222 protein-coding genes and 5 pseudogenes (2 of these 227 cut by a window edge) are annotated in these 226,314 nt (G+C 59.1%); 122 read left to right on the top strand and 105 right to left on the bottom strand.

From position 1 onward, the window contains the following. From BLV61_RS04970 to BLV61_RS04950, 5 genes are all read left to right on the top strand, one after another. On the top strand, positions 1-998 hold the 3' portion of the coding sequence (locus tag BLV61_RS04970; RefSeq protein ID WP_090463075.1) for an ATP-binding protein. It extends 451 nt beyond the left edge of the window; the window shows 998 of its 1,449 coding nt (coding positions 452-1,449); the start codon falls outside the window, past its left edge; it ends in the stop codon at positions 996-998. Between the two features lie 185 nt (positions 999-1,183). Further along, the gene (locus tag BLV61_RS04965; protein ID WP_090463071.1) at positions 1,184-3,988 is read left to right on the top strand and encodes a multicopper oxidase domain-containing protein; all 2,805 of its coding nucleotides are present in this window, start codon (positions 1,184-1,186) and stop codon (positions 3,986-3,988) included. Further along, positions 3,985-5,121, top strand: coding sequence for an SCO family protein (locus BLV61_RS04960; protein WP_090463068.1), 1,137 nt, complete (start codon positions 3,985-3,987; stop codon positions 5,119-5,121). Before BLV61_RS04965 ends, BLV61_RS04960 begins: the two co-directional genes overlap by 4 nt. 101 nt (positions 5,122-5,222) lie before the next feature. Beyond that, positions 5,223-6,716: a sensor histidine kinase gene (locus tag BLV61_RS04955; protein WP_090463065.1), complete on the top strand. Its 1,494-nt coding sequence runs from the start codon at positions 5,223-5,225 to the stop codon at positions 6,714-6,716. Beyond that, complete coding sequence (locus BLV61_RS04950; protein WP_047530637.1) at positions 6,685-8,115, top strand: sigma-54-dependent transcriptional regulator; 1,431 nt, start codon at positions 6,685-6,687, stop codon at positions 8,113-8,115. The genes BLV61_RS04955 and BLV61_RS04950 overlap by 32 nt, the downstream gene beginning before the upstream one ends. A 132-nt stretch (positions 8,116-8,247) precedes the next feature. Here the strand turns inward: BLV61_RS04950 and BLV61_RS04945 are convergent, their stop codons facing one another. Next, positions 8,248-8,631 (bottom strand): hypothetical protein, encoded by a 384-nt coding sequence (locus tag BLV61_RS04945; protein ID WP_047530635.1) that lies wholly within the window; start codon positions 8,629-8,631, stop codon positions 8,248-8,250. Positions 8,632-8,809: 178 nt separating this feature from the next. Here BLV61_RS04945 and BLV61_RS04940 point away from each other — a divergent pair, with 178 nt between their 5' ends. Next, on the top strand, positions 8,810-9,613 hold the full coding sequence (locus BLV61_RS04940; protein ID WP_090463062.1) for a class I SAM-dependent methyltransferase: 804 nt from the start codon (positions 8,810-8,812) through the stop codon (positions 9,611-9,613). Between the two features lie 32 nt (positions 9,614-9,645). Here BLV61_RS04940 and BLV61_RS04935 read toward each other — a convergent pair whose 3' ends face one another. The 3 genes from BLV61_RS04935 to BLV61_RS04925 form a co-directional block, all read right to left on the bottom strand. Next, complete coding sequence (locus BLV61_RS04935; protein WP_090463059.1) at positions 9,646-9,945, bottom strand: addiction module antidote protein; 300 nt, start codon at positions 9,943-9,945, stop codon at positions 9,646-9,648. A gap of 2 nt (positions 9,946-9,947) precedes the next feature. Beyond that, complete coding sequence (locus BLV61_RS04930) at positions 9,948-10,241, bottom strand: type II toxin-antitoxin system RelE/ParE family toxin (RefSeq protein WP_047530628.1); 294 nt, start codon at positions 10,239-10,241, stop codon at positions 9,948-9,950. A 123-nt stretch (positions 10,242-10,364) separates the two neighbouring features. Further along, the gene (locus tag BLV61_RS04925; RefSeq protein WP_047530625.1) at positions 10,365-11,156 is read right to left on the bottom strand and encodes a ChbG/HpnK family deacetylase; all 792 of its coding nucleotides are present in this window, start codon (positions 11,154-11,156) and stop codon (positions 10,365-10,367) included. 311 nt (positions 11,157-11,467) lie between these two features. On the opposite strand from BLV61_RS04925, the gene BLV61_RS04920 reads away from it, so the two are divergent. The 5 genes from BLV61_RS04920 to BLV61_RS04900 all read left to right on the top strand — a co-directional run bounded on the left by BLV61_RS04920 (position 11,468) and on the right by BLV61_RS04900 (position 17,784). Further along, positions 11,468-12,136 carry an ABC transporter ATP-binding protein gene (locus BLV61_RS04920; RefSeq protein ID WP_090463056.1) on the top strand — a complete coding sequence of 223 codons (669 nt, stop codon included), beginning with the start codon at positions 11,468-11,470 and terminating at the stop codon, positions 12,134-12,136. Position 12,137: 1 nt separating this feature from the next. After that, entirely contained in the window at positions 12,138-14,609 is a 2,472-nt protein-coding gene (locus BLV61_RS04915; protein WP_090463053.1) for an ABC transporter permease, read from the top strand. After that, positions 14,599-15,672, top strand: a complete 1,074-nt coding sequence (locus BLV61_RS04910) for a lipocalin-like domain-containing protein (RefSeq protein WP_090463050.1) — start codon at positions 14,599-14,601, stop codon at positions 15,670-15,672. Before BLV61_RS04915 ends, BLV61_RS04910 begins: the two co-directional genes overlap by 11 nt. A gap of 163 nt (positions 15,673-15,835) precedes the next feature. Further along, positions 15,836-16,429: a hypothetical protein gene (locus BLV61_RS04905; protein ID WP_090463047.1), complete on the top strand. Its 594-nt coding sequence runs from the start codon at positions 15,836-15,838 to the stop codon at positions 16,427-16,429. A 677-nt stretch (positions 16,430-17,106) separates the two neighbouring features. Further along, the gene (locus BLV61_RS04900; protein ID WP_090463044.1) at positions 17,107-17,784 is read left to right on the top strand and encodes a type 1 glutamine amidotransferase domain-containing protein; all 678 of its coding nucleotides are present in this window, start codon (positions 17,107-17,109) and stop codon (positions 17,782-17,784) included. A gap of 88 nt (positions 17,785-17,872) precedes the next feature. On the opposite strand, the gene hglS is transcribed toward BLV61_RS04900, so the two are convergent. From hglS to BLV61_RS04885, 3 genes are all read right to left on the bottom strand, one after another. After that, positions 17,873-19,255 (bottom strand): 2-oxoadipate dioxygenase/decarboxylase HglS, encoded by a 1,383-nt coding sequence (hglS, locus tag BLV61_RS04895; RefSeq protein WP_090463040.1) that lies wholly within the window; start codon positions 19,253-19,255, stop codon positions 17,873-17,875. 104 nt (positions 19,256-19,359) lie between these two features. Next, positions 19,360-20,316 (bottom strand): alpha/beta fold hydrolase, encoded by a 957-nt coding sequence (locus BLV61_RS04890; protein WP_047530608.1) that lies wholly within the window; start codon positions 20,314-20,316, stop codon positions 19,360-19,362. Between the two features lie 22 nt (positions 20,317-20,338). Further along, complete coding sequence (locus BLV61_RS04885; protein ID WP_090463029.1) at positions 20,339-21,793, bottom strand: flavin-containing monooxygenase; 1,455 nt, start codon at positions 21,791-21,793, stop codon at positions 20,339-20,341. A gap of 190 nt (positions 21,794-21,983) precedes the next feature. Here BLV61_RS04885 and BLV61_RS04880 point away from each other — a divergent pair, with 190 nt between their 5' ends. Beyond that, positions 21,984-23,057: a diguanylate cyclase gene (locus BLV61_RS04880; protein ID WP_047530603.1), complete on the top strand. Its 1,074-nt coding sequence runs from the start codon at positions 21,984-21,986 to the stop codon at positions 23,055-23,057. A gap of 630 nt (positions 23,058-23,687) precedes the next feature. Here the strand turns inward: BLV61_RS04880 and BLV61_RS04875 are convergent. The 4 genes from BLV61_RS04875 to BLV61_RS31830 form a co-directional block, all read right to left on the bottom strand. Next, positions 23,688-24,557 carry an isocitrate lyase/PEP mutase family protein gene (locus BLV61_RS04875; RefSeq protein ID WP_090463026.1) on the bottom strand — a complete coding sequence of 290 codons (870 nt, stop codon included), beginning with the start codon at positions 24,555-24,557 and terminating at the stop codon, positions 23,688-23,690. 136 nt (positions 24,558-24,693) lie between these two features. Continuing rightward, a complete protein-coding gene (gene astA, locus BLV61_RS04870) occupies positions 24,694-25,728 on the bottom strand; it encodes an arginine N-succinyltransferase (RefSeq protein WP_090463023.1) in 1,035 nt (344 codons plus the stop codon). A gap of 61 nt (positions 25,729-25,789) precedes the next feature. Next, a complete protein-coding gene (locus tag BLV61_RS04865; RefSeq protein WP_090463020.1) occupies positions 25,790-26,806 on the bottom strand; it encodes an arginine N-succinyltransferase in 1,017 nt (338 codons plus the stop codon). Positions 26,807-26,919: 113 nt separating this feature from the next. Beyond that, a complete protein-coding gene (locus BLV61_RS31830; RefSeq protein ID WP_279627438.1) occupies positions 26,920-27,051 on the bottom strand; it encodes a hypothetical protein in 132 nt (43 codons plus the stop codon). Positions 27,052-27,344: 293 nt separating this feature from the next. Between BLV61_RS31830 and BLV61_RS04860 the strand changes: the two genes are divergently transcribed. Beyond that, positions 27,345-27,920 carry a histidine phosphatase family protein gene (locus BLV61_RS04860; protein ID WP_090463016.1) on the top strand — a complete coding sequence of 192 codons (576 nt, stop codon included), beginning with the start codon at positions 27,345-27,347 and terminating at the stop codon, positions 27,918-27,920. Continuing rightward, positions 27,917-28,672 (top strand): precorrin-6A synthase (deacetylating), encoded by a 756-nt coding sequence (gene cobF, locus BLV61_RS04855; protein ID WP_090463013.1) that lies wholly within the window; start codon positions 27,917-27,919, stop codon positions 28,670-28,672. Before BLV61_RS04860 ends, cobF begins: the two co-directional genes overlap by 4 nt. Before the next feature lie 54 nt (positions 28,673-28,726). On the opposite strand, the gene ftrA is transcribed toward cobF, so the two are convergent. Further along, positions 28,727-29,701: a transcriptional regulator FtrA gene (gene ftrA / locus BLV61_RS04850; protein ID WP_090463010.1), complete on the bottom strand. Its 975-nt coding sequence runs from the start codon at positions 29,699-29,701 to the stop codon at positions 28,727-28,729. 101 nt (positions 29,702-29,802) lie between these two features. Here ftrA and BLV61_RS04845 point away from each other — a divergent pair, with 101 nt between their 5' ends. Further along, on the top strand, positions 29,803-30,237 hold the full coding sequence (locus tag BLV61_RS04845; protein WP_047530586.1) for a rhodanese-like domain-containing protein: 435 nt from the start codon (positions 29,803-29,805) through the stop codon (positions 30,235-30,237). A gap of 98 nt (positions 30,238-30,335) precedes the next feature. Here the strand turns inward: BLV61_RS04845 and BLV61_RS04840 are convergent, their stop codons facing one another. Further along, positions 30,336-30,980, bottom strand: coding sequence for a type 1 glutamine amidotransferase (locus BLV61_RS04840; RefSeq protein ID WP_090463007.1), 645 nt, complete (start codon positions 30,978-30,980; stop codon positions 30,336-30,338). A gap of 320 nt (positions 30,981-31,300) precedes the next feature. Here BLV61_RS04840 and BLV61_RS04835 point away from each other — a divergent pair, with 320 nt between their 5' ends. The 3 genes from BLV61_RS04835 (at position 31,301) to BLV61_RS04825 (ending at position 34,194) form a co-directional block, all read left to right on the top strand. Beyond that, positions 31,301-32,080 (top strand): ABC transporter substrate-binding protein, encoded by a 780-nt coding sequence (locus tag BLV61_RS04835; protein WP_047530580.1) that lies wholly within the window; start codon positions 31,301-31,303, stop codon positions 32,078-32,080. Between the two features lie 137 nt (positions 32,081-32,217). Then, positions 32,218-33,330, top strand: coding sequence for a succinylglutamate desuccinylase/aspartoacylase family protein (locus BLV61_RS04830; RefSeq protein WP_090463004.1), 1,113 nt, complete (start codon positions 32,218-32,220; stop codon positions 33,328-33,330). Between the two features lie 147 nt (positions 33,331-33,477). Continuing rightward, positions 33,478-34,194 carry an alpha/beta hydrolase gene (locus BLV61_RS04825; RefSeq protein WP_090463001.1) on the top strand — a complete coding sequence of 239 codons (717 nt, stop codon included), beginning with the start codon at positions 33,478-33,480 and terminating at the stop codon, positions 34,192-34,194. Positions 34,195-34,197: 3 nt separating this feature from the next. Here BLV61_RS04825 and BLV61_RS04820 read toward each other — a convergent pair whose 3' ends face one another. The 6 genes from BLV61_RS04820 to BLV61_RS04795 form a co-directional block, all read right to left on the bottom strand. After that, on the bottom strand, positions 34,198-34,770 hold the full coding sequence (locus BLV61_RS04820) for a DcrB/PsbP domain-containing protein (RefSeq protein WP_047530573.1): 573 nt from the start codon (positions 34,768-34,770) through the stop codon (positions 34,198-34,200). Between the two features lie 95 nt (positions 34,771-34,865). Then, positions 34,866-35,135 carry a type II toxin-antitoxin system RelE/ParE family toxin gene (locus tag BLV61_RS04815; protein WP_090462998.1) on the bottom strand — a complete coding sequence of 90 codons (270 nt, stop codon included), beginning with the start codon at positions 35,133-35,135 and terminating at the stop codon, positions 34,866-34,868. Next, a complete protein-coding gene (gene relB, locus BLV61_RS04810; RefSeq protein WP_090462995.1) occupies positions 35,125-35,316 on the bottom strand; it encodes a type II toxin-antitoxin system RelB family antitoxin in 192 nt (63 codons plus the stop codon). Before relB ends, BLV61_RS04815 begins: the two co-directional genes overlap by 11 nt. A 254-nt stretch (positions 35,317-35,570) precedes the next feature. After that, positions 35,571-35,897: a putative quinol monooxygenase gene (locus tag BLV61_RS04805; protein ID WP_090462993.1), complete on the bottom strand. Its 327-nt coding sequence runs from the start codon at positions 35,895-35,897 to the stop codon at positions 35,571-35,573. A 27-nt stretch (positions 35,898-35,924) separates the two neighbouring features. Then, positions 35,925-36,599: a glutathione S-transferase family protein gene (locus BLV61_RS04800; protein WP_047530568.1), complete on the bottom strand. Its 675-nt coding sequence runs from the start codon at positions 36,597-36,599 to the stop codon at positions 35,925-35,927. A 132-nt stretch (positions 36,600-36,731) separates the two neighbouring features. After that, positions 36,732-37,529, bottom strand: coding sequence for a hypothetical protein (locus BLV61_RS04795; RefSeq protein WP_090462990.1), 798 nt, complete (start codon positions 37,527-37,529; stop codon positions 36,732-36,734). Positions 37,530-37,794: 265 nt separating this feature from the next. Here BLV61_RS04795 and BLV61_RS04790 point away from each other — a divergent pair, with 265 nt between their 5' ends. Further along, positions 37,795-39,114: an Nramp family divalent metal transporter gene (locus BLV61_RS04790; protein WP_090462987.1), complete on the top strand. Its 1,320-nt coding sequence runs from the start codon at positions 37,795-37,797 to the stop codon at positions 39,112-39,114. Positions 39,115-39,172: 58 nt separating this feature from the next. Here BLV61_RS04790 and BLV61_RS04785 read toward each other — a convergent pair whose 3' ends face one another. After that, a complete protein-coding gene (locus BLV61_RS04785) occupies positions 39,173-40,075 on the bottom strand; it encodes a LysR family transcriptional regulator (protein ID WP_047530558.1) in 903 nt (300 codons plus the stop codon). Between the two features lie 114 nt (positions 40,076-40,189). On the opposite strand from BLV61_RS04785, the gene BLV61_RS04780 reads away from it, so the two are divergent. Continuing rightward, a complete protein-coding gene (locus BLV61_RS04780; protein ID WP_090462984.1) occupies positions 40,190-40,792 on the top strand; it encodes an NADPH-dependent F420 reductase in 603 nt (200 codons plus the stop codon). Positions 40,793-40,891: 99 nt separating this feature from the next. Here the strand turns inward: BLV61_RS04780 and BLV61_RS04775 are convergent, their stop codons facing one another. Genes BLV61_RS04775 through BLV61_RS04765 form a run of 3 tightly spaced genes read right to left on the bottom strand, consistent with a single transcriptional unit; the run spans position 40,892 to position 43,486 of the window. Then, the gene (locus BLV61_RS04775; RefSeq protein ID WP_090462981.1) at positions 40,892-42,073 is read right to left on the bottom strand and encodes an acetyl-CoA C-acetyltransferase; all 1,182 of its coding nucleotides are present in this window, start codon (positions 42,071-42,073) and stop codon (positions 40,892-40,894) included. A gap of 11 nt (positions 42,074-42,084) precedes the next feature. Beyond that, positions 42,085-42,750 (bottom strand): CoA transferase subunit B, encoded by a 666-nt coding sequence (locus BLV61_RS04770; protein ID WP_047530552.1) that lies wholly within the window; start codon positions 42,748-42,750, stop codon positions 42,085-42,087. A 37-nt stretch (positions 42,751-42,787) separates the two neighbouring features. Beyond that, entirely contained in the window at positions 42,788-43,486 is a 699-nt protein-coding gene (locus BLV61_RS04765; RefSeq protein WP_090462978.1) for a CoA transferase subunit A, read from the bottom strand. Between the two features lie 175 nt (positions 43,487-43,661). On the opposite strand from BLV61_RS04765, the gene BLV61_RS04760 reads away from it, so the two are divergent. After that, positions 43,662-44,564 carry a LysR family transcriptional regulator gene (locus BLV61_RS04760; RefSeq protein ID WP_047530549.1) on the top strand — a complete coding sequence of 301 codons (903 nt, stop codon included), beginning with the start codon at positions 43,662-43,664 and terminating at the stop codon, positions 44,562-44,564. 124 nt (positions 44,565-44,688) lie between these two features. Here the strand turns inward: BLV61_RS04760 and BLV61_RS04755 are convergent, their stop codons facing one another. Next, the gene (locus tag BLV61_RS04755) at positions 44,689-45,534 is read right to left on the bottom strand and encodes an NAD-dependent protein deacetylase (protein ID WP_090462975.1); all 846 of its coding nucleotides are present in this window, start codon (positions 45,532-45,534) and stop codon (positions 44,689-44,691) included. Positions 45,535-45,642: 108 nt separating this feature from the next. Continuing rightward, entirely contained in the window at positions 45,643-46,689 is a 1,047-nt protein-coding gene (locus tag BLV61_RS04750; protein WP_090462971.1) for a class I SAM-dependent methyltransferase, read from the bottom strand. 419 nt (positions 46,690-47,108) lie between these two features. Between BLV61_RS04750 and BLV61_RS04745 the strand changes: the two genes are divergently transcribed. The 3 genes from BLV61_RS04745 (at position 47,109) to BLV61_RS04735 (ending at position 50,689) form a co-directional block, all read left to right on the top strand. Next, positions 47,109-47,963: an HvfB family MNIO-type RiPP peptide maturase gene (locus BLV61_RS04745; RefSeq protein WP_090462968.1), complete on the top strand. Its 855-nt coding sequence runs from the start codon at positions 47,109-47,111 to the stop codon at positions 47,961-47,963. Then, positions 47,941-48,699, top strand: a complete 759-nt coding sequence (locus BLV61_RS04740; protein WP_090462965.1) for an HvfC family RiPP maturation protein — start codon at positions 47,941-47,943, stop codon at positions 48,697-48,699. Before BLV61_RS04745 ends, BLV61_RS04740 begins: the two co-directional genes overlap by 23 nt. 364 nt (positions 48,700-49,063) lie before the next feature. Continuing rightward, on the top strand, positions 49,064-50,689 hold the full coding sequence (locus tag BLV61_RS04735) for a methyl-accepting chemotaxis protein (protein ID WP_090462960.1): 1,626 nt from the start codon (positions 49,064-49,066) through the stop codon (positions 50,687-50,689). A gap of 48 nt (positions 50,690-50,737) precedes the next feature. On the opposite strand, the gene BLV61_RS04730 is transcribed toward BLV61_RS04735, so the two are convergent. Further along, positions 50,738-52,057: an ATP-binding protein gene (locus tag BLV61_RS04730; protein ID WP_090462957.1), complete on the bottom strand. Its 1,320-nt coding sequence runs from the start codon at positions 52,055-52,057 to the stop codon at positions 50,738-50,740. Beyond that, positions 52,054-52,794, bottom strand: coding sequence for a response regulator (locus BLV61_RS04725; RefSeq protein ID WP_047530534.1), 741 nt, complete (start codon positions 52,792-52,794; stop codon positions 52,054-52,056). Before BLV61_RS04725 ends, BLV61_RS04730 begins: the two co-directional genes overlap by 4 nt. A gap of 305 nt (positions 52,795-53,099) precedes the next feature. Between BLV61_RS04725 and BLV61_RS04720 the strand changes: the two genes are divergently transcribed. Genes BLV61_RS04720 through BLV61_RS04710 form a run of 3 tightly spaced genes read left to right on the top strand, consistent with a single transcriptional unit; the run spans position 53,100 to position 54,936 of the window. Then, positions 53,100-53,363, top strand: a complete 264-nt coding sequence (locus BLV61_RS04720) for a DUF2790 domain-containing protein (protein WP_090462954.1) — start codon at positions 53,100-53,102, stop codon at positions 53,361-53,363. A 49-nt stretch (positions 53,364-53,412) separates the two neighbouring features. Continuing rightward, positions 53,413-53,667: a hypothetical protein gene (locus tag BLV61_RS04715; RefSeq protein WP_090462951.1), complete on the top strand. Its 255-nt coding sequence runs from the start codon at positions 53,413-53,415 to the stop codon at positions 53,665-53,667. Between the two features lie 51 nt (positions 53,668-53,718). Next, positions 53,719-54,936 carry a cytochrome c biogenesis protein DipZ gene (locus tag BLV61_RS04710; RefSeq protein ID WP_090462948.1) on the top strand — a complete coding sequence of 406 codons (1,218 nt, stop codon included), beginning with the start codon at positions 53,719-53,721 and terminating at the stop codon, positions 54,934-54,936. Positions 54,937-54,942: 6 nt separating this feature from the next. Here the strand turns inward: BLV61_RS04710 and BLV61_RS04705 are convergent, their stop codons facing one another. Next, complete coding sequence (locus BLV61_RS04705; RefSeq protein ID WP_090462945.1) at positions 54,943-55,911, bottom strand: AraC family transcriptional regulator; 969 nt, start codon at positions 55,909-55,911, stop codon at positions 54,943-54,945. 186 nt (positions 55,912-56,097) lie between these two features. Between BLV61_RS04705 and BLV61_RS04700 the strand changes: the two genes are divergently transcribed. Together BLV61_RS04700 and BLV61_RS04695 are read left to right on the top strand one after the other, a co-directional pair. Beyond that, positions 56,098-56,367, top strand: a complete 270-nt coding sequence (locus BLV61_RS04700; protein ID WP_047530521.1) for a DUF4242 domain-containing protein — start codon at positions 56,098-56,100, stop codon at positions 56,365-56,367. A gap of 37 nt (positions 56,368-56,404) precedes the next feature. Continuing rightward, positions 56,405-57,223 carry a class I SAM-dependent methyltransferase gene (locus BLV61_RS04695; RefSeq protein WP_090462942.1) on the top strand — a complete coding sequence of 273 codons (819 nt, stop codon included), beginning with the start codon at positions 56,405-56,407 and terminating at the stop codon, positions 57,221-57,223. A 70-nt stretch (positions 57,224-57,293) separates the two neighbouring features. Here BLV61_RS04695 and BLV61_RS04690 read toward each other — a convergent pair whose 3' ends face one another. Then, positions 57,294-57,680, bottom strand: coding sequence for a DUF488 domain-containing protein (locus BLV61_RS04690; RefSeq protein ID WP_047530517.1), 387 nt, complete (start codon positions 57,678-57,680; stop codon positions 57,294-57,296). Positions 57,681-57,684: 4 nt separating this feature from the next. Then, on the bottom strand, positions 57,685-58,407 hold the full coding sequence (gene pcsA, locus BLV61_RS04685) for a phosphatidylcholine synthase (RefSeq protein WP_090469762.1): 723 nt from the start codon (positions 58,405-58,407) through the stop codon (positions 57,685-57,687). 261 nt (positions 58,408-58,668) lie between these two features. Between pcsA and BLV61_RS04680 the strand changes: the two genes are divergently transcribed. Then, the gene (locus BLV61_RS04680; RefSeq protein ID WP_090462939.1) at positions 58,669-59,403 is read left to right on the top strand and encodes a tellurite resistance TerB family protein; all 735 of its coding nucleotides are present in this window, start codon (positions 58,669-58,671) and stop codon (positions 59,401-59,403) included. A 147-nt stretch (positions 59,404-59,550) separates the two neighbouring features. On the opposite strand, the gene BLV61_RS04675 is transcribed toward BLV61_RS04680, so the two are convergent. Then, positions 59,551-60,009 carry a cupin domain-containing protein gene (locus BLV61_RS04675; RefSeq protein ID WP_047530513.1) on the bottom strand — a complete coding sequence of 153 codons (459 nt, stop codon included), beginning with the start codon at positions 60,007-60,009 and terminating at the stop codon, positions 59,551-59,553. 181 nt (positions 60,010-60,190) lie between these two features. Between BLV61_RS04675 and ligD the strand changes: the two genes are divergently transcribed. Beyond that, positions 60,191-62,281, top strand: a complete 2,091-nt coding sequence (gene ligD / locus BLV61_RS04670; protein WP_090462936.1) for a DNA ligase D — start codon at positions 60,191-60,193, stop codon at positions 62,279-62,281. Here ligD and BLV61_RS04665 read toward each other — a convergent pair whose 3' ends face one another. The 6 genes from BLV61_RS04665 to BLV61_RS04640 all read right to left on the bottom strand — a co-directional run bounded on the left by BLV61_RS04665 (position 62,282) and on the right by BLV61_RS04640 (position 67,665). Further along, complete coding sequence (locus tag BLV61_RS04665) at positions 62,282-62,971, bottom strand: DUF3313 domain-containing protein (RefSeq protein ID WP_047530510.1); 690 nt, start codon at positions 62,969-62,971, stop codon at positions 62,282-62,284. Positions 62,972-63,019: 48 nt separating this feature from the next. Continuing rightward, positions 63,020-64,288, bottom strand: coding sequence for an OmpP1/FadL family transporter (locus BLV61_RS04660; RefSeq protein ID WP_090462933.1), 1,269 nt, complete (start codon positions 64,286-64,288; stop codon positions 63,020-63,022). A gap of 76 nt (positions 64,289-64,364) precedes the next feature. After that, positions 64,365-65,981, bottom strand: coding sequence for an arylsulfatase (locus BLV61_RS04655; RefSeq protein WP_047529525.1), 1,617 nt, complete (start codon positions 65,979-65,981; stop codon positions 64,365-64,367). A 258-nt stretch (positions 65,982-66,239) separates the two neighbouring features. Beyond that, a complete protein-coding gene (locus BLV61_RS04650; RefSeq protein WP_090462930.1) occupies positions 66,240-66,518 on the bottom strand; it encodes a DUF3303 domain-containing protein in 279 nt (92 codons plus the stop codon). 206 nt (positions 66,519-66,724) lie between these two features. Further along, positions 66,725-67,264, bottom strand: coding sequence for a phosphohydrolase (locus BLV61_RS04645; RefSeq protein WP_090462927.1), 540 nt, complete (start codon positions 67,262-67,264; stop codon positions 66,725-66,727). After that, positions 67,264-67,665, bottom strand: coding sequence for a hypothetical protein (locus tag BLV61_RS04640; protein ID WP_090462924.1), 402 nt, complete (start codon positions 67,663-67,665; stop codon positions 67,264-67,266). The genes BLV61_RS04645 and BLV61_RS04640 overlap by 1 nt, the downstream gene beginning before the upstream one ends. Before the next feature lie 219 nt (positions 67,666-67,884). Here BLV61_RS04640 and BLV61_RS04635 point away from each other — a divergent pair, with 219 nt between their 5' ends. Together BLV61_RS04635 and BLV61_RS04630 are read left to right on the top strand one after the other, a co-directional pair. Then, positions 67,885-68,214 (top strand): hypothetical protein, encoded by a 330-nt coding sequence (locus tag BLV61_RS04635; protein ID WP_047530498.1) that lies wholly within the window; start codon positions 67,885-67,887, stop codon positions 68,212-68,214. A gap of 228 nt (positions 68,215-68,442) precedes the next feature. Beyond that, positions 68,443-68,859, top strand: coding sequence for an organic hydroperoxide resistance protein (locus BLV61_RS04630; protein WP_047530496.1), 417 nt, complete (start codon positions 68,443-68,445; stop codon positions 68,857-68,859). 76 nt (positions 68,860-68,935) lie between these two features. Here the strand turns inward: BLV61_RS04630 and BLV61_RS04625 are convergent, their stop codons facing one another. From BLV61_RS04625 to BLV61_RS04605, 5 genes are all read right to left on the bottom strand, one after another. Further along, a complete protein-coding gene (locus BLV61_RS04625) occupies positions 68,936-69,637 on the bottom strand; it encodes a VIT1/CCC1 transporter family protein (RefSeq protein ID WP_090462921.1) in 702 nt (233 codons plus the stop codon). Positions 69,638-69,701: 64 nt separating this feature from the next. Continuing rightward, positions 69,702-70,667: an FAD:protein FMN transferase gene (locus BLV61_RS04620; RefSeq protein ID WP_090462917.1), complete on the bottom strand. Its 966-nt coding sequence runs from the start codon at positions 70,665-70,667 to the stop codon at positions 69,702-69,704. Next, positions 70,657-72,837, bottom strand: a complete 2,181-nt coding sequence (locus tag BLV61_RS04615) for a PepSY domain-containing protein (protein ID WP_090462915.1) — start codon at positions 72,835-72,837, stop codon at positions 70,657-70,659. Before BLV61_RS04615 ends, BLV61_RS04620 begins: the two co-directional genes overlap by 11 nt. 25 nt (positions 72,838-72,862) lie before the next feature. Further along, complete coding sequence (locus BLV61_RS04610; protein WP_047530486.1) at positions 72,863-73,333, bottom strand: DUF2271 domain-containing protein; 471 nt, start codon at positions 73,331-73,333, stop codon at positions 72,863-72,865. 88 nt (positions 73,334-73,421) lie between these two features. Beyond that, complete coding sequence (locus BLV61_RS04605) at positions 73,422-73,745, bottom strand: PepSY domain-containing protein (protein ID WP_090462912.1); 324 nt, start codon at positions 73,743-73,745, stop codon at positions 73,422-73,424. A gap of 132 nt (positions 73,746-73,877) precedes the next feature. Between BLV61_RS04605 and BLV61_RS04600 the strand changes: the two genes are divergently transcribed. The 3 genes from BLV61_RS04600 to BLV61_RS04590 all read left to right on the top strand — a co-directional run bounded on the left by BLV61_RS04600 (position 73,878) and on the right by BLV61_RS04590 (position 76,338). After that, positions 73,878-74,537, top strand: coding sequence for a response regulator transcription factor (locus tag BLV61_RS04600; RefSeq protein WP_047530480.1), 660 nt, complete (start codon positions 73,878-73,880; stop codon positions 74,535-74,537). Further along, positions 74,534-75,874, top strand: coding sequence for an ATP-binding protein (locus BLV61_RS04595; protein ID WP_090462909.1), 1,341 nt, complete (start codon positions 74,534-74,536; stop codon positions 75,872-75,874). Before BLV61_RS04600 ends, BLV61_RS04595 begins: the two co-directional genes overlap by 4 nt. A gap of 203 nt (positions 75,875-76,077) precedes the next feature. Then, positions 76,078-76,338: a DUF2790 domain-containing protein gene (locus BLV61_RS04590; protein ID WP_047538854.1), complete on the top strand. Its 261-nt coding sequence runs from the start codon at positions 76,078-76,080 to the stop codon at positions 76,336-76,338. A gap of 44 nt (positions 76,339-76,382) precedes the next feature. Here BLV61_RS04590 and BLV61_RS04585 read toward each other — a convergent pair whose 3' ends face one another. The 5 genes from BLV61_RS04585 to BLV61_RS04565 form a co-directional block, all read right to left on the bottom strand. Further along, positions 76,383-77,327, bottom strand: coding sequence for a LysR family transcriptional regulator (locus BLV61_RS04585; protein ID WP_090462906.1), 945 nt, complete (start codon positions 77,325-77,327; stop codon positions 76,383-76,385). A 63-nt stretch (positions 77,328-77,390) separates the two neighbouring features. Next, a complete protein-coding gene (locus tag BLV61_RS04580; protein ID WP_090462903.1) occupies positions 77,391-78,341 on the bottom strand; it encodes an aldo/keto reductase in 951 nt (316 codons plus the stop codon). A gap of 79 nt (positions 78,342-78,420) precedes the next feature. Further along, complete coding sequence (locus tag BLV61_RS04575; protein WP_090462900.1) at positions 78,421-79,893, bottom strand: efflux transporter outer membrane subunit; 1,473 nt, start codon at positions 79,891-79,893, stop codon at positions 78,421-78,423. A 19-nt stretch (positions 79,894-79,912) separates the two neighbouring features. Continuing rightward, on the bottom strand, positions 79,913-81,409 hold the full coding sequence (locus BLV61_RS04570) for a DHA2 family efflux MFS transporter permease subunit (RefSeq protein ID WP_090462897.1): 1,497 nt from the start codon (positions 81,407-81,409) through the stop codon (positions 79,913-79,915). Continuing rightward, positions 81,409-82,527 (bottom strand): HlyD family secretion protein, encoded by a 1,119-nt coding sequence (locus BLV61_RS04565; RefSeq protein WP_090462894.1) that lies wholly within the window; start codon positions 82,525-82,527, stop codon positions 81,409-81,411. The genes BLV61_RS04570 and BLV61_RS04565 overlap by 1 nt, the downstream gene beginning before the upstream one ends. 259 nt (positions 82,528-82,786) lie before the next feature. Here BLV61_RS04565 and BLV61_RS04560 point away from each other — a divergent pair, with 259 nt between their 5' ends. The 7 genes from BLV61_RS04560 to BLV61_RS04530 all read left to right on the top strand — a co-directional run bounded on the left by BLV61_RS04560 (position 82,787) and on the right by BLV61_RS04530 (position 89,368). Further along, complete coding sequence (locus tag BLV61_RS04560) at positions 82,787-83,413, top strand: TetR/AcrR family transcriptional regulator (RefSeq protein ID WP_047530460.1); 627 nt, start codon at positions 82,787-82,789, stop codon at positions 83,411-83,413. Then, positions 83,406-83,915: a G/U mismatch-specific DNA glycosylase gene (gene mug / locus BLV61_RS04555; protein WP_047530458.1), complete on the top strand. Its 510-nt coding sequence runs from the start codon at positions 83,406-83,408 to the stop codon at positions 83,913-83,915. Before BLV61_RS04560 ends, mug begins: the two co-directional genes overlap by 8 nt. Before the next feature lie 482 nt (positions 83,916-84,397). Next, positions 84,398-84,883: a hypothetical protein gene (locus BLV61_RS04550; protein ID WP_090462891.1), complete on the top strand. Its 486-nt coding sequence runs from the start codon at positions 84,398-84,400 to the stop codon at positions 84,881-84,883. Between the two features lie 404 nt (positions 84,884-85,287). Further along, positions 85,288-85,833 (top strand): polysaccharide biosynthesis/export family protein, encoded by a 546-nt coding sequence (locus BLV61_RS04545; RefSeq protein WP_090462888.1) that lies wholly within the window; start codon positions 85,288-85,290, stop codon positions 85,831-85,833. Positions 85,834-85,865: 32 nt separating this feature from the next. Then, positions 85,866-86,978, top strand: a complete 1,113-nt coding sequence (locus tag BLV61_RS04540) for a porin family protein (RefSeq protein ID WP_047530451.1) — start codon at positions 85,866-85,868, stop codon at positions 86,976-86,978. Between the two features lie 21 nt (positions 86,979-86,999). Next, positions 87,000-88,565 (top strand): GumC family protein, encoded by a 1,566-nt coding sequence (locus tag BLV61_RS04535; RefSeq protein WP_047530447.1) that lies wholly within the window; start codon positions 87,000-87,002, stop codon positions 88,563-88,565. 11 nt (positions 88,566-88,576) lie between these two features. Further along, the gene (locus BLV61_RS04530) at positions 88,577-89,368 is read left to right on the top strand and encodes a CpsD/CapB family tyrosine-protein kinase (RefSeq protein ID WP_047530445.1); all 792 of its coding nucleotides are present in this window, start codon (positions 88,577-88,579) and stop codon (positions 89,366-89,368) included. Between the two features lie 43 nt (positions 89,369-89,411). Here the strand turns inward: BLV61_RS04530 and galE are convergent, their stop codons facing one another. Beyond that, positions 89,412-90,389 (bottom strand): UDP-glucose 4-epimerase GalE, encoded by a 978-nt coding sequence (gene galE, locus BLV61_RS04525; protein ID WP_047530443.1) that lies wholly within the window; start codon positions 90,387-90,389, stop codon positions 89,412-89,414. A 381-nt stretch (positions 90,390-90,770) separates the two neighbouring features. Here galE and BLV61_RS04520 point away from each other — a divergent pair, with 381 nt between their 5' ends. Further along, a complete protein-coding gene (locus tag BLV61_RS04520) occupies positions 90,771-92,417 on the top strand; it encodes a phosphoethanolamine transferase (RefSeq protein WP_090462885.1) in 1,647 nt (548 codons plus the stop codon). Between the two features lie 56 nt (positions 92,418-92,473). Here BLV61_RS04520 and BLV61_RS04515 read toward each other — a convergent pair whose 3' ends face one another. Next, positions 92,474-95,134: a cellulase family glycosylhydrolase gene (locus BLV61_RS04515; protein ID WP_090462882.1), complete on the bottom strand. Its 2,661-nt coding sequence runs from the start codon at positions 95,132-95,134 to the stop codon at positions 92,474-92,476. Positions 95,135-95,138: 4 nt separating this feature from the next. Continuing rightward, positions 95,139-96,665 (bottom strand): O-antigen ligase family protein, encoded by a 1,527-nt coding sequence (locus BLV61_RS04510; protein WP_090462879.1) that lies wholly within the window; start codon positions 96,663-96,665, stop codon positions 95,139-95,141. A gap of 95 nt (positions 96,666-96,760) precedes the next feature. Here BLV61_RS04510 and BLV61_RS04505 point away from each other — a divergent pair, with 95 nt between their 5' ends. From BLV61_RS04505 to BLV61_RS04445, 13 genes are all read left to right on the top strand, one after another. Beyond that, positions 96,761-98,137 (top strand): oligosaccharide flippase family protein, encoded by a 1,377-nt coding sequence (locus tag BLV61_RS04505; protein ID WP_090462875.1) that lies wholly within the window; start codon positions 96,761-96,763, stop codon positions 98,135-98,137. Positions 98,138-98,276: 139 nt separating this feature from the next. After that, positions 98,277-98,471, top strand: coding sequence for a hypothetical protein (locus tag BLV61_RS04500; RefSeq protein ID WP_081997907.1), 195 nt, complete (start codon positions 98,277-98,279; stop codon positions 98,469-98,471). After that, positions 98,468-99,964, top strand: a complete 1,497-nt coding sequence (locus BLV61_RS04495) for an FAD-dependent oxidoreductase (protein WP_090462872.1) — start codon at positions 98,468-98,470, stop codon at positions 99,962-99,964. Before BLV61_RS04500 ends, BLV61_RS04495 begins: the two co-directional genes overlap by 4 nt. 98 nt (positions 99,965-100,062) lie before the next feature. After that, positions 100,063-100,680 carry an acyltransferase gene (locus tag BLV61_RS04490; protein WP_047538850.1) on the top strand — a complete coding sequence of 206 codons (618 nt, stop codon included), beginning with the start codon at positions 100,063-100,065 and terminating at the stop codon, positions 100,678-100,680. Beyond that, positions 100,673-101,629, top strand: a complete 957-nt coding sequence (locus BLV61_RS04485; RefSeq protein ID WP_047530430.1) for a glycosyltransferase family 2 protein — start codon at positions 100,673-100,675, stop codon at positions 101,627-101,629. Before BLV61_RS04490 ends, BLV61_RS04485 begins: the two co-directional genes overlap by 8 nt. Positions 101,630-101,636: 7 nt before the next feature. Continuing rightward, positions 101,637-102,161, top strand: a complete 525-nt coding sequence (locus tag BLV61_RS04480; RefSeq protein WP_090462869.1) for a serine O-acetyltransferase — start codon at positions 101,637-101,639, stop codon at positions 102,159-102,161. 5 nt (positions 102,162-102,166) lie between these two features. Next, positions 102,167-103,144 (top strand): glycosyltransferase family 2 protein, encoded by a 978-nt coding sequence (locus tag BLV61_RS04475; protein WP_090462866.1) that lies wholly within the window; start codon positions 102,167-102,169, stop codon positions 103,142-103,144. A 7-nt stretch (positions 103,145-103,151) separates the two neighbouring features. Continuing rightward, on the top strand, positions 103,152-104,138 hold the full coding sequence (locus BLV61_RS04470) for a VirK/YbjX family protein (RefSeq protein WP_090462863.1): 987 nt from the start codon (positions 103,152-103,154) through the stop codon (positions 104,136-104,138). Positions 104,139-104,149: 11 nt separating this feature from the next. Continuing rightward, on the top strand, positions 104,150-105,352 hold the full coding sequence (locus BLV61_RS04465) for a glycosyltransferase (protein WP_090462860.1): 1,203 nt from the start codon (positions 104,150-104,152) through the stop codon (positions 105,350-105,352). Then, the gene (locus BLV61_RS04460) at positions 105,349-106,536 is read left to right on the top strand and encodes a glycosyltransferase family 2 protein (RefSeq protein ID WP_090462857.1); all 1,188 of its coding nucleotides are present in this window, start codon (positions 105,349-105,351) and stop codon (positions 106,534-106,536) included. Before BLV61_RS04465 ends, BLV61_RS04460 begins: the two co-directional genes overlap by 4 nt. Then, positions 106,536-107,279, top strand: a complete 744-nt coding sequence (locus BLV61_RS04455; protein WP_090462854.1) for a WecB/TagA/CpsF family glycosyltransferase — start codon at positions 106,536-106,538, stop codon at positions 107,277-107,279. The genes BLV61_RS04460 and BLV61_RS04455 overlap by 1 nt, the downstream gene beginning before the upstream one ends. 298 nt (positions 107,280-107,577) lie before the next feature. Beyond that, positions 107,578-108,720 (top strand): hypothetical protein, encoded by a 1,143-nt coding sequence (locus BLV61_RS04450; RefSeq protein ID WP_047530415.1) that lies wholly within the window; start codon positions 107,578-107,580, stop codon positions 108,718-108,720. A 78-nt stretch (positions 108,721-108,798) separates the two neighbouring features. After that, the gene (locus BLV61_RS04445) at positions 108,799-109,926 is read left to right on the top strand and encodes a glycosyltransferase 61 family protein (RefSeq protein WP_047530414.1); all 1,128 of its coding nucleotides are present in this window, start codon (positions 108,799-108,801) and stop codon (positions 109,924-109,926) included. A gap of 82 nt (positions 109,927-110,008) precedes the next feature. Here BLV61_RS04445 and BLV61_RS04440 read toward each other — a convergent pair whose 3' ends face one another. The 6 genes from BLV61_RS04440 to BLV61_RS04415 all read right to left on the bottom strand — a co-directional run bounded on the left by BLV61_RS04440 (position 110,009) and on the right by BLV61_RS04415 (position 115,342). Then, complete coding sequence (locus BLV61_RS04440; RefSeq protein ID WP_047530412.1) at positions 110,009-111,433, bottom strand: undecaprenyl-phosphate glucose phosphotransferase; 1,425 nt, start codon at positions 111,431-111,433, stop codon at positions 110,009-110,011. Between the two features lie 432 nt (positions 111,434-111,865). Then, on the bottom strand, positions 111,866-112,387 hold the full coding sequence (locus BLV61_RS04435) for a hypothetical protein (RefSeq protein WP_047530410.1): 522 nt from the start codon (positions 112,385-112,387) through the stop codon (positions 111,866-111,868). An 84-nt stretch (positions 112,388-112,471) separates the two neighbouring features. Then, the gene (locus BLV61_RS04430) at positions 112,472-112,993 is read right to left on the bottom strand and encodes a methylamine dehydrogenase light chain (protein ID WP_027620621.1); all 522 of its coding nucleotides are present in this window, start codon (positions 112,991-112,993) and stop codon (positions 112,472-112,474) included. 18 nt (positions 112,994-113,011) lie between these two features. Beyond that, positions 113,012-113,638 carry a methylamine dehydrogenase accessory protein MauD gene (gene mauD, locus BLV61_RS04425; protein ID WP_090462851.1) on the bottom strand — a complete coding sequence of 209 codons (627 nt, stop codon included), beginning with the start codon at positions 113,636-113,638 and terminating at the stop codon, positions 113,012-113,014. 4 nt (positions 113,639-113,642) lie between these two features. Further along, a complete protein-coding gene (locus BLV61_RS04420) occupies positions 113,643-114,182 on the bottom strand; it encodes a MauE/DoxX family redox-associated membrane protein (protein ID WP_090462848.1) in 540 nt (179 codons plus the stop codon). A gap of 11 nt (positions 114,183-114,193) precedes the next feature. Further along, positions 114,194-115,342 carry an amine dehydrogenase large subunit gene (locus BLV61_RS04415; RefSeq protein ID WP_090462845.1) on the bottom strand — a complete coding sequence of 383 codons (1,149 nt, stop codon included), beginning with the start codon at positions 115,340-115,342 and terminating at the stop codon, positions 114,194-114,196. Between the two features lie 459 nt (positions 115,343-115,801). On the opposite strand from BLV61_RS04415, the gene BLV61_RS04410 reads away from it, so the two are divergent. Continuing rightward, positions 115,802-116,191 (top strand): c-type cytochrome, encoded by a 390-nt coding sequence (locus BLV61_RS04410; protein WP_090462842.1) that lies wholly within the window; start codon positions 115,802-115,804, stop codon positions 116,189-116,191. A gap of 59 nt (positions 116,192-116,250) precedes the next feature. Next, positions 116,251-117,741 (top strand): aldehyde dehydrogenase family protein, encoded by a 1,491-nt coding sequence (locus BLV61_RS04405; RefSeq protein WP_090462839.1) that lies wholly within the window; start codon positions 116,251-116,253, stop codon positions 117,739-117,741. 30 nt (positions 117,742-117,771) lie between these two features. On the opposite strand, the gene BLV61_RS04400 is transcribed toward BLV61_RS04405, so the two are convergent. The 3 genes from BLV61_RS04400 to BLV61_RS04390 all read right to left on the bottom strand — a co-directional run bounded on the left by BLV61_RS04400 (position 117,772) and on the right by BLV61_RS04390 (position 121,202). Then, positions 117,772-120,159, bottom strand: a complete 2,388-nt coding sequence (locus BLV61_RS04400; RefSeq protein ID WP_090462836.1) for a DUF3772 domain-containing protein — start codon at positions 120,157-120,159, stop codon at positions 117,772-117,774. A 246-nt stretch (positions 120,160-120,405) separates the two neighbouring features. Then, on the bottom strand, positions 120,406-120,657 hold the full coding sequence (gene grxC / locus BLV61_RS04395; RefSeq protein WP_090462833.1) for a glutaredoxin 3: 252 nt from the start codon (positions 120,655-120,657) through the stop codon (positions 120,406-120,408). A 26-nt stretch (positions 120,658-120,683) separates the two neighbouring features. Then, positions 120,684-121,202, bottom strand: a complete 519-nt coding sequence (locus tag BLV61_RS04390; protein ID WP_090462830.1) for a carboxymuconolactone decarboxylase family protein — start codon at positions 121,200-121,202, stop codon at positions 120,684-120,686. Positions 121,203-121,338: 136 nt separating this feature from the next. Between BLV61_RS04390 and BLV61_RS04385 the strand changes: the two genes are divergently transcribed. From BLV61_RS04385 to BLV61_RS04345, 9 genes are all read left to right on the top strand, one after another. Further along, the gene (locus BLV61_RS04385; protein WP_047530389.1) at positions 121,339-122,151 is read left to right on the top strand and encodes an AraC family transcriptional regulator; all 813 of its coding nucleotides are present in this window, start codon (positions 121,339-121,341) and stop codon (positions 122,149-122,151) included. A gap of 6 nt (positions 122,152-122,157) precedes the next feature. Further along, entirely contained in the window at positions 122,158-122,328 is a 171-nt protein-coding gene (locus BLV61_RS30725; protein ID WP_139213598.1) for a DUF488 family protein, N3 subclade, read from the top strand. Between the two features lie 118 nt (positions 122,329-122,446). Continuing rightward, positions 122,447-123,724, top strand: coding sequence for a cystathionine gamma-synthase family protein (locus BLV61_RS04375; protein ID WP_090462827.1), 1,278 nt, complete (start codon positions 122,447-122,449; stop codon positions 123,722-123,724). A 149-nt stretch (positions 123,725-123,873) separates the two neighbouring features. After that, complete coding sequence (locus BLV61_RS04370; protein ID WP_090462824.1) at positions 123,874-125,304, top strand: amino acid permease; 1,431 nt, start codon at positions 123,874-123,876, stop codon at positions 125,302-125,304. 60 nt (positions 125,305-125,364) lie between these two features. Continuing rightward, entirely contained in the window at positions 125,365-126,255 is an 891-nt protein-coding gene (locus BLV61_RS04365; protein ID WP_090462821.1) for a LysR substrate-binding domain-containing protein, read from the top strand. A gap of 16 nt (positions 126,256-126,271) precedes the next feature. Next, complete coding sequence (gene thrC, locus BLV61_RS04360; protein ID WP_090462819.1) at positions 126,272-127,651, top strand: threonine synthase; 1,380 nt, start codon at positions 126,272-126,274, stop codon at positions 127,649-127,651. A 22-nt stretch (positions 127,652-127,673) separates the two neighbouring features. Further along, positions 127,674-128,111 (top strand): Lrp/AsnC family transcriptional regulator, encoded by a 438-nt coding sequence (locus tag BLV61_RS04355; RefSeq protein WP_047530378.1) that lies wholly within the window; start codon positions 127,674-127,676, stop codon positions 128,109-128,111. Positions 128,112-128,288: 177 nt separating this feature from the next. Further along, positions 128,289-129,338 (top strand): homoserine dehydrogenase, encoded by a 1,050-nt coding sequence (locus BLV61_RS04350; protein ID WP_090462816.1) that lies wholly within the window; start codon positions 128,289-128,291, stop codon positions 129,336-129,338. Between the two features lie 4 nt (positions 129,339-129,342). Continuing rightward, positions 129,343-130,755 (top strand): aldehyde dehydrogenase family protein, encoded by a 1,413-nt coding sequence (locus tag BLV61_RS04345; RefSeq protein ID WP_090462812.1) that lies wholly within the window; start codon positions 129,343-129,345, stop codon positions 130,753-130,755. Positions 130,756-131,199: 444 nt separating this feature from the next. On the opposite strand, the gene BLV61_RS04340 is transcribed toward BLV61_RS04345, so the two are convergent. Continuing rightward, a complete protein-coding gene (locus BLV61_RS04340) occupies positions 131,200-133,680 on the bottom strand; it encodes an arylsulfatase (protein WP_208604200.1) in 2,481 nt (826 codons plus the stop codon). A gap of 180 nt (positions 133,681-133,860) precedes the next feature. Here BLV61_RS04340 and BLV61_RS04335 point away from each other — a divergent pair, with 180 nt between their 5' ends. The 3 genes from BLV61_RS04335 (at position 133,861) to BLV61_RS04325 (ending at position 137,171) form a co-directional block, all read left to right on the top strand. Further along, positions 133,861-134,976, top strand: coding sequence for a formylglycine-generating enzyme family protein (locus tag BLV61_RS04335; RefSeq protein ID WP_090462809.1), 1,116 nt, complete (start codon positions 133,861-133,863; stop codon positions 134,974-134,976). 188 nt (positions 134,977-135,164) lie between these two features. Beyond that, on the top strand, positions 135,165-136,199 hold the full coding sequence (locus BLV61_RS04330; protein ID WP_047530367.1) for a sensor domain-containing diguanylate cyclase: 1,035 nt from the start codon (positions 135,165-135,167) through the stop codon (positions 136,197-136,199). 393 nt (positions 136,200-136,592) lie between these two features. Continuing rightward, a complete protein-coding gene (locus BLV61_RS04325; RefSeq protein ID WP_047530364.1) occupies positions 136,593-137,171 on the top strand; it encodes a DUF4337 domain-containing protein in 579 nt (192 codons plus the stop codon). Positions 137,172-137,193: 22 nt separating this feature from the next. Here BLV61_RS04325 and BLV61_RS04320 read toward each other — a convergent pair whose 3' ends face one another. Beyond that, positions 137,194-138,789 carry a winged helix-turn-helix domain-containing tetratricopeptide repeat protein gene (locus BLV61_RS04320; RefSeq protein WP_047530362.1) on the bottom strand — a complete coding sequence of 532 codons (1,596 nt, stop codon included), beginning with the start codon at positions 138,787-138,789 and terminating at the stop codon, positions 137,194-137,196. A 259-nt stretch (positions 138,790-139,048) separates the two neighbouring features. Between BLV61_RS04320 and BLV61_RS04315 the strand changes: the two genes are divergently transcribed. Next, positions 139,049-139,810: an SDR family oxidoreductase gene (locus BLV61_RS04315; RefSeq protein WP_047530360.1), complete on the top strand. Its 762-nt coding sequence runs from the start codon at positions 139,049-139,051 to the stop codon at positions 139,808-139,810. A gap of 82 nt (positions 139,811-139,892) precedes the next feature. Next, positions 139,893-140,306, top strand: a complete 414-nt coding sequence (locus BLV61_RS04310; protein ID WP_047530358.1) for a cupin domain-containing protein — start codon at positions 139,893-139,895, stop codon at positions 140,304-140,306. Positions 140,307-140,390: 84 nt separating this feature from the next. Here BLV61_RS04310 and BLV61_RS04305 read toward each other — a convergent pair whose 3' ends face one another. Then, positions 140,391-141,284 (bottom strand): LysR family transcriptional regulator, encoded by an 894-nt coding sequence (locus tag BLV61_RS04305; protein ID WP_047530355.1) that lies wholly within the window; start codon positions 141,282-141,284, stop codon positions 140,391-140,393. Between the two features lie 126 nt (positions 141,285-141,410). On the opposite strand from BLV61_RS04305, the gene BLV61_RS04300 reads away from it, so the two are divergent. From BLV61_RS04300 to BLV61_RS04245, 12 genes are all read left to right on the top strand, one after another. Then, the gene (locus BLV61_RS04300) at positions 141,411-142,607 is read left to right on the top strand and encodes an MFS transporter (protein WP_090469756.1); all 1,197 of its coding nucleotides are present in this window, start codon (positions 141,411-141,413) and stop codon (positions 142,605-142,607) included. Positions 142,608-142,754: 147 nt separating this feature from the next. Further along, positions 142,755-142,916: a DUF2986 domain-containing protein gene (locus tag BLV61_RS04295; RefSeq protein WP_081997906.1), complete on the top strand. Its 162-nt coding sequence runs from the start codon at positions 142,755-142,757 to the stop codon at positions 142,914-142,916. Between the two features lie 434 nt (positions 142,917-143,350). Continuing rightward, complete coding sequence (locus tag BLV61_RS04290; RefSeq protein ID WP_090462807.1) at positions 143,351-144,193, top strand: transporter substrate-binding domain-containing protein; 843 nt, start codon at positions 143,351-143,353, stop codon at positions 144,191-144,193. 52 nt (positions 144,194-144,245) lie between these two features. After that, positions 144,246-145,067: an amino acid ABC transporter ATP-binding protein gene (locus BLV61_RS04285; RefSeq protein ID WP_047530349.1), complete on the top strand. Its 822-nt coding sequence runs from the start codon at positions 144,246-144,248 to the stop codon at positions 145,065-145,067. Between the two features lie 11 nt (positions 145,068-145,078). Further along, positions 145,079-145,750: an amino acid ABC transporter permease gene (locus tag BLV61_RS04280; protein WP_047530348.1), complete on the top strand. Its 672-nt coding sequence runs from the start codon at positions 145,079-145,081 to the stop codon at positions 145,748-145,750. A gap of 10 nt (positions 145,751-145,760) precedes the next feature. Continuing rightward, positions 145,761-146,426, top strand: a complete 666-nt coding sequence (locus BLV61_RS04275; protein ID WP_090462805.1) for an amino acid ABC transporter permease — start codon at positions 145,761-145,763, stop codon at positions 146,424-146,426. A 37-nt stretch (positions 146,427-146,463) separates the two neighbouring features. Further along, positions 146,464-147,345, top strand: coding sequence for a dihydrodipicolinate synthase family protein (locus BLV61_RS04270; protein ID WP_090462801.1), 882 nt, complete (start codon positions 146,464-146,466; stop codon positions 147,343-147,345). A 58-nt stretch (positions 147,346-147,403) separates the two neighbouring features. Beyond that, the gene (locus tag BLV61_RS04265; protein ID WP_090462798.1) at positions 147,404-148,447 is read left to right on the top strand and encodes a 4-hydroxyproline epimerase; all 1,044 of its coding nucleotides are present in this window, start codon (positions 147,404-147,406) and stop codon (positions 148,445-148,447) included. After that, positions 148,444-149,742: an NAD(P)/FAD-dependent oxidoreductase gene (locus BLV61_RS04260; protein WP_090462795.1), complete on the top strand. Its 1,299-nt coding sequence runs from the start codon at positions 148,444-148,446 to the stop codon at positions 149,740-149,742. Before BLV61_RS04265 ends, BLV61_RS04260 begins: the two co-directional genes overlap by 4 nt. Then, positions 149,739-151,220 (top strand): aldehyde dehydrogenase family protein, encoded by a 1,482-nt coding sequence (locus tag BLV61_RS04255; RefSeq protein ID WP_090462791.1) that lies wholly within the window; start codon positions 149,739-149,741, stop codon positions 151,218-151,220. Before BLV61_RS04260 ends, BLV61_RS04255 begins: the two co-directional genes overlap by 4 nt. Before the next feature lie 11 nt (positions 151,221-151,231). Continuing rightward, a complete protein-coding gene (locus BLV61_RS04250; RefSeq protein WP_047530336.1) occupies positions 151,232-152,254 on the top strand; it encodes a proline racemase family protein in 1,023 nt (340 codons plus the stop codon). A gap of 71 nt (positions 152,255-152,325) precedes the next feature. After that, a complete protein-coding gene (locus BLV61_RS04245) occupies positions 152,326-153,030 on the top strand; it encodes a GntR family transcriptional regulator (RefSeq protein WP_090462788.1) in 705 nt (234 codons plus the stop codon). A gap of 19 nt (positions 153,031-153,049) precedes the next feature. Here BLV61_RS04245 and BLV61_RS04240 read toward each other — a convergent pair whose 3' ends face one another. Together BLV61_RS04240 and BLV61_RS31530 are read right to left on the bottom strand one after the other, a co-directional pair. Beyond that, a complete protein-coding gene (locus BLV61_RS04240; RefSeq protein WP_047530334.1) occupies positions 153,050-153,340 on the bottom strand; it encodes a hypothetical protein in 291 nt (96 codons plus the stop codon). Between the two features lie 173 nt (positions 153,341-153,513). Beyond that, the gene (locus BLV61_RS31530) at positions 153,514-153,912 is read right to left on the bottom strand and encodes a hypothetical protein (RefSeq protein WP_090469752.1); all 399 of its coding nucleotides are present in this window, start codon (positions 153,910-153,912) and stop codon (positions 153,514-153,516) included. A 562-nt stretch (positions 153,913-154,474) separates the two neighbouring features. Between BLV61_RS31530 and BLV61_RS04230 the strand changes: the two genes are divergently transcribed. The 3 genes from BLV61_RS04230 to BLV61_RS04220 all read left to right on the top strand — a co-directional run bounded on the left by BLV61_RS04230 (position 154,475) and on the right by BLV61_RS04220 (position 156,088). Further along, positions 154,475-154,927, top strand: a complete 453-nt coding sequence (locus tag BLV61_RS04230; protein WP_047530332.1) for an Ohr family peroxiredoxin — start codon at positions 154,475-154,477, stop codon at positions 154,925-154,927. A 78-nt stretch (positions 154,928-155,005) separates the two neighbouring features. Then, positions 155,006-155,458 (top strand): Ohr family peroxiredoxin, encoded by a 453-nt coding sequence (locus BLV61_RS04225; protein WP_090462784.1) that lies wholly within the window; start codon positions 155,006-155,008, stop codon positions 155,456-155,458. 171 nt (positions 155,459-155,629) lie between these two features. Further along, a complete protein-coding gene (locus BLV61_RS04220; protein ID WP_047530329.1) occupies positions 155,630-156,088 on the top strand; it encodes a MarR family winged helix-turn-helix transcriptional regulator in 459 nt (152 codons plus the stop codon). A gap of 90 nt (positions 156,089-156,178) precedes the next feature. On the opposite strand, the gene BLV61_RS04215 is transcribed toward BLV61_RS04220, so the two are convergent. From BLV61_RS04215 to BLV61_RS04195, 5 genes are all read right to left on the bottom strand, one after another. Then, positions 156,179-156,622: an MAPEG family protein gene (locus tag BLV61_RS04215; protein WP_090462780.1), complete on the bottom strand. Its 444-nt coding sequence runs from the start codon at positions 156,620-156,622 to the stop codon at positions 156,179-156,181. 266 nt (positions 156,623-156,888) lie between these two features. Then, positions 156,889-157,491, bottom strand: coding sequence for a protocatechuate 3,4-dioxygenase subunit alpha (gene pcaG / locus BLV61_RS04210; protein WP_047530326.1), 603 nt, complete (start codon positions 157,489-157,491; stop codon positions 156,889-156,891). A 12-nt stretch (positions 157,492-157,503) separates the two neighbouring features. Beyond that, on the bottom strand, positions 157,504-158,223 hold the full coding sequence (gene pcaH, locus BLV61_RS04205; protein ID WP_047530324.1) for a protocatechuate 3,4-dioxygenase subunit beta: 720 nt from the start codon (positions 158,221-158,223) through the stop codon (positions 157,504-157,506). A 127-nt stretch (positions 158,224-158,350) separates the two neighbouring features. Next, the gene (gene pcaQ, locus BLV61_RS04200) at positions 158,351-159,280 is read right to left on the bottom strand and encodes a pca operon transcription factor PcaQ (RefSeq protein WP_047530322.1); all 930 of its coding nucleotides are present in this window, start codon (positions 159,278-159,280) and stop codon (positions 158,351-158,353) included. Positions 159,281-159,466: 186 nt separating this feature from the next. Next, the gene (locus BLV61_RS04195) at positions 159,467-160,390 is read right to left on the bottom strand and encodes a LysR family transcriptional regulator (protein WP_090462777.1); all 924 of its coding nucleotides are present in this window, start codon (positions 160,388-160,390) and stop codon (positions 159,467-159,469) included. A 135-nt stretch (positions 160,391-160,525) separates the two neighbouring features. Between BLV61_RS04195 and BLV61_RS04190 the strand changes: the two genes are divergently transcribed. The 3 genes from BLV61_RS04190 to BLV61_RS04180 all read left to right on the top strand — a co-directional run bounded on the left by BLV61_RS04190 (position 160,526) and on the right by BLV61_RS04180 (position 164,275). After that, positions 160,526-161,836, top strand: coding sequence for an MFS transporter (locus BLV61_RS04190; protein ID WP_047530318.1), 1,311 nt, complete (start codon positions 160,526-160,528; stop codon positions 161,834-161,836). Positions 161,837-161,903: 67 nt separating this feature from the next. Continuing rightward, positions 161,904-162,662, top strand: a complete 759-nt coding sequence (locus BLV61_RS04185) for a creatininase family protein (RefSeq protein ID WP_090462774.1) — start codon at positions 161,904-161,906, stop codon at positions 162,660-162,662. 512 nt (positions 162,663-163,174) lie between these two features. Then, a complete protein-coding gene (locus BLV61_RS04180) occupies positions 163,175-164,275 on the top strand; it encodes an acyltransferase family protein (protein WP_167361777.1) in 1,101 nt (366 codons plus the stop codon). A gap of 263 nt (positions 164,276-164,538) precedes the next feature. Here the strand turns inward: BLV61_RS04180 and BLV61_RS04175 are convergent, their stop codons facing one another. The 4 genes and pseudogenes from BLV61_RS04175 to BLV61_RS04160 all read right to left on the bottom strand — a co-directional run bounded on the left by BLV61_RS04175 (position 164,539) and on the right by BLV61_RS04160 (position 168,645). Then, positions 164,539-164,844 (bottom strand): hypothetical protein, encoded by a 306-nt coding sequence (locus BLV61_RS04175; RefSeq protein ID WP_090462769.1) that lies wholly within the window; start codon positions 164,842-164,844, stop codon positions 164,539-164,541. Between the two features lie 59 nt (positions 164,845-164,903). Beyond that, the gene (locus BLV61_RS04170) at positions 164,904-167,066 is read right to left on the bottom strand and encodes a methyl-accepting chemotaxis protein (RefSeq protein WP_090462766.1); all 2,163 of its coding nucleotides are present in this window, start codon (positions 167,064-167,066) and stop codon (positions 164,904-164,906) included. A 197-nt stretch (positions 167,067-167,263) separates the two neighbouring features. Beyond that, positions 167,264-167,553, bottom strand: a pseudogene (locus tag BLV61_RS31525) (HD-GYP domain-containing protein); the annotation flags it as partial. A gap of 159 nt (positions 167,554-167,712) precedes the next feature. Beyond that, complete coding sequence (locus BLV61_RS04160; protein WP_090462763.1) at positions 167,713-168,645, bottom strand: chemotaxis protein CheV; 933 nt, start codon at positions 168,643-168,645, stop codon at positions 167,713-167,715. 388 nt (positions 168,646-169,033) lie between these two features. Here BLV61_RS04160 and BLV61_RS30720 point away from each other — a divergent pair. Further along, positions 169,034-169,193: pseudogene (locus BLV61_RS30720) on the top strand (IS5/IS1182 family transposase); the annotation flags it as partial. 310 nt (positions 169,194-169,503) lie between these two features. Here the strand turns inward: BLV61_RS30720 and BLV61_RS04155 are convergent. Then, positions 169,504-170,391: a LysR substrate-binding domain-containing protein gene (locus tag BLV61_RS04155; protein ID WP_090462760.1), complete on the bottom strand. Its 888-nt coding sequence runs from the start codon at positions 170,389-170,391 to the stop codon at positions 169,504-169,506. 108 nt (positions 170,392-170,499) lie between these two features. Here BLV61_RS04155 and BLV61_RS04150 point away from each other — a divergent pair, with 108 nt between their 5' ends. From BLV61_RS04150 to BLV61_RS04135, 4 genes and pseudogenes are all read left to right on the top strand, one after another. After that, on the top strand, positions 170,500-170,835 hold the full coding sequence (locus tag BLV61_RS04150; protein WP_090462757.1) for a carboxymuconolactone decarboxylase family protein: 336 nt from the start codon (positions 170,500-170,502) through the stop codon (positions 170,833-170,835). Positions 170,836-170,841: 6 nt separating this feature from the next. Continuing rightward, positions 170,842-171,216: a tautomerase family protein gene (locus tag BLV61_RS04145; protein ID WP_090462753.1), complete on the top strand. Its 375-nt coding sequence runs from the start codon at positions 170,842-170,844 to the stop codon at positions 171,214-171,216. 9 nt (positions 171,217-171,225) lie between these two features. Then, positions 171,226-171,420, top strand: a pseudogene (locus BLV61_RS04140) (DHCW motif cupin fold protein); the annotation flags it as partial. A 124-nt stretch (positions 171,421-171,544) separates the two neighbouring features. After that, positions 171,545-173,827 (top strand): heavy metal translocating P-type ATPase, encoded by a 2,283-nt coding sequence (locus tag BLV61_RS04135; RefSeq protein WP_090462749.1) that lies wholly within the window; start codon positions 171,545-171,547, stop codon positions 173,825-173,827. 115 nt (positions 173,828-173,942) lie between these two features. Here BLV61_RS04135 and gstA read toward each other — a convergent pair whose 3' ends face one another. Next, positions 173,943-174,572: a glutathione transferase GstA gene (gstA, locus tag BLV61_RS04130; RefSeq protein ID WP_090462746.1), complete on the bottom strand. Its 630-nt coding sequence runs from the start codon at positions 174,570-174,572 to the stop codon at positions 173,943-173,945. A gap of 150 nt (positions 174,573-174,722) precedes the next feature. On the opposite strand from gstA, the gene BLV61_RS04125 reads away from it, so the two are divergent. Continuing rightward, the gene (locus tag BLV61_RS04125; RefSeq protein ID WP_047530303.1) at positions 174,723-175,073 is read left to right on the top strand and encodes a winged helix-turn-helix transcriptional regulator; all 351 of its coding nucleotides are present in this window, start codon (positions 174,723-174,725) and stop codon (positions 175,071-175,073) included. Between the two features lie 207 nt (positions 175,074-175,280). On the opposite strand, the gene BLV61_RS31825 is transcribed toward BLV61_RS04125, so the two are convergent. The 6 genes from BLV61_RS31825 to BLV61_RS04100 all read right to left on the bottom strand — a co-directional run bounded on the left by BLV61_RS31825 (position 175,281) and on the right by BLV61_RS04100 (position 180,090). Continuing rightward, positions 175,281-175,568: a cyd operon YbgE family protein gene (locus BLV61_RS31825; RefSeq protein WP_090462742.1), complete on the bottom strand. Its 288-nt coding sequence runs from the start codon at positions 175,566-175,568 to the stop codon at positions 175,281-175,283. Continuing rightward, positions 175,565-175,687 carry a cytochrome bd-I oxidase subunit CydX gene (gene cydX, locus BLV61_RS04115; RefSeq protein ID WP_047530299.1) on the bottom strand — a complete coding sequence of 41 codons (123 nt, stop codon included), beginning with the start codon at positions 175,685-175,687 and terminating at the stop codon, positions 175,565-175,567. Before cydX ends, BLV61_RS31825 begins: the two co-directional genes overlap by 4 nt. Positions 175,688-175,710: 23 nt before the next feature. Further along, positions 175,711-176,847, bottom strand: coding sequence for a cytochrome d ubiquinol oxidase subunit II (gene cydB / locus BLV61_RS04110; protein ID WP_090462739.1), 1,137 nt, complete (start codon positions 176,845-176,847; stop codon positions 175,711-175,713). After that, positions 176,840-178,411 (bottom strand): cytochrome ubiquinol oxidase subunit I, encoded by a 1,572-nt coding sequence (locus BLV61_RS04105; RefSeq protein WP_047530296.1) that lies wholly within the window; start codon positions 178,409-178,411, stop codon positions 176,840-176,842. Before BLV61_RS04105 ends, cydB begins: the two co-directional genes overlap by 8 nt. After that, a complete protein-coding gene (gene cydP, locus BLV61_RS31260; RefSeq protein WP_047530293.1) occupies positions 178,408-178,584 on the bottom strand; it encodes a cytochrome oxidase putative small subunit CydP in 177 nt (58 codons plus the stop codon). The genes BLV61_RS04105 and cydP overlap by 4 nt, the downstream gene beginning before the upstream one ends. A gap of 180 nt (positions 178,585-178,764) precedes the next feature. After that, positions 178,765-180,090, bottom strand: a complete 1,326-nt coding sequence (locus tag BLV61_RS04100; RefSeq protein WP_047530292.1) for a sigma-54 interaction domain-containing protein — start codon at positions 180,088-180,090, stop codon at positions 178,765-178,767. Positions 180,091-180,326: 236 nt separating this feature from the next. Here BLV61_RS04100 and BLV61_RS04095 point away from each other — a divergent pair, with 236 nt between their 5' ends. From BLV61_RS04095 to BLV61_RS04070, 6 genes are all read left to right on the top strand, one after another. After that, positions 180,327-181,205 (top strand): MBL fold metallo-hydrolase, encoded by an 879-nt coding sequence (locus BLV61_RS04095; RefSeq protein ID WP_090462736.1) that lies wholly within the window; start codon positions 180,327-180,329, stop codon positions 181,203-181,205. A 53-nt stretch (positions 181,206-181,258) separates the two neighbouring features. Continuing rightward, on the top strand, positions 181,259-182,929 hold the full coding sequence (locus BLV61_RS04090; protein WP_090462733.1) for a bifunctional protein tyrosine phosphatase family protein/NAD(P)/FAD-dependent oxidoreductase: 1,671 nt from the start codon (positions 181,259-181,261) through the stop codon (positions 182,927-182,929). Positions 182,930-182,957: 28 nt separating this feature from the next. Continuing rightward, positions 182,958-183,758 carry a sulfite exporter TauE/SafE family protein gene (locus BLV61_RS04085; protein WP_047530287.1) on the top strand — a complete coding sequence of 267 codons (801 nt, stop codon included), beginning with the start codon at positions 182,958-182,960 and terminating at the stop codon, positions 183,756-183,758. 176 nt (positions 183,759-183,934) lie between these two features. After that, a complete protein-coding gene (locus BLV61_RS04080) occupies positions 183,935-184,369 on the top strand; it encodes a YeeE/YedE family protein (protein ID WP_090462730.1) in 435 nt (144 codons plus the stop codon). A gap of 2 nt (positions 184,370-184,371) precedes the next feature. After that, positions 184,372-184,791 (top strand): DUF6691 family protein, encoded by a 420-nt coding sequence (locus BLV61_RS04075; protein WP_090462727.1) that lies wholly within the window; start codon positions 184,372-184,374, stop codon positions 184,789-184,791. Then, positions 184,787-184,954, top strand: a complete 168-nt coding sequence (locus BLV61_RS04070; protein WP_425272114.1) for a YgaP family membrane protein — start codon at positions 184,787-184,789, stop codon at positions 184,952-184,954. Before BLV61_RS04075 ends, BLV61_RS04070 begins: the two co-directional genes overlap by 5 nt. Positions 184,955-185,090: 136 nt before the next feature. Here BLV61_RS04070 and BLV61_RS04065 read toward each other — a convergent pair whose 3' ends face one another. The 4 genes from BLV61_RS04065 to BLV61_RS04050 form a co-directional block, all read right to left on the bottom strand. After that, positions 185,091-186,464, bottom strand: a complete 1,374-nt coding sequence (locus BLV61_RS04065) for an MFS transporter (protein WP_090462721.1) — start codon at positions 186,462-186,464, stop codon at positions 185,091-185,093. A gap of 83 nt (positions 186,465-186,547) precedes the next feature. Further along, positions 186,548-186,880 carry an NIPSNAP family protein gene (locus tag BLV61_RS04060; RefSeq protein WP_090462718.1) on the bottom strand — a complete coding sequence of 111 codons (333 nt, stop codon included), beginning with the start codon at positions 186,878-186,880 and terminating at the stop codon, positions 186,548-186,550. Beyond that, positions 186,880-188,628: an FAD-dependent oxidoreductase gene (locus BLV61_RS04055; protein ID WP_090462715.1), complete on the bottom strand. Its 1,749-nt coding sequence runs from the start codon at positions 188,626-188,628 to the stop codon at positions 186,880-186,882. The genes BLV61_RS04060 and BLV61_RS04055 overlap by 1 nt, the downstream gene beginning before the upstream one ends. A gap of 115 nt (positions 188,629-188,743) precedes the next feature. Further along, the gene (locus BLV61_RS04050) at positions 188,744-189,583 is read right to left on the bottom strand and encodes an SDR family NAD(P)-dependent oxidoreductase (RefSeq protein ID WP_177329328.1); all 840 of its coding nucleotides are present in this window, start codon (positions 189,581-189,583) and stop codon (positions 188,744-188,746) included. Positions 189,584-189,787: 204 nt separating this feature from the next. Between BLV61_RS04050 and BLV61_RS04045 the strand changes: the two genes are divergently transcribed. Further along, a complete protein-coding gene (locus BLV61_RS04045) occupies positions 189,788-190,705 on the top strand; it encodes a helix-turn-helix domain-containing protein (RefSeq protein ID WP_090462711.1) in 918 nt (305 codons plus the stop codon). 18 nt (positions 190,706-190,723) lie between these two features. Here BLV61_RS04045 and BLV61_RS04040 read toward each other — a convergent pair whose 3' ends face one another. Further along, on the bottom strand, positions 190,724-191,182 hold the full coding sequence (locus BLV61_RS04040) for a winged helix-turn-helix transcriptional regulator (protein WP_090469749.1): 459 nt from the start codon (positions 191,180-191,182) through the stop codon (positions 190,724-190,726). A 100-nt stretch (positions 191,183-191,282) separates the two neighbouring features. Between BLV61_RS04040 and BLV61_RS04035 the strand changes: the two genes are divergently transcribed. After that, a complete protein-coding gene (locus BLV61_RS04035; protein ID WP_090462709.1) occupies positions 191,283-192,566 on the top strand; it encodes an MFS transporter in 1,284 nt (427 codons plus the stop codon). A 165-nt stretch (positions 192,567-192,731) separates the two neighbouring features. Here the strand turns inward: BLV61_RS04035 and BLV61_RS04030 are convergent, their stop codons facing one another. Next, positions 192,732-193,667: a DMT family transporter gene (locus BLV61_RS04030; RefSeq protein WP_090462705.1), complete on the bottom strand. Its 936-nt coding sequence runs from the start codon at positions 193,665-193,667 to the stop codon at positions 192,732-192,734. Between the two features lie 150 nt (positions 193,668-193,817). Further along, positions 193,818-194,441 (bottom strand): glutathione S-transferase family protein, encoded by a 624-nt coding sequence (locus BLV61_RS04025; RefSeq protein ID WP_090462702.1) that lies wholly within the window; start codon positions 194,439-194,441, stop codon positions 193,818-193,820. An 83-nt stretch (positions 194,442-194,524) separates the two neighbouring features. Here BLV61_RS04025 and BLV61_RS04020 point away from each other — a divergent pair, with 83 nt between their 5' ends. Beyond that, positions 194,525-195,385, top strand: a complete 861-nt coding sequence (locus tag BLV61_RS04020; protein WP_090462699.1) for a helix-turn-helix domain-containing protein — start codon at positions 194,525-194,527, stop codon at positions 195,383-195,385. A gap of 32 nt (positions 195,386-195,417) precedes the next feature. Here BLV61_RS04020 and dapF read toward each other — a convergent pair whose 3' ends face one another. Further along, complete coding sequence (gene dapF / locus BLV61_RS04015; protein ID WP_090462696.1) at positions 195,418-196,236, bottom strand: diaminopimelate epimerase; 819 nt, start codon at positions 196,234-196,236, stop codon at positions 195,418-195,420. 52 nt (positions 196,237-196,288) lie between these two features. Here dapF and BLV61_RS04010 point away from each other — a divergent pair, with 52 nt between their 5' ends. The 4 genes from BLV61_RS04010 to BLV61_RS03995 all read left to right on the top strand — a co-directional run bounded on the left by BLV61_RS04010 (position 196,289) and on the right by BLV61_RS03995 (position 199,328). Continuing rightward, positions 196,289-196,489: a hypothetical protein gene (locus BLV61_RS04010; RefSeq protein ID WP_090462693.1), complete on the top strand. Its 201-nt coding sequence runs from the start codon at positions 196,289-196,291 to the stop codon at positions 196,487-196,489. Between the two features lie 63 nt (positions 196,490-196,552). Beyond that, positions 196,553-197,974 carry an SGNH/GDSL hydrolase family protein gene (locus BLV61_RS04005; RefSeq protein ID WP_090462690.1) on the top strand — a complete coding sequence of 474 codons (1,422 nt, stop codon included), beginning with the start codon at positions 196,553-196,555 and terminating at the stop codon, positions 197,972-197,974. 70 nt (positions 197,975-198,044) lie between these two features. Further along, positions 198,045-198,869, top strand: coding sequence for an AraC family transcriptional regulator (locus BLV61_RS04000; RefSeq protein ID WP_090462686.1), 825 nt, complete (start codon positions 198,045-198,047; stop codon positions 198,867-198,869). Positions 198,870-198,941: 72 nt separating this feature from the next. Then, on the top strand, positions 198,942-199,328 hold the full coding sequence (locus tag BLV61_RS03995) for a cupin domain-containing protein (protein WP_090462683.1): 387 nt from the start codon (positions 198,942-198,944) through the stop codon (positions 199,326-199,328). A 66-nt stretch (positions 199,329-199,394) separates the two neighbouring features. On the opposite strand, the gene BLV61_RS03990 is transcribed toward BLV61_RS03995, so the two are convergent. Next, positions 199,395-200,306 (bottom strand): LysR family transcriptional regulator, encoded by a 912-nt coding sequence (locus BLV61_RS03990; protein WP_090462680.1) that lies wholly within the window; start codon positions 200,304-200,306, stop codon positions 199,395-199,397. Between the two features lie 109 nt (positions 200,307-200,415). Between BLV61_RS03990 and BLV61_RS03985 the strand changes: the two genes are divergently transcribed. Together BLV61_RS03985 and BLV61_RS03980 are read left to right on the top strand one after the other, a co-directional pair. Continuing rightward, positions 200,416-201,540 carry an alkene reductase gene (locus tag BLV61_RS03985; RefSeq protein WP_047530260.1) on the top strand — a complete coding sequence of 375 codons (1,125 nt, stop codon included), beginning with the start codon at positions 200,416-200,418 and terminating at the stop codon, positions 201,538-201,540. Beyond that, positions 201,528-202,070, top strand: coding sequence for an ester cyclase (locus BLV61_RS03980; RefSeq protein ID WP_090462678.1), 543 nt, complete (start codon positions 201,528-201,530; stop codon positions 202,068-202,070). Before BLV61_RS03985 ends, BLV61_RS03980 begins: the two co-directional genes overlap by 13 nt. Before the next feature lie 68 nt (positions 202,071-202,138). Here the strand turns inward: BLV61_RS03980 and BLV61_RS31515 are convergent, their stop codons facing one another. Beyond that, positions 202,139-202,252 carry a hypothetical protein gene (locus BLV61_RS31515; RefSeq protein ID WP_244159956.1) on the bottom strand — a complete coding sequence of 38 codons (114 nt, stop codon included), beginning with the start codon at positions 202,250-202,252 and terminating at the stop codon, positions 202,139-202,141. Positions 202,253-202,371: 119 nt separating this feature from the next. Between BLV61_RS31515 and BLV61_RS03970 the strand changes: the two are divergent. Next, positions 202,372-202,602 (top strand): annotated as a pseudogene (locus BLV61_RS03970) (TetR/AcrR family transcriptional regulator); the annotation flags it as partial. A 374-nt stretch (positions 202,603-202,976) separates the two neighbouring features. On the opposite strand, the gene BLV61_RS03965 reads toward BLV61_RS03970, so the two are convergent. Then, the gene (locus BLV61_RS03965) at positions 202,977-203,891 is read right to left on the bottom strand and encodes a LysR family transcriptional regulator (RefSeq protein WP_090462676.1); all 915 of its coding nucleotides are present in this window, start codon (positions 203,889-203,891) and stop codon (positions 202,977-202,979) included. A gap of 121 nt (positions 203,892-204,012) precedes the next feature. Between BLV61_RS03965 and lysA the strand changes: the two genes are divergently transcribed. Together lysA and BLV61_RS03955 are read left to right on the top strand one after the other, a co-directional pair. Continuing rightward, complete coding sequence (lysA, locus tag BLV61_RS03960) at positions 204,013-205,251, top strand: diaminopimelate decarboxylase (RefSeq protein WP_090462673.1); 1,239 nt, start codon at positions 204,013-204,015, stop codon at positions 205,249-205,251. Beyond that, positions 205,248-205,874 carry a VOC family protein gene (locus BLV61_RS03955; RefSeq protein ID WP_090462670.1) on the top strand — a complete coding sequence of 209 codons (627 nt, stop codon included), beginning with the start codon at positions 205,248-205,250 and terminating at the stop codon, positions 205,872-205,874. Before lysA ends, BLV61_RS03955 begins: the two co-directional genes overlap by 4 nt. A 58-nt stretch (positions 205,875-205,932) precedes the next feature. On the opposite strand, the pseudogene BLV61_RS03950 reads toward BLV61_RS03955, so the two are convergent. The 5 genes and pseudogenes from BLV61_RS03950 to BLV61_RS03930 form a co-directional block, all read right to left on the bottom strand. Next, positions 205,933-206,826, bottom strand: a pseudogene (locus BLV61_RS03950) (IS1182 family transposase); the annotation flags it as partial. 74 nt (positions 206,827-206,900) lie between these two features. Then, positions 206,901-207,512: a LysE family translocator gene (locus BLV61_RS03945; protein WP_090462667.1), complete on the bottom strand. Its 612-nt coding sequence runs from the start codon at positions 207,510-207,512 to the stop codon at positions 206,901-206,903. Positions 207,513-207,700: 188 nt separating this feature from the next. Next, on the bottom strand, positions 207,701-208,240 hold the full coding sequence (locus tag BLV61_RS03940; RefSeq protein ID WP_090462663.1) for a P-loop NTPase family protein: 540 nt from the start codon (positions 208,238-208,240) through the stop codon (positions 207,701-207,703). A 184-nt stretch (positions 208,241-208,424) separates the two neighbouring features. Then, positions 208,425-209,147 (bottom strand): hypothetical protein, encoded by a 723-nt coding sequence (locus tag BLV61_RS03935; protein ID WP_244159799.1) that lies wholly within the window; start codon positions 209,145-209,147, stop codon positions 208,425-208,427. Between the two features lie 220 nt (positions 209,148-209,367). Next, positions 209,368-209,592: a cupin gene (locus BLV61_RS03930; protein ID WP_090462660.1), complete on the bottom strand. Its 225-nt coding sequence runs from the start codon at positions 209,590-209,592 to the stop codon at positions 209,368-209,370. A gap of 375 nt (positions 209,593-209,967) precedes the next feature. Between BLV61_RS03930 and BLV61_RS03925 the strand changes: the two genes are divergently transcribed. The 5 genes from BLV61_RS03925 to BLV61_RS03905 all read left to right on the top strand — a co-directional run bounded on the left by BLV61_RS03925 (position 209,968) and on the right by BLV61_RS03905 (position 215,281). Further along, positions 209,968-210,528 (top strand): thioesterase family protein, encoded by a 561-nt coding sequence (locus BLV61_RS03925; RefSeq protein ID WP_090462658.1) that lies wholly within the window; start codon positions 209,968-209,970, stop codon positions 210,526-210,528. 447 nt (positions 210,529-210,975) lie between these two features. Further along, positions 210,976-211,410: a hypothetical protein gene (locus tag BLV61_RS03920; RefSeq protein WP_047530251.1), complete on the top strand. Its 435-nt coding sequence runs from the start codon at positions 210,976-210,978 to the stop codon at positions 211,408-211,410. Further along, positions 211,407-212,867, top strand: coding sequence for an ATPase domain-containing protein (locus BLV61_RS03915; protein WP_047530250.1), 1,461 nt, complete (start codon positions 211,407-211,409; stop codon positions 212,865-212,867). Before BLV61_RS03920 ends, BLV61_RS03915 begins: the two co-directional genes overlap by 4 nt. A gap of 10 nt (positions 212,868-212,877) precedes the next feature. Continuing rightward, positions 212,878-213,903, top strand: a complete 1,026-nt coding sequence (locus tag BLV61_RS03910; protein WP_090462655.1) for a sensor histidine kinase — start codon at positions 212,878-212,880, stop codon at positions 213,901-213,903. Positions 213,904-214,564: 661 nt separating this feature from the next. Continuing rightward, complete coding sequence (locus BLV61_RS03905) at positions 214,565-215,281, top strand: class I SAM-dependent methyltransferase (protein WP_047530246.1); 717 nt, start codon at positions 214,565-214,567, stop codon at positions 215,279-215,281. A gap of 188 nt (positions 215,282-215,469) precedes the next feature. On the opposite strand, the gene BLV61_RS03900 is transcribed toward BLV61_RS03905, so the two are convergent. From BLV61_RS03900 to BLV61_RS03880, 5 genes are all read right to left on the bottom strand, one after another. Continuing rightward, positions 215,470-216,684 carry an aldose 1-epimerase family protein gene (locus tag BLV61_RS03900; RefSeq protein WP_090462652.1) on the bottom strand — a complete coding sequence of 405 codons (1,215 nt, stop codon included), beginning with the start codon at positions 216,682-216,684 and terminating at the stop codon, positions 215,470-215,472. Between the two features lie 287 nt (positions 216,685-216,971). Next, positions 216,972-218,105 carry an aminotransferase class V-fold PLP-dependent enzyme gene (locus tag BLV61_RS03895; RefSeq protein ID WP_090462650.1) on the bottom strand — a complete coding sequence of 378 codons (1,134 nt, stop codon included), beginning with the start codon at positions 218,103-218,105 and terminating at the stop codon, positions 216,972-216,974. A 95-nt stretch (positions 218,106-218,200) separates the two neighbouring features. Continuing rightward, positions 218,201-218,656 (bottom strand): VOC family protein, encoded by a 456-nt coding sequence (locus BLV61_RS03890; RefSeq protein WP_090462647.1) that lies wholly within the window; start codon positions 218,654-218,656, stop codon positions 218,201-218,203. A gap of 207 nt (positions 218,657-218,863) precedes the next feature. Beyond that, positions 218,864-219,175 (bottom strand): hypothetical protein, encoded by a 312-nt coding sequence (locus tag BLV61_RS03885; protein ID WP_208604199.1) that lies wholly within the window; start codon positions 219,173-219,175, stop codon positions 218,864-218,866. Further along, complete coding sequence (locus tag BLV61_RS03880) at positions 219,176-219,607, bottom strand: hypothetical protein (protein ID WP_090462644.1); 432 nt, start codon at positions 219,605-219,607, stop codon at positions 219,176-219,178. A 383-nt stretch (positions 219,608-219,990) separates the two neighbouring features. Here BLV61_RS03880 and BLV61_RS03875 point away from each other — a divergent pair, with 383 nt between their 5' ends. Continuing rightward, positions 219,991-220,179 (top strand): ribbon-helix-helix protein, CopG family, encoded by a 189-nt coding sequence (locus tag BLV61_RS03875; RefSeq protein WP_047530236.1) that lies wholly within the window; start codon positions 219,991-219,993, stop codon positions 220,177-220,179. A gap of 21 nt (positions 220,180-220,200) precedes the next feature. On the opposite strand, the gene BLV61_RS03870 is transcribed toward BLV61_RS03875, so the two are convergent. Continuing rightward, positions 220,201-221,862, bottom strand: coding sequence for a SulP family inorganic anion transporter (locus BLV61_RS03870; protein WP_047530234.1), 1,662 nt, complete (start codon positions 221,860-221,862; stop codon positions 220,201-220,203). Between the two features lie 175 nt (positions 221,863-222,037). Between BLV61_RS03870 and BLV61_RS03865 the strand changes: the two genes are divergently transcribed. Continuing rightward, positions 222,038-222,268, top strand: a complete 231-nt coding sequence (locus tag BLV61_RS03865; protein WP_047538824.1) for a hypothetical protein — start codon at positions 222,038-222,040, stop codon at positions 222,266-222,268. 261 nt (positions 222,269-222,529) lie between these two features. On the opposite strand, the gene arsA is transcribed toward BLV61_RS03865, so the two are convergent. Continuing rightward, entirely contained in the window at positions 222,530-224,386 is a 1,857-nt protein-coding gene (arsA, locus tag BLV61_RS03860; protein WP_279627437.1) for an arsenical pump-driving ATPase, read from the bottom strand. A gap of 508 nt (positions 224,387-224,894) precedes the next feature. After that, a protein-coding gene (katG, locus tag BLV61_RS03855) for a catalase/peroxidase HPI (protein ID WP_090469740.1) crosses the window boundary here: on the bottom strand, positions 224,895-226,314 show its 3' portion. Its footprint extends 839 nt past the window's final position; the window shows 1,420 of its 2,259 coding nt (coding positions 840-2,259); its start codon lies beyond the right edge, outside the window; it ends in the stop codon at positions 224,895-224,897.

Raw genomic sequence — 226,314 nt, 5'->3', positions numbered from 1 at the left:
ATGCCGATGAAGACCTGGATCGGGCCTTCGACTCAATGATTCCGGTATCGGCCAGCTATCACGATGTGGACAATACCCGCATGGAACAGAAGTTCGTGACGCCACCGGAATACATCTTCATCGAGAACTACATTCCGCTGTTCGATGCCGATGGCGACAAGGTCACCGCGATGGTCGAGATCTATAAAGAGCCCCAGGACCTGATCAATCGCATGATGCGCGGCCTGGTGCTGATCTGGCTGGCCACGGCCCTGGGCGGCGGCATTATTTACCTGGGGTTGTACTGGATTGTGCGGCGCGCGGCGATTCTGCTGGCGCAGCAGCAAAAGCAGTTGATCACCAACGAAACCTTTGTCGCTCTGGGCGAGATGTCGTCGGCGGTCGCCCACAGTTTGCGCAACCCGCTGGCGACCATTCGCTCAAGCGCCGAGTTGGCCCTTGAGTTCGACAGTGGGCCTGCGCACAAGAACATCAATGACATCATCGGTCAGGTCGACCGGATGTCGAAGTGGGTGCGCGAGTTGCTGCAATCCTTGCGACCGCTGAGTGACGAGGCCGAGCCGGTGAACCTGGTGGCCACGCTGCATGACACGCTCGGCGCTTATGAACAGCAGATCGCCAAGGCCCGGGTCAATGTCGTGTTCGAGCCCAAGGACACGCCGATGGTGTTGAGCCAACCGATACAGCTGACGCAGATCCTCAACAGTTTGCTGGCCAATGCCCTGGAAGCCATGGACGAGGGCGGTACGCTGACCATCACCCTGGAGCCGATCGACTCCCGTAGCGTTTGTGTGGTGATCAGCGATACCGGTAAAGGCATGAATGAAGAACAGCGCGCCATGGCCTTCCGACCGTTCTTCACCACCAAGCGCGGCGGGCTTGGCGTCGGGCTGGTGTTGGTCAAGCGCATCATGGAGCGTTTTGGCGGGGCTGTGGCGCTGGACAGTCGCGAAGGCGAGGGTACGCGTGTCCGTCTGTCGTTCAAGTTGATTCCCTGAAAATGGGGGCGAACTTTCCCCGCTAGCGGGTGTCATTCCCCAGTCGTTTTTCAAGTCATGGCGAAATGATGTTGGTAAGCCATTGTTTCATTGAGTATTAATCCTTTTGTATAACGCTGTTACAAATTTGGCGAGTTAATTGCAAAACCCCCATCACCCCCTTCACGCATACGAGGCGGCTGGTGATGGACAGAAAAGCGCGGTATCCCTTCAAGTGGTTTGGCCTGGCGCCCTTGAGCGTCCTCCTCTCAATGACACTCAGCACAGGGACGCTGCGCGCTGGCCCCATAGACGACGAGCGACAGCCCGAACCGACTGACCCTTCTGCTTATTACGATGAACCGGCGGATGAGCCGGCCGCGTTGAACGCCATCCTCACCATGCCGGAGGCCAACAAAGACTCCTTCGATTTGCCCGACGGGGTCAAAGGCACGCGTGACTCCACGCGGGTAGAAAACATTCTGCCGCCCACGATGCAGACCAGTTTCAACTACCCCACCAATGGCAAGCCGAGCCCGTTGTTTGGTGCCCAACCGTTCACGCAGCAACTGGTGCTGTTCGAGGAATTCGGTCCGGAAAAACTCGACCCCACCACGCCTGCGGCGCCCTTGCCGTTTCCACCGGCGGCCATTGGCCCGTTGCCGCAACAAGACCCCACCAATGCGGCCCGCAGTGCGCCACCCAGCGCGGCGCTCGATGCCTTCATGCGCCAACCGGGGTTGACGCCGTTTCCCAGCCAGTACGCCAACGTGGTGGACCGCAACCCATGGCAGGCGCAGATCGAGTATTTCCTCAACCGTCGCATCGGTTCGTCGGCTGAAGGTCGGCCGCCAGGAAAGGGCTGGTCGCATCAGCGCTGGAACGAGTTCTACCCGCAGATGGCCTACAAGACCGTGCAGACCGGTGCGCGGGTCAACAGCGGCTGGCGTGACAGTCGTCAGATGCACGGCTATGCCGTCGGTGAGTTCGGCCCCGGTGGCCTCTATCACAACGTCGCCGGTGTGCCGGCAACGGATGGCACCGCCAAGGGCGTCGATGCGCGCTTTCACCCGGCCATGCCCGTGCAGAACCACAACTCGGTGTGGACCTTCGACGGCACCCTGCCGCCCAAATTGTTGATGGTGCGTTACGGCCAACCGGTGCTGATGCGCCACTACAACGGCTTGCCCATCGACCCGTCGGCGAACATGGGGTTTGGCCTGCACACCATCAGCACCCACGAACACAACGGTCACGCGCCGGCGGAAAGCGACGGCTATGCCAACGCGTTTTTCTTCCCGGGTCAGTATTACGACTATCGCTGGCCGATCCAGCTGGCAGGCTATGACAGCATCAACACCGACGCCCATGACCCACGCGCGGCATTCCCCTGCGCACCGGGTGAAACCCTGTGGACCAACGACGTCAATCCCAGCCGCAAGACGTGCGAAAACGGCACGATCAAGATCCGTGGCGACTGGCGCGAAACCATGAGCACCCACTGGTTCCACGACCACATGCTCGATTTCACCGCGCAGAACGTCTACAAGGGCAACGCGGCGATGATGAACTACTACAGCGCCCTGGATCGCGGCAACGAATCGGTGAACGACGGCGTCAACCTGCGTTTCCCCAGCGGCAGCGCCTTGCCGTGGGGTAACCGCGACTACGACGTCAACCTGGTGTTCGCCGACAAGGCCTGGGATCAGATCGGTCAGCTGTGGTTCAACCCGTTCAACACCGACGGCTTTATCGGTGACCAGGTGCTGGTCAACTGGCAATGGAAACCAAGCCTGGATGTGCGTGCCCGCAGCTACCGCTTCCGCATGCTCAACGGCTCGGTATCGCGTTACTACAAGTTTGCGCTGGTGCGTGAAATCAAGGGCACCAGCGGCGAGTTCCAGGGGCCCAAGGGGTCGGGTGTGTCCTATGCCCGCGTGCCGTTCCACATGATTGCCAACGACGGCAACATCATGGAGCACAGCGTGCCTTTCGACGGCACCATGGACCTCGACGCCGACGGCGATAAACAGAACCACAACGCAATCCTGCCCACCCAGGGCATTGCCGAGCGCTTCGACATCATCGTCAACTTCGCGAAAAACGGCATCAAGCCAGGGGACAAGATTTTCTTCGTCAACCTGCTGGTGCACGACGATGGCAAAGGCCCGAAAGAACCGGCCTCCCTGGCTGACGTGTTGTCCGAGAAATACCTGGCGGTGATCAAGCAAACCAGCAAGGGACCGCAGTGGGACAAGGGCGATCCGGCGGTGGGCAAGGTGTTGCAACTCAACGTCAAACCCTACACCGGTCAGGACCTGGCGATGGACCCGGCGCTGTACGAGCCGGCCAAACCGGGCAAGGCTGAAGGCCTGGTGATGATCCCGCTGAAGATCCACCGCGACAACGGCGCCGACAAGGCGTTGCTGGCCAAGGCCCGTCACCGCACCTTCGTCTTCGGTCGGTCCGATGGCACTGATGAAGCACCCTGGACGGTCAAGACCGATGGCGGCTTCGGCTTCCACATGGACCCTCGTCGCTTGAACGCATCGACCCAGTTGGCCAGCGGCCCCACCGATGCCGGGGCAGCCGGTTTCGGCACCCTGGAAGTGTGGAACATCAAGGCCGGCGGTACAGGCTGGAGTCACCCGGTGCATGTGCATTTCGAGGAAGGGATCATCCTCAGTCGCGGCGGCAAGGCGCCACCGGAATGGGAGAAATGGGCACGCAAGGACGTGTACCGCATCGGCTCGGAAAAGGATGGCCTGGACAACGTGGAAATGGCGATCAACTTCCGCGAATTCGCCGGGACCTACATGGAGCACTGTCACAACACCCAGCATGAGGACAACTCGATGCTGCTGCGTTGGGACATTGAGAAGCCGGGGCAATTCCAGCTGATGCCGACACCGCTGCCCAGCTGGGACGGCGTGCGCTACGTGAACTCCGCCGCGTTGCCAACCTTCCGCACGGGCGATGGCTTGGGCCCACAAGTGACCGTTAAACCATGAACCGGGAGGGTGTCGACATGAAGTGGCAAACACCACGCTCACGAGACTGGGGCATGCACCTGGTGCTGGTATTGGCGACCTGCGTGCTGGCCAGCCAGTTGCTGGTCGCCGGCCAGTCGCCGTCGACACCCGCCCCCCTGCCGACAGCCGCTGACACGGCGGTCGCCGACTCCGCCACTCCCTGGGGTGGCGACTATTTCCCCAACACCCTGCTGACCAATCAGGACGGTCGGCAGGTGCGTTTTTTCGATGACCTGATCAAGGGCAAAGTGGTGGTGATCAACTTCATCTTCACCTCCTGCAGCGACTCGTGTCCGCTGGAAACCGCGCGTTTGCGCCAGGTGCAGAAATTGCTCGGCGACCGGGTCGGCAAGGACGTTTTTTTCTATTCCATCAGCATTGATCCCCTGAGCGATACACCCGCCGTGCTCAAGGCTTATGCGCGACGCTTCCAGGTCGGGCCGGGGTGGCAGTTCCTCACCGGGGAATTCGCCGATGTCACCGAGTTGCGGCAAAAACTGGGCTTGTTCATCGAAGGTGTCGATAACGGGCGCAGCAAGGATCACAACCTGAGCCTGATTGTCGGCAACCAGCAAACCGGGCGCTGGATGAAAGCGTCGCCGTTCGAAAACCCGTGGATTCTGGCCGATCAACTGGCCAACACCTTGCAGAACTGGAAGCAACCGAGCATTGAGCAGAGCTACGCCGACGCCCCGCCCATCCGGCCGCCGAGCAATGGCGAAGAACTGTTTCGCACCCGCTGCGCGTCGTGTCACAGCCTTGGCCCGCTGGACGGGCAGGGCATCGGCATGCGCAGCATTGGCCCCGATCTGGTCGGCGTGACCCGACAACGTGATCCGGCCTGGCTCAACCGCTGGATTCGCGAGCCGGACCGCATGCTCGCGGAAAAAGACCCCATCGCCCTGGAGCTGTTCGAACGCTTCGACAAGATACCGATGCCCAACCTGCGGATGGACGAGCATTCGGCGCAGTCCATCATCGACTTCCTCCAGGAAGAAACCGACCGTCAGCATCCGGTCGCGACGTCGTTGGCTACCCGCGCAGAAGAGCCGGAACATCGTCACGCCATCGCGCCGCCCGGCAAGGCACCCGATAAGACCCTGGCGCAATAGTGGCGAAATACTTTCATTGGGCAGCCTATCTCGATCAATGCCACCTACACTGATTCGGAACATGGCTAAGAAGACTGGTTTCAAGTATCCAGGACAGTTCCATGCAGATACTAGAACAACAAAAAACACCTGCGCCTGATACACCGGCCGCACCCGGCAAGGGCTGGCGTCCGGCCTTCAATCTGGTGCGCTGGTTTTCCCTGGCCAGCTTTTTCATCATTGCTGCGGTGGCCCTGGGGCTGGGTTATGTGTCCACGCGCTTCGTGGTCGAAGAGAGCATCGAGCGCGATTCGATGCTCACCGCCCAATTCATTCAGGCCATTGGTGACGCAGAAATTCGCCATGCCGGGATCACCACGACCAGGACCATGGGCGAAATGCTCGACCCGCGGCTGGACAACGCCTACCCCGACGTCAATCCCGGTTCTCGGGCCGCTGCCCGCATAGAGTTTCTCGACCATGTCGAGCACCTGCCGGATTGTCTGTTGGCGGTGGTGTATGCACTGGATCGCACCGTGGTCTGGTCGACCAACCCGGAAATGATCGGCATGCGCGTCGAAGGCGACGAGGAGCTGGACGAGTCCTTCGAAATGAAGGAAACGGTGTCCACCAGCTACCACGAAATCGATGAGGAGCGTCCCGAGCAAAAACTGCTGCGCGAACCCGAGTATTTGTTCGTCGAGAACTACATCCCGATGTTCAACGCCGACAAAAGCAAAGTGATTGCCATGGTGGAAATCTACAAGGAGCCGGTCGATCTGGTGGCGCGCATCCAGCGTGGATTCAAGGCGATCTGGCTGGCGACCCTGCTCGGTGGCGCGGCCATTTACCTGGGGCTGTTCTGGATCGTGCGGCGGGCGGCCATGCTGCTGCAGAGTCAGCAGAAACAACTGATCGCCAACGAGACGTTTGTCGCCCTGGGGGAAATGTCCTCGGCGGTCGCCCACAGTTTGCGTAACCCGCTGGCGAACATCCGCTCCAGCGCGGAACTGGCCCAGGAAATCGCCAGCCAGACCGCGCAGAAAAACATCGGCGACATCATCAGCCAGGTCGATCGCATGTCACGCTGGGTCCGCGAGTTGCTGGTGTCGTTGCGCCCGGTGAATGACGACGATGAAAACGTCGATCTGGTGTTGGCCGTCGACGACGCCCTGAGCGCCTTCGACCCCTTGATCAAACGCTCGAATGTCGAAGTGCGCTTCACGCCCAAGAGTGTTCCACCGGTCGTCAGCCAACAGGTGCTGCTGACGCAAATTCTCAATAGCCTGTTCGCCAATGCGCTGGAAGCCATGCCCAAGGGCGGCGTGTTGAGCATCGATGTCGAATCGACGTCGCCCGGGCAGGTGAGTCTGATGATCAATGACACCGGCAAGGGCATGACCCGGCAACAACAACAATTGGTCTTCAAGCCGTTCTTCACGACCAAACAAGGGGGATTGGGCGTTGGCCTTGCCCTGGTCAAAAGAATCATGGAACGCTTTGAAGGCTCGGTCGAACTGACCAGCCAGGAGCAGGAAGGAACCCGCGTCCGTCTCAATTTTAAAGTGGCAACGGGAGGGGAATATGGAGCACAGCATATTGCTGGTCGAGGATGATGAACTCCTCGCCGAGAATATTCAGACCTACCTGGAGCGCAAGGACTTCGAGGTGACTGTCTGCCACTCGGCGGAAGACGCGCTGGAGCAACTGGGAACCTTCGTTCCCGACGTCGTGCTGACCGACAACTCCTTGCCGGGCATGAGCGGTCACGACCTGATCCAGAGATTGCGCATCAGCGCGCCGGATCTGAAAGTGATCATGATGACGGGCTACGGTAATGTCGAAGACGCCGTGGTGGCGATGAAAGAAGGCGCATTCCATTACGTGACCAAACCGGTGGCCTTGCCAGAGCTCAAGCTGCTGCTGGACAAGGCCCTGGCCACCGATCGGATGGAGCGCACGCTGTCGTTCTACCAGGAACGCGAAGCGCAGAAATCAGGGGTGCAGGCACTGATCGGTGAATCGGCACCGATGGCTTACCTCAAGGGCACCATCAGCCAGTTGCTCGACGCCGAACGCCGCATGACCAACTCCGATCTGCCACCGGTACTGGTGGAAGGCGAAACCGGCACCGGCAAGGAGCTGGTGGCCCGGGCCCTGCATTTCGACGGTCCGCGGGCCAAAGGTCCGTTCATCGAATTCAACTGCGCCTCGATTCCGTCCAACCTGGTGGAGTCGGAGTTGTTCGGTCACGAGAAGGGTGCGTTCACCGACGCCAAGGATCGTCGCCTCGGTCTGGTCGAAGCGGCCGATGGCGGCACGCTGTTTCTCGATGAGATCGGTGAGATGGACCTGCTGCTGCAGGCCAAGCTGCTGAAGCTGCTGGAGGACCGGACGATTCGCCGGGTCGGTTCGGTCAAGGAGCGTAAAGTCGATCTGCGGGTGATCAGCGCCACCAACTGCAACCTTGAACAAATGGTCCAGCAGGGCAAGTTCCGCCGCGACCTGTTTTTCCGTCTGCGTATCATCTCGATCAAGGTGCCGCGCCTGTATGCCAGGGGGGAAGACATTCTGTTGTTGGCCCGCCACTTTCTGGCGACTCATGGCAAACGCTATGGCAAGCCACACCTGCATTTCAGTGATCAGGCCGAAGAATTGATGCTCAATTACAGCTGGCCCGGCAACGTGCGCGAGTTGCGCAACATGCTCGAGCAAACCGTGTTGCTGGCCCAGAGCGACACCATCGCCGCCCATCAGCTGAATGTCTGCCTGAGCCTGATGGACGAGCCGCCGATGTTTCAGCACGAGCCGCCCCCCAGCGAGCCACGTCCGTCCTATAACGGCACCGAGTCGATGAACCTGCCGGAAGTGGAGCGTGACATGGTGCGCAAAATGCTCGACAAGACCGACTGGAACGTCACCAAGTCCGCGCGCCTGTTGGGCCTGAGCCGCGACATGCTGCGTTACCGGATCGAAAAACTCGGCCTCGCTCGCCCGGACAAGCGGCAGTGGTAGTAGGGGGGGGCAGCTTCAAGGGGGCAGCTTCAAGCTTCAAGCTCCAAGCTCCAAGCTCCAAGCTTGAGGCTTGAGGCTTGAGGCTTGAGGCTTGAGGCTTGAGGCTTGAAGCTTGAAGCTTGAAGCTGCCCATTACAGGGCCGGGTCCGGTGCGCTGCGACAGGCCATCATGCACGAGGGGTCGAGGACTTCCTGGTTCACGTAGACACCGCGTTCCGGATCGTAGGAGCGTATGAACACGCGAACGGTAGTATCCGCCACCGTCGGCAGGCGTGAGTCGGAAAACACATGCTCGCTGGAAACCGGGATGAAGTCACCGGGCGCTGTCGGGATGTATGACCCTGGCGGCACGGTGTTTATGGACGGTGGCGAGGGGTGGGCGAAGGGCTGGTCTGCCCCGTAATAATGGAATTCGGTATTGGCCTGGTCGGTTTGCATCAGGCTGTCATCCGCGAGCACCGTCGTGGCGGCAGTCAGGCAGAGGGCAAGTAACAGCGTCTGTTCGGTCTTGTTCATGGCAGCACCTGCGAAATCGGCTTTCGCGCATTTCCCCAAGGCCTTTAACTATAGCGCTCCCGTGGCCAGGCGTCGGTGCGGCTTGGTTTACAAGATCACAACAAAGCCCGGATGGGGCGAATGCCAGGCATGAACTAGAATCGGCGCGGTCAATCAAGACCCGATTCTGGAGTGTGCAATGGAAATGCCGACAAAAGATAAAGCCATCGCCAGCAACCGCGATGCCTGGAATGACTCCGCCCGACACCACAAGGACAGCGCCGAATGGCAGGCGCTGCTGAGCGCGGTGACTCATGCCGATTTCTCTTGCCTGGATGACACCCTGACCGGGTTGCTGACGCAGATCGGGGTCGACGGCAAGGCGGTGGTGCAACTGGGTTGCAACAACGGTCGCGAAAGCCTGTCGCTGTATGCCCTGGGTGCCAGGCATGTGGTGGGTGTCGATCAGTCGGCGGCGTTTCTCGATCAGGCGCGGGAACTGGCGTCGCGCTCACCCCGTGATCCCGAATTCATCGAGGCGGACATTCACCACTTGCCGCTTCAGTTGCAGGGTCGCTTCGACCTGGCGCTGATCACCATCGGCGTATTGAACTGGATGCCGGACATCGGCGAGTTCTTCCGCCACGTGGCACAGACCCTGAAGCCGGGCGGCGCGCTGGTGGTGTACGAAACCCACCCGTTCCTGGAAATGTTCGATCCCGAGTCCGCCGACCCTTTCGGCCTGGACAGCTCGTACTTTCGTGCCGAGCCCTTTGTCCAGAACCAACCGATCGTCTACGAAGGCAAAGTCGAGCAACCGTCGGCTGCGTCCTACTGGTTCGTCCACACCCTGGGTGCCATCTTCACCGGCGCCATCGCGGCCGGATTGCAGATCAGCCACTTCAAGGAGTACCCGCATTCCAACCGCGAGGAACTCTATGATCGCTACCAGCAACAAGCGGCGCAGTTGCCGTTGTGTTTTACCTTGATGGCGGTGAAGTAAGTGGCCAGGCGAAGGGTATCCAATCAGGCATTTCAGTGATTGATGACATGGCCTGGTTGTGCGCAAAGATCAATGCCGAGGGCATGAATGACTTTCAATACCGTGTCGAATCGCGGTTTCGCTCCTGGGGCGAAGGCCTTGTACAGGCTTTCGCGACCCATGCCTGAATCCTTGGCTATCTGGGTCATCCCACGGGCTTTTATCACGTAGCCAACAGCTCGAAGGAACTCCTCATTATCACCCTCGATCAGTACTTGGGAGAGGTACTCACTGATAGCTTCGTCACTGTCGAGCAGTGTTGCCATGTCGAAAGTCGTCAAAGTCTGGCTCAAGGTTAAACCTCCTTTGCCAATTTTTTTGCACGTTTGATATCAGTGCTTTGTGAGGATTTATCGCCACCGGCCAGTAGGACGATGACGACACCGTTTCGCATCGTGAAATAAACTCGATAGCCCGCGCCAGTGTCCACGCGCATTTCGGAAACGCCGTCACCCACTGGCTTGACATCGCCAAGGTTACCCGCAGAAGCGCGCTCAATGCGGCGAGCTATGGCAATCCTGGCTCGCACATCGCGAACTGAAGCGTGCCATTGCACGAAAATGCTGGTTTGCTGAACAAGATAATTCATTACTCAACTGTATCCAAGTGGATACGATTGGGCAGTCAGACATTTCCTTGCGTACTCGTGTTTTTTCCCAAGGGTGTGTAGGGCGATGTGGCTCCGACATCCTGTTGCAAAAGTTGCGAAGGTTTACTCTACCGACTCCGCAGGGTTGTCCAGAGTAAAGCCAGCCACGCCATAGGCCACCCTCGGCACTCCCGGCAGTCGCTGTTCCAGCAGTTCGCTCAGCGACTCGCCCTGATCCAGACAAGCATCGCCAAAGTCGGCACCCAGTTGACTGGGGTGGGCGACGATTTCCAGCAGGCCGTCGTCCGGTGGGGTGGCGTTGCGCAAATCCTGGGGAGTGCCCACGTAGTCGGCGGTGGCGCCGGCCAGGCTGTTCAAGCGGTGATTGAGCAGTTGCTTGAACATGCGTTTGGGCAGGCTCTGCGTGGGCCCCAGATTACGCGCCAGGCGCACGGGAACCCCCTGGTGGGCGGCGAAACGCGCGACGATTTCGCCGATCGGCCAGATGGTGTGCACGTTTTGGTGGGAGTCCAGATGGCTGGGCCTGACACCGTTGTCCAGGCAGCGTTGCCATTGCGCCTCGAGTTCTTCGTGTACGGCGCGGCGATCCTGATGGCCGAGCCAGAGGCGGGCGCGGGACAGGTTGAGGTCGAACAGGCCGGCGCTGTCGCAGAAGGTCCGGCGCGTCAGAATGCGCCGGCTCAACGGGCGGCCAGCGGTGAGGTTGAAGTGCAGGCCGACGCGTCCTTCCAGCAACGGATGCCGGGCCATTGAACACGCCGCTTCAAAGGCCGGCATATTGGCCATGGCGGTGGTGGAACTGATGACTCCAGCCTGAAAGGCACCCAGGATCACCGCGTTGTCGCAGGCACTGAGGCCGAAATCGTCAGCGTTGACTATGACTCGGTGCGGCATGTTCGTCCTCCATGGAAGGTCGGTGGATTCCAACACTCGGAAATCAATCCAAGGGGTATAGACCAGCCTCCAACATCCATCACCGCCAACGGTCAGATGGGTATTTTCCGGTTTCGCGGCCAATTGCGATCAAGCGCTTGCCCCTGCTGGATTTGCTTCACACAGGAAGGGCTGCAAAAGGCGCCGCGCAAATCGATAAACGGTCGTCAGCCTTTTAATTCGCCGCAGACCGGGCGCGGCCGCCATCGTCGACGGACAAAAAACATTCAGTCCCGCTATTCTTGGCCCACGCTCATCCAACAGGTTCTTCCATGCTTGAAGTCCGCGGTGTCTTCAAAAGCTACGCCACTCCCCAAGGGCTATTGCCGGTGTTGCAAGGGGTCGATCTGACCCTGAAACCCGGTAGCAGCCTGGCACTGATGGGCGAGTCGGGCAGTGGCAAGAGCACCTTGCTGCACTTGATCGCCGGTCTGGACAAGGTGGATCGCGGCAGTATCCGCAGTGGCGACCATCGCCTGGAACAGATGAACGAAAGCCAACTGGCGCACTGGCGGCGTACCGAGATCGGTTTGGTGTTCCAGCAGTTCAACCTGATCGGCAGCCTGCGGGTGGAGGACAATCTGGCGTTTCAGGCGCGACTGGCGGGGCGGCATGATCCGCGTTGGCAGGCGCATCTGGTGCAGCGCCTGGGGTTGAGCGAGTTGCTGCGGCGATATCCGGAGCAGTTGTCCGGAGGGCAGCAGCAACGGGTGGCGTTGGGGCGTGCCCTGGCGTCGCGGCCACCGTTGCTGTTGGCCGACGAGCCCACCGGCAGCCTCGATGAAGCCACCAGCGATGACGTGCTCAAGCTGTTGCTGGAACTGCTCGATGACAGCCCGACGACCCTGCTGATGGTCACCCACAGCCCCCACGTCGCGGCGCGGCTGGCCGATAAAGTGGTGCTGCACGGCGGGCGTCTGGCCGGCGCAGGCGCGCGCTGAGATGCGTATCTTCGGCCAGACCTTGCGCGCGTTGCTCAGCCATTGGCGGCTGCATCCGGTACAGTTTTTCAGTGTGTTGACCGGGTTGTGGCTGGCCACCAGTCTGCTGACCGGCGTGCAAGCGTTGAACAGCCAGGCGCGGGACAGCTATGCCCGCGCCAGTCAGTTGATCGGTGGTGAACCCCAGGCCAGTCTCAGTGCGCCGGGGGGCGGGACGTTTTCCCAGCAGTTGTTCGTCGACTTGCGTCGCGCGGGCTGGCCGGTGTCGCCGGTGTTGCAGGGCCGGCTGATACTTCAGGGCCATGAGGAGCAGCGTTTGCAACTGATGGGCATCGAGCCGGTGTCATTGCCGGCCGGTGCGGCGGTGGCCGGGCAGGCCCTGGCCATCGAACAGGTTGTCGGCTTTTTCACGGCGCCGGGCAGCACCTGGATTTCGCCGCAGACGCTAAAGGCGCTGGGGCTGAGCGAAGGGGCGCGCCCGCTCGCGGCAAATGGTCAGATACTGCCGCCCTTGCACGCGCAAGGCGACATGGCCCCCGGGGTGTTGCTGGTGGACATCGGGTTCGCCCAACAGATTCTCGGATTGCCGGATCAGTTGTCGCGTCTGCTGCTGCCCAAGGGCTTCACCGCGACGCTACCGGAGGCGTTCAAGGGGCAACTTCAGCTCAAGACCGCTGGCGAAGAAAACAATCTGGCGCGCCTGACCGAAAGCTTTCACCTGAACCTCGATGCCCTCGGTTTCTTGTCGTTCGTGGTCGGCCTGTTCATCGTTCACGCCGCCATCGGACTGGCGCTGGAGCAGCGTCGAGGTTTGCTCAGAACCCTGCGTGCCTGCGGGGTGAGTGCGCGGATGCTGATCACTTGTCTGGCCGTCGAGCTGGGTGTGCTGGCGCTGATGGGCGGAATGGCCGGCGTGGTTAGCGGCTATTTACTGGCCAGCGTATTGCTCCCGGATGTCGCCGCCAGCCTGCGCGGGTTGTATGGCGCCGAAGTGGCGGGGCAGTTGAGCCTGAGTCCGCTGTGGTGGCTTAGCGGGATCGGCCTCAGCCTGCTCGGTGCCTTGCTGGCCGGTGCCAACAGTTTGTGGCGGGCGGCGCGTTTGCCGTTGCTGGCGCTGGCCAATCCGCAGGCCTGGCATCAGGCCCATGCGCGCTGGCTGCGGCGCCAGGGCTGGGTGGCGGCGATGGCCTTGGTTGTCGCATGGTTGGCGTTGCTGCGCGGTGACAGCCTGGCCAGCGGTTTCGTGCTGATGGCGACGCTGCTGCTGGGGGCCGCGCTGGCCTTGCCGGTGCTGCTCAATACGTTGCTCAATGGCTTGCTCCGAGGCAGTCGATCCGTGCTCGGCCAATGGTTTCTGGCCGATTGCCGTCAGCAATTGCCCGCCCTGAGTCTGGCACTGATGGCCTTGCTCCTGGCGCTGGCGGCGAACATCGGGGCCGGCAGCATGACCGCCGGTTTTCGCCAGACCTTCAGCAACTGGCTCGAGCAACGGCTCACCGCCGAGTTGTACCTCAATCCGCAAAACCCGGCCCAGTCCCGTGAACTGCACACTTGGCTCAAACAACAGCCGCAGCTCACGGCGGTGCTGCCGAACTGGCAAGTGGCGATCCAGTTGCAAGGCTGGCCGGTGGATGTCTTCGGCGTGATCGATCACCCGACTTACCGCGAGCATTGGCCACTGCTGGAAGCCTTGGGCGACAACCCCTGGGATCGTCTGGCCAAGGACGACGCGTTGATGCTCAGCGAGCAACTGGCCCGGCGTTTGAAAGTGCGACTGGGCGATCACCTGACGATTCCCACGCCCACGGGGCCGTGGTCACCGCGCATCGTCGGGATCTACGCCGACTACGGCAATCCGAAGGGCCACGTGCTGGTTAACGTCAACCACCTGCTGCGCGGCTGGCCGCAATTGACGCCTAGCCGTTTCAACCTGCGCATCGAACCGGCGTCGATTGCGCCGTTCGTGATCGCCCTGCAAGCACGTTTCGCGCTGGATGACAGCCGCATCGTCGATCAGTCCCGGCTCAAGGGCTGGTCCTCGCAAGTGTTCGAACGCACCTTTGCCGCCACCGCCGCGCTCAATAGCCTGACGCTGTGCGTAGCAGGTGTGGCGCTGTTCATCAGCTTGTTGACACAAAGCCAAAGCCGCCTCGGACAACTGGCGCCACTGTGGGCGCTGGGCGTGACGCGCCGGCAACTGATGCTGCTCAACCTCGGGCAAACCTGGTTGCTGGCGCTGCTGACGCTGGTGCTGGCGTTGCCGCTGGGCATTGCCCTGGCCTGGTGCCTGGACGCGGTGATCAACGTCCAGGCTTTCGGTTGGCGCCTGCCGTTGCGGGTGTTTCCGCTGCAATTGCTGCAGCTGATGGGGCTGGCGTTGCTGGCAACGTTGTTGGCCTCGGCATGGCCGCTGTATTCGCTGTACCGCACGCAACCGGCTGACCTGCTGAGGACTTTTGCCCATGAGGATTAGGCTGGGCGTATGGCTGATCGCCGCCTTGCTTGGCGGTTGCGATCAGTCGGCGCCGGTAGACAAAGGCTTTGCCGGCCTCGGCAATCAAGCGGCCGCATTCACCCCGGTGGTGCCGGGTCGCGTGTTTGGTTTTCCGGCGGATCATGGCCCCCACGATGGCTTTCGCATTGAGTGGTGGTACGTCACCGCCAACCTCAAGGACGAGCAGGGCCGTGAATTCGGCGTGCAATGGACGCTGTTTCGCAGTGCCCTGACAGCCACGTCCGAGCAGGCAGGTTGGGGCAATCAGACGCTGTGGCTCGGCCACGCGGCCGTGACTTCGGCCTCGGTGCATCACGCCGCCGAACGCTACGCCCGTGGTGGCGTTGGCCTGGCCGGAGTGAGCCTGACGCCGTTCAATGCGTGGATCGACGACTGGCATTTGAGCAGTCAGGCAACGGGTGCCGATCCACTGACAGAGTTGCAACTCAGCGCCCGCGACAAGGGGTTCGGCTATCAACTGCGGCTGACATCGACAAAGCCATGGGTGCTGCAAGGGGATAAGGGGTTCAGCCAGAAATCCGAACAGGGTCAGGCGTCGTATTACTACAGCCAGCCGTTTTTCCAGGCCAGCGGCAGCCTGGAAATCGATGGCCAGCGCTATCAAGTCAGCGGTCACGCGTGGCTCGACCGTGAATGGAGCAGCCAGCCCCTGACCGCCAACCAGACCGGGTGGGACTGGTTTTCCCTGCACCTGGACAGCGGCGAACAGGTGATGCTCTATCGCATGCGGCAAAAGGACGGCGCTCCTTACCTGACCGGTACGTGGATCGACGCCCAGGGGCAGACGCAGTTGTTGAAGGCCGGCGACATCCGCCTCACGGTGAAGGACAGCGCCAGGGTGGCCGGGCGTTCGATGCCGGTCACTTGGTCGATTCAGATTCCCGGCAAGCACTTGGACATCGTCATCAGTGCCCTCAACCCCAACGCCTGGATGAATTTGCGCATTCCGTACTGGGAAGGGCCGGTACGCTTGAGTGGCAGTCATGGCGGACAGGGCTATCTGGAAATGACCGGGTATTGAGCCGGAACACCGAACGCCCCCGACGAGGCGCGACCATCCGGCGAATCCACAGTGCAAGAAACCGCGAGCACTCCCTGATCAGCGTCTATGCTCATCGGCACGGTTGGCGCTTGATCAAGGTGGAGCGCCTTTCGCTGCCATTCTTCACAGGGAAAGTACCGCTATGAAACGTCACACACGCAAGCTCTCCACATTGACCCAGGCGATCAGCCTGGCTGCTGTGCTGTCCACTGCCAGCCTCAGCGCTTTCGCTGCGGACATCCCGCTGGCGGAGTCCGTGATTTCCGATCATGTCACCACCAAAGTCGTGTCGGTCGATGTCCCTAACCGTCAGGTGGTGCTGGAAGGCCCTGAAGGCAATCAGGTGTCGTTGCAACTCACGGACAAGGCCAAGAACCTGGACAAGCTGAAACCCGGTGATCAGGTCAAGGTCGATGTTCTGCACTCGGTCGCGGTCTCCCTCGACACCAGCGTCGACAAAGGCCTGCCTGGCACTGCCGAATACACAGGCGAAGTCCGCAATGCACCAGGCTCGACCAAGCCCGGTGGAGAAGCCTACCGTCAGGTGAAGGTGGAGTTGCAGATCACGGATATCGATCTCAAGCACCATCGTGTGACGTTTAAAAACCCTGCCGGCCAGTCGAAAACGATCGACGTCCAACGACCTGAAGTTCAGGCCAAACTCAAGGACCTGAAAAAAGGCCAGAGTGTGGTGGTGACTTATACCGATGTATTAAAAGTAACAACTTTGAAATAAATGGATATTGGGTTTGCAGGGTGATTGTTCTTGTATAAGCGTTGTGCAAGAACAATCTGCTATTCAGAAATGAGCGGGTGAGTTTGAGTTTCTTTGTTTGAATAAATTGTCCGTTGATATTTCAGCAATAGATGTAACTGCAAATTTCATGTTGTAAACGCGGACTTTCCCGACGACTTCAATTAAAATGCTTCTCGTTCGCCCAGCGCAGGGGCTCTTTACCAGTGCAAGGATTGCCGAGGCCAATGCACTGGGCGAACACTTTGATCAGCCGTCAGTCCTGTCTGTTTTCTTTATGCCCCCCCAAGAAATAAATCGATCGCCCGCGCAGCGCGGTATTGATTGCGCTTGTGCCGACTTTCCCGATTGGCCATGAACGCCACTCATCGAACGCTGAAGTTCCGGATATTTCACCAGGCCACGTTGCGGTCGCTGAAAGGCAACGCTTCAAGCTGTTTGAAGCGCGGGTGCTGACGCCTGTGTAGCGATCAGAGCGCGACTTGTTTGAGTTCAATGTGGCTATCGACAGGCGATTTCGCTTATCACGCAGTATGCTGGGCACCCGGCAAACCGAACGATCAGCACCTTACGAAGGTCATACGGCAGGATCGATGTGCAGCATTGTGCGCATCACGGTTAAAGCCCCCACTGCAGTCCCGAGACGGAGTGAAGACGACATGAAAATCCTGATGGTTTTAACGTCCCACGATCAATTGGGTAACACCGGCAAGAAAACCGGGTTCTGGCTGGAAGAATTCGCCGCCCCGTATTTCGCTTTCAAGGACGCCGGGGTTCAGTTGACCCTGGCCTCGCCCAAGGGAGGCCAGCCACCGCTGGACCCGAAAAGCGATGAGCCGGACGCGCAAACCGAAGCCACCGAGCGCTTTCGCAAGGACTCCGCAGCACAGTCGGCGTTGGCGTCGACGGTCGTACTCAGCTCGGTGAAGGCCGACGGTTACGACGCAATCTTCTACCCCGGCGGCCATGGGCCGTTGTGGGACCTGGCTGAAGACAAACATTCGATCGCCCTGATCGAAGCGTTTTACAAGGCAGGCAAACCGGTCGCGGCGGTGTGCCATGCGCCGGGCGTGTTGCGTCATGCCAAGGGCGCCGATGGTCAGCCACTGGTCAAGGGCAAGAAGGTGACGGGATTTACCAACAGCGAAGAAGAAGCGGTGCAATTGACCCACGTCGTGCCGTTCCTGGTGGAGGACGAACTCAAGGCCAAGGGCGGAATTTATTCCAAGGGACCTGACTGGGCGAGCTATGTGCTGACCGATGGTCTGTTGCTGACCGGTCAGAATCCGGCGTCGTCGCAAGCGGCTGCAGAAGCCTTGTTGGCAAAACTGAAGTAGATACTGCTTTTGTCGGAGCACGGCTTGCCAGTGATGGCGCGGGCGAAATCGCTATCGCTGGCAAGCCAGGCTCCCACAGTTCCGCGTGTTAGAGAGTGCTCAACACGTCGAAACACTGCTCGATCGAACGTCGCTGTGTCTCGGCATACAACCCCAGTTCATCAATCGTCGGACGGCCCAGGGCCTGCTCGAACGCTTGCTGGTTGGAATGCACTCCGTAGTGGGTTTGTGCCGCATCCCCCAGGTTTGACTGGAATATCCCCGCCGCACTGACCGGCAGAAAATCTTCGTACACCAAGGGTTCAACCCGCAGATAGCCACCGCTGACCAGGTCTTCCAGCGTCAAGGTGTTCAGCGCCTTTGCGGCCAGGCCTTGTTCCGTCACGAAATAGCGAAAGTACGCCAGGCCTTGTTGGCGCATGCCTTCATAGGTGTCGGGAAACTCGCTGAAATGTTGCACCATCAGCGCGTTATAGCGTGCGGCGTTGGCTTCGTTGGGGAAATCCTTGAGCTCATCGCGCGCCGCATTGAGCAAGCGGTCGTACAGCGCCCGTCCTTTAGGGGTGAGGGCCGCGCCGCGTTGTTCGATTTCACCGAAGCGGGCGCTGTGGCTGCCCCGGGCCTCGGCCTGATCGGTGAACGCGATCGGCTCGTCGAGTGCCTTGAAACTGGTCTGGCGCAACAGGATCGGGCATTGGCGGCGGGGCGGGCCTTCGATCACGGCTTTTGGGGTGATGCCGCGCGCCGGCATTTGCGCCTGGACGATATCAATGTCCAGGGTGCGCGGCGTCAGGTGATTGATGTGCGGCCCCTTGAAGGCCACCACATCGGCAATCAGGCGATGCTGGGCGCTGAGCTGGCGATACTGCTCGGCGGTGACGGTAGCGCTGTGATGCCAGCGGAAGGTTTCCAGCGCGTGCTCGACGAAATCCCGGGCTTGCGCTTCGGTGAGGCCGCCCTGGGTTTCGGCGCATTCGATCAGGGTCAGCGCGGTGGGGGTGAAGATCGAGCGCTTGTCGAGCGTCGATTGGGCGAATGCCCGCAGCTCCGGATCTTCGATCAGTTCCAGGCGCAACAGCGAGGTGAATACCCGGAACGGGCTGACTTGCAGCGCCTCTTCATGCACGGCGCGAAACGCGGTGGAGTGCACAGGCACCCCGGCCGGCGTCAGGTCGTAATAACCCACCGGTTGCATGCCCATGACCGCGAACAGACGGGCGAGGGTGGCCAGTTCTGCCGCCGTGCCGACACGGATCGCGCCATGGCGCTCCAGGTCCAGGCGCTCGATTTCGCCAGTGCTGTTCAACTGCCGGGCCACTTGCGGATCGCTGTCCAGCACATGACGGTTGGTCTGCTCCACCAGTTCCATCAGCGCGCCGTACAGGGGCACCTCTTCGCGGTACATGTCGGACATCGCTTTGGAGAAGCGTTGGCGGATCAGGTCGGGGCTGACGAAGTTCGGATGATTCATGAACACAATTCCTGGCGCGGTGACGTTGAGCAAAAGATCGCAGCCTTCCGCGTCGCCGACAAACGAAGTTTCTGACGAACTTCATTCTGCAAAGGACTGCATCCTCAATGCAGGCGTTGATCCTGAGGGCTTTCCGAGCGCAGGGATGCCAAAAACTCCCGATACAGGCGCGCCGAACCGGCCGGCGCTTCGACCATGGGCATGTGCCCGATGCCCTCCCAGACTTCCACGCGCAGGTTGGCCAGGCCTTTGCTCCAGATGGCCACGCTGCTGACGTCGATCAAGCGATCCTTGCGCCCCCACAGCAACAGCGCCGGCGCCTGTATGCCTGGAAGCTTCGGCTCCATCGGTGGGCTGGCGCGAAAGTCGCGGAAGATTTCCTCCAGTTCGTCGCGTGCCTGTTCATAGCGATGGGCCATGGCGTCCAGCACCACGCGCGGAACCCAGGGAGGGGCGGCCATGGTCATGCCGTAGAAGTATTTGAATTCTTCCCGGGAGTTGATCAGGAACGGGTTGTGGCCCTTGGCCAAGTGCCGTTCCAGGTCACTGGGTTCGGGCGCGGTGACACCCGCCGGGTCGAACAGGGCGACCGAGGCAATGCGGTCCGGATAGGTGGCCGCCAACCATGCCGCGATGTAGCCGCCCATCGAGTTGCCGATCACATGGACCTTGTCGACCCCACAGACATCGAGCAGCTGGATCATGCGCTTGGCCTGCAGCGGGATGTCATAGCCGCCGCCTTCCTTGAAGCCGGTTTCGCCATGGCCGGCGATGTCGGGGATGATCACCCGGTAGCTGCCGACAAAGTGCCGGGCAAAACGCAGCCAGAGATTTTTGTCGGCACTGAAGCCGTGCAGCATCAAGACGTTGCTGGACGCCTCATAAGGGCCGCCTTGCCAGGTCGAGACGGTCATTTCTGAAATGGGCACGACGATCTTGTGCAACTTGTACAGCTTGGCCTCGGTGGCCACGCTCAAGTCATAAAGCCAGTAGCCGACGGCCGGGTAACTCAACCAGCTCCAGGCGGCAAAGACCGCGATAGCGACAACCAGTAAAAGCATCAGAAGTCTTCCTTCTAACGGTTCAGGACAAGATGTGATCGGCGGGTTTCAGGGCTCGGGTCAAGCGATTGAAGCTGAAACTGAACCCCGGAAACATGGCAATCACATGACCGCTCTTGCTTTGATACCAACTGTGGCAGCCTCCTGACTTCCACACGGTGCGTTCCATTTCTCTATGGATCATTTCAGTGTAGGTACGTTCTGCCTCGGGGCGAACTTCGATGCTGCGTAAACCTCGTGATTCAAGGGTGCGGATGCAGTCGAGGATGTAATTCATCTGCGATTCGATGATAAACAGCGCCGACGTGTGGCCGATGCCGGTGTTCGGACCGGTGACGATAAACAGGTTGGGAAAGTCCGGCAGGCTGGTGCCGAGGTAGGCACGGGGGAACTGGGCCCAGACATCTTTCAGGCGAGTGCCATGCTTGCCGGTGACCGGGTAGGAGATCACCCCGTCGGTGGCGTCGTAGCCGGTGGACCAGACGATCAGGTCCACATCGATGTGTTGCCCGTCCTGCATGATGATGCCGGTTTCATCGAGGGCGGCAATGCCTTGTTCACGGCTGTGCAGCGTCACATTGCTGCGACCCAGTGCCGGGTACAGGGTGCTCGACAGAATCACCCGTTTGCAGCCGATGGTGTAGTCCGGCGTGAGTTTTCGCCGAAGTTCGGCGTCCGGTACCTGGCGTTTGATGAAGCGCAAGGCCTGGTGCTGGACCATGCGTATCGCCGGTTTCGAGTATTTGAAGGCAATCACCCGGGTTTCGAATTGCCAGTAAATTAGCCAGCGCAGCAACGTGTAGGCTGGTTTGAGCCCGAGCAACCAGCGCTGGAAACGGCCAAACGTGCGGTCAGCCCGAGGCAACACCCAATGGGGTGTACGCTGGAATACGTGCAGGTGCGCGACATCCGGGGCAATCGCCGGAATCACCTGGGCCGCACTGGCGCCACTGCCGACGATGGCCACGCGTTTTTGTCGGTAGTCGTAGGTGTGATCCCAGTTGTTGGTGTGAAAAGTCTTGCCCTCAAAGCGTTCCTGGCCCTCGAAGTGCGGGACCACCGGCTGGCTCAGCGGCCCGGTGGCATTGATCAGGAACTGCGCGTAGAAGGTGCCCTTGCCGGCTGTGTGGACCGCCCAGCGTTTGCTTTCGTCGTCCCATTCGACGCGTTCGACATTGGCCTGCAGTTCCACCCGGTCGCGCAGTCCGAAGTGCTCCACGATATAGCGGGTGTAGCGATGCAGTTCGGCCTGTTCGGCGAACATCTGCGTCCAGCGGTAGGGCGCGAAGGACAGCGAGTAAAGGGGCGAGGGCACGTCGACCGCCGCGCCTGGATAGGTGTTCTGGCACCAGGTGCCACCGAAGAAGTCACGCCGCTCGAGCAGGCGGAAGTCGGTGATGCCAGCCTTGAGCAAGTTGACCGCCGCACACTGACCACCAAAGCCGCTACCTATGATCAACACCTGAAAGGTCTGCATGGGCCTCCTCTTTCTCGTTTTCGCGTCAAGCCTGTCTTCATGTATAGCCAAACATTGAGCGTACGTTCGACGGCTATGCCACGGTATTCATCCCGCCTACCGGTGATGGCTATTTGACGTTACCCTGTTAGACTCCGAGAAATACGCGCAACCCTGGAATCATCAGGTACCGCTCTGTGGAGAGGTCCCAATGGGAAAGACGGGAGTGAAAGGACTTTCACTGGCCAGGAGGCTCTACACGTCGCGCATGCTCGGCCTGGTGCTGGGGCTGTTGTGCGTGAGTGTGGCGATGTACCCCCTGAACCCGGCTCCCTGGGTCTGGGCATTGATGTTGTTCAACGGCCTGATCTGGCCGCACCTGGCCTATCAATGGGCGCGTCGAGCCAAGGCTCCCTATCATGCCGAACACCGTAACCTGCTGGTTGACGCCTTTCTGGGCGGCTTCTGGGTGGCGGCCATGCAGTTCAATCCGTTGCCCAGCGCGACCACCATTTCCATGATGGCCATGAACAATGTGGCGATCGGCGGCTTGCGTTTTCTGTTGGCGGGCAGCGTCACGCAGATCCTTGGTATCGGCATCGGATGGCTGATTTTCAAACCGCTGTTCATTCCAGAAACCAGTCAGTTACAACTTTACGCCTGCTTGCCCTTGATGTGTTTTTATCCGCTGGCGCTGGGCTGGCTCTGCTTTCGCCAGGCCCATACCCTCGGCCGGCAAAAAAGTGAATTACTGGCCCTGAGCCGAACCGACAGCCTGACCGGTCTGCTCAACCACGGCGCCTGGAAGGATCAACTGGAAGTCGAGTTTCAGCGCTGCCAGCGCCAGCACCAGGGCGGGGCGATTGCGCTGATCGACATCGATCATTTCAAAAACATCAATGACACTTACGGTCATGTTGCTGGCGACATCGTGTTGCGGCAGCTGAGCAAGATGCTCAAGCAGAACCTGCGGGCCACCGACGTCGCCGGGCGTTATGGCGGTGATGAGTTTTGCGTGATTCTTCCGGATTTGCCCTTGAACAACGCGGCGGCGGTCATGGAGGCGCTGCGTGATCGCTTTGCCACGTTGGGCTACGAGCAAAACCCGGCGCTGAAAGTCAGCTTGAGCATCGGTTTGGCTGCGTTCAATCCCGGTCACAGTGATGCGACCTTGTGGCTCAGTGATGCCGATCGGGCGTTGTATGAGGCCAAGACGACGGGGCGTAACCGGGTCATTTGCTGCGGTGATGGTCGCTCTCAGTATGAGCTGCTCGATTCGGTTTGATGTTTATTGAGGCGGCCTGACAGCCGACCAGTCACCTGCAGGTGTACCGGGTTCACTGTAGGAGCGAGCCTGCTCGCGATGAACGTCCAGGCAACGCGGGCATTCAGACAGCCCGTGTCATCGTTGACGTCCATCGCGAGCAGGCTCGCTCCTACAGGGGCTCTGGCGAATGAAGTGGACCTTGTCGGTCTGGTCCTTGCCACACCCCGGCCTGCCGCACTTGGATATCGCACTTCGGCGGCCTGACAGCCGACCAGTCACCTGCAGGTGTACCGGGTCCACTGTAGGAGCGAGCCTGCTCGCGATGAACGTCCAGGCAACGCGGGCATTCAGACAGCCCGTGTCATCGTAGACGTCCATCGCGAGCAGGCTCGCTCCTACAGGGGATCTGGCGAATGAAGTGGACCTTGTCGGTCTGGTCCTTGCCACACCCCGGCCTGCCGCACTTGGATATCGCACTTCGGCGGCCTGATAGCCGACCAATCACCCGCAGGTGCACCCTATCCAATGTAGGAGCGAGCCTGCTCGCGATGAACGTCCGGGCAACGCGGGCATTCAGACAGCCCGCGTCATCGTTGACGTCCATCGCGAGCAGGGGATGGGGTTTCACGCTGTTACGTTTGCGCACCATCACTCTTTAACGTGCATGAACTCTTCGGCCCAACGGATGTATTCCGCTGGCTGCGTATAGGTATGTGTCAGTTCCGTCGCGCTCAGGTCGGCGGCCTGGGTGAAGATCTGTCGTTGCTCGCGCAGGCTGTCGTAGGTGGCCTTGATCGCGGCGAAGTAGGCGCCGTGGCCGTCGATGACGATGCGCACGCCCAGTTCGGCCAGGCGTTTGTCATCACGCAACAACGGATTTCCGTAGGTCACGAGCATCAGCGGCACACTCAGGTGCTCGGCGATTTGTTCCAGATGGTCGAAATCCTTCACGCCAACCATGCAGATGCCATCCGCCCCGGCGGCCTGGTATTGCTTGGTGCGGCTGATGATTTCCTGCACCGGAAGAATCCCTGCGTGGGTGCGGGCGATGATTGCCAATTCCGAGTCACACCGGGCTTCCAGGGCCGCGCGGATCTTGCCGACGCCTTCGGCAACGGTGATCAGGTCCGTGGATTTGCGGCCGAATTGCGCCGGCAGCAAGGTGTCTTCGATGGTCAGGGCGGCCACGCCGGCACGTTCGAGCTCGACGATGGTGCGCATGACATTGAGGGCGTTGCCGTAACCGTGGTCGGCGTCGGCGATCACCGGCAGTTGGGCGACGCGGCCGATGCGGGTGGCCTGCTCGGCGAACTCGGTGAGGGTGATCAAGGCGAAGTCTGGGGCACCCAGTACCTGCAGCGACGCGACCGACCCGCCGAGAATACCCACTTCAAACCCCAGGTCCGCCGCAATGCGCGCCGACATCGGGTCGAAGACCGACGCCGTGTGGTAGCAGGTGTTGGATGCGAGTAATTGACGAAAACTGCGGCGCAAATCTTGATGAGAAAGCCTGGACATATGAGTTCCACCAATGGGAATGGAAGGGCTTGAGCAAAAGTGTCAACGCCGAAGACGTAAAAGGCTATCACGGGGGGCGGTCGAGAATGATGACGAATTTGCAGATGACGCCCAACAGTGGGCGACTCGGGAGCGATTACGCTGCCACCGCCTGCGGCTGTTGTGGGCGCAGCGGTACGGCGCGGACCGAGTCGCCGGGTTGCAGTTGCAGGCGTTTGACGGTGAGACGGTCGACGATCAGGCGGTCGCCCACTTGGCGCGCCGGGGTGGCGGTGATGCGGCAGTTTTCCAGGCGACGGTTGTGGATCAGCCACATGGGAGCCTGATCGTCCGGGGGGGCGATGGTCAGCTCCAGTAGCTGGCTGTCGCGCACGCTGCGGATGCTCGAAACGGGGGACTCGATCACCGGGCCGGCGTCGAAGATGTCGATGTAACCCTTGTGGGCAAAACCTTCGGCGGTGAGGATCTTCAGGGCCGGCTCGGCCTTTGCGTGAGGCTTGCCGATCACCGCCTGGGCCTGTTCGGTCAGCAGGCAGGCGTACAGCGGTTGGCGCGGCATCAGTTCCGCGATGAACGCTTTGTTGCCCAGCCACGACAAGTGATCGGCGTGCTTGAAGTCCATTTTGAAGAAGTGGCGACCGACGCTGTCCCAGAAGGGAGAGCAGCCATTTTCGTCGGCGCTGCCGCGCAGTTCGGCGATTATCTTGTCCCCGAACAGGTGCGCAAACTCGGCCACGACCAACAAACGCCCCAGGGACAGCAACCGGCCGTCATGGCTCTGACGTCGATCGGGCCGCAAGAACAGCGAGCGCAGATCCGATTGACCGGTCATTTCATTGTTCATGAACAAGGTCGGGATGTGCCGCTCGATGCCAAGGTCCGGTGATGAGCTGATCGTCTGCCCGACCCGGTAGCTGTACCAGGGTTCGCGCAGGCCCACGGCCCCGGTCAGGGCGCTGACGCCCACCACTTGCTGGTCGTCGTCTTCGAGGACGAACAGGTAGTCGGCGTCGGCGCGCTCGACTTGTTCGGCGAAGGTTCTTTGCGCCCAGCGCAATCGGTGAAACAGGCGCTCTTCGTTGGCCGGCAGCGACGTCAATCCGCAACCAGCCTGCCGGACCAGTGCGAGCAAGGCGGGCAGATCGGTCACCTGGACCGGACGAACTATCATGCTGCAACTCCTTGCGCGAGCCTGCACGGGGACGGTCGTTGTGCGCCGTGAGGGAAGCGGATCACAAGGCAATCAGCCGGATCGGGCTGCCTTCGCTCACCTTCAGGGCCGCGCACATCTCGGTGTCCAGGGTCAGGGGCTGCCCGGCGCGGTAGTCCAGGTCGGCGACGATGGCGCGGTAATTCTCCAGCGAGTCATTGCAAAGCAGATAGCGGCCACGGGCGTCGATGGATGAGCCGGGTTTCACCGTGGCGGTCGCGCTTTGCGCGATGGAACGAATGCCACCGGTGCGTGAATACAGCGTTGGGCCGCCGTCAAAGAGATCGACATAACTATTAGTTTGGAAACCCTCGCGCTCGAGGATATCGAAGGCCTCCTGGCCATCGGGGTGAACCCGGCCGATGCAGTCTTGCGCGGCCTGGGGCAGCATTGGCACGTAGATCGGGTATTGCGGCATCAGTTCGGCAAGAAACGCCCGACTCTCAAGCCCGCAGAGCCGCTCGGCCTCGACATAGGGCAGGTCGATGAAGTGCTTGCCCAGCGCATCCCAGAATGGCGAATGCCCGTCATCGCTGCTGAAACCAACGATTTCGCTGATGACCCCGTCGGCAAAGCGCGGCGCGTGGGCGGCGATGAACAGCAGTCGCGCCCGTGACAACAGTTCGGAGTACGCCGTGCGCACCAGCGTTGGATCGATATGAAAACCGCGCAGCAAGGTATGGCCGCCGAGGTCGTGGCACAGCGACAGAGCCGGCACGCCATGCTCGATGTTCAGCTCCCGCGAGGCACTGTTGAAGTGACGGTTGCGCAGGCTGTAGAACGGCTCGCTGAAACCCGCCGTGGCGAGAATTTCCGAGCAGCCCGCCAGTCGCCGCGTCGTCGAATCTTCCAGCACGAAGAAGTAACTTTCCGGGCCCGGGCTCTGGACGGTTTGCTCGAACGAGGTGCATGAGTCGAGAATTTTATCGTGCAAGCATTCGCGGTCGTCTGGCAGCGACGTGACGCCCACCAGGCTTTCGCGGGCCAGCCGCTGCAATTGGGGCAGGTCGGTTAACACCACTGGACGCAACACCAGCATGGATGCACTCCTGTATCAAAGCGTTCGGTGGCTGGCACCGAACCTGACGATCACTGTCGGTTTCCACGGATTGATCGGCGGTTGTCTTGTCTGACGCCGCTCTTTTTCAGGGGCTATTGCGGATTGACCACGCGCGGTATCAGGCCTGCCTCGTTGCAGAGGCCGGGACTGATCAGGTGGCGCGTGGCTGTGGACGGTGAACTGTCCAGACGGGTGTCAATGATCGGGTCGTTAAATGAGGGCATCCGGGCTCCTGCAGGATGGGGGCGATAATCCGTTGAAATCAGTATTTAATTAAGGCGCACGGCCTGTCTAGTTAATTTTGCTGCGGTTTTTCAACGCCGAAAATTGAGCGAAATGCCTGTACGCCGATGGCGACGGGGATGACGGTCAACCGTGTAGGGCATTGCCTATAAAGAGATCGGAGACGGCTTTTGTTGTCAGACGAAATGCCCCTTCGACAACCTTTCTTGCGGCACAATTGCGCGACCACCGGCAAGTCGCCGTACCTTACTTTCTCTCGACAGAGTAATCCTTCGTGCAGGCGACCCGTTTGACCCTGATATGCCACGCTCGAACCGTCGCACAAAAATTGGCGAGGTTTCCTACGGATGAACCTCTGGAGATGGATTGGCAATCGGCACGGGGTTCCCGTCGTGCTCAATTCAAAAATGCTCCACGGCTGTTGTGCGGCCCGGAACTGCGTACCCGGCAGACCGCCGAACTGTTCGGCAGCCACGCTGAGGTAGTCGAGGCATTGCGCGATTGCGATGTCGGGCGCTGGAGCGGTCAGCGCATCAATGACCTGCAAAAATCCGAAGCGCGATGGCTGCAGTCCTGGCTCGCCGACCCGACTTCGGCGCCCCACGGTGGCGAGTCGGTGATCCAGGTGACTGAACGGGTGGTCGCCTGGCTGACGACATTGCAGGCGACACCGGGGCATGTGGTGGCGGTGACGCATCCGTTTGTCATCCGCGCCGCGCTGACATACGTGCTGCACGGTTCGGCATTCAATCTGATTGATGTCGAGCCGCTGTCGAGCGTCGAACTCCGGTTCCAGGGTTGCTGGCGATTGCGCTTGGCGGGCGCTGAGCCCGAGGAAAGATGCGGATGAAAAAAATACTGGTCATCGGCATCGGCGCCGGCAACCCTGACTACATCACGATTCAGGCAGTGAAGGCGCTGAACAAGGTCGACGTGTTTTTCCTGATGGACAAGGGCCAGAGCAAGGACACGCTGATCGACCTGCGCCGTGACATCTGCGAACGCTACATCACCGATCGCCATTATCGCTTCGTCGAAGCCCGCAGCCCTGAGCGCGAGCGCGGTGATGTGGACTACAAGGCCAGTGTCGATGACCTGAACCTGGCCAGGCAGCGAACCTTCGAGAGGCTGATCAATGAGGAAATGTCCGACGACCAGTGCGGTGGTTTCCAGGTTTGGGGTGACCCGGCGTTGTATGACAGCACCCTTCGCATCTTGCAGGCGATTCTGGCGTCAGGCGCCTGTGCCTTCGAATTCGAGGTCATCCCGGGCATCACCAGCGTTCAGGCGTTGGCGGCGCAGCACAAGGTAGCGCTCAATCAAATTGGCGGTTCGATTGAAATCACCACCGGCCGGCGCCTCGCCGCCGGTCAGGTGAGCGATACCGACAGCCTGGTGGTGATGCTCGATGCCCAGGATGCCTATCATCAGGTAGCGGATCGGGAGACCGACATTTACTGGGGGGCCTACCTGGGGACGCCGGATGAAATCCTGATCAGCGGCAAGCTCAAGGATGTGGCGGATGAGATCGAGCGGGTGCGCAAGGCGGCCCGCCTGGCCCATGGCTGGATCATGGACACCTATCTGTTGCGTAAGCCTTGAGGCCTTTCTTGGCTGTTCGGGCGGCGTTCTGACGATGGAGCCCACTAAGCTACCTCAGGAAAGGGCCTTGACCCCACGCCCAAACCGCTCCCGATACACCGACGGCGGTACGCCGACCACGCTGCGAAACGCCACCCGAAAGCTCTCCACCGAACGATAACCACAGCGCTGGGCAATCTGCTCGGTGTTTTGATCGGTGCTTTCCAGCAGTTCCCGGGCGCGGCCCAGGCGTTCATGCTGCAGCCAGGCCTTGGGTGACTGGCCGCTGGCTTCGCTGAAGCGGCGCAGGAAGGTCCGCTCGCTCATGGCCGCTTCGCTGGCCAGGTCACGTACTTCCAGCGGCTCATGCAAACGCTCCCGTGCCCACTGCATGACGCGGGAAAGATCACTGCGCGGCGCGGGACTGACCGGCGTCGGAATGAATTGCGCCTGGCCACCGGTGCGTTGCGGCGACATCACCAGCCGCCGTGCCACCGAATTGGCCACTTGTGTGCCGAAATCCCGAGCCACCAGATGCAGGCACGCGTCGATGCCGGCAGCGCTGCCCGCCGAGGTAATCAACGGGCCTGAATCGACATACAACACATCGGGGTCCACCCGAATGTTCGGAAAGCGTTGCGCCAGCTCCGTGGTGTAACGCCAGTGCGTGGTCGCACGGTGACCATCGAGCAAACCGGTGGCGGCCAGCACGAATACCCCGGAACAGATCGACAGCAACCGTGCGCCCCTGGCATGGGCCTGGCGCAGGGCGGCGAGCAGTGTCTCGGGCACCGCTGCCTGGCGGTCGCGCCAGCCGGGAATGATGATGGTCCGGGCCTGTTCGAGCAGTTCCAGGCCGCCATCGGCCAGCACCTGGATGCCACCCATGGCGCGCATCGGTCCCTGATCGACAGCGGCGACGCAGTGCTCGTACCAAGGGAAATCGAACTCCGGCCGCGCCAGGCCGAAGATCTCGACGGCGATGCCGAACTCGAACGTACAGAGGCCGTCGTAGGCCAGAATGGCGACCGATCCTGGGGTTGGCTGCATTTGGCGGAAAATTCCCGGTGAGTGTCTTGTGCGCCACTTTAGCCGCAATGGGCAGGCGGATAAAGTGTGTTCACACCCAACGACACTTAGGAGTACTGCCCATGACCAGCCTGGTTCGCGAAATTCCCGCCGCCCCCTCGGCCATTGCCCTGATGCACTTCAGCAATCGCCTGACGTTCGAAACCGACTGCTCCGACGTCCATGGCAGTCAGGCCGCTGGCGAAGTTGATTTCATTCTGTTGGACGTGCGCGGCCCGCTGGCATTCGAACGTGGGCATGTACCGGGGGCGATCAATGTTCCGCGGCGATTGCTCAGCGCTGAAGGCCTGGCGGCTTACCCGAAAAACACCCTGTTCGTGGTCTATTGCGCCGGCCCTCACTGCAATGGCGCGAACAAGGCAGCGGTGAAACTGGCGGCGCTGGGTTATCCGGTCAAAGAGATGATCGGTGGCGTGACAGGATGGCTGGATGAAGGATTTAAATTAAGCGTCGCGGTGCAACCTCCAGCCACAGCGCCCATTGGATGTGAATGCTGAACAACGGTGGCGAGGGAGCTTGTTCCCGCTAGGCCGCGAAACGGCCCCACATCAGTCGACTCAATGCTCTTGACGATCGCGTACCCAGGTTCACAGGTTCAGCGTGTGCCTGACGACGCGTCCCACCACCCATCCAGCGTCGCCTGCAACCACTCGAACACGGTTGCATGGGCGGCGCTGTCCTGCTGACCCCGCGGCAATGGCGATTCATCCGCAAAATGCTCATTCAGAACAGCCACCGATTCGGCGTTCCACTCCGGATGAAACTGCAGGCCCATCCGAGTCGGCCCAGCGCGGTACATCTGCTGTTCGCACTGCATGCTGCTGGCCAGCAGTTGCGCATTGGGTGGCAGGTCGATGGCGTCTTCGTGCCACTCCAGCACCTGCAGCGACTGGCCATCGACAAAAGTCACGGGCGTCCATCCGGTTTCCATTCTGTCCATCCGCCGCACATTCCCGCCCAGACTCAGTGCCAGTAACTGCGCCCCCAGACAAATCGCAAACACCGCTGCGCCTTGATCCAGGCTGGCCGCCAGCCACTGGCGTTCGGTTTCCAGCCATTCTGGCCCGGCGTTGGCCTCATGAGGCCCACCCAACAGAATCACGGGGGCTGCACTCACGGGCGGCAACTGGCCGAGGTCGGCGCGAAATACGTTCAGGGTCAAACCACGGGATTCGGCCCACAGGGCAATAGCGCCGGGACCTTCAGCAGGATGGTGCTGGATCAGATTCAAGGACGGCATCACGCATCTCTTCAGGGGCAGTTAGTCGGTCAATGTGCCGCAAAAAGTGCCCGGTCGCCAGCGCGATTCTTGGGTCGGAAAATAGCTGAATTCTTGTAAGTTTTTTTTCGATTTGGCGGATTGTCTGACAGCCTTTGCACCGCGATGGCGCACACCACATGGGCCTTTATTCCTGCGGCCACTTTTATGTAAGTATTTGTCGCTTAAACACAATTTGCCCTCCTGAAGCCACTCTAGACTGCCGACCACTTCGGTCTTTACCAGCCACAAGCTACCGACCGAAAGCTGCCAATAAAAGCCTCCGCACACAGGAGTTATAAATGAAGAAGCTAGTGATGTTCGGTGCCCTGGCACTGTCGATGCTGTCCCTGACCGCAGTGGCCGAAGACGCCAAGCCGATCCGTATCGGTATCGAAGCCGGTTACCCACCGTTCTCGATGAAAACCCCTGACGGCAAACTGACCGGTTTTGACGTGGACATCGGCGACGCCCTGTGCGAGCAGATGAAAGTGAAGTGCACTTGGGTCGAGCAAGAGTTCGACGGCCTGATCCCGGCACTGAAGGTCAAGAAAATCGACGCCATCCTGTCGTCCATGACCATCACCGACGACCGCAAGAAGAACGTCGATTTCACCATCAAGTACTACCACACCCCGGCGCGCTTCGTGATGAAGGAAGGCTCCGATGTGAAGGACCCGCTGACCGAACTCAAAGGCAAGAAAGTCGGTGTGCTGCGCGCCAGTACCCATGACCGCTTCGCCACTGAAGTGCTGCAACCGGCCGGCATTGTCCTGGTGCGTTACGGCTCCCAGCAGGAAGCCAATCTGGACATGGTCTCGGGACGCGTTGACGCGCTGCTGGCCGACTCGGTCAACCTGGACGACGGTTTCCTGAAAACCGACGCGGGTAAAGGTTTCGCATTCGTAGGCCCTGAGTACAACGATCCGAAATACTTCGGTGGCGGCGCTGGCATTGCCGTGCGCAAAGGCGATAAGGAACTGGCGGACAAGTTCAACACCGCTATCACCGAAATCCGCGCCAACGGCAAGTACAAGCAAGTGCAGGACAAGTACTTCAAGTTTGACGTTTACGGCGAGTAATCGAACCGTGCAAAAGGTGGCAACCGTTGACGCGGTTGCCATTTTTTTATGATTTGCAATCAGGCCGTGATCCCTTGTGGGAGCGAGCTTGCTCGCTCCCACAAGGGATCCTGGTGCCGCTGACATCGGAGCGCCCCATGCAACGCATCAATCACTCTCTGCCCTGGAGCCATCTGGGAACCGAACGCACCCTCAGCGTATTCCGTTATGGCGCGGGTACTCGCAAGGTCTACATCCAGGCCAGCCTGCACGCCGACGAGTTGCCCGGCATGCGTACCGCCTGGGAACTGAAAAAGCGCCTGGCCGAGCTGGAAAACCAGGGCCAGTTGCAGGGTGTGATCGAACTGGTACCGGTGGCCAACCCCATCGGGCTGGATCAGCATCTGCAAGGCAGCCACATGGGCCGCTTCGAACTGGGCAGCGGCAAGAACTTCAACCGCTCGTTCGTCGAACTCAGCGCACCGGTGGCGCAGTTGATCGGTGATCGCCTGGGCAGCGATGCCGAGGCCAATATTGCGCTGATTCGCCAAACCATGGGCCAGGTACTCGACGGTCTGCCGAGCCCGGCTTCGCAGCTGGAAGCCATGCATCGCCTGTTGCTGCGCCACGCTTGCGACGCGGATATCACCCTCGACCTGCATTGCGACTTCGAAGCGGCGATTCACCTTTACGCCCTGCCGCAACACTGGCCGCAGTGGCGATCCCTGGCTGCGCGCCTGAAGGCCGGTGTCGCGTTGCTGTGCGAAGATTCTGGCGGTAGCTCGTTCGACGAGTCTTGTTCCTCGCCATGGTTGCGTCTGGCCAGGGCGTTCCCCGAGGCCGCCATCCCAGCGGCTAACCTGGCGACCACCCTGGAGCTGGGCAGCATGGGCGACACCCGCGTTGATCAGGCCCAGGCCAATTGCGAAGCCATTCTCGGCTTCCTCGCCGAACAGGGCTTCATCAAGGGCACCTGGCCAGCCGCCCCGGCGCGATGCTGTGAAGGCATGCCGTTCGAAGGCACCGAATACCTGTTCGCACCGCATCACGGCGTGGTCAGTTTCCTGCGCGATGCCGGTGAGTGGGTGGAGAAGGGCGACGCGCTGTTTGAAGTGGTCGACCCGTTGAACGACAAGGTCACCACGGTTTGTGCCGGCACCAGCGGCGTGTTGTTCGCCATCGACCGTGGCCGTTACACGCAGCCGGGCACCTGGCAGGCGAAGGTCGCCGGACGAGATCCGATTCGGGTCGGCAAGCTGATCAACGACTGAGCCGATTCACCTGCAGACGCTGGCTGGCCAGCGATGGGGTTGCTGAGATCGCCATCGCTGGCAAGCCAACGCCTTCACAGGGGAGTGCGTAGCCGGGAAGAGGTGTTAGGCTCTGTCCCGAATCCTGCGCACTGTGAAGGAAGGTCCATGTTGAAATTTCTTGCTCTGCTCACGCTGCTGGCGTCCGCCGCTGTCCACGCTCAAGCCCCGTTGCAAACCGATCTGCCGCTCAAGTACCTGGAGCAGGCCAACGTCGATTCTCGCGATCAATCCCTGGTGATCTTCCTTCACGGTTACGGCAGTAACGAGCAGGATCTGTTCAGCATCAAGGATGACTTGCCCGCGCAATACACCTACCTGTCGGTCCGTGCGCCGATGGTGATGGAAGAGGGCAGTTACCAGTGGTTTCGCAAGAAGGGTGAAGGTGCCTACAACGGCGAGACAGATGATCTGAAGACCAGCGCCCAATTGCTGCTGGATTTCGTCGCCCAGGCGGCGAAGAAATATCACACCGAGCCGGACAAGGTGGTTCTGGTGGGATTCAGCCAGGGCGCGATCATGTCGTACGAGGTCGCCCTGCGCCACCCCGAAGCGGTGGGCGGGATCGCGGCATTGAGCGGACGGATTCTGCCGGTGCTCAAATCGGAGCTGCAACCGGATGAAAAACGCCAGTCGCTGGCGATTTTCATCGGGCATGGCACGGCGGATAAACGCCTGCCGTTCAGTGACGGCACCGAGGCCAACAGCCTGCTCAAGAGCGCGTCACTCGAACCCGAGTTTCACGCCTACGAAGGGGTTGGCCACAACATCAGCGCCGACGAGCTGAAGGATTTGAGTGCCTGGCTGCAGCGCCTCAATCCTTGATGTTCATTTGCCGCTGACGATCTGCTTGATCAGGGTTTCGTGGGCAGCCATGTCGCCGGGACGGGAAATCACCCGGACCACGGTCATGTGACTGCCGGACGCCGCCATCAACGTCGTATTGAGGGTCTGGCCACCTCCCTGGGTGGCGGTGCTGTCGACCTGGCGCAGGCCCAGTCCGGTGCTTTTCAGGGTCAGGCTTTTTTCGCTGAGTTTGTTGTAATCCGGCAGGGCCTTGCGTTGCGCGGCATCGAAGTCGGCTGCGGTGCCGTCGAGAAACTCGCCGTCGTTGTCCTTGACCTTGACCCCTTCCGGCAGGCTGTTTTCAGCGGCGATCACCACGGTCTTGGTGGTCTCGTTGCTGTACATGGTGCCGCTCGCACCGGTGGGGCTGGTCGGCAGCGGGCTGGCGACGAAGCCTTTGGGCAGGGTGAAGGTGAACTTGCCGCCGAGCAGGGAGACTTTTTGCGCCGGTGCGGTGTCCTTGGCCGTTGCCTTGGCGGCGTACGCATTCAAGGCCCCAAGACTGGTCGCCGCTGCCAGCAACAGAACAACGGCTTTTTTACTCAACAGTGACATTCGAAATCTCCAGGGATGGACGCGCGATGGGGCGGCGATCATCCCATGGAGGTTATGGTGGGTTCCAGTGCGGACTAACGGACGGTGACTGATGCTCAGGGGTATTGCTGCCTGGCGTGTAAAACGCTCACGATTTCGATTCGATCCGTGACTTGATAAACCACCAGGTAGTTGGGGTGCACAACAATTTCCCGGGTACCAGGCACTCGACCAAATCGATAGAGATAGGGGTGTTCAGGAAGGGCTGAAGTAGCAGCTTCAATGGCTTGGGACAGGTCGATCGCTGCTGCCACGTTACGATCGCCAATGTAATTAAGGATTTGCCAGAGTTCGGCCCGCGCTTCAGGCCGCCACTCAATCAGCATTGCGCTTGTTGCGCTTCGATTCGATAAGGGCTCGCATTTCAGCCATCACTTGATCGTGCGGGATACTTGGGCGTGGATCATCCAATGAAGCCTGGACCTTCGCACGGAACCAACGGTCGTAGCGGGCGGCCTGCTCTTCGGTTTCGAATTCTGAAACGATGGGGGAAAGTTCGGCGCTCATGGTGGCCTCCGGAATCAATGCTTGTCAGTCTAATGGGTATGTGGCGAGTTGTCGTTGCTGTCTGGATGAAGTACAGCTTGCCAAGGTGCCGGTTGACGACTCCCGCCAAGGCAGATCGTAGTATCCAGGCTTCCGACGGCCAACCCTGAAATGCCGTCGGAAATTTCCTCGTTCGTTCTACGAATCATCCGTTGCAGGGGGATGAAGACAGTACATGGTGGGGCAAGCCCCCCTCGCCACAAAGTCTGGCTTGGTCAAGCCTCCCGACGCACCGGATAGCTTTTGATCACCTCCAGAAACTCGATCCGACGCTCCCGGGCCAGCAACTCCGGCAGCCGTTTTTCATACGCCTGACGGTAGGGCTTGCTCAGGTGGCGAGTGATGAAGTCTTCCTTGCTGCAGTTCCAGGTTTCGTAGAGCACCAGGGTGTTCGGGTCGTCCTGGAGTTGGTGCACCCAGGTGTTGACGAAGTCCGGTTCGGCCGACATCTGGTACACGACGTCCAGCAGCCGTTCTCGGGTTTCGTCGAAACGTTCCGGTTTGGCGGGCAGGTAAACGATAAACGCGACTTGATCACTCATTTCATCACCTTCGATCGTCGGAAACGGTTATTGAGCCTGGTTCTGCGGGAACAGGTTACGGCGGGTTTCTTCGTCGAATTCGGCTTTCAGCACCAGTTGCCCTTTCAGGCCGTGAGCGCGCTGGGCCGCGGGGCGGGCGCTGATTTCATCAAACAGGCGCTTGACGTTCGGGTAGGCCTCGAGGCCGTTTTCGCCAAGGATGTACGGCGCGTAATTGGCCCAGCCCCAGAGGGCCATGTCGGCGATGCTGTAGGTGTCGCCGGCCAGGTACGGGTGATCGGCCAGACGCTGGTCGAGCACGCGGTAGTGACGCTCGACTTCCTTGAGATACCGGTTTTTCGCGTAAGGCAGGTCCTCCGGTGCGTGGTGCAGGAAGTGCACGGCCTGGCCCGAGAACGGCGAGAGGCCGGTGGCGATGAACATCAGCCACGACAGCAGTTCGGCATTGCCGGCAGCGGTGGTCGGCAGGAAGCGCTGATGTTTCTGTGCCAGGTGCAGCAGGATCGCTTGAGAGTCGAAAACCGTGGCGTCGCCATCGATCAGGGCCGGCACCTTGGCGTTCGGGTTGATCGCCAGGAAAGCCGGCAGGTGTTGTTCGCCCTTGAAGGTATCGACGCCGATCAATTCATAAGGCGTTTGCAGTTCTTCGAGCAGCAGGGCGACTTTCATCGGATTAGGCGAAGGGTGGAAAAAGAATTTCATGGTGTAGGCCTCAGTCAGTCGTGGGTTGTGAACTGAGGTTGATGTTGGGCGAAACCCGTTCGATTGACGTACGGGGTTTTTGCTCTACTCGTGCGAAACCATCGAATGTGTCCGCCCGATGACCTGAAGCAACTAGCGCTTGATGGCGGTACGTCCAGCGTCCGCCGCCACCGGATCGACGGGCCGCGCCAGCAAGCGTTTGGTGACCCCCAGCATCGCCACGGACACCGCCACTCCAAGGGCGAATGCGTTCATCCCGAGTGCTGGCAATGCCAGCGTCAGGACCAGGCAAAAGGCCGAGAACGAATACATCCCGGTCGCCGTCGCGCGCAGCAGGGCCGCGGTAAACGCCGGACCCCGGGTTTGCTGGGAAAACACCGCCATGACGCTGCCCAGCACCGGGAACACGGCGAGCAGGCCGCTCCAGCGATCACCCACGGTGCTGGCAAGCAAGGTGACCGCGAGGGTCAGCAGGGCGCCGGCGATCATGCGCAGCAGCAGTTTGTCGGACTTGGGTGCCGGGCCTGACAGGATCGGCTGCACCGACGGGAACAGGTGAGGTGCGGCCAACAGTGCCGTTGCGGCGGCGATCACCGACAGTGGCAGCGACGGCGGGATCAACGACAGCAACACCGCCACCGTGGCCCACACCAGCAGTGAAATCGTTAGCGCCAGCGGCCATCCCGTGCGTTGGGCGACCTGCGCGTAGGTCACACAGAAGGCGATCATCGCGAACATCGCCGACAGTGCCGCCATGGCCGATTGCGCGGCGAAGGCTTCACCTTGTTCGATGGCGAGGAAAAACAGAATCGGCCCGACCACCACCGGTAATCCCGACAACCAACCGGCCACGCTCGGCCCCCAGCGTTTACCGGCCAGGGAAATGAGCAGCAGGAATCCTGGAATCACCAGCAGTTTGAGTATCAGCACACGCGAGTCTCCAATCTGTTTCAGGCGGCAACGTTAGCATTGCGAACGGCGGATTGCTCTATAGATGTTGTTTTTTTTGTATACAACATTCCCATCCAGACACCGTGCAACCCTGTAGAAGCTGGCTTGCCGGCGAGAGCGTCAGCCCCGCCAACACCTTGATCGGATGCAAACATCTCATCGCCGACAGCCCGGCTCCCCAGGGTTTTGCGTATACGCTGAAACGTCTAAGCTGGGCGTCTCCCACCTGTTGATGGACCTTCGCGTGAAATTCAGCTTGCCCAAAATCGGCACCGCGCCGTTTTGCCCCCCGGAAGTGGCGGGCAGCGTTACCGTCGACCCCGACGCTTCCTTTTTCAAACGCGTGCTGCGCTTCGCCGGGCCCGGTTTGCTGGTGTCCATCGGTTACATGGACCCGGGCAACTGGGCGACCGCCATCGAGGCCGGCTCGCGGTTTGGCTACAGCTTGCTGTTCGTGGTGCTGCTGGCGAGTCTGGCGGGGATGGTGGTGCAGTGTTTGTGTTCGCGCCTGGGCATCGCCACCGGGCGTGATCTGGCGCAGTTGTCCCGGGAGCGCTACAGCACGCGGACGGCGCGCACGCAGTGGCTGCTGGCGGAAATCTCGATTATCGCCACCGACCTGGCCGAAGTGCTCGGTTGTGCGTTGGCGTTCCATTTGCTGCTGGGGTGTTCGCTGACCTTCGGTATTGCGCTGACGGCGTTCGATACCTTGCTGGTGCTGGCCCTGCAAAACCGGGGCTTTCGCCGTCTGGAAGCGATCATGCTGGTGCTGGTGGCCACCATCGGCGCGTGTTTCTTCGTCGAGCTGCTGTTGATCAAGCCTTACTGGCCCGACGTTGCCCGAGGTTTCACGCCTTCACTTTCCGCCATCGGCGAGGCCGCGCCGCTGTATTTGGCCATCGGCATTCTCGGGGCCACGGTGATGCCGCATAACCTCTACCTGCACACTTCGATCGTACAGACCCGGCTGATCGGCAAGGACCTGGCGAGCAAGCAGGACGCCGTGCAACTGGCGCGCATCGACACCATCGGCTCCCTGGCCCTGGCGCTGTTGGTCAACGCGGCCATCCTGATTCTCGCTGCCGCGGCGTTTCACAAGACCGGGCATACCGATGTGGTGGATATCCAGGACGCCTATCACCTGCTCGACCCGCTAGTGGGCGGGGCGTTGGCCAGCGTGCTGTTCGGCGTTGCACTGCTGGCTTCGGGACAGAGTTCGACCTTTACCGGCACTATTGCCGGCCAAGTGATCATGGAAGGTTTCCTCGACCTGCGGATTCCTTGCTGGCAGCGGCGTTTGATCACCCGCGGGCTGGCATTGATCCCGGCGTTCATTGGCGTGTGGCTGATGGGCGACGATGCCATCGGCAAGTTACTGGTGCTCAGTCAGGTGGTGCTGAGTCTGCAGTTGCCGTTTGCCTTGTACCCGCTGATCCGGATGACCAACGATCACAGGCTCATGGGGCCGTTCGTGAACCGGTTACCGACGCGGGTGCTGGCGTGGGGGTTGTTCGTGCTGATCAGCGGGGCGAACAGCTGGTTGATCCTGCAGTTTCTGGGTTGAGTGACAGCAAACTGCTACCGCCAGTGAGCAATGGTTGTCTGGTACTGGCGATGAACCCTCATGCGCTGTCGCGGTGAAACGCCTCGACCATGAAGTCAATGAACACCCGGGTCTTGGCCGGCATCAGCGTCCGGCTCGGGTAATACAGCGAAATCGCCCCCCCATCGGCATGCCAGTCCGGCAGCACACGCACCAGCTCGCCGCGCTGGATATGCGCCTGGACATCAGGCAGTACCAGCAGGGTTACGCCCAAGCCAAGAAGCGCCGCCTCTCGCATGGCCGCCGGGTCATTGAGCACGATGTTCTCGTTCAGGCTGGCCGTGGCTTCATGGCCGGCGTCATCTTGCATCAGCCATTGACGAATGCGTCCGGTGCGGCTGCCGCGCATCACGATGCCATTGAGTCGAGACAACTCTGTCGGGTGGGCGGGCAGGACCTGTCCCGCCAGATACGCAGGGGACGCCACGGCGACAATATCGGCCGCCGCGAGTTTTCTTGAAATCACCCCCGGCGTCAGCTCGAACACCCCTCCGATGGCCGCGTCATAGCCTTCGGCAATCAAGTCCACCTGGCGATTTTCGAAGTGCCATTCGGGGCGGATCAGCGGGTAACGCGCAAGAAAGGCTGGCAGCAATGGCAACACATGGCTGATGCCAAACGTCGGTGGCAGGCTCACCTTGAGCACGCCGGCGGGTTCGCCACGGTCGGTGCTCACGGCGCTGATCGCCGTTTGCAATGCCTCCAGATTGCCGCCGATGCTGGCCAGAAAGCTTTCGCCGGCTTCCGTCAGGGACAATTTGCGTGTCGAGCGCTGGAACAGGCGGACGCCGATGTTGCGTTCGAGCATCGCCACATTGCGACTGACCGCAGCAGGCGTCAGTGCGAGCAACCGCGCGGCCGCGGAAAAACTCCCCGTTTCGGCGCTGCGCACAAAGGATTCAAGGTTGGCGAGGGTTTCCATGGATCGACACCTGATAGCAATGCTTGAATATCATTCAAGTTATTACCGGCTAATAAAGCGCTAATGGCAAGCGCAGTATTCACTCCAACCACAACCCCCTCGGAGTGAAAAACCATGAGCACCATCGGAATCATCGGCGCCGGCGCAATCGGCGCAGCGTTTGCCCGGGCACTGTCGCGTCAAGGCATCGAACTGGTCATCGCCAACAGTCGCGGTCCTGAAAGCCTGGCGTCACTGGTGGCAGACCTCGGGCCGACCGCTCGCGCCGGCACCCGTGAAGAGGCGGCCGCCCAGCCTATCGTGCTGGTGGCGGTGAACTGGTCGAAGTTGCCGACCGCTCTGGCGGGGCTGCCGGCGTTTGACGGGCGGATCGTGATCGATGCCAACAACTCGATTGAGGCGCCATCGTTCAAGGCGGTGGATCTGCAAGGCCGTATGTCCAGCGAAGTGTTCGCCGAGTGGGTGCCCGGTGCGCGGGTGGTCAAGGCCTTCAATCACCTGGCGGCGGGATTGCTTGAGCGTGATCCGGCAGCAGAGGGCGGACGGCGCGTGCTGTTTGTCTCGGGTGACGATGCCGACGCCAAAGCGCAGGTGGTGGACTTGATCGAGCGAGTGGGATTCTTCGGGATCGATCTGGGGACGCTGAGTGTCGGGGCAAGGCTGGCACAGTTTCCGGGCGGCCCTTTGCCGATTTTGAACCTGGTCAGATTTGCCTGAAGCCCAGGCAAAAAGAACCCGGTGTGACCTGCGTCACACCGGGTGTTTTACCAGGCTACGGCGGTTCTTCGTGGGTCCCCGTGCAGCCTGTTGAACACGTTAGGCGCGCTCGAGCGCCAGTGCCACGCCCTGACCACCACCGATGCACAGGGTGGCGAGGCCTTTCTTGGCGTCACGCTTGATCATTTCATGCAACAGCGTCACCAGTACCCGGCAACCCGACGCACCGATCGGGTGGCCCAGGGCGATGGCACCGCCGTTGACGTTGACCTTGTTCAAGTCCCATTCCAGGTCCTTGGCCACAGCCAGGGATTGTGCGGCGAAGGCTTCGTTGGCTTCGATCAGGTCCAGTTGATCGATGGACCAACCGGCCTTGTCCAGGCAACGACGGGTGGCCGACACCGGGCCGATGCCCATGATCGCCGGGTCCACGCCAGCGTTGGCATAAGCTGCGATTTTCGCCAGTACCGGCAGACCCAGGGCCTTGGCTTTCTCGGCGCTCATCAGGATCACCGCGGCGGCGCCGTCGTTGAGCGACGAAGCGTTACCGGCAGTCACCGAACCGTCCTTTTTGAAGGCTGGCTTGAGTTTGCCCAGGGATTCGGCGGTGGTGCCGGCCCGTGGTTGCTCATCGGTGGCGAAGGACAGGGGATCGCCCTTGCGCTGGGGAATCAGGATCGGCGTGATCTCATCGACAAAACGCCCGCCTTCGATGGCGGCGGTGGCTTTCTGCTGCGAGGCGGCGGCGAATGCATCCTGCTGCTCGCGGGTCAGGCTGTACTTCTCGGCCAGGTTTTCGGCGGTGATGCCCATGTGGTAATCGTTAAACGCGTCCCACAGGCCGTCGCTGATCATGGTGTCGACGAGTTGCGCGTTGCCCATGCGCAGGCCGGTGCGGGCGCCGGGCATGACGTAGTTGGACAGGCTCATGTTTTCCTGACCGCCAGCGATGATCACCTCGGCGTCGCCGCAACGGATGGCCTGGGCGCCCAGGTGCAGGGCCTTGAGGCCGGAGCCGCAGACTTTGTTCAGGGTCATGGCAGGGACGGCGAAGGGCAGGCCGGCCTTGATCGATGCCTGGCGCGCAGGGTTTTGCCCGGCGCCGGCGGTCAATACCTGGCCCATGATCACTTCATCGACTTCGGCAGGGTCCAGGCCGGTTTGCGCCAGCAACTGACGGATGACCGCCGCGCCCAGGTCAACGGCGGATACGTTCGCCAGGGAGCCCTGGAAACTGCCGATGGCGGTGCGTGTGGCGGCAACAATGACGACTTCTTGCATGGAATGATTCCTCACTGGTCAGCGAACTGCATTTCCGGAACGTGGTCCGGCACGATCAGTTTGCCGGCGGTTTTGGCAACGATTTCTTCAACGCTGACGCCTGGTGCGCGTTCCTTGAGATGGAAGGCGCCGTCCTGGATTTCCAGATAGGCCAGGTCGGTCAGCACGCGCTTGATGCAACCGGCGCCGGTCAGCGGCAGGCTGCATTGGGACAACAGCTTGGACTCACCGTCCTTGGACGCGTGAGTCATGATAACGATGATGTTTTCCGCGCCCGCCACCAGGTCCATGGCGCCGCCCATGCCCTTGACCAGCTTGCCGGGAATCATCCAGGAGGCGATGTTGCCTTGTACGTCGACTTCGAAGGCGCCCAGCACGGTCAGGTCGACATGGCCACCACGGATCATCGCGAAGGACTCGGCCGAGGAAAAGATCGAAGCGCCGATACGGGCGGTCACGGTTTGTTTGCCGGCATTGATCATGTCGGCGTCGATGGTTTCTTCAGTAGGAAAAGGACCCATGCCGAGCAGGCCGTTTTCCGACTGCAGCATGACTTCCATGCCTTCGGGGATGTAGTTGGCGACCAGGGTCGGAATGCCGATGCCCAGGTTCACGTAGAAGCCGTCCTGCATTTCGCGGGCGACGCGTTGAGCCATTTGTTCGCGGGAAAGTGCCATTGTTGTTATTCCTTCATTCGGTCCGGGGGCAGGGGGATCACTTACGCACGGTGCGCTGTTCGATGCGCTTCTCGAACGTGCCGCAAATGATCCGGTCGACGTAGATGCCAGGGGTGTGGATCTGCGACGGTTCCAGTTCGCCGGGTTCGACGATTTCCTCGACTTCGACCACGGTGATCTTGCCGGCGGTGGCGGCCAGCGGGTTGAAGTTCTGGGCGGTGTGGCGGTAGACCACGTTACCGAAATGGTCGGCTTTCCAGCCTTTGACGATGGCGAAGTCGCCGGTGATGGATTCTTCCATCAGGTACTTGCGGCCATGGAATTCGCGCACTTCCTTGCCTTCGGCAACCGGGGTGCCGACGCCGGTGGCGGTGAAGAACGCCGGGATGCCGGCGCCGCCTGCGCGCATTTTTTCGGCGAGGGTGCCTTGGGGGGTCAGGATGACTTCGATTTCGCCTTTGAGCAGTTGCTCTTCGAACAGCTTGTTTTCGCCGACGTAGGAGGCCACGACTTTGCTGATCTGGCGGTCGGTCAACAATACGCCGAGCCCGAAGCCGTCGACGCCGCAGTTGTTGGAGACCACGGTGAGGTCGCGTGTGCCCTTGCGTTTGATCTCGGCGATCAGGTTTTCCGGGATCCCGCACAGGCCGAAGCCGCCGGCGATCACCGTCATGCCGTCTTCAAGACCTGCCAGAGCTTCCTCGTAGGAACTCACGCGCTTGTCGAAACCTGCCATATGCACCTCTTTTATTCTTTATGGGCGGCTGGCTAGCCGAATAGGGTTGAGTGTCTCGCCGCAAGATTGATTTGTTAAGTTGTTTTTTTGGCTGTATTAATTGATAAAACTCATCAAATTGCTGCTTTCGATCTTGCAGCTTAGAGCTCGTAGCTTACAACTGGAGCAACGCACATTGACCATCAAGCAGATCCGCGCCTTCCTGGCAGTGGCCCAGAGTTTGAGTTTCGCGGTGGCCTGCGAGCGCTTGCACCTGTCTCAGTCGGCCCTGAGCCTGACCATCAAGGCGCTGGAGGAGAGCCTGGGCGGGCGATTGTTCACCCGCAATACGCGCAATGTCGCATTGACCGCCGAGGGTGAATCGCTGGTGCCGCTGGCGCGCCGCCTGATTGCCGATTGGGACAATGCCGAAGATGAATTGCGCCAGCGCTTCACCCTCCAGCGCGGGCGCGTGACCCTCGCGGCCATGCCGTCGTTCGCCGGCAACCTGCTGCCACCGATCCTCAAGACCTTTCGCGCGCGCTACCCGAAAGTCAACGTCACGGTGAACGACGTGATCAACGAGCAAGTGCTGGAAATGGTCCGTGACCGCCAGGTGGAGCTGGGGGTGGCGTTCGAACCGACCCAGAATTCGTCGTTGCATTTCACGCCGTTGTACGTTGACCGCTTTGTGGCGGTCGTGCCCCTTGACTCGCCGCTGGCCACGCGGGATGACATCGACTGGCAGACCTTGCTCAAGGAACCGTTCATTACCTTGCAGCGCCCATCGACGGTGCGGGTAATGCTGGAGGAACACTTGCAGGCGCGGGGCATGAAATTGCCAGTGGAGTTTGAAAGCCATCAGTTGTCCACGGTCGGTCGGATGGTCGCCAGCGGACTGGGTGTGAGCGCGGTGCCGGCCTTGTGCGCCGGGCAGATGCGCGAACTGGGCGCGCGGTGCATCACCTTGCGCGACCCGGTGGTTGAGCGGGCGCTAGGGGTGTTGACGTTGCCGGGGGGAGAGCTGTCGGCGGCGGCGCAGGCGTTGTTTGATGTGCTTAAAGAAGAAAGTCTGAGTCGGCAGGCAGTAGGACATTGATCTCCCATCTTGTAGGAGCGAGCCTGCTCGCGATGGACGCCAGGACACCGCGGGCATTCAGATAGCCCGCGTCATCGTTGACATCCATCGCGAGCAGGCTCGCTCCTACGGGGATTGGGTCGCGTCAGAGGTGGGAGAGGCGCTGTGCCAATAAGGGCAACAACTGCTCGCAGGACATCTCTATCTTCAAGTCCAGAAGGTCGTCGGCCCGCGTCTTGCCCAGGTTGATCGCCAGCAATGGCTTGCCCTGATCCACCACCGCGCGGCACAGGCGAAATGCCGAATAGGCCATCAACGACGAGCCGACGACCAATAGCCCGGCCGCCTTTTCCACCGCAGCCATCGCTTTGGCGGCGGTTTCCTGCGCGACGTTTTCGCCAAAGAACACCACGTCCGGTTTCATCCGTTCACCGGCGCAATAGGGGCAACGGGGTACTTGAAAGCGGGCTTCGAAGGCAGCGTCCAGCAGGGTGTCGCCGTCCGGCGCCTGCACCGCATCAACGCCGGCCAGATAGGGGTTCTGTGCTTCCATCTGTTGCTGGATCGAATCCCGTTCACTGCGTTTGGCGCAGTCCAGACACAGCACCCGGTGCAGGCTGCCGTGCAGTTCGATCACATCATGACTGCCGGCCTGGTCGTGCAGGGTATCGACATTCTGGGTGATCAGGCCGCTGATCTGCCGGGTACTCTGCAATCGGGCCAGGGTGTCGTGAGCCACGTTCGGCCGGGCCTGGCGCACCCGTGGCCAGCCGAGCATCGCCCGCGCCCAGTAACGTCGGCGGGACTCGGGCGCGGAGAGAAACTCCTGATACATCATCGGCTGCCGGCCACGCCGTACGCCTTGGTTGTCGCGATAGTCCGGAATGCCCGACGGGGTGCTGATCCCGGCACCGGTCAGAACCACGTACGGTTGATCGTCCATGAGCTGCTGGAGCCGGTCGAGTTGTTCGAGGGTCAGGCTGTCGAGCATGTCGGGAAACCTGTAGGAGCGAGCTTGCTCGCGATGGTGTGTCAGTCGACATCAATGTACCTGACCCATCTTCGCTGGCAAGCCAGCGCCTACAAAAGGCAACCGAACTTACTTGCGTGCTTCAAGAATCAGGTTGAACGGCGTTTCCGTCGCCCGGCGGAAACTGGAGAATCCGGCTTCGGTGAACACCTTGCGCAACCGTGCTTCGCCCGCCTGGGCGCCGAGGCCGAGACCAACCTCCTGGGACAGCGAGTTGGGCGTGCAGATGAAGGTCGAGGCGGCATAGAACAAACGACCGACCGGATTGATGTTTTCATCGAGCGAGTCGTTGGCGAAGGGTTCCACCAGCAGCACCGTGCCGTCCGGTTTCAGTGACTCGTAGGCATGTCTGGCCGCGCCGACCGGGTCGCCCATGTCGTGCAGGCAGTCGAAATAGCAGACCAGATCATAGTCGTTGCCGGGGTAGCTCTTTGCCGTGCCCTGGAAGAATCGCGCCCGGCCGGCCACGCCACCTTCTTCGGCGCGCTGGGTGGCGACGGTGACGGAGGGCGCGTGGTAGTCGAAGCCGACAAATCGCGACTCGGGAAAGGCCTGGGCCATGATCACGGTGGAGGCGCCATGCCCGCAGCCGATGTCCGCCACTTTCGCGCCGGCTTCCAGCTTGGCCACCACGCCATCGAGAGCCGGTAGCCATTCGGCGATCAGGTGGGCCTTGTAGCCTGGACGGAAGAACCGCTCCGTGCCGCTGAACATGCACGGATGGTGATCGCCCCAGGGCAGGGCGCCGTCGCCGCGCATGGCGTTGACCAGTTTGTCCTTGTCATGGAAAAACGAAGCGACCACCCCGACGCCGCCGGCGATGTAGACCGGCGAGTCCTCGATGGCCAACGCCAGGGCTTGCTCTTCGGGCAAGCGGAACTGTCCGTCGGAGTGTTCCATGTAGCCTGAAGCGGCGTGGGCGCTGAGCCATTCGCGCACCAGGCGTGGGTTGCAGCCGGTCTTGCCGGCGAGTGTTTCAGGGGTGACGGGCTGGCTGTCGGCCATGGCCCGGTACAGCCCGAGTTCTTCGCCGAGGATGACGTTGGCGAGCATCGCCGCGCCGCCCATGTCACTCACCAGTTTGCCCATGAAGTCATTGAGTCTGGCCTCGTCCATCACGTGTGCTCCTTCAAGAGGATCACAGTCCAGAGGCATTGTTTGCCTGGGCAAGCCGCCGCTGGGCGGTGGTCGTGGGGGATGTTCAGGACGATTTGCATGTCCTGGGTGCATTAAGCTTAGTTCGCTGGTCGAATGGCGCTTTGCCTGGCGACCAAGGACCCCTGCGGGCTTGCCCGCGATAGCGCAGTGTCAATCAACAAATAGGCCAGATCTGCCAGCCTCATCGCGGGCAAGTCGAATCGTTGGACCGCCGTTCCGACGGGGATTTGGCCAGCAGTGCCTGCGTATGTATCCCACTGTATCTAACCGCCTTCCCGATACAGTCCCCCTCAATTCAAGGCCACCGCTGAACACAGAACAGATACATCACTTCGATTAACTGTGATTGCGTACTGACAACCCCAGGGATCGACACCATGCAAACCCCCATCATTTCAGCGAAGGCCAGCGCCGGGCTTGGCTTGCGTCGCGGTTTAATCAAAGACCTCCAGGCCGCCCCGGCCGGCCATTTCGATTTCCTCGAAGTCGCGCCGGAAAACTGGATCGGCATCGGCGGTGCCCAGGGGGCGGCACTGCGAGCCCTGGCCGAACGCTATCCGCTGTCCTGCCACGGGTTGTCACTGTCCCTGGGCGGGCCGTCACCGCTGGATGTCGGGTTCCTGCAGCAGGTGCGGGTGTTTCTCGATCACTACAACGTGCCGCTGTACAGCGAGCACCTGAGTTATTGCAGCGATGACGGTCACCTCTACGACCTGTTGCCGTTGCCGTTTACCGAAGAAGCGGTGCACCACGTCGCCGCGCGCATTCGTCAGGCCCAGGACATTCTCGGCCGGCGCCTGGCGGTGGAAAATGTTTCCTATTACGCCGCGCCACAGCAGGACATGGACGAGGTGACATTCACCAACGCGGTATTGCGCGAAGCCGACTGCGATCTGCTGCTGGACGTCAACAACGTTTACGTCAACTCGATCAACCACGGTTTCGATCCACACGAATTCCTCGCCGGCATCGATTCGAACCGGGTGGTGGCCATGCACATCGCCGGGCATTTCGATGAGTCCGACACCTTGAAAATCGACACCCACGGGGCGTCGGTCAAGCCGGCGGTGTGGTCATTGCTGGCCGAGGCCTATGCCCGGTTCGGCGCCCACCCGACGTTGCTGGAGCGCGATTTCAACTTTCCGGTGTTTTCCGAACTGGTCGCCGAGTTGCAGACCATTCGCCGCTTGCAGGCCGAGGAGGTAAGCCGTGGCCAAGCGCTCGTTGCATGAACAACAACACAGCATGGGCCTGTACCTGCGCGACCCTGAACACTGTGCGCCACCCGCCGAGATGGACCCGGCGCGGGCACAGGTTTATCGCGACCTGGTGTTCGCCAACTTGTCGTCGTTGATCAGCGGCACCTTCCCGGTGCTGGTGAACATCCTGGGTGATGACCGGTGGCGTGCGCTGGTGCGGGCGTTTCTGCGCGATTACCGCGCCCACACGCCGAAGTTCGGCGAGATCGCCGAGGAATTCGTCGAGTTCCTGGCGTCCGAGCCGCAAGCGTTGGCCGAGGGTTCCTGGCCGCCATTCATGGTGGAGCTGGCGCATTACGAATGGGTCGAAATGGCGCTGCAACAATCCGAAGCCGAGCCTTTGCCGGCCGGCGATGCAGAAGGGTTGCTGAGCCGCCCGTTGCACATCTCGCCACTGGCCTGGCCGTTGGCCTATAGCTGGCCGGTGCAGCGGGTCGGACCGGGCTATCAGCCCGATACCGCACCCGATCAGCCGACCTTGTTGCTGGTGCGACGGGCTAAAGACTGGAGCGTAAAGTTTTCCGAACTGAGCCCGCTGGCGTGGCGCCTGTTGCAGCGCCTGGGTGAGTTTCCCGGGCTGGACGGCCGTGCGCAGTTGCAGGGGTTGGCGGAGGAGGCGGGGATGACCGGCTCGCAGACGTTCTTCGAAAACGGTTTGGCATTGATCCAACAGCTGCATGGGGAAGGGGTGGTGGGCGTCATCAACTGATTTTTTGCGGATGGACCCGATCCTGTGGGAGCTGGCTTGCCAGCGATGGATTCACAACCACTTCTGTTATCCATCGAGTCCGCGCCATCGTTAAGGACCATCGCTGGCAGGCCAGCTCCTACAGGGCTCGTATACATCTGGATGTTGCACATTCGTTCCATGTGTTTCACCGTTGAAACACTCGTAACCCTTTGAAATTTATTTGCGCGATCCCCGCAATAAACCTCAAGCCTGGCCGATACAACTAACAGGCGCACACAAACCCATTACAACAAGGGCGCCCATCTGAAACGGGCGCGCCGACGCCTGCCGTTCAGTGATCACGCATGGATGCTCGTAGCCACCAACACCCGAGAATCATCCTATGTCACTGCGTAATCTGAGTATCGCGCCTCGAGCTTTCCTGGGGTTTGCCTTCATTGCCCTGCTGGTCATTGTGCTGGGGGTGTTTGCGGTGAATCGCATGAGTATCATCCGCCAGGCCTCCCTGGACATGGAAACGAACCAACTGCCCAGCGTCGGTTTTCTTGGCAACATTACCGAAAACGTGTTGCGCATGCGCATTCTGTCGTTCCGGGTATTGGTCAACCGTGATCCAGCAGCTCTGCAGGATGCCCAGACGCGCATCGGTGTGTTGGTCGACAAGCTGCGCAGCGCCCAGGCCAGTTATGCCGCGTTGCCATCCCAGCCGGAAGAAGCGCAGCTGTACAAGACATTCACCGCTACCCTGGACAGCTACATGCAAGCCCAGGAGCAGATGCTGGAGTTGTCGCGCCAGAACAGGCTCGATGAAATGCGCACGCTGATCAACACGCGGATCAAGGACGGCACCGATCAGATGGGTGAACAGCTCAACAAGTTGGTGGCACTCAATACCGGTTATGCCAAAACCGCCTCGGCCGAAGCGGGCGCCAACTACAGCAGCGCCATTCTCGGGATTGTCGTCGTTGCCGTGCTGGCCGCGTTGATGACCATCCTGCTGGCCTGGCTGCTGACCCGCAGCATCGTCACGCCGCTGAACCGCGCCTTGCTGGCGGCGCAGACCATCGCTGATGGCAATCTGAGCAAAACCATCGAGGCCGATGGCCAGGATGAGCCGGGTCGGCTGCTCGGTGCCTTGTCGATCATGCAGGCCAATTTGCGCAAAACCATCGAGCAGATCTCCGGTTCCGCCACGCAACTGGGGGCCGCCGCTGAAGAGCTCAGCGCCGTGACCCAAGATGCCTCTCGCGGTCTGCAACAGCAGAACAACGAAATCGAACAGGCGGCCACCGCCGTCAACGAAATGACCGCTGCCGTGGAAGAAGTGGCACGCAACGCGGTATCGACCTCCGAAGCCTCGAGCCAGTCGACCCAGGCCGCCCGGGAAGGCCGCGACCGTGTGGTGGAGACCGTCGACGCGATCCAGACCATGACCCAAGACGTGCACACCACCTCGCTGATGATCGAAGGCCTGGCCGCCCAGGGACGCGACATCGGCAAGGTGCTGGATGTGATTCGTGCCATCGCCGAGCAAACCAACCTGCTGGCGTTGAACGCTGCGATCGAAGCCGCCCGTGCCGGTGAGGCCGGGCGCGGTTTTGCCGTGGTCGCGGACGAGGTGCGGGCGCTGGCCCATCGCACAGCGCAATCAACCCAGGAAATCGAAAAAATGGTCGCTGGCATCCAGAACGGTACCGGTGAAGCCGTGGCGTCGATGCAGCAAAGCAATCAACGCACCCAAAGCACCCTGGAAATGGCGCGTGCCGCCGGTGTCGCGTTGGAGCAGATCACTCAGTCGATCCATTTGATCAACGAGCGCAACCTGGTCATCGCCAGTGCGTCCGAAGAGCAGGCCCAGGTGTCTCGCGAAGTCGACCGCAACCTGGTGAATATTCGCGATCTCGCCACGCAGTCCGCCACAGGCGCCAACCAGACCAGCGCCGCCTCCCATGAACTGTCACGCCTGGCGGTGAATTTGAACGCGCTGGTGTCGAGGTTTGTCATTTAACGCGGTGCCCATGGCCGGGGTTGCGGATTGACCCGAAACCCCGGTCTTTCAAGCCGAGCGCGCCGGCAACTTGAGCTGCGCGCACAAGCCACCGCCCTCACGATTACTCAATGTCAGCGATCCCCCGATCGCCAACGCCAGTTGCTGTGCAATCGCCAGGCCCAGGCCGGTGCCGCCGGTGCTGCGGTTGCGGGAGTTTTCCACGCGATAGAACGGCTGCATGACCTGGGCCAGTTCCTCTTCGGCGATGCCCGGACCACGGTCCATGACTTTCACCGACACGCTGCCGTCGGCCTGTTTCTCCACCAATAATTCGGCAGAACCCGCGAACTTGAGGGCGTTGTCAGTGAGGTTGACCAGCACCCGGCGCAAGGCATGGGGGCGGGTGTCGATGACGGTGGCGCTCTTGCCGTTCAACTGGACCTCTTTGCCCATGTCCTGGTAGTCGAAGACCAGACTGTCGAGAAACGAGTCCAGATCCGTGCGGCGGCTTTCTTCGGTGGAGCCATGGATGCTGCGCGCGTAGGCCACGCCTTCGCGCACCAGGTGTTCCATTTCGCCGAGGTCGTTCCAGAGTTTGTCTTTTTCGGCGGAGTCGTCCATGAATTCGGCGCGCAGTTTCATCCGGGTGATCGGCGTTTGCAGATCATGGGAGATCGCCGCCAACAGTTGCATGCGCTCCTTCAGGTAGGCGGCGATGCGCGCCTGCATGGCGTTGAAGGCCCTGGCCGCGTGCGCGACTTCAGTCGGGCCTTTTTCGTCGAGCAGCACCGGGTGGGTGTTGGGGTCGAGGGTGTCCACGGCTTCGGCGAGACGGCTCAGGGGTCGGATGGCGATACGCACGGCCAGCCAGGTGCAGGCGAGCATCAGCGCCAATTGTCCGAGCAGGACGATGGGCAGCCAGGGTGACAACGGCACCATCGAAGGCCGTACGTCGATGGTCAGCGGGCTGCCGTCCGAGAGTGTCAGGTGCACCTGAAAGTGTTTTTTCGGCCCGGGAATGTCGGTGAAGGTCATCGGGTAATCCTGGCCAATGGCGTCCTTGATCGAGGCCATCGCCATCGGCGCCTCGGCCATGTCCAAGTCCATGGGCGTGCCTTTTTCGCCGTCACTGAGCAGATAACCGTAATTGGCCCGTTGCAGTTGCTGCAGCCAGCCGGCGCGCTCGTTGGCCGGCAAGCGGTCGAGGATGGCGATGGAGGTCGAGACGTCGGTTTCCAGGTTGCCGAGCATGGTGTTTTTCGAGCTTTCGTAACGCTCGTAGTACTGCGCACCGAAAGACAGGGCCTGGGCGAGGATCAGGCCGATCAGGAAAATCAGCGACAGCCGCGACGCCAGGGTGCGAGGCCAATGCATCGATAGACTCACGAGGGGGCACCGACGATTTCCACGGGCAGGGAAAACACGTAGCCCTCGCTGCGCACGGTCTTGATGTAGGCCGGTTCGCGGGCATCGTCCAGCAGGCGCTGGCGCAAGCGGCTCACCAACAGGTCGATGGAACGATCGAACAGGTCGGCGTCGCGGCCCTGGGTCAGGTTGAGCAATTGGTCGCGGTTGAGTACCCGCTGCGGATGGTCGAGGAATACCCGCAGCAAGCGATATTCCGCACCGCTGAGCGCGACCATGGTGCCGTCCTCATCGAGCAGGTGGCGGGCCGAGGTGTCCAGGCGCCAGCGCCCGAAAGCCAGCAGGCGGCTGGTTTCGGTGACCACCAGGTTCGGTGGCAGCATGCGTGTGCGGCGCAGCACGGCGTTGATTCGCGCCAGCAGTTCACGGGCGACGAACGGCTTGACCAGGTAATCGTCAGCACCCATTTCCAGGCCGATGATGCGATCGGTTTCATCGTTGCGGGCGGTGAGCATCAAGACCGGGGTGGCCTTGTGTTTGCCGGCGCGCAGCTCGCGGCAGAGCATCAGGCCATCGTCGCCCGGCATCATGATGTCCAGCACGATCAGGTCTACCGGCGTGGATTCGAGGAAGCTGCGCATCTGCCGACCATCCGCCACGACCGTGGTGCGCAGGCCGTTCTTCTTGAGGTAGTTGCCCACCAGTTCGCGGATCTCGCGGTCATCGTCAACGATGAGAATGTGATCGACGTGTTCCATGGGTGCCTGCCTCTGTCAGTGGGGGATGTCGCACAGTTTATCGAGCCTTGGCCCGCTCGCCCGTAGCCCTTTGTATTGCAGTGTATCTGGCCAGTCGATGGATACACACAGACGCAAAAACGCGAATTTTCAGGGGGTTTGTATCCCTGTGTATCCCGGCCCGGCTTTGATACTTGCCGATTTACCCGCGCCTGTTCCCGACACATACGGGATACCTCAGGGGCTTCTAATAGGTTCCATCGAGGCACCCCCAACCGCCTCTAGCCAACAAATGACCTATCCGTTGAAACCTTGAGGAAAACGCCATGAACACCAAAGCCATCTATGCCGCTTGCCTGTTTGCCGCGCTGAATATCTGCACCTTGTCGGCCCGCGCCGAAGCGGATGTCAGCCCTAAAACCTACACCTACGGCACGCAACTGGACATCAAGAAAGTGGTGTCGTCGAAACAGGACGCCACGCCTTCCTGCGGGGTCGTGAATGCGCAACTGACCTACCTGGACTCCCAGAGCAAAACCCGGGTCCTGGACTATCGCAAGATTTCTGACAGCTGCAACTCGGACAACTGAGTCCCACGATTCGCCATTACCCATCCCTTTTGAATCCAGGAAGAACACCATGAACCACATCAGCCGCTACTTGACCGCCATTGCCTTTTCCGTCGCCGGCGCCGCTGCCCACGCCAACGCCGCCGTGGAACAAAGCGCCTGCGGCAGCAGCACCTGCTCTCAACTGACGCCCGTGGCGCAGAAGGGCGGCGACGCCTTTCTCGCCGAGGACGGCTACAACCGCACGCCGCAGGGACAAGTCGTTGCCGAAAACGGTTATAGCCGCACGCCGCAGGGTAAGCAGCTGGATAGCCAGGCAGCCTGACACCACCACCGTTCCCCTGTGAATTGCCACCCTCATTTCCAAGGTGATCCCATGTTCCTCATCGCTTTCCTGGGCGGCATATTGACCGTGCTCAGCCCCTGCATCCTGCCGGTTGTGCCGTTCCTGTTCGCCGGCGCCCATCGCACGCGCTCATCGATCATCCTGACCCTGGGCGGCATGGTGTTGACCTTCGCCCTGATCTCGAGCCTGGCGGTGGTCAGCAGTGAATGGGTGATCAAGGCCAGCAGCACCGGGCGCCAAGTGGCCCTGATCGTGATGGTGCTGTTCGCCCTGTCGCTGATTTCCGCCCGGGTCGGCGATTGGCTGGCACGGCCTTTCGTTCTGCTGGGTAACCGCATCGACCCCGACAGCCGCAAAATGTCCGGCCCGTTGAGTTCGATCATGATCGGTGTCGCCACCGGCCTGCTGTGGGCACCCTGTGCCGGGCCGATCCTCGGGGTAATCCTCACCAGCGCCATGCTGCAAGGCGCGAATGCCGGGACCAGCCTGTTGCTGGTGGCCTATGGCACTGGCAGTGCGTTGTCCCTCGGCACCTTGATCTTCGCCGGTCGCGGCCTGGTCAATCGCCTGAAACCTTCGATTCCCGTAACCGGCTGGCTGCGTCGTGGCGCCGGGGTGGCGGTGCTGGCCGGTGCCGTGATGATTTCCACTGACGCTGATGACGTTCTTTTGGCCAATACCTCGTCGGAGGGGGTCAGCCGTGTCGAGAAAGGCTTGCTGGACACCGTGCCGAAAGTCGTCGACTACCTGGTCAGCAAGGCCAAGGCCGATTCGTCCATGGACAACGCCAAAGGCGCCATGCCGTCGCTGTCCGGTGCCGTGGAATGGATCAACTCACCCGCACTGAGCAACGAGTCGCTCAAGGGCAAAGTGGTGCTGGTCGACTTCTGGACCTTCGACTGCATCAACTGCAAGCACACCCTGCCGTACGTGAAGGACTGGGCGAAGAAATACGGGAAGGACGGCCTGGTGGTGATTGGCGTGCATACCCCTGAGTACGGGTTCGAACGCATCATCGACAACGTCAGGGACAAGGTGAAGGAGTACGGCATCACCTACCCGGTGGCGATCGACAACAACTACGCGATCTGGCGCAACTTCGACAACCAGTACTGGCCGGCGCACTACCTGATCGATGCCAAGGGGCAGGTGCGGTACACGCACTTTGGTGAGGGCAGTTATGAGACCCAGGAGAAGATGATCCAGCAGTTGCTGGAGGAGGCGAAGGCCGGCGCTCCAGCGGCGTAAAAAAGATCAATGAGCCGTCCGGTTTTCCTGACTGCGCCGCCACGCCGCTGGCGGCGATCCGAACTCTCGCCTGAATGCCCGACTGAACGCCGTATCCGTCTGGTATCCGACTTCTTCGGCAATGCGCAGCAGCGAACTGTTGCTGCTGCGCAACAGATTGGCCGCCAGCAACATCCGCCATTGCGTCAGGTATTGCATTGGCGAAATCCCGACCAGTTGCTGGAAACGTTCGGCGAGTACCGATCTGGATGTGCCGGCGGTTCGAGCCAGCTCTTCCAGGGTCCAGCAGTGACAGGGTTTGTCGTGCAGCGCGTTGAGGGCGGCGCCGACGATCCGGTCGCTCACGCCGGCCAGCCAACCGGTTCGGCCCTTGCCCTGTTCGTGCATGTACAGACGCAGTACCTCGATGAATAACACCTCGGCCAGTTTCGCCAGCACACCTTCGCCGCCCGGCCTGGGGGAGCGGGCTTCGGCCAGGGCGTAATGCACCGAAGACTCCAGCCAGATACCGGCCGCCGAGCCGCGTACATTGACTCGCACCACGGGCGGCAACCCCGTCAGCAACATCCTCGCCAACCGCGTGTCGCACGCCAGATAGCCGCACACCAGGCGCGTGGTCGCGCCGCCACCGCCATAGCTCAACTGCCGGGGCCGGCGCGACAGGACCGCATCCAGACGCGCGCCGCTGGCCGGAATCAGGCCTGGTGCGGAGCACATGCGATGGGCGTCGCCTTGCGGGAACACGACGACATCGCCTGCCGTCAGCCGTAGCGGCGGGTCGTTGCCCAGTTCGACGTAACACTCGCCTTCGGTGATCAAGTGAAAGATCACCACTCGTTCGGCGTTTGGCTCCAGGAACGGCGCGGCGCTGTCGGCGCTCGGTGACTGGTAGCACCAGGGTGCGGTGAACCGGGCGTTGATGAAAATCGCGCCGACCAGGCGCACGACACGCAGGGTCTGTGACAGGGCATCCATGAGGGTTTTCCCATGCCGATCGTGGGTCAGAAGCTGATTGTGAGCCTGTCGTGGCCCAGCATGAAACCTCCGGACGATCGGACAGTCTTGGCCGACGATCGGGCAGGACGCCGCCTTTGCCCGGCGCGATAGTGGTCACGCAGGGCCCGCCGGCCTTGTCATCCATAACAAGAATGAGAGGTTGCCATGCCTAAGTTCGTCATAGAACGCGAGATTCAAGGCGCTGGGACACTGTCACAAAGGGATTTGAAAGCCGCTTCGCAAAAGTCCTGCCGGGCGTTGCGCGAGTTGCCGCAGGTGCAGTGGCTCCAGAGCTATGTCACCGGTGACAAGCTCTATTGCGTGTACATCGCGCCGAGCGAAGAGCAGATCATGGAGCACGCCAGGCTGAGTGGTTTCCCGGCCAATCGCATCTCTGAAGTCACCCACATCATCGATCCCACCACGGCGGAATAAGCCGGGTTGCGTTCCAAACCGCAACGGAGCGGAATTCATGAGTACACCCATTGATCTTGTTGCCCTGAAAAACCGTCAAATGGCTGCCTGGGCCAGTGGCGACTACGCCGTGATCGGCACCACCCTGCAAATCGTCGGCGAACAACTGGCCGAAGCCTGTGACCTGTTGTGCGATGAGCGAGTGCTCGACGTGGCCGCCGGCAACGGTAATGCCACGCTGGCGGCGGCGCGTCGCGGTTGCAGGGTCCGCTCGACGGACTATGTCGCCGCATTGCTTGAACGCGGTGAAGACCGGGTCAGGGCGGAGCGCCTGAATGACAATGTCGTCTTTCAAGTGGCCGACGCTGAAGCGTTGCCCTTCGAGGACGCCAGTTTTGACGCGGTGCTTTCGACCTTTGGCGTGATGTTTGCGCCGGACCAGCCCAAGGCTGCCGCGGAACTGGCGCGGGTCTGTCGGCCGGGAGGCCGGATCGGCCTCGCCAACTGGACACCGGAAGGCTTCGTCGGCCAAATGTTCAAAACGCTGGGTAAACACCTGCCTCCACCGCCCGGCGCGTTGCCGCCGTCGCAGTGGGGCACCGAAGCCTGGCTGCGCGCGCACTTCGACGAGCGCGACTTCCTTGTCCAGGTCACGCGCCGGATCTTCAATTTCCGCTATCGCTCGGCGGCGCATTTCATCGACACCTTCCGGGCGTGGTATGGGCCGATGCACAAGGCCTTTGCCGCGCTGCCACCCGACGGCGCCCAGGCCCTGGAACATGACCTGATCGAGCTGATCAACCAGTCGAACCGGGCAGGGGAAAAGTCGCTGGTGGTGCCGGGTGAGTATCTGGAGGTGGTGATGACAAGGCGTTAAGTCGACAAGGCATCACCCCCTGTGGGAGCAAGCTCGCTCCCACAGGCAATTTGCGCTGATGTCGGGCGGGTTAAACCACTTCGGCCCCCCTTGCCACCAGCAACTCGCGCAGCACTGAGCGATGACAATGGGCTTCGTCCTCGCAGTAACAGCCGACGGCCAGCGAGGTGTGATGGGAGAGGGCGGCCAGCAGATCGAGCAACTGGCTGGGCACCGGATGGTTCATCTCGGCCTTGAACTTGCGTTTGAAGGCGTGCCAGGCCTTCTCGTCTTCGGCGGACTTGGCTTCGTGCACCAGTTCCTGGCTCGGAGACAGCAACGGCTGCCAGACATCATAGAAATCCCGACTGGCGAACTCGGCCTTGGGTACGCCGCGGGGTGGGCGGCGCACGGTGCCCAGGCGCAGGCCTTCTTCGGGTTGGCGCGGGGCGCCGAGCCGCACGATGTGGATGGGCATGGCGCTACTTGAGCCGTGAGCCGTCGAACCACTCCAGCGCCGTGCGCCACAAGCAGATCCCCAGAAAATACGCCGACATCAGCAGCCAAAGCCCCATGACCATCGGATTGATCAACGGATGGTTGATCACCAGCGACAAACTGCATAGCAACCAGATAGCCGTCACCGCGATATTGACCGGCATGAAGCGGCGCACGCGGAACGGATGCAGGAACTTCATGCGGGTCAGGGTCAGCAGCGCCAGGCCGATCACGGTGAGGAAGGTCACCCACGGCGACGGCGCGATGATGTACAGGCACAGGGCAACCACGTTCCAGGCGGCAGGGAAGCCCTGGAAGTAGTTGTCCTTGCTTTTCATGTTGACGTTGCAGAAGCAGAACAGCGATGACACCAGGATCAGCGACACGGTCAGCAGCAAGGTGTAGTCCGGCAGTGGAATGTAGCGGTAGATGAACAGCGCCGGGATGAAGACATAGGTCAGGTAGTCGATCACCAGGTCGAGGATCGAGCCGCCGAAACTGGGCAGCACTGACTGCACATTGACCTTGCGTGCCAGCGCACCGTCGAGGCCGTCGACGATCAGGGCCACGCCCAGCCACAGCAGGCAACTGGTCGGCTGGTTATCGAGCAGGGCGAGGGTCGCGAGGAAGGCAGTGACGACGCCGGTGGCGGTAAAACCATGGGCACCCCATGCTTTGAGCCTGGCGATGTGTAGTGTCGATATCACGGGGGCGTTCTCCAGAAAGTGAAGCAAGCCAGTCATCACCCTCATCTGGCGGGCGGCGGCAAACCGGGTCGGGTTGCAGGTATCGACCGGGTATCCGGGAATAAGGTTCACCACTCATGAATCTTAGCTGCGCCGTAAAAAATACTGCAGATAAATCTACGGCCGCGAATGGGGGACGTGTCAGCCAAACGGTGGTGGCGCAATCGGGCGCGAGGGCTATTGTTGCCTGACTGGATCACTCTCATCGATGAGGACGCCGTCATGAACACCAGCGATCTGCTCGAACAATTATTGCGGGCCGGCCAGGGCTCTATGTCGCAACGGGGCGCGGGTGGGGCGTCGGCCCAAGGTGGGCTCGGTGACCTCGGCGGGTTGCTCGGCGGCCTGCTGGGGGGCGGTGGCGGTGCCGCCGGTGCAGGCGGTGGCCCGGGCGGCTTGGGTGGTTTGCTCGGTGGCTTGCTCGGCGGTGGTTCGCCAAGGGGTGGCACGGCCCCCTCGCGCTCCGGTGGCGGCACCAACTACGCCGCCCTCGCTTCCCTGGGAATGATGGCATTTCAGGCCTATCAAGCCTGGCAACGCAGCCAGGCCGCCGCGCCGCAACAGGCGCCCCGCACCGTGGACCTGTTGGCCGGCCCGGAAGTCGAGGCGCACAGTCACGCCATTCTTCGAGCATTAATCGCGGCAGCCAAGGCTGACGGGCGGATCGACGATGCTGAAAAACAGATGATCAGCACTGAAATCGGCCGTCACACCGACGACCCGCAACTGCAGCAGTGGCTTGATGCCGAAGTCGCCAAACCGCTCGACGCCAGCGAAGTGGCTCAGTGGGCCACCGACCCCGGCATGGCGGCGGAAATGTACCTGGCCAGCGTCATGCTGGTGGACGATCAACAGGACGCCGAGCGCAATTATCTGGATGAGTTGGCGGCCGCCCTGAACATCGCCCCAGAATTGCAGGTGCATCTGGAACAGCAGGCCAAGGGCGGCGCGGCCTGAAGATCAGGTTGTTTGCCTGCACGCCATCGTCGGAATGCCGCCCGGAGCCCACTCGCTCCCACAGTTTGATCTGCGGTGAACAGACGATCCGTGGCCGTTGCGAAATCCCTGTGGGAGCGGGCTTGTCCGCGAAGAACGATAACGCGGTCAGCCCGCTGAAGTGGCACCCGGCTTCGGCAGCAGAAAGGTAACGCCAAAGCGCTCGGCCACTTCAAAGATCCGTGGCAGGTCCTCGGGCACCTTGAAGCGGTCCATTGCGGCAAAGAACTGCCCGCCGCGCGGGTCGGACACTACGCCGATGATCTTTGCGGTGGGGCTGATGTTCTTGTACGCATGGACCGAGCCGCCGGGGATATGCACATAGCCACCGGGCGAGATAGTCGTGGCCTTGCCCTCCACCGTCACTTCAACCTGGCCATCGATGACCAGGAATGCTTCATCCCACGGATGAAAGTGCGGGGGCGGGCCGCCACCTTTCACACCCTCCTGGATATGCACTTCAAAGGGTTTACTCAGGTCCCCGCCAGCGAGAATGGTGATCGTCTCGCCAACGACATTGACCGGCGCTGGAACATTCCCGGCGTCGATGACGTGAACCGTACGCATGATTGCTCTCCCAGAGTGAGTCAACACCGGTTGAGTATAAGCACTGGATCGCGGCGACCGCCCTGGCTGTGCGGGCCGTCTGTCCGGGCGTTTTCAATGCCGATGGAATTTTCGTTCGCATGGCTCGCTCTGCTGAGGGAGGGACGAGCAATCGCGTCCTGTAGCGAGCAGCAGGTGAGCCATGAACAAGGACCTGGATGACTACAACCGCAGGCGCGATATGTCGGCAACGCCGGAGCCGGTCGCGGTCAACCGTTCGGGCGGAAAAAACGCCAAGGCCAAAGCGATCAAGAAACCGGCCACCCCGGCACGCAAGGAAAAGCCCGGGCCACTGACCGGCGCGCGCAAAGCCAGATTGCCGGAGTTGATCAAGCCGGAACTGGCGACGCTGGTGGAGAAGGCCCCGGATGGTGAGTGGCGTTATGAGGTCAAGTTCGACGGTTACCGGATCATGGCCCGCATCGACCACGACGAGGTCAAACTCTTCACGCGCAACGGCCACGACTGGACCCACAAGCTGCCCGGACAGGCCGAGGCATTGGCCGCCCTGCACCTGGAATCGGCATGGCTCGACGGCGAGATGGTGGTCGTGGACGAGGAGGGCGTACCGGACTTTCAGGCCCTGCAAAATGCCTTTGAGGCCGGTCGCAGCGGCCACATCGTCTACTACCTGTTCGACCTGCCGTACCTCAATGGTGTGGACCTGCGCGAAGTGCCAGTGGAAGAACGCCGGGCTGCGTTGGCGACAGTGCTCAAGGCCGGTGATCACCCCTTGCTGCGTTTCTCCGACGGCTTTGAAGAAGAACCGCAGGCGTTGCTCAACAGCGCCTGTCAGATGCGCATGGAGGGGTTGATCGGCAAGCGGCTGGGGTCGCCTTACGTGTCCCGGCGCAGCAGCGACTGGGTCAAGCTCAAGTGCAAGCATCGGCAGGAATTCGTCATCGTCGGCTTTACTGACCCCAAGGGTTCGCGCAGTGCATTTGGTGCATTGCTGTTGGGCTTGCATGACCGTGACAGCGGTGAGCTGCGCTATGCCGGCAAGGTCGGCACCGGATTTAACGAGGCGACACTCGCCAGCCTCCACGACCAGCTCAAACCCTTGCAGACGAAAAAACCGGCGGTGGTCAATCCGCCCGACGGTGTCGAGTTCAAGACGGTGCACTGGCTCAAGCCCCGGCTACTCGCGGAAGTGGCCTTTGCCGAAATCACCCGGGACGGCTCGGTACGCCATGCCGTGTTCCATGGCCTGCGTGACGACAAGCCTGCCAAAGGCATCACCGAGGAGCGAGCGATGACCGTGAAAACTGCCCCTGGAAAAAAAAGCAGCACTGCCAAACCCACCGCCGCGCCAAAGAACGCCGACCCCGCGCCCTCACACATCGGCCTGGACAAGGGCAAGGTCCGTATCACCCACCCGGACCGGATCATCGATGCCAGCAGTGGCAGCACCAAGATGCAACTGGCGCAATATTACGCCACCGTTGCCGAGTGGATTTTGCCCGAGCTCAAGGACCGCCCGGTGGCGCTGGTGCGGGCCCCGGACGGGATTGCCGGCGAATTGTTCTTCCAGAAAAACGCCGAGCACCTGGCCATTCCCGGCATCACTACCCTGGACCAGAAACTCACCGGCCAGCCGATGATGGTCATCAACAGCGCCGAAGCGCTGATTGGCGCGGTGCAGATGAGTACGGTGGAACTGCACACCTGGAACGCCACATCAGACAATCTCGACAAACCCGACCGCTTCGTCCTCGACCTCGACCCGGATCCGGCATTGCCGTGGAAGCGCATGATCGAGGCGACCCAGTTGACCCTTTCGGTGCTCGATGAACTGGGGCTCAAGGCGTTTCTCAAGACCAGCGGAGGCAAGGGCATTCACCTGGTGGTGCCACTGACCCGCAAGCTGGGCTGGGATGAGGTCAAGGACTTCAGCCACGCGATTGTCAGCCACATGGCCAAACTGCTGCCGGAGCGTTTTTCCGCCGTGTCGGGGCCGAAGAATCGGGTCGGGCGGATTTTCATCGATTACCTGCGCAATGGTCTGGGCGCGACCACCATCTGCGCCTATGCCGCGCGTACCCGCGAAGGCTTGCCGGTGTCGGTGCCGATCTTTCGTGAAGAGGTCGAGTCGCTCAAGGGCGGCAACCAGTGGAACATTCATAACGTGCATGAACGCCTGGCGGAGGTCGGCAATGAGCCTTGGGCGGATCTGAAGAAAACCAGGCAGTCGATCACCGCCGACATGCGTCGGCGGGTCGGCATGAAGCAGTAATCAGTACGCTTGAGGTTTGTTGATGAAGGCCTGGAAGTCGGCACCCAGCTTGTCGATGGCCGCTTTGAAATCCTTGGCGGTGATCTTCTGGCTATCATTTTCCAGGGTGCTGCCGAACACTTTGCGCACAACCCGGCCCACGGTCTGGTTGCTTTTCGCGTCGATGAACTCGGCCTCAATAAACAGGGTGGTGTCCTGGTCCCGATGGCCGGTCGCGGCGCTGACACCACCGACGACGGCGGCAACCGGAACGATTTCATACCACTTCATGCCCTCGTTTTCAGCGTTCACCCCGGTGATCGCCGCGCGCATGATCAACAGTTTCGAGCCCTTGGGTGCGGAGGCCGGCGTGGTGACCACGCGGTATTTCTGGCCCAGCGTGCTCTTGGCCGTGTTGGTCATGTAGTTCTGGATATCGTTGAGCGTCTGCTGGTTCACCCGCTCGTTGGGCTTGGGCGTCGGATAAAGCTCCAGCTTGTTGAACGCTACCGTGTCGTAGGCATTGGGGTTCCACGACGGGCTCACCCAACGCATCGCCGTACCACCGCTGGGCGTTTGTACTTCTTGCAGGTTGTCGTAACTGGACAGGTAACCGGAGTACTGCGTTTTCTCGGTGACTTTCGAGGTGCAACCGCTGAGCAGCAGGCCGGTCAGCGCGACGCCGATAAGCAAGTTTCGGGACAGGTTCATAATGCTGTGTGCTCCTTGGATAAAGTCGTTTTTTTTCGTCAGCAGAAATCAGAAACGCCAGGTCATGTTTCCGGTCACCGCTTGAATCCAGGCACTGTCGAATTGACCGGAAATTCGATCGCCTGACACGGTTTTGCTCTGATCCACCGGCATGTCGCCCAGCCAGACCATCGCCCAACTCACGTTAACGTCGGTGTCCTTGTTAAGAGCATAGGTGGCTCCTGTCGCAAGACGCCAGGATTCGGCCATCGGCACGGTTACCGTGCGATTGCTGTCCGAAACGGCACTGCTGTCGTACGCCACGCCGACGTTCCACAACAGCTGTTGCGTGGCCTGGTACTGCGCGCCGAGGGAGAGGTGCCAGGTGTCCTTGTAGTTGGCGTCAATCGTGGTTGATTGCGCGTTGTTCGCCGTAGTGTCGACCTGTACCCCGACCTGGCCGAACTCCGACCAGTCCTGCCAGTTGACCGAGGCCAGCAAGGCCCACTGCCGGTCCAGTTGCTGGAACAGGCTCAGGGTGACGGTTTGTGGCACCGTCATATCGAGTTGGGTATTGGCGTTGTCCAGCCGTCGCAGTAACGGACCGTCGCCCTTGACGTCCAGCTTGTCTTCGAAATTCAGATCAACCTTGCTGGTGTAGGTCAGGCCGAGGCGGGTGCCGGGTTGCGGGGCGTAGATCACCCCGACGTTGGCGCCAAAGCCCCAATCGTTGTCTCTGTACTTGAACTGGCCGTCGCTGCGGTCGGTCAGGCCGAAGGGCGAGCGGTCGATGGCGGTATCGGCTTTGAGCATGCCGTACATGGCTTTCACGCCGATGCCGACTGACCATTGGTCGTTGAAGCGGTAGGCCACGCTCGGCACCATCGACACACCGAGCACGCTGGCGTTTTGCGCGAAGTAGCGCCCGGACCAGTTGTTGTCGTAATTTTCCGCCAGCCCGAAGTCGCCGTACTGACCGAAGCCGACGCTCCAGTGATCGTCGAGTTGATGGGTGACGAAAAAGCTGCCGCCGGGGATTGGGTCTAGGGCATTGCCGCTGCCGCTGCCCGGGACATTGGTGTTGGAATCGCGATCGAAGCTCAGGTCGCCATAGAGCACCTGCAGGCCGGCGGTGATTTGCGTGCCAGGCAGGTAGCTCATGCCCGCCGGGTTGCTGGCAATCGTCGAAGGGCCCTGGGCCCTGGCGGCGGCACCGGCATTGGCCAGGCCGGTGTTATCGGTGCCGATTTCGTAGAGCATGAGGCCGCCGGCTTCGGCTTGCTGGCAGCACAACGCAAGTAAGGCAAAGGCGGGCAGGGCGGAATTTTTTATCTGCATACGAATTCCTTATTGCGTCGATAAACATCCGTCAGAGACGCGGGTGGCCAGCCTCGGCCACCCGTGAATTCACTCGTTACTTGGCCATCTCCGCCCGAGCGGCTGCGATCTTGGCCTTGACCGAATCGAGGTTGAAGCTCGCGCCTTTTTGCATCGGCGGGAACTCGATCGCGGTTTCAGCCAGTTTGGCCACCTGTTGTTGCACGAACACGAAACGCCAGAACTGGAACTTGAACCAGTCGAAGTACTGTTGCGAGCCCTGTGCCGACTGGTTTTCCGGCCAACCCATGCGCTCGAACGGGTCGAGTCGCAGGTTGGTCAGGAACGGTACGTCGACTGGAACTTTAGCGCCCATCCAGCCACCTGGCTGGTCGATGAAGCGATATTTGTAGTCATCAATGCGCACCGCGCCCAGCGCACTTTCGCCGAAATAGAAGATTTCGTGACGGTTCGACGGACCCTTGCCGGTGATCATCGAGGTCTGATCGTAGCCGTCCAGGTGCACTTTGTAGGTGGTATCGCCCAGTTGTTTGCCCTTGAGCAGTTCAGCCGTGATGTTCGGGTTGCCTGCCGCCGCGACCAGGGTCGGGAACCAGTCCAGGCCGGACATGATGCCATTGGCTATCTGATTGGCCGGCACCTTGCCAGGCCAGCGAATGATGGCCGGCACCCGGAACCCGCCTTCCATGACGGTGCCCTTGCCCATGGCAAACGGGGTCGTGCCGCCGTCTGGCCAGGTAAAGTTTTCCGCGCCGTTGTCCGTGGTGAACACCACGATGGTGTTGTCATCCATGCCGTCTTTTTTCAGCTTGGCCATGACGTCGCCGACGATGTCGTCGAGCTGGGCCATGCCGGCCTCCTGTTCCGACCAGCCATTTTGCGAGTTGCGCATGGCTTCGTATTTGTCGGACAGGTGCGTGACGATGTGCATGCGGGTCGGGTTGAGCCAGACGAAGAACGGTTTGTTGTCCTGTTTTGCCTTGTCGATGAAGGAAAAGGCCTTGTCGCGAATCTCCTCGTCGATGGTTTTCATGCGTTCCGGATAGAGCGTGCCGGCGTCTTCGATTTTCTGTTTGCCGACCTTGCCCCAGCGCGGCATGACGGTCGTATCGTCGGTGGTGGTGGCCCAGCTGTGGACCATGTTGCGTGGGCCCACTGTGGCGAGCAGTTCCTGCGGATAGTTGGGGTGCGCCGGGTCTTCCATGGCGTCGAGGTGGTAGAGGTAGCCGAAGAACTCGTCAAAACCGTGCACGGTGGGCAGGAACTCGTTCAAGTCGCCCAGGTGGTTCTTGCCAAACTGGCCGGTGGAATAACCCATGGCCTTGAGCGTGGTGGCGATGGTCACGGCTTCAGCGGGAATGCCGATGGGCGATCCGGCCTGGCCCACGGTGGTCATGCCGGTGCGGATCGGCAGTTCGCCGGTGATGAAGTTGGCGCGCCCGGCCGTACAACTGGCTTCGGCGTAGTAGTCGGTAAAACGCATGCCCTCATTGGCGAGTTGGTCGAGGTTAGGTGTGCGCCCGGCCATCATGCCCTGGTTATAGACACCGATATTGGACCAGCCAATATCGTCACCCATGATGACCACAATGTTGGGCGCCGATTTATCGGCGGCTTGTGCCATGACGGGTAGAGCCATAGCTGTCAGCAGTATCGGCAGAGCAAACAACGAGGAAAATGGTGTCCGGTTCATGTCGAGATCCTGTGTACTGGTGTGAGTACCTTTGAGCGGTCCCCCGATCACTCTGAAATGGGATCCCCCGCGGATGAGCGTAGGTATGAATTGCGAAATATCCAGTAATAAAAAGTGGTTGTTTCAGGAGGCTTACACCGTATTGAAATCGAGTACGTCAGGTTTCCGGGCAGTGCAAACGAGGATTTTTTTCGTTTGAGTTCTCAGTCTCGCGCACAGGCGTGGCGGCGAGCAGGGCCCGCCGCCCGGATGGCGCTTCTATTTGCCGACAGTGGCGGCCAGCAGCGGCGCCATCTGTTCATCGGTCAATGCCGCGTGGACTTCCATGCTCATGAGGTCGTTCCAGTCCAGCACCCATTGCTGAATTGGCACCACGTCACTGGCTTCGGCAATGCCAAAACCGGCCGAACCGCCCACCGCATGCCAGCGTCCCTTCATGGTGACGCCCGCGGGTGGAGCGCCGCCGGTCTTGAGAAAGCGCTCGATGACGGCATTGCGGTTGTCGGGGCTGATCGACCAGCTGACTATGAATAACATCGGCCACCTCCTGTTGCGCATTGGCACCGGTTTGCCGGAGTGGACCTGGTTGGCGCCGGGACCGGGTCGCACTGATGGTTTGCAGTTCCGTCCTGGCTGGTGTGCAGCAAGATCTCCCATGTGAAGGCATAGCAGCGGGCAGCGTTGCGCGTACGACCGCTGATCCTGTTCCGGGGATTATTCAAGGGCAGGGCTGAACGCCTGTATCACCAGCGAAACATGGGCAGCGGACGCAGCGGGGAACGGAGGAATTGGCGGGCAGAACGCTTGATCAGCATCCCGTGAAAACCGTGATCGGGAAAGGTCGATTGCACGGTCTTGATGAACGCTCGTGGCAGGCCGAAACGGACCCGGCCGAGGGATACATCGATCAGGTCGGCCTGGCGGAAAGGCTCGACTGTTGTCGCATGCGTTGCCCGATAGGGGCGCACCTTGTGGTGCTCGAGAATCAATGCACTCACTTGCTCTTTCAGGTCTGATCGTTGCCGGGTGTCCAGGTAGTGGTTGGCGAGACCTATCGAAGGCGGCAGGTAATCGAGGGTGTTATCGGTCCAGAGGCCCAGGTCGTGAAACGCCGCCGCGATCTGCACCGCGTCGCACGGCAGGCCTTGAATGCCGCTGACCGCGCAATAGAAATTCAACACCCGATAGACGTGATTGCGATAGCCCTTCAGGTCGGTGCCGATCGCCAGCGCGAAGTCGGTGAGTATTTCGTCGGTGATGGGAAATTCGAGAACGGGGTTCATCATGCGTCCCGCAAAAGGTCGTTGGCGTTGAGCAGCTCGTAGGCGATTTCCGGGCGTTTTTCCATGGCACGACGAATCGCCGCCGGGATCGAGGCGCGGGTCTTGCGACACAGTCCCGGCAGTTCGCCCACCTGGATGCCGATACCGCGCATGGTCCGCACTTCGTTGAAACCCGGGGCGATGTCCACGCGAATACCCAGTTGCTCGAACATTCGCCTTTTCATGTGCTCCAGGTCGGTCAGGCTCTGCAAGTTTTCCAGGCGGTCGATCAGGCGTTTTTCTTCGGCTCGGGTCAGAAACAGGATGCGCACGTCCGCTCCCGGTGTTTCCAGCAACGGGTCGCGCCCGCAGTCACAGACACCGGGTGGGCAGGGTTGGCGGATTTGAGCAGAGGTCGTCATGGGGCTCAATCATAGAGCGACGGGGTCGGATTTGCCCATAGGGTTGTAGGGGGGGCTCTCGCGTGGGTGAAAGACGCGTCAACTGATCCATCTCACCGACGTTGTCCGGCCCGTCTGGGTGCCCGCGCGGTGCATTGCAAAAAAGGCATTATGCTGGCCCCCAAGTGCTTCGCCTGCCGCCAGAATCGCTGGATTTTCAGGTGGTTAGGTGGAGTGTAAATGCGCAATATTCGGATCGCGCTGATTTCGTTCGGTATTGCAGGTCTTGCAATGTCTGCCCAGGCCAGGGAGCTGATGCCCAATGATCGCTACATGTGCAGTTGGGGGGCGGGGACGGCGGCAAGAGCCCAGGAGCTCAAGTTGGCGGGGGTTTCACTGTATGCGGCGCGGCAGAAAATCCACTCGTACAAGTTTTCCAAGTCGTGGATGCGCATGATGGCCATGGGCATTACCGAGCAAACCTACGACAGTCCTACCCGGTTCAAACCCGAGGCGGTGCGCCAGAGTTTTTACAACGACTGCGTGAAGTACAAGCTGGCGCGTAAATGACGGGGGAGGTGGCTTCTGTCGGATCGGGCGTCGGGTTTTCCAGTGCGGTCTATATTGAAGGACCGGGTTCGTAGCAGGTCTGTATCGACCCCAGAATAGCGATAAACCCGTGGCGAGGGAGCAAGCTCCCGCGCCACGGGTCGGTATGAATGACGGGTATCAGGCCGCAAGGCCGTTTTTCTGATTCACCTGACGGTGCATAAACCACATTTCAATCAGGAGATCATCATGACCCAGCTCGACAAAGTACTGTACACCGCCAAGACCCACACCACGGGTGGTCGCGACGGCGCCTCCCGCAGCTCCGACGGCATTCTGGATATCAAGCTGTCGTCTCCGGGCGCGGCGGGCGGTGGCACCAACCCCGAGCAATTGTTTGCCGCCGGCTGGTCAGCCTGTTTCATTGGCGCGATGGGCGTGGCGGCCAAGGAGCTGAAGGTTGCACTGCCCAAGGACGTGGCCGTCGATACCGAAGTCGACCTGGGCACCAATGAAGGTGGCTACCTGCTTCAGGCGCGGCTGAATGTCAGCCTGCCGGGGCTGGATCGCGAGACCGCGCAGAAACTCGTGGACACCGGGCACAAGTACTGCCCGTATTCAAAAGCCACGCGCAATAACATCAACGTCACGGTCAAGCTTGTCTGAGGTGAATAAGAGCCCCACAAACAACGGCGCCCCCTTTGGCTGAGGGGGCGCCGTTGTTTGATGCGCGTATGGCGCGCTAGACCACCGCGCCGAACAAACGCCCCACCAGGGCGGTCACCCCCATGGCCAGAGCGCCCCAAAAGGTCACTCGCCAGGCGCCGATCATGACCCTGGCACCGCCAGCCTTGGCGGCAATGGCTCCCAAGGCGGCTAGAAACACCAGCGACATGAGCGCTATCCATAAGCCCACGCTGTGCTCCGGCGCGATAAAGGTCACGGCCAGCGGCAAGGCGGCACCCGATACGAAGCTGGCGGCCGAGGCCAGGGCTGCCTGCACGGGTTTGGCGGTCAGGGTCTCGCTGATGCCCAGCTCGTCTCGGGCGTGGGAGCCCAACGCGTCATGGGCCATCAGTTGGTCGGCCACTTGATGGGCCAGTGCCGGTGAGACACCCCGATGCATGTAAATGTTGGCGAGTTCGATGTGCTCGGCTTTCGGGTCGCTGGCCAGTTCTGCCCGTTCGCGCGACAGGTCTGCCTGTTCGGTATCGGCCTGTGAGTGCACGGAGATGTATTCACCGGCAGCCATGGACATGGCACCGGCCATCAATCCCGCCATCCCGGTCACCAGCAGGGTGGAATGGCTGGCGCTGGCGGCCGCGACGCCGATCAGCAGGCTGGCGGTGGAGACAATCCCGTCGTTGGCCCCCAACACGGCGGCACGAAGCCAGCCAATTCGATCACTTCGGTGAGACTCGGTATGCCTGTGCATGAATTTCATCGTAGGGGGGACTCACTGTCAGGAGATGGATCAATGCAGGTGGCAGGAGCTTCGACCCGCCGCTTCAGCGCGTTTCAATCTGCGCCTGCCGTTTGCCGCCGACAATCGATATTTCCTTGAACTGCTCACCGTCGCGCAACACGAACAAGGCATCCATCCCGCGTTCTTGAGCGAGTCGCGGGCCTTCGATTTCACCCAGCACCATCAGCGCCGTGGCCCAGGCATCGGCAAGCATGCAGTTGGCGGCGACCACGGTGACGGCGGCGAGCGGGTTGCACAGCGGGGCTCCGGTTGCCGGATTCATGGTATGTGCATAAGACTGACCTGCCACATCGACCCAGTGCCGATAGTCGCCCGAGGTGGCGATGGCCGCGTCGCCAAGCTCCATCACCCCCATCACTTCGCGCACGCCACGGTTGGGTTTTTCAAGCGCCACGACCCATGGCTGGCCACCGGGTTTGACACCCCGGGCGCGCATCTCGCCATCGATGCCCACCAGGTAGTGGGTGATGCCCCGGCCTTCGAGGCAACGGGCCAGTTCATCGACGCCGAAGCCTTTGGCGATGCCGTTCAGATCAAGGGTCAGCGGTGCGCGTTTGCGCACTTGATTGCGTTGCGGGTCCACCTCCAGCGCGGCACTGGCCGAGGTGCGGGTACGCGGCTCCGGCGTCTCGAGGGGCTGTTGCGTGACGATCGGTTCGCCGGGACCGAATCCCCAGGCGTGCACCAGATCACCGACGGCGATATCGAAGGCTCCTCCCGATTGCCGAGCAATTCGCAGTGCCGTGGCCAGCACCGTGGCCAGTTCCTTGGGCACGGATACCCATTGCTGTTCGGGCGCGGCATTGAGGCGATTGAGGTCGGAGTCCGCTTTCCAGGTGGACATTTGCTGGTCCACCCGGCTGACGGCACGCGCCAGGCTGTGATGGATGGCCTCGGTCGACAAATCCGGCTCGGCATAGAACAGGGCGGTGTAACGGCTGCCCATGGTTTCGCCGTTGAGGCTGTAGCGGTGCAGCTCAGTAGACATCTTCAAGGTAGCGTCCTTGTGCCTTGAGCGTCAGCACGCTCAGGTTGAGGGGGGCCAATACTTCATCGAGGGCGTGCATCACGCCTTTGGCCATCTCGCGACTGCCACACACCAATACCTGGGCGCCTTTTTCAATCAGGCGACGCAAAGCCATCGCATCGCTGATCAGCCGGTCTTGCACGTAGCTGCGATCCTGCACCTGGGAGAACGCGGCCTGCAACCGGGTCAGACGTTGATCCGCCAGGTAGCGGTTGAGCTCGGGCTCGTAGAGAAAGTCCGACGCCGGGTGGCGTCCACCCCAGTACAGATGCATCGGATGACGGGCCTTGTTGTTGCGGATAAAACCGGCCAATGGCCCGATACCGGTGCCGGCACCGATCAGGATCACCGGTTGTTTGCCTGAGGCTGGCCGGAAATGCGGATTGGGCTGGATGAAGGCTTCGATCGGTGCGCCTTCGGGCAGCTCATGGAGGAAGCCGGAGCAGACACCGCCCGGGTGTTTGCGTACACAGATTTCCAGCATGCCGTCGTCCGAGTTGCTGGCCAGGGAATAGAACCGTGGCTCGGCACTGCCCGGCGGTACGATGCCCACCAGGTCGCCGGCCTCGAAGCACGGCAGGTCGCCCACGGCCTTGAAGCGCAGAACGTGGGTCGGTGCGTTGACCTGTTGCCCGTAGGCGATGCGTTCCACCAGTTCCAATTGATGGGTGCGCGGCCGGTCGGGGATGTGGTTGAGCGACAGCTCCTGGCCCATGGCAGCCCCCAGTTTCTGGCCCCAACGGCTGAACTCCTGGGAGGACTGACGGTTGATGGTCTCCAGCGCCAGCAACGGTGTGCCGCCGGCCTGCAGCATCGCCGCTTCAACCTGATGAGCGAACTGACAGAACCGGGCAAATTGGCGATCACCGAAACCCAGTACCGCAAACGGCTGGCCAGGCTTGAGGCCGTTCTTGGCCAGGCGCGCCAGAAACTGCGAGGCCGAAGACGGCGCGTCGCCGTCGCCGTGGGTCGCGGTCAGGATGAACACTTGCCGGGCATGTCCCAGGTTGTTCGCATAACTGTTCATCGGCGCGCTGTGCACGGTGTGTCCGGCGGCGTGCAAGGTGTCGTGCAGGGTCTTGGCAAAGCCCCAGGTGCTGTTGCTTTCGCTGCCGACCAGAATCACGCTGTCGGCCGAATGGGCGGGGCTGTTGTGGCGGATGTTCGGGCCGGCCTTGCGGCGGCGCCACCACAATAGAATCCCGGTAACGCTCATTAAAGGCACGCTCAGGGCGCAAACCCCGAGTAACAGGCCCAGCCACCAGAGGCCCTGCCCGGTGTGCAATTGGTAAATCAATTCGTAGAGCGCACGCGTCGAGTCATGGGCTTGATAGGACAGCAGAGCGCCGTTGCCTTGATCGACATAACCGTCGCCCTGGGCCGTGCGCAGGGAATACACATCCTGCGGGTTGCCAGGGCTGGGGTAGACCAGTTCGCGCAGGTCATTGAAGTCGACGTTGCGCAAGGCCGGCAGGTTGGCCACCGGCATGGCCGGCCCGGCGCTGACATGGGCGGGGAACGCCGGTTCAATCGCGCTGCCATCCGGAATCAATTCGAAGGTGGTGGCGCACAGAAACGTCCCGCTCAGCGCCGAGAGCATCAGGCCCACGAGCACCAGACGCCCGACTTCGGCATGCCAGCGCTGACTGAAGTTGCCACGAATGGGCCGCAACAGGTTACGCCAGCCGCCCAGGCGTCGGGCCAGCAACAGCGCCCCGGACACCGACAGCATCAACATGAACAATGCGCCCGCACCGGCCACGCCGTGCCCCGGCGTACCGAGGAATAGCGAGCGGTGCAGGTCTTTCATCCAGCGTGAAAAGGCGGAAGGCTGGTAGGGCGCAAGGCCCTGGCCGGTCAGGGGATCGACCGTTTCGGCACCGGCCTGACCGTTCTGGTTGTAGTAGACGATCACGGTCCCGGACGCGCTGCGTTGAATCTGCTCCACGCCGGAGAAGTGGCTGGCAACGCGTCCGGCCAGTTGGCCGACGTTGAGTTGACCGCTGGCGACCGGCGCCTGATGCAGACGTTCCAGGGCCGGGTCGACCGACAGCATGGCGCCGCTCAAGGCCAGAATCATGACCAACAGGGCGGCGATCAGGCCGGGTAGCGAATGGAGCTGGCGAAGCATGTTCAGCCTCCGGATTGGGCGGGTGCTACAGATCGTAGGTAAAGGACTCGACGTAGGTGCTGCCGGCTGCCGGCTTGCCGGCGCCTTTGGAGGTCAGCGGGACACTGACATCGGCGCGAACGTCACGTTTGTCTTCGACGGCACTGTCAATTCGGATCTGGTAACCGGCATCGATCAACGTATCCGCCAGTTCAACGCTGACTTTGAGCGTGCGTCCGCTGCCGACGCTGGCACCGCTGACGCCGTCAAACTCGCTCGGGTTCATCCCGCTACCGCGGGCCCAATCGCCCAAGTGCTTGTAGTACTTGGCCTTTTTGCCGGCGACCCAGAGGGTTTTCTGGTATTGGCCATTGCCATCGGTGACATAAATCGCCAGATAGGCGCCATTACCGCTGTAGTCCTTGAGTTGAGTGGTCAGGGTGACTTCCCGGGCCTGGGCGAGGCCCGGCAGGGCAATGGCGCCGGCGAGGCATGTAGCTGCAATGATCTTTTTCATGGGAATGTCCTTTTGATCGTCAGGTCGAGAGCCTGAACCTGCTTGCTGACAGCAACCTGAAACCCGGGAATAAATGCTCGGCAGGTCGTCATTCGGTAACGGGGTGAGTGAGGTAATCCCCGGCATCGCCGTCGTCCTTGAAGCGGATCTCCAGCTTGCGCAGATGCAGGGATGCCGGTGAGTAACTGGCTTCGATCGCGTTGCCCTTGCGATCCAGGCCGCGGATTTCGTAACAGCCGTCGTCGACCTTGATGCGCTGCACGCTCCAGCCAAATTGCTGCTGAACCTGCTGGCGCAACGTTTCGCGCGGCTGCCAGTCGGAGACCGGGTCGCTGCAGTCTTCGTCGGCCACCGCATAACCACTGAGCGAAAGACTCAGCAGCACGGCACTGGCAATAAAACCTGATTTCATGATCTGTCTCCTGCCGTTGGCGGCGTCTGTGGCATACCCTAAAGCACAATCCTGACAACCAGCTGAATCTTCAGATTCGCGTCAGGTGCGGCGATTAAGGTGCTATACGTCAAACATCACAGGAGGTGCCAGATGCGGGTTTTATTGGTCGAGGATGCACCGGGGCTGGGGGATGCGGTGCGCGAGCAGATCGCCGACGATGGCCATGCCGTGGATTGGGTGCAGCGCCTTGAGCACGCGCGCAACAGTGTGCGCACCACGCCTTATGACTTGATCCTGCTGGACCTGATGCTGCCCGACGGCCGTGGGCTGGATTTTTTGCGCCAGCAGCGCGCGGCCGGGGATGTGACCCCCGTGATCATCCTGACCGCCCAGGATCAGATCTCCGACCGCATCGCCGGTCTCAATGCCGGGGCCGATGACTATCTGGTCAAGCCGTTCGACCTGTTCGAGCTGTCTGCCCGCGTGGCGGCGGTGGCCCGGCGCTACAGCGGCAACCCCAACCCGCAAATCAAACTGGGCGAGCTGCAGGTCGACATCAGTGCGCGCACGGTGCAGCGAGCAGGCGTGACCGTGGACCTGACGGCGCGTGAATGGGCATTGTTCGAGGCCTTCGTCCAGCGGCCCAGCGCGTTGTTGTCCAAGTCGCAACTCGAAGAGCGGCTTTATGCCTTTGGCGCTGAAATCGAGAGCAATACCATCGAGGTCTACATCAGCCGGCTGCGCAAGAAACTTGGGCGTGACCTGATTGAAACCGTGCGCGGCATGGGTTATCGGCTGATGTCCGCATGAAGTCATCAAGCCTGCAGAAGCGCCTGGGCATCGGACTGACATTGGGCATGACCCTGCTCTGGCTGGGGGCGACGGTTGGCACCTGGCTGGTGGTGCAGCATGAGTTGAACGAGGCGTTCGACAGCGCGCTGGAAGAAACCGCGCAACGCATCCTGCCGTTGGCCGTGTTGGAAATCAGCAACCGTGAAGAGCCCCGCGATGCACAGCATGTCGCCCCGCTGAAAACCCACAAGGAATACCTGACGTACCTGGTCCGTGATGGCAAGGGGCAGATCCTGATGCAGTCCCACGACGCCAACCCGGACATCTTCAGCAAGCAACCGGCGGAAGGTTTCACGACGACGGAAAAATACCGTTTGTACGGGGCCAGTGCGTTGCGCGAGACGGTGTATATCGAGATCGCCGAACCCTTGGGCCATCGTCGTGAAGCGGCACGGGAAGCCTTGTTTGCCCTGTTGCTGCCGTTATTGGCACTGATCCCCATCAGCCTCTTGGGCATCTGGTTGTTTGTGCGCATCAGCCTGCGCAGTGTGATGGCCTATCGGCGGGCCGTGGAGGCTCGGGGTGTCGGCGATCTGTCGCCGATCAAGGTGGCGCGCCTGCCGGCGGAAATCGATCCGCTGGCCGAAGCGGTCAATCATTTGCTGGAGCGTTTTCGCAAGGCCCTGGAGGCCGAGCGCAGCTTTACCGCCAACAGTGCCCATGAACTGCGCACGCCACTGGCGGCGACGCTCGCGCAGATTCAGCGCTTGCGCCACGAAGCGCCAGAAGGCCCCATGCGGGCGCGGGCGGCGAAGATCGAAAACTCGTTGCGCGAATTGGCGCGGCTGTCGGAAAAACTCATGCAGCTGGCCAAGGCCGAGGGCGGCGGGCTGTTGTCTGAAACGCCGCAGGATCTGATTCCGCTGCTGGCCCATGTGGTCGATGAGTGGAACCACAGCAGCGGAGGCAGGGTCGAGTTGCGGCTTCCAGCACAGGCCAGCGTGTATGCGGCCATCGACCCGGATGCCTTCGGCGTCCTGTTGCGCAATTTGATCGAGAACGCACTGAAGTACGGCGCGGCCGATCAGCCGGTCGAAGTGAGTTTGTCCGAGTCGGCGCTGCTGCGGGTGATCAATGTTGGCCCGGCCGTGCCGGAACCGGTATTGCAGCGCTTGACCGAGCGATTTGTGCGGGGCAACAGCGAGGCCAGCGGTTCAGGGTTGGGGCTGGCGATTGCCAGGACCATTGTCGAAGGGGTCAACGCAAGAATGGTGCTGGTCTCGCCTGCGACGGGCCGGTCGGATGGTTTTGAAGTGTGCGTCTGGTTACCCGTGGTGGCACCGCTCGAAGGTTGAGCGGAATGCGGGTGTTTGAGTGGCGGACTCTACCCCTGTGCGGCGCCATTATGCGCAATCTGACAACAGTGTATGTCCGCAAGGCAGCTATTTAGGGGAGTGGTAAACACTTAGCATCGTCTCTACCCGCTGAACCAAGGGCGTAGATGGCCCTTGGTTCGCGAGGTCCAAACAAACATACCTTGAACGAGACGGTGAACATCATGAACTTGGCAAAAGTTGCGATTTTTATGGCCCTTGGCAGCCTCGGCGCGCCGGCCTTTGCGGGTCAAACCCCGGCAACGGCCACACCTGTTGAACCCTACACCTACTCGACGCCACTCGACATTCACAAGGTCATTGCCGTGACCGATATCCCGAATGACTGTGGCCCGGTACCGGCGCAAATGACCTACGAAGACTCCAGCGGTCAACGCCACGTGCTGCAGTATCAAGTGATGGGCGCTGGATGCTCGAACGGTTGAGTGCGGTGCAGACGATGGAGGGTCGACACTCCATTGCGGCGGCACTAGCCAAACCGATGTTCTGATTGGCTGACGATTTTTTCATCGGCTGCCAACAAGTCGGGGATGTGGTGTTTAAGAAACTCCACCCAGGTCTTTATTTTCGCGTCCACGTATTTTCGTGACGGGTAGATGGCAAACACACTCAACGCTTCAAAGTGATAGTCCGACAGTACGCGCACCAGCGTGCCTGCCCTGAGTCCGGCGACGGCGGAGGCTATAGGCTGAACACCGATCCCCATTCCGGTGGTGAGGGCGACCGTCATGGCATCGGCGGTGTTGACGTGAAAGGACGACTCGGGCGTATTGATCGTCTCCATCCCTTCGGGCCCCTCGAATACCCAGTTTTCAACCGGCATGACCGTGTTGACGATTCTCAGACAATCATGAGCATGAAGCGCACCCGGCGAGTCGGGCGTTCCGCGTTTGTTCAGGTAGGCCGGCGACGCGCAGAGAATGCTGTAAGTCGTGCCAAGCCGCTGAGCGACAAACCCCGAATCGGGCAGCTCCCGCGCCAGCACAATCGACATGTCATAGCCTTCTTCGATCATGTCCGGCAGTCGATTGGTCAGTGTCAGATCGAACAGTACCGAAGGATGAATTTCCCTGTAGCGGGCGATCGCGTCGATTACGTAATGATTGCCGATGGCTGACATCGCGTGAATTTTCAGCCTGCCCTTGGGATCGAATTGCGCGATGCCGGCTTCCTCTTCGGCTTCACGGATCTCTTCGAGGATTTTCTCGCAGCGCTGCAAATAGCGTATCCCGGCTTCGGTCAACGCCAGGCGGCGGGTCGTGCGGTTGATCAGGCGTGTGTGCAGCCTGGCCTCCAGGCTGGAAACCGCTTTGGAAACGTTAGTCGTGGTGGTGTCCAACAGCAGCGCCGCCGCCGTAAAGCTGCCGCTCTGGGCGACGGCCGTAAAGAAGCGCATGGTCTGGAGAACATCCATCGTTTCCACCTCACAGAAATGTAGAAAAGGGCGGCCCGGCACTGGGCCGCCCCTCGTCGCGTGTTACTTCTTGCGCGGGATGAATCCCGGTACGCCGGTTTCCACCACCGAATTGAAGCGTATCCGCGTCGTAATATCCTGACGGATTTCATGCATGGCCCGATGGGGCAGGGTTGCAATATCAAAGTTCTCGCGAATATGGCTCAGTGTTGCAGAGGTGGTCAGAAAAGCGACGCCGCGCTGTACCGACCAGGCCAGTGCGACTTGCGCCGGGCTCTTTTGCAGACGCCGGGCAATGCCGGTAATGACCTCGTCTTCCAGCACGTTCGGCTCCATGCCATGGCCCAGTGGCGCAAACGCCAGAACGATGATTCCGTGGGCCTGACAGAATTCGAGCAGTTCCCATTCGGGCAGATAAGGGTGGGACTCGACCTGCACCACGGCGGGTTTGATCCGCGCCTGGGCGACGATCTCTTTTAAGGCTTGCAGGGTGATATCGGACAAACCAATGGACTTGCACCGGCCTTCATCCACCAGGCGCTCCATTGCCCGCCAGGTCTCTATCAGGGTCACGCCGCCGTCATAGATGACATGCCCGAATGCGTCTCGTGGGTCCTGGTCGTCGCCGGGCTGGAAGGCAAAGGGCGTATGGATGAGGTAGCAGTCGATGTAGTCGACTTGCAGGCGCCGGCAGCTGGCCTCGAACGCGGGCAACACCCGCTCGGGACGATGGTTGGTGTTCCACAGTTTGGTGGTGACGAACAGGTCTTCGCGCCGGGCCTTGCCTGTCTCCAGGAACGCTTTGAAGGCCACGCCGACCCTGTCTTCATTTCGATAACGTTCAGCGCAATCGAAATGGCGAAAGCCTGTTTCCAGTGCGTGCGTGATCGCCTGGGTGGTCACGCTCAGATCCTTGAACAACGTACCGAAGCCAACGGCCGGTATGTCGCCGGAGCCGTTGATCAGGGGAAACCGGGTTTCGCGAAGTGCATCGAAAATGGGTTCGTAAGACATGTCTCTACTCCAGTGCCTGGGGCCACGGCCGCATGGGCAAGTGACCATTCGTTTAAGTGTTCATGAATGCGCGGCGGCGCTACTGGTATGAAGGTTTTCGTTCGTCGCGAGAGGCCAGTCGTTGCTCGAACACGCCGACGGAGTTACCGCCGAGTGCAACAAACAAACGCACGGTGTCGAGGTATTGCGCGGTCTTCACCCGGATCTGCCCCAGCAGCGCCTGTTCATAGGCACGCTCCGCTTCCAGTACCTGGAGGATGCTGTTCTCGCCTTGCGCGTAGGCTTGCTGGTTCAGGCGCAAACTGGTCTCGGCGGCCCGCATTGCATCTTCCTGGGCGAGGTTTTCCTCGGCGTCGTGGTTGATGGCCTGCAAGGTGTCCGCGACCTGGCCGAACGACGTGATGACGGTCTGTTGGTAGCCGGCCAGCGTTGCCTTGTAGCCGTCGATGGCCGCCTGGCGTTCAGCCTTGAGCGTGCCGCCATCGAAGATCGGCCCGGCGATGCCCGCGGCGAAGCCCCAGAGCGCTGCGCCGCCGTTGCCCGAAGCGGCCTGCGCCAGTGACGCGGACAGCGTGACATGGGGATAGAGGTTGGCCGTGGCCACGCCAACGGCCGCATTGGCGATATGCAGTTCAGCCTCCGCCTGCAAGATGTCCGGCCGGTCGTGGGCCATTTCCGAGGGCAAACTGACGGGCACGTTGGACGGCAAGGCGAACTCGGCCAGATCGAAGTCCGGCGCGATCCAGTCAGCGGGGCCTTTGCCGGTCAGGACCGACAGCGCATGGCGTGCCGAATCGCGTTGCTGGGCGAGGGGGGGCAACAGCGTGCGGTCTTGAGCGAGCCGGGTTTCGGCCAGCGACACATCGATCTGTGTGGTGCTGCCATTGGCGTGGGCCATGCGCACCAGTTCGAGGTTCTTGGTGTCGTTGGCCAGCAGTTTCTCGACGGCACGCATCTGCGCGTTGGCCGAGGCCACCAGCAATGCCTGGCTGGCGACATCGCCGGTCAGGGTCAGGTACGCCGCTTCGTAGCGATGCTTCTGTAGATCGGTGAAGGCTTGCTGTTCTTCGACCTGGCGCTTGTTACCGCCGAACACGTCAAGGTCGAAACCCACCCGCGGACCAATCGCATAGAAGTTGGAGATCGAAGGGTCCTTGGCATTGTGCGTCCGTGCACGGCCCGCCTGGGCACCGAAATCGACTTGCGGATACAGGGCGCCCTCCGCCGCGGCGACAGAGGAGGCGGCCTGGCGGATCGTGGCGTCGGCGGCTACCAGTTCAAGATTGCCGTCGATGGCACGGCGCACCACCTGATCGAGTTTTGGCGAGCGAAAGGCTGACCACCACTCACCGCCGACCTTTTTGCCCAGTTCGATGCGCTGTTCACCGGGCTTGTTGCGGCCCTGGCCAAGACGCTGCTCGGCCTGTTGGTCATAGTGCTGCGAGGTGCTGGGGGCAGGGGATTTGAAGTCAGGACCGACGGTGCAGGCGGACAGGAAGATCAGGGTCGACAGCGCACTGATTTTCGTTGGGAACAGATGACGGGATTTCATTTGGCACACTCCACGAAAACTAGTTGGTCGAAACGGGTTTACGAAGAAAGACAACCAGCGGACTCACCACCAGCATCACCACCATCAAAATCTTGAACTGGTCGAGCACGGCGATGAACGCGGCCTGGCCGGTGATCATTTCGTTGAGCCCCGCCAGCGCCGGCAAGGGGGCCGACACCAGCGAATGCGCAGCGGCGCGATAAGGCGTCAGGTTGCTGGCCAGCGCCATGTGCATCGCCTGGGTATTGTTGAAGAAGTACAACTGCACGACCGCAACGCCCAGGGTGCTGCCATAAGCGCGCATCAGATTGAAGAAACCGGTGCCTTCCGGACGTAACTTGGGGTCGAGGGTGTTGAACGCCACTTTGCTGATCGACGGCATCAAGATGCCCAGGCCGATCCCCTGGATGGCCCCGGCAATCGCCACCGGCGACCAGTCCATCAACGGCGAATAACCGAGCATCATCCAGTTGGCATACGCCACCAGTGCAATGCCCGCCGCCACGAACAGGCGTTGGTCGTATCGATCGGAGTAACGGCTCATCAGGATGAACGACCCGACAAGCCCCGCACCGCGTGGCAGCGTCATCAAGCCTGTGGTGACGGGCGGATAGCCGAGTATTTCGTCCAGCATTGGCGAGGTCAGCGCCATGGTCGACAACAGCACGACGCCAAGGGCGAAAAAGATCACCGTCGACAGCACGAAGTTGCGATCCCTGAGCAGGCTCTTGTTGATGAAATGCACCTTGGTCGTCAGCACGTGCACGACAAACAGGTACATCCCCAGCACAAAAGCGATCGCTTCGATCCAGATCTCGGTCGAGGCAAACCAGTCCAGGCGCTCACCCCGGTCGAGGAGCATTTGCAGGCCGATCATGCTCAGGGTGAAGGTGCCGAAGCCGAAGAAGTCATACGGCGGTTTTGTCTCGGCCTTTTTCTCCGCCAGCAGCAGTGCCACCACCAGAAAGATGAACACTGACAGCGGAATGCTGGCGTAGAACATCGAGCGCCAGCCGTGGTATTCGCTGAGCCAACCGCCGACCGTCGGGCCGGTGGCAATGCCCAGGAGCACAACGGCCGTGAACACCGCGCCAAATTTCGGCCGCCGTGCCGGTGGCAGCGTCTCCAGGGAAATCCCCATGGAGAGCGGCCCCAACACGCCGCTGGCAATGCCCTGAACGATCCGCGCGCCGACGAATTCCAGTGGCGTCGTTGCAGCCGTGGCGAGCCACAAGCCCACGATGAGCAGAACGATCGCAGCCTGGTACACGAGCTTCACGCCAAATCGCCCGGCAAGCCACTGTGCAAGCGGCAGGGTGATGGCGCTGGCACCGAGGTACGCGGTGAATATCCACCCGGCCTGGTCGTCGGTCATCGACAGGCTGCCCTGGATAAACCGCAGTGCCGAGTTCGGCAAGGGCAGGTTCGCCGACTGCATGTAGGTCGCTAGCAGCGCGGCGAACCTGAGCGAGCGCGCACCACCGTCCTGCGGGGTTGCAATCGCGTTGGCGTTCATCAGGAGTTACCTGCGGTCAACAGTGCTTTAAGCGGCTGCCACCATGGCGTGCTGTGGCCCGTGTCGACCTTGACCGTGGCGCTGGTGCCGGAATACAGCGGCAGGTCGGGGTTCACTTCGTCCAGTTCGAGACGAACCGGCACCCGCTGGACAACCTTGACCCAGTTGCCGGTGGCATTTTCCGGTGGCAGCAGGGCGAAGTCCGATCCGGCGCCAGGGCTCATGCTGGTGACATGGGCCTTGAACAGGTGATCAGGGTAGGTGTCGATGCGAATGGTCGCTTCCTGGCCGGGGCGCATATGGGTGACTTCCGTTTCGCGGAAGTTGGCTTCCACCCAGATCTCGTGATCGGATATCAGTGCAAACGCTGGCGCACCGTTGTTCACATAGTTGCCGACCTGCAGGTCGTCGACCTTGGCCACGATGCCGTCATCCGGCGCATACACCGTGGCGTAGGAGAGATACAACTGCGCTTCGTCGAGCTGCGCCTTGGCTTCGCGAACGCTGGGATGACTGTCGACTTCGATATTCGGGTTGCCGTTCAAGGCGACCACGGTGCTGGCGATCTGCTGTTCGATCGAGGCAATGCGTTGCCGCGAGACTTTGACGTCGGTATCGGCGCGCTCATAAATGGCCCGTGAAACGAACTCGGACGCGACCAGCGCTTTTTTCCGGGCAAATTCGCGCTGATCGAATTCGGCCGACTCTTTGGCCGATTGCAATTCAGCTTGCTGCTGCCGGTAGCTGGCCTTGAGCCCGTCGATGCGCAGCCGCGCCACATTCAACTGGGCTTCGGCACGGTTGACCGCGATCTGGAATGGCTTGGGATCTATCTGAAACAGAACCTGGCCTTTATGAACCTGCTGATTGTCCTCGACCGCGATAGTGATCACTTGCCCGGAAACCCGTGCGTTGATCGAAGCTTTTGCCACCCGGGCGTAGGCGTTGTCGGTCGAAACGAAAGGCTGGCCGGCCATGTAATGGGTGTAACCCACCACCGCGAAGAGGGCGGGTACGCCGAGCATCAGCCATGGGCGCAGTTTTTCCTTGAGCGGCTTTTTGGCCGGTCCTGGGTGTTCAATGGCTTGGGAAGCCGGGATGTCGAACTGTTTAGTCATGATCGAATGCACCTTTAACCGGGAAGTCGGGCTAACAGCTGCAAAAATCGCCTGCGGCCCTGACGTTAATAATTGCCGTGAGAAAGCCAACCGGTGGGCAGTGGGGAGGGTGGCTCCGCTGCCGCTGTTTCGTCGCTGCAATACCCGGTTCGAGCCTCGCTTGAACAAACCTGACGCCGAGGAACTTTTGGTTCCTTAATTTTGTGCGATGGTGTAAGAATATCCCTGCACTCACCTTCATTCAAGGATTTTGTACGACATGGCACAAAATAAAGTTCCAGAGAGCAAAGGCCGGGGCCGGCCTCGCGCCTATGACCCGCAGACAGCGCTGCAGCAAGCGCTTGGTGTGTTCTGGAGCACCGGTTATTCCGGCGCTTCGCTCGACAGCATCGCCACTGCGGCAGGCATGAATCGCCCAAGCCTTTATGCGGCGTTCGGCGACAAGCACTCGCTGTACATCAAGGCGCTTGAGCAGTATTGGGAGTTCGCCGTGGCGTCCATGCACGAAGCGTTGACGGACCCCGCACTGACCTTGCGCGAGGCGCTGACGCGGTTTTATGAGGGGCAGTTGTCGATTTACTTTTCGGGCGAGGGTCAGCCCCGTGGCTGTTTCGCCATCGGCACGGCGACAACCGAAGCGGTGGAGGACCCGGAAATACGCGACGTTCTCTCCGATCGTCTCAGCAGGCTCGATGCCGATCTGGAAGCGCGTCTGCGCGTGGCCATTGATCGCGGCGAATTGAGAAGCGATGTCGACACCGGAGCGCTTGCCGTTCTCGCGGCGTCTCTTTTGCACAGCATTTCGATTCGTGCCCGGGCGGGCAAATCCCGCGAGGAGTTGACGGAGCTGGCACGCAATGCGGTCAGCGTGATCTGCGGTGGGTGAAGGACTTGAAGATATTCTGGCTGAACACCTTGCCGTGATTTTCTGCGGGATCAATCCAGGCATGACGGCCGCGGCCCAAGGGCATCATTTTGCGGGTCGCGGCAATCGCTTCTGGCGCACACTCCATCTTGCCGGTTTCACGCCGCAGGAGGTGCGTGCGGAAAACGACCGGACGATCCTGCAGTACCGATGTGGTTTGACGGCGGTGGTGGAACGGCCAACGGCGCGTGCCGATCAGTTGTCCTTCCATGAGTTCACTGCGGCCGCTGCGGCCTTCGAGCAGAAAATCACGCGCTATGCGCCACGATTCGTGGCGTTTCTTGGTAAGGCGGCGTATTGCGCATTATCGGGCCAGCGAGACGTTGCCTGGGGGCTCCAACCCAAGACCTTCGGCCATGCCGCGGTCTGGGTTCTGCCCAATCCCAGTGGCCGAAATCTCGCGTTCACCCTCGATCAGCTGGTGGAGGCGTACCGCCAGCTCAAATTGGCATCAGGTCTATGATCCAGGCAAGAAGGTCCGCGTCGGTTTTCCGCCGTCCACTCAGCCGACGAACGTAACAGGCTTTGACAGGCGGGATACGGCATCGAACAGTGGAGTTGCTACAGGCCGGAGTGAGGGGAAACGGCAACTTTTTGTGGCGACTTGAGCGTTATCGCTTCTCATGTAACCTACGGAAATCTTGATGTTTATTTTCGAAACCATCGCTAACTTTCGAGAAGATAACAATAAAGTTATTTGAGAGCGCTTCTTGTTGCTGATGAATGCTCCAGGCGAGGCGATCGCCGGGCAAACAGTTCATTTGTCTGGCGACGGAGCCGTTTGTTCTGTCGATTATTTGACGCCATTCTCCGTCGGTTTTTATTTATATTTATTATCGTGACGAGCTATTGACGTACTGGCTATGTGCTTATACGCTCAATTTAAGCCGATGAAAAACACCTCCATCCAAAAAAAGAATCACCTCTGTGCAGGGAGGCTCTCCTATGCGTCCGACACTTGTCATTAAATCCGTTTTGGCTCTGATGCTCGTTAATGGTGCGGCGGTTTTTAATGCGCAGGCGACCACTTTTGTCAATGAATATAATCGCATGAGTAACGCTTGCGATTCATTAAGGTCGCAAGTCGGTGCGGGTCCCGAAGAGGCTTCCGGTAGCGAACTACTTACTTTCGGAAACGGCCTTGGCGTGCCTTCATTGGTGACCGATGTCTATTTCGATGGCACTCAATCGGCTAAATTCAGCAGTGTCACTCATCATTCCACCTCGACGGAAAGTGTCAACGTTTCATCTTGCGACGGTTTAATGACGGCGAGTGCTAACGACCGGGTCGCGGTAAACTTGACTAGCCAGGACACGGGTTTGACCGGTGTTTCTGATCAGCCGAAGGCGGTACCGCTATCGGCGGTCGCCTGGTTATTTTCTTCCGCGCTATTTGGTTTCATCATGGTTGCGAATCGACGGAAAGTATAAGTTCGGTCGGCCAGGATGCAGAGGTTTGATGGGGGTTTAGTTAAAGTTGATCTACTGAATCTAAATGGCGTTTGATTAGTTGAACGTGATGCGGGTTAGTTGTGCAGAATAAAGTGCAGGGGGAACGACGGTGTGGGTGGTTTGCCATTTTTGCTAAGTTAAAATGGCTGCCGACTATAACGCAATAAAATTGACGAAGTTGGTGCGGGTTGATTTGTTTTGTTGTAAGTCGTTGTTTAATAAAAAAAATTTCGCTGTCTGAGGTAGTGTCAGATGAAATTATCCGCCGATAAGCTCGATCCGATTGCTCTCTTGTGTTTTTTTGGACATGAGAGGGAAGAGCGTGATTTGACTCCGCTTTTGTGTGAAACTCCTGGCAAGGCTACTTAGGCGGAGGGATCCCGATGTTGCGTTTACTGTTACCTGCGCTCTGTGCGCTGTCTGTCTGGTCAGGCATTACCACTGCCAGCGAAAATAACGCGGCTTACCTTCTCAATCCAGGGGACGTCGTTTTTGTTTCCGTTTGGCGAGAAGACACGCTCAAGGAAGAGGTGCACGTACTTCCCGATGGCAGCATCAACTTCCCGCTGGTGGGGCGAGTCTCAGTAGCCGGGCTTGATACATCGGCCGTCGAAAAACTGATTGCGAAAAAGCTTGAAGAGTTCATACCCGACCCGAACGTAAGCGTGGTCGTGCGTGATCCCAAAGGCAATCTCGTCTACGCCCAGGGTAAGGTGATGAAACCCGGGTCGGTGCAGTTGGCGGGGCCGACGGCGGTACTGCAAGTTCTGAGTATGGCGGGCGGGCTCGACAAATTTGCCGACAAAGATGGCATCAAGGTCGTGCGGAACAAGCAGGTGCTCCCTGTTCATTACAGCGATCTGATATCCGGGCGTGACATGTCCACCAACTATGAACTCCAGGCCGGCGATACGTTGGTCGTGCCTTGACCTTGCGCGACGTATTGGGGTTAAGCTTTCTTATGCTACGAACGACCGGGGCTGCCACAGCCATTCTCATGTTGCCGTATTCGGGGGTGGCCTATGCCGCCACCTGGCAATCCTCAATCGCATTGCCTTCGACCGTCGAGTACGACAGCAATCCGGTACTTCTCGGAGACGATGCCAAAAAGGCCGTGACCCGCACGATCATCGCCCCCGATTTCAGCCTCGTCGGAACGTCTGATCTTGATGAGTTGCGCATCGGTCTTGGATTGAACGTCGTTCGCTCCTCCGACACATCCATCGTTCGTGATCGTGAAGACCCGAAACTGTTGCTGGGCTGGCAGCGAGATACCGAAAAGGGAGCCTACGGGCTGACGGCGAGTTATGTCGAGAGCTCGACCCTCTCCAGCGAGGTTCAGGAAACCGGCGTGATTGCGACCGATGGCACGCAGAAACAATCGACGCTGGGCGGCAATTGGCGTACTGCGGTCACGGAGAGAAGCTCGCTGATCGACGAGGTTGAATACACGAACGTCGATTACGATATTGGTTCGCTGACCCCTTACGATGAACTTTCGAACCAATTGAGCTGGAATTACACCTGGAGTGAACGCGTCGAGCTCTTCACGCGTTTTTCCGCGCGGCGCTATGAGCCCAAATCGGGTTCCGGGGTGGCCTCCTCAAACAGCTATACGCCAACGACCGGTTTTAACTACAAGATCTCCGAGCAGCTCGAGGTCTCGGCGTATGTGGGTGCCAACCAGGTTTCGGGCAGTAACAGCGGCCCCACCGGTCAGGGCGGGTTCAACCTGCACTATGCCGGTGAGCGTTTTGACACGACCCTCGACGCCAGTCGCAGCACGATCGCCAACGGCAATGGTGGTTTCGTCGAGTCGAATAATCTGCGGGGTACGTGGAGCTACTCCATCGACGAACTCAGCCGGGCCGGCATTGATACCTCGTGGCAAAAAACCAAAGGGCAATCGCCGAGCACACTGCGCAACTTTAATGTCTGGGCCAGTCGAGAGCTCTCGCCTTTTTGGGTTGCGCGCCTATCCTACACCTACAAACAACGCCTGCAAGATGGCTTGCCGGATGCCACCGCCAACGTCGTCGGGTTGACTTTGACCTATAGTTATCCCGAACTCTGAAACCCAGCTGTGTGAGTATTTATGGCCTCTGAATACGAAATGTCGGTCAACGACTACATAGCAATACTCAAGCACCGAGCGGTGCTGGTGGTCGTGAGTATCGCGGTGATTTTTGCCGTGAGCGTGTTGGTTGCGATGTACATCCCCCCTGTCTATCAGTCATCCGGCACGATTCTGGTCGAGTCTCAGCAGATTTCGCCCGATCTGGTCGCGGCGAATAACAATACCTTTGCCGACGAGCGCATCGAAGTCATTCGCCAGCGCGTGATGACCCGCGAGCACCTGGAAGGGATCATCGATAAATACAATCTTTTTTCCTCGGAAAGCCGGCGGTTGAGCGTTACCGAAAAGATCGAAGAGATGCGCAATGCAATTAGCGTTTCCTTGGTCAGTGCGGCTGTGAAGGGGCGCGGGGAGGTGACCATCGCTTTCCGCCTGGGCTTTGAGCACAAGCAGCCAGAAATCGCGAACAAGGTTGCCAAGGAACTGGTTACGCTGTTCCTGGATGAAAACATCAAGCAGCGCACCGAGCGCGCCAGTGAAACGACGGAGTTCCTGACACAGGAAGCGGACAAGCTCAGGGTTGAACTGGAAACCCTGGAGAACCGTCTGGCGGACTTCAAGCAGGCGCACAGTAACGCGCTGCCCGAGCATCAGGAATTGCGCATGAATATGCTGTCGCGCGCCGAAACCGAGCTCAAGGAAATCGACCGTGACTACAAGGCTGCCCGCGAGGAGTTGCGCTTCAACGAATTGGAAGTTTCCGCGGCCAGCGCCGGTGTCGTGAGCAAGCCGGGCGCAACGGGTGCGGAAGCTGACAAGCCGCAGGATCTGGGCAGTCTCAAGGCTGAGTACACAAGATTGCTGTCGCTCTATACCGAAGCGCACCCCGATGTGCGCGCCGTCAAGCGCAAGATAGCCGCACTCGAGGCCGCTCAGGGGCCGGGGGCGAATGCAGTGAGCTCCGTCAGCCTGGAGGTGGCCAAGGCTCAGGCCCGGGTCGCCGCTTCGGAAGCGCGCATCAAGTCGCTGGCCGACCAGAAGCGTGAACTCCTTTCCAAGATAGACGCCTACGAGGCGCAGATTCTGGAGACGCCGCAAGTCGAGCGCGGCCTGGTCACGTTGATGCGCGACCATGACAACGCTCGCAAGAAGTACGAGGAAATTCGCACCAAGGAAATGGGGGCGAAGATCTCCGAAAGCCTGGAGCAGGAAAACAAGGCCGAGCGTTTTGTGCTTCTTGAGGCGCCGTTGATGCCTGAGAAACCCGTCAGGCCCAATCGCAAGAAAGTCGTTGCCATGGGCTTTGTGCTCGCCCCGGTAGGCGCTGGTGCGCTGGTGATGCTGCTGGAGATGTTGAATCAGCGTGTACGCGGTGTTGAAGCCCTGACCAGTGTTTTGGGTCGACGCGTTCTGGGCACTATTCCCTACATTCACACCAAGGCAGAACTTGAGCGCAGCAAGCGATTGCGAACACTGCTCATCCTCTGTGGAATTGTGTTGATCGCATGCCTTCTGGTCCTTTTGCATTTTTTCTACATGCCTCTGGACCTGCTGGTGTTTAAGGCTCTGGCGCGATTTGAATAAGGAATATAGCCATGGAAATAATCAAGCCCGCGGGCGATAAAGCCGAGCAACCGGCTTCATCGAGTCTCGTGACCACATCGACTGGGCAGTCTGCAACGCTCAATGCCCTCAGCTACGTGCAAACCAAGGTTGTCCCCTTGAGGGCAGACCACCTCGAGCGCAATCGCATCGTGGCCTACAACAAGAATTCGAGCATGGGCGGGGCTTTCGATTTGCTGCGCACGCAGGTGTTGAAAGCCATGGAAGAAAACGGCTGGCGCACGCTTGCCATCACTTCCCCGACCCCGGATTCAGGCAAAACGGTGTTGGCGATCAACCTGGCGATGAGCATCGCCCACCACACCACCAAGACAGCGTTGCTGGTGGACTTCGATTTACGGCGTCCGAAGGTGGGTGCCTGCCTCGGCCTTCCGATGGAAAAATCGCTCAACGAGTTGCTCGCCGATGAAGCCGAACTGCAGGACGTGCTGGTCAACCCGACCTTGCCGCGTTTTGTGGTCCTGCCGACACGAGAGCCGATTCCGCTGTCCACTGAGGTGCTGTCATCGCCCGCCGTGAGCCATTTGATCAGCGATCTTCGCGATCGCTACAACTCACGTATCGTGATTTTCGACTTGCCGCCGGTGTTGAGTTCGGACGACGTGATTACGGTCTTGCCGAAATTCGATTGCGTTTTGCTCGTGGTCGCCAACGGGATGAACAGCAAGAAAGAGATCGAGGAAAGCCTGCATCATCTGGCAAACGCCAACCTCATTGGCACGGTGCTGAACAAAGCCGAACCCCAAAATCGCTCTTACTACTAGCGCTCATCTTCAGGCGCTCGGCGTTTTACGTCAGCGCCTGCTTTCAATGCCAGGGATGCTTGCGCTCCCAGTTCCAGGCGTGCGTCACAATCTGCTCAAGCGTGGCAAATCTCGGTGTCCAGCCCAGCAGGGTATTGGCCCGTCCCGGATCGGCCACAAGACGTGGTGGATCGCCGGCACGGCGTGGTGCATCGTTGACGCAGATATCCTGGCCGGTCACCCGGCGCGCGGTGTCGATCACTTGTTGCACCGAGAAACCCAGACCGTTGCCGAGGTTGAACGCGGTGCTGGCTCCCCCCTCCAGTAGGTAATCCACGGCCAGTGCGTGAGCGGCGACGAGATCGGTAACGTGGACATAGTCGCGAATGCACGTGCCGTCAGGGGTGTCGTAATCACGGCCATAGACGGTGATCGATGTGCGCCGGCCCGAGGCGGCTTGCAGGATCAGTGGCAGCAGATGGGTTTCCGGCTCATGGCGTTCACCCAACTGTCCTTCAGGATCTGCCCCGGCGGCGTTGAAGTAGCGCAGGCAGACCGACTTGAGACCGTATGCACGGTCGAAATCTTCAAGCGTTTGCTCCACCATCCACTTGCTGCGCCCGTACGGGTTGATCGCGGCCTTGGGGTGTTCTTCGTCAATGGGTACGTACACCGGGTTGCCATATACGGCGGCGGTCGAGGAGAAAATGAAATGTTTGACCCCGGCACGGACCATGGCTTGCAGCAGTGTCAGCGTGGCGGCGAAGTTATTCTGATAATACTTGGCAGGTTCAGTGACGGATTCGCCCACCTGTATAAAGGAAGCGAAGTGGAACACGGCATCGAAACGGTGCTTCGCAAACAGAGCGTCCAGCGCCTGCACATCAGCGATGTCCAGTTCAACCAGTTCCCCGCCCGTCAATGCGCTGCGGTGGCCCGTTGAGAAGTTGTCGGCCACCACCAGATCGTGGCCCGCGGCCAGAAGTTGCTTGACCATGTGTGAGCCGATATAGCCCGCGCCACCCACCACCAAAAATTTCATCCTGATCTCCGAACTCCTGGAAACTATTTCAATGCAAGCACAGATTGGAACGTCAGCGCGTTTCAATTGAGCATTATGTTAGGTAATTTAGCCGTTGAGTTGCATTGACAGGGTTTGGCCGTGCTTTGCCCTGTGACGCCTTGCTCAAAAAACAACCGGTCCAATGCCTGGTTGTATGAGCGACGGCGAATGGAAATGGCTAAAGGCGACTATAGTACGTTTTGTGTCATTGAGTACGCACCTGTTGTTGAGTTGTTGATTGATTTCTTGCAATCGTTCAGCCTGGCCAGGCGAGCGATTGCTTCGGGGCATAGGCCCTGAGGGCGTTGATTACATCTCCCTTGGGGCGGCAAGTGAGTATTCCACGAGAATAATTATAAAATGAAAAGAAACCCAAAAATTGCCGAATGCTCATTAAAGGTGCTAAAGGCCGAATGGCCGAGTCTGGTGCTCTGGGCCTTTTTGCTGTCACCGCTGATCATTAAATTAATCACGAGTTATCGATATTCGAAAATTGATTTGCTGGTTTTCTACACGATTGCCATGTCGGTGTTATGGCTTTTGGCTATTCGGTTTGTTTCGTCCAATCAATTCAGGGTCCACGTCATTCTGCTGCCGTTTTATTTGGTCGCGACTGTTGATCTTTTTCTGGTTTTGAATTTCAACTCGAGATTGACAGCGGCTTACGTGTTTGTTGGGTTGACCAATTACAAGGAGGCGAGCGACTTTCTACCGACCTATTGGCGGTCCATCAGTATCGCTCTGCTGATATTCATCGTGTTTTATGGGGTGGGATTGGCAGGGCTGTACAAGCGCAAGCTGTACAGGAATAACGGTATTTTTCTTTTGGTCTTTAGCGCCTTGCTGCTGGGGTATGGGGCGTATTTTTATAAAACCGTCAAAATGAATTCTTTCGGGAAATCTGCGGTCATGGATCTCCTGGCAAAAGATCAAAGCATACCCATAGGTTATTTGTCGCAAATGGGGCTGACTGCAGACTTGTATTCGAACTCGGAGAGATTTATCCAGCGACGTCGAGAACATGAAGTGAACATCACCAGCCAGTCGGATCAGTCGAATATTGACACCGTGGTGTTCGTGATTGGTGAGTCGTCACGGCCGCACAGCTGGTCGCTCTATGGCTATGACAAGCAAACGACCCCCCATCTCGACAAACAGGCGGGGATTTTCAAATTCAAAAATATGTGTACGACAGCCCCCTATACGTCGTACGCGGTTCCTTCAATGCTGAGCCTTGACCCCATATCGGAGTGGGACACTATTGCGTCGACCAAATCATTGGTGGGTATCTATCGTGCAGCCGGGTACATGACGTATTGGTTGTCAGCACAGGAAGTGGATAGTTTTGGCGGAATCATTCCGAACATCGCTGCAGAGGCTCAATACCGTCAATATTTTGAGAGGAGTTACGACGGTGCATTGATTTCGGAGTATGAAAAAATACTGCAGAAAAAAGACACGGAAAAGAAAGCCATATTTATTCATATCAAGGGGAGCCATTTCGAGTATTCACGTCGATACCCAGCCAGCTTCGCTCAGTTCAAGCCTGCAACAAACAGCATGAAGGATAAAATGACTGCCGAGTATGACAATACTATCCTGTATACGGATTGGCTGTTGAATGCGTTTATTGGTGCGTTGGAGTCAAGCGGAAAAGCGGCTGTCCTATTTTATACGTCGGATCATGGTGAGAACATGATGGATGACAGCCGAGGGTTGGTGGGGCATGGGATTGGTAATAAACATGATCTCTCGGTGTCGGCATTTATCTGGGCATCGCCCAACATTACAAGTGATCAATCCCTGAAGCTTTCAAAGCTGAAGGACAGGGAGAGTCAGAAGGTCAGCATCTCTTCCTTTCCACATACTCTTTTAAATATCACTGGTGTTTTCACGGATAAGTATAAAGGCTCGGAAGATTTGTTAAGTGATGAGTTCATACCGTCTCAATGTCCACATCTGCTCGGCGCAGGCTATGTTCCATCGTTTGACTTTGACAGCCTTTGAATAGTCCCGATTGAACAACGCCGCAAGGCGTTGTTCAACCCAGGTCGACTGGCCGATTATTGGCGGGTGGAGGAGGGTGATGAGGCTGTATCGACAGGGTTTGACTTCGCGTCGCCCTTTCTCAAAAACAACCAGTTCGACGCCTGCAAGCCGTCGAACTTGATCTTGTAGTGACCATCGGCATAGGTCGCGGGCAGCTTCTTCATTTGCCCCATGATGCCTTGAGTGAACAGTGTCAAACCCTGCGGCGCCTGGAGGGTCAGCGTGCCCTCGAGGGGCTCAACGTAAAAAGGTGTTTTGTCGTTGTCTTGGGGGATGGCCCGAGCGCCCAGGGATATCATCAAATTCTGCGACCGGCCCAAAGGTGCTTCATCCAGGCTTTGCACCACCACGCTGGCGTTGAGGGTCTTCACTTGAACTTGAATGTTGCCCAGGCTAATCGACTCGCCGCCGATCCAGCCGGTCGCGGCCTGGGTGCGCGGCGTATTGATGGTGTAGACGCCTTGTTTCCAGTTGCGCTTGAGTTCACCCGTGTCGGTCGTCGATTCGTTGGCATTGGCGTCCAGCAGCGATTGCCCGGGGTCATGAAACACCTGCGCATTGCTCGGGATAACGCTCTGTTGCAACCAGGGCAATTCCGGCGTCTGCGGCATCGCGATTTCCAGCTTGCCTTTCTCCATGGCGGTGCGCAGCAGAGCAGAGTTGGCCGGTGTGATCATCTGGTTGAACAGGGTGCCTGGCGTCGGCGCAAAGACATAGGTCGTTGTTGCTTCGCGAACGTCTGCGCGGCGATACAGCAAGGCGGCGGCGGGCAGCGTGGCCAGCATTGCGGGGTCGTTATAGGCGTGCCAGTTGCTGGCGCTCATCCCTTCGCCCCCCAGTGGCTCCTGGCTGTAGGCATATTGCATCAGTGCATCCCAGCCTTGGTGGCTGGCGGTGCCGGCGATATAGAGTGGCAGCGAGTGACGGTCTGGGGTCGGGAAGGGCTCGTTGTTCCACTCGGTGACGGTCAAGGGTTTGCCCGCGACCTGGCCGGCGGCGATCCAGTTCACGATGCCGTCGCTGTACAGTGGGTTTTTTTCTATCTGCCCAGCGCCTCCGTAGCTGTGGACGTCGATGACGTCGCCGACGGTAAGGGCGGGCAGGGAATTCAGGCTGTTACCGCCCCAGGTGCTGGTCGTGGCGATGGGGACTTTCACCCCCAAGCCACGCAGGTGCTCGATCATATCGACGTTGAAACGTCGTTCCAGGTCGTTCAGGAACAGCTTGGAGGGACCAGGCTCCCAGGAGCGCCAGGTCTGGTCTGCGGATAGATTGTGCTGGTTGGCAAAGGCTTTGGCCTCTGCCATGTAGACGCTGTTGTGCTTCGGCACGTTCTTGTCTGGCAACAGTGCGTTGCCAAAGTGGTGGGTGAGGTCGTTTTCGTTGGTGATCAGTACGGCGGCGACCGCCGGGTCGTCTTTGTAGGCCAGACCGGTGTAGGGGTTCACATGGGTCAGGTAGTCTTCGGTAAAGCGCTTCATGGCTTTCTGAATGGTGAGATTCACATAGGCATAGCCCTTGAGATAGGCAAAGTTCTGCTCTTCTTTCGGCAATTCATCGAAGCCATAAATGTTGTCTTTTTCCAAAAGAGCTCGCTGGACGTGCATATCGAGCCACACATAAATGCCTTCGTCTTTCAGGCACTTGATCCACCAGTCGATTTTTTTCAGTGACTGCGGGCTCAGTTCCTGGGTGCTGCGCGTGATCCGGCTGTCGCCAAAGATATTCGGGAGCACCCACGGCGAGTCATGGTGATGCAATCGCACAAGATTGAAACCCAGTGCGGACAGCCGTTTGGCCTGCTGCTTGATGGCATCGTCTGGCGTGCCGAACAGCGTATAGGCCGACAGGTTGGTACCCCAGAAGCGCGCCGGGGTGTTGTCCGCGAATAGCAATTGCTCGCCGGAGGCTTTGACGAATCCGCGCTTGCCGGCAGGCTTTTCCTCGGCATTGAGAAAGGACAGATCGACCGGCGAAGTTTTCCAGTCGAGCTTATCAGTGGGCCAGCTCTTGGGGTCCGTCAGTCCGAAGCGCTCGCTACTGGTGGGGCCGATCGCCACATCGCCGGAAACGCTCAAGGTGGCGGTGAACTCCTGGCGGCCAGGTTTGATCGTGTTCTTGTAGAAAAAGGCACGCACCTCCGATTTATCGCCCGGTTCAAAGTACACGCCTGCCAGCGCGGGCTCGAAGCGCATTTCGATGCGTCGCCCTTGCGCATTGCCCCAGGACCAGCCGCTGTTGTCGGGCAGCAAAGTGGGCGGGCCCATTTCTCCCGCGAACAGTGACGGGTCGAAGTTGAAGACGATGCCGCCACCGGACAAGTCCGACTTCATGCTGCGAGCATCCAGGGCAAACTTCCAGGTCAACGATTGCGGGCCTTGCTTCTGAATCTGCGCATTCAAGTCGAAATCCAGCGCGGTGTTTTTACCCGCGAGGGTGTACCGATAAGGTCCGTTGGTCTTGAATTCGGTTTGCAGATACGTCCAGTCCCAGCTCCTCCCGAAGAACGAGAATGTCGTGGTAACCGCCGGGCTGCCACCGCGCATCAGCGTGGGCAGGCCGTTGCGCTCGTCCACACTGGCGACCCAGCCCGACGCCCAGGTACGAAGCGGCCAGATAGCGAAAAACAGCAGGAGCGCGAGCAGTATCCGGGAACGTCGGAGCAATGGGATCATGGGTCTACCTGAGTTGGAGATGGGCGCTCGCCGAGACCGCCGTCGAGGTCTGCCTGAGCCTGCGGGCCATTTGCGCGTAAGCCACGCCCAGTCCGGCTATCGACCAATACACCACGGGGATGACGGTGATACTGCTGACGGTCACGATGGTGATCAGGATCCCGGCCAGTGTCGCCAGGAGTGCACGCCCAAGTCGGCGTGCCTCATCATCTTTGTTGGAGAACGAGCGCATTCCTTTGCGGATGCCAAGCAGAACCGCGGCGAAAAAACACACGAACAGCGTCAATCCAATCAATCCCACCGACAGGGCTATGCCGATATAGGTGTTCACGATATCGATGATCCCCTGGCCCTGGGTCAAGGACTGCATTTCCGGTGTGCTGCGGTAATCGAATGAGCCCAGCCAGGGGTTGCGCTGGATAACGATCATGGCGTTATCGATCAACTGTTGCCGATACGTGATGTTCTCGGCCTCTACCGTGCCGATGAAAGGAAGCAGATCGAGCACTTTTTGTCCGCCCGGTACGACGGCCAGCAACGGAAGGGCGAGAACTCCGGCGAGCGCCAGCAGCATCAGGCGTTTGACGGCCTTGCGACCGGTGCCGATGAACACGACGATCATGACGGCGGTACCGACCCAGGGCCCCCGCGACAGCGGCGCGTACAGACCGCCGGCGAGCAACAGTGCGCCCAGGCCTCTTTGCAGCCGACTGCGTACATCTTCCTGCAAGTACAGGTACAGCCCGCTGGCCACACTGATGACGAAGCCCAGTGCAATGGCCTGTCCGGTGGTGACGCTGGCGCGTAATGAGCCGCCGCGAGTCAGGTAAGTGGACATATCCCATTGCATGCCCAAGGCATTGTTCAGTGCGCTGTAGAGCAGCCAGTTACGGGAATATTCGAAGAGGCCAATAAGCGACATCACCATGGCGGCGACTACAAATGCAAACAGAGCGTCCTTGAAGTCGCTGAGGTTCCTCAGCGCCCGGCTGGCAACGTAGTAGGGCAGAAACACTTCGATGAACAGATAGAGCGTCTGGCGCAACGCGTCGGTGACGGTCGTTTCGCGCAAATAGAGCAGGCTTGTCAGCACGATGTTGGCGGCCAACAGTTTGTCGGGCCAGGTGCGTCCGAAAGGGATTGTGTCCGGTCGCCTGCGCAGCGCCAGGAAAGCCGGCAGCAGCACAAAAAACGCCAGCAGGCGAACATGGTTAAGGACAAAGAAATAGTTGACCACGCCGAAGCCGGGTATCTCCGCGCCCGATGGCGGCATGAGAAACAGCAGCATGAAAAACAGCGCGACAGGGTTGCGTTCGCGTTTCTGCGCGACGGTCAAAATGATCGCGGCGATGCCGGCGTACAGCCAGAAACTGTGCGCAAAAAAGGCCAGTAGCGTCAATGCGAACCACAGATTGCGCCGACGCGTGAAGTGTCGGGCGGGGATCAGGTCTTCTGCCGGCCGACGTGCCATGAAAAAAACAACGCCGGCAAGGACCAGAATGACGATTAACGCTCGTAAGTGCTCAGGCATGGGCGATTGGACTTATTGATTGATGAGCGAAGGCTAGTGGAATGGCCAAATGCGACTATAGTACCTTTCGTGCCATTGAGTCCGGAGTTGATGTTATGTCGCTAGCTGATTTCTCGCCATCATCCCGCCTTCGTGGGCGAGCAATCTCTGCTGGGGTCTGGAATCTGGGGGCTCTGGTTACGTCACAAGCCTTCCGCTTGGGCGGCAACCTGATAATGGCCCGTCTGCTGATGCCGGAGATGTTCGGCATCATGTTGATCGCCATCACCGTTTCGCTGGTGCTGCATTTATTGTCCGATGTCGGCTTGCGCCAGAACATCATTCAGAGCCCGCGTGGCGACGATCCGGTGTTTCTCAATACCATCTGGACCGTGCAAATCCTGCGTGGCTTTATCCTCTTCGCTTCGACGCTTGCGCTCGCAGCCCTCGCCTGGTTTGCACAGAGCCTCAATCTTTGGGCGGTCGATTCCACCTACGCCGCACCCGAGTTGCCGCTGGTGTTGGCGGTGACCGGTTTCTCGGCAATCATCGTTGGTTTTCAGTCGACGAAAGTCGACCTGGCTGTGCGCGCCTTCCAGCAAAAGAAAGTGGTACTCACCGAGTTTGCCTCCCAGGTCGTCGGGTTGTTGGTCATGCTGGTGGTCGGTTACCTCACCCGGTCCATCTGGTCGCTGGTGGTTGCCGGTCTGGTGCAATCGCTGGTCAACACGTTGCTGGGGCATATCTGGTTCGAGGGCCCGTCCAACCGTCTACGGTGGGAACGTGCTGCGCTCGATGAATTGGTCGGCTTTGGTCGCTGGATCTTGTTGTCATCGGCGGTGGGCGTGCTGGCCATGTACGGCGACCGTGTCTGGTTCGGTGGCAGCATGACGGCCAGCGAACTGGGCGTTTACTCTATCGCCGTACTGATTTTGGGAGCCGTTCAGCTTGGGTTGCAAAGGATAGTCGGAGCGGTGGCCCTGCCAGCCTTCAGTGAGGCTTCAAGAACCCATGACACCGCACGGCTCCACGCGTTGTACTTCCGCTTGAAAATGATGTTCGATCTCGCCTGCCTGTTTTTCTGCGGACTGTTCCTGACGGGCAGCCCACTGCTCATCAGGGTTTTGTACGATGAGCGTTACGCCCAGGCCGGCGACATGCTGGCGATCCTCTCACTCTCCTTTTTCACCATGCGCTACATGGTGGCGAATCAGATCTGGATTGCCTTGGGGCACACCAAATACCAGGCCATGGACAACATTATTCGCGTGGTCTCATTGTGGGTGCTGGTGCCTTTGCTGCTGGCCATTGGCGGGGTCAAGTACGCGATCTGGGGGGTCGCCCTGCATACGTTCCCGACGCTTATCCTGGTGTTTTACGTGAACTATCGTTTGGGGTTGTTCAGCCTCAAGCGCGAGCTTGTGGTGTTGCCAATGCTTGCAGTGGGGGCTTTGTGCGGGGAGCTATTGACGGGCCTTGCCAAGTGGCTTTGATTTGATCTATCTCTCTTGTTGAATCCATTGCTGTGGCACGACGTCGCCATTGAGGTATTGATGGTTGGCGCCAATAAATTGTGGCGTTGGTGTGTAGTTGAAATTCCAACGCAATCTCGATGTCGTGGAGCTTTGAATCATGAGAGAAACTGATTTGAATACCTCTGTGATGGGGCGCAGGGGCTTCCTTCAGGCGTGTGCCCTGTTGAGTCTCGGGGGGCTCGCTATTGGATTTTCCGAAACGGTTGCCCGGCCTGCCGCCGCCAAATCCGAGTTTGTTGTGATCAACGGATGGGTGTTGCCTGCCCAGCATTTTCGGCCAGCAAAATCATGATCAAAGATTACCAATCGCAGAAAGAACTCCGCGATCACTATGACATCTGCATTATCGGCGCAGGGCCGGCCGGCATTACGCTGGCCTTGCGTTTAGCCGGTAATGGGCGGCATGTCGTGCTTATCGAAGGCGGTGGGCACGAGTATTCACCGGTTTCGCAGAACCTCTACCAGTGCCCGTCGACAGGCCTTGAAGTCTACGCGCAGGAAACACGCCTGCGCTTTCTTGGCGGTACCTCCAATCACTGGGCGGGACGATGCCGTCCATTCGAGCGCTCGGACTTTGCCGTGGGTCCTCCCGTGCACCTGCCCGGCTGGCCCATCGCGTTTTCCGAGATCGAACGCAATCTGGCGGCGGCCATGGATATTGTCGATCTCCCGCCGAACTCAGGATTCAAGGCAATCAATGCCAATCTGGATGGCCAAGACTTCGAAGCCGATCGTTTCCTGCTCAGCCCACCGACGCGATTTGCACAGAAATACGCCAAGGAGCTCAATGAGACAGAAGGGCTTGATGTCTTCATCAACTGCAACTGCGTTGATCTGGAGTTCGATAGCAAGACCGGCCGCATCGAGACGATCCTCGTCTCGGACTACCAGTTGCATCAGGAGCGACTCAGGGCCAGGCACTTCATTCTGGCAACGGGCGCGATCGAAAATGCCAGGCAGTTGCTCAACAGTGAGTCCCTGACTGCTGGCGGTATCGTAAAGAAGGACGGATTGGTCGGCAGATGCTTCATGGAGCATCTGAACGTAGAAATGGGCACTTTTATTCTGAAGGACGGGCAGGGTACCGAAGCCCGGCAGTACTTCACGACGGATGCCTTCGTGAAGGAACACGAATCGGGAAAGGGGAATGTGACGGCCTCGCTTGTATCCGAGGTGAAAGCCTATGGGCGAACGGCGGCGATCAAGGACTTTTTCGAGAATCTCATCTGTGACATCGGGGCGGCGCACAAGATCGAGTTCATTACCAAATTCGATTGCCCGGGGGACGGGGTACTCGGCACGCTGATCGAGCAATTCCCCAACCCCAATAGCCGCATCGCGTTACTCGAAGAGCGCGATGCGTTGGGCATGAAAAAAGTGAACATTCACTGGGAACTGACCCCGGTGGACAGAAATACCGTCAAGTCCATAGGGCTCGAAGTGGCCAAGTGTTTTGCCGACACGGGGCTGGGCTTCGTCAAGCTGGATGCGTGCGTTTATGACGTTGATTTGCCGCTGAAGGTCAATCCCCATGCCCACCATATGGGGACCACGCGGATGGCGGCCTCGCCTGAATTTGGCGTTGTCGACGAAAACTGCAAGGTGTTCGGGGTCGAGAATCTTCATGTTGCGGGCAGCAGCGTCTTCGCTACCGGCGGCGCCTGCAACCCGACGATGCCCCTGCTGCAACTGGCGCTGAGGCTGGCCGATCATCTCAATCAGGAAATGGGCCCCGCGGTGGGAAGGTATTCCGGAACAGGAGAGTTTATCGATTTTCCGAGTTGATTTTTTAGGAGGGGGCTACGCTTAGAGTAGTGGTAATAAAGAATCAGGGTGTATGAACCCTGGCACAGATGTATATCGCTGAATTTGAGGCTGACAGGATGATTGGTCTACTAAAACGCGCTATTGCTCATTACGCCAGAACAACAGGGCGTGGCACCTCACTCTATAAAAAGTTTTGTAAACCTGACGGGTACGAATGGGCCCAACACATGGGGCGTTGGGGAGGACTGCACTCCGTTGGCAAAGGCGCCTGGATCAACCTGGGGTGCAACATCACCGACCCGGCGATGCTTCGACTCGGTGACAACGTAGGTTTATCCGACTGCACAATATTCGGCCACGATGGCATCGTCCATGTCATCAACGCGCGTGACGGAACGAAGCTCGACTCTGTCGGCGGCGTCGATATCCGTGCCAATTCCTTTGTCGGCCACGGTGCCATCGTCATGCCGCGCGTCACGATTGGTCCTGATTCGGTGGTGGCCGCCGGCGCTGTTGTATTGAGAGACGTTCCGCCCGGGATGGTGGTCGGGGGTAATCCAGCCAGGGTTATCTGTACGATGGAAACGCTGGTGAAAAATATCAAAGAGCGTTGCGCCGAGTACCCATGGATTGACCTGATCGAGAATCGCGACGGTTTGTTTGATCCGGAACTGGAACCGAAGCTGCAAGCGATGCGCGCAGAGTATTTTTTTGGCGAACAACCCAATGGTTAGTGCCGACCTCGATGTATTGGTCGTTAACTACAACACAGCCTCTTTGTTGCAGCCGATGTTTAATGCGTTACGTCAGTCAAACGACACGCAACGCACGCGGTATCTGGTGGTGGACAATGCCTCTGCGGATAATTCGCTGGAGCGTCTGGCCAGTGTTTGTCCAGAGGCATTGCAACTGGCCAATCATACAAATGTCGGTTTTGGTCGTGCCAACAATCAACTCGTTGAACACCTGCAAGGCAAGTACGCGTTATTGCTCAACACCGACGCCTTCGTTGCCGCCGATACCCTGAGCAAGACCCTCGAGTACATGGAGGCTCATCCGGATTGCGGGGTTCTGGGCGTTCGATTGGTCGGGCGTGAGGGCGATTTGCAACCCTCCTGCCGCTATTTCCCGACGCCGTTGAATGTCTTCCTGGCACGCACCGGGCTGGAGCGTTTTTTTCCTGGTGTGAAGAAGGTCGACGACATGACCTGGGACCATGACTCGGTACGTGAATGCGACTGGGTGCCGGGGTGTTACTACCTGATCCGACGCGAAGTCATCGACAAGGTCGGCCTGTTCGATCCGCGCTACTTTCTCTATTACGAAGAGGTCGACCACTGCAAGCGGGTCAAACAGGCGGGCTGGAAAGTGGTGTATTACCCGCATACCACCGTGGTGCATATCGGTGGTGAAAGCGCCAAGTCCGTTGACGAGCTCAACACCGCCAGTCGACAAATTCCCAAGCTGCAAATCGAAAGCGAGCTGTTGTATTTCCGCAAACATCACGGTCTGTCCGGGCTGGCCGGGCACATGCTGCTGGTCAGCCTGGGCGATCTGATTCTGGCGCTCAAGGCACTGTTGAAGGGACGCGGCCGTGCCGCCATCGGGGCATGCTGGCAGCATGCGCGTGTGACCTGGGCGCTGCTGGGTGAAACAAAACTCGCAACCCAACCAACACGGTAGATAAACCATGTTCGAAAACATACGTGCGGACTTGCGTGCATATGCGGGTGATTGGGCCGCCCAGGGTTTCTGGGTGATGTTGGTTTATCGCTTCGGACGCTGGCGCTACGGCGTGCGTCCCGCGCCATTGCGCAAAGTGTTTTCCTTTATCTACAAAGTGCTCTTCAAATTCGTGCAGATCATCACGGGCATCGAATTGCCGTGCGAGGTGGCGGTCGGGCGCAACTTCGTCATCGACCATTTCGGCGGCATCGTGATCAGTGGTTATGCGCAATTCGGCGATGACTGCCGTATACGCAACGGCGTGGTCGTGGGGCTCAAGAATGTCAACGAACCGATTGCCCCGGTGTTCGGCAACAATGTCGACATCGGCACCGGTGCCAAGGTGCTGGGCAATATACGCATTGGCAACAATGTGGTGATCGGGGCCAATGCCGTGGTGCTGATCGATGTCCCGGATAACTCGATTGCAGTGGGGGTGCCTGCGACGATCAAGACCCGGCAGGGCGCACCCGCCAGGGAATGCTCTTGAACGCCATGGCCACCGGCATCGGCGTCGTTGTGATCGGTCGCAATGAGGGGCCGCGATTGCAGCGGTGCCTGGCTTCGGTGCTCGGTATGGCGCAGCAGATTGTGTATGTCGATTCCGGCTCGACCGATGGCTCCGTACAGATGGCTCGCGGGCTCGGCGTCGAGGTGGTCGAGCTGGACATGGCGATTCCCTTCACCGCTGCGCGTGCGCGCAACGAAGGATTCGCCTGTGTGCAACGTTTATTGCCGCAAGTGCGTTATGTGCAGTTCGTCGATGGTGATTGCGAGGTCGTCGCTGGCTGGCTGCCCCGGGCGCAGGCCTTTCTGGATGCGCAACCGCAGGTGGCGGTGGTCTGTGGACGGCGCCGTGAGCGTTATCCGCAACATTCGATATACAACTTCATGTGTGATCTGGAATGGGACACGCCGATAGGCGAGGCCAGGGCGTGTGGTGGCGATGCGCTGATGCGGGCCGACGCCTTCACCTCGGTGTCTGGATTTCGTCCGGACCTGATTGCCGGTGAAGAGCCGGAATTATGTGTGCGACTGCGCGCCAAGGGCTGGAAAGTCTGGCGTCTGGCCGAAGAAATGACCTTGCACGATGCGGCCATGACTCGCTTCGGCCAATGGTGGCGGCGCACCCTGCGCGGTGGTTATGCCTTTGCCGAGGGCGCTTTTTTACATGGCGCCACACCGGAGCAGCATTGGCGGCGTGAGTCGCGCCGTGCCTGGTTCTGGGGGTTGGGAATCCCGCTGGCGACGGTGCTTGTCAGCCTGATGGCGGGATGGTTCGGGTTGTTGGTGTTGTTGGTTTATCCGCTGCAAGTCGTGCGCCTGGCCCGTCGAGGTCAAGCATCGACGGACAAAAAATGGCGGCTGGCTTTCTTTCTCGTACTCGGGAAATTTCCCGAGATGTTCGGGCAAATAAAGTTTCTATTGAACAGATTCGGCGCCGGCAAGTCGGCGTTGATCGAATACAAGTGAGACTTCTATGAGTGATTGGCTGGCACTGAAAAGCATGTATTCGTTACATGCCGGGTATTCCCCCAGCGCATTGAAAAACAAGCTCAAGATGCTGGTGCTGGTGGCGAAGAACCGGGCCGAACTGAAGTTGTTTTTGTCGCGCATGTCGAGTGCTCTGGGCGAGGCGGGTTTCAAGCGACTCGGCGCAGATTGCCTGGGTGTGGTTCATTGGCCCTACATCAGTAAAAGCTGGAGTGCCGCGGACCGACTCGGGGTGTTGGCCTCGCATTACGAAGTGGTCACAAAAAGCTGTCCGCAGTTATTGCTCTATGGACGGGACGACAGGCTGGTACTGAGCGATTTGTCGGCGTTCTCTGCCCATTGTTCCCTGGTTCTGGATCGCCCGATCTGGTTCATGCGCGAAGGGGAATTGGTGCTGAACCTGTTTCAGGAGGATTTGCGCATCGCCTCGATCGCTTTCACCTTGTGTCGTGTGGAAGGTGAGCTTTGTCTGTTTATCGGCGCGGTGCAGGGGATACACAAAGGTGTCGAGAGTGAAAAATCCCTGGGCATCTACAGGGACCTGACCAAGGCGTTCGAAGGCCTGCGACCGAGAAGCTTCTTGATTGAAGTCATCAAGTACATCGCGGCCCATATCGGCGTCCAGAAAATGTATGCCGTCGGCGATGGATACCGTCACCATCGTCATCCGTATTTTGGCGCCAGTAAAGCTCAGGAGCTGTTGGCCGATTATGATTCGATATGGTTGGAGCATGGAGCCACCCCGTCGGAGCGCGAAGACTTTTTCGAGATACCCATGGCCCCGTCCCGAAAGCCGCTTGACGCGATAGCCTCAAAAAAACGGGCCATGTACCGCAGGCGATATGAACTTCTGGACAACACCTTTGCGCAATTGGATCAGGCACTGAAAGGTTGCCCTGCAGCGAATCGCCCTCAAGGTTCCTGCACCACGGCGCAAGCACCTGCCGTCACCACCCTACGTACTGACCACTAAGCCGGGTTCCCATGCGCATCGCTTATTTCATCAATCAATACCCCAAGGTCAGCCATAGCTTTATCCGTCGCGAGATTCTGGCCCTGGAGCGCCAGGGTTTCGAGGTACAGCGCGTGGCCCTGCGAGGTTGGGATGCCGAATTGGTGGATGCCGAAGACGTGTCTGAACGCGATAAAACCCGCTACGTGCTGCAGGACGGCGTCAAAGGCCTGTTGGCGCCTGCGCTGCAGGTACTGCGCGCCCAGCCGCGACGCTTCTTTTCGGCGCTGGGGTTAGCGCTGCGCATGGGGCGGCGGGCCGATCGCTCCTGGCCTTACCATCTGGTCTACCTGCTTGAGGCGTGCCGCCTGCTCACCTGGTTGCAGGCGTTTGGCGCCAGGCATGTGCACGCGCATTTCGGCACCAACTCCACCGAGGTGGTGATGCTGGCCAGCGCGCTTGGCGGGCCGGCATACAGTTTTACCGTGCACGGTCCGGAAGAATTCGACAAACCGCAGTTCATCCATTTGGGCGAGAAAGTACGGCGTGCAGCGTTTGTGGCGGCCATCAGCGCTTATGGACGCAGCCAGCTGTTTCGCTGGGTGGATCATGCACATTGGTCAAAGGTCAAAGTGGTGCACTGTGGACTGGAACAGGCGTTTCACAATGTGCCGGCGGTGGCCGTGCCGTCCGCGCCCCGGCTGGTCTGCGTAGGGCGTTTGTGTGAGCAGAAGGGCCAATTGTTGTTGCTTGAGGCCGCTCGCATCCTGGCGGCACGGGGCGTGGCGTTCGAGATCGTGCTGGCCGGCGATGGTGAGATGCGCGAGCAGATCGAAGCGCTGATCGCACAGTACCAATTGCAGGCCCAGGTGCGAATCACCGGCTGGATCAGCAGCGATCAGGTGCGCGCGGAAATCCTCGCGGCGCGGGCCATGGTCTTGCCGAGCTTCGCCGAGGGTTTGCCGGTGGTCATCATGGAAGCCATGGCCTTGCGTCGGCCCGTTCTGACGACCTACGTAGCGGGCATTCCCGAGCTGGTGCGCCAGGGCGAGAACGGCTGGTTGTTTCCCGCTGGCGACGTCGACGAGCTGGCGGCGGCGCTGGCCGATTGCCTGGCGCAACCTGCCGACGTCCTGCAACGGATGGGCGAGGCGGCGTATCAACGGGTGCTGGAACGACACGATATCGATACCGAAGCCACCAAGTTGGCTCACCTGTTCAGGGCGCAAGCATGATCACCTTGTTTAATTGGCTGTTCAGCGGACTGTTGATCCTCATCGTCCTCCCGGTGGGGGTGCTGTTCGTCCAGGTGTTGCTGGCCTGGCTGCCGGCGCGGTCGCTGCCGTCGGCGAAATCCTCGCGGCCACGGGTCGCGGTGTTGGTGCCGGCGCACAATGAATCCTCGGTCATCGTCGCGACCTTGAATACCATTGGGCCGCAACTGTTGGAAGGGGATCGCCTGCTGGTGGTGGCGGACAACTGCTCCGACGACACCGCCTCGCTGGCACGGGCGGCGGGCGCCGAAGTGGTGGAGCGCAGCAATGACCGGCAACGGGGCAAGGGGTATGCGCTGGACTTCGGGGTCCGTCACCTGGCGAGCGCCGCGCCGGACGTCATCATCATTGTCGATGCCGACTGCCAGATCAGCGAAGGCTTTGTCGAGCGTTTGGCCACCTGCTGCATCGACTCGGGCCGACCCACACAATCGTTGAATCTCATGCGCGCTCCCGCAGGTTCCGGGTTAAAAGTGCAAATTGCCGAGTTTGCCTGGTGTGTGAAGAATCGGGTGCGCCCGCGAGGTTGGGCCCGGCTCGGTTTGCCCTGCCAATTGATGGGCACGGGAATGGCTTTCGCCTGGCGGGATCTGCCGCTGATCGATCTGGCCAGCGGCCACATCGTCGAAGATCTGAAGATGGGCCTGGATTTCTGCCGAAGCGGCAAACCGCCGCTGTTTTGCCCCGATGCGCTGGTGACCAGTTATTTTCCACGCAGCGAAGAGGGCCTGACGACTCAGCGTACGCGTTGGGAACATGGTCACTTGGGGGTCATCCTGGGTGATACGCCCAAGTTGTTGGTGGAGTCGATGGCCAAGGGAAACGGTAATCTGCTGGCCATGACCCTGGACTTGCTGGTCCCGCCGCTGGCCCTGTTGACGTTGGCCCTGGTGGCGGCATTGGGTCTTTCATGGTTGGTCTTTCTACTGGCCGGAATCCTGGCGCCAGCCTTGATCGCCACGACCGGGGTGCTGCTGTTGGCAGCGACCATCCTGCTGGCCTGGAGCCAATTCGGTCGCGAGATCATTTCTTTCTCCGCCTTGATGTATGCGCCGTTCTACGCGGTGAAAAAAATCCCCTTGTACATAGGCTTCTTGCTCAAGCGCCAGGTTGAGTGGGTGCGTTCCAAACGGGATGACAACTGATGCGCGCCCTGGCCTGGTTGCACAAATGGCAGACGATTATCCGCACGCTCCGCGTGGTCGATGATGATCAGGATGAACAAGGACTGATCGATGCCCTGTCCCGTCCCGAGCGGTCGACAGTGCTGGGGTTCGTCAACGCCCACGCCATGAACCTGGTGGCGGCCAACGCCGACTATTACGCTTCGCTGTCCGCTGCCGACGTGTTGTTGCGCGATGGCTCCGGCATGGCCATTCTCTTGCGCAGACTCGGCCTGGCACCGGGACTGAACATGAACGGTACGGATTTCATTCCGAAAATACTGGCGGCCTATAAAGGCCGGCGCGTGGCGTTCTGGGGCACCGAACAAACGTATCTGATCAGCGCTGTTCAGCGTAGCGAGGCGCTGTACGCCGTAAACGTTGTTTCGGCCCACCACGGATTTTCCGAAGTGGAGGCCTATGTCCAGCTTGCCCGGGAGTTTCAGCCAGAACTGATTGTTCTGGGCATGGGCATGCCCAAGCAAGAAGCCGTTGCGGCGAGACTGGCGGCCAGCGGAGTGCCTTGCCTGATCGTGTGCGGCGGGGCGATTCTGGATTTTCTCGGCGGTAAGGTCAGCAGGGCCCCCCAGTGGATGCGCCGCCTCGGTTGTGAGTGGGTGTTCAGGTTGATCAGCGAACCCAGGCGGCTGTTCACGCGTTACGTGGTGGGTAACCCGATGTTCCTGCTGCGAACCCTGGTATTCCGAGAGAAGGCGGCCAGCTGATTGGCCAGGTGCGGGATCAATCCGGGGCGCAGACCGGCGTAAAAACACGCGGCGCAAAAACACGGCGGCGAGGCCTTCACTGCCTTGCAAAACCCGGGTGTAGCATCTTTACTCCTGTGGGTATTCTCGACTTGTCGGACTATTTGGGTTTTGTGTCTTCATTAACGCTGTGCCAGAAAAATCTCCTCGAATATCTTGATTTCCTGAAAGGGGGCTGGCGGTCGAACGCTCGTTTCGAGTCTTCATCTAGCTACTTGCAAACTAATTTGACCTTCCCTCGACCTGCGCCAGTGAGCAAATGAAAGAATATATAGCGTCAAAAATACGCAAGCTCATATCTCCTTCTTTACGCTTCGAGCTAAGGAGAACCGTGTCGTGGCTGCGGGACATACTAAGTCGGGCATGTTTTTGGCGCTGGGAAATTGTCAAATTCAAACTACGGCAAGAGAGTTCCTTCAACGTCCTCTATATCGGCAGGAAAACCCAGCGTGAATTCGCCAAAGTGCTCTTGGGGACGGACGCGCCAAGCGCGGATAGCCAATTAAAACCCGACCCGTCAAACCCGACGGTTTTGGTCAGTGAAATACCCACTCCCGGCGCATTGCGCGTGCCCCAGTACCTGAGTGCCATTGTGCCGCTGAGCAGGTCACTCGACGAAATCACCGCGCGGTACAACACCGAACTGCGTCGCAACCTGCGCAAGAATCGCCTGCGCTATCGCATGAAACAGGCGCTGAACGACGATGAGATTGAATGTGCGGATCAGCAAATGCTTCAGCCCTATGCCAAGGCCAGGCATGGTTCGGCCGCGGCGCAGATAGACACGCACGAGGTTCGCAGGGTGGCAAAAAATGCCGGCCGGCTTGATCTGGTGCTGCTGGAGAACGACGTTGTCGCTTGCCATCTGGGGTGTGTCATCACCAAGGGCGGCAAGCGTTACTGGAGCACGATCCGGTTTGGTTACCCGGAAACGGTGTATTCCGACGCCAAAAAACTACGTGAAGTCAATTCAATTACCACCTTCATGGCGCTCGAATGGGCGATTGAAAACGGTTTTGACTATTACGATATCGGCATTTGCCTGGCGCGTCCGGACGATGGACTGCTTGAATGGAAAAGAAGGCGCGGCGGGGATGTCAATACGCTGGGTAACAACGGTTATATGTTTGTTCGACTGCCTAAAGTGGGCACGCCGACATTTCTTTGGGAAACCCCGCTATTTGCAGTCGAAGGCAAAGAGTTGACGCTTCATCTGGGACTGCCTGACGGGCCGAGTGATGAAGAAATTGCAAACCGCTATCGTGAAATGGGTTTTGGTGGGCTGTCCAAAATATATCTGCATTGTGCCAGGCCGCCACAAGCGTCGCTTCTTGACACCTTGCGCGGTCGTTACAGTCATTTGAAGTCGCCGCCCCGAATGGAATGCGTTATATCCGCCTGAATGGATTCGAAGTAAGTGCAGTTTTATGTGTTGGATATAAGCGCTATTTCGGTATAAGTACATGAGAGTTGAATTCATATGTCGGATATAGATGCAGTCGCAAAGGGTGGTCCGGCGAAGTGGAGTCTTGCTGCGTATAAACACATGTTGAAGACGCGCCTGACACGAAAACCGTCGCTCATGCTGCAAAGTGTCGCCGTGAAGACATGGGAAATTGCCCCCCGCGAGATGGCGATCGCTCCGCCTGCGTTTTTCCTTCCCAACCAGCTCGAACGTGTGACGGGATGGGCAGGGGATCTTTTTTATCCCTTCGAACATCCCCGCCGCACCATGGAAGGGATCGGCGAGGTTGAACATGGCCCGACGCGTGGCTACCTGCTCAAAGATGCCTGGTTGATCGACGGTGCGCTCTATAAGGGCAATGCCAAATCCTGGCTGTCGCCTCGCTCCGGATGGTTGCCCAGGATTCGCGTGGAAAATGAAATCGATCGCGGCGCGCTGTATTGCACGGCGGGCGGCAATAAATGGTTTGGCTCATGGTTGATGGACGACTGCATCACCTATCCGATGGCCTGCGAAGAAGGCGTGCCGGTGACCACGGCGACGTCTGACAAGCTCGTTTCCACTTCCAGGCACGGCATACTTCACGCCCCCGGCTATGAAGACTGGCTGGGGATGACGCCGGTTCGTTTACGCAATGCGTTTTTCCGTGAACTGGTGATCTTTGACGACCTCAGCCAGAACCGCCACAAGCACCGGCGCTTTCGCGCGATGGGCGACCAGTTGCTGTCCCACGTAAACGCCAGCGCTCACCCCGGGGTGTTCATTCTGCGCGGTGACAAGGGAGAGCTGCGCTTGTTGCGCAATGAGCTGGAACTGGCTGAACGCCTGCGCGACCGCAGGGGTTTTCGCATCATCGATCCGGCGAAATCCGATGTACCGACCATTGTGGCGGCCTGCGCCGGGGCAAGAGTCGTCGTGGGCATCGAGGGCAGTCATCTGATCCATGGCGTCAACGTACTGCAGCCGGGTGGTTCACTGCTGGTGCTGCAGCCACCTAATCGTTTCCTCTGCTTTTTCAAATACCTGACGGACCGCGACCAGCAAAACTTTGGATTTGTGGTGGGCACCGAAGAGGGCAATGGTTTCAGTATCGACGCCGATGAGGTCGAGCGAACCCTGGACCTGTTCCCGGCAAGCGCTTAATGAGGCAGGCCAGCGACGCTGGCCACGCCCATCAATAACACCCCCCGAAACTCGAGATCGCCCCCCCAGTCCTCAATTCCGGCTAATAGGCATGCTTGCCGGAGAAGGCCAGCACAGTGCGCGCGAGAATGGTGAAGTCGAGCCAAAGCGACCAGTTGTTGATGTATTCGATGTCCGAATCCACACGCCGGATCATCTGCTCGATATCTTTCGTCTCACCCCGAAAGCCACGCACCTGAGCCAGACCGGTAATGCCCGGCTTGATGTTGTGGCGCGCAAAGTAGTCCGAGATGTCGGGCGAGTATTGCGCATCGTGTGCAATAGCGTGCGGTCGCGGTCCCACCAGCGACATCTCGCCCATCAACACGTTAAACAACTGTGGTAGTTCATCCAGGCTGGTTTTTCGAATAAAGGCGCCCACTCTGGTTTTGCGTGGATCGTTCTTTTCGGCTTGCTTGACGACGCCTTCATCCGGCTGATGGACAACCATGCTCCTGAACTTCCAGATACGAAAGGAATCGCCGCTCCAGCCCATGCGCTCCTGGCGAAAGAACACCGGTCCCGGACTGTCGAGCTTGATGGCAATGGCAACTAACAACAGCACCGGCGCTGCAAATAACAGGATAAGGAACGCCAGGACTTTATCTTCGAGATTCTTCAGAAACAGCCGCAGCCCCATCAGCGGTGTTTCAGACAACGTCAGCACAGGAATCCCGGCAATTTCACGCACACTGTGATTGATCAAGCGCAGCGAAAAGATATCCGGCACCCAGTTCACGGAAATGTGTTTATCGAACAGTTTTAAGTAAACGTCCTTGATGACGTGCGAACCATCCAGGGGCGTCACGAAATATACGGTGCGAATGGCGTGTTGCACGACCAGCTCATCAAGGTCGGAAATATGACCCAGTATCGTCAAGCGTTGCGCACTCTTTGATCCATCCTTTCCCTGATCATCGCTTCCCCCGATCAGGACCGAGCCGACCACCCGTTCACCCAGCCAGGGGTTGTTACTGATTTTCTGGTGAAGGAAGTTGGCCAGCTCGCCCGTGCCGATGATGAGCGCGTTGTCCCGTTGCGCGGGGTGGGCCAGGAACTTCTTCTGTAACTCGCGGGTGGCAAGGTGCAAAAGCAGCTGAGCGAAGTAGCCAATCACAAACAACTCGGCCACCAACAGGCGCGAATATTGTTCGCCGGTTTTAGTTAGAAAGGCCATGGCAACCAGAAAACAAAAAACGGCAGTCCATGCCTTGAGCAACTTGAAGGCTTTGACGGCGAATCCGACATTGCTTCGGTAAATCGCATAATGGTCGTAGACGACGGCCAACGCCCCAAGCAGTAACAGGACCATGATGACATAGGCCTGCGAGACGAAGCCGATGTGATAGTTGATCAAATACCACGCGACGCCGGTCACTGCGAGACCATCGAGACCGGCCTGAATAACGATACTGGTGCTGCTTCTTCGCTGAAGTACGGAACGGCTAGTGTTAGGCTCAAATATCATATTTAGACCTCATTGCTGCCCCCCATCGCGCTCACTGATAACGCGACTCAGATCAAAACTGCCCTCGTTCGAGAGCGTTTGCGTGCGCGTCACCAAAAGCTTCCCCCGCTCGTGGTATACCACCTTCTGTCCCGATTGCTGACCTGGGGCCGAATGTGACAACGCGTGGTATCACTTTAGCAGTACGCTGGAATCCTTCACGGAATCGTCGCAGTTTTATAGCACTCATTTGTGAAGGAATCCGCTGGCCGACGGACCGCGCTTGCTCAATGGCCATGCACGGCATGTGCCGCCGGTTCGGGTGGCTTCGTAACGGGAGGGGAGGCGCAGACAGGCGGCTCTTCGGTACCCGGGGGCGCGGGTCGAATGCCGAGCGGAGGCGAAGGGGGCGTGGCCCCCGATTTGGCAGCTGAGGTGACTTCACATCCGCCGTCAATCGTTCATGCCGTCTTCAATGGCGATGCCTTGCGCACGCATTTGCTTGATCAATTCAGCACGGGTGCCGGGGAGGTTGAGCATGGTTTTGGCGCGCAGTGCCGCCACTTCTTCGGCGCTGTAGGGCTGGTAATCCTGCGGTGTGCTTTTGCCGGCCAGGCCGTCTTTGCGCATCAACCAGTTGAGCAAGTCCGCCAGTTGCGCATTGTTCAACGCCGACTGCGACATGCCCGGCACGCGCACCAGAAACTCGCGGCCACCGGGGACTTTCAGAAAGTTGCCGACAAACCCCGTCATCCGGGGCGTGTCGTTGGCCGCCGATCCCATGCCGTTGCCCAGGTGGCAGCCGGCGCATTGCAACTGGTAATTGACGCCAACGCTGTAACCGGCCTCGGCGATGGGCTTTTGCTGTTCTTCGTTGCCCGGTGCGTGACGTTGCGCCGGGTTGGGAATGGCGCGGGCATGAGCGAGTGGGGCGCTCAGGGTGCAGACGAGACCGAGGAGTAGCAACTTGCGCATTGAGGGGCCTCTCTTGTTTTTTGGCCTGGAACACGATCGTGAAAAAACCGCCGATTGCCCAGGCAACCGGCGGTAACGCGCGTGTTAAACCGCCACGCCGCGGATGATCGAAACGGTGCAGTGGTAGATGTGCGATTTGGCGGCCAGGCACCAGTTCACATCGTTGTTGTTGAACGGGCGGTAGGCCGGTTCTTCACTGTCGTTACGGGTACAGGCGCACTGGGCACAGCTTTGCTTACCGCAGCAGTCGTTGTACGAAATGATGTAGTCCTTGCCGTCGGCCGGGTTGCGGCAGGTGCCGATCCAGGTCACTTGCGAGGCTTCGGTGCCCGGTGGGCAGGAGGTCACCGAACCACCGCAGCAGCTGCACAGAAAGCCGTCGATGGAGCAGTAGCGCCAGTAGTCGCAGCTGTTCGGATCACCGGGGTCGCCGGCTTTCGGATCGGTGGCGGCCAGTGCCTTGCTGGTGCGATCCAGTGGCAGCAGCAGGGGCAGGGCGGCACCGGCCACCATCAGCGAGCCCATGCGCGACAGCAATTTGCGGCGCGAGGTGGTGTCGGCGACACGGCGAGTCGAGCGCTCGAACAACAGATCCAGCAGTTTCATAAACGTCTCCCTGCCTTATCAGTGGCTATGGCCGTGGCTGTGGTCGTGATCGTGGGTGTGAGGCTGAGCGTTGAGGTACTGCTGCAGCGTGGCGTGCTTCAAGTGTTCCACTTCGAACAGGCTGTCCAGGTGCTCGCGGGAATTGACCAGGCCCTTGGCGCGCAGGGTGCCGGCCTTGTCGATCAGCGCGGCGTACGGCAGCTTGCCGATCTGGTAAGTCATGCCGACTTCCGGGCCGACCACGTAGGTGGCGTCTTCGAGTTTGTGTTCGCGGATCAGCGCTTGCTGGGCGTCCATGTCGCCATCGCTGATGAACACCACGTCGAGGCGATCAGCCTGTTCCCTGGCAATGGATTTGATCGCCGGCAGCAGTGACTTGCAGATCGGGCAGGTCGGCGAGAGGAAGAACAGCAGTTGCGATTTTTCACCGGCGTAGCCGAAGTTCACCGGGCGACCTTTACGGTCGGTGGCGGTCACTTGCGGCGCGGCTTCGTTGACGGCCACGCCTTTGTCGACCATCAGTGCGCCAGCCGGGGCCAGGCGGCCGTGCAGCACGCCAATCTGACGGACCAGGCCCATGACGACGAACGCCACGGCCACCAGCAGAACCCAGAGCAGAACGTTGGAAACAATCAAGCCTTCCATTGGATCACCTACCAATCAATTTGAGCAGAAGAGGGGAGTTCGCCAGCAAGCCATCGGCTGCGGCGTAGATGAGCAACGCGACCGCTGCCGCGGCAACCGTTACAAAGCCATCGAATACCGTCATGTCGCGGGCAATCGGCGCGACGCTGGCCAGCAGCGCCAGCACCACCAGCACGCTGTTGCGCAGCAGCAGGACCGGGCGCAGCGGCTGCGCCTGGTCCGGGCCGGCACAGCCACAGTCGATGTCGCGACGGCCGCGCCACAGGTTGATGCCAATGGCTGCGGCATACAGTGCCAACAGACTGGCAGCGCTCAACGCGGCCCAGCCACGGCTGACCGGCACCAGCAGCGCGAAGGCGATGGCCAGTTCCAGCAGCGGGACCAACCGGGCGACCGGGCGCACCAGCGAGTCGGGCAGCAGTTGGTAGTCGGCCAACTGCCTGGCGAAGCGCGCGGGCGCTCGTACCTTGTGGGTCGCGGCACTGGCCAGCAACACCGCGATGGCGATGGCGCTGGCAATGATGAAGATCGGATCTGAGTGCATGGCCGAACCTCTTAGTAGCTCATGACCTGAGTCGCGGTTTTTGCGACTTTTGCCATGCTGCCGGTGTGCTGGTTGGTCTTGAGATCGAAAATCTGCAAGCCGCCTTCAACGTCGGTGCCCAGTAGCAGCGGCTTGTCGTCGCCGGTGGCCTGCATGCTCCACACCGGTGCCGGTGCTTCCAGGGTCGCGATCTTCTTCTGGGTCTTGAGGTCGTAGGCCCAGATGAAGGTGCTCGGGTCTTCCCACTTCATCGGTTCGTGCGCGTCATGCATCAGCACGTACAAACGGTTCAGCTTCGGCGCGACCGCCATCAGCTGCCAGCCGCCCGGCGCCCAACCGGCCTTCTTCTCGGCCTCGGTGACCAGCGACCAGCTCGGCAGGATCTTCGGCGTATCGCCGGAGAAATCCACTGCGCGCACAGTGCCGGTGGTGGTGGTGAAGTAATAGGTGTCGCCGACGTTGACCGCACGCTCCACCAGTTTTTCCGCGTTGGGGTCGAAGAACGGCGTGCGGTTGCGCGCGGTTTCCTGGCCCTGGTCGTTGAGGGTCACCACCTGCAGGCTGCCGTCGCCGCACAGCGAGGCGAAACGGCGTTTGCCAACCGGGTAGTTGAGCACGCAACCCGGAATCGCGATTTCCGTGGCAACGGCCTTGGTCTGGGTGTCGACCACGGTCACCGAGGTCGACGGGGTGAAGTTGTAGACGTAGACAAAACGGTCATCGCCGCTGGTCTTCAGGCCGTAGCGCTGGGTCAGCGACTCGGCCCGCTTGTTCGGAATCAGCACCTCCCAGGCGGGCGACAGGGTCGAGCTGTCCCACGCGGTCAGCACATCGGTGCGGGTGCCCCGGGTGCCACGGGAGTACCAAATGTCGGCGCTGTAGATCAGCTTGCCGTCATGGCTCAGGGCCGAAGGCGCGGCGAAACCGGTCGGCACCATGCCCAGTATGCGCTTCTGGTCCGGGTCGACCACGGTGACACGGCCGGCGACAAAGCTGTCGAACTCGACATCGACGACGAACGCCCGGTGTGCTTCGGCGGGGAACGGCAACACGGTCTGGCCGATCGTGTCGGCGGGCAGGTCCGCACGGGCACTGTTCAAACCGAGTACAAGCAGGCTCAGGCCTAGCGCTGACTGTACGGAGATCCTGTTTGTTCGCATAAGGGGAACTTCCTGAATTGTTGGTAACGCGGATCGCGGGTGAGTGGGCAGATTCTGACGATTGAATAGTGCCTCGCCCGGCAACCCCGGGAATTGCCCTGCCTGCCAAGTGTTTGTGTATCTGTGCCAGTGTCACTGACACGCCACAAAACCGGGGTATGCGATCCCCTGTGGCGAGGGGGCTTGTCCCGCTGGGCTGCGAAGCGGCCCCCAAGGTCGTGTTGGCATTGAGAGGTGCCCGGAATAATCAGGCCAGTTCAGGCTCGCTCCTACAGGGAAAGGCAAACGTGCATCCGAGCGGTTTGGCAGAACCGCCAACACGACTGGCACGCAGGGCAAAACCTGCGAATCAACGACCACCGACAATCCTTGCCAACCTGCCGGGGCACCGTTGTCCCGGCACTTTCAGAGTTGGCGTTCGCCTGCTGGCGAATGCGCGGATTTTCAAGGTCGTTTCCTATGTTTACCTCCCTGCGTTTGCCTCTTTTCGGATTGTTGTCGTTGGCCCTGGCCCAGGCGGCGCTGGCGGCCGATTGCGCCCCCGATCAACGCCACGGCGCTGAGGTGTTTGCCAATGAATGCGGGGTTTGCCATTCGGTGACCAAAGGCGCGACCGGCATGATGGGGCCGAACCTGGCGGGTGTGGTCGGGCGCAAGTCCGGCTCCCTGGAGGGCTTCAGCTACTCGCAAGCCATGCGCAACAAAAACATCGATTGGCAAGCCGAGAACATCGCGCAACTGATTACCCAGCCTCAGGCCTATGTGCCTGGCACCTACATGCCTTACATGGGCCTGGCGTCGGCGGACGATCGCCAGGCGGTCGTGTGCTTCCTCAAAGAACAACACTAAGCGGCCGGTTTCCTGGCTGTTCCAACCTTCACACCGAACGATTTATCCAAAGGTGAATTATGAGCAACGTTGAAATCCTGCCGCAGGTGGCTGCATTTATCGAACGCCGCCACGGCTGCTTCATTGACGGTCAATGGGTGTTTGCCGAGGGCGACAGCATCGCCGTGGTCAACCCGGCCACCGGGCAGACCCTGTGCGAAACCCTCGATGCACCGCCCGAAATCGTCGAGCGTGCCGTGCAGTCGTCGCACAAGGCATTCAAGTCCGGGGTCTGGTCGGCACTGCGTCCGGCGGATCGCGAGCGCATCCTGCTCAACTTCACCCGCCTGGTGGAAGAGCACGCCGAAGAGCTGGCGCAACTGGAAACCCTGAGCCAGGGCAAGTCGATCAACATGGCCCGCGCCCTGGACCTGAACGCCACTGTGGAATTCATGCGCTACATGTCCGGCTGGGCGACCAAGATCGAAGGGCAAACCTTCGACGTGTCGATCCCGTTGCCACCGGGTGCCAAGTTCACCGCCTTCACCAAGCGTGAGCCGGTGGGTGTGGTGGTCGGTATCGTGCCGTGGAACTTCCCGCTGCTGATCGCCGCCTGGAAACTGATGCCGGCGCTGGCTACCGGTTGCACGGTGATCATCAAGCCGGCCATGGAAACCCCGCTGACCGCCATGCGTCTGGCGGAGCTCGCGCTCGAGGCCGGCATTCCGGCAGGCGTGTTCAACGTCGTGACCGGTGGCGGCGCCTCGGTCGGTGGCGTGCTGACCCAGCATCCGCTGGTGAGCAAGGTCTCGTTTACCGGTTCTACCGCCGTTGGCAAAAGCGTCGGGGTGGCGTGCATGGCCAACATGACGCGTTTCTCCCTGGAACTGGGCGGCAAGAACCCGATGATCGTGCTCGCCGATGCCGACGTTGAAAAAGCCGTGCAAGGGGCGATCCTCGGTGGCCTGCTGAACAACGGCCAGGTGTGTGCCGCGGCTTCGCGTTTCTACGTACATCGCTCGATCCACGACCGATTCGTCGAAGCCCTGGCGGCGGCGGTTTCGGCCATGCCGATTGGCGCGGGCATGAACGGCGACGCAGCGATCAACCCGCTGGTGTCGCGCAAGCAACAACAGAGCGTGCTCAAGCACATTGAACTGGCCCGTCAGGAAGGCGCACGTGTGGTCTCGGGTGGCGAATTGGTGGAAGGCGACGGCTTCTACGTCCAGCCGACGATCCTCGCCGACATCGACCACAGCATGGCCGTGGCCCGGGAAGAAGTGTTCGGCCCGGTGCTGGGCGTGATGCCGTTCGACGATGAAGAGGCCGTGATCGAACTGGCCAACGACAACCGCTATGGCCTGGCCGCCAGCCTGTGGACCAACGACCTGAGCAAAGCCATGAACCTGGTGCCGCGCATCGAAGCCGGTACGGTCTGGGTCAACGCCCACGTGCTGCTCGACCCGGCGATGCCGTTCGGCGGGGTCAAGCAATCGGGCATGGGCCGTGAGTTTGGTCGTGCGGTGATCGAGGCTTTTACCGAGCTTAAATCTGTGTGTATTGCGCATTGATGCAAGGGTCGCCGGCGGCGTGATCGGGGATCACGCCGCCGGTGGCGGTTTCGCCAGTTCGATCCCGGCGGCGCCCAGTCGCTTGAGTATCTCAAACAGCAGTTCGCTCTTGATCGAGCCGACCGCGCGTGGGCTGGCGACGTAACCGGTGATCGTCAGCGTAATGCCTTCGGGTTTCAGTTGGCTGAAGCGTACGAACGGCGCCGGTTTTTCCAGAATGGATTCGTGCTCGCAGAAGGTGTCGTACAGCAGGTTGCGCACCTGCTCCGGGTCGATGTCCAGCGGGAAGGTCAGTTCAAGTGTCGCCACGCCTTGGGCGCTGCCGCCGAGGGTGACGTTGCGCAGGTTCTGCGAAATCAGCTGCGAGTTCGGCACGATGACAATCGAGCGGTCAGCCAGTTGTATCTCGGTGGCCCGCACATTGATCCGACGGATATCGCCTTCAACCCCGCTGATGCTGATCAGGTCGCCGACCTTCACCGGGCGTTCGGTGAGCAGAATCAGGCCGGAGACGAAGTTCTTGACGATCTCTTGAAGACCGAAGCCGATCCCCACCGACAAGGCACTGACGATCCAGGCCAGGTTGGTCCACTTGACCCCCAGCGACGACAGCATGAGCAGGATCACCAAGGCATAGCCGATGTTGGAAAACAATGTGCTGAGCGAGGCGCACATGCCCGGGTCCATTTCCGTTTTCGGCAGCAACTCGTTGTCCAGCCAGCGGCTCAGGGTCCGCACCAGATAGATGCCGATCAGCAGCGCCAGCAGGCCGTGCAGCAGATTGGCCGGGACAATGTTCAGTTTGCGCAGGCCGTCACCGCCAAGCATCGCCAGGGTGTTGTTTGCCAGTTGGCCGAGGGTCGAGCCCACGCCACCCACCAGCAGCGAGATGAAAGCGATCAGCAACAGGGCGGCACGACCGACGCCAGACAAAATGACCGAGATCTGCTCCAGGCGCGTATCGCCAATACCGAGCAACTGCTTGAGCGTTTTGCCAGTGGGTTGCCGAGGTGAAAACAGGTACTCACAGCTGTCCTTGAGCAGCTGTATCAGCAAATAGAAACCGGCAAAAATGATGAACAACCAGACCAGTTCGTAAGTGATGAAGCGCGACAGCGACACATAGCCAATGAGCAGGGAGAACAGCGAGGCCACGGTCGCGATGCTGGCGAAGGCATACACCACGCCAGCCAGTGTACGGCCCGCCTCAGGCGCATCGCCGGCCACCACCATGGCCCGCCGGGTTCTGTTGACCCGCAACAGAATCGAACCGATCAAGGTTGAAATGATAAGTGCGACCAACCCACGGACCGTGATCACGACCTCGGAGCTCATGCCGGTGGCATTGGTCAACTGGGCCACTGACACCGCCACCAGCAAGACGGCAGCCAATCGCCGGGGATAGGGTTTGATTGCCAGTGCCACCTCGTCGGCAATGGCCGGCAGTCGCCATGACGGATGTTGGGTGGACAACAGCGCACGGCTCAAACCGGTGATCATCACGCAGGTGTAGACGATTTTTTCGAATTCTTCGGAAAACCCTGCCAGTTGCGGTGTCAACGGCAGTTCGCGGGTGAGGGCAAAAAACAGGACACGCAGGGCGATACCGGCGGTCAGCACCGTGGCGACGACCGACGCTAGCGCGAGGGCGCTGCGGCGCAGGCGTCCTTCGGGCATCCGGTGAATGCACAACCAGGTCAGTCCGCGTTCGGCGAGCCGACGGCCCAGGCCCCACAGGACCACGGCGAATATCACGAGCACGCTGGTCAAGAGGCGCTTGCCCGGTTGCCAGACCGAATGCAGCGTGTCGCCCGCCTGCTGCATGAACTCGACCAGCCGTTGCCGGTCGTCGGCAGGTGGATCGAATAGCGGGACCCAAAACCAGGGATTGAGGATGCTCCGGGTGCGTTGGGTCACTTCGGTTTCCAGCAGGCTGCGTCGGATGGCAGCAATCTGGGTGAGCAATTCGGCGGCGCTGGCTTTGATCGCCGCCAGGGTTTTCAGTTTGGAATCGACCTTGTTTTTTTGTTCGGTGAGCGCAGCCCTTTGGCTGGCGATATCGGACTCCTCCAGCGTGGCCTCAGCCAGCGGAGCAGGGCTCAGCACCCCCAGTTGGGACTGTAATTGCGCTTGTTCGGGCAACAACAGTGCCGACAGGCGATCAGCCTCCTTGATCAGCGACTGAACCAAATCCTGCGGGGGCTCCAGTTGGTTGTAATTGCTGACCTGAGAGACCTGTTGTTTGAGGCTGTTGAGTTGGCCTTGCAGCGCCTCCAGATCGCTGTCGGACACCTTGGCGACAGCGCTGCTCGCGCCGGCGCCCGGGACATCGAGCATGGGCGCCGCCGACAGCATCGCGCCGCTCGACGCCAATAGCACGAAAACGATGAATATCACGGACTTCAAGGCATTGCGCATAGGCGTGCTCGATGGGTGGTGAGCCATTTAGCCTATGAGGTTAGGTCATGACGCGCACGTTAGAGCGTTGTTTGGTCGGATGTGCCGGGCGATGCCGGTATCGCGCTTGTGTGGTGAGGGAGCTTGCGCCCGCTGGACTGTATCGCAGTCCCCATTTTGGGGGCCGCTGCGCAGCCCAACGGGACGGTGCGGCGTTCCGGCAAGCGCCCTCGCCACAGATTGGTGTTGGGCCTGGACCGTTCAGGCTCAGGCCAGCATCGACATCAAGCCGCCCTGGCGATCCAGTTTGGCCAGGTCGTCGAAGCCGCCGATATGCGTGTCGCCGATGAAAATCTGCGGCACGCTGCGCCGGCCACTGCGGCTGAGCATTTCTTCGAGTTTGCCCGGCTGGGCCTGAATGTTGATTTCCTGCAGGGTGATGCCTTTGCTGATCAGCAGTGACTTGGCACTGCGGCAGTAAGGGCAGGTGTCGGTGGTGTACAGGGTCACAGTGTTCATGCTCGGTTCTCCGCTATTGGCGTGGCTCAGGCATCGATGGCCGGGAAGTCGATATCGGTCAGCGCGACGTTGTTCAGGTAGTTGGTCAGCGTCTGCGATGCCACATGGGCAATCACTTCGATGATCTTGCCGTCGTCGAGACCGGCGGCGCGTGCCGCTGCAATCTGCTCGCTGCTCAGGTGTCCACGAGTTTCAGTGATTTGCTGTGCCAGCAGGGCATAGGCGTCGAGCTTGCCGTCACGGGCGCTCAGGATGTCCTGGCTGGACAGACCGGCCTTGCCGGCAAACAGCGTGTGGGCCGCCAGGCAGTAGTCGCAACCGTTGACCTGTGACGTGGCAAGGAAGATGGCTTCCTTTTGCGTTGCGCTCAGGGACGTCTTGCCCAATGCCGCCGAGTTCTGCACGTAGGAGGTGAGCACGGCAGGGGCGTGGGCCAGGACTTTGAACACGTTGGGCAGGAAGCCGATTTTCTTTTGCACGCCTTCCAGCAGAGGGCGGGCGGCGTCGGCGGCGTTTTCGAGGCTGACAGGGATAATGCGGGTCATGATGATTCTCCGAGGATTCAAGCGCGACAGGCGCTGGGTACGGAGTTCATGCTAAAGGCCTGGGCTGGTCTATTGGGTGCAAATCGTCGACGATATGCAACAGATCGTCCAGAACTGCCTTCGGGAGCCCCCCCTCATGGATCGCTTGTCCACGTTGCTCACGCATTTCGGCGTCAATGCCGGCACCTTTCACAGCGGCACGTTTTGCGGCACCTCGGCTTTCGATGGCAGCCAGACGTGCGGTCATCTGCATTTGCTGCAGGCCGGGGAGGTCGTGCTGAAACTGGCCGATGAGCGAGCGCTGAAGATCACCGAGCCGACGCTGATCTTTTTCCCCCGGCCGTACCGTCACCGCTTGTCCGCCACGCAAGCATCGGCCACGCAGTTGGTCTGTGCCTCGCTGAACTTCGATGGCGGCTCGGGCAATGCCCTCGCCGGCGCGTTGCCCGATTACATGGTGCTGAAACTCGATGAAATCCCGACCCTGGCCAGCACCCTGGAATGGCTGTTCAACGAGGCTTTTGACGGCACCTGCGGGCGTGAAGCAGTCATGGACCGCTTGTTCGAGCTGCTGGTGATTCTGTTGCTGCGGCACATTCTGAGCAGCCGCAATCAACCGCCGGGCATGATGGCCGGTCTCGCCGATTCGCGTCTGGCACGCCCCCTGAACCTTATGCACGAGGCTCCCGGCAAGGCCTGGAGCGTGGCGGAACTGTCGGTGGCGGCCAACATGTCGCGGGCCAGCTTCGCCGAGCATTTCCGGCGGGTGGTCGGGCAGACGCCGGTGGATTATCTGGTGAGTTGGCGCATCAGCCTGGCGCAGAAACGCTTGCGCGAGGGCAAGCCCATTGCCCTGATCGCCGAAGAGGTTGGTTACGAAAGCCCCTCGGCTTTGGCTCGGGCGTTTCGGCGCAAGACCGGGGTGAGCCCGCGGGAATGGAGGGGGTAAACGCTGATGATCCAGTGCAAGCCTGTCGACGAGCCTGTCGCTGCCGAAGATGGACGACGTGTCCTGGTCGATCGGCTATGGCCTTGCAATTGGCCCAAGGCCACGGCTTCGTTGCACGCCTGGCTGCCCGACCTTGCCCCCGCGATTGATCTGCCCCCCACGCCGGACAGCCATTAAAAAAAGCAGCCCTTAGGCACCGATAACATCGTTTCTCGGGGGCGCGGCTTTTCAATATATTGGCCGCCAGATCCGGTGAGTGACTCAACATTCGCCGCCCTCAGTGCGAGTAGTCTTTATGAATAAAAAACCAGGCAGCGCGGCGTTGGTAAATGCGGGTTCGGGGACCCGCGCAGTGTGGGGCGGCGAGCAAGTCAGGCATCCTTACAATGCCACGCAAACCCCGATCGTCGTCAGTGCTGCATATGGTTACGACGACATCGACGTCTGGTACGACGTCGCTTTGGGCAAGGCACCGGGCTTCATTTACAGCCGCATGGGCAACCCGACGGTCGAGACCCTCGAGGCAAAAATTCGCGAGTTGGAAATGGCCGAGTCTGCCGTGGCGTTCAGTAGCGGAATGGCGGCGATCAGCAGTGTGCTCTACACCTTCCTGGCCCATGGCGATCGGGTCGTGTCGACCAAGGACAGCTATGGCGGCACCAACAAGATTTTCGAAGAGTTCCTGCCGCGTACCGGTGTGGAGGTGACGTTGTGCGAGACGTTCGATCACGAAGAAATCGAACGCGAAATCGCCAAGGGTTGCCAACTGGTGTATCTGGAAACACCCACCAATCCGACCCTCAAAATAGTGGATATCCAGCGTCTGGTGGCCGCTGCCAAACGTGTCGGTGCCATTGTGGTGGCGGATAACACGTTCGCCACGCCGTTGAACCAGAACCCGCTGGCGCTGGGTGTGGACGTGGTCATTCACAGTGCGACCAAGTTTCTCAGCGGGCACGGCGACGTGCTCGGTGGCCTGGTGTGCGGCAGCGAAGGGCTGATGGCCAAGGTGCGTCACTACCGGGAAATCAACGGTGCAACACTCGACCCGTTCTCCGCCTACATGATCATTCGCGGCATGAAAACCCTGGTGCTGCGCATGCGTCAGCAGCAACGCAGTGCCCGGGCCCTGGCGGAGTACCTGTGCACCGAACCGTTGGTGGAGTCGGTCAATTATCCCGGCTTGCCCGGCCACCCGAATCACGCGGTGGCGTGCGCGCAAATGTCCGGCTTTGGTGCAATCGTCAGCTTTGTCGTGATGGGCGGTATGGACACGGTCAAGGTGCTCTTGCCACGCCTGCGTTTCGCTCACTGCGCAGGCAATCTCGGTGCGGTGGAAACCATCTATGGCCCGGCCCGTACCACCAGTCATGTCGAGAACACGCTGGAGGAGCGACTGGCCCTGGGTATCTCCGAAGGATTGGTGCGGATCTCCGTCGGCATCGAAGACACCGACGACCTGCTCGACGACCTGAAACAGGCTTTTGCCTTTGTCAGCAGTTCGGGCCACTCAGCGGTACAGGAAAACACACAACTTTCAATCAATGAAACGTGTGCAGGGATAACCGGTTGAAGATTTAACGTTAATGCCTCACTGCAAGGATGTCAGTGGGGAGTTCATGAAGTGGAATAATAATAAAACCTAGTGGCAACTTTTTTACTCTGCCCTGTTATTCGTAGCAGATGTTAATTCGTGCCCTAATAACTTTCATGAGAACAACCATGTCCATAAAAAAACAACAACTTGATACGCGCTCGGGTTTTAAACAGGAAATGCAGACGCGCCATATTGTCATGCTGGCATTAGGCGGCGTCATTGGGACCGGGCTGTTTCTCACGTCCGGGTATACGGTCAACCAGGCCGGTCCCCTGGGCGCGGTGATCGCTTACATCATCGGTGCACTCATGGTTTACATGGTGATGATGTGCCTGGGCGAGTTGGCGGTGCAGATGCCGGAAACCGGTTCATTCAGTACGTACGCCACCCGGTTTCTCGGGCCGGGTACCGGGTATACGGTGGCCTGGTTGTATTGGCTGACCTGGACGGTGGCCATCGGTTCTGAATTCACCGCCGCCGGCATTTTGATGGTGCGCTGGTTCCCGGAAACGCCTGTATGGATCTGGAGCGCGTTATTTGCAGTTATGGTGTTTCTGACCAATGTGATTTCGGTACGCCTGTTTGCCGAGACCGAGTTCTGGTTGTCGCTGGTTAAAGTGGTGACCGTGATCGTGTTCTTGATGATTGGCGGCGGTGCGATTCTCGGTCTGCTGAACATCGAGCAAAGCCACAGTATCGGCTTGAGTAACTTCACCCGTGAAGGACTTTTCCCTACCGGGTTCATGCCGATTGCAATGACGTTACTGGCCGTCTCCTTTGCTTTCTCCGGCACTGAATTGATCGGTATTGCCGCTGGGGAAACCAAAGATCCACAGCGCAACGTGCCGCGTGCCATTCGCACGACCGTGCTGCGCCTGGCGATCTTTTTCGTGGGGACCATTTTCGTTCTGGCGACCCTGTTGCCCCGTGAACAGGCCGGTCTGGTAGAGAGTCCCTTCGTGACGGTGTTCACCTACATCGGGATTCCGTACTCGGCCGACATCATGAACTTCGTGATCATCAGTGCCTTGCTGTCGGCCGCCAACTCCGGGTTGTACGCCGCGTCGCGGATGCTCTGGACGCTGAGTGACCAGGGGCACCTGCCCAAGCAGTTCTCGGCCCTGACCCGCATGGGCACGCCGCTCAACGCGATTATCGTCAGCATGGCGGGTGGGGCTGCTTCGTTGCTCAGTAGCGTGTTTGCGGCCGATACCATCTATCTGGCGCTGGTGTCGATCTCCGGGTTGGCGGTCGTGGTGGTGTGGATGAGTATCGCGGCGAGCCAGATTGCTTTCCGCCGTCACTATGTGGCCAATGGCGGTGATATCCGCGACCTGAAATTCCGCGTCCGGGGTTATCCATGGGTGCCGTTGGGCGCGCTGGTCTGCTGCAGCCTGGCGTGTGTCGGGATTGCTTTCGATCCTGAGCAACGGGTGGCGTTGTACTTCGGTTTGCCCTTCATCGCCTGGTGCTACTTCGTGTATTACATTACCCGCAAAAGCCGCGAGCGACGCTTGTCGGTTGCCCCCTTGGCACAACCGTCCGATGCGTTCTAGCCAGCGCCGGCGGGATGGGCAAGCGTGCTCGGTGGAGGGGGCGTCCAAGAGGTTCAAGCCATGAAGCAAAAGACGCTACCCCCACTGAACTGGCTGCGGGCATTCGAGGTGTCTGCCCGCTGTTTGAACTTTACCCACGCCGCCGAAGAACTGTTTTTGACCCAGGGCGCCGTCAGTCAGCAGATCCGTCAACTGGAAAGCCACCTTGGGGTTGCACTCTTCAAGCGCCTGCCCCGTGGCCTGGGACTGTCGGAGGAAGGCCAGGCTTATCTGCCGGTGGTGCAGGACGCGATCACGCGACTGGCCGTGGGGACCAACGAAATTTTTGGTCAACACAAACGTCGGCCGATCAAGGTGCGCGGCAGCCTGGCGTTTTTCGTGCACTGGCTGGCGCCCAAGCTGCAGGCGTTCAGCCAGGCTCATCCCCATGTGGACATCCGCTACATCAGCAATATCTGGGTCAAGGAGCTGGATGGCGAGGACGACATGGAGATTCGCTGGGGCCACGGTCAATGGCCCGGGCTGGTGTCGCAGCGACTGACCTGGGACACGCTGTTCCCGGTGTGTTCGGCGGGCCTGATGGCGAAGTCACCGCTGACCGTCCCTGCGGACGTATCGAACCATCCACTGTTGCATGTGCTGGGTTACGAAGAGGGGTGGGGGTACTGGTTGAACATGGTCGGCGCGCACAGCGTCGACTTCTCGACCGGCATGCAATTCGACACGTTGATTTCCACCTTGCGCATGGCCGAGCTAGGGCAGGGGATTGCCCTGGCGCGGTCCTCGATGGTCGATGACATGCTTCGGGATGGGCGATTGGTCGAGCCCTTTACCCAGCGTATCGACGCCAGCGAGTCTTTTTACCTCGTACGCGATTCCGGGGCCGAGCAGCACCCCGACGCGGCGATATTTTCCACCTGGCTGGTCGAGCAGGCACATCGTTTCAAATAAATCGCCGGAGCCAACCATGCGTTATGTGAGTACCCGGAATTCGGCCGCGCAGGTCGATTTCGAAAAGGTCGTGTTGTCTGGAGTCGCCGAGGATGGAGGGCTGTTCGTACCGCTCGAATTGCCGCTGTTTGAATCACAGGACATAGCCAATTGGTCGACCTTGTCCTATGACGAGCTGGCCTACAGAGTGATCAGCCCGTTTGTGGGTGAGGCGATCGCCGAGGCAGACCTCAAGCGCCTGTTGAAAGAGGCCGGCAGCCAGTTCAGTCATCGCTCCCTGGCACCTTTGCATCAGGTCGATCGAAACGAGTGGGTGTTGGAGTTGTTCCACGGGCCGACTCGCTCTTCGAAGGATTTCGCTGCTCAGTTGCAGGCTCGGCTGGTGCAGCATTTTCTGCGTAAACGCGGGCGTAGCGGGGTGGTGATCGGTGCCACCAACGGCGATACCGGGCTGGCGGCCATCGAAGCGTTCAAGCATTGCGAAGAAACCGCCGTGATGGTGTTTTACCCGGAGGCGGGCGTGCCCCAGGACCAACTCCGGCATCTGCAGGCAGCGGGACACCCGAGGGTTCATCAGTTTGCCGTCAATGGCAGCTTCGACGAGTGCCAGAGCATTGTCACCCGGCTGTTGCGACAGTGGCCCTGTGCGCAGCACGAGGTGATCAGTTTCAACTCCAGCAATTGGGTCAGTGTGCTGGCGCAACTGGTGTTTTATTTTCACGCGGTGTTGCAACTGGGAGGCGGTCAACGACCGATCGGTTTCAGCGTGCCGGCCGCGAGTTTTGCCGAGGTGTATGCCGGCTACATCGCGCAGAAAATGGGCCTGCCGATCACCCAGGTGATTGTGGCGACCAACCAGAATGACGCGTTGCATCAGCTGTTTCAAAAGAACCACTACAGCCGATCGCGCGCCAACAAGACGTTGTCGCCGGCCATGGACCTGTCGGTTTTTGCCAATCTGGAACGTTTTGTGTGGGAACTCTACGGGCATGACGATCAGGCGGTGAGTGCCCTGATGGCGGGTTTCGAGTCCAGCGGCGAGATGGTCATCGCCAACGAGTTCTGGTTGCGGGCGCGGATGATCATCGACTCCTACGCGGTCAGTGATGAGCAGACGCTGAAGGAAATCACCTCGCTGTATCGCGACACCGGTTACGTCATCGACCCGCATACCGCCACCGGCGTCCTGGCGGCCAGGTTGTATCGTCGAAGCCTGGTCGCGCCGATGGTGACCCTGGGGGAAATTTCACCGGCCAAGTCAGCGGCGCTGTTGGGTGAACTGGGCATCAGCCTGGCGGTGCCGCAACGCGAGGTCGCGGCACAAGGCCACGCGCAGCTTTACCGGATTGAGCCGGACGACCTCGATACCATCCATGCGTTGCTGAACACGCTGTGAAGACGCGGCAACAGGAGGCCAAGTGAAGCGAATTCTGGACCCTCTCGATGAGCACATCATCGCGCAGCTACGGCTCAATGCCAGGGCTGCACACGCCGAGTTGGCGGCCAAGGTCAACCTGTCGCGCAACGCCGTGCGTCAGCGTATCGAGCGACTTGAACGTGACGGTGTCATACAGGGCTATACGGTGAAAACCGGCGAGGGGCGACAAGCCGCCTCGGACATCAACGCGGTGATTTTCGTGTACCGCTACGACCGGATGCGCGGCGCAGAAGTGCTGCAAGCGCTGCGGGAAATTCCGGAAGTCCTCCAGTGCGATGTAATGAGCGGCGAGTTCGACTTGATGCTGCGGGTCGGCGCGGCGAGCCCGCAACGGGTGCACAAGGTCTGGACTGAAATTGCCGCATTGCCTGGCGTGGAAAACACCGTGACCTCCTTCGTATTGTCGTCGGTCGTATAGCCCTTTTCTCGTGCTGCCAAAAGCCAACCTGCGTTGGCTTTTTTTATGCCTGAAACTTTGCTCCGGCGCTGGTCAAAACGCCCACAAAATAGAGCAAATTGGCCTATTTCACTGCCCTGGCCTGACCCCTAACCTAGGCCCCAACAACCCATCACCCGGATCAGGGGGCATAACAAAATGATTGAATACAAACTGGCGCTGGTTGGCTTTGGCGGTGTGAACCGGGCGTTGGCTCAGCTGATTGCCGAACGTAACGAACAGTGGAAAACCGAGCTGGGTTTCACCCTGAAAATTGTCGGCGTGACCGACTTGTTTCTCGGTTCGGTCGTTGGCCGTGAAGGATTGGACGCCGGCGTGCTGGCCCGATTGCCAGCCGCCAAAGGTGCCTTGGCGCAGCTGCCGGGTGGTGAAGTCACCGCCCTCAATGAAGCCGTGATCAAGGATTCGGGAGCGGACATTATTGTTGAAGCCACTTTTACCAACCCGGTGGACGGTGAACCGGCGACTTCGTTCTGCCGTTGGGCGCTCGAGGGTGGCAAACATGTCGTGACCACCAACAAGGGGCCCATTGCCTTGCACGGTAGCGAGCTCAAGGCACTGGCCCGGCGCAACAACGTCGCCTTTGAATACGAAGGTTCGGTGATGAGTGGCACGCCAGTCATTCGCCTGGCCAGGCAGGCGCTGGCGGGCAGTTCCATGGTCGGTTTCGAAGGGATTCTCAACGGCACATCCAACTTCGTTCTCACCTCCATGGAAGGTGGTCTCGGGTTCGCCGAGGCCGTCGCCAAGGCGCAGGAACTGGGTTACGCCGAAGCCGACCCGACAGCCGATGTCGAGGGGCATGACGTGCGCCTCAAGGTGGTGATCCTGGCCAACGAACTGCTGGACGCCAGGCTCACGGTCAACGACGTCACTTGCAGCGGTATTTCGTCCCTCAGCCTTGGCGACATCGAAAAGGCCCGGCAGGACGGCGCTCGCTGGAAGCTGATCGGGGCGGCCCAACGTCATGCCGACGGCTCCGTCAGCGCCAGTGTCGAGCCACGTCTGTTGAGCAACGATCATCCGTTGGCCAGTGTCTGCGGCGCGACCAATGCCGTGTCTTTTACCACCGGGCTGCTTGGCGCCGTGACGGTTTCGGGGCCGGGGGCCGGGCGCACGGAAACAGCGTTCGCGTTGCTGTCGGACATCATCAGCATCCATCAAACCCGTGCACACAACCAGGAGTAAGCTTGTGAAACTATCGCGCCTGGCCCTGGATATCGTGGAGCCGCCCATTGAAGTCTTGAACCCCTTTGACGGCACCGTCATCGGCAGCGTAACCAATGTCTGCGCATCGCAGGTTCCGCAATTGCTGGAGAGCGGGCGCCAAGGCGCCCGGGCCTGCGCCGCACTGCCGCGTCATCGGCGGGCGCGCATTCTCGAGCAAGCGGCTTTCAACATCGAGCGAGATGCCGGGGCGTTTGCCCGTCTGATTGTCGCCGAGGCCGGAAAGACGCTTAAGCAAGCGGAAAAAGAGGTAAAGCGCTGCATCAACACCTTGAAGTTGTCGGCCGAGGAAGCCAAGCGCAATGCCGGCGAGGTGGTGCCTTTCGACGCGTATGAAGGCTCCGAATCGCGTCAGGGCTGGTTTTCCCGCGAGCCCTTGGGCTTGATCGTCGCGATCACGCCGTACAACGATCCGTTGAATCTGGTGGCGCACAAACTCGGTCCGGCCATCGCCGGTGGTAATGCGGTGATTCTCAAGCCGTCGGAGCTTGCGCCGTTGTCGGCCATCAAACTGGTGTCCTGTCTGGTCGCGGCGGGCTTGCCTGAAACAGTGGTGACGGTCGCCACCGGTGGTGCGGAGCTGGGCAAGGCTTTGGTCGCGTCCCGTGACGTGCGGATGATTTCCTTTACCGGCGGTTTCGTCACCGGGGAGCAGATCGCCCGCACGGCCGGCTTGAAGAAACTGGCCATGGACCTGGGCGGCAATGCGCCGGTGATTGTCATGGGTGATTGCGACCTTGAAGCCGCCGTCGAGAGTTGTCTGTCCGGTGCCTTCTGGGCGGCGGGGCAGAATTGCGTTGGCACGCAGCGCTTGCTGATTCAGGCGTCGATTTATGACGCCTTCCGGGAGCGTTTCGTCAGTCAGGCCCGAGCGCTTGTAGCCGGCGACCCGATGCTGGCCGATACCGATATCGGGCCGATGATTACGGCGCAAGCGGCACAGAATGCCGAGCAAGTCGTGAACGAGGCGTTGCAAGCGGGCGCGACTTTGCTGTGCGGTCATCGACGCCAGGGATCGTGCTACGCGGCGACTGTACTGGAAAACGTCGACCATTCCAGTCGACTCTGGCGCAATGAAGTGTTCGCTCCGGTGGTGGTCTTGCAGTGCTTTGAGTCGTTCGACGAAGCCATCGATCTGGCCAATGAACCCGAATACAGCTTGCATGCGGGGATCTTCACCAATGACCTGGCGACGGCGATGAGCGCCGCACGGAGGATCGAAGCCGGCGGGGTAATGATCAACGACTCTTCCGACTACCGTTTCGATGCAATGCCGTTTGGCGGTTCGAAGTACGGCAGCCTGGGCCGGGAAGGGGTGCGCTTTGCCTATGAGGAAATGACTCAACCCAAGGTGGTGTGTTTGAACACCTTGGGTTAGGCGATTCACGAAGGTCTGGTCAGGTCGTTTGCGTTGGGCAGGTTTGGTCACCTGCCCAACGCGTTAAGCTCAACGGGAAATGGTGCAGGCGGTGGCACCGCGCTCGAGTGTGGCCCACGACACCTATGGTTTGCCTGCATTGATCTTTGAGCTGTGTCCCTAATTCTTGAAGATAAACACATCTCTTGCACAGTAGACAGCAGCCAGCTGCGATCCTCTTGCCGGCCTGGAGAAAATATTCATTAGATGTGAGCCTTGCGCATTGTCTGGAGAATCCGATTGCTCGGTGGTCCTGGTGAGCCAGAGCGGGGCTGACGCTTCCTCAGGGTGTGAAGCGGACCCTCAGGAACCGTTGCAACAGGCTAATTCGTTCCGATGGTTACAAGGCGCCTGTCGCAGGCCAATCGCGGATCATCTCGTGCGAGTTGATCCGCGTGCTGTTCCCTAGTCTTTGGTGCCGACCTTGTTTTGAACGGCTTCCTTGCCCGCGACATTCAACTGCGTTGGTTCGAGCTTGACGGTGAGTTTGTGCAGTGAACCGGTGAATGCAAACGGTACCTGATAATCCTTGTCATCGACGGGGGTGCCGGTGTCGGAACCCACATCGAAACTTTCATCCACACCGAAGACGAATGGAACGCTGTGGGGGATCGTCTGACTGGCCAGTTGCTTGCCATCCACCGATAGCACGCCGGTGCCGCCTTTACCGAATCCCGGCCCGGCATATTTGAAATCAAAGCGGATGCTGTGCTTTCCGGGGGTGAGCGCCTCGGTCCCTTCCCAGCGGAATCGCGCAACGCCTTCAAGGTTGTAGTTGAAGATCGGCTTACCTTTCAGGAGGTACAGCGCGTAACCCCCAAAGCGCCCGCCGTCGGTCACCAGGACACCGTCGCCGCCGTTTTCCGGAACAGTGATGTCAGCCGTAATGAGGTAGGACTTGTTCAACACGTTGGGCTCGTTGCCTGGAAGAATGCCCGTCACCGGCGAAAGGTATTCGAACTCGGTGCGTCCGGCCACGATGCTCGGCCTTTGTGCAATGACGCGCGTAAATGCGGAAGCGTCGAGCGGCAGCACCTGATATTTGTTCGCTTCCACCCAGAACAGATCCTGCAGTTCCTTGAGTTTTGCAGGGTTGGCGGCGGCGATATCGTCATTCTGCGTCCAGTCCTTGGTGATGTCGTACAGCTCCCATTTGACGCCATTGACGATGTCCTTGGGTGGCTGAGAAGTAATGTCCCAAGGTGCGCGGTAGGGCGTCGTCGATGCCATCCAGCCTTCGTGATAAAGCGCGCGCATTCCAAACATCTCGAAATACTGCGTGGTGCGTGTAGAAGGCTTTTCGGCATTCTGCTTGTCGAAGAGGTAAGCCATGCTCGTGCCTTCGATGGGCTTTTGCGCAATGCCGTCTACCTGGAGCGGTGCATCAATGCCGGTGGCTTCAAGAATCGTCGGCTCAATGTCAATGACGTGGTGGAACTGGTTACGAATGCCGCCGGCCTCCTTGATCCGGTTCGGCCAGGAGATGGCCATGCCCTGGCGGGTGCCGCCAAAATGCGAAGCAATTTGCTTGGTCCACTTGAAGGGGGTGTCCATGGCCCAGGTCCAACCCACGGCCATGTGTGGATAGGTCTGGTCCGACCCCCAGGCATCCAGGTACTTCATCTGTTCGGCGACCGGCACGTCGATTCCGTTGAACGTGGTCATCTCGTTTGGTGTGCCGTTAGGGGTGCCTTCTGCGCTACCGCCGTTGTCACCACTGATGTAGATAATCAGCGTGTTATCGAGCTTGCCCATGTCATCAATCGCCTGGATCACCCGACCGATTTCGTGATCGGTGTACGCGAGATAGGCCGCATAGACTTCCATCTGGTGGGCATACAGTTTTTTCTCGTCCGCCGAAAGTTCGTCCCATTTTTTCAGTGAATCCGGCCACGGTGTGAGCTTGGCAGTCGGCGGGATAACGCCAAGCCGCTTCTGATTGGCGAAGATCTGTTCGCGCGCAGCATTCCACCCCATGTCGAACTTGCCCTTGAACTTGTCGACCCATTCGGGCGTCGGGTGATGCGGCGCGTGGGTACCGCCGGGCGCGTAGTAAAGAAAAAATGGTTTCTTCGGATCGAGCGCATTCAATTCATTGACATAGCCAACGGCGTCATCCGCCATCGCGGTGATCAGGTTCCACCCCGGTTTGCCGACGTAAGGATGGATGGGTGTGGTGTTGCGCATCAAATTGCCCGGTTGCCACTGGCTGGTTTCGCCGCCCATGAACCCGAAGAAATAATCAAAGCCCATACCAATGGGCCACTGATCAAACGGGCCGGCCTGACTGATCTGGAATGACGGCGTGTTGTGGTTTTTTCCAAACCACGACGTTGCATAGCCGTTGTCCTTGAGAATTTTGCCAATGGTCACCTTGTCCTTGGTGATGACACTGTTGTAACCGGGATACCCCGTCGAAATTTCCGAGATGACGCCGAAACCGACGGAGTGGTGATTGCGTCCGGTAATCAAGGCTGCACGTGTGGGTGAGCACAGTGCCGTCGAATTGAATTGCGTGAAGCGCAATCCGGCTGCCGCGACGCGATCCATACTCGGCGTCGGGATGAGACCGCCAAACGTACTGGGTGCACCGAAGCCGACGTCGTCAGTGATGATCAACAAGACGTTCGGCGCATTTTTGGGAGGCACGACGGTCGGGGACCAGTAGGGCGTGGAGGTCGTGGCGTCGAGGTTGATGACGCCGCCAAACGCAGGGGGAGGGTTGGGTAGGTATCTGCCGTCGATGGTCGTGGTTGCACTGGGTGAACCGGGCGTGCCGTTGACTTCCTGTGGTGCTGCATTGGCACAAGTCAGCATGGCAAAGGCCAGCCCTGCACCAAGCCCGTTGTGCAGCCAATTTGATTGAGTCCAGTTTGCAATGGCCATGGCCAGCTCCTGTAACCCCCCGAAACCCCAAGTTCCGAGTGTAGAACCGTTTTCGTCGCTTGCCAGTCCAACTCATGGACCGCTCGGGTGCCGTTGACTTTGGAGGCGTGGTGTCTATACCTGATCTTGATACTCATCAGGTTCAGCAAGATCCGCAGACTGATATGAGGAGGAGCGCAAATGCTCGTCAGGAAACGGCGTTTCGGTATCACCATCGTCTGCGCCGGGATCGTGTTGGCTTGCGTGGCGTTTGCGGGTTACCGGCACATTCGCGGCCCCGAGCCGTTGACGCTGGGTGATGGAAAGAATGGCCCCTTGGAAATGGTCTGGCTTCCTGGTGGCGAGTTTTTGATGGGGAGCGATCATAAACAGGCTCGCCCCAATGAGGGGCCGGCGCACAAGGTACGACTCGACGGGTATTGGATCGACCGCTACGACGTCACCAATGCCGATTTCGCCCGGTTCATCGCTCAAACGCATTACGTCACCACCGCCGAGCGCAAACCCCGATGGGAAGATCTGAAAGTCCAACTGCCGCCGGGTACGCCTGAGCCAGATGACAGCGAACTGGTGCCTGGCGCATTGGTTTTTGTCGGCACAGACAGGCCAATCCCACTTAATGATTTCAGCCAGTGGTGGGCATTTGTCCCGGGGGCCGACTGGCGTCACCCGCTGGGGCCAGACAGTACAATCGAAGGCAAGGAAACCCATCCTGTTGTTCAGGTTTCACGTGAAGATGTGCAGGCGTACGCCGCATGGGCGCACAAGCGCCTGCTTACAGAGGCTGAATGGGAGTACGCCGCAAGAGGCGGGCTGGAACAAGCGAATTATGCATGGGGGAATGACTTCTCACCCGGGGGAGAAAAGATGGCGAATACCTGGGATGAAATACAGCCGTTTCCCGTGACCGGACCCAGTAACACATTCAAAATTGGCACCAAGCCGGTCGGCAGTTATCGACCTAACGCCTATGGACTCTACGACATGTCCGGGAATGTTTGGCAATGGGTCGCCGACTGGTATCGTGCCGACGCGTTTAGCGTTGGGCTCAAGCGTCAACCGGCGGGCGAAGCAGCGGTAAACCCGGTGGGGCCTTCCGACAGCTATGACCCCGAACTTGGGGTGACGGCCCATGCACCGCAGCGTGTCATCCGAGGCGGATCTTTTCTGTGTAGCGACAGTTACTGCACGAGTTTTCGAACCAGTGCCAGGCAGGGCGCAGACCCTATGAATTCCATGTCGCATCTCGGCTTTCGCTTGGCGATGAGTCATGACCAATGGGAAAAGAACCGTTGAATACAAAATACTCGCGGGCCATGCGTGAAAACACGTTTAGTCGACATGACCCCGTTGCGAAAACTTCAAGTCCGTCTGAATGAGCGAGCACGCTAACAGTCTCATTCTGTTGGGTGAAACCCTGCAATGTTCAGTAATCCGCCTGTTAGCCGATAACTGGAGAACCACTTAGTTATTGGCAAGCCCAAATGGATCAGATTCTTTCCCTTCTCTCCGATACCATTCCCAAAGCCCAAACCCTTGAGCAGCTGACGCGTCCCTTGCTGGCCCTGCTCAGCCAGGTAACCGGTATGGAGTCGACCTACCTGACGACCATTGATACCGACGAGGGTGTCCAGCGTATCGAGTTCGCACGCAACGTCGGTGAGATGGTGATTCCCGAAGGGCTGGTGGTGCCTTGGACAGATACCCTGTGCAAGCGGGCGCTGGACGAGAATCGCATGTACTCGGATAACGTTGCCGACTGTTGGAGTGATTCGCAGGCTGCCGCGGCCCTGGGTATCAGAACTTACGTGAGCGCGCCCATCAGATCCCAGGATGGCCAGGTGCTGGGGACGGTATGTGCCGCCAGCTCGGATCAAGTGACTTGCTCTGCTGAAGTGGAACCCTTGCTGATGCTGCTCTCAGGGTTGCTGGGGTATTCCCTTGAACGAGGGCTGCTTGTTGAGCGGCTCCAGGCCGCCAACGCCGAATTGACCAAACTGGCCCTGACAGATCCGCTAACCGGCCTGTCCAACCGGCGTGCCATTTTGAACGATGCCGCGCGCCTGTTCGCCCTGGCCCAGCGGGAGAACAAGTACATCCTGATGGGGGTCATCGATCTGGATGGCTTCAAGTCCATCAACGATACCCACGGCCACCTGGCTGGAGACCAGCTACTGCGCGGTGTGGCCGCCCAACTGCAGCATGGCCTCAGAGCCAGCGACATCATCGGGCGTACGGGAGGAGATGAGTTCATCGTGATCGCCTTGGGCACACCGTGCGAGCACTCGGCCCCGGCAAACGACAGGCAACATGCCGCCGAGCTACTTCAGGATCGCCTGTCCAGGGCGACGATAGGGCGATATGCGCTGGGTGACGGTGTTGGTGACATTCAATATACCGGCGCGAGTGTCGGGGTCGTGGCAGTGATACCGGGCAGCGTGACGGTGGACGAGGCCACCAAGCTGGCAGATCGCCAGATGTATAAGGTGAAGCAGCAGCGAAACCGACAACGGTTGTAGGAAGGCCGAAGGTCGGTCGGGGCGTTTTTTGCCAGTCATGACTACGCAGCGTCATCCTCAAATTCGATGCGAATGACTGGCCGGATGCAAAGTCTTTGCAATGACCCACCAGATGACCGGACTGTTTGAACCCTCTCAGCGGCGGGGCGTTGATGACGTTTTTGCAGGCGAATACGTCGCCATCGGGACAACCGTTTCCACAGGGTGTTTTGTGAGTGACGTGAAGCTGCCATTCAGGGCGGCAGTTATTTGAAAAGATGTTTGCCGCGGTTCAGACAAGAGAACTGCTTTTTCAATAGAATCGAGTCCTCACGGCCCGTGATCTGTGCCTGCAGAAATCAAGGGCAATACGCTGCCTGTCCATCACCACTCACTCCTCCCAGATCGACACCCATGCCCGAAGAGTTCGAAGTTCCAAGCCCACACGAGCAACATATTGAGCACACCACCCATCATGCGCATGCACGAGGCGACAGCTTTGCCAGCAGGATTGCGGTGATGACGGCGATCATGGCGACCGTCGGCGCCATGATGAGTTATCAGGCCGGCTCAACGGAGAGTGAGGCGGCCATGGACAAAAACAACGCTGCCATCCAGAAGACCGAAGCCGCCAACGAGTGGAATTACTACCAGGCCAAGTCCAGCCGGCAGAACCTGTCGGAGCTGGCGAGCCATCTCCCAGGGCTGGATTCCGCCCACTATGCCGCTGAGGCGCGGCGCTACGGGGAGCAGAAAGAGGAGGCGCGCAAGAAGGCCGAAGTCCTCGAGCAAGGGGCACGCGAGTGGGACGAAAAGTCAGAGCTGGTGCTGCATCAGCATCATCGCTGGGCCCAGGCAATGACGGCGATCCAGATAGCCATTTCGCTGGCGGCCATTACCTTGCTGACGCGTAAGGAATGGCTCAAGCGGGTCTCGTTCGGGGCCGCCGGTGTTGGCGTCATGTTGGGTTCACTGGCCTGGCTGCACCTCTAAGCGAGGCCTGAATGTTCCACGGTCATTCAGGCAATCCGGCCAACCGCAGTCCATCGACGAAGCGCGCGGAATCTTCGGGTCGCTGGATCGGCAGCCAGTCTTTCAGGTTGCCGAGGCGCAAAGCGGGATCCAGCTCCCGGAGACGCTGCATCGCCAGCCTCGCTTTATCCATTCGTCCGCTGAGGGCATGACTGGCCGCGATCACTGCCACCGGGGGCAGGAAACCGGGCAGATTGCCCAGCGCCTTTTCCGCCCATTGCGTCGCGAGATCGAAGCGTCCGGCGAAAAAATGCGCGAGCGCCATTCCGATCTGCATCCTGAACATTTCCGGATCCAGCGGACTCAAGCGAACGGCATGGGCCAGATGCTCGATGGCGGCGTCCGTTTCACCGCGCAGTGCACGCAGGATGCCACCCAGGAACCAAGCGGGGGCGAGGTTGGGATTGAGCAGGCGCGCCCTGTCGAGCAAGGCAATGCCGCCGTCCACATCACCGGTGAGATGGCCCAATGCATGTCCACCTCGGGTCAACGCGACCGCATCATCCCGGCCAAGCGTCACCGCCATACGCCCAAGTCGTATGCCCTCGGCGATCTCTTGCGTCCGATCAGTCATCCAGCCATTGATTTTGCGCCAGAAGTGGCACCAGGCTGCCATGCCATAGGCCGATGCAAATTCCGGATCGAGCTCGATGGCCTTGTAGAACAGCGGCAACGCCTCATCGAGGGCTTCCCGGGTGCCGTTGTGCAGTTTTGCCATTGCGCGCAGATAGTAGTCGTAGGCGTCCAGGCTTTCCGTCGGTTTGCGCTTGGCGCGTTCGATTTCTGCCCGTTCCAGTTGCGGCGCGATGGCGCCGACGACGCTTTCGGTGATTTGGTCCTGTAGCTCGAAGAGGTCGTTGAGCGTGCCTTCGAAGCGTTCCGCCCAGATATGCGTCCCGCTCGTCGCGTCGATGAGTTGCCCGGTGATGCGCACTTTTTCCCCGCACTTGCGCACGCTGCCCTCCAGCAGGTAGCGAACGCCCAATTCCTGGCTGACGCCCTTGGCGTCCACCGTCCGCCCCTTGTAGGTGAAGCTTGAATTGCGCGCGATGACGAACAGCCAACGGATACGCGACAGGGCCGCGATCAGATCTTCCACGATGCCGTCGGCGAAATACTCCTGCTCCGGATCGCCGCTCAAATTCTGGAAGGGCAAGACGGTAATCGAGGGTTTGTCAGGGAGGAGCAAGGAGGGGGGCATTGCTTTCGCTGCTGGGGCCGAGTGCTCATCGATGACCGTCCGTTGCGGCTGCTGCGTTTCGCCGTTCCCGCTGACCTTGATCTGGCCGACGAAGCGGTATCCCTTGCGGGCGACCGTGCGCACCAGGCGCTGTTCCTCACCGGTATCGCCAATGGCTTTGCGCACTGCATTGATGTGGCTGGTGATCGTCGATTCCGAGACGATCCGGCCGTTCCACACCGCCTGGAGCAGATCGTCCTTGCTCATGACGCGATCAGGGTTGTTGACGAACAGCAGCAACAGATCGAAAACCTGCGGCCCGACGGCCACGACTTGCCCGCGCAAGGTCAGTTCCCGGCGCTCCTCATCGAGCAGGTAGTCTTCAAACACGAATGGCAAGGTGAGGATCCTCTGGCAAAGCGCCCTCAACTCCGTGTCCCAGGCGACTGACGATTGGTATTGGGGATTGATGATACGGCAGCCCCAAAGCCGCCGCACCGTCGGCGGCAGAGACGACGTCCGGCATCGATGTCCTTGGACGTAAAACCAAGCTTTCGTGGAGGGAAAACCACGGCAGGCACAAGGACTTCGTAGGCGCACGCAGGCAATCTCCCCTTAAACCGACGCAATGCTTGCCGTCGACACGTGGAGAACGCCCATGAAAATCGTCGTCATCGGAGGCTCCGGCCTCATCGGATCAAAACTTGTGAAGAACCTGCGCGAGCGTGGCCATGACGTGCTCGCAGCCAGCCCCAGCACGGGCGTCAATAGTATCACCCGCGAGGGCCTGGCCCAGGCGATGGATGGTGCCGACATCGTCGTCGACGTGGCGAACGCGCCGTCGTGGGAGGACCAGGCCGTCCTCGAGTTTTTCGAAACTTCCAGCCGTAACCTGCTGGCCGCTGAAGCGGCCGCCGGTGTTGGGCATCACGTTGCGCTGTCGATTGTCGGGACCGAACGGCTGCCCGAGAACGGCTATTTCCGGGCCAAGGTTGCGCAGGAAAGCCTTATCAAGGCTTCCGGCATTCCTTACTCCATTTTGCGTGCCACGCAGTTCTTCGAATTCGTCGGCGGCATTGCCGATTCGTTTGCCGTCGGCGAGGAACTTCATGTATCGCCAGCGCTGATCCAGCCGTTGGCGTCCGACGACGTGGTGGCGGCACTCACCGACGTCGTGCTGGCAGCGCCGCTCAATGGCACGGTCGAAGTCGCGGGGCCCGAGGCCATGCCGATTGACGAGCTGGTCAGGCGCTTTCTGCGGGCCACTCGGGATACTCGCCGGGTCGTGCCGGACGTGCACGCGCGCTACTACGGCGCCGTGCTCGACGATCAATCACTGACCCCCGGCCAGCATCCGCGCCTGGGCGCGATCCGTTTTGAAGACTGGCTCGCCCGGTCAATGGCCGAAGCCGGTCGCTGAAGCCACCAGCGACCCCTCAGGAAGGCGTCGCCCCGGTCATGGGGCGCGCCGTCATCACACTTACCCTCGAAGGAGTATTGCCATGGTTACCCGATATCTATTGGCTGCGGCTTTCGCAGCACTTTCAATCGGCACAGCGTCGGCCGCCGAGCCGCCCCCCGGCAAGGTGACCGTCGTGTTTGACCGGCCCATTCCCAACATTCCGGGCAAGAGCATGAAGGGCGTGGTCGTTGAGTATGGGCCGGGCGCCGCGTCGCCATCCCACACCCATCCGAAAACGGCCTTCATCTATGCAACGGTGCTGGAGGGCGCGTTTCGCATCAAAGTCAAAGGCCAGCCGGAAAAGATCTACCACGTCGGAGAAAACTTCGTAGAAGAGCCGGGTTCCGTACACGAAGTCAGCGCCAACGCCAGCGACACCGAACCGGCACGCCTGTTGGCCGTGTTCGTCCTCGACACTGACGAAAAAACGCTCGTCACCCCCATCAAAAAGTGAGCCGATCCGCCCGCTGATAAAGGCTCGACAGTCGGGCGGCAGGCCTCTGCTCTATCCATGTACTGAACCGGGGCTTTTGCGCCTTTAGACGCCCTCGCGCAGCGCATTGGAAACAAGCGAAAACGCCGGAGAGGGTTGCCGTCGGCTGGGGTAGTACAAATAGTATCCAGCGAACGGGGGGCACCAGTCTTCCAGTACTCGCATCAGCCTGCCTTCCTGAAGATGGGGTGAAAATTCCTCTTCGGGCAGGTAGGCAATGCCCAGTCCCGCCAGCGCCGCCTCCACGATGTGGACAGAGGTGTTGAACGTCAGTTGTCCGTTGACGCGCACGTTCAATTGCTTGTCGCGCCGCTCAAAGTCCCATACGTAAAGCCCGCCGGATGTCTGCATGCGCTGGTTGATACAGTTATGGTCCATCAAGTCCCGTGGGTTTTTCGGAATGGCACGGGTGGCAAAGTAGGCGGGTGTGGCAACCACAGCCATTCGTAACGGTGGTCCTATGGGCACGGCAATCATGTCCTTATCGATGGTGTCGCCCAACCGAACCCCGGCATCAAAGCGATCCGCCACGATGTCTCTGAATCCGTAATCGACGTCGAACTCGACCTTGATATCCGGGTATTGGTGCAGCAATGGGGTGAGTTTGGGCAGCAGGGTTTTGCGCAGGACGTGATCGCCGCAGGTGATGCGTACCAGGCCGGCTGGCTTGTCGCGCAGTTCTGTCAGTACATCCAGTTCCGCTTCGATTTCATCGAAGCGGTGGCCGATGGCCTGCAACAGCCGCTCGCCAGCGACCGTAGGCGAGACGCTGCGCGTGGTACGTGTCAGTAACCTGATCTGAAGGCGCGCTTCCAGGCCGCTGATCGCCTGACTCAGCGCCGATTGGGTCACACCCAGCAGCGAGGCGGCGCGGGTGAAACTCCCTTCTCGCGCCACGGTGACAAAGGACAGTAAATCGTTGAGGTTCCTTCTGACCATATCGCCACTGCCCTTGATTCCATTGATTAGTTGTACTTATAGCCTTATTAAGTATTCATTAGCTAGTCGCTGGAAAGTCCTTGCCTCACCATGCCAGTCATGAATATGAATGAAAGCGAGGCCTCGATGGCCACTGTTATCCCGATACCTGAGGCCCATGAACAACCCGCGTACTGGAGCGGGGTGTTTGCAATGACGCTCTGCGTTTTCGCGTTGATCGCTTCGGAATTCATGCCTGTCAGCCTGCTGACGCCGATGGCCGATGATCTGCATGTCACCGAAGGGCTGGCCGGGCAGGGCATCACGATCTCCGGTGCGTTCGCGGTACTGACCAGCCTGTCGATCCCCTGGTTGGCTGGAGCCGTCAACCGCAAGACGCTGTTGTTGGCCCTGACCGGGATGATGGCTGTATCCGGTGTCGTGGTCGCAATGGCGCCTGACTATCAGACATACATGGTTGGCCGTGCGCTCATTGGGGTGGTCATCGGTGGTTTTTGGTCCCTGTCCGCTGCAACGGCCATGCGCCTGGTGCCCGCCAGCCAGGTGCCCAAGGCCTTGGCCATCTTCAACGGTGGTAACGCGTTGGCGACTGTGATCGCCGCACCGCTGGGCAGCTACCTGGGGGCGGTCATTGGCTGGCGCGGTGCTTTCTTCTCTCTGGTACCTGTAGCGGCGATCGCCCTGGTTTGGCTGTGGGCCAGTCTGCCGGTCATGGAGGCGGGTGAGCGCACGTCGGGCTCCGCCAATGTCTTCAGACTGTTAAGGCACCGTGCCGTGGCGTTGGGCATGGCCGCCTGTGCTGCTTTTTTCATGGGGCAGTTCGTGTTGTTTACCTATCTGCGGCCGTTCCTCGAAACAGTGACGATGGTTGATGTCTCTACGCTGTCGTTGATCTTGTTCGTGATGGGCGCAGCGGGCTTTATCGGCACCCTGATGGTCGGTTCGTTCCTGAGGCGCGGCCTGTTCCGGACACTCGCGACCATTCCCTTACTGATGGCAGTGATCGCCTTGGCGCTGATCCCCTTTGGCGCCTCGGTCGTTGCCATTGTCATGTTGCTCGGATTCTGGGGACTCGTGGCTACGGCGGCGCCTGTCGGCTGGTGGAGTTGGATAGCGCAAGTCCTGCCCAGGAATGCCGAGGCCGGAGGTGGCCTGATGGTGGCGGTGATTCAGTTGGCCATCGCTTTGGGCTCGACCGTTGGCGGCTTGCTGTTCGACCGTCATGGCTATCAAAGCACTTTCGTGGCGAGCGCAGCGGTGCTGTTGCTGGCGGCACTCCTGACTTATTTGACATCGGGTTCCAAGGCGCCCCGGGGCGCCTGAGACAGGCCGAGGGGCTACGAATCGTGTTTACCCAAGGCCAGTTGCACATCAACTGTTTCCGACGTTATGCACTCGGTGCGCTCCACAGTGTCCTGGCTGAGGATCTTTAACTGATATCATTCGGCAACTGTAAACCGAGTAGAAAAAATGAATCGTCAAAAGAAACTAAAGCAGTTATTCAAGGCAAAGGCCAAAAAGGCGAGCGCCAAACTGGCACCGGTAAAAAAGAACAAATACATCAGTAAAGCCGACCGCTTGAAGCTGGCTGCCGAAGCCAGTGTCGACTCAAGCACGCCCTCTGAGAGCTGATCCCGATAGTTTGAGGCCTACCGGAATTTCCGGGTTTGATCGGGCCGTGCATTCCACTGGAAAGTGCCGCGAGGACGCGGCCTGACCATTCATTCACGCCGAAAACGTTTGCGGTTCCGACTCGCGTTTCTGCATCTGAGCAGGCATTAGCCGCAACGGCGCCTGCCGATCGGCCATTCAACTGATTGCGCCTTGCAGGTCTTCGACCCGCTCTTCCAGCCGCCCTCGCTTAGCCCGTTTCCGATCACTTTCTCCACACTTTGCGCCACCCATCACCGGCTGCATTGGCACCTTGCCGATAAATTTTGCCGTCTCGTGTTGACAGCCCGATTCGTTCGCTTCTAATCTGCATACAGCGCTGCACACATGACGGCGCACAGCGATGTAGATTTGTACCTTCCTGCCTACAAGAACGAAATATCGGAGAGGTCAAAATGGCTCGGTTCCTTCCTCGCACCATCCGCAACATGCTCGTTTGTGCATCCGCTATCGGCGCGCTGCTCACCCAGGTCCCGGCCCAGGCGGCTGACGTTTCACTGTGGAAAGACATACAGAAGGCCGGTGTTTTGCGCTGCGGGGCCGCGGTTGCCGCGCCCTACGTCATGCGCGATGCGCGTTCCGGCGAATACAGCGGCTACTTCGTGGACCTGTGCCGTGACTTTGGCGAGCGGGTGCTGAAGGTCAAAGTCGAGTTCGTCGACACCAACTGGGACAACCTTGTGGCGGGGTTGCAAGGGGGCAAATGGGACATGGCCATGGCGCTCAACCAGACGCCTGAGCGCGCACTGGCGGTGAGTTTTTCAGTGCCGGCCACGGACTATCAGGTCTCGCTGCTGATCAACAAGGACAACCCGAAACTGGCCAGTGCCGGCAACACCATCGGCGACTTCGACAAACCTGATGTGACCTTCGCCGTCATGTCCGGTACCGCTCAGGACAAGGCCATTTCGGGCGTCATCAAGCAGGGCAAGATCATGCGCCTGCCGGGTATGGACGAAGTGCGCATGGCCGTGATGTCCAAGCGCGCCGACGTGCTGGTCGATGCCAGCGACACCAATCATCTGTTCGCCGTGGCCAACCCTGGCTGGACCAAGGAGGTGCTGCCAAAACCCGCGCTGGCCAAACAGGGTGTGGCGTTTGGGGTGCGCCGGGACGTGAGCGCCGCCGATTTGCAGACGCTGAATATCTACCTCGCCCAGCGCCGCGAGACCGGTGAAATCGACGCCTTGGTCGACAAGGCTTCGCAACTGGCCAACGCCGACAAAACCCCTCAGTAAATCCCGCCGATGGCGAGCGCGCAGCGGGCTGCGCGCTCCCGGAGAACGTCCGATGAAAGCTTCCAATCTGGCGGCGGTGCCGTCACGGCCTCTGCACGCCTGCGAAACGAAGAGCAGCGAGTTCATCCAGCTGCGCGATGTCTACAAGTCCTACGGCGAAAACCTGGTGGTCATGGATCACCTGGACCTGGATATGCGGGCCGACGATCGCCTGGTGATCATTGGCCCAAGCGGCAGCGGCAAAAGCTCTTTGCTGCGAGTGATGATGGGGCTTGAGAGTATTCAAGGCGGGACCATCCGCTTTCAGGGCAAGCCTTACATCGACGGCAATGCCCGGGGCAAAGGCAAGCCGATGGACTGCTCGCTGCAAACCCAGGTGGGCATGGTGTTCCAGCACTACACCTTGTTTCCGCACCTGTCGGTGCTGGGCAATCTGATTCTGGCACCGATGAAGGTGCACGGCCTGTCCCGGACGCAGGCCACCGAAAAGGCCCGGGCGTTGCTGGCGCGGCTCGGCCTGGAAAGCAAGCTCAACGTCTACCCCAGCCAATTGTCCGGCGGCCAGAAGCAGCGCGTGGCGATCGCCCGGGCGCTGATGCTGGAACCCAAGCTGATGCTGTTCGATGAAGTCACCTCGGCGCTCGACCCTGAAATGGTCATCGAGGTGCAGAACGTCATGCTGCAACTGGCCGAACAGAAGATGGCGATGATCATCGTCACCCACGACATGCACTTCGCCCGCCATATCGCCACCCGCGTGGTGTTTTGCGCCAACGGCAAAGTGGTCGAGCAAGGCCATCCCGACCAGTTGTTCACTCAGCCCAGGGAACCGCGCACCCGCGAGTTCCTGGAAAAAGTGCTGCACCTGGACTGAGGAGCCTGATCATGAACTACCAATTCGATTTCAACTTTCTGCAGGGCAATTTCGGCCTGCTGTGGGACGGGCTGAAAGTCACCCTGCAACTGGCGCTGGTGTCGAACATCGTCGGCCTGGTGCTCGGTTTCGGTCTATGCCTGCTCACCTTGAGTCGCTGGTTTTTCCTGCGCTGGCCGGCGCAGATGTTCATCGAGTTCTTCCGTTGCACACCGGTGTTGTTGCAGATCGTCTGGTTTTTCTACTGCGTGCCGATGCTGTTCAACGTGTTCATCGACCCCATCACCATGGGCGTGCTCGCCCTGGGGCTGAACCTCACCGCATTCAATGCAGAAGCCTATCGGGCCGGCGTGCAGGCGGTGCCCCATGAACACCTCGATGCCAGCGTGGCCCTGGGCCTGCGCCCATGGCAACGCACGCTCTACGTGATTCTCCCGCAGGCGCTGCGCACGGCCATTCCGGTGTTGATGACCAATGGCATCTCGATTCTTCAGCAGAGTGCGTTGGTGGCCATCGTCGCCGTGGGCGACCTGATGTACGTCGGCAAAAGCATCGCCACCGAAGCCTACCGACCGCTGGAAACCTATTCGCTGATCGCACTCATCTACTTCGCGCTGTCGTTGCCCATCGCTCAGTTCGTGCAATGGCTGGAACGCCGTCAGGACACCGCGCTCGCGCGCTGAGGAGGTCGTCATGAATCTTGATTTCACCGTGGTGTTTTCGTATTGGCAGGCCTTGCTGCAAGGGCTCGCATTGACCCTGGTGTTCACCGTGGGGTGCGCAATCATGGGCAGCCTGTGCGGGTTTCTGCTGAGCCTGTTGCGGGCCTCGCGCAGCCGCTGGTTGAGCGTCCCGGCCGGCCTGTATGTGGAGTTGTTCCGCGGTACGCCACTGCTGATCCAGCTGTTCTGGGTGTTTTTCTGTTTTCCGGTGGTGTTCGGTATCGACATCCCGCCCTACGTGTCGGTGTTGCTGGCACTGACCCTGTACATGACCGCGATCACCAGCGAGACCTTCCGGGGCGCGCTCAAGTCGATACCCGGCGAACAGCATGACGCCTGCGTCGCATTGGGCCTGGCCTCGTGGAATAAAACGGTGTTCGTGGTGTTCCCCCAGGCTTTGCTGCGAGGCATTCCGCCGCTGCTGTCCAACGTGGTTTCACTGTTCAAGGAAAGCGCGCTGATTTCCTCGGTGGGCATCGCCGACCTGATGTTCGTCGGCCAGAACATTTCCAACAGCACGGCCCGGCCGGTCGAGTTTCTCTCGGCGGTGGCGGTCATCTATTTCCTCGTGGCGTTCCCGCTGACCCGACTGGTCAGCGTGGTCGAGACGCGGATGCTGCGTCGTTATGCGTACTAACCCCAACCCTCGTACTCAAATCCGTGGAGTGTCTGCAATGACTCAACTCAAAGGCATCCTGCCTGCTCTGGTCACACCGTTCGACAAGGCCGGCAACGTCAATTACGACATGCTGGGCAACATCATCGAGTTTCAACTCAAGGCGGGCGTCACGGGCTTCGTGCCGCTGGGTTCCACCGGTGAGTACTACGCGCTGACCAATCAGGAGCGACGGCAGATTCTGTCCACCGTGCGCGAAGTGGTGGGGGACCGTGGGGTGTTGATCGCCGGTGCCAATGGCTCCTGCACCCGCGAGGTGATCGAGCAGGTGAAGCAGACCCGCGACGCCGGCTACACCAACCTGCTGATCGCGCCGCCTTACTACGCACTGCCATCCCAGGACGAGCTGATCGGTCACTACCAGGCCATTCTCGACGCCGCGCCCGACATCAATGTGGTGCTGTACAACTACCCGGTGCGAACCAACGTCGAAGTCGGCTTTACCGTGCTGGACGCTTTCAAGGACAACAAGCGCGTGATCGCGATCAAGGAAAGCAGCGGCAACCTGCTGCGCGCCATCGAGATCGGCAACACCTACAAGGACAACTATCAACTGTCGTGCGGTTCCGACGATCAGGCGCTGGACTTCTTCCTGTGGGGCGCCAGCAGCTGGATCTGTGGCCCGGCCAACTGCCTGACGCAGCAGGTCTGTGATTTCTACAGCAAATACACCCGTGGCGACCTGACCGGTGCCCAGGACATCGTGCGTTCGCTGTTCCCGGTACTGGCGGACATGGAGTCGGGCAAGTTCATCCAGAAGGTCAAGTACGGCTGTGAGCTGGCAGGTTTCGATGCCGGCGCCGCGCGCATGCCGCTGCAACCGCTGACCAGCGACGAGAAGGCCAGCTTCCGCAAGGCTTTCGAAGTGGCGCTGGGTTAATGGCACTGGCCGCATCGGTCGCCACACCCGACCGATGCGGCACGACGGAGTGAATACGATGACTCGACACGTTTTCAACAGTATCGAAGGCCATACCGAAGGCATGCCCGTACGCATGGTGATCGCCGGAGCCCCAGCCCTCAACGGCCGGACCATGAGCGAGCGGCGCGAACACTTCATGGCCGATTTCGACTGGATTCGCCGTAGCCTGATGCTTGAACCGCGCGGTCACTCGCACATGTCGGGCACGATTTTCTACCCGCCGTTGCGCGCCGACAGCGACTTCAGCCTGCTGTTTATCGAGACTTCCGGCTGTTTGCCCATGTGCGGGCATGCCACGCTGGGCTCGATTACCTTTGCCCTGGAGGCCGGTCTGATCGAGCCGAAAGTCCCGGGCACCGTGGTGGTGGATGTGCCGGCGGGGCAGATCCATGCGACTTATGTACGCGACGGCGACAAGGTCAGTGCGGTGCGTTTCACTAACGTTCCATCGTTCTTGCTGCACCGTGATCTGCTTCTCGACTTCCCGCCCCTGGGGTTGCTGAAGGTCGACATCGCCTATGGCGGCAACTTCTACCCGATTGTCGAGGTGCAAGCCAATTTCCCGGGCTGCGAACATTTCAGCCCGCAGCAACTGCTGGAATGGGGCCGGGAGATGCAGGATCTGGTCAACCGGACGGTTGACGTGGTTCACCCGGAAAACCCGGCCATCAGGGGCGTCAAGCATTGCATGTGGACCGGCGCGCCGTTGTCCGCACAATCCCAGGGCCGGGCCGTGGTGATTGCCGGGGCGAGCCTGATCGATCGTTCGCCGTGCGGCACCGGCAGTTCGGCCCGGGTCGCCCAGCGCTTTGCCCGTGGCTGGCTGGCTGAAGAGGGTGCCTATCGCCATGAAAGCCTGATCGGCAGTTTTTTCGTCGGCCGCGTGGCCCAGACCCTGCAATTGGAAGACGGCAGTGCCGCGATTCGCCCCAGTATTGAAGGAAGGGCATGGATCACCGGGCGTGCCGAGTTTATTGTCGACGACACCCAACCCTGGTGGGACGGCTTCAGTCTGGAAGATTATGCCGCTCCAGCCTCTGCTCAAGAGACTTCCCTATGACGCCTGCACAGCCCGTTGCACAAGCACCCTTTCCCGCAGAGAAGGCTGTGGTGGTCGGCGGTGGCATCGTCGGCGTCTGTTGTGCCCTGTACCTGCAACGCGAAGGCTATGCCGTGACGCTGATCGACCCGGCCGCGGCGGGCGACAGCACCGCCAAATGGAGTTGCGGGCAAATGGCGGTCAGCGAAGTGATTCCGCTGTCCAAGCCCGGCATCCTGAAAAAAATCCCCGGCTGGTTGCTCGACCAGAAGGGGCCGCTGGCGCTCAGGCCCGGCGCCTTGCCCGGCATCTTGCCGTGGTTCCTGCGCTTTCTGGCCTGTGCCCGGCATTCGAAGATCGTCGAGATCGCCGAAGACATGGCGACCCTGACGCACCAGGTCTACGAGGACTATGGACCCTTGTTGGCGGCTTGCCCGGACAAGAGCCTGATGGGGCAACGGCCGATCATCGAGTTGTTCGATACACCGGCAGGCCTGGAACACGAACGCGAGCATCTGGCATTGCGCCAGGCACTGGGTTTCAAATCCGAAGTGCTGGACGCGGCGGCCATCTCGGACCTCGAACCGTCGTTGGCCGGCAAGTTCAGCCATGGCCTGCTGTTTCCAGACTGGCGCGCGGTCAGCGATACCAAAGGTTTTATTGCCGCATTGACGCAAAGTTTTCTCGATCAGGGCGGCGCGCGCGTGCGTGGCCAGGTCAAGCGCATCGATGAGGTAGCCGACCGTGCCAGCGGCGTCACCCTCGCCGATGGCCAACGCTATGCGGCTGATCAGGTGGTGATCGCCGCCGGCACGGGCTCGCGACAGTTTTTCGGGCAGCTCGGTGCGCAGGTTCCACTGGCCGGCATCGCCGGTTATCAGGTGTTGCTGCCCACCCCCGGCGTGGAGATTCGCCATTCGGTGATTTATGCCGATGGCGGGTTCTGCTTCAGCCCGATGTCCCGTGGTTTGCAGATTGGCGGCACCATCGAATTCGCCGGCCCGAACGCCGAGCCGAATTTCAAGCGCGCCGACATCATTCTCGAGAAAGCCCGAAAAATTCTTCCCCGGTTGCAACTGGACAAGGTCGAGTACGGCGTCGGCTATCGACCGTTTCTGCCCGACACCAAACCGGTGATCGATCGCAGCAGCCGGGTGGCGAACGTGTTCCTCGCGTTCGGCCACGGCCAGCTCGGCCTGACGCTGGGTGCAACCACCGGACGACTCATCACTGACCTGGTTGTCGGGCGCAAACCCGCCCAGGACCTGACCCCTTTCAGCGCCCAGCGCTTTGCCCTTGTTGGAGGCCATGCATGAAATCCTTTGACCAGCTCTACATCGACGGCCAGTGGGTTCGCCCCAAAAATGGCGGCGCCTTTGACACGATCGACCCGAGCGATGAGTCGGTGATCACCCAGGTCGCGGCGGCCACCGCAGAAGACATCGACCTGGCCGTCAGTGCCGCACGCCGGGCATTTGATGACGGTCCCTGGCCACAAATGACCGGGGCCGAGCGCGCGACGATTCTGCGGGCCATCGCCAACGGCATTCGCCAGCGCCAGGACGAACTGGCCGGGCTTGAGGTGCGCGACAACGGCAAGCCGTTGCCCGAAGCCCAGTGGGACATTGCCGATACCGCAGGCTGCTTTGACTTTTATGCTGATCTGGCCGAAGGCCTGGACGGTCATCGTGAGCAGAACATTGCGCTGGCCGATGAACGCTTCACCTCCATTGCACGCAAGGAGCCAGTGGGCGTTGCCGGGGCGATCATTCCCTGGAACTTCCCGATGCTGATGGCTGCCTGGAAAGTCGCACCGGCACTGGCCGCCGGCTGCTGCATGGTGCTCAAGCCGTCGGAACTGACACCGCTGACTGCCCTGGAACTGGCGGACATCGCCCATCAGGCCGGTTTGCCTGCCGGTGTACTCAACGTGGTCACCGGCCTCGGCCCGGAGGCCGGCGCCCCTCTGAGCGAGCATCCCGGTATCGACAAACTGGCCTTTACCGGCAGCGTGCCAACCGGAACGAGGATCATGCAGGCCGCCGCCCGCGACATCAAAAACATCAGCCTGGAACTGGGGGGCAAGTCGCCTTTCATCATCTTCGACGACAGCGATATCGAAGCCGCGGTCGAATGGATCATGTTCGGCATTTTCTGGAACCAGGGCCAGGTGTGTTCGGCGACTTCAAGGGTGCTGGTCCAGCGCGATCTGTATGAGCCGCTGCTCAAGCGGCTGGTGGAGCAGACCGAGCGCGTCAGTATCGGCCATGGCATGGACGAAGGCGTGCTGCTTGGCCCGTTGGTCAGTCGTGGTCAGTACGACAAGGTACTGGCGGCCATCGCCCGTGGCCGGGAGGAGGGCGCGACGCTGCTCACCGGCGGTACGCGTCCGGCCCATTGCGAAAAAGGCTACTTCCTGACCCCGGCGATTTTTGCCGACGTGCCGCAGGACAGCTGGATCTGGAAAGAAGAAATCTTCGGCCCGGTGGTGTGTGTACGTCCCTTCGATGACGAAGCCGATGCCGTGCGCAGCGCCAACGACTCGCGCTTCGGCCTCGCGGCTGCCGTGATGTCCCGGGACAGTGCCCGTGCCGAACGTGTCGCCCGCCGACTGCGAGCGGGCATCGTCTGGGTCAATTGCTCCCAACCGACCTTCACCGAGGCCCCTTGGGGCGGCTACAAGCAAAGCGGTATCGGGCGCGAACTGGGCGAGTGGGGCTTGAACAATTACCTGGAAACCAAGCAGATCACCCGCTACGACAGCGAGCAGCCCTGGGGCTGGTACATCAAGTAAAGGATCCGGACATGCGCTGGAAAAAGACGCTGCAAATGGCTGACGTGCATTGTGAAGGCGAGATCGGCAAGGTCATCACCGGCGGAGTCATCGATATCCCCGGCAAGACCATGCTCGACAAGATGAACTACATCAACGAAGTCGACGACAGCCTGCGGCGCCTGGTGATTCTGGAGCCGCGCGGTTGCCTGCAGATGTCGGTGAACCTGCTATTGCCGCCGACCCGGCCCGAAGCCCAGGCCGGTTTTATCGTGCTACAGGCGGACAAGGCGCACCCCATGTCCGGCAGCAACTGCATTTGTGTTGTCACCGCCTTGCTGGAACTGGGGATGCTGGAGATGGTCGAGCCCGTGACCACGGTGGTGCTCGACACTCCGGCGGGCCTGGTGACCGCCCGTGCCCGGTGCGCGGACGGGCGCTGTCAGAGCGTTTCGCTGGATATGGTGCCGTCCTTTGTCGAGCAACTGGATGTGCCGATCGAGACCGCGGACTTTGGTGTGATCAAGGCCGACATTGCCTTCGGTGGTGTCTACTACGCGCTGGTGGACGTTGACCAGATCGGCCTCAGCATTGCCCCCGAGAATGCCCGTGAACTGGCCACTCAAGGCGTGCGCCTCAAAGGCTTGATCAATCAGCAGGTGAAGGTGAGCCACCCGTTGTTCAAGGCGCTCGACGAGGTGGCGTATGTGATGTTCCGCCACCGTGTGGATCGGCTCACCTACCAGACCTGTACCACGCTGCCTCCGGGGCGGGTCGACCGCTCGCCCTGTGGCACGGGCAGTTCGGCGAACCTGGCGACCTTGAGCGCACGCAACCTGGTCGAAGTGGGGGATGCACTCACCTCGCGCTCGACCATTGGCGGCGAGTTTCAGGTCGAACTGCTGGGGCTGACGACTGTGGGCGGTAAACCGGCGGTGTTGCCCAGGGTCACCGGGCGGGCCTGGATCTATGGGCTGCACCAGATCGGCCTCGATCCCGACGACCCGTTGGCGGCCGGTTTTATGCTGAGTGATACCTGGGGTGAGGGTTTCTAACTATCCCCGGGCGAATGTTAAAGTTGCGGGCTGGCCGGATGACTGGCCTGCATTGTCGAGAGCATGACCCTATGAGCAAAGAAACGACTGAAGCGACCAGCGGTGCCAAACGCCATGGCGGTCGCTACATCTACGAAGAATTGCGCAAGCAGATCCTGACGCTGAAGCTCAAGCCGGGCGTGCCGCTGGACGAGGTTTCCCTGGCCGCACAGTTCGGGCTGTCCCGCTCGCCGGTGCGTGATGCGCTTGCCCGTCTGATCAGCGAGGGCCTGGTCACCATCCTGCCGAACCGCACGCTGTTGGTGACCCCCTTCGAAATCGAAGAATTCCCCAACTACATTTCGGCCCTGGACCTGATCCAGCGTGCAGTGACCCGCCTGGCGGCCCTGCACCGTACCGATGAAGACCTGGTGCGTATCCGCGCCGCCGACGCGGCCTATCTGGATGCCGTCAGTGCCGGGGACTTCCAGGCGATGTCCGAAACCAACAAGGCATTGCACATGGCGATTGCCGAGGCCGGGAAGAACCCGTACTTCATCAGTTACTACGAGAAGCTGTTGGGCGAAGGACAGCGCCTGCTGCACCTGCACTTCGACTACATCGTCAGTACGGCTAGCGCCCCCATCGGCCGCGACCACGATGAAATCGTCGATGCCATACAGGCGCGTAATGCTGACGACGCAGAAAAGGCCGCGCACGAGCACACGATGCTGTTCCAGCGACGCTTCCTGGCGTACCTGCAACAGAACCTGACCGCGAAGATGTCGGTGGGTTGAGATCTACTGGAAGGGCGCGTTATTTGATCTGCACAATGACCGGACCTTCCGTCACGATCGGCGGGTTCGCGCGGATATTCGAGGCGTTTTTCTGAATCCAGTCACGCGCGACTTTCAAGCTTGCATCGGTGCTGGCCTTGTCCGTGCAGACGGTCACCGCGGTACCGCCATCGCCGGTATTGAGCAGGGTGTAGCTGACGAGGCCAGGCACTGTCCGAAGGGTCGCTTCGACGTCGGCGCTACGCTCTTCCAAAAGCTCGAAAAGCTGCTTTGCTCCAGTCCCCAAGTAGGTTCTTATCACCGCGTACATAGTGGTCTCCCGGGGCTACTGCCTTGACGCCAATCCAGATCCGCTCGTAGCCGCTATCACTCAAGATTGAGTTCGTCCTGATGTATTCAGCTTAGCCAAACGCCGGCGACGAGCGAAATGCGACGACCATCGGCCAGTCTTGAGCCCTTGCGGACGGTCAGGGTGCCTTCGCACTAGCGCCGATAGTAACGGTGATCGTCCTCGTAACGGTGCTGCATGGCCCGATCCTCGTTACGCTCCCAATCACGACGGCGTTCAGCTTCCCGGCGGGCTTGCTCTCTGCGCCATTTTTCTCTGCGCCACTCGTCTCGGCGCCAATCGTCTCTACGATCGTGCCAACGGTCGTCATGCCAGTCTCGGTCGTCATGGGCAAGCAACGGCCCTGGCTGCTTGCCGGCCATACTGACCAAGGTCGGCCAAGGGGTGTCGGCGGCCTGGACAGGCGCCTTAACGGCTGCGACTTCAGGTGAGAAAACAGGGGTAGAGGTCTTCATCTGTGTGGCGGATGCCGAGCCCATTGCCGCGAACGCGAACAGACCGAAGAGCACCTTCCGTGGGACATGGAATTTCATGAACGAAGACAACCTCTGATTGGCCATTGGACGTTTGGCCATCCGGTTGCGGTAAGCCAGCAGGGGGCGTGCTTACCGAGTGGATGTGCCTATCCACATAGACCGATAAATAGAGAAAAGTTCTAGGGAGCCGCTTCGTAAATAGCCAAAGGTCTCAGGCGTGGGGTGGAAAAAAATAGTACCGGTGGCGATTGCCTTTGCAGCAGGAACTTCCGGGTATTGGCCAGGCCAACCGCAACCAGAGATTGATGCCACATCTACCGTTTGTCGTAGAAACGAAAAATAATCTTTGACATACCTGGGGTGTTGGTTGAGTATTAATCCATCGCATCCGATCTAATCGATAGCGATACGAAGCCCACGACTTGCCGTTTGGAGATTCAGCCATGAACACCGGAAGCAGCTACACAATGTCCTTCTCTACCGATCACGCTTCCCATGGCCACAACGGCAACAACTGGATCACAGCAGCGGGCAACTGATACACGTCGCCTATTTTTAGCTTCATAAATGACGCATGCGATATTATCGCGCGCAATTATTAAATACTGAGGAAACACCCATGAGCAAGATTGAAAAAGTACTGGCGACTGGCAAAACACACACCACCTTCAGCGGTGCCGACACGACCTTGCGCGGCCATAACGGCAACCTCGATATCGAACTGTCATCACCCGGTTCGGCCCAGCCAGCCCATGTATTCGCCGCCATCCAGCCGCACCCGAAAGCCGAGCAATTGTTCGCCGGAGCCTGGTCGGCCTGTTACACCGCAGCGGTCGGCCTGGTGGCCCAGGAACGCAACATCGTGTTGCCGGCGGATATGGCTGTCGACATCGAAGTGGACCTGGGCCAGACGGGTCCGGCCTACTTCCTCCAAGCTCGACTGACCCTGCGCGTGCCGGGTCTGGCACACGATGTCGCCACCGAACTGGCACACATCGCCGACTCTATCTGCCCGTACTCCAAAGCCACACGCGGCAATATCGACGTAACCCTGAACGTAATGACGGCGTGACGTCTGGATGTATGATTAAAATCGCATGCGATAAAAGCGTGTACGACTACTGAAGCTAGTAAATCTGAGGGAATCATCATGAGCAAGATTGAAAAAGTACTGGTCACCGGCAAAACCCATACTACCCACAACAGCGCGGGCTACACATCGCGCGGTCATAACGGTAGCCTCGACATCACGCTATCTTCGCCGGGAAGTGCCAGGCCGGAACACGAATTCACTGCTGTCCAGCCGCACCCGAAAGCCGAGCAATTGTTCGCCGGGGCCTGGTCGGCCTGCTACATCGCAGCGGTGGGGTTGGCTGCCCAGCAGATGAAGGTGACACTGCCGACCGACACGGCCGTCGACATCGAGGTTGATCTGGGCCAGACCGGGCCAGCCTACTTCCTCCAGGCCCGACTGACCCTGCGGGTGCCAGGTTTGGATCACGGTGTCGCGACTGAACTGGCCCATAACGCCGATCAAATCTGCCCGTACTCCAAGGCGACACGCGGCAATATTGATGTCGCTATCAACGTTCTCACCGCATAACGCAACGCACCTCCAGCTCGCCAGGGGCATCCCTGGCGAGTCGGTGTCGACGTTCCCGGATTCGAAGGACAGGTGTGACGATTGCCAAAGGTGTGAGCACTTCCGATACCATCGCATGCGATGTATAGTTTGTCGTTGCGATCCATCCGTCTTTGGCCACAGAGAATGCTCATGAAATCCACTGAAAAGACATCTGCACTGGACCTGAAGCTTTCCGACTTCCTGTGCTTTGCGGTCTATTCTGCAAACCTGGCCTTCGGCAAGGCTTACAAGCCTATGCTCGAACGGCTCGGCCTGACCTATACGCAGTACATCACCCTCGTTGCGCTGTGGGAGGAAGACAACCAGACTGTTGGTAGCCTTGGCGAAAAGCTATTCCTTGAATCCAATACCCTCACTCCGATCCTGAAGAAGTTGGAAGCGATGGGCTATTTGTTGCGTCAGCGTGACCCGGAAGACGAGCGGCAAGTGAGGATCAGCCTGACAAAAGAGGGGCGAAAACTACGTGAAGGTCTGTCGGAAGAAAGTTTCCCGCAAACCGGTCTTGATCCAGACGACTTTGTGCAAATGCAGAAGGCAATCGTGAAATTGCGGGGCAATCTTATCCGTACGACGAAAGACAGGGACTAAGTCGTTTCGAGTAAAAAATCGAGAGTTGCCTCAGATTTTCGAGGCGCATCCCACAGGCTGCTTCTGACGGTGTGTTGACACTTATCTCAATCAACCAAGTGCACCCGCGCGGTTGATCAAGATCGAAACAATCATTCCCGCCAATCCCACCAGACAGCCGACGCCGACAGCGTAGGCAATCGTACGCCACGGTTGCCAACGGGCCAGGTAGGTCAGGGTGTGCGTCACGCGCGCGGCGGTGAAGAGGCAAAACAGCCAGGCAGTGAGCCCGGCGGGTGTATCGAGCGCTAGCGAGAGTGCACCCAATGCGAAAAACAGGGGAATATTCTCGAGATCATTCAGCCATGCCTGTTGGCCTCTGATGACTTGGGGGAGTTCCTCTGCACTGGAGGTCCGGCCGACGAGCCTCGCATCTTCAGGGTTTTTGAACGTCAAACGACTGATTCGATAGAACCCTTGATAGCAGGAAATGGCGAGCATCTTGAAAAACAGGACAACCACACACAGCGCATAAGTCGATAAAACCGTGCTCATTTTCACTCCTTAAAAACGATCAAGTCCTTCCGTGGTTCCAGTCTTTGCGGGTTGTTGTGAAAACCTTGAGAAATCTGGATCGCGCACAAGCCGACTAAAAGTACAGGGACTTTGTTTCGCGCGATACTGAATTGAATGGCTCACATCGCTGGCTTCGAGAAGTCGCCATGGGCCAATCGCTTTACCCTGCGTCGGGGGGAGGGGCTCTAGCTGCACAGATGGCCTCCCGGCAGAGGGGAGGCCGTTTCTACACGGTGCCTGCGTCGTCAGAAGTCGAAGAACACGGTTTCCGCTTCACCTTGAACGTGAATATCGAACCGGTAGGCCAGCTTCCCGTCAACCGTGCAGCGCCTGGCAATCAGCGATTCGCGCCGCTGGGGTTGTTCGATCAGATTCAGTACCGGGTCCACGGCATTCGCCTGGGGTTCGTCGTCGAAGTACAGCCGGGTCTGCAAGTGGATGTTGATACCCCGGGCAAACAGCGACACGTTGATGTGCGAGGCCATGGCAACGCCCGCGGCGTTTTTCACCACGCCGGGTTTCACGGTGTTGATCGTCCATTCACCGACATCGGTCGTGGCGGTACGGCCAAAACAGTTGAACGGTTTTTCCAGGTCGTAAGCGCTGTCATAGACGCCATCGTGATTGGCCTGCCAGAACTCCAGGAACGCGTCACGAATCAGGTGGCCGTTACCGTCATAAACGTGGCCCAGCAGTAAAATGTGCTCACCTGGCGCGCCAGGCTTGGCCATGTCGTTCCAGATTTCCTGTTCGCGCGGCGCATTGCCGGCAGCCTCCAGGGCCAGGCCGATGTGCACATAGGGGCCGGCCGTTTGCGACGGGGTTTCAGGCAGAAGTTGAACGGGCATACGCGGGCCTCCTCAGCGGTTTTCGAAGTGGGTCTTGCGCTGGCCGCGCAGGACGATATCAAAACGATAAGCCAGGCAATCCATTGGATTGGCCATGCTCATGTCCAGTCTGGCGATCAAGCTCTGCACCGCTTCATGATTCGAGATCGATTTGACGATCGGGCACATGGGGATCAGCGGATCACCTTCGAAATACAGCTGGGTAATCAACCGCGTCGCAATGGACGGGCCGCTGATGGAGACATGGATATGGGCTGGCCGCCAGTCGTTGGGGCCGTTGCGCCAAGGGTAGGGACCGGGTTTGACGGTACGGAAGCTGTAGTTGCCATCGCGGTCGGTCAGCGCACGGCCGACACCGCCGAAATTCGGGTCGAGCGGGGCCAGGTAGCTGTCCTTCTTGTGCCGGTAACGGCCACCGGCGTTGGCTTGCCACATTTCCACCAGGGTATGGGGAATCGGCTTGCCATGCTGATCACACACGCGACCGGCGACAATGATGCGTTCGCCAATGGGCAGGCCACCGTGATTGAAGTTCAACAGCAGATCGTTATCGTGCTGACCCATCTTCAAATGGGAAAAGTCCGGACCGCTGGTTTCCGACAGGGATTGGGGAATGCTCACCAATGCCTGGCGCGGGGAGCGCAGGATCGACGTCTTGTAGTCGGGGGTCAGGGCCTTTGGATGCCAGTTACGGTCACGAATGACGAAGCGGCTGTCGTGCGCATCAGACATGTCGTTTTTCCTGTTGTTATGGTTGGACGGAGGCGGGCACTGCGTGGGCAGTGACTCGTGACCGCAGTTTCCTCCTGCGCGACCTGATGCAAAATTGAAAAAAACGACTCTATCCATATCCAAATGGTTATGGATATTGTCCTTCGCGATATTCCTGGCCGATCTCGCGCAGGGCTTCCACGCACCACTGCGCCGCTGGTGTCACGGGTAACGCAGGATTGGTGCACAGCCCCACCGAACCGCCCGGTTCGCGCATCCCCAGATCCAGCTCCACCAACTCACCTTGCCTCAAGTCCTGCCTGACCGCGTCATGGGGCGCCACCCAGATCGCCTGACTGCATTGCACGTAGCGCCGACTCAGGGCGACCGACAGGGTTTCCAGGCGTTGGCGCGACGGCGTTATCCCGTGCTGCACAAACAGGCTGTCGGCGAATTTGCGGATCGTCGTCCCCGCCGACGGCAAGACCAGCGGGTAGTCTTCGAGATTTTTATGCCCCTGTGGAGCGGTGAGCGCCGGGTGACCGGCACGCACCACCAGGGTCATTGACTCGCTGTAGAGATGCTCGAACGTCAGTCCGGAAATCAACGGGCTATCGGTCATTCGACCCACCACCAGATCGAGTTCGCCGACCCGCAATTGCGAGAGCAAATAGGCGCTAGGCCCGGTCATGACGCTGACCACCAAGGCAGGGTGCCGGTCATGCAGACGGCAGACCACCTCAGGAACCAGCAAGCTTTCGACGGTGGACAGCACGCCGAGCTGCACGGTAATCGGCTCATGCACACCGGAACGCAGGCTGTTGACCCCCTCGCGCAGCGATTGCACGCTCGGCCCGGCGTAGCGCAGAAAGGCCGCACCGGCCTCGGTCAGCGTCGAGCCCTTTTTGCCCCGCTCGAACAGGGTGGCCTCCAGCAGGGTTTCCAGTTCCTTGAGGGTTTTGGAAAGCGCCGGCTGACTGATCGCCAGCTTGTCGGCAGCACGTGCCAGGCTGCCCTGGCGCGCCACTTCGAGAAAACACACCAGATGACGGAATTTGATTCGGGTATCGATGTTCAATCAGGTGTTCTGCCTTGGTGGTGTGGCAAGCATTCTTGCGGGTGCCTGCTGCTGATAATGGGGCGGTTAGCGGGCGGCGTGGCCGACCTGGAAAGCGGCTCGAACCGCGATCAAACGAAGCTTATTGCAAAATGAATCGCTTGAACCAACAGTACGACAATCAAGCGTGAGTTACGGCCGACCGCGTCACACCTCTTCCCCCGGCGAAAACATCGGCAAGCGTTGCAGCATCCAGTTGAGCAACTCTTGGGCGGGGGCGGCGAGGGGGCGGCCGGATTTGACCAACAGTTTCGCCTCGACGCCGAGAAAAATCGGGTGGTCGATGGGGACGGCCGCCAGGCTGCCCTTGGCGATTTCCCGATAGGCCGCGAATTCTCCCAGCAACGAAGCGAAATCCCCGGCAGCGATCAGGCGTTTGAGGGCTGCCAGGGAGTTGCTGACCAGCGCCGGGCGGATCTCGATTTTCTCCGCGTACTCGAGCATTTTTATCGCATGACCGATGCCGAACGTGGTGGGCGTCAAGACCAGCTGGCAGGCGAGCAGGTCTTCGACGGTGGCCGCACGACCGTTCAAGGCCAGTGGATGATCCGGGCGCACCAGCAACATGACGGGCTGCGATGAGGTGGCACGAAAATCGATCTGCGCGTGCAGCGGCGGATTATAGGCAAGGCCGATATGCGCGCGGTTTTCTGCCACTTCGGTCATCACGTCATCGACGGGAAGTATGTCCAGCGTGACATCCAGCTTCGGGTACTGCTTGCAGAAGGGCGCGAGCACGTTGTCGACCAGGGCATCGACATAACCCTCACTGATCACCACCCGCACATGGCCTTGTTGCAGGCCCTTGAGTGCTTGTAACTGGTCTTCAAGCTTTTCCTGGTGAGACCGGTATCCGCGCCAGAACTCCAGCAGATGCGCGGCGGCCTCGGTCGGCTGAACACCGCGCGCCTGCCGTTCGAAAAGCCTCGCCCCTAACTCCTCTTCCAGCAACTTGATCTGGCGGGTGATCACGGAGGGGGACGTATTGATGCTGTCTGCCGCACCTCGAATCGAACCGTGGACCAGCACCTCATGAAAATAGCGAAGCCGTTGTTGATTGATCTCGCGCATGTCGGGCATCCCTGAAAGCTGCGTTGCCTATAGAGCAACGGTACGCGAACTTAGTTGCTCTTGCTGGGTTTTTGTCGTCGGGGCACCATCCTTTGGCACCACCACCGGCCAACAAGAACAAATCGGAGATCCCTAATGTCAGCCTTTGCACCGGCAAGAAGGGGCGCCCTGAATGCCCTTTACCGCAAGCTCAATGGGCGGCTGCTGCCGCTGTTGTTCATTTGCTATGTGTTCGCCTATCTGGACCGCATCAATGTCGGCTTTGCCAAGCTGCAGATGCAAAGCGATCTCGGACTTTCCGACGCGGCTTATGGCGCAGGGGCAGGGATATTTTTCCTGGGGTATGTGTTGTTTGAACTGCCAAGCAACCTGATGCTTCCCCGGGTGGGTGCGCGCAAGACGTTCAGTCGCATTCTGGTGTTATGGGGCATCACCTCGGCCTGCATGCTCTTCGTCCGCGACGTGCCGACGTTCTACCTGATGCGTTTTCTGCTGGGTGTATTCGAGGCCGGTTTCGCGCCAGGGATGATCTATTACCTGTCTTGCTGGTACGGTCCGACACGCATGGCCCGGGCCATTGCCATCGTGTTCATTGCCGGGCCCATCGGCGGCATTGTCGGTGGTCCGCTTTCCGCCTGGCTGATGACCACGCTTTCCGGCATCGGCGGTATGGCCGGGTGGCAGTGGATGTTTCTGATAGAAGGCCTTCCGTGCGTGTTGCTCGGTATCCTGACCTTCTTTGTCCTGTCCAATCGGCCCTCGGACGCCCATTGGCTGAGTGCTGAAGAAAAGACACTGCTGGAGGCAGAGGTGGGTACATCAGCGGGACAAACCCATTCGTTCAGGGCCGTATTGCGCGACCCGAAAACTTACGTCCTGGCATCGGCTTACTTCTGCATCATCTTCTCGATCTACGCCATGAGCTTCTGGCTGCCGGCCATCCTCAGGGCCCAGGGTGTCGAGGACACACTACGGTTGGGTTGGTATTGCGCTATTCCTTATGTCGGGGCTGCAATCGGCATGTATCTGATAGGGCGCCGCTCGGATCGCATCGGCGAAAGGCGTTACCACTGTGCAGTGCCGGCGGGCATCGGGGCGGTTCTGCTCCTGGCGTTTCCGTTGGCAGAAGGGCACCTGATGGTATCGCTGGGGCTGCTGACCGGGGCCACCACCACGATTTTCATGGCTTATACCGTGTTTTGGGCCATGCCCTCCGAACACATCAAGGGCGAAGCCGCGGCGGGCGGCATCGCCTTCATCAACACCATCGGCCTGTGCGGTGGCTTCTGGGGGCCTGCGGTCATTGGTTGGGCCAAAACGGCCACCGGCAGTATGAACCTGGGCATCGTTGCCGTTGGCTGCGCGTCACTTTGCGCGGCAATGGTCATCACGCGCAGCCGATCGCTATCGGGTGAACGCTCTGCACCTCAATACAGCGCTGTGTGATCAGATACCGGCAACTTCAACTGAATCGTCATGTTCCGCAAGGAACCTTGCAATGGAGAGAACTCAAATGCTTTTACACCTGTCGACCTGGGCCGAAATCGGCGAATTCCTGCAACGCAGTCGTACCATCATTGTTCCGATCGGTTCGAATGAACAACACGGCCCCACCGGCCTTTTGGGTACCGACTGGATGTGTCCGGAAATCATTGCTCACGAAGCCCAGAAATCAGCGGACATACTGATTGCTCCTACCTTCAACATTGGCATGGCCCAACACCACCTGGGTTTCCCGGGCACCATTTCACTGCGTCCATCAACCTTCATCGCCGCCATTGGCGATTGGGTGCGGTCGCTGTCCGCGCACGGCTTCGAAAAAATCCTCTTCCTCAATGGCCACGGCGGCAATGTCGCCTCGATTGAAGCAGCATTTTCCGAACTCTACGCCGAGGCGAGCTTCGCACGACGTCCGGCGGGGTTTGCGCTGAAGCTGTGCAACTGGTGGGACCTCGAAGGCGTTGGCGAGCTGGCGCGGGAGCAGTTTCCAACGGGCCATGGCGTGCATGCCACCCCGTCGGAAATTGCCGTGACTCAATGGGCGTACCCGGACTCGATCAAATCGGCCGAGTATTCGCCGCAGATCGCCGCGTGGGGCCCCATCCGCGAAGCGCAAGACTTCCGCGCGCGCCATCCGGATGGTCGCATGGGCTCGGACCCGGCCCAGGCAACACCGGAAAAAGGTCGTGCGCTGGTGATGAAGGCAGCCAAGGGCCTGGTGCAGGAACTGGACGCCTTCAGCCGGGAGTCGACCCCCGGCGGCAATCGCTGAGGCCCGTCATCGAGGCCAGCTGATAGGGACTCATTGGCTGGTCAAACGAGTTTGTGGTTTCACTTGCTCAACGTCAGCAAATCGACCAGCAACCCAGCAAGCATTTTCTGAGTGATTGAAAGTTGTTGCGGACCGAGGGTTCGATAGCACTCGCCCATCGGCACTTAAATTATTGTATGCAACCGGGAGATTGTTATTGGCCGGTTGTTGTCCGTCTCGAAGGGCAGTAATCGATCCAAAGTAGTCAACTAAATCGCGCCAGATCTTTGGCATTCTTTTGTCCTGGTTTGGGATAGATGCAATGCTCAGGAATAGAGGCAAAGTGTGTGACGGAGTTGGGCTGTCATGGGCCAGGATTGCGAATATGTAACATGTCTTTTTTTTCATGTTCAGCAGCCGCGTTGAGGCGCCGTCTACACTCAGACCTTATCGGACACATCTACCAAAAATGGAAAAATTACCAGGATGGTTATCGGTTCCTGCCATCGCGCACACATTCCGAGAGCCTTTCAATGAAACTGAATTACGCTCTGCTCAGGGACAATAACAATGCGGATTTGCTGCGCCTCGTCGCTGCATGTGCGGTCATCTGGGGGCATGCTTACGCTCTTGTTCCAGGGGCCGTGACGACAGAGCCTATCGGGCGTTTGCTTGGATTTGACTATTCCGGATCGCTGGCCGTTGAATTCTTCTTTTTCTTAAGCGGTATTCTTGTAACGAATAGCTGGATAAACAATAGTTCACCGCTTGATTTTATACTGGCACGGTTTTTTCGGGTGTTCCCAGCCATCCTGGTTAGTGCAGCCGCTTGCGTCTTACTGCTTGGACCGATGCTCACCACACTGCCGTTGAATAGTTATTTTGCTGACAGTGCCATTTTTTCAGAAATATTTCGGCACCCCTATATCCAATACTCATTGCCTGGTGTATTTGAAAATAGCAACTTCCCGCTGACCAACGGATCAATTTGGACAATCCGATATGAGCTTATTATGTACGCCATGTTGCTGGCAGCAGGGCTCTGTGGGGTATTCCGTCATAGGCTCTTCGCGACGGTGGTTCTCATCGCAATTCTTGTCACTTCAATGTTTTTCCCGGAAGACATTCAACTGATTGGTCTGATGAACATAGACATTGGTGGGCGCCTCCCGGCCTTTTTTGCTTTTGGTGCTCTCCTTGCGCTTTATAAGGACCAAGCAAGTATCAATATCCGTGTGGTTTCCGGCTTAATCCTCTTTGCTTGGATATTTCGGCATGGATCGGCGTTCCAGTTTGTGTTTTATCCGGCATTTTTGATGACTGCGCTTTGGCTGATGACCACCGGCCCAATCAAGGCATTGCGGCTTCCAGGCGACTTTTCGTATGGAGTGTATGTCTTCGGATGGCCAGTACAAAAGGTTATAGCTGCCGTTTTCCCGAATTTCAGCATTCATGCAAATCAGGCTGTTACGATCGCCGTTTCTCTTGCGTTGGCCAGTATTTCCTGGTTCGTAATTGAAAAACCCTGTATCCGATTTGGACGCCAGTTAGGTCGGTATTTTGCAACGTATAGCAGCAGTCGCGAAGCCAATTCAGAGGCGACGCTAGCGACTGAACGCAGGCCCAGCGAATAACGACTGGCATGTGAGTTGTCACTGTGCCAAGGGGGGGATTATGTTTCCTTCAGGGAGCATTCTCTGGGCGGACTGCTCGGATGGATGCCCGCTCCTGGCCGATATCAGCCTGTCGCCATGGACCGCGTTCGACCCACAGCACCCGCCCACGACTGTCCTTTATCGGCCAGAACCGGACGCTCACGAGTGTCTGCTTAATTAGATTTACAGAGCAATGTTTTGAGAAGACACATCTAACGATGCGCCTCCTTAAAACACAAAATCTACGGTATGACAACAGAGCCTGTTTGTTGCTGAAGGGGTTGTAGTAGTTGCACGATAGGTTGAGAGGTCACTCCAGATATTTCTGACTTTTCTACCATGATATCGGTGACACCATTAGCCTCCACCAATTTTTTTATGGCGTGAGAGAGCATTGCGTAGCCTTCTGGATCACAATAAAAAAACCCAAGGCGATCGGCCAAATGTTTCCACACATCCGCTTCATGCAACGTGCTGGCAACCACATGAACGAAACTAATATGCCCATGATATAGGAAGCTAATTTTAAAATTATTAAGATCCGGCATGGCTTCACCTTGAGGGGACTCGTGATAACTCCAAAGTTCTGCTAAGAGTTCCAGAACGTCTAGACCTTTTTTACTCTAAAACGACCTAATTCACGTTGCATCAACGATGCCCGGGCAGAAAGGTCTTTTGCAGCCACTGCACACTCTTGCGAGTTTGACTGGTTTTGCTGCGTCACTTCGTCGATCTGCTCGAGGCCCAAACTGGCCTGCTGCAAGCCCGAGGCTTGTTCGCTAGAGGCTTGGTAAATGAGAGAAACCAGGCTGGATACGGCACTGGTTCCGCTGACGATACTTTTGAGTGATTCTGCGGTTCGGCCCGCGATGATCATGCCGCGCTTTGTCTTGGTGGATGAGTCGGCGATCAGTGCCGCTGTCTGTTGAGCTGCCTCGGCGCTCCTCGCTGCCAGACTGCGGACTTCGTCAGCCACCACTGCAAAACCACGCCCCAGTTCGCCAGCTCTAGCCGCCTCAATCGCTGCGTTGAGGGCTAATAGGTTGGTTTGTGCGGCGATGTTATCGATGGTGGTAATAATCGCTGTAATGTCTTTTCCCGAATTGTCGATTTCCGCCATGGCAGCAATAAGCTCGCTCATCAGCTTGTCGCTTTCTCCTGCGTCAGATCTTGAAGCTTGTGATTGCTCATCAGCTTTTTTTGCATTGGCAGCATTATCGGAAGTCTGCGCGGCCATCTGAGTCATGACGGCACTAATTTCAGTGATAGATGAGGCGGAGTTCGATGCTCCGTCTGATAGCGATTGACTCAAATCCGTTACCTGCTCCGAACTGCCCGTGATCTGGGTGGCGCTGACCTGCACCTCGGAAATCAGATTGTTAAGGTTGCTGACCATCTTCTCGAGTGACTTGCCGAGTGTGTCGTGGGGCGAAGACAGCCGTACCTCCAGGTCCAGATCACCTTCAGAAATGCGTTCGGCTACCCTTACCTGCCGTTGCAGGCTTTCTGACATGTCGTTTAGTGCATACGACAGCTGTCCGACTTCATCTTCTGATTGCTGTACTAACCGGCGGGAGAAGTCCCCTAAACTGATGTTTGCTGCCAGCGCTGCTGCCTCACGAATCGGCCCGACGATTTTTGCCGCTGCAAACCATAGGCCTACCAGTGCCAACAGTGAAATGACCAGCCCCACTGACACTTGCCAGATGCTGTTGCTGACGCTGCGCGCCTGCAATTCTCGCTCTAGAGTGATTGCTTGGCTCATGACTACCGCCTTGGGCAGTCGAATCAACACAGCCCAAGGTTTTCCGGTACGCCCAAGCTGAATCGGCATGAGCACTTCAATGTTTTGCGTTTGGGGATTGAGTAGGCTATTGCCGCGTCCACCCTGTATATCACTGAGTATTTTGTCCCAGGTTTCGGGTAGCAAGGCTTTGATGGGCTGACCGATCAGGTCGACGTGATCACTGTCAGCCACTACCAGTCCCTGGTTACTCATGATGGTTACCGAGCCCTTGCCACCATACAGATCCGCAGACATTTGCTCGCTGAGTTTCTGAATGAAGGAGATATCGAAATCAGCGCCTACCACTCCGTAAAATTTGCCATTAGCAACGATCGGAACTGACAAAGTCGTCAGCCAGACATTTTTTCCTTGCACAACATACGGGATAGGATCTAGTACGCTTTCTTTCAATGTTGAACGCGGGCCGCTGTACCAGCCACCTTTAAGCACCCCGTTGGGGTGACGATCCGGAGAGTCATACTCCACGAGCGGCTGTACTGCGACATGGCCATCAGCGCTACGTGTCCAATAAGGCGTGAAACGTCCAGTTAAAGGGTTGCTACCATCGGGAGTGTTACGGAACGCCATATCTTGTCCATCTAACGCCTCGGGCTCCCAGCATGAATAGGTGCCATTGAACTCGGGGTTGTCCTTTAGAACGCTGAGCAATACCGCGTTAACCTGTTCCCGGCCTATTGCTAAGGGGCTTTGAGAGGTCTTGCTGGCTGCAAACGCAGTGGCCATTGTGCGAGCGGCATCAAGGGCATTCTGCAGTTTTGTTTGAATGGCGTTCGCTCGAGACTCAGCCAGGTTTTGAATCTCACGGATCGTTGATTTCTCAACAAGCGTCGTGACTTCCGTCGAGACATACTGCTCATTTGCTCGAGAGTTGAATACCCCGTAAACGACCAGGCTGGCCGAGGAAACAAATAAGCATATACCTGCAGTGAAACAAATACGCGTCTGCAAAGACTTGAACTTCATAATACCCCCTGCCCACTATTTTTATACCATCGTTAAGGATGGTCGCGTTTTATGTACTTGCACGACAAGGCGACTAAACGCTAAGTTATTTGCTACTTTCGCACCTTTACTCGTGCAAAACAGCTCGAGTAAAATCAGGGGAATGTAGCTATTTATTTATTGTTATGCTAGTAGCGGGCAAGCCTTGCCAAAGTGTAAGAGAAGAAGGTTTTAGCTTTTGGAGTTAACAAAGATCTGGAAGATTGCTCCACGACTACTCCAATATTTCCACTGCTCAGGCGAACAATAGAGCCTGCCGGATATATTCCGACTGACTTTACAAAAGCCTGAAAGACCGAACTGTCGAAGTGTCATTTCCATTTCGATATTCTTTGAATGGCGATTGCCGGACCCCGGGTTCATTGTATGGACGATCCGAGGTGACAGCCTCGTAGACGTCGCAAACAGCAGGCATACGAGAGAAAAGGCTAATTGGCTCACCGGCCAATTCATCCACACCTTTGAGACGAACCAAGCTGCTGTTGAAGACCTCTTGGCAAACGTCACTGTTCTCACATGATTTCCGTAGGGCATCGACATCTTGGTATTTTCTGAGTCCTTACGTTCCCTAAAACCTCCTTGGTTTTAGTCTTGATCTTTTAAAAAATTACTGGACGGTGGTGGCCCTAATGCGAGCGACGACTCGCCCGGCTAAATCGTCGGGCCGGAATTTAGCGAGAAAGTCATTAGCGCCTACTTTCTTGACCATAGACTGATTGAAGCTTCCGGACAGTGAAGTGTGCAGTACAATGTGAAAATCTGACATTCGTGGGTCGCTACGGATTTCCGCAGTCAACGTGTAGCCGTCCATCTCAGGCATTTCAATATCCGAGATCATCATTAAAAACTCATCCTCCGGTTTGCGTCCTTCATCCAGCATTGACCGCAGGTAGTTCAGAGCCTGTCGACCATCATTCAATGCGACGACTTCAACTCCAACGGTTTCCAGGCAACGGGTCACTTGCTTGCGGGCCACCGCTGAGTCATCGACTGTCAGCACCCGAAACTTAGGTGCTAGATGAGTCATGTCAGCACCCACCACCCCCTGTGAAATCTCTTCTGAAGTTGGGGATATCTGAGCCAAAACTTTTTCGACATCAATTATTTCAACCAACTGATCGCCCAGCCGTGTGACAGCTGTTAAATAGTTGTCCTCACCACTTCCTTTAGGAGGCGGATGAATATCCTCCCAGTTTAAATTGACAATATGTTCGACCGCATAGACCAAAAAACCCTGCGTTCGAGTGTTGTACTCAGTAATGATCACAAAGGCCGAGGCCTTATCTTCAACACCCGGCAATCCAGTGGCCATCGCCAGATCGAGTATGGGGATTGAAACGCCTCTTATATTTGCCACGCCACAAATGTTGGGATTAGACCTTGGTAGTATAGATAAGGAAGGGCAGCGTATAACCTCCCTGACCTTGAAGACGTTAATCCCATACAATTGATTCGTGTTGAATCTAAAAAGCAGGAGCTCAAGTCGATTCTGACCTACTAGCTGCGTGCGACTGTTAATTGACGCCAGAACACCAGTCATATGCACCTTCTTATTTATCAGAACCCCAAAGCGCGGCCCGCTTGAAACAAATTATATTGGGTGAGATGTAGAAAATACGCGAAATATATTCTTACAAGCAAGCTCCTTTTTGTGGAATCTAAACTTGACGCAGATCAAATCAAACAAAAGTAGTAATTGCATAGCTAGCTAATTTCCCCGTTGGAATTATTAGTCTAATACTTTGGTACTGCTTTATTGTTTTAAGCAGCGCTGCAAGTGGTTTGGTGATATTGCTTAAAGGTTAAATTGTATAAGGCTGTTCGATGATCAGAAAAAAAACGCCCAATTTTTAGCCGTTGCCAAGGCAACTCCGAACAAGTCCTCAGATGTGCTGAAATACACCTTCACTACCTGACCCGAGCCACGCATCAGCCAGATGAGCTTTTCCGACTTTGAATACGCTGACAAGCGCAAGCAAACCCGCCGTGAGCGCTTCTTGCCGAAATGGATCAGGGGGTGCCTGGAGTGGTTTGTTGGGGTTGATCGAGCCGTATTGCCCGAAGGCTGGTGGTGGCCGTCAACCGTATCGGGTATGGGCGAGTTACGCGTGTAATGCGGGGGGCTGGGCTGAAAGCCTGACGAAGCAGTGCAGACGGGCCTTTCTGCGCGTCGCTACGTGAAATCTGCCCCCAAAGTCCTCTGCTCAATGTAAAGATTTTGATCTCAAACTCGTACTTTTCTGTTGTGAAAGCCGTGGCCGACTTTTTCAACAGGATCGGCCGATTTCTGCCTGTGGCGACCGGCTGAAAACGACGTATAGCCGTCATTGGCCGATCAACTCAGTGCTTCGTCGTTTTCCATCCGTATCGCTCGAATTGAACCCTTGGGTACCGTCGATTATTTCGCCATCGTGAAACGAAACGCCTGTTCTTGCAGGCTCGTTTTGATCAATGCGGCCAATTGTTGGGTGGCCGGCGTGGGGCTATCGCCATCGCTGTGAAGCACATAACCAAGGCTTGGCACAGGGGGTAAGCCAGAAACAACGGTGAGATGGCTCGGCAGCCCGATGCGGGTGCGCAGCGTCAGGCCCAATCCGGCGGCGACGGCCGCCCAGATACCACCAACGCTAGGGCTGGTGAGGGCGATCCGCCAGGGTATTTGCGCGGCATCCAGTGCCTGGGTGGCGGCGCTGCGCATTACGCAAGGCGCGTCGAACATGATCAATGGAAGGGGTGATTCTTCAAGGGCTCTCGGCAATGGCGTATCGCGAGCCCCGATCCAGTGCATCTGTGTTTCGCCCAGACGCGTGGCATAGGGCGACAGTTGCCCGGTGTCCCAGGTCAGGGCCAGGTCAAGATCAGCGCTTTCGACCAGCGCAAGCAATTCGGCGTTACGGGCGATCCGGACTTCAAGTTTCACTCTCGGGTAAGTCTGGACGAAGCGTCGCAGGATATCGCTCAGGAAATGTTCCCCAAAGTCCTCTTGAAGCCCGAGGCGTACGGTCCCGGCGGTTTGGCTTTCATGCAGGGTCTGGAAAATGCCGTCGTTCAGTTCCAGCAACCGGCGGGCATGGCTGAGCAGTGTTTCTCCCGTGGGGGTCAAGACCAGTCCGCGACCGGATTTAGTCATTACCGGCGTGCCGACCTGCTCCTCGAGTTTTTTCAATTGAGCGCTTACGGCAGACGTCGACCGACCGAGACGATCCGCCGCTTTGGCAAAACTGTTGAACTCCACGCCGGTGACGAAGGTGCGCAATACGTCAAGATCGAAGGTTGGGCGGCGCATTCAATGGTCCACTAATTCGGGATGATGGGTGCTATTAAATCTGATATTCGGAATTGTCGCGACTTGATAGTTTTCACCCGTCAATGGGGACATCAGGGGAAAAACAGCATGAGCGCATCGATAGTCACGGGGTGGGAACAGCAGAGCAACTACCCGCAAAAGTTTGCCGAGCTGACCGACAACGTATTGTTTGGCGACATGTGGACGCGTACGCAATTGAATCCTCGTGAACGCAGTCTGGCGACGGTGGCCGCGCTGGTGGCGATGTACCGCCTGGAGCAACTGCCATTTCATTTGAAACGTGCATTGGATAACGGCTTGTGTGTTGACGAACTGGCCGAAGTCATCACCCATCTGGCGTTTTATTCCGGTTGGCCAACGGCTGCCTCGGCGCTGAATTTGCTCAGTGAGCTTCAGGCTTGCCTTCCAGAACACCAGGAGTAACCGTTGATGCCGTTTGCACGAATTTCACTGCACCGCGGGAAGTCGGTCGAGTATTTACAGGCGTTGTCTGAGGGGTTGCACGATGCCTTGGTCGAGAGCTTCGAAGTGCCGAAGACAGATCGCTTTCAGGCCATACACCAACATGAGGTCGGCGAGCTGATATTTGATCCGCACTACTTGGGTGGGCCGCGCAGCCATGACTTTGTGCTCATCGCGATTACCGCAGGCCGTCCTCGAAGTGTCGAGACCAAGCAGCGTTTTTACCGCGATCTGGTTAAGAAATTGGGGCGGGCGACGGGCCTGAACGCGGAGGATGTCATGGTGGTGATTTCCACTACGGCCGGCGATGAGTGGTCGTTTGGAGGAGGTCGGGGCAACTAGTGGTTAACGATAGAGCCGGTGACGCATGCCGGCCAGACAGGCACAGCCTATTGGCGTACCTGCCAGTTTGGTTCAGCGCGTGTGCGGATGGTCGAATACAGCCCAGGATATTTGGCCGATCATTGGTGTTGGAGGGGGCACATCCTGTTGTGCCTGGAGGGTCAGTTGCATACAGAACTGGAAGATGGTCGTCAGTTCACGTTGCATTAAAAAAAGCGATCGCTGCGAAGTCACTAGAATCAACGGGGCGCAGTGACCCGGCACGCTGATGCACAGCCGGCATTTTTGCGGAGCACGATGACGCATCCCTTTTGAGGAACCTACAACGATGTCCAACAAGTGGCTCGACCCTGCACTATTGCTGCTGACTGCCCTGACACTGCTGGCGGGCGGCATTGCGCAGGTTGCTCAGAAGCCTGACTGGGCGGCGATGTGCTGGCTCTCCGGGAGCCTGGTCATGGCCGTGGTGCTGCTGGTGGAGATTGTCCGGCGCCTGGCCCGGCGCGAGGCCGGCGTGGACTTGATTGCGCTGCTGTCGATCGGCGCGGCCCTGGTGTTTGAGCAGATGCTGGTGGCGGCGGTCATTGCCTTGATGCTGGCTTCCGGGCGCACCCTCGAATTTTTCACCGCGCAACGCGCCGACCGCGAGCTGCGTGCACTGGTCGATCGGGCGCCGCGCTTTGCCTGGCTGCAGGAGTTGAACGACTTGCGCCAGATACCGGTCGAGCAGATCCAGCCGGGTCAGACGCTACTTGTACGCCTGGGGGAGGTGGTCCCCGTCGACGGCCGTCTGCTCAGCCCCACGGCAACGCTGGACGAGTCTGCGCTCAGCGGTGAGTCGTTGCCGGTCACCCGCCGGGAAGGCGAGGTGTTGCGCAGTGGCGTTGCCAATGCCGGCGCGCCGATCCAGCTATTGGCGACGCAGACGGCGGCGCAGAGTACTTACGCCGGTGTCGTGCGGCTGGCCGAGGCGGCACGGCGATCGCGCGCGCCTTTCGTGCGTCTGGCCGACCGTTACGCCTTGCTCTTCATTCCGCTGACGCTGCTGATCGCCGGACTGGCCTGGCTATGGAGTGGAGATCCTTTGCGGGCGCTGGCGGTTCTGGTGGTGGCCACGCCCTGTCCTTTGATCCTGGCGGTGCCGATCGCCATCATGTCCGGTATCTCCAGGGCGGCGCGGCGCGGCATCCTCATCAAGGACGGCGCCACTCTGGAAGCGCTGGCAGGGGCCAAACAGCTGTTTCTCGACAAGACGGGCACCTTGACCAGTGGTCACGCCCGCCTGCAGTCGGTCGAGGTCAATGGCCAGGTCGATCCACAGCACCTGCTGGGCCTGGCCGCTTCGCTGGCACAGGCCTCGGTGCACCCCATCTCCCAGGCCATCGTCGACGCAGCGCGCCAGCTCCGATTGCCGCTCAGCGCCCCGCAAGAGGTTGAAGAAAGCCCGGGCTCCGGTCTTTGTGGGCTGATTGAGGGGAGGCGAGTGCGTCTCGGCACGCTGTCTTTTGCTCATACCGAGGCCTCTGTCAGCGATTGGGCCACCGCGATGCTGCGCCAGATGGATTATTCGGCCTGCGGTGGAAGCTTCGTTGAAGTGGATGGGAACCTTGCTGGCCTGCTGGTTTTCTCGGACAGCCTGCGTCGGGAAACCCCACAAACCCTTCGCCGGCTGCGCAACAGCGGTATCGAACGAATTGTCATGCTCACGGGTGATCGCCTGGAAACGGCCGAAATGATTGCGTTGTCTGCCGGCATCGACGAACTGCGTGCCGGGTTGACCCCGGAGGACAAGGTGCGTGCCGTACAAGAGGGCTGTACGCGCGCCAGCACGCTGATGGTCGGCGACGGCATCAACGACGCGCCCGCACTGGCGGCGGCCACCGTCGGCGTGGCCATGGGGGCCAGTGGTGCCACTGCCTCTGCGGAAGCGGCGGGTGTTGTGCTGTTGGTGGATCGCCTGGACCGTCTGGTCGAGGCACTGGAGATTGCCCGTCGTACCCGGCACATCGCTCTGCAAGGCGTGCTGGCCGGCATGGGACTGTCGCTGCTGGCCATGACGGTGGCCGCCCTCGGTTACCTGCCGCCACTCGCCGGCGCCGTGGTTCAGGAAGTCATCGACGTGTTCATCATCATCAATGCGTTGCGTGCGTTGGGGTCTTCGGCAGGACCGGGCCTGCGACGACTGGCCGGCGAGCACATTGATCGACTGCAAGACGAACACAGCCAACTCGCCACTGTGTTGAGTGATCTGCACCAACTGGCCGGCGATTTCGCCCGGCGCCCGCTTGAGCAGGCGCAGACCGATCTGCAGGAACTGGTCGACAAACTGCAAGCCTCCCTGGCCAGCCATGAACGGGACGATGAAAACATCCTGTATCCGCTGCTGACCCTGAGCATGCCGGGCGAGGACCCCTTGTCGGCACTGAGCTATGGACACCGCGAGATTTTTCGCCACATCCATCTGCTGGCGCGCATGAGCAGCGACTTCAGTGCCGACCCGACCACGGTTCCCGCCGAAGAGATTCAGCATCAGTTAATTCGCCTGGATACCCTGGTGCAGTTGCACTTTGACCAGGAGGAGGAACTGTTCCGTTATCTGGACAGGCGCTGAAGGGCTACTGTTCAAGTGAGCGGCTAATCGTTGTTGCCTCTGCTACAGCGATCAACGACGAGCATCCAATGTCCTTCTATTGTCGATAACTGTCTAAATCGGCCTGTGCGTCGCTTCATGCCAGACCTTCTTCTCGCAACGCTTTCTGAACCGCAGGGCGAACCTTGACCCGGTCATACCAGGCACGGAGGTTATGCAAATCATCGAAGTGGATGTCGGCCTTGTAATAGCTGGTCAACCAGGCGGCCTGGCCCCAGCCTGTCAAAGCGAACAGATAGGCATCAGCCACAGTGAACGCATCACCCATGAGGTATGGGCGGCTCGCCAACTGTTCGTCAATCCAGGCGAAGCGCTTCTCCAGCTTTGGCTTGGCAGTGTCTACGTATTGACCCGCGAGGGTTGAGTACAACAGCGGAATGTACCCCTTGTGAATCTCGGACGTCAGGAAGTTCAGCCATTCTTGCAGGCGGTAGCGATCAAGGGTGCCATGAGTGGGCACCAGTCCAAGCTCCGGCTTCAGGTCACCCAGATACTGCACGATTGCCGGGCCCTCGCGCAGGAGAGTGCCGTCGTCCAGCTCGAGGGCGGGTACGTAGCCCAAGCGGTTGACCTCGAAGTAATTGGCGCCCGATTCGGTGAGGTGCTTCTTGTGATCGACCTTGATCAGTGTGGCCTCGAGACCCAGCTCATTGAGGATGATGTGAGGCGAAAGGGAGCAGGACGCGGGGATGTAGTACAGCTTCATTTGCAGACTCCAGAGCATGAGTGATCGCTGTCAATTCCAACGCAGAGACGGCTCCGGCTCATTCTAGATGTCAGGTATAAAATAGGAAGAACGCACTATTTTGTAGTATAGGTACATAAAATATACCTGAGATAATCCGGGATTCTGACCATGAAAGACAACGTATCAGGCTGCTCGGTCGAAGAAGCGATGCGTTTGCTGGGTGGCCGCTGGCGCCTGCTCATTGCCTCCTACCTGCTCGACGGGCCAAAGCGCTTCAATGCGCTCAGGCGGGACATTCCCGCTATTTCGCAACGAATGCTGACCATCGATTTGCGCGCCCTCGAGGAAGCCGGGCTTGTCAAACGGACTGTATTTCCCACTGTGCCCGTCACGGTTGAATACGAACTCACGGTTGACGGACGCCGGTTAGAGCCTGTCATCGAGGTCATGAAACAATTCGGGCTATGGGTCAAGCGTCGCCAATCCATTGATAGCGCATGCCCGGTTCACCTTGCGTGAGATAGGGGGGCACTGATGCGGCAGCAAGGGGTCGATCTCAAACGTGCCAGCCGATGCCGGCGGGTTCGGAGCTCTTTCCGAAGTACCGCCGGCTGTTGCATATGTCGAGTGGCTTTTCCGCGGTGCCCTCCACGGGAGTGAAGACAAGATCAACGTTCGGTTGTCTTGAGGCTCCGACTCTTTGTGTGATGGTTCAGCCGTCAGTCCTCAATGCAGAAACTTGACCCCGCCGGCCACTGCAAGTGCCGCAAAGCAGGTCCAGCCTGAGAACAGCCACCGCCAGACAAGCATCCGCGGGACAAAACCCACACCTCTCACAAAGGCCACGCTCATGGCGACGAACAATGCAGTCGCGAGCGCATGGTCAGGCTTCCCATCGGGGGAGACCATCATGGGAGGGTAGAGCGTACACGCGAGCATGATGACTAATGCGATAACCAAACTCGGCACTTGAATGTGTGAGGAGGGCGGGGGCGTCGCGACACCCGGCGTCATGACAGTGTCTCGTCATTGTCGCTCATGGCGCGGCCAGCTTCGTTCTCACCCCACATCGCATTCAATATGGCCAGTAGCAATGCGAAACCGACCCCCAGCATCCAGGCGAAATACCACATGTTTATTACTCCTCTGCCGTCACTTAGTAGGCGGAATGTTCGTTGGCTTTGATCTGAGCAACGGTGACCTTGCCGCGCATCACGCGGTACGCCCACGAGGTGTAAATCACGATCAGGGGCATGAAGATCAACGTGGCCCAGAACATGATGGCCAGGCTTAAATGACTGGAGACGCTGTCCCACACAGTCAGGCTGGCCGCAGGCACCGTTGACGACGGCATGACGAAGGGGAACATCGATACACCGGCGGTGCTGATCACCCCGATCACCGCGAGCGACGAAGCGACAAACGCGGCCAGTGTGCGGCGCATCAGCAGCAACAGCGCGGCACCGGCGGCGCCCGCCAAGCCAAGCGCAGGCAGCAGCCACAACGCAGGATAGTGGCCATAGTTGGCCATCCAGGCCCCCGCTTCGTGTACCACGGTCTTGTTGAGAATGTCCGGCAACCCGGCGATATCCACCACCGAGGTAATGCGATAGCCGTCGATCGATTGCAGCCAGACGCCGGCAATGACGAATGTGCACAGCAGCACCAGCGCCGCGCCAACCCCGCCCTTGATGGCACGGGACTGGATCACGCCTTCAGTGCGGTGCGCCAGATAAGTACCGCCCTGCAGAGTGATCATGGCACTGCTCACCACGCCGGTCAGCAGCGCGAAAGGGTTCAGCAGTTGCCAGAAACTCCCGGTGTAAGTCGATACCAGCATGTCGTTGAAGTGGAACGGTACGCCTTGCAACAAGTTACCGAACGCGATGCCGAACACCAGCGGCGGCACGGCCCCGCCGATGAACAGACCCCAGTCCCACGTGCTGCGCCATTTGGCGTTGTGAATCTTGCTGCGATAGTCAAAACCCACCGGGCGGAAGAACAGCGCCCACAGGACCAGAATCATCGCCCAGTAAAACCCGCTGAACGCGGTGGCATACACCACCGGCCACGCCGCGAACAGTGCGCCGCCGGCAGTGATGAACCACACCTGGTTGCCGTCCCAGTGCGGCCCTACGGTGTTGATCGCAACGCGGCGTTCCAGGTCCGTGCGGCCTACAAAGGGCAGCAAGGTGCCGACCCCCATGTCGTGGCCGTCCATGATGGCGAAGCCGATCAGCAGTACGCCGACCAGTGCCCACCAGATAATTTTCAGGGTGACGTAATCAAGCATGGTGGAGTTCCTTCATGTTGGCATCGTGAGCATAACGGCCGGTTCCGAGGCTGCCGGGCCCTTGGCGGGCGAACTTGACCATCAGGAACATTTCAACCACCAGCAGCACGGTGTAGAAAGCGACGAAGCCTGCCAGCGAGCCATAGAGGTTATTGATGCTAAGGGTGGAGACACTCATGTGAGTGGGCAGCACGCCGTAGATGGTCCAGGGTTGACGGCCATATTCAGCGACGAACCAGCCCAGCTCGCAGGCAATCCAGGGCGCGGGCAGCATGCAGAGCGCCCAACGCAGCAGCCAGCGGCGGCGTGTGCAGGCCGACTGCAAGGTGCTCCAGAAGGCCACCCCGAACAGCAGGAGCATGGCAAAACCAAGGGCGACCATGATCCGGAACCCCCAGAACATCGGCGTCACGCGCGGCACGGTATCGTTCACTGCCTTGTCGATAATCGCCGGCGTGGCCTGGTTGACATCCTCAACGTACTTTTTCAGCAGCAGGCCAAAGCCCAGGTCCGCCTTGTAGGCTTCGAAGGTCTCGAACGCCGCCTTATCGGTGCGATCGGCCCGCAGGGCTTCAAGCGCATTGACGGCGGTAATGCCACGCAGAATGCGCGCGCGGTTTTTCTCTTTGATGTCATGAATGCCCGGGATCTGCTTGCTGACCGAGCGCGTGCCGATCAAGCCCATCACCCACGGCACGTCGACTTCCCAATTATTTCTGGACTCGGCTTCATTGATGCTGGCCAGCAAGGTCAGGCCTGCCGGTGCGGGTTTGGTTTCCCACATGGCTTCCATGGCCGCGAGCTTGGTTTGCTGCGCCTCACCCACCGTGTAACCCGACTCATCCCCCAGCACGATGACGCTGAGCACGGAGGCCAGGCCGAAAGCCGCCGCCACCCGAAAACTGCGCTTGGCGAACTCGACATCACGACGCTTGAGCAAGTACCAGCTGGAAATTGACAACACGAACATCGAGCCGGTGACATAACCGGCGGACACCGTGTGCACAAATTTGGCCTGGGCCACCGGGTTGAACACCACCGCCCAGAAATCGACCATCTCCATGCGCATGGTGATGTAACTGAATTCTGAACCCACCGGGTTCTGCATCCAGCCATTGGCGATCAGAATCCACAGCGCCGAGAGGTTGGTACCGATGGCCATCAGCAGCGTGACCAGCAAGTGGTGCTCTTTCTTCAGGCGATCCCAGCCAAAGAAGAACAGGCCGATCATGGTCGATTCAAGAAAGAATGCCATCAGGCCTTCAATGGCCAGCGGCGCACCGAAGATATCGCCCACGTAGTGCGAGTAATACGCCCAGTTGGTACCGAACTGAAATTCCAGGGTGATACCGGTTGTCACCCCCAAGGCGAAGTTGATGCCGAATAACTTGCCCCAGAAGCGCGTCATGTCTTTCCAGATGACATTGCCGGTCATCACATAGACGCTTTCCATGATGACCAACAGCCACACCATGCCAACCGTGAGCGGTACGAAAAGAAAGTGGTAAAGCGCAGTGGCTGCGAACTGCAGCCGAGACAAATCTACCAGGTGTTCTGAAATCACTTGCTTGCCCCTTGAGTCGAGGTGGGTACACCGAAACGGTTGCCGATAATGTTCGGGTCGACACTGACGTGCGAATCCCGGATGAACAGCCACCACAGCACTGTCAGCACCAGTAGTTTGATCACTACTGCCGTGAGCAGATGGCGTCGAAGTCGTTTGTCGGAAATGGTCATGACTTGCAGTTAGCACACGGCATGCCAAGGGGAGGGCGTCTGTTTTTATCGTTTTAAAACAGTGACTTAGTGATCATGGTGAGCTGGCGCGGCAGGCGTTGGCGGGTCAATGCGCTGCCAACCTGCCAGGGTGGCAGTGATTGGCAGTCGTTGGCAGTCGTGCGGCGTGAGTGCGATTGATCAGGCCAAACCTTGTTCTTTCAGTCGTCTGTACAACGTACGTTCGCTGATGCCCATGTGCCTGGCCAGTTCACTGCGGGTGCCTTTGAAGGTGGCCAGTGTCTGCGCCAGCGAGCTGCCGTCGAAAGGCGTTGACGCGGGGGGCTGAGGAGGTATCGCCACGGATGCCTGGGGTAAATGTGTGGAGCGGATCACTCCATCGTCAGCGAACAGACTGGCTCTTTCCAGCACATTGCGTAATTCGCGGATATTGCCGGGCCAGGAATGGCGCTGCAGTTGTGTCAGCGCCTCTGTCTCTATTGTCAGCCGGCGCTTGCCGGTACCGGCACGTTGTAGAAATGAATTGGCAAGCAAACCGATGTCTTCAACCCGGTTGCGCAAGGGGGGCAACTGAATGGGAAAGGCGCTGATGCGGTAGTACAGGTCCTGCCTGAACTCACCGTTCTCCATCATTTTTTCCAGGGGTTTGTGGGTCGCGGCAATTAGCCTGAAGTTGGCGTGGAGGGTCTCGACACTGCCGACACGGCGATAGGTGCCCGATTCGATCAGGCGCAACAGTTTCACCTGCATGGCCAGTGGAACATCCCCAATCTCATCAAGAAACAAGGTGCCGCCCTGGGCCGTTTCAACCAGTCCGGGCTTGCGCGTGGTGGCCCCGGTGAATGCCCCTTTTTCATGGCCGAACAGTTCGCTCTCAAACAACGTTTCGGGCAATCCCGAGCAATCGACGACGACGAAGGGGCCCGTGGCCCGGTCGCTGTTTTCATGTACGGCGCGGGCGAACAGCTCTTTGCCCGTACCGGACTCGCCCAGCAGCAGTACCGGTAGCATGGATGGGGCCACCCGCTGCAACTCGGACAGGGCAAGGTTAAAGGCCGGTGAGCGGCCAACCAGGCCTTCGTTGCTGGGTCGCGCTGAGGCGCTGCGAACCAGTGTGAGGCGCTCCACATAGGCCGTGATGACACCGTGCTCATCCAGAATCGGGCGCAGTTCGACGTCGACGTGCTCTGGACCGCGAGGCGTGTGGTGAATGTGCAAGACACGATCCGGTCCGCGCATTTCCTGGGCCTTTTTCATCGGACAGTTCTCACCCGCCTGATCACAAGGAACGTCGTAGTGGTGTGAGATTTGATAGCACTTATGGCCAATAAAGGGCTTGTCAGCGCTGCCAAACTGCCGCTGATAGGCCGTGTTGGCAGCCAGGATGTTGTAGTTCGGATCGAGCACGATCATCGGCTGTGGTTCGTGCTCAAGAAATGAAACCAGTGACTGCACTTGATCCGAGTGCGGGAGTGGGTGGGTTGGGGTGGGCAAGAAAGTCTTCATCGTGGCTCCTGAGAATCCATCCATCCTGTTGTGGCACTGCCAACTCTGTCAACAGGCACTGCCAATGGCAGTGAATCCAGATGGATACAGAAAAAATAAAACCGTGTTGAAAAATTAAAACCAATAAAATCAAATAGATATGATCATATTTTGGCTCTGTTTGGGTCTGGCAGACTTATTGCTATGTCAGTCCTTAGTGTGAGCGGCTTGGTAAAAGCCCCTAAGGAGACAGGCCAATGAGTGTAAAACTTCACGTCGAAGGATTCTTCGATTCTGCTACCAATACCGTCAGCTATCTTGTGCTGGATGAGGCGACCCGCCACTGCGCGTTGATCGACAGCGTACTGGATTACGACCCAAAGTCCGGCCACACCGGCACAACCTCTGCCGACCAATTGATTGCGAGGGTGAACGAACTCAATGCGAGGGTCGACTGGATTCTCGAGACCCACGTCCACGCAGACCACCTGACGGCAGCGCCCTACCTGCAGGAAAAGCTTGGTGGGAAAATAGGCATCGGCAACCAGATTTCGACGGTGCAGGAGGTGTTTGGCACGCTGTTCAATACCGCTGGCGAGATGCCCCGCGATGGAAGTCAGTTCGATCACCTGTTCGTCAATGACGAGCCGTTCACCATTGGCACGCTGCAATGCCACGCACTCCATACACCTGGCCATACGCCGGCCTGTATGACTTATGTGATCAGCGACGGCACCGAAACGGCTGCATTCGTTGGCGATACCTTGTTTATGCCCGACTACGGTACTGCACGCTGTGACTTTCCCGGCGGCAACGCGCGCACGTTGTTCCAGTCAATCAACAAGGTGCTGAGCCTGCCGGCCAATACGTTGCTCTACATGTGCCACGACTATCAGCCGGGTGGCCGCGAGGTGCAATTCGTCAGTACCGTCGCCGACCAGCGCGACCACAACGTTCATGTGCGTAACGGCATCAGTGAGGAGGAGTTTGTGGCGATGCGCACAAAGCGTGATGCATCGCTGGAAATGCCGACACTGATCCTGCCTTCGGTTCAGGTCAACATGCGCGCCGGGCACTTTCCCGAGCCTGAAGCGAACGGAACGCGCTACCTGAAAATCCCGCTCAACGTCGCCTGACGTTGCCTACCCCAAAAAACGCATAAGAAAAAATACCCATAACGGAGTCACTTATGGACATTCGCCACCTTGCGCCCGGACTGTCGGTATCCGAACAGATTTTTCCCAACCAATTGGCTGAACTAAAGGAAGCGGGTTTTCGCACCGTCGTGTGTAACCGTCCCGATGGCGAAGGCAGTGATCAGCCCTTGTTTGCCGAAATCAAACGAGCCGCCGAAGCGGTCGGCATTGAAGCGCACTACCTTCCTGCGGAATCAGGCAAAGTCACTGATGAGCAAGGTATTGCCTTCGGCAAGCTCCTTGAATCGCTTCCAAAACCCGTGTTGGCCTATTGCCGTTCCGGCATGCGCTCGACAACGATGTGGGCCCTGTCACAAGCGGGCAAACAATCCCTGCCATACATCGTCGAGACGGCCAAAAAAGCCGGGTTCGATATGAAAGGCGTCATTCGCCGGATTGCCAACCAGGGGCGTACGCCGGTCGAAGTGGCTGAGGCGCAGCATGCCGTGGTCATCATCGGCGGCGGTGCGGCAGGTATCGCGGCGGCATCCAGTTTGCTGGCGCGAGAGCCTGGGCTCGACGTCGCCATCATCGATCCGGCAGATGTGCACTACTACCAGCCAGGCTGGACACTTGTCGGCGGTGGCGTCTTCGACGCGCCCCAAACTGTGCGCACGATGGGTACGACCATCCCCCACGGTGTGCATTGGATCAAATCGGCGGTCGCCGCTTTCGAACCCGAGAGAAATGCCGTCATTCTCGATGGGTGCAGAGTCGTTAAATACGAACAACTGATCGTGTGCCCTGGTCTGAAGCTCAATTGGCATGCCATCGAGGGGTTGTCGGACACCCTGGGCCGCAACGGTGTGACTTCAAACTACCTGTATCACCTTGCCCCCTATACGTGGGAACTGGTGCAGCAACTGCGTGGTGGCCGGGCAGTTTTCACGCAACCGCCCATGCCGATCAAATGTGCCGGGGCGCCGCAAAAAGCCATGTACCTGTCTGCCGATCATTGGAAACGTAGCGGTGTACTGCACAACGTCGAGATCGAGTTTTGCAGCGCCGGCGCGGTGTTGTTCGGGGTTCCCGACTATGTGCCCGCACTGATGGAATACATCAAGGCCTATGGTATCGACCTGAATTTCGGCAACACACTCACCCGCGTGAATGGACCGGCACGGACCGCGACGTTCAACTGCGTTAATCCGGATGGCAGCGCCCATGTCGTGACGCGTGACTTCGATATGCTTCATGTGGTGCCACCACAGATCGCGCCGGATTTCATTCGGATCAGCCCCCTCGCTGACGCGGCCGGCTGGATTGATGTCGACCCTGCCACTTTGCGCCATAAAAGCTGGGCCAATATTCACGCGCTCGGAGACGCTGCCAACTCCAGCAACGCCAAAACTGCGGCTGCAGCACGCAAACAGGCGCCAGTCGTTGCCCATAATGTGTTGGCGGCAATGGGTAAAGCGAAAGGCAGCGCCCATTATGACGGTTATGGCTCCTGCCCGCTGACGGTCGAACGCGGCAAGATCGTACTGGCTGAGTTCACCTATGGCGGCAAGGTCGCCCCCAGCTTTCCATCCTGGCTGATTGACGGTACCCGGCCATCGAGGCTGGCATGGCTGCTCAAGGAGCGGATTCTTCCACCGCTGTATTGGAAGGGAATGCTCAAGGGCCGTGAGTGGATGGCGAAACCCGAGATGGCTGACGTATGAGATCAGGCCTGAAAACAAGGAGACTGAGATGATCGTCGTCTTACTGCTTGGGCTCACTGTCGGGGTCATTCTGGCGCTGACCGGTGCCGGAGGGGGCATCCTGGCTGTTCCGTTACTGGTGTTTGGAGCGGGACTGAGCATGGCCGAGGCAGGGCCAATCGGTTTACTGGCTGTCGGTTTGGCCGCGACCCTGGGTGCCGTGATGGGACTCAAAAACGGCACCGTCCGCTATAAAGCTGCGCTTTTAACGGCAGGGGCGGGGATCGTATGTTCCCCTCTTGGCCTTTGGCTGGCGCAGCGCACGCCTAACCGTCCATTGACGATCATGTTTGCCTTCGTGCTGATGTACGTTGCGTTCCGTGTGTATCAACGATCGCTATCACCCTCCACGGAGTCGAAGACCCCCGTTACATCCAAGCCGCCGCCGTGTCTATTGGATGTGAACCGAGGAAAACTCAACTGGACGGGTCCGTGTGCATGGGCACTCACGCTCTCCGGCATTGTCGCGGGAGGGCTGTCCGGCTTGCTCGGCGTGGGCGGTGGCTTTGTGATGGTGCCGGCGCTCCAGCGATACACCAATCTGACAGCGCAGTCGGTGCTTGCAACGTCTCTTGCCATTATTGCGCTGGTTTCAATTTCCGGCGTTGCTGCAAGCTCTGCGGCCGGGCACTTGCAGTGGGCAGTGGCCATTCCGTTTTCCTCTGGCGCATTGGTCGGAATGGTCGGCGGACGTCTGATCGCGGCACGGCTGGCGGGCCCACACTTACAACGAGGCTTCGCCGCCGTTTCCATCGTGGTGGCGGTGGCCTTGCTGGTGAAAGCCATTTAGTCATGTGCAAGAACCGTCCACTTCCAGGCCTCGCCTATAATCCGGGACTTGCGCCCGGCTTCAACTGCCAGTGATGAGTTCCAATCAGTGACCGAATCAGATCGCCAGCAGCTGAACCGCGCGGCATGGGCCGTCACCCAGACTCGTTATCAACCATTTTGCGCCGGAGAAAGCTCATGAATGTCGACTGGCTCAACTTCACTCCCTGGTCATCCCTTGCCGGTGGCGCATTGATTGGTCTGGCGGCCAGCCTATTCGTCGTCGCCAACGGGCGTATCGCAGGCATCAGTGGCCTGATCGGCAGTCTTTTACAGCGAGGGAGCGAGGGGGTGAGTGAGAAAGCACTTTTTCTCCTGGGCCTGCTCATCGCGCCGCTTCTATGGGGCATGTTCACCGCGCTGCCACAGATTGAGTTCAAAAGTGGCGGGGTCGGACTGATCGTCGCCGGTGTATTGGTGGGCATCGGCACCCGATACGGATCAGGTTGCACCAGTGGCCATGGGGTCTGCGGCCTATCGCGCCTTTCGCCGCGATCGATGGTCGCCACGGCGTGTTTCATGTTCAGCGGTTTCGTCACGGTGTTTGTCTTGCGTCATCTGCTGGGGGGTTGAACATGAGCAAACTGACCGCGTTCATTGCTGGCCTGCTGTTCGGCCTGGGCCTGCTTCTGGCAGGCATGGCCAACCCGGGCAAAGTACTCGCTTTCCTGGATTTGACCGGTGCCTGGGACCCTTCCCTGGGGTTGGTCATGGTCGGGGCCATTGGCGTCGCCATCGGCCCGCTGACCTGGGCCCGCCGACAATCCAGTTCGCTGTTGGGAGGGCCAATGCAGCTACCGATCAAACGTGAGTTGGACGCGCGCTTGATTGGCGGGAGCCTGGTGTTCGGTATCGGCTGGGGAATAGCGGGCATCTGTCCTGGCCCCGCAGTGGCCATTCTGCTGACAGGGCACTGGCAAGTGATCGTGTTCATGTTGGCCATGCTGGCCGGCATGTTGTTGTTTACTGCGCTGGAGAGCCGGCGTAGCCATTGATCGTAGCCCGCGCATTCTCGCGGGTCTGCTTCTCATTGGCCTCAGTCTGTCCGGTGTGATCGGCGCATGGGGTTGGATAGGTTTAGTACCGCTGGCCACTGGTGTTTTCCGTTTCTGCCCTGTCTATACGTTGCTGGGCATCAAAACCTGTAACAGTCGCTGAACGCCAGCCGTTGCACACTGGCGGGCGCCTGAAGGCGCCCGTGGTGGTTTAGCGCTCGCGTTCCTGGATTTAACCGGTGTCACGAACTGGCGCGGCTACAGCATGAGCCGGAACGGCGGGTGGAGCGTTTCAAGGTCTAGGAATTCGTCCGGCTCGGTGGAACAGACGCGACCTGTCGATCGCTCAACACCGTGCCGGCGTTGCGTCCCAGCCCATAAATCGCAAGGGCCGCCAGACCGGACGGCACCACCAGTGCCGCAAAGACCTGCGCGAAGGTCCAGCCCCAACTCAGCATCTGCGCGCCGGCAAAGGCGCTGAGGATCGCGCCAAAGCGACCGATACCGCTCATCCAGCTGGCGCCAGTGGCTCGCGCCTGGGTGGGGTAAAACGTGGCGGCCAGCGCGTTCATGCCGACGCTGGCGCCATTGAGGCCGAACCCGACCATCCATGCTACCAAGCACAGCAACAGGAAATGCCCCGTGGCCTGTCCGATCGCATAGATCACACCCCCGCTCAACACGAACACCGCCATCAACACCCGGTATTTATTGCAGCGATCCATGACCCAGCCGACACACAGCGCGCCGGCGGGTCCACCGATCTGGAACATCGCGGTCACAATGGCCGCATCCGCAACGCTATAACCGCCCCCGTCTTTCACCAGGGTCGGTAACCAGCCGCTGAACAGGTAGACCAGAAACAACGCAAGCACATAACCGCTCCACAACATCAACGTGCCGAAGCGATAGGAAGGGGACAATACGATCTGCATCGCCGAAGACCGCATCAGCGGATGAGCCGGCAGGCAGAAGGTCGATTTCGCGTCACTGACGCCCGGCGCGAGTTTTTCCACAATGGCGCGGATACGTGTGTTCGGCGCCCGCTTGGCGACCAGGAACGTCACCGACTCGGGCAGTTTGAAATACAGCAGCGGCGCCACCAGCAGGGGCAAGACACCGCCCAGAATCAGCATGCTTTTCCAGCCGAAGGCCGGGATCATCCAGGCTGACAGAAACCCGCCTCCGGCGGCGCCCAGGGAGAACCCACAGAACGCCACCGTGATCAGGAACGAACGGCTGCGCTGCGGCGCGTACTCCGACACCAGGGTACTGGCATTCGGCATGGCCGCGCCGAGCCCCAATCCAGTCAGGAAGCGCAGGATCACCATGGTGCTGATGTCCGGGGAAAACGCCGTCGCCAGCGTCCACAGGCCAAACATGGAGACACTGCTGACCAGCACGATCTTGCGTCCGTAACGGTCGGCCAGCGGCCCGGCGACCAGTGCGCCGACCGCCAGACCAATCAGCGCCGCACTCAACACCGGGCCCAACTGCTGGTGGCTCAAGCCCCAGTCCATTTTCAATTGCGGTGCGATAAAGCCCATGAGTGCCACATCCAAACCATCGAGGCCGATGATCAGGAACCCGAGAAAGACGACCCACTTCTGAAAGCTGCCAATGGGGCGACTGTTGATCAGCGCGTGGATGTCGATGGGTTGAGTTGTCAGCATGAAAGTCACCTCTGTGTTGTGGGGGCGCTCAACCACGGCGCCCACTTTTTTATTGGGGTGAAGCGAGGACGGTCACCGGCGGCTCAAGCGCTGCCGAGGCTGTGGAACCGCACCGGGCGGATAATCCGGGTTTCCTGGGCAAGGATCAGGTGCGCAGAAGCCTGCAGGTAGGCCGGGAAGCGGGGATCGCCATCCCGCGCCTGGCTGCGTCGTTCGAAGTCATCGAGACTGTCATAGCCCCATAGGTGCACGACTTGGTTCAATGGGCCGATGCTGCTGGTATAAAATCCCAGCGGCGCGCCCAGATGCTCGAGCAAAATCGGCATCGCCAGACGATCGAAGACCTCAATGAACTCGGGCATGCCCCGTGGCCGGATGGTGTAGATACGGTGGTCGACGACCGGCTTGTGATTCATCAGGCCACCTCCTGCCGAGGGTTGCCCGGTGTTTTTTCGGCGGCCACCCGGGACAGGTGCATCCCGGTGAGATAACCGAAGGTCATGATCGGCCCGAGCGTGATGCCGGCAGCGGGATAGTTGCCCCCCATGATGCTCGCCCGGTCGTTGCCCACCGCGTAAAGCCCGTCGATTGCCCGGCCTTCTTGGTCGAGCACTTCACCGCAGACGCTGGTTTTGATGCCATCAAAGGTACCCAGATCGCCCATGATCACTTTGAGGGCGTAGTAGGGGCCGTCGCCAATCGGCGCCACGCACGGGTTCGGCAGGTTCTGCGGGTCGGCGAGGTAGCGGTTGAAGCTAGTGGTGCCACGGCCGAACTGCCGATCCACGCCTTGCCCCGCCGTGCGATTGTAGTCACGTACGGTCTGTTCCAGCCCGGCAGCGTCGAGCCCGGCGCTACGCGCCAATTCAGCCAGGGTGCGGCCACTGTGCAGGTAGCCGTTGCGCAGCAATGGCGCGAGGGGCATCGGTGCCGGCTTGGCGTAACCCAGCCCGTACTTGGCCATGGTCCGGCGGTCGCAGATCAACCACATGGCGGTTTCGGTCTGGTGGGCACAGGCCTCGATCATCGCCGCGCCGACATCGTGGTATGAGTTGGACTCGTTGGTGAACCGTTGGCCATTGCGGGTCACACCGATAACGCCGGGCTTGTAGCGATCGAGCAAATGCGGGAAGGCGGTGAACCTGCCGTTACCCATCGGCACTTTCGAGACAGGCATCCAGGCAGCAGGCGCCTTGAGCCGTATATCGACGGTGCCGCCCAGGGCTTCGGCCATGCGCGCGCCATCCCCGGTGTTGCCTTGCGGCACCGGTGAGAAATGCTCGCCACCGCGGCGCACATGGGGATAGGCCTGCTTCAACCGTTGCAGATCATGGGAAAAGCCGCCGCTGGCCAGTACCACACCGTGGCGGGCTTCAAACCGCAACTCACCGCCCTCGGTCTGAGCGACCACCCCAGTGACCCGGTCTGCGCTTTTCAACAGTTGACAGGCGCTGGTTTGCGTCAGAATCGGAATCCCCAGGTCCAGCGCCGATTTCGCCAGTCGCGCGGCCAAGGCATTGCCGCTGGTCACCTGAATGCCGCGCCGGTAAAGCAGCAACTCTTTGGCGTGAGTCATCAGGCGCTTTGCAACATAGAGGAACGAGGTCAGGGATTTGGTGGCGTTGAAGAAATGCTTGAGGTCGGCATTCGACGAATTGAACATCATCCCGATAAACGTGATGGTTTTGAGCGGCGGCCGCAGACGTGCCATGTCGGCCCCCAGCCTGCGAATGTCGAAAGGCGCGGCGAGGATCGAACGGCCGATATCGACGCCACCGGCCACGTCCGGGTGATAGTCCGGGTAGAGGGTCGGGATGAACTGGACTTCGGTCTCGCGCTGGAAAAAGTCGATCATCTGCGGCGCGTTATCGAGAAACGCATCGACGGCCTCGGCATCGTAGAAATCGCCCGTTTCGTTCTTCATGTAGGTCAGCGCGGCCTCCCGACTGTCCGTGATGCCCTTGGCCTTGGACAGCGCGTTGCCGGGAATCCACAGCACTCCTCCCGAGAACGCGGTGGTCCCGCCGAAGTACGCATCCTTTTCAATCACAATGACTTCCAGCCCCTGCTTGCGTGCAGTGATGGCGGTCGCCAGACCACCGGCACCGGCGCCGATCACCAGAACGTCGCACCGACGGATCGCCTCGGTAGTTGTTGTCGTCATAGTCAGTCTCTCTCGGTAAAAGCCAGCCGAACGCTCGCCGTGGTCGCCATCGACAGGACGACAGGCACAGGTTCGCTGGGGGATTCGGAGTCGGCCATCATCGGCCGAACGGAGGTCAGGCCTGGCGGCTGGCCATGGGGGATTCAAAGCCGGGGCGAGGAATCAACGCCATCAACATACTTTCCAGGCCACCATCGACGGTCAATTCGGCAGCGTTGACATAAGCTGCCCGCGGGCTCGCGAGGAAGAGGACGGCATCGGCGATGTCCTGGGGCTCGCCGATCCGCTGGTTGGCGGTCATCGCCTTGCGCTGCTGCTCGACCTTGGGGTCGGCGTAAAACGCCGCCGACAGCGGCGTGCGAATCAGGCCCGGGCAAATGGCATTGCTGCGAATGCCCCGTGGCCCCCACTCTGCGGCGATCTGCCGCGACAGCATGGCGACCCCGGCCTTGGCTGCACTGTAGGCACCGCTGAAGGTTTGCGGGTAATGCGCGGCGATCGAAGCGATGTGCACGATGCTGCCGCTTTGCCGGGCCAGCATCAGCCGCCCGAACGCCTGGGCACACAACAGATAGCCCGTCAGGTTGACCGAAAGCACCTGGTTCCAGTTGTCCAGGGTCAGCTCTTCAAGCGCGCCGGCCTGCAGCACGCTGGCGTTGTTGATCAGTACATCGCAGCGCCCATGGAGCGCCTGCACTTGCTCGGCGGCCTGTTGCACGCTGAGGGGGTCGGCAATATCGCAGTGCAGCACAGAGACATCCGCTTCACTGTTTTGCGCCAGTTCGGCGGCCAGCTCGCGGCATTTTTGTTCGTCGCGATCAAGCAGCACCACATGGGCGTTCTGGCGAACCAGCGCGGCGGCAATCGCGGCACCGATACCGCCGGCTGCGCCCGTGAGGACGCAGACCCTGGAATCGAGATTCAGCCAGCTTTTCTGCAGGTCGTTATTATTCATTGTTATCTCCAACACGCATTTCAAGACAGTTCGCCCACTGCACTGGAGGCAGCAGGCGGTGCTCAGGATAGAAGCGTGGGACGGCTCACAAGAATGGACAAAACCTTCAACCGTCGAGACTTTTCCGACAAATCAACGGCGAATTGCCCAACGCGCGGATTCTTCGCTAAGGTAGAAAACACGTGCCCGTAGAACATAAAAATAATGAACAAGATTCCCAGCTATGCCCTGTACGGCGAGGCGGTGGCGCCGATATGGCACGACTCACTGCATGTCGAATCGATCTCCCTGCGCTCTGGCGCCTATAACTGGGAGATCGCCGCCCATCGACACGACGGGTTGTTGCAGATGCTGTACCTGCAAAGTGGCGAAGGCGAGGTGCTGCTGGACAACCAGCGGGTCGAGGTCAAGGCGCCGTGCCTGCTGTACATTCCTGAGCAGATTGTCCATGGCTTCGCCTGGCACGGACGGGTCGAAGGGCATGTGATCACCGCCGTCCAACACCCGCTGGAAAGCATCGTCCAAGTGCTCTCACCGGGCCTGTTACCACAGATCCAGAAAGCCTGTGTCGTTGCGCTGCCGCACTGGGAGCCGGCCGATAATCCGCTGGAGCCGCTGTATCGGGCGTTGTATGGGGAGTACCACGGTCGTGGTCGGGAACACACCGCGTGCAGCATGTCGTTATTGCTGGCGCTGGTGATCCAGATGCTGCGCCTGAGCGAATACACACACGACTTGCATGCGCACCGTCACGATCGACGCAGTCAGCAGGTGATCGCCTTTCGCGAACTGGTGAACCGGCACTTTCGCGAACACCTTTCGCTGCACGACTACGCCAATTCCCTCGGGATCACCGTGGTGACCCTGGGACGGCTGTGTCATGAACAACTCGGCATGACCCCCATGACCCTGATCAACGCCCGGCTGATCCTCGAAGCCAAACGCGAACTGGCCCATTCGGCCCAAAGCGTCAAGCAGATTGCCCACGGCATGGGGTTTTCCGATGTCGGTTACTTCAGCCGTTTTTTTCGCAAACACGCCCAGCGCAGCCCCAGTGAGTTTCGCCTTCAGGCCCAGGCCCAGCACACCGGCTCTCATTCCCCCGGCGTTGTTCCGGAGTGAGGCAAGTCTGCTGTCTGTTCACGACTCGCCGCCCACAAGCCTCACCCTGTGGCAGTCAGACGGTCCGAGTTTTTGACCGTTTGATGAGCGAACATCCATCGGCATCAGAGGCTGGCCGGAGTCGTTGTCCAACAGCACGGAACGCGTCTCCTGCGGCTTGAACAGGTAACGTTCGCCCCACTGCCGCATGCTGACCACAACCGGAAAGATCTCCCGTCCTTTGTCCGTAAGGACGTACTCCTTGTAGGCGCTGCCATCGGACGCCGGACGCACGTCGAATACCCCGACCTCGACCAGCGTCTTCAGTCGCGATGCCAGAATATTTTTGGCCACGCCCAGGCTCTTCTGAAATGCGCTGAATCGGCGAATGTCGTCAAAAGCGTCGCGGATGATCATGAGCGACCAACGATCCCCGATGGCCTCCAGTGTTCTTGCTACCGGGCATTCGCTGCAGTGTGGTGAGGCGTCTTCTTCCATTTTTTTGACCTTGCGCAATGTGGTTGCAATTAAAAACCCAATGCCGCAACAATGGATACTAGTTTTTAATTGAAACCAGTTTAACGCCATGGAGGTGCACATGACAGTAGAGGCCGACTCAGCCACCAAACGGTTTTCCAGCCAGCCTGCGGGATGGATTCATCCGGATACCGGCGAAAGCAGCAGGGGCGACCGGTCTCCAGGGCTTTCCCCGTCGCTCACGTTATTGTTTTCTGTCACCTGTGCACTGGCAGTGGCCAACGTTTACTTCGCACAACCATTACTCGACTCAATGGCCCAGAGCCTGGGTGTGGCGTCATCGATCATCGGCGTTGTGGTGACGGCCACTCAGGTTGGTTACGCGTTGGGGTTACTGTTCATCGTCCCGCTGGGCGATTTGGTAAACCGTAAACGGCTGATTCTGACGCAGGTACTGTTGTCTGCGGTGGCGCTCGCGGCGGTCGGTGCAGCACAGCAATGGCTGGCCCTGTTGGGGGCCATGATCATGATGGGCTTGTTGGCAGTGGTCGTTCAGGTATTGGTGGCATACGCCGCCGCGCTGGCAACACCCTCACAACGCGGGCAGGCCGTCGGCACGGTAACCAGTGGAATTGTCCTGGGTATTCTTCTGGCGCGCTTCACTTCAGGCCTGATTGCGGACATCGCGGGCTGGCGCGCCGTTTACTTCGTGTCTTCAGGATTGATGGTGTCCATCGCGGCGGTGCTGTGGAAAGTGGTTCCTGTCACGGCGCCGTCAAGGCACCAGGACTCCTACCTGGCGCTCATTCGTTCACTTTTCAGACTGTTCATCACCGAACGCACGTTACGCACCAGAGGCCTTCTGGCCTTACTGATCTTTGCCGCTTTTTCTGTGCTGTGGACATCCATGGTACTGCCGTTGAGCGCGCCCCCGTTGTCGCTTTCACACACTGCCATCGGTATGTTTGGATTGGCCGGCGTCGCCGGGGCCCTTGCTGCCAGTAGAGCCGGGCGCTGGGCCGATCAAGGCCTTGGGCAACGAGTGACCGGCATTTCGCTGGGGCTCCTGACGCTGTCCTGGTTGCCCATCTCGTTTGCCGAAACGTCCCTGATCGCGCTGGTCTGCGGCGTAGTCCTGCTGGACTTCGCGGTGCAAGCCGTACACGTCACCAATCAGAGCCTCATTTTTGCTGCACGACCCGACGCCCAAAGTCGCATGGTCGGCGCCTACATGTGCTTCTATTCGGTCGGTAGCGCGCTGGGAGCCGCAGCCGCGACCCAGGTTTATGCGCGATGGGGCTGGATTGCAGTCAGCCTGCTGGGCGCTTTGATCAGCGCTACGGCCCTGGTTCTGTGGTTTCTCACTTTTCATTTTTCAACGACGCATCAGGGACGATCAGCGTGAAAACCAGGCACCTGCCACTCGCAATCTCGATGGCTGCCATATGGGGTGTGTATTTCTCCCACGGTTGACCCGCTGATTGCTTGCCGGCATTCCAGCGCGGTTTTCACCGCCTCAGCCGGCGAGGCGGGTGCCCAACGCACATCCGGTGTCGCTCATTAGAAGGCCTCAGCCCCGCAATGGCCCCGCGCGCTTTTGCTCCTTTGCTGGTGGCAGGGGTTGCACTTTCTCGGGCGGTTTGATCGAGCCGATGTAAACCGCGAAGATCGTCAATAGCGCTCCGCACACTTGGAAGGTTGAGCTGGCCTTGCCCAGAAAAGTCACGTCGATGAAATAAGTAATCACCGGTTCCAGCAGCAAGATAAGGCCAGCGACCCCCAGGCTGATCGAGCCGATCGAACGGTTGACCAGCAGCCATCCGACAAACTGCACAAACACGCCGTAGATGATCAGCATCACCAAGGTCTGGGCGTCGACGATAGCCAGGCTCTCGCCATTGAACATCGCGTAACCGAGCAGCACCAGCGCTGCCCAAATGCCCAGGTTAAGCATCTGGGCAGTCTTGTCGCCGCCACCGTCAGGTAACTGCGTGTTGATTTTCAGGAAGTAAACGCAAATAGCGTAGGCAAGGCCCGACAAGACACCAAACACGACCCCCTTGATACCCAGCGAACTCGTCATTTCGGGCACCAGCAGCAAATAAAGCCCAACGAACGCGAGGAGGATGGAGATCAGGAAATAGATCGAAGGCCGCTCCTTGAGCAAGCACATTCCCAACACGGTCATGAAAAACACCTGGCAATTGGTGAGGATAGAGCCGATGCCGGGTCCCACCACATAGATACTCTGATGCCAAAGCACCAGGTCTATGGCCAAAAACACCCCAGCCAGGCCGGTGTAGAGTTGGGCTCGATAACTTTTTAGCAGTACTGGAATCCGGCGGACTTTGAGCAGCAGGAAACACAATATCGACGCAAACAGCATTCGATAGAACCCTGCTCCTCCGGCACCGATATGAGCAAAAGCCACCGCTAATGCCGAGAGGCTGAGCATCAGCCCACCGACCGTCAATTCGATAATGGCACGGTTTTTACTTAGCGACATGTGCACCCCCTTACACGACCCACACGCATTTCTCCTTTCCCTGTTGGACGGATACAACGACGCCCGACAAACAGAAAAGCTCCACGGGCTTTTCTGTTGCCGCGATCTCTACTTTTATTCGGTCTGAAACATCCGTGCTCAGGCTGAGCCTTACACTTCTTCAGCCGCTTTTTTCAGCCACTGTTGAACCGGCCCGTAAGCCACCACCAGATCCACATACTTTTGCAGTGCTGGCGGCACGCTGACGCCATAACGGCGGAAGCGGAACACCACGGGCGCGAACATCGCGTCCACGATGCCGAACGGGCCGCACAGGAATGCGCTGGATTGGCTCGCTGCCAGCAACCCTTCCCAGATGGAAAAAATCCTGGCGATCTCTTCCTTGGTTTCTTCGGTCAACGCACCGGCATCGTCGCCAGCGCCCAGGCCAAACGCCATTTGTGTGCGCAGATGGGTAAAGCCGGAATGCATTTCAGCCGCGGCGGAACGCGACAATGCCCTTAGACGCGTATCTCGGGGCCACAGGTTGGCATCGGGGTAGGCCTCGGCAATGTACTCACTGATGGCCAGGCTGTCGTTGATCACAACGTTGTCTAACAACAGCGCCGGGACTTTCCCTGAAGGTGAGTATTCGCTGATTCGGCGATGCGTGTCAGGCTGTTCCAGCTTGATCTGTACCGTATCGAATGCAGCATCAGCGGTCACCATTACCAACCACGCACGCAGTGACCAGGAAGACTTTTTGAAGTCCCCTATAACCAGTTTTGCCGTCATATTCTTCCCTAGCGCATGTTATGAAACAGGTGCTAACTTTACGGCCGCATTTTTCAGTCGTATTGCACAAAACTGGACAAGTCATGGAAAAGACAGAAGGCCTGAAAGACCCTCTTTATGAAAAGGATTTCGTGCGTTTCTGGCGTATTCCCGAAGGCGACTGTGAGCTGTTGTCGGCGCGGTACACCACCCAGTCTTTTGGTCGGCACTCGCACGACCGTTATGCGGTGGGGGTGATAAGCGCAGGGGTTGAAAAACTGTTTTACCGCGGCAGCTATGCCTTGGGCGGGGTAGGCAGCGTTGTTACCATCACGCCTGGCGAGATACACGACGGCCTGCCTGGACACGACAATGGCTGGATGTACCGCATGCTCTACCTGGATCCAGACTGGGTTAATCGCTCGGTGTTCCAAGGGCGCGTGGCCAGCGATCACGTACATCTTTTTCAAGAAGCACTCAGCTCAAATCCAGCTTTTGCCCAGACCTTTCTTCAGCAGCATCAACTAATCGAGCAGACGCCGCCTGGACTACAGCGCGAGTCCATCTTGCTGGAACTGGTGTGTCAGGTATTCGAGCGCAGCGGTGCCCCTGCCTTGTCAGTCCTGCCATCAGAGCAGCAGGCGGTAAAACGGATCAAACAGAAGTTGGAAGACGATTTTGCCCGGGACATTCCCTTGGAGACCTTGGCGCAGCTGGTTGATCTTGATCCGCTGTACCTCATTCGGGTTTTCAAGAAGCACGTTGGTGTTTCGCCGCACAGCTATCAAATACAGAAGCGCATCGCGCATGTGCAAAAACTTCTGCGCGCTGGCGCCAGCCTGACGGAGGCTGCCTTTGCTTGTGGATTCTTCGATCAAAGCCACATGACACGGGCCTTCAAAAAAGTAGTCGGGGTCACCCCCGGAAGCTTTCGCAATAGCGGAGCGTTTCGAGAGAACACTTGAGGGGCAGTAACCTGTCCATCATGACGTGGCCGTCACAAAGCGTGTAATAGCGCATTCGTGTACAGCCCGGAAAAAACGCGCTCTACCGGTCCTGTGAGAAAGACAGTTCCCACGCCATCCCATTGTACGGTGACTGTTCCGCCATCACATTCAACCTCGACACAATCGTCCAGCAAGCCACGTCGTATGCCGTTAACAACGGCACCGCAAGAGCATGAGCCCGAACCCAGCGGAATGCCTCCCCAGCGCTCCCAAATTCGCAAGCGAATGTACTTTCGATTAATGATCTGGACGAAATGCACGTTTGTCCTGAGGGGGAAAAGGGGATGGGATTCAATGGCCGGTCCAGTCGCCGCTATATCAATGGCTGTCAGATCATCCACAAAAAAGGTGCAGTGTGGATTGCCCATGCTGCAAGCCGCCGGAGCGCCCGTCAGGGGCAAAGCACGCGTATCCATTGCCTGAGCCAGCGGCACAGCCGACCACTCGAAAAGTGGCTCTCCCATGGCAACGGAAATAGCGCCGGTCGAGGTTCGTTCGCAAGTGAGCAGGCCACGGTTGGTTTGAAGCGTTATCGACGAACTGTTTGATTCGCGCATCAGCGTATCGGCGGCACCACGCGTCGCGCTGCCACAAACGTCCAGCGGAGAGCCATCGGCATTCCAAAACATCAAACGCGCATCTGCATTCTCGTCATCGAGCAGAACCGCGAGTTGATTGAACCCGATGCCACGGTTCCGGTCACCCATTCGCCGAGCCAGGTTGGCTGTCATTGAGTTGGACGAATTGCGCAAGTCCACGATGACGAAGTCATCGCCATTAGCATGCATCTTGTGAAACTTCAGCGGCATAGGTTGACCCTGGCAATGAGAAATGGGGTGAATTGATGTATGACGTCGATCCATGGCCGAAATCAGTCAGGAACATCCGCTATCGGCCAAACGCAGCCTGTATCAACGACAGTACATTCTTGTAAAGGGCAGCTACAATCCCTCAAGACTCTTCTGGGCTTTGCTTCAGCCGCTCAAAGGAACTCCAAAGCAGCACACCTTTGCGATCCAGCGCCTCAGGGCGTCAACAGTGATGTCCGATACGCTCCTGTAGAGGATTTCTTGTTGCACCCTGACAGGTCGTACGGACGATTAACCATTTACATGTGGTGCTTTTATGTGGGGGAAAGTTAATGGTGTCGTCACTTTAAGCCTGGTGCTTTCAAGCTGCTTTCTGCAGGTGTCCGCAGAGCCGGTTCCTCCAGATCCTGATCAGGCGATTGGCCGTTCGTTGTCCATTATTCGTTCAGCAACTGCGGAGAAGCCGCAGGTCCTGAAAATTCTTTTCTACGGACAGTCGATCAGCTCGCCGACATGGACCGATCCGGCTATTGCGGCTTTGCGAGTCAAATATCCCAACGTGGCCTTCGTGTACCGTAACCTCGCTTTGGGGGGGTGGAGTGCCGTTCTCCTGGAACAGGCGGTCGCTCGCGACGTGGAGGAGGTCTATCCCGATCTGATCGTTTTCCACGTGTATGGCGATCACCGTGCCTACGAGCGAATTATTCGGACCCTTCGCTCAAAAACGGCAGCCGACATCATCATTCAAACCGACCACGTCGTGAATCCGCTTGAACCGGTGTGTGACACGGGCTTTCATCTTCAATGGTCGCCGCCCGAGGGCTGTACGGGGCATTTCTGGTTCAAGCAAAAGAGCTGGGAGGAGTTCATGTCCAGCGTCTGGAAGCCAGCCATGGCGGCGAAATATGACCTTGCGCTGGAACCGCGTCGCCAGCGCTGGAATGCCTACTTGCAGGAGAATAATCTCCAAATAGCGGATCTTCTCGCCGACCCGCCGCATCCCAACGCCGAGGGGTGGGCCCTCATGGCTAACCTGTTCACCACTTGGATCGAGGAGCTTGTGGATCACCCTCAAAACAATGGGCGGAACACTTCCGACCAAGTTCGGAGTTTTACTGCGCCTGTTCCTGGCGAAAAGACCCGCTATGAGTTTTATGGCAACCGCGCCGAACTCATTGCCGCGGGGCCCCTGGACGGAAAAGTCAATCTCACTATCGACGGAAAGCCGCCTCGCGAGCTCGACGGCTGCTGGCAAACCAGCCGCGTGACGGGTTTGCCGAATGTCCCGGAATGGCCAGCCCTGAAAAAAGTCGACGTCCGCCAGTCATATCGCGAAGAGGATGTCTGGACGCTTCGGGTACGGAATTTCGACACTTCGCAAGGAAGCTTCGACTTTGACGTCGAGAGCGCGCGTACAGGCGCAGAGGGAAGCGGATCGGGCAAGGACGTTTTCAAGTCGCGCTCGGGGAACGTTACCCTACAGCCGGACGCCTGGAACTTTTCCTACGCCAAGTTAATATCCGGTAAAGGTCTCGCGGATGAACAAAGCTTTCAATGGGAGCGACGCTTCGTCTGTGGCGACGAGCCGCCGACTGCCCTGGCAAATGGCTCGGTGCAGCAGCGTCATGTACTGGGAACCGGCCTTCCCAATGCACATCATGTCATTGAGTTGACTGTTCCATCCGATACGCCCGCGATATTGGAATTGCGCGCTTATCGGCCGCCCCTTGTTGAGTGATATTGCCCATAATGAACGCGCTGATCGGGCAGATCTCCGACAGTACTGTGCAGAAACGGGAAACACCTTCGTGGATCGAAAAGAAGACCCATCCGCCACCTCCGACTGGGTCATCCGCAGCGCTCGACCCGGTAGCGTCGAGCGTATCGAAGCGTGGTTCGGCAGCCACGGTTACGACCCGCATCGTCACGACACCTACTCGATCGGTCGCACCCTCGCAGGCGTGCAAAGCTTTCATTACAAGGGTTCGTTGCGCCACGGCGTTCCAGGCAACACGCTCGTGCTTCACCCCGACGAACTTCATGATGGCATGGCCGGCACTGACGCAGGTTTTCGCTACCGCATGGCCTACATCGACCCCGGATCGATCCAGAACGTTCTGGGTGGGGAACCCTTGCCCTTCATCGCCGGGGGGCTTTCGAACGATCCGCGTCTGTACCATGCCAGCCAGGCCTTCGTGCAAGCGGTGGATCATCCCTTGGAAGCGCTGGAGGAGCAGGATGCCCTGTATGACCTGGCGATGGCGTTGCGTGCTGTCGCAGGCAAGCCGCGCGGTCGCAAGAGCCTGGATTACCGCTCAGCCGAACGCGCCAGAGCGTTCATCCTGGAGCATTTGCACCTCGGTATTACGCTGGAGATGCTCGAAAATGCCAGCGGGCGCGAACGCTGGAGTCTGTCACGGGACTTCAGGGCGCTTTACGGCACCAGCCCCTACCGTTTTGTCACCCTGCGTCGCCTGGATCGCTTTCGCGGGTTGATCCTTGACGGCTTCACACTGATTGACGCCTCCCTCGCCGCAGGCTTTCACGATCAAAGTCACATGACCCGACATTTCACGCGCTGCTACGGCGTGCCCCCCATGCGTTGGCTGGAACGCTTGCGGCCTTCACGCTGACTTGCAGGATCGTACAAGATCGATGGATTCACGGTTCGATAGGCTGACGACTTCCATTCAAGAGGATCTGTCATGTCTGAGTCCCGTCACCCACACACATCGTTGCCCATCAACCTCGCGCAAAAGGCTTCGCTGATCGAGCAGCAATGGAGCCCCAGAGTTGTAGCGGAAATGAACGACTACCAGTTCAAGGTCGTGCGAATCGAAGGCGAATTCATCTGGCACTCACACCCTGAGACCGACGAAGCGTTTCTTGTGCTGGAAGGCACCTTGCGCATCGACCTGCCAGAGGGCTGCGTCCACGTGAATCCGGGTGAACTCTATGTGGTGCCACGCGGCGTTACACACCGGACCGCCGCGCAAGGTGAAGCGAAACTGATGATGATCGAACCCCGAGGCATTTTGAACACCGGCCATGAAGAGGGCGAACGAACGGCCTTGAACGACGTCTGGATATGACTCAACGCCGCCGTGCGCCATGGATTATCAAAAAACCTGGAAATATCCATGGGCGCACGCCGGGGTTTACAAGGCAGTCTCACGCGAGGCTTGTTCGAACCGTTCGCACAAGAAATCCAGCAATGCCCGTACCCGTGGCGCCAGGTAGCGGCTGCGGGGGTAAAGCGCGTACACGGGGGCTTCGTCCGATTGCCATTGCGGCAGCACCAGGCTCAAGCGTCCTGCCGCCAGGTCCGCGCTCACGTCCCAGATTGATTTGAGGGCGATGCCGTGGCCATCGATCGCCCATTGGCGAGCCAACGCGCCGTCGTTGGTCTCGCGCGCTGCCTCCAGAGGCACCTTGAACAGCATCATTTCCTCGCCACGGTGCAGGCGCCATTCGCTGGACCACCCCGACTGGCCGGCGACAATGTGATCGAACCCGGCCAACTGCAGCGGATGGTCAGGCGTGCCCTTGCGTTGCAGATAGCTCGGCGCGGCGCACAGGACGCGGCGATTGGTGGCCAGGGGGCGGGCGATCAACGAGCTGTCCGGCGGCACACCGAAGCGGATCACCAGGTCGACATCGTCCGCGATCAAGTGCGACAGCGAGTCGGACAGCAGCAGCGCCGGCACGACCTGGGGGAAGCGGGCGGTGAACTCATCAAGCCACGGATTCAACACATGTCGGCCGAAATCCGAGGTGGCGGACACCCGGATCTTGCCGCGGATTTCCTTTTTCTCCGCCGACAGCGCCGCTCGCGCATCGTCCAGCGCCTGCAACGCCTGACGGCAATGTTGCAGGTAAATCCGCCCCTCATCGGTCAGCCTCAGTTGGCGGGTGGTGCGCTCGAACAGGCGAGTGGCCAGCGAAGCTTCGAGCTTGAGCAAGCGGGCGCTGGCGGCGGCTGGTGACAGCCCCAGCTTGCGCCCTGCAGCTGAGAGCCCGCCCAGTTGGGCTGCTTCGACAAACAGGCGGATGGCTTCCAGGTTATCCATCATTGTTCCATTATTTTTGAAAATCCATCAAAGATTAGCCTAATTATCAAATCCAGGCAGCGGTCGCAGACTGAGTCCATCCACTTCATTTGGCTCAGGAACGCTCACCATGACGACCCCTTCAACATTGTTTGAACCCATCGCCTTCGCCGGCCTCAATGCCCCTCACCGGGTGGTGATGGCACCCATGACCCGGGCGCGCAGCAGCCAGCCCGGCGACATCCCCAACAGCCTCAACGCGCAGTACTACGCGCAGCGTGCGTCGGCGGCATTGATCGTGACCGAGGCGGCGCAGATTTCCCCTCAGGGCAAGGGTTATTCCTTTACCCCCGGCATCCACACTGAAGCGCAGGTGGAAGGCTGGCAGGGCGTGACCGAGGCGGTGCATGCCGAGGGCGGTCGTATCTTCCTGCAACTGTGGCACGTCGGGCGCCTGTCCCATCCGGACTTCCATCAGGGCGCACTGCCGGTGGCGCCGTCCGCCGAACCCTTTGAAGGACAGATCTGGAAAGTCGACCCGGTCACGGGGCAGGGGGGCATGTTCGATAGCCCGACGCCTCGCGCGCTGACCAAGGCTGAGATCGCACAGATCGTCGACGACTTCCGTCAGGCCGCACGTCGGGCAATCCGGGCCGGTTTCGATGGCGTGGAGATCCATGGCGCCAATGGTTATCTGGTGGATCAGTTCCTGCGCACCACATCCAATACGCGGACCGATGAATACGGCGGCTCGCGCAGCAACCGCCTGCGCTTTCTCAAGGAAGTGGTCGATGCGGTCAGCGATGAAGTCGGGGCCGAACGCACGGCGATACGCCTGGCCCCCTTTCTGACGGCCCGTGGCATGGCCTGCCCGGACATTCTCCCGACCATACTCGAAGCGGCCGAATACCTGCAGGCCAAGGGCATCGGCTATCTGCATCTGGTCGAAGCGGACTGGGACGATGCACCGGTGTTCACCGAGTCGTTCCGTCAGGCGATCCGCCAGCGTTTCACTCGCCCGATCATCGTCGCCGGCAATTACGACCGGGCGCGCGCCGAGTGGGTCATTGGCCAGGGCTATGCAGACCTCGTGGCGTTCGGCAGACCCTTTGTCGCCAATCCGGATTTGCCGCTGCGCCTGGCGCAGGACCTGCCTTTAGCCCCGCTTGATCCTGCCACGCTGTTCGGCGGCACGGCCAAGGGCTACAGCGATTATCCCTCCATCACCTCGGAAGCAACCCCATGCGCTCGTTGATCACTGGCCTGTTGGCCGCCGCTGTCACTGCTACGGTTCTGGGCCAACAGGCAGTCGCCGCAGAACCCACGCTGGTTACCCCCAAAGTGCTGATTGCCGATCCCGGTGCCAAGCCTGAACAGGTCCAGGCGCAGACCCTCGCGGCACGGCGTTACGCAACCTTCTGGTCGTCCGGCGACCCGGCGCTGGCCCGCCTGGCACTGGCGCCTGACTTCATGGACCGCGCCTTGCCGCCGGGACGGGCACAGGGCATCGCCGGGCCCCTGGCGGCGTCCACGGCTTTCCACGCGGCCGTGCCCGACCTGAACTGCGAAGTCCAGCAGATGATCGTCAGCGGCGATCGGGTGGTGTCGTTCCTGCGTTTTACCGGGCACTTCACCGGTACGTTCAACGGTGTGAAAGGCCAGGGTCAGGCGGTGAATTTCATTGCCACCGACATCTACCGCATCGCCGACGGCAGGATTGCCGAAAACTGGCACCTGGAGGACAACCTGACGTTCCTGCAGCAGATTGGCGTTATCGCTCCATGACATAGGTGCCAGGGGGAGGGCAGAGGGGTGGGTACTTGCGCGAGCCGAGCTTCTTCGGTGCCGGCCGGCTATCGATGGCGTAGTACTTGTTGAGTTGCGGCGGTGACATCACCAGGGGCCGGGCATAGATATTTTCGGGGGGGCGCGAACTGCAGCAGCTCGAACATCTCGTTGCGAAACACCACTGCGCCCTTGGCCGTGGCGATATTTTCCCCCCACCTTGAACGGCGCACGGTCGACCTGTCTCGGGAGCTCGCGGTTGGTCAGCATATCCTCGCCGAACTGGCGGCTGCCACGAACCCAATCGCTGGAAGGTGCTGAGTCGCTCGATGTTCCGGGCTTCATCGACGCCTATGATGCCGCGGCGGGTGAGGGAAGAAAGCAAATGATCGACCTGCTGTCTCGTGCTGTCGGCGCGATTATTTTGTCGCGTGCCTGCCCGGATGATTTCGCGCTGGCGGATGAGGTCCTTGAGATGTGCCGCGCTGAAATGTTTGCGCCGTTGCCGGTCGATGAAGTGGAAGCGGTTTAGAAGGGCGGCTCAGTCGAAGTGTGGTTTTCGGTGGAACTTCGATTTTGATACTCGGAGCCGACATTCAACTTTGGGTCAAAGGCTGTGGTTCATGAATGGCTACTTTGGGCCGCTTTTTGCCTGTTGCGAGAGGCAGAAAACGGCTAATAGCGGCCTGTCGACGACCTCAGCGGTTTTCACGTTGCGACATCGCGATGCACCGTCAGGCGGTGAGCGACCTCAATGCGTAATGAGCACGCAGCTCTGACTCAAGGATGTACGACCCAAATGGTTCATCATGCGCTGTCTATCCGGAAGCCTAGAAGCTACATTTTTCAACGCAGAATCAGTGTGGGCCGCTGGGTGCCTAGCCTCAACGCGACCAAGTTGCCCTTTCAAATCCCTTTTGCCAGGCGAGCGGTAAGTTCTAGCGCCTGCGCCCGCAGCGCCTCACAAAACAAATCTACTGCTGCTGAACCCGGTCTATGTTCGGGGCGTATCAACATGACCGAATAAGGGACGCTAACGCTCAGCCGGCGAATCGACAGCCCACTGTGCGCTGCTTCTAGCCCGCTCAATGGGTTGATAATCGCCACTCCTAGCCCTTGCTTGACCATGGCGCATACCGATGCCGCGCTAGTCGTCTCGATGATCGTGCGCCTGTTCACTCCCGCGGCTCTGAAGTGCTGATCCAACCGTTGCCGGTAGGTATCAAGGCTCGCCAGATTGATGAAATTCACCTCGTGAAAGTCGCTCAGCTCCAGTTGGGGCTTGTTCAACAACGGGTGTCGATCCGGTAACACACAAACCAAGCCAGCGCTAAATAGGAGCTCTCCTTGCGCACCTCGTGGCACTTGCTCGACTTCAGTCAAGCCAAGGTCATGCTGCTGTGCCAGCAGTGACTCTTCCAGCAATGGCGACTCCTGTGCAGTGATGCTCACGCTGACACCCGGGTGGCTCTGATGAAACTGCTGGCACACCTCAGGGAGCAAGGCATGAGAGAAGAGCGGCAGGGAAGTAATAGCCAGCCTGCCATGTTCAAAGTTGCGGATCGCCTGGGCGAATCGATCAATGCGCTCCAGGCCGACGTAGGCCCGCTCGACTTCCTCAATCAGCAGCAACGCCTGCGCCGTCGCTAGCAGGCGCCCCCCCTCACGGTCAAACAGGCGCAGCCCAACAACCTGCTCCAACCGAGCCAGTTCACGGCTAATAGTCGGCTGTGACGTGAACAGCAGTCGCGCAGCATTGGTAACGCTGCCGGCAGCCATGATAGCTCGGAATATTTCGATATGGCGCAGCGATAGCTTCATGGAAAGACCAGAAAGGAAAAGACTGGGTATATCAGATGTGAATCGATTAAAGAAAAAAAGCTATTTTTATGAAACTTTTACTCAGTTCATGCTGGTCGCATTCCTGTAACGAGGCACGCTCATGAATGCTGATGCACCTTTTGAATTATTAGCCGCTGCGGTTCGCCGTCATGGTTCGCCACTTTGGGCGTATGACGCCCGGACGATTATTGATCGAATTGAAAAACTGCGCGGCTTCGATACGGTGCGCTACGCGCAGAAAGCCAATCCCAATCTGCATATTCTTCGCTTGATGCGCGAACGGGGGGTGGTGCTCGATGCGGTTTCTTGGGGGGAGGTGGAGCGTGCCTTCGCGGCGGGAGCGTCGGTGGATGGCGATCCAGCGGGTGTTGTGTTGACGTGTGACCTGCTAGATCAAACGACCTTGGCCCGGGTAATCGAATCAAGGATCGAGGTCAATGTCGGCTCGATCGATATGCTTCGGCAGTTGGGGGAGCGATCGCCAGGGCATCGGGTCTGGCTCCGTATCAATCCCGGGTTCGGCCATGGCCACAGTCGCAAGACCAACACGGGAGGCGAAAATAGCAAGCATGGTATCTGGCACGAACAACTGGAAGAGGCACTCGACTGCATTAGCACTTGGGGTCTGCACCTGGTAGGTGTCCATATGCATATTGGCTCGGGCGTGGATTACCCGCACCTGGCGCAGGTAGCTCAGTCGATGACGGACCTCATTGCTCGGCTGGACCGGAACATAGAGGCCTTCTCCCTTGGTGGAGGTCTGGCTACACCGTACACAAGTACCGACAAACCGGTCGATATCAACCTATATGCCCGGATTTGGGCCGCTGCTCGGGAGAAAATCGAGGCAATCCTTGGCCATGCCGTACGCATGGAGATCGAACCTGGACGCTTTCTGCTGGCAGAGTCGGGTTACCTCGTGACCGAGGTTCGCGCTGTGAAGAAGGCAGGTGGCAATACCTTCATTCTGGTCGATGCCGGGTTCAATGACTTGATGCGGCCCGCCTTGTACGGCTCGTACCATCGCATGACCTTGCTCGACGTTGATGGCCTACCAGTGTCTCGCCCTTTGCAACCCACCCTGGTGGCCGGCCCACTCTGTGAGGCTGGTGATGTGTTTACTCAGAGCGAACACGCGTTGGCTCCCCAGGACTTGCCGCAGGCCAGGGTCGGCGACCTGCTGGTGATTCATGATACGGGCGCCTATGGTGCTTCCATGTCTTCGAACTACAACAGTCGCCCCCTGTTGCCGGAGTTACTGATCGAGAACCAAAGCTACCGAATGATAAGGCGGCGGCAGACCGTCCAGGAACTCTTGAATCTGGAGTTGTGCCCATGAGGCGTTCCATCATTGACCATCTGGTCATCGTGTCACCGACACTAGCGGCAGGCGCACAACTGGTCGAAAGGCAATTAGGGGTGAGCATGCAGCAGGGTGGCAATCATCCCCGCATGAGCACTCATAATCTACTTTTACGATTAGGCGACTGTTTTTATCTCGAGGTGATTGCGCCCGACCCCTTGGCGCCGAAACCCAGGAGGCCCAGGTGGTTTGGGCTTGATAAACTAAACGCCCAAGCATCTCCACGTCTGGCCCACTGGGTCGCGCGCACGGAATTTCTGGATGCCGCAGATGAAGAGCTACAGAGTGCTTTTGGTGTTATCGAACCGATGAACAGAGGCGAGCTGTCGTGGAGTATTTCCATCCATACAGACGGACAACTGCCGCTGGATGGAGTAGTGCCCAGCCTGATCGACTGGGGCGACTCGAAGCCACCGGCACAGAGACTTGACGAGAAGGGCTGTCAGTTGCAGCGTCTTGAGATTTTCCATCCCGAACCGGGTGCTGTCGAGCACCATTTGGAAATGATTGGCTTCTGCGGCCCGGTCAAAGTCATACGCAATGACCAATATGGTTTGCGGTCTTATATTGAGACACCGGACGGTCTCAAAATACTGTAGCGAAGGGCCGCTTCTGGTTTGCTCAGCCGAAGCTGCATCTCCTCCAATACGTCGTCTAACCCCGGTCCGCCACCACCGACAGCGTTTCCGACGCTATCGCCTCGCGGGCCTGCTTGGCCATTGAACTGAGTTGATCGCGGTCGGAACCGACGTTGGTCACCTCATGTGCAACGATCAAATGGTGCTGAGTATCGACCGCTGTCTGCACGTTGTAGCCGACGATTCCCGTGCCGCGCGTCATCATGGAGCGAGCGTCTGGGTCGGTCAGTGAGACCTGTTTATCCGGCGATTCATTAAGCTGGATTTCGATCGCTTGAAGCGCCTTCATTTGAGTTTTGAGCTTGGCGATTTTCTCTTCCAGACGCCCGGCACTGGGCTCGGAAGCTGTGGGTTCTTGCCGATCGGCAGCATCGAGTGCCGCCAGGGAACGGTTGATACTCGATTCAATTTCTTCCATGCGCCGCTTCAGTTTGGCGCTGGTGAAATTGCGGTCACGGTTGTTGACGGCTTTGAATTTACTGCCAACGATGGCGACCAGATTTTCTCCAAACAGTCCCAACTGCTGACACAGCACAACGAACTGGCGACAGACGCCTCGGATGGCCTTGCTATTGTCTTTTCGGAAGTGGGCGATGGTCTTGAAATCCGGCATCAAACGCCCGGTCAGCCACATCAGCTCGACGTTGCGTTGAGCTTCTCGCTCCAGCCGTCGGCTCGACTGGATGCGGTTGAGATAGCCGTAGATGTAGATCTTCAGCAAGATCTCGGGGTGGTAAGCAGGCCGACCAGTATCGGCTGGAATGGCACCTTCAAAACCCAGACTGACCAGGTCGAGTTCGTCGACGAAGACGTCGACGACGCGCACCGAATTGGTATCGCTGACGTAGTCGTCGAGGCGCTCGGGAAGTAAGGTGCCTTGGCCTCGATGTTCACCTTGAATGAAGCGCTTCATAGGCGATCCCTGCGATGAAATCCTTAGAAATCATAGCAAGGGTTTTCGGGATGGATAGATACTCAATCGTAGACTTATTGAACCAGTTGCCGGATCCCTAGAGATAAAATCAAACCACCGCATAATCGATCAATAGCTTTTTTCCTCCTTCGATACGCTGAAGCGATCTCAGGTTGCGAAAGAGCGATTGCGACCACTCCATACCAAGTCATCGAAACCACCACTACGACTGCTAGCATCGACAAAAACGTGCTTGGTGAAACGTGGGTGGGGGCTGCCGCTGAGAAAATAGCGGCATAGAACGCCATGGATTTAGGGTTGCCAATGTTCGTAACGACCCCCTGAATGAATGACTGCCGAAAGTTTCCAACGACAGCATTATTACCGGGGGCGCTCTTCCCGGCCTTGAGCAGCAGTCGGAATCCAAACCACATCAGATAGGCTGCCCCCAGAACTTTTACGATCAGCGCCGCCCAAGGGAATGCAGCAAATACAACGCCGATTCCTGCGATTGCACAGGTGGCCCAGAATAAATTGACCAATACGATGCCTGCTACCAAGGTCAAAGCTTCTGACCGCGTAGCAGCTACCGCTTTGTGGACTACTGCAACGAAATTTGGACCTGGAATAACGACACCGGCCAGGTAAACCAAAAAGACTGTCAAAACGGCGGGACCATCGATCATGTGCATTCCTTTGCGAGTGTTGTGGCCGGGGATGGTCATCATTCAGTTAAGGCCGCTCGCGGCTTCAACGTACAACGAAATAAAAATTCGATACAGGGCTTTTGAGGCTAGTGGTGTTTTTACACACTCTAGGCCCAAAGCAGCCGCTTGCAACCGGCAACTTCCAAACTGAAGCAGTCAACCGTCGATCAATCTCGCGGTATCTGGCCAGTCAGATATCCAATGCTCTTGAGAAAAACCCTGGTATCCCGATTAGACCGCAGGCGAACGACGCGGCAAGTTGCTGGCGCAGTCGTCACGAGTTGCTGCATCTTGACCCGCGCCGACTTTTTCGTCCGCCACATGAATCTAAAAAACTCTGGCAGATTCGCCAGCAGTTCGGGGCAGTTCTCCGGCAAGTCTGGCCGAGACTGCCCGCGCTGAAGCAGCGTTCTGAGCAGTACGCGCCAGAATCGAAGCTTGGCCGAACGATCAATCCATATCAAAAGATCTGCGCGGGCCAACCGGTTGGCCCAAGTGGTTGAATGGCCGCCTTCGAATATCCAGCGATCACGGGCCTCGACCTCGTGACAAAGCTGTGTCTTCTCGTCCCAGCTTCGTTCGACCCACCCAGGCTGCCAGTGAATAGTGTCTATATGAACGACTGGCAAGCCCGTGCGCAGGCCAAGCTTACGTGCCAAAGTGCTTTTGCCCGATCCAGGCTGACCCACAATCATCACCCGTTGCATCGAAGCTCCTTCTCACTATGCACGCCGTTTTTTTGGGGGTGGCGATTTTACGTCAACGCCACACTCCGTCAACAACAAGCAGTGAGCGCGACAGACTACTCACGGCCATTCGGCTTAGTGAATAGCATTACGCCGATACGGGGTTTTTTGTTTCGACAGACTCAATCATGGGTGCGTTCTGCACTCAGGCCGAATCTGCATCAGTCTCATCAAACGTCTGTTTGTCGAGATTCAAGACCTGGTTAATCACGTCCTGAGCACTCCCCGTGCCTTCTGCGGTATGGGTCTTGTAGTTGAAGTCGAGTGCTATCCAACCCTGCAACTTCGCCTCATAACTATCAGGGTACTGAGCCTGCTCAATAGCGGGCAAATCCTTGTAGTGTTCAAGCGCTGCAGTAAAGAATTTCGTCAGCTTCCCGGTTCCGTTATATTCCGCCATTGCATTGGCAACAACTTTCTGCCGCCAAGCATATTCCTGATCGAATGACTCACTCAACGCCGCGCGGCGCTCATTAGTCGTAAAACTCCCACTGTCATCGTAGATAATCAATGAGAGTCGATCGCTAGACATACCCGCGAATGGGTTTTTACCGCTGCCATTGACGAATTGCGTCGCATTTTCCGCACGTGCCAATAACTTAGGGTCCTGAGTGTCAGGTACTTCAGTATCATTGGCTTTTTTGTTGGCAAAATAACCATCACCGGAAATCTTGCTCAAAAGCTCACTCGCTTTCGCACCAAGCTCTTTTCTGCTTAAACTCGAGTCCCTTGCCGCCGCACGCGCGGCACTCTCACTCAACTGCAGAGAGAGCGAAGAAAGGCTACTGGTATCTTTCTGGCTGCCAGAAGCAGCGTTTTCAGTTGTCACCTGACTTTTCGTCAGCGATTCATTTTGGCTTACTGTCACACTGGAAACCTGCGTGCCAGAAAGTGTATTTGAGTTTATTGAAATGACCAATGTAACGTCTTCCCTGTTACTAACAGCTATCGTCCCTGGGTCTGTCAGGACTCTGGATTTCTATTCCTGAACGAACTCAACGGCCTCGCTTTCTTGCGTGAGGCTATGGCCCCACAAAGCGTTCAATACCGGGCAAAGTAGCATTGTGGTGGGCGATAGCCTAGTCAACTCAAACGCTGCCCTCACGTTCGATCACCAGAATCCGCGCTTCTCCACGAGGATGCGCAACATGTTCGCATCCAACCCCTGCGAAAACTTCCTCACCATCGTTGACATGCCACTTATTTGGCTGGTCGGTCCAGTGTAGGCGGACAGTGGTCCCATCCATGTTAGCTATGTCGTCAGCCTCCCAAGCGCGAGTGGCGGTGAAATCTTTGCTACGAATAACTCTCATCGATCGCGGTTCTTGAACAGGTAGTATTTCTACCAATCTATCAGAACCTTTGCCCCGCCACTGTTGGCCGAAAGTGGTCGGTCACGACTGGAAGCTTCGGGCCAGTAGCGGCCATTCGCTTAATTGAGTTTCAACCGCCTTCAGCCAGGACTATGGCGACGTAATGAAGCCCAATTGCGGATCAAGTGACGTTGTCAGGACGGTGTGTTGCCCGGACGATTACAGCCTTGGAGCCAGATTTCACCATAAAACCACTAATCCCCTGGCAGCAGTGATTCAAATGCACTTTTAAGGCAAATTAAGTCATTTCCAGACCTACCTGGCTCACTCCTCACTCTTTAAAGTGCAGCGATTATTCAACTATCGGTGTCTTTTATGAATCTATGGTTTCGGCTTCTGTTCATGCTACTCCGCCGACCGTGGCGCAACCCCGCAAAAGCTCTGGGGTCAACCGTCATCCGAATGCGCGTATGGCCTCTAGATCTTGACTTCAATCGACACGTCACCAATGGCCGATATTTCACACTCGCCGATGTCGGACGTATGGATTTCGTTCTGCGCAGTGGTGCGTATCGAGTGGCTATTAGAACGAAAGCGCTACCCATCGTAGGGGACACCTGGGGTAAATTTCGTCGTGAGCTCAGGCTGTTTGAAACGTTTGAAGTCCACACCAGAATGCTGGGCTGGGACGACAAATGGAGCTTTATGGAACATCGGTTTCTGAGCAAAGGACGGGTGATCGGAGTTGTAGTCATGCGGGGTCTATTTCGCTCATCTAAAGGGATTATTCCACCAGGCGAATTTGTTCGGGAGTTGGGATTACTCGAAAAGTCGCCAGCGATGCCGCAATGGCTGACATCGTGGTCGGCTAGCTGCGATGCGATGAGTGGCCAACTCAGAGAAGAAGAAAGCATCAGCGATCAGCCGTCCAGCTAACCTGCTGGTGTTAAGAGCCCCCACTCAGTGAGTCGCCCCGAGTTTCGTAGGCGCCTTCATGCCTCAATGGAGGTCGTCTGAACCAATGAGGACAGTCCGCTTTTGGCTGATTTCTGCCTGTTAGTGATCACTCCGGCGTCATCATCACCGCCAGCGTCATCTTGCTGAGCCTTTCGTTCTGGTCGATCACTTCCAAGGCGCCGCGCACCCTGTCGGGCTATGGCGACCAAGGACTAGTCGCACTGGCGGCGTGCCAGGTCAATGTAAGGAAATTTTCGCGTTGAGGCTGAAGGGCTGCAATCGACCCAAGCGGACGCTCAAACTGTTTGAAAAAAAACGCATTCCGCCATCGTAATTGACAGCAATTGCGATGCAGCGTCCGATTAGGGCTCCATAGTTGGCTATAGGGTGTACCATCAAGCCCTGTCCATCAGATATTAGTCAGTCATGTCCACGCTAAGCGAAGAGAGCCGTCAGATCGTAGCTTCTCTGGCGCACCGTGTTGGTCCTAATGTTGACACTGCAAGGATCGCTCAGGCGATCGTTTCCACTTTGCAGGATATGAACGCGGCCCTTACGCCAATCATCGGCCAGCAAGGGGTTGTCGCGCTATACCGCCGCAGTCTCCATCTGTGCGTCTCCGTACATCCACGGTTGGCCGACACCTATGACAGTGTGCAGGCTGCGCTGGATCTGAATGCCCTCAAGTCAGTACTCGTTGAACAAAGCGAAACCGATGCACTGTTTTTCGGTGAAGTATTGTTGACTACTTTCTACGAGCTGCTGACCACGCTGATCGGGCCCTCGCTCACCGCACGATTGCTTCGTGATGTGTGGGAACCTTCTTTGAGTGACACCCCCTCGCAGGAAAATTCGCCATGAGCACCAAAGTGACTATCAACCGCCTGGCCACCGGTGTGCCAGGTTTGGACGAGGTGCTGGGCGGAGGTTTGCCGGAATTTTCGTTCAACCTGATTGCCGGCCCGCCTGGCTGCGGCAAGACCACCCTGGCACATCAAATGATGTTTGCCCTGGCGACGCCCGAGCGTCCGGCGCTGTTCTTTACGGTGTTGGGTGAACCGCCGCTGAAGATGCTGCGTTATCAGCAACAGTTCGATTTTTTCGACAGCGAAGCGATCAACCACTCGGTCCGCTATATCAACCTGGCGGACGACACGCTGGCGGGCGATCTGGACGAAGTGCTGCGCCGGATCGTCAACGAGGTAGAGACGCATTCACCGGCGCTGGTGTTTGTCGACTCGTTCCGTTCGGTGGTGCTGGCCAGCCAGACCCAGGACAACCCCAACAACAATCTGCCGCAGTTCGTTCAGCAGTTGGGCATGTTGATGACCACTTGGCAGGCAACAACCTTCCTGATCGGCGAATACTTCAACGAAACCGACACCAACCCGATTTTCACCGTGGCCGATGGCCTGATCTGGCTGCGCCAGAGTGTTCAGCGCAACTCCATGGTGCGCAAGATGGAAATCATGAAGATGCGCGGCCAGCCGACCCTGCCCGGGTTGCACACCTTCCGCATCGCCACCTCTGGCATCAAGATTTTTGCGCCGGCTGTACTCAGCCCTGTTGAAGCGCCGCTGGAATATCCGCTCCAGCGCCTGAAAATGGGCGTGCCGCAGCTCGACGAGATGCTGGGTGGCGGTCTGCCTCGGGGGTACTCATTGCTGGTGGCCGGGCCGTCGGGGTCGGGTAAAAGCATTTTGGCGTCCTCCTTCCTTGCGGAAGGTGCGCGCAATGGCGAAACCGGCGTGATCGCGGTGTTCGAGCAACGGCCTAATCACTCGCAGAACGCTACCCTCGCTACGTTGATTAATAACGGTCAGGTCGGCCTCGTGGATAGCCGTACCCCTGATTTGTCCATTGATGAAATCGTGCATTTGCTGTTGAGCGAAATTAGCCGGTTGAAAGCGACCCGCGTGGTCATCGATTCGTTGTCGGGGTTCGAGCTGGCCCTGGCACCGACGTTCCGCGAAGATTTCCGCGAATCGCTGTCGCGTATGGTCACTGCCCTGACCAGCGTCGGCGTCAGTGTGCTGATGACGTCGGAGCTGGAAGATCGTTATACCGATCTGCGTTTCAGTCCTTACGGCACGGCCTTTCTCACCGACGCCATCATTGTCCAGCGCTATATTGAGGTGGAAAGCCGTCTGTTGCGCATCATGGCCGTCGTCAAAGTACGGGCGAGCGCTCATTCGGATGAACTGCGCCTGTACCGGATCGACGATCACGGATTACAGATTGGTGAAATGCTGTCGGACCAGGAAGGCCTGCTCGGCGGACGACCTACCAGACGGCATTTGGGCAAAGATGACAGGTGAATAAACCATCATGAATGAGGCCAATGGCAAGAACGAGCAAGCGCTGGCCACCGCCGCTCGTGAACTGTTCCTGCTTGGCCAGAAGACCGTCGAGGCGCGCGCAGTGCTTGCGGCGCTGCATAAAGAGCTGAACGACGCCAACACCCTGCTCGCCGATAACCAGCAGGTCGAGCAACTGATCGAGGCCAATCAGCAATTGGTGCTGGCGATCCTGTTGGCGCAGTCCGATGCGGAAACACCAAAGCGCACACAGGAAGAGCAACGGCTGTACCTGGAAATGCGCGAAGCCAATGAGCAATTGGTGATCGCCGCGCTCAGCGCGCAACACTTGCAAGCGGCTGCTGAACTGGCGCTGGAACAGCAACGCAAAGTCCTGACGGTGGTGGCCCACGAGCTGCGCAATCCCCTGACGCCCATCAGCATGATTGCCGGTCGACTGGTGCGGGTGCCCAGTGAGGAGTTGCCGCGCATGCAGAAGCTGATCGAAGGTCAGGTGCAGCACATGTCTCGATTGGTGGAGGATTTACTCGACGTTGCCCGCGCCAGCACCGGCAAGTTTCATCTCGATTGCAGCCTTGTCGATATGACGCAGATCATTCATGAGTCGATAGACATCTGTGCCCCCGTCATGATTGCTCACCAGTTGCATTTCAGCGCAGAACTGCCTGACTGCGCGTTGATGGTGAACGGCGATCCTGTGCGGCTGACTCAGATTCTCGGCAACTTGCTGGGCAATGCCGCCAAGTACACCCCGGCGGGCGGCGCTGTCAGCCTTTCAGTCACTGCCGAAGACGGTGTGTTGGTCATAAACATTCGCGATACCGGCATCGGTATTACCGCCAAGGCACTGCCGTTCATCTTTGAGCCCTTTGTGCAAGACGTCCACGCGGTGGGGTTTAACGGGGCAGGTCTGGGCATTGGTCTGACGGTGGTTCGAGAGTTGATCGAGGCCCATGGCGGCACAGTCACCGGCCAAAGCGCCGGAGATGGCAAGGGGAGCGAGTTTGTGGTGACGTTACCGTTGGTCAGCCATTAACTTCTGATTGGCGCCATCTGGCTGAGAACCGAAAAACTGGAGGTTTGGCATTTGGAGACTCAATTTCACAGTTTTTTGCAAGTTTACTTCTGTGGTTGCAGAGCAAGGGCTGTCCCGGGAACTTAATGGGTAGAGCTCATCGCGAAGGTAAGGCGCTTTGATTGAGAGCCTGATTGAGAGCCTGATTGATCAGCCATTTGAGCCTAACAATTTTGCCATGAAAGAAAACCCCTTCATCGTTCTACACTTATGTCTTTGTATCATATGGATCGCGACAGTCATCTCGGTGGTCGATTGGCTCAGTCCTGTAACACGTTGATCGAAACCACCTGGCTCCCTCAGTTGAATGTTCCCAGCTACAAATGACTCCTGTTGGCCGACCTCTGCCGGTCACGAAAGGCGGGAGTCGGCCAAAAAGCGGTCTGTTGCAAATGTTCGTTCTCGTACTTCGCAGCAGACCCGCATGGCAGGATTACCCGCTGAACGCGAAGGGCGATCAGGTCCGCGCCGTATGAAAGGTGATCGCGTAGCCATCGGGATCCCTGGCCACAAAGAAGCGACCGAGTTCTGTATTCCCAACAGGAATCCAATATATAAAATTAATGAATTTTTATTATCGCTTTTTATGACCTAAGTTGATTCAAGGACATGGAGAACCGCCTTGAAATCATTACTACTCAACTCAGCTGAAAAGTTTGATAACACACGGGCCAATGAGTACGGACGACAGAGCCGTATCGCACTGGCAGGTTATGACGCCTGTCAGGACTTGGCGGCGTGCATGCTCGCGGCAAGCCTTGGCAATATGGGCTCGGCAAAAATACTGGTAGTCGGTGCTGGCGGTACGGCGCAGGAGATCATCGCGATGGCCGCGCTTGAGCCGGGCTGGCGCTTCACCGCCGTTGATCCATCTGGGCCGATGCTTGAAACCGCGAAACAGCAGTTAGCCGTGAACAACGTGCTTGAAAGAACGGACCTGCATCTTGGGCACGTTGAAGACTTGGCGGCTGATGAGTCCTACGACGCAGCCACTTTGATCGGTGTACTCCATCATCTCGATGGGGATGATGCCAAAGAACAAATTTTACGATCCATTCGGTCTCGTCTGAAACCGGGAGCTCCGCTGATTGTCGCCGGCAATCAATATGCCTATGCCAGCCAGCCGTTACTCCTCGCTGCCTGGGGGCAACGCTGGCGGCAGCACGGAGCTAGCCCGGACGAAGTGAAAGTCAAGCTGGGTAAAATTCTTCAAGGCGCTGACCCTCCACATTCTGAGGCGGCGGTTCAGAAGCTGTTACATGACGCGGGTTTCGGGGACGCTACCCGTTTTTTCAGCAGCCTGTTCTGGGGTGCCTGGTTGACGTGTAAAACAGTCTGAACAGCAATGGGAGAGGCGGTTTCTGGCCAATCCATTCATCCCTCACCTGTTCATCGAGTCGCCATGATGTGCGTCGCCTTCCATCGCGTCCTCCGGCATCTTGGCGACGACTTGCTGAACGGAAAAAGGGGACGGATTTATTTTACAGAAATAAAATCTATCCCCCTTTTTCAATGATCCAGCCGGAGTCACCCCTTGGTCAGATCAACCAACGGCGTCTGCCGCACCTCAGTCTCCCGCCCACCCTGAATCTCGCTCACCTGCTTCAAGGCCTTATCCACCGCCGCCTTATCCGCCAATAAGCTGTAGCTGATGCGGAATTGCTTGTGTTCCTTCGGCCCAATCGTCGGCACCAAGTCCAGTGGCCGCTGATAACGGCGGTTGTAGGAAAAACTTGTCCCTGGCTCCAGCCCCGTGACATAGCCCTGGCCTTGGGTATCGGTGTTTTTCCATAGGGAAAACACGGGCAGTGTCTGAGTGTTGAAACCGACCGAAACACCCAGGCTGCCGGCCTGGTTATGCAACACGGTTAACGTATCGCCCTTGGCATCGCCATACGGCACCACGTTGTAAACCGTTTCGTCGTAGTCCTTGGTCGGTGCGCGGTAGGTTTGCCAGTCGGGCAGATCGCCCTTGGCCTTGTCGTTGAACGGCGACACCTGTTTCACTGGCGCGGCGAAACGAGCGCCCTGTTCCAGGAACGGGGTGCTGAAGTTACTGTGATACAGCGCCTGGTATTCCTTCGGATAGTCACCGTTGTTGGTCAGGGTGTCGTTGAGGGCGAACACGACGCTGCCGGGTTCGGTGACCAGTTCGGTCGCGACGGAGAAGTCGACCTTCTTGAACGCCTGCTCTTTCAGTTCGCCGCGCAGGGTGATGGCGTACGGTGGTTTTTCATCGATGTGCAGGGTGACTGTGCTCGCAGGAATGTTGGCGGCCCGACCGTGCAGGGTCAGCAATTCGCCGTTGTCGACGCCGGGGTGGCCGACCCATTCGTATCCGCAGCGGGTGACCAGCTCATTGAAACCTTCCAGCCAGCCCAGACCACCGCGGCCATTGAGTTCGATAAAGGACGGATTGACCACTTCCTTGACCGGCGAATCCCAGCCCATGCGCACATTGCCGACCGAGGCCTGCAAGACGTTCATTCCGCGAGTCGGCACTACCGAGAGTTTCATCGTGCCATTATCGATATCGACGATGCTGACGCCCTCCTGCCGACCGCCGTGCAAGGTGCGCAGGGTGACACTGAAGGGTTTGTCGGTTTGTACGCCGAGTTGCTGGCTGGTGATCTGCCAGTTCTGGGCGGCTTTGTCGGTGTCGAGCAGAACGTAATCCCAGGCCATGGCGTGGGAGGCAGCGGACAGTGCGCTGAGGGCAACAAAGAGTTTAAGCGGAATCATGGCAGCAGCCTTTCTTGGAGTTGTGCCATTTTTATAGACGTGATGAAACGTTTCAGCAAGCTTAAAAATCAACAGAACATCGGCAAACGACAAGAAAGATTTGGGACGAATCGGAAAATTGAGTCGATGCCATGGCGAGCAAGCGCTTTCCCTCATGGTTCCAAACATGACGTCCGGGCGACCAGCGTCATATTCGTTGAAGATCAGCGCCCTGGGCCGGCAGTGCCCAGGGCAGATGCCTTCCTGCCGTTCACACGTTCGGTATGTGCTGCGGGCAAGATGAGGGCTTAGTGAACCATCACCTCGTCCAGTGCCTGCTCGAGGGTGCTGACCGTGCGCTCGATATTGTGCAGCTTCTCGAGCCCGAACAGACCGATGCGGAAGGTCTGGAAGTCGGCCGGCTCGTCGCATTGCAACGGCACTCCGGCAGCGATCTGTAGGCCGTGGTCGGCAAATTTCTTGCCGCTCTTGATGTCGGCATCATCGGTGTAGCTCACCACTACGCCAGGGGCCTGAAAGCCGGCTGCGGCCACGCTTTTGATGCCTTTGCCGGTCAACATGGCGCGCACCCGATCGCCCAGCGCCTGTTGTTCGCCGCGGACCTTGTCGAAACCGTAGGCTTGCGTCTCTTTCATCACTTCGTTAAATCGCGCGAGGGAATCGCTGGGCATGGTCGCATGGTAGGCATGTCCGCCCTGTTCGTAGGCCTGCATGATCTGAAGCCACTTTTTCAGGTCGCAGGCGAAGCTGCTGCTCTGCGTCTGTTCGATGCGCTCGAGGGCTAAGGAACTGAACATCACCAGGGCGCAGCAAGGGGAGGCGCTCCAGCCTTTCTGCGGTGCGCTGATCAGCAGGTCGACTGCGCATTTGTGCATATCAACCCAAAGCGTGCCTGAGGCGATGCAGTCCAGCACGAACAGGCCACCCACCGCATGCACGGCGTCGCCGACGGCCCGCAGATAGTCGTCTGGCAGGATAATCCCTGATGAGGTTTCAACGTGGGGGGCGAAGACAATCTGCGGCTTCTGCGTCTCAATGGCTGCCAGCACTTCGTCCAGAGGGGGTGGGGCATAGGCAGCCTGGCGACCCGTGTCGACCGGTCGGGCTTTCAGCACTGTGGTGGCCGCCGGGATGTTGCCCATCTCCAGGATCTGGCTCCAGCGATAACTGAACCAGCCGTTGCGTATCACCAGGCATTGCTGGCCGGTGGCAAACTGTCGCGCCACCGCCTCCATGCCGAACGTGCCGCTGCCCGGGACCACCGCAACAGCCTGGGCGTTGTAGACCTGTTTCAGGGTCCTGGAAATGTTCTTCATCACGCCTTGAAATGACTGCGACATGTGGTTGAGCGAGCGGTCGGTATAGACCACTGAGTACTCGACCAGCCCCTCGGGATCGATACTGGGATAGAGCTTTGACATGGATGACTCCTTTGGCAGAGATATCAGTGGTATCGACCCTGCCCTAAGCCCTGGCAAATGACAAGATTGCTCGGGATTGAATGGCGACTTCTCACTCAGGAAAATGCAGCTTCTACAAATGCCTCTAAAGCCTTGTCTTCCAGGATTTCGATAGAGAAGTGTCCGAAGCGCTTGGGCAACCAGATAATGCGTGTCCCGGACGGGGATTGCAGGTTCGCACGGGCCAATGGCTTTCCGTTTTCGTCTTCTGGCTGAACACCGGCGACCACCAGTTCGTCGTAGGCCTTCTCGATGTCCGGCGTCGAATAGCAGTGGCGATAAATCATCCCTTCTCCCGAGGCGTCCAATAGCTCCCTCAGGTTCCCCGCCAATGGCTGTACCAACATGAAACGCTCTTGACCGATCAGCGCAATCGCGTAGCGCACGTGCAGACCATCTCGTTCCCAAACGAGCGTTTTGGAGATCCTGGCATTGAGTATCTGTGCGTAGTAAGCACAGGCCTCTTCGAGATTATTGACCAGTACATCTACGTGACTGAACTTCAGATCCATTGCAGCCTTCCTGTTGAACCGACGTCCATGGTAAGCCGGACCCGCTCAGAGTTCGATGGATTTCATGAAGCTGTATTGTTGATGTAGAAGTGCGCCAATCCGGCGATACACCAGCGTTCAAACTGAGGTCACCGAGGGGCTGTCCATCGCTGGAGGCGAATCAAGTGACTGTCCGCTTCTGGCCGATTGCTACCCGCAATTCATCCCTCACCTGTTCATCATCTCGCCATGATGTGCGTCGCCCTCCATCGTGTCCTTGCCATGGTCGGAAAGCTGGGCGTCAAACCAATGGTGGAGCGCCGCTATCAAGGCTGGATCGGAGGTCTTGAAGAGCAATTGGGCGCCGCCTTCAATGTCGCTGTAGTCGATCTTGATTTGTCCGGGCTTGGCGGCTTTCAGTTCCGCCAGGCCGGGCATGTCCTGGCCATGGATGTGTACCGGGCCTGAAAAATCACCTTTGAGAAACCAGCAGACGCGTGAACGCCGCGACGCCCACAGGCGGCATACCGGATCAATCACTCAGTGTATCGGCCCAGGCGGGACTGCTGGAATCATGCGCCACCCTTCGGGGCACTGGCGCACATTCGGGTAGTAGCCTCGGGCGGAATCGCAGTAATACCAGTTGGCGGCGGGTGGAGGGGCGGGTGGCGCTGAAGCCGCAGCCCCGGGAGGTGGGGCAACCATCACTGGTGGTGGGCTGGCCTGGTAGTAGTACACCGGCGGGGCCGGATAGTAATAAACCGGGTAGGCGGGGTAGTAATACGGGTTGAAGACGTGCGCAGCTTGCCAGCCCAGGCCCAAACCAATGCCCAGGCCCCACCATCCGGCATCCCCGCCATGACCGCCATGTCCACCGCCGTGGGGCCCGGCATTGGCCGGTAGCGCGAAACTGGTGGCCAGCAGGATGATGCCTGCCAACAAGCACCGGCTGATCAGGCTTGATTTGTTCATTTGGGTTCATCTCGACACCGAGGGGTCAATTCGAGAATAGGAGCCGGCAGGGTGGGGCATCTGATCCACATCAGTAAACGGATAGACAAGAGAACAAGGGGATGGATGGTCAATCGCGACCTCCCTTCGATCGCTGACATCAAGGCCATATTCAGGACGGGACACAGGCCGATTCTCATGAACGTCCGCTTCGCTTCTGGCTGACCGTCAGCCAAGGGGCGTTTTCTGCCTCTCGCGACGGGCAGCAAACGGCCCTGACAGCCCGGTCTTTTCCTGTGAGTAACGTCGAGGTGCCAGGCAACAGGCTGCCAGTACAGTGACAGCACAGAACAAGGCAATTACAATTTGATTAACATCCAGCGACTCGAGCGATTGAATACCCCATGGAAAGCAAGACTGCGCGCCTCACTGTGCTCATTGATCCCGTCAAGAAAAAAGCGTTCGAGGAACTCTGTGCAGCACAAGACCTGACGTCTTCGCAGGTTGTCCGGCAACTGATTCGTGACTATCTGGCCACTCACGGCGCCAGCTATACGACCAAGAGCAAGCATGCCGTCAGTACCAAGTCATGACCCAACACTGGCCGTTAGCCTCTAGAGGGTCGACGTACCCTCTACGTGACTGACAGCTTTGGCCAGCGCGCTGTTGAAGTCGGCGTGGTAATGCTCCGGGCCAATTTCTTGCAGGATGCCCACCCTGTCGAGCTTGCCGAGCACCTTCGTATTCGCCTCGCAGAGCTTTACCACGATATTGCGCTTGTGCAGCTGCTGAATGACTTCCTCCAGTACTTGCAAGCCCGTGATATCCATAAACGGCACGCGTTTCAGACGGATAATCAACAGGCGTGGGTCTGTATGGGTCTGTGCCAGCACTCGCTCGAAGGTCTCGGCCGCAGCAAAGAACAGTGGCCCTTCAATCGTGTAAATCAGTATCCCTGGGGGCAAGTGCGCATGGCCATTGGTTCTCAGCTCTTCTTCAAGCTCGTGCTCGACGACCTGTTGTACCTCCACGGATGAAGCCATGCGACGCATGAAATGCAGCATGGCAAGAATGACACCGATATTTACGGCGATCACCAAGTCACTGAACACTGTGAGGCTGAAGGTGATGAGCAGAATAGACACGTCTGCGCGTGGGGCTCGCTGAACCATGCGCTTGAAATGTTTCAACTCGCTCATGTTGTACGCGACCACGAAAAGAATGGCGGCCAGGGCGCACATCGGGATGTTTGCAGCCAGAGGTGCCAGAAACAGAATAATGAACACCAGGGTGACCGCGTGCGTAATGCCGGCCAGCGGGCTTGTGCCGCCGTTACGGATATTGGTGGCAGTACGGGCAATGGCTCCGGTCGCTGCGAAGCCGCCAAACAACGGCGTGACCAGATTGGCAATCCCCTGACCGATCAGTTCCTGATTGGAGTCATGCTTAGTGCCCGCCATGCCATCGGCCACCATTGCAGACAGAAGCGATTCGATTGCTCCAAGCATGGCGATAGTGAAAGCCGGACCAATCAAATCGATGACGCGAGAGAGCGTGATTTCAGGCAGGCTTAACGCTGGAAGACCTTGAGGTATGCCACCAAATGCGCTGCCAATCGTGGCCACTCCCTCGAAATGAAAGGCTGACTGTATCGCCGTAGCTACCGTCATTGCGACTAGCGGGCCAGGCACCCGTTTGAGACCGGGAATTTTCGACGCGGTGACGACCAGCAAAAGACTGAGTGCAGCCAGCAGGGTCGTGGCCATATGAAGATCCGGGAGCGCCTGTAGCAAATGCCAGAGCTTTTCATGGAAGTGCTCTCCACTGATCGCCGGTAAGCCGAAAAAGTCTTTCCACTGCCCGATCCAGATGATCACGCCGATGCCGGCGGTGAATCCGACGATCACGGGATCGGGGATAAACTTGATGATTGCACCCAGCCGGGCGACCCCGAGCAATAACAGCATGGCGCCCGCCATCATCGTAGCGATTTGCAGGCCGTCGACCCCATGCTTGGCCGTGACGCCCGCCAGAATCACGATGAACGCACCTGTTGGCCCTGCAATCTGTAAGCGGCTCCCCCCAAAGAGCGAAACCAGCAGGCCGCCAATGATTGCGGTGTAGATGCCTTGCTCAGGCTTGACGCCAGAGGCAATGGCAAACGCCATGGCCAGGGGGAGCGCCACGATCCCGACTATCACGCCAGACACCAGGTTGCGGAGCCAGTGCTTTCGACCCAACAACCCCGCCTTCCATGCCTCACCTATCGCAATCACGGCTAGCTCCTCAGTGGATGCATGTGCATAATATTAACATGCAGTGATAATTTAAATACCGTGGAGCCACTGCTTCTTGCGGCTGGATATGTTGACGGTGAAAGCTCAGACGGATCTGAGCAGGCATACACTGCACATAGAGAATTTTGAGAAAGCGCGTAGCGTGGTGACAGACATGAATCGCAAAGCTGTGAAAAGCAAACATGCCGAAGGCGTAACCTTTGACACCCACTTGATCGCAAATCCGACCAATCCCAAGGAGTGGATCGTATTCTTCAAGAAGGACGCCGGGAGGAGTTATTTTTTGGTTGATGACAATGAAGAGGTCGAGTCTTTCGGGCATCTGGATGACTTGATCGCCGAACTTCGAGACTTGGGCCTCAAGACCGCTGAAATCCATATCTGACCTTTGGATGACGCCTTGGCGATGGTGACCCTCGACGTGATCAGCCAGCGTTCATCCATGGGTGATCGGTACAGGCAGGTCGAACCTGCCCCAGCCTGTTTATCTGTGTGTGCTGCATAAAAGACATCCTGCCGCGACCTGCCACCTCGGCTTGCCGCCGGGCCTCGGCTTTCGAATGGTTCAGGGGCTGAGCGCGATGGCAGTTTTTTTAGCACGGCCTTGCTTCCAATAGAGGCAAGGTGTCGAGCCGATATTGGCGCTTCAATCCAGCAGGCGCGTGAGCGCCGCGACCCCCACAGGCGGCTCTGCCGTCCAGGGCACAACGATGACTGCATGCCGGGTTTGGTCGGCGACGCGCGCCATCTGTTTGCGCTCGCTCTCCAGTCGTGCTCGCAACAACGGGTCTTGGGTGTCCGTGGCCAGTAGCGACTTGTTGACCACCCACGCAAAGGGTTCGATGTTGGCCCGGCGCAAGTCATCCTGCAGCGCTGCGGCCTGAGACACGGGCGTGGCTTCGGGCAGCGTCACGAGGATGATTTTGCTGTAGTGCGCATCCTGCAGGCGCATCAAGGGCGTGACGATGTGGTCCGAGGCCTTGCCTTCGAACGCCCGAACCATCTGGCGGTGATAGGCGCCAGTGGCATCCATCAGCAGTAGCGAGTGACCGGTGGGGGCAGTGTCCAGCACCACGAACGAGGTTCTGGCTTGAGATACCACGCGTGAAAACGCATGGAAAACGGCAACCTCTTCGGTGCAGGGAGAGCGCAGATCCTCAATGAGCAACGCTGTCTCATCTTCCGTCAAGGTCGGCGCGCGGGACGCTACGATCTTGTCCACGTATTTTTGAGTTTCGACCTTGGGGTCGATGCGGCCTACGCTGAGTCCCTGCACATCGGCGTTGAGGGTCACCGCCAGATGCGCCGCAGGATCGGTCGTACTCAAATGCACGGATTTGCCGCGCTGGACCAGGCCTAGCGCGATGGCGGCGGCAATGGTGGTTTTGCCAACGCCACCTTTGCCCATGACCATGATCAACCCGCGCTCGTCCTTGGCAAGCTCGGCAACCAGTTCCGAGAGCCCGTGATATTCGAGGTGTGATGGCGCTTGGGATGCCGGGCCTGTTGACCGGGCAGGCTGCGGGTCAAGCAGCCCGCGCAGCGCGGGCAAGCCAACGGAATCCACGGCCTTGAGCGGAATGTAGTCGACGGCCAGCGGGCGCAGCGAAGCGGGCATCTCGTCGAGCGCCTGTTGGCCAATGGCCTCGATGGCGGCAGCAATCGGGTCATTCAAGTCGCTGCGTTTGAACACGGCGTTCACGACCAGACGCTGATTTTCCAGACCCAACTCACGAAGTTCGTCGGAGGAGCGCGCTGCTTCGGCGAGCGCGCCTTTATCGGGCCGGGCCACGAGCACGACGGTGGTCAGGGCAGGGTTATTGAGTGCAGCCAAAGCCTGATTGAAAAGCTGCTCCTGCATTTTCAAACCCGAGTGCGGCCCCAGACAGGACGCCCCACGATCATTGCCTTCCAGAAATCCGCTCCACGCTTTGGGCAGGCTCAACAACCTGAGCGTGTGTCCCGTGGGAGCGGTATCGAACACGACATGGTCATAGGCTGCGCCGCCTTGCGCCAAGAGGTGGGAGAACTCATCGAAGGTTGCGATTTCGGTCGTGCAGGCCCCCGAGAGTTGCTCACGCACCAGTGCAATGTCTTGATCGCTGGCTTGCGAGCCCATTTGCTCGACCACTCTGGCTCGGTAGTCGGTGGCTGCGGTTGCAGGGTCAATGTTGAGCACGAACATGCCGGGCACGTCCGGCACCGGGACAGGCTGATTGCTCAGCTCGATGCCGAGCATCTCATCAAGGTTCGAGGCGGCGTCCGTGCTGACCAGAAGCACTTTCTTGCCTGCGTCAGCCAGCGCGATGGACACCGCCGTGGAGACCGACGTTTTGCCAACCCCGCCCTTGCCGGTGAAGAACACATATTTGGTGGGCTGATCGAGCAGTTTGATGGTTGGCTGCATGGTCACTCTGACCTCTCCTGGGGAGCACGACGGGGGATCTGAGTTTAGACCGATGCCCGGGATTAAAAACATTGTCTTATGAGCCAGGCGGAACATTCAGGGGCTTGTTGAAGCGCCCTACAACTCACTTCCTGAAAGCTACAACACCTTGCGTCGTTGCCTACGGTCACGCCAGAATCCGCCGGCTTGTGCGCCTTGGGGCTGCTCGGTAACTTGATTCGCGTCACTGCGCATCAGTGATCAGGTTTAGTCGCCCTGTGGTGTATCGAAGCGCATCTGCATCTGGATAGTCAGGTCATGTTAATGCCTGCATTTCATAGTAGTTGCGCGCAGGGCGCCTTCGGGCGCGCCGGTTTGGTACTCCCAGGTCGACTAACCTGCGTACAGCTGCCACCCCTTGTTTAGTCGCAAGTGATCACGGCTCCACGTTTTTGGGGACCGAACATGATCAAGCCTTCACCCAATCCCCCGATTTTCACAGCTGGCGGAAATCACGGCGAACCGGGTGCTGGATCAGATCGATCCGCGTGAGTAGGGCGGACACGCAAGTGGCAATCAAAATGACAGGGGCGGCATTGCGCCGCCCCGTTTCAAGTGATGGGTTTCACTTCAGGTCGAAGCGATCCAGGTTCATCACCTTGGTCCACGCCGCCACGAAGTCATGGACGAACTTCTCTTGCGCCCCGGCGGTTGCATAGACCTCCGCCAGCGCCCGCAGCTGCGCGTTGGAACCAAACACCAGATCGACGCGAGTGGCGGTCCACTTTGGCTGGCCGGTCTTGCGGTCGCGACCTTCAAACTCCTCATTGGCCTCCGAGACTGGTTTCCATTCCACCCCCATGTCCAGCAAGTGGGTGAAGAAGTCGTTGGTCAGCGCTTCCGGGCGTGTGGTGAAGACGCCATGGGCCGTTTTTCCGACGTTGGTGTTGAGCACGCGCAGGCCACCGATCAGCGCGGTCATTTCCGGTGCGGTGAGGGTCAGCAATTGCGCCTTGTCGATCAGCAGCTGCTCGGCCGGTACGCGGTAGCGCGTCTTGAGGTAGTTACGGAAACCGTCGGCGATGGGTTCGAGAAAGCCGAACGACTCGACATCGGTCTGTTCCTGGCTGGCGTCCATGCGCCCCGGCCTGAAAGGCACCGTGACGTTGTGCCCGGCGGTTCGCGCGGCTTGTTCGACACCGGCACCGCCGGCCAGCACGATCAGGTCGGCCAGCGACACTTTCTTGCCACCGGTATTGAACTCGTTCTGGATGCTCTCGAGTTTTGCCAGCACCTTCGCCAGTTGTTCCGGCTGATTGGCCTGCCAGGACTTCTGTGGCGCCAGGCGCAGGCGCCCGCCGTTGGCGCCGCCGCGTTTGTCGGAGCCACGGAAGGTGGAAGCCGCCGCCCAGGCCGTGGACACCAGCTCTGACACCGTCAGGCCCGAAGCCAACACCTTGCTCTTGAGCGTGGCGATGTCACTGTCGTTGATCAATTCATGGTCGAGCGCCGGGATCGGGTCTTGCCAGAGCAGCTCTTCGTCAGGCATTTCCGGGCCGAGGTAGCGCGAAAGCGGCCCCATGTCGCGGTGGATCAGCTTGAACCAGGCTCGGGCGAAGGCGTCGGCCAACTGGTCGGGATTGGCCAGGAAGCGACGGGCAATCGGTTCGTAGATCGGATCGAAGCGCAGGGCCAGGTCCGAGGTGAGCATGGTCGGATCACGGCGTTTGGACGGGTCATGGGCGTCGGGAATGATGCCGGCGCCCGCGCCGTTTTTCGGTTTCCACTGGTGCGCGCCAGCCGGGCTCTTGGTCAGTTCCCACTCGAAGCCGAACAGGTTTTCCAGGAAGTTATTGCTCCATTTTGTCGGGGTGGTGGTCCAGGTCACTTCCAGGCCGCTGGTGATGGTGTCGGGCCCTTTGCCGGTGCCGAAGCTGTTTTTCCAGCCCAAGCCCTGTTGTTCCAGGCCGGCCGCTTCGGGCTCGGGCCCGACATTGTCGGCAGGGCCGGCGCCGTGGGTCTTGCCGAAGGCGTGGCCGCCCGCG

The organism is Pseudomonas mohnii (assembly GCF_900105115.1).
GTDB lineage: Bacteria > Pseudomonadota > Gammaproteobacteria > Pseudomonadales > Pseudomonadaceae > Aquipseudomonas > Aquipseudomonas mohnii.
The sequence above is the reverse complement of the archived record's forward strand: the minus strand, read 5'-3'. Positions and strand labels throughout refer to the sequence as shown.

Coding starts and splice junctions, on each gene's coding strand:
- BLV61_RS04930 (WP_047530628.1), bottom strand. CDS start 10,241: ATGAATTATCTTGTTCAGCAAACCAGCATTTTCGTGCAATGGCACGCT.
- pcaG (WP_047530326.1), bottom strand. CDS start 157,491: ATGCCCGTTCAACTTCTGCCTGAAACCCCGTCGCAAACGGCCGGCCCC.
- BLV61_RS04920 (WP_090463056.1), top strand. CDS start 11,468: ATGCTTGAAGTCCGCGGTGTCTTCAAAAGCTACGCCACTCCCCAAGGG.
- BLV61_RS04620 (WP_090462917.1), bottom strand. CDS start 70,667: ATGTCTACTGAGCTGCACCGCTACAGCCTCAACGGCGAAACCATGGGC.
- BLV61_RS04150 (WP_090462757.1), top strand. CDS start 170,500: ATGAGCGCATCGATAGTCACGGGGTGGGAACAGCAGAGCAACTACCCG.
- thrC (WP_090462819.1), top strand. CDS start 126,272: ATGCGTTATGTGAGTACCCGGAATTCGGCCGCGCAGGTCGATTTCGAA.
- BLV61_RS04485 (WP_047530430.1), top strand. CDS start 100,673: ATGGTTAGTGCCGACCTCGATGTATTGGTCGTTAACTACAACACAGCC.
- BLV61_RS04640 (WP_090462924.1), bottom strand. CDS start 67,665: ATGACGACCTCTGCTCAAATCCGCCAACCCTGCCCACCCGGTGTCTGT.
- BLV61_RS04265 (WP_090462798.1), top strand. CDS start 147,404: ATGACTCGACACGTTTTCAACAGTATCGAAGGCCATACCGAAGGCATG.
- BLV61_RS04765 (WP_090462978.1), bottom strand. CDS start 43,486: ATGGCAGGTTTCGACAAGCGCGTGAGTTCCTACGAGGAAGCTCTGGCA.
- BLV61_RS04195 (WP_090462777.1), bottom strand. CDS start 160,390: ATGCGCGAGATCAATCAACAACGGCTTCGCTATTTTCATGAGGTGCTG.
- BLV61_RS03980 (WP_090462678.1), top strand. CDS start 201,528: ATGCGCTCGTTGATCACTGGCCTGTTGGCCGCCGCTGTCACTGCTACG.
- BLV61_RS04535 (WP_047530447.1), top strand. CDS start 87,000: ATGGCCTCTGAATACGAAATGTCGGTCAACGACTACATAGCAATACTC.
- BLV61_RS04650 (WP_090462930.1), bottom strand. CDS start 66,518: ATGTTATTCATAGTCAGCTGGTCGATCAGCCCCGACAACCGCAATGCC.
- BLV61_RS31830 (WP_279627438.1), bottom strand. CDS start 27,051: ATGCCCTCATTTAACGACCCGATCATTGACACCCGTCTGGACAGTTCA.
- BLV61_RS04305 (WP_047530355.1), bottom strand. CDS start 141,284: ATGGTCAGAAGGAACCTCAACGATTTACTGTCCTTTGTCACCGTGGCG.
- BLV61_RS04845 (WP_047530586.1), top strand. CDS start 29,803: ATGACCAGCCTGGTTCGCGAAATTCCCGCCGCCCCCTCGGCCATTGCC.
- BLV61_RS04805 (WP_090462993.1), bottom strand. CDS start 35,897: ATGAGTGATCAAGTCGCGTTTATCGTTTACCTGCCCGCCAAACCGGAA.
- BLV61_RS04275 (WP_090462805.1), top strand. CDS start 145,761: ATGAATCTTGATTTCACCGTGGTGTTTTCGTATTGGCAGGCCTTGCTG.
- BLV61_RS04560 (WP_047530460.1), top strand. CDS start 82,787: ATGGCACAAAATAAAGTTCCAGAGAGCAAAGGCCGGGGCCGGCCTCGC.
- BLV61_RS04010 (WP_090462693.1), top strand. CDS start 196,289: ATGGCCGAAATCAGTCAGGAACATCCGCTATCGGCCAAACGCAGCCTG.
- BLV61_RS04330 (WP_047530367.1), top strand. CDS start 135,165: ATGGATCAGATTCTTTCCCTTCTCTCCGATACCATTCCCAAAGCCCAA.
- BLV61_RS04020 (WP_090462699.1), top strand. CDS start 194,525: ATGGAAAAGACAGAAGGCCTGAAAGACCCTCTTTATGAAAAGGATTTC.
- BLV61_RS04170 (WP_090462766.1), bottom strand. CDS start 167,066: ATGAAGTTCAAGTCTTTGCAGACGCGTATTTGTTTCACTGCAGGTATA.
- BLV61_RS03880 (WP_090462644.1), bottom strand. CDS start 219,607: ATGAACAAATCAAGCCTGATCAGCCGGTGCTTGTTGGCAGGCATCATC.
- BLV61_RS04550 (WP_090462891.1), top strand. CDS start 84,398: ATGCGTCCGACACTTGTCATTAAATCCGTTTTGGCTCTGATGCTCGTT.
- BLV61_RS04500 (WP_081997907.1), top strand. CDS start 98,277: ATGAGAGAAACTGATTTGAATACCTCTGTGATGGGGCGCAGGGGCTTC.
- BLV61_RS04510 (WP_090462879.1), bottom strand. CDS start 96,665: ATGCCTGAGCACTTACGAGCGTTAATCGTCATTCTGGTCCTTGCCGGC.
- BLV61_RS03990 (WP_090462680.1), bottom strand. CDS start 200,306: ATGGATAACCTGGAAGCCATCCGCCTGTTTGTCGAAGCAGCCCAACTG.
- BLV61_RS04720 (WP_090462954.1), top strand. CDS start 53,100: ATGAACACCAAAGCCATCTATGCCGCTTGCCTGTTTGCCGCGCTGAAT.
- BLV61_RS04890 (WP_047530608.1), bottom strand. CDS start 20,316: ATGCTTTTACTGGTTGTCGCTATCGCGGTCTTTGCCGCCTGGAGCTGG.
- BLV61_RS04945 (WP_047530635.1), bottom strand. CDS start 8,631: ATGAACAAGACCGAACAGACGCTGTTACTTGCCCTCTGCCTGACTGCC.
- BLV61_RS04655 (WP_047529525.1), bottom strand. CDS start 65,981: ATGAACCGGACACCATTTTCCTCGTTGTTTGCTCTGCCGATACTGCTG.
- BLV61_RS04430 (WP_027620621.1), bottom strand. CDS start 112,993: ATGAAACTGCTGGATCTGTTGTTCGAGCGCTCGACTCGCCGTGTCGCC.
- BLV61_RS04690 (WP_047530517.1), bottom strand. CDS start 57,680: ATGCCCATCCACATCGTGCGGCTCGGCGCCCCGCGCCAACCCGAAGAA.
- BLV61_RS04745 (WP_090462968.1), top strand. CDS start 47,109: ATGCAAACCCCCATCATTTCAGCGAAGGCCAGCGCCGGGCTTGGCTTG.
- BLV61_RS31530 (WP_090469752.1), bottom strand. CDS start 153,912: ATGAAATTCCATGTCCCACGGAAGGTGCTCTTCGGTCTGTTCGCGTTC.
- BLV61_RS03940 (WP_090462663.1), bottom strand. CDS start 208,240: ATGCAACGGGTGATGATTGTGGGTCAGCCTGGATCGGGCAAAAGCACT.
- BLV61_RS04385 (WP_047530389.1), top strand. CDS start 121,339: ATGGATCGCTTGTCCACGTTGCTCACGCATTTCGGCGTCAATGCCGGC.
- cobF (WP_090463013.1), top strand. CDS start 27,917: ATGAAAAAAATACTGGTCATCGGCATCGGCGCCGGCAACCCTGACTAC.
- BLV61_RS04660 (WP_090462933.1), bottom strand. CDS start 64,288: ATGCAGATAAAAAATTCCGCCCTGCCCGCCTTTGCCTTACTTGCGTTG.
- BLV61_RS04715 (WP_090462951.1), top strand. CDS start 53,413: ATGAACCACATCAGCCGCTACTTGACCGCCATTGCCTTTTCCGTCGCC.
- BLV61_RS04310 (WP_047530358.1), top strand. CDS start 139,893: ATGGTTACCCGATATCTATTGGCTGCGGCTTTCGCAGCACTTTCAATC.
- BLV61_RS04735 (WP_090462960.1), top strand. CDS start 49,064: ATGTCACTGCGTAATCTGAGTATCGCGCCTCGAGCTTTCCTGGGGTTT.
- BLV61_RS04840 (WP_090463007.1), bottom strand. CDS start 30,980: ATGCCGTCCTTGAATCTGATCCAGCACCATCCTGCTGAAGGTCCCGGC.
- ftrA (WP_090463010.1), bottom strand. CDS start 29,701: ATGCAGCCAACCCCAGGATCGGTCGCCATTCTGGCCTACGACGGCCTC.
- BLV61_RS04545 (WP_090462888.1), top strand. CDS start 85,288: ATGTTGCGTTTACTGTTACCTGCGCTCTGTGCGCTGTCTGTCTGGTCA.
- BLV61_RS04030 (WP_090462705.1), bottom strand. CDS start 193,667: ATGTCGCTAAGTAAAAACCGTGCCATTATCGAATTGACGGTCGGTGGG.
- BLV61_RS04325 (WP_047530364.1), top strand. CDS start 136,593: ATGCCCGAAGAGTTCGAAGTTCCAAGCCCACACGAGCAACATATTGAG.
- BLV61_RS04215 (WP_090462780.1), bottom strand. CDS start 156,622: ATGAGCACGGTTTTATCGACTTATGCGCTGTGTGTGGTTGTCCTGTTT.
- BLV61_RS04440 (WP_047530412.1), bottom strand. CDS start 111,433: ATGATATTTGAGCCTAACACTAGCCGTTCCGTACTTCAGCGAAGAAGC.
- BLV61_RS04710 (WP_090462948.1), top strand. CDS start 53,719: ATGTTCCTCATCGCTTTCCTGGGCGGCATATTGACCGTGCTCAGCCCC.
- BLV61_RS04100 (WP_047530292.1), bottom strand. CDS start 180,090: ATGAAGACTTTCTTGCCCACCCCAACCCACCCACTCCCGCACTCGGAT.
- BLV61_RS03995 (WP_090462683.1), top strand. CDS start 198,942: ATGTCTGAGTCCCGTCACCCACACACATCGTTGCCCATCAACCTCGCG.
- BLV61_RS04785 (WP_047530558.1), bottom strand. CDS start 40,075: ATGGAAACCCTCGCCAACCTTGAATCCTTTGTGCGCAGCGCCGAAACG.
- BLV61_RS04605 (WP_090462912.1), bottom strand. CDS start 73,745: ATGAAATCAGGTTTTATTGCCAGTGCCGTGCTGCTGAGTCTTTCGCTC.
- BLV61_RS04220 (WP_047530329.1), top strand. CDS start 155,630: ATGAAATCCACTGAAAAGACATCTGCACTGGACCTGAAGCTTTCCGAC.
- BLV61_RS04480 (WP_090462869.1), top strand. CDS start 101,637: ATGTTCGAAAACATACGTGCGGACTTGCGTGCATATGCGGGTGATTGG.
- BLV61_RS04375 (WP_090462827.1), top strand. CDS start 122,447: ATGAATAAAAAACCAGGCAGCGCGGCGTTGGTAAATGCGGGTTCGGGG.
- BLV61_RS04470 (WP_090462863.1), top strand. CDS start 103,152: ATGAGTGATTGGCTGGCACTGAAAAGCATGTATTCGTTACATGCCGGG.
- BLV61_RS04515 (WP_090462882.1), bottom strand. CDS start 95,134: ATGATCCCATTGCTCCGACGTTCCCGGATACTGCTCGCGCTCCTGCTG.
- BLV61_RS04350 (WP_090462816.1), top strand. CDS start 128,289: ATGATTGAATACAAACTGGCGCTGGTTGGCTTTGGCGGTGTGAACCGG.
- BLV61_RS04075 (WP_090462727.1), top strand. CDS start 184,372: ATGAGCAAACTGACCGCGTTCATTGCTGGCCTGCTGTTCGGCCTGGGC.
- BLV61_RS04750 (WP_090462971.1), bottom strand. CDS start 46,689: ATGGACGAGGCCAGACTCAATGACTTCATGGGCAAACTGGTGAGTGAC.
- BLV61_RS04160 (WP_090462763.1), bottom strand. CDS start 168,645: ATGACTGGTGTTCTGGCGTCAATTAACAGTCGCACGCAGCTAGTAGGT.
- BLV61_RS03890 (WP_090462647.1), bottom strand. CDS start 218,656: ATGGATCTGAAGTTCAGTCACGTAGATGTACTGGTCAATAATCTCGAA.
- BLV61_RS03895 (WP_090462650.1), bottom strand. CDS start 218,105: ATGTCAAAGCTCTATCCCAGTATCGATCCCGAGGGGCTGGTCGAGTAC.
- BLV61_RS04060 (WP_090462718.1), bottom strand. CDS start 186,880: ATGAATCACAAGCCGGTCGTCGACCACCGTATCTACACCATCCGGCCA.
- ligD (WP_090462936.1), top strand. CDS start 60,191: ATGAACAAGGACCTGGATGACTACAACCGCAGGCGCGATATGTCGGCA.
- BLV61_RS04680 (WP_090462939.1), top strand. CDS start 58,669: ATGAACACCAGCGATCTGCTCGAACAATTATTGCGGGCCGGCCAGGGC.
- BLV61_RS04910 (WP_090463050.1), top strand. CDS start 14,599: ATGAGGATTAGGCTGGGCGTATGGCTGATCGCCGCCTTGCTTGGCGGT.
- BLV61_RS04590 (WP_047538854.1), top strand. CDS start 76,078: ATGAACTTGGCAAAAGTTGCGATTTTTATGGCCCTTGGCAGCCTCGGC.
- BLV61_RS04755 (WP_090462975.1), bottom strand. CDS start 45,534: ATGCTCGACAGCCTGACCCTCGAACAACTCGACCGGCTCCAGCAGCTC.
- gstA (WP_090462746.1), bottom strand. CDS start 174,572: ATGAAGCTGTACTACATCCCCGCGTCCTGCTCCCTTTCGCCTCACATC.
- BLV61_RS04880 (WP_047530603.1), top strand. CDS start 21,984: ATGGGAAAGACGGGAGTGAAAGGACTTTCACTGGCCAGGAGGCTCTAC.
- hglS (WP_090463040.1), bottom strand. CDS start 19,255: ATGAATCATCCGAACTTCGTCAGCCCCGACCTGATCCGCCAACGCTTC.
- BLV61_RS04290 (WP_090462807.1), top strand. CDS start 143,351: ATGGCTCGGTTCCTTCCTCGCACCATCCGCAACATGCTCGTTTGTGCA.
- BLV61_RS04045 (WP_090462711.1), top strand. CDS start 189,788: ATGAACAAGATTCCCAGCTATGCCCTGTACGGCGAGGCGGTGGCGCCG.
- BLV61_RS04445 (WP_047530414.1), top strand. CDS start 108,799: ATGTCGGATATAGATGCAGTCGCAAAGGGTGGTCCGGCGAAGTGGAGT.
- BLV61_RS04570 (WP_090462897.1), bottom strand. CDS start 81,409: ATGAACGCCAACGCGATTGCAACCCCGCAGGACGGTGGTGCGCGCTCG.
- cydB (WP_090462739.1), bottom strand. CDS start 176,847: ATGCTTGATTACGTCACCCTGAAAATTATCTGGTGGGCACTGGTCGGC.
- BLV61_RS04260 (WP_090462795.1), top strand. CDS start 148,444: ATGACGCCTGCACAGCCCGTTGCACAAGCACCCTTTCCCGCAGAGAAG.
- cydP (WP_047530293.1), bottom strand. CDS start 178,584: ATGACCATTTCCGACAAACGACTTCGACGCCATCTGCTCACGGCAGTA.
- BLV61_RS04815 (WP_090462998.1), bottom strand. CDS start 35,135: ATGCTGATTGAGTGGCGGCCTGAAGCGCGGGCCGAACTCTGGCAAATC.
- BLV61_RS04965 (WP_090463071.1), top strand. CDS start 1,184: ATGGACAGAAAAGCGCGGTATCCCTTCAAGTGGTTTGGCCTGGCGCCC.
- relB (WP_090462995.1), bottom strand. CDS start 35,316: ATGAGCGCCGAACTTTCCCCCATCGTTTCAGAATTCGAAACCGAAGAG.
- BLV61_RS04180 (WP_167361777.1), top strand. CDS start 163,175: ATGAAACTGAATTACGCTCTGCTCAGGGACAATAACAATGCGGATTTG.
- BLV61_RS04035 (WP_090462709.1), top strand. CDS start 191,283: ATGACAGTAGAGGCCGACTCAGCCACCAAACGGTTTTCCAGCCAGCCT.
- BLV61_RS03875 (WP_047530236.1), top strand. CDS start 219,991: ATGGAAAGCAAGACTGCGCGCCTCACTGTGCTCATTGATCCCGTCAAG.
- BLV61_RS04575 (WP_090462900.1), bottom strand. CDS start 79,893: ATGAAATCCCGTCATCTGTTCCCAACGAAAATCAGTGCGCTGTCGACC.
- BLV61_RS04505 (WP_090462875.1), top strand. CDS start 96,761: ATGTCGCTAGCTGATTTCTCGCCATCATCCCGCCTTCGTGGGCGAGCA.
- BLV61_RS04005 (WP_090462690.1), top strand. CDS start 196,553: ATGTGGGGGAAAGTTAATGGTGTCGTCACTTTAAGCCTGGTGCTTTCA.
- BLV61_RS04270 (WP_090462801.1), top strand. CDS start 146,464: ATGACTCAACTCAAAGGCATCCTGCCTGCTCTGGTCACACCGTTCGAC.
- BLV61_RS03910 (WP_090462655.1), top strand. CDS start 212,878: ATGAATGAGGCCAATGGCAAGAACGAGCAAGCGCTGGCCACCGCCGCT.
- mauD (WP_090462851.1), bottom strand. CDS start 113,638: ATGGAAGGCTTGATTGTTTCCAACGTTCTGCTCTGGGTTCTGCTGGTG.
- galE (WP_047530443.1), bottom strand. CDS start 90,389: ATGAAATTTTTGGTGGTGGGTGGCGCGGGCTATATCGGCTCACACATG.
- BLV61_RS04725 (WP_047530534.1), bottom strand. CDS start 52,794: ATGGAACACGTCGATCACATTCTCATCGTTGACGATGACCGCGAGATC.
- BLV61_RS04820 (WP_047530573.1), bottom strand. CDS start 34,770: ATGTCACTGTTGAGTAAAAAAGCCGTTGTTCTGTTGCTGGCAGCGGCG.
- BLV61_RS04225 (WP_090462784.1), top strand. CDS start 155,006: ATGAGCAAGATTGAAAAAGTACTGGTCACCGGCAAAACCCATACTACC.
- BLV61_RS04635 (WP_047530498.1), top strand. CDS start 67,885: ATGCGCAATATTCGGATCGCGCTGATTTCGTTCGGTATTGCAGGTCTT.
- BLV61_RS04775 (WP_090462981.1), bottom strand. CDS start 42,073: ATGCAAGAAGTCGTCATTGTTGCCGCCACACGCACCGCCATCGGCAGT.
- BLV61_RS04340 (WP_208604200.1), bottom strand. CDS start 133,680: ATGGCCATTGCAAACTGGACTCAATCAAATTGGCTGCACAACGGGCTT.
- BLV61_RS04405 (WP_090462839.1), top strand. CDS start 116,251: ATGAGCAACGTTGAAATCCTGCCGCAGGTGGCTGCATTTATCGAACGC.
- BLV61_RS04250 (WP_047530336.1), top strand. CDS start 151,232: ATGCGCTGGAAAAAGACGCTGCAAATGGCTGACGTGCATTGTGAAGGC.
- lysA (WP_090462673.1), top strand. CDS start 204,013: ATGAATGCTGATGCACCTTTTGAATTATTAGCCGCTGCGGTTCGCCGT.
- BLV61_RS04835 (WP_047530580.1), top strand. CDS start 31,301: ATGAAGAAGCTAGTGATGTTCGGTGCCCTGGCACTGTCGATGCTGTCC.
- BLV61_RS03955 (WP_090462670.1), top strand. CDS start 205,248: ATGAGGCGTTCCATCATTGACCATCTGGTCATCGTGTCACCGACACTA.
- BLV61_RS04780 (WP_090462984.1), top strand. CDS start 40,190: ATGAGCACCATCGGAATCATCGGCGCCGGCGCAATCGGCGCAGCGTTT.
- BLV61_RS03965 (WP_090462676.1), bottom strand. CDS start 203,891: ATGAAGCTATCGCTGCGCCATATCGAAATATTCCGAGCTATCATGGCT.
- BLV61_RS04700 (WP_047530521.1), top strand. CDS start 56,098: ATGCCTAAGTTCGTCATAGAACGCGAGATTCAAGGCGCTGGGACACTG.
- BLV61_RS04065 (WP_090462721.1), bottom strand. CDS start 186,464: ATGCTGACAACTCAACCCATCGACATCCACGCGCTGATCAACAGTCGC.
- BLV61_RS03915 (WP_047530250.1), top strand. CDS start 211,407: ATGAGCACCAAAGTGACTATCAACCGCCTGGCCACCGGTGTGCCAGGT.
- cydX (WP_047530299.1), bottom strand. CDS start 175,687: ATGTGGTATTTCGCCTGGATGCTGGGGGTCGGTTTCGCATTGCTACTG.
- BLV61_RS04600 (WP_047530480.1), top strand. CDS start 73,878: ATGCGGGTTTTATTGGTCGAGGATGCACCGGGGCTGGGGGATGCGGTG.
- BLV61_RS04915 (WP_090463053.1), top strand. CDS start 12,138: ATGCGTATCTTCGGCCAGACCTTGCGCGCGTTGCTCAGCCATTGGCGG.
- BLV61_RS04295 (WP_081997906.1), top strand. CDS start 142,755: ATGAATCGTCAAAAGAAACTAAAGCAGTTATTCAAGGCAAAGGCCAAA.
- BLV61_RS04475 (WP_090462866.1), top strand. CDS start 102,167: ATGGCCACCGGCATCGGCGTCGTTGTGATCGGTCGCAATGAGGGGCCG.
- BLV61_RS04155 (WP_090462760.1), bottom strand. CDS start 170,391: ATGCGCCGCCCAACCTTCGATCTTGACGTATTGCGCACCTTCGTCACC.
- BLV61_RS04125 (WP_047530303.1), top strand. CDS start 174,723: ATGAAAGACAACGTATCAGGCTGCTCGGTCGAAGAAGCGATGCGTTTG.
- BLV61_RS04540 (WP_047530451.1), top strand. CDS start 85,866: ATGCTACGAACGACCGGGGCTGCCACAGCCATTCTCATGTTGCCGTAT.
- BLV61_RS04585 (WP_090462906.1), bottom strand. CDS start 77,327: ATGGATGTTCTCCAGACCATGCGCTTCTTTACGGCCGTCGCCCAGAGC.
- grxC (WP_090462833.1), bottom strand. CDS start 120,657: ATGAACACTGTGACCCTGTACACCACCGACACCTGCCCTTACTGCCGC.
- BLV61_RS04955 (WP_090463065.1), top strand. CDS start 5,223: ATGCAGATACTAGAACAACAAAAAACACCTGCGCCTGATACACCGGCC.
- BLV61_RS04520 (WP_090462885.1), top strand. CDS start 90,771: ATGAAAAGAAACCCAAAAATTGCCGAATGCTCATTAAAGGTGCTAAAG.
- BLV61_RS04960 (WP_090463068.1), top strand. CDS start 3,985: ATGAACCGGGAGGGTGTCGACATGAAGTGGCAAACACCACGCTCACGA.
- BLV61_RS04080 (WP_090462730.1), top strand. CDS start 183,935: ATGAATGTCGACTGGCTCAACTTCACTCCCTGGTCATCCCTTGCCGGT.
- BLV61_RS04830 (WP_090463004.1), top strand. CDS start 32,218: ATGCAACGCATCAATCACTCTCTGCCCTGGAGCCATCTGGGAACCGAA.
- BLV61_RS04770 (WP_047530552.1), bottom strand. CDS start 42,750: ATGGCACTTTCCCGCGAACAAATGGCTCAACGCGTCGCCCGCGAAATG.
- BLV61_RS04490 (WP_047538850.1), top strand. CDS start 100,063: ATGATTGGTCTACTAAAACGCGCTATTGCTCATTACGCCAGAACAACA.
- astA (WP_090463023.1), bottom strand. CDS start 25,728: ATGATAGTTCGTCCGGTCCAGGTGACCGATCTGCCCGCCTTGCTCGCA.
- BLV61_RS04050 (WP_177329328.1), bottom strand. CDS start 189,583: ATGAATAATAACGACCTGCAGAAAAGCTGGCTGAATCTCGATTCCAGG.
- BLV61_RS04460 (WP_090462857.1), top strand. CDS start 105,349: ATGATCACCTTGTTTAATTGGCTGTTCAGCGGACTGTTGATCCTCATC.
- arsA (WP_279627437.1), bottom strand. CDS start 224,386: ATGTTCCGCCTGGCTCATAAGACAATGTTTTTAATCCCGGGCATCGGT.
- BLV61_RS03945 (WP_090462667.1), bottom strand. CDS start 207,512: ATGATCGATGGTCCCGCCGTTTTGACAGTCTTTTTGGTTTACCTGGCC.
- BLV61_RS03985 (WP_047530260.1), top strand. CDS start 200,416: ATGACGACCCCTTCAACATTGTTTGAACCCATCGCCTTCGCCGGCCTC.
- BLV61_RS04185 (WP_090462774.1), top strand. CDS start 161,904: ATGCTTTTACACCTGTCGACCTGGGCCGAAATCGGCGAATTCCTGCAA.
- BLV61_RS04950 (WP_047530637.1), top strand. CDS start 6,685: ATGGAGCACAGCATATTGCTGGTCGAGGATGATGAACTCCTCGCCGAG.
- BLV61_RS04175 (WP_090462769.1), bottom strand. CDS start 164,844: ATGCCGGATCTTAATAATTTTAAAATTAGCTTCCTATATCATGGGCAT.
- BLV61_RS31825 (WP_090462742.1), bottom strand. CDS start 175,568: ATGACGCCGGGTGTCGCGACGCCCCCGCCCTCCTCACACATTCAAGTG.
- BLV61_RS04610 (WP_047530486.1), bottom strand. CDS start 73,333: ATGAAAAAGATCATTGCAGCTACATGCCTCGCCGGCGCCATTGCCCTG.
- BLV61_RS04885 (WP_090463029.1), bottom strand. CDS start 21,793: ATGCAGACCTTTCAGGTGTTGATCATAGGTAGCGGCTTTGGTGGTCAG.
- BLV61_RS04900 (WP_090463044.1), top strand. CDS start 17,107: ATGAAAATCCTGATGGTTTTAACGTCCCACGATCAATTGGGTAACACC.
- BLV61_RS04400 (WP_090462836.1), bottom strand. CDS start 120,159: ATGCGCAATGCCTTGAAGTCCGTGATATTCATCGTTTTCGTGCTATTG.
- BLV61_RS04800 (WP_047530568.1), bottom strand. CDS start 36,599: ATGAAATTCTTTTTCCACCCTTCGCCTAATCCGATGAAAGTCGCCCTG.
- BLV61_RS04335 (WP_090462809.1), top strand. CDS start 133,861: ATGCTCGTCAGGAAACGGCGTTTCGGTATCACCATCGTCTGCGCCGGG.
- BLV61_RS04420 (WP_090462848.1), bottom strand. CDS start 114,182: ATGCACTCAGATCCGATCTTCATCATTGCCAGCGCCATCGCCATCGCG.
- BLV61_RS03900 (WP_090462652.1), bottom strand. CDS start 216,684: ATGATTCCGCTTAAACTCTTTGTTGCCCTCAGCGCACTGTCCGCTGCC.
- dapF (WP_090462696.1), bottom strand. CDS start 196,236: ATGCCGCTGAAGTTTCACAAGATGCATGCTAATGGCGATGACTTCGTC.
- BLV61_RS03925 (WP_090462658.1), top strand. CDS start 209,968: ATGAATCTATGGTTTCGGCTTCTGTTCATGCTACTCCGCCGACCGTGG.
- BLV61_RS04135 (WP_090462749.1), top strand. CDS start 171,545: ATGTCCAACAAGTGGCTCGACCCTGCACTATTGCTGCTGACTGCCCTG.
- BLV61_RS04940 (WP_090463062.1), top strand. CDS start 8,810: ATGGAAATGCCGACAAAAGATAAAGCCATCGCCAGCAACCGCGATGCC.
- BLV61_RS03920 (WP_047530251.1), top strand. CDS start 210,976: ATGTCCACGCTAAGCGAAGAGAGCCGTCAGATCGTAGCTTCTCTGGCG.
- BLV61_RS04415 (WP_090462845.1), bottom strand. CDS start 115,342: ATGCGAACAAACAGGATCTCCGTACAGTCAGCGCTAGGCCTGAGCCTG.
- BLV61_RS04435 (WP_047530410.1), bottom strand. CDS start 112,387: ATGCGCAAGTTGCTACTCCTCGGTCTCGTCTGCACCCTGAGCGCCCCA.
- BLV61_RS04530 (WP_047530445.1), top strand. CDS start 88,577: ATGGAAATAATCAAGCCCGCGGGCGATAAAGCCGAGCAACCGGCTTCA.
- BLV61_RS04875 (WP_090463026.1), bottom strand. CDS start 24,557: ATGTCCAGGCTTTCTCATCAAGATTTGCGCCGCAGTTTTCGTCAATTA.
- BLV61_RS04390 (WP_090462830.1), bottom strand. CDS start 121,202: ATGACCCGCATTATCCCTGTCAGCCTCGAAAACGCCGCCGACGCCGCC.
- BLV61_RS04925 (WP_047530625.1), bottom strand. CDS start 11,156: ATGCCGCACCGAGTCATAGTCAACGCTGACGATTTCGGCCTCAGTGCC.
- BLV61_RS04245 (WP_090462788.1), top strand. CDS start 152,326: ATGAGCAAAGAAACGACTGAAGCGACCAGCGGTGCCAAACGCCATGGC.
- pcaH (WP_047530324.1), bottom strand. CDS start 158,223: ATGTCTGATGCGCACGACAGCCGCTTCGTCATTCGTGACCGTAACTGG.
- BLV61_RS04025 (WP_090462702.1), bottom strand. CDS start 194,441: ATGACGGCAAAACTGGTTATAGGGGACTTCAAAAAGTCTTCCTGGTCA.
- BLV61_RS04040 (WP_090469749.1), bottom strand. CDS start 191,182: ATGGAAGAAGACGCCTCACCACACTGCAGCGAATGCCCGGTAGCAAGA.
- BLV61_RS04085 (WP_047530287.1), top strand. CDS start 182,958: ATGATCGTCGTCTTACTGCTTGGGCTCACTGTCGGGGTCATTCTGGCG.
- BLV61_RS04370 (WP_090462824.1), top strand. CDS start 123,874: ATGTCCATAAAAAAACAACAACTTGATACGCGCTCGGGTTTTAAACAG.
- BLV61_RS04300 (WP_090469756.1), top strand. CDS start 141,411: ATGGCCACTGTTATCCCGATACCTGAGGCCCATGAACAACCCGCGTAC.
- BLV61_RS04230 (WP_047530332.1), top strand. CDS start 154,475: ATGAGCAAGATTGAAAAAGTACTGGCGACTGGCAAAACACACACCACC.
- BLV61_RS04595 (WP_090462909.1), top strand. CDS start 74,534: ATGAAGTCATCAAGCCTGCAGAAGCGCCTGGGCATCGGACTGACATTG.
- BLV61_RS04615 (WP_090462915.1), bottom strand. CDS start 72,837: ATGCTTCGCCAGCTCCATTCGCTACCCGGCCTGATCGCCGCCCTGTTG.
- BLV61_RS04455 (WP_090462854.1), top strand. CDS start 106,536: ATGCGCGCCCTGGCCTGGTTGCACAAATGGCAGACGATTATCCGCACG.
- BLV61_RS04055 (WP_090462715.1), bottom strand. CDS start 188,628: ATGACGACAACAACTACCGAGGCGATCCGTCGGTGCGACGTTCTGGTG.
- BLV61_RS04675 (WP_047530513.1), bottom strand. CDS start 60,009: ATGCGTACGGTTCACGTCATCGACGCCGGGAATGTTCCAGCGCCGGTC.
- BLV61_RS04645 (WP_090462927.1), bottom strand. CDS start 67,264: ATGAACCCCGTTCTCGAATTTCCCATCACCGACGAAATACTCACCGAC.
- BLV61_RS04280 (WP_047530348.1), top strand. CDS start 145,079: ATGAACTACCAATTCGATTTCAACTTTCTGCAGGGCAATTTCGGCCTG.
- BLV61_RS04285 (WP_047530349.1), top strand. CDS start 144,246: ATGAAAGCTTCCAATCTGGCGGCGGTGCCGTCACGGCCTCTGCACGCC.
- BLV61_RS04495 (WP_090462872.1), top strand. CDS start 98,468: ATGATCAAAGATTACCAATCGCAGAAAGAACTCCGCGATCACTATGAC.
- BLV61_RS04365 (WP_090462821.1), top strand. CDS start 125,365: ATGAAGCAAAAGACGCTACCCCCACTGAACTGGCTGCGGGCATTCGAG.
- BLV61_RS04450 (WP_047530415.1), top strand. CDS start 107,578: ATGAAAGAATATATAGCGTCAAAAATACGCAAGCTCATATCTCCTTCT.
- BLV61_RS04625 (WP_090462921.1), bottom strand. CDS start 69,637: ATGAAATTCATGCACAGGCATACCGAGTCTCACCGAAGTGATCGAATT.
- BLV61_RS04145 (WP_090462753.1), top strand. CDS start 170,842: ATGCCGTTTGCACGAATTTCACTGCACCGCGGGAAGTCGGTCGAGTAT.
- BLV61_RS04410 (WP_090462842.1), top strand. CDS start 115,802: ATGTTTACCTCCCTGCGTTTGCCTCTTTTCGGATTGTTGTCGTTGGCC.
- BLV61_RS04090 (WP_090462733.1), top strand. CDS start 181,259: ATGGACATTCGCCACCTTGCGCCCGGACTGTCGGTATCCGAACAGATT.
- BLV61_RS03930 (WP_090462660.1), bottom strand. CDS start 209,592: ATGAGAGTTATTCGTAGCAAAGATTTCACCGCCACTCGCGCTTGGGAG.
- BLV61_RS04695 (WP_090462942.1), top strand. CDS start 56,405: ATGAGTACACCCATTGATCTTGTTGCCCTGAAAAACCGTCAAATGGCT.
- BLV61_RS04865 (WP_090463020.1), bottom strand. CDS start 26,806: ATGCTGGTGTTGCGTCCAGTGGTGTTAACCGACCTGCCCCAATTGCAG.
- BLV61_RS04465 (WP_090462860.1), top strand. CDS start 104,150: ATGCGCATCGCTTATTTCATCAATCAATACCCCAAGGTCAGCCATAGC.
- BLV61_RS04705 (WP_090462945.1), bottom strand. CDS start 55,911: ATGGATGCCCTGTCACAGACCCTGCGTGTCGTGCGCCTGGTCGGCGCG.
- BLV61_RS04905 (WP_090463047.1), top strand. CDS start 15,836: ATGAAACGTCACACACGCAAGCTCTCCACATTGACCCAGGCGATCAGC.
- BLV61_RS04630 (WP_047530496.1), top strand. CDS start 68,443: ATGACCCAGCTCGACAAAGTACTGTACACCGCCAAGACCCACACCACG.
- BLV61_RS04580 (WP_090462903.1), bottom strand. CDS start 78,341: ATGTCTTACGAACCCATTTTCGATGCACTTCGCGAAACCCGGTTTCCC.
- BLV61_RS03865 (WP_047538824.1), top strand. CDS start 222,038: ATGAATCGCAAAGCTGTGAAAAGCAAACATGCCGAAGGCGTAACCTTT.
- BLV61_RS04665 (WP_047530510.1), bottom strand. CDS start 62,971: ATGAACCTGTCCCGAAACTTGCTTATCGGCGTCGCGCTGACCGGCCTG.
- BLV61_RS04315 (WP_047530360.1), top strand. CDS start 139,049: ATGAAAATCGTCGTCATCGGAGGCTCCGGCCTCATCGGATCAAAACTT.
- BLV61_RS04190 (WP_047530318.1), top strand. CDS start 160,526: ATGTCAGCCTTTGCACCGGCAAGAAGGGGCGCCCTGAATGCCCTTTAC.
- BLV61_RS04565 (WP_090462894.1), bottom strand. CDS start 82,527: ATGACTAAACAGTTCGACATCCCGGCTTCCCAAGCCATTGAACACCCA.
- BLV61_RS30725 (WP_139213598.1), top strand. CDS start 122,158: ATGATCCAGTGCAAGCCTGTCGACGAGCCTGTCGCTGCCGAAGATGGA.
- BLV61_RS04240 (WP_047530334.1), bottom strand. CDS start 153,340: ATGTACGCGGTGATAAGAACCTACTTGGGGACTGGAGCAAAGCAGCTT.
- BLV61_RS04825 (WP_090463001.1), top strand. CDS start 33,478: ATGTTGAAATTTCTTGCTCTGCTCACGCTGCTGGCGTCCGCCGCTGTC.
- BLV61_RS04255 (WP_090462791.1), top strand. CDS start 149,739: ATGAAATCCTTTGACCAGCTCTACATCGACGGCCAGTGGGTTCGCCCC.
- BLV61_RS04095 (WP_090462736.1), top strand. CDS start 180,327: ATGAGTGTAAAACTTCACGTCGAAGGATTCTTCGATTCTGCTACCAAT.